Annotated in this window: 199 protein-coding genes, 11 tRNA genes and 1 riboswitch (1 of these 211 cut by a window edge); of the genes, 94 read left to right on the forward strand and 116 right to left on the reverse strand. The window is 45.4% G+C overall.

What is annotated here, in order from left to right; translation table 11 throughout:
• The 3 genes in view from ICN18_RS09310 to ICN18_RS09320 are tightly spaced (at most 45 nt apart) and all read right to left on the reverse strand, a layout consistent with a single transcriptional unit that may run on beyond the window.
• A protein-coding gene (locus ICN18_RS09310) for a 3-hydroxyacyl-CoA dehydrogenase/enoyl-CoA hydratase family protein (RefSeq protein WP_216190222.1) crosses the window boundary here: on the reverse strand, nucleotides 1-886 show its beginning. It extends 1,556 nt beyond the left edge of the window; only the first 886 of its 2,442 coding nucleotides appear in the window; its start codon is at nucleotides 884-886; its stop codon lies beyond the left edge, outside the window.
• Between the two features lie 10 nt (nucleotides 887-896).
• Nucleotides 897-2,684: an acyl-CoA dehydrogenase C-terminal domain-containing protein gene (locus ICN18_RS09315; RefSeq protein WP_216190223.1), complete on the reverse strand. Its 1,788-nt coding sequence runs from the start codon at nucleotides 2,682-2,684 to the stop codon at nucleotides 897-899.
• Nucleotides 2,685-2,729: 45 nt separating this feature from the next.
• Nucleotides 2,730-3,362, reverse strand: coding sequence for a TetR/AcrR family transcriptional regulator (locus ICN18_RS09320; RefSeq protein ID WP_439650825.1), 633 nt, complete (start codon nucleotides 3,360-3,362; stop codon nucleotides 2,730-2,732).
• 244 nt (nucleotides 3,363-3,606) lie between these two features.
• Between ICN18_RS09320 and ICN18_RS09325 the strand changes: the two genes are divergently transcribed.
• The 3 genes from ICN18_RS09325 to ICN18_RS09335 all read left to right on the forward strand — a co-directional run bounded on the left by ICN18_RS09325 (nucleotide 3,607) and on the right by ICN18_RS09335 (nucleotide 7,040).
• Nucleotides 3,607-4,389, forward strand: coding sequence for an outer membrane protein (locus ICN18_RS09325; RefSeq protein WP_216190225.1), 783 nt, complete (start codon nucleotides 3,607-3,609; stop codon nucleotides 4,387-4,389).
• A gap of 141 nt (nucleotides 4,390-4,530) precedes the next feature.
• A complete protein-coding gene (locus ICN18_RS09330) occupies nucleotides 4,531-6,207 on the forward strand; it encodes a long-chain-fatty-acid--CoA ligase (RefSeq protein WP_216190226.1) in 1,677 nt (558 codons plus the stop codon).
• A gap of 89 nt (nucleotides 6,208-6,296) precedes the next feature.
• Nucleotides 6,297-7,040 carry a lysophospholipid acyltransferase family protein gene (locus ICN18_RS09335; protein WP_369411886.1) on the forward strand — a complete coding sequence of 248 codons (744 nt, stop codon included), beginning with the start codon at nucleotides 6,297-6,299 and terminating at the stop codon, nucleotides 7,038-7,040.
• Nucleotides 7,041-7,058: 18 nt separating this feature from the next.
• On the opposite strand, the gene ICN18_RS09340 is transcribed toward ICN18_RS09335, so the two are convergent.
• The 4 genes from ICN18_RS09340 to ICN18_RS09355 form a co-directional block, all read right to left on the reverse strand.
• A complete protein-coding gene (locus ICN18_RS09340; protein ID WP_216190227.1) occupies nucleotides 7,059-7,484 on the reverse strand; it encodes a DUF4442 domain-containing protein in 426 nt (141 codons plus the stop codon).
• Between the two features lie 38 nt (nucleotides 7,485-7,522).
• Nucleotides 7,523-9,265, reverse strand: coding sequence for an IlvD/Edd family dehydratase (locus ICN18_RS09345; protein ID WP_216190228.1), 1,743 nt, complete (start codon nucleotides 9,263-9,265; stop codon nucleotides 7,523-7,525).
• 76 nt (nucleotides 9,266-9,341) lie between these two features.
• Nucleotides 9,342-10,217, reverse strand: a complete 876-nt coding sequence (locus ICN18_RS09350; RefSeq protein ID WP_216190229.1) for a transporter — start codon at nucleotides 10,215-10,217, stop codon at nucleotides 9,342-9,344.
• An 18-nt stretch (nucleotides 10,218-10,235) separates the two neighbouring features.
• Complete coding sequence (locus tag ICN18_RS09355; RefSeq protein WP_216190230.1) at nucleotides 10,236-10,763, reverse strand: hypothetical protein; 528 nt, start codon at nucleotides 10,761-10,763, stop codon at nucleotides 10,236-10,238.
• A gap of 84 nt (nucleotides 10,764-10,847) precedes the next feature.
• Between ICN18_RS09355 and ICN18_RS09360 the strand changes: the two genes are divergently transcribed.
• Nucleotides 10,848-12,011 (forward strand): outer membrane beta-barrel protein, encoded by a 1,164-nt coding sequence (locus ICN18_RS09360; protein WP_216190231.1) that lies wholly within the window; start codon nucleotides 10,848-10,850, stop codon nucleotides 12,009-12,011.
• A 24-nt stretch (nucleotides 12,012-12,035) separates the two neighbouring features.
• On the opposite strand, the gene ICN18_RS09365 is transcribed toward ICN18_RS09360, so the two are convergent.
• The 3 genes from ICN18_RS09365 to ICN18_RS09375 are packed head-to-tail and all read right to left on the reverse strand — an operon-like array spanning nucleotide 12,036 to nucleotide 14,422.
• A complete protein-coding gene (locus tag ICN18_RS09365; RefSeq protein WP_216190232.1) occupies nucleotides 12,036-12,344 on the reverse strand; it encodes a hypothetical protein in 309 nt (102 codons plus the stop codon).
• Between the two features lie 10 nt (nucleotides 12,345-12,354).
• Entirely contained in the window at nucleotides 12,355-13,653 is a 1,299-nt protein-coding gene (locus ICN18_RS09370; RefSeq protein ID WP_216190233.1) for a hypothetical protein, read from the reverse strand.
• Between the two features lie 43 nt (nucleotides 13,654-13,696).
• Entirely contained in the window at nucleotides 13,697-14,422 is a 726-nt protein-coding gene (locus ICN18_RS09375) for a carbonic anhydrase family protein (protein ID WP_216190234.1), read from the reverse strand.
• 179 nt (nucleotides 14,423-14,601) lie between these two features.
• Here ICN18_RS09375 and ICN18_RS09380 point away from each other — a divergent pair, with 179 nt between their 5' ends.
• The 3 genes from ICN18_RS09380 (at nucleotide 14,602) to ICN18_RS09390 (ending at nucleotide 18,205) form a co-directional block, all read left to right on the forward strand.
• Nucleotides 14,602-15,051 carry a (2Fe-2S)-binding protein gene (locus ICN18_RS09380; RefSeq protein WP_216190235.1) on the forward strand — a complete coding sequence of 150 codons (450 nt, stop codon included), beginning with the start codon at nucleotides 14,602-14,604 and terminating at the stop codon, nucleotides 15,049-15,051.
• Between the two features lie 9 nt (nucleotides 15,052-15,060).
• Complete coding sequence (locus tag ICN18_RS09385; RefSeq protein ID WP_216190236.1) at nucleotides 15,061-17,259, forward strand: xanthine dehydrogenase family protein molybdopterin-binding subunit; 2,199 nt, start codon at nucleotides 15,061-15,063, stop codon at nucleotides 17,257-17,259.
• 85 nt (nucleotides 17,260-17,344) lie between these two features.
• Nucleotides 17,345-18,205: a S1/P1 nuclease gene (locus tag ICN18_RS09390; RefSeq protein ID WP_216190237.1), complete on the forward strand. Its 861-nt coding sequence runs from the start codon at nucleotides 17,345-17,347 to the stop codon at nucleotides 18,203-18,205.
• An 88-nt stretch (nucleotides 18,206-18,293) separates the two neighbouring features.
• Here ICN18_RS09390 and ICN18_RS09395 read toward each other — a convergent pair whose 3' ends face one another.
• Both ICN18_RS09395 and ICN18_RS09400 read right to left on the reverse strand, forming a co-directional pair.
• A complete protein-coding gene (locus tag ICN18_RS09395) occupies nucleotides 18,294-19,898 on the reverse strand; it encodes an acetate and sugar kinases/Hsc70/actin family protein (protein WP_216190238.1) in 1,605 nt (534 codons plus the stop codon).
• 172 nt (nucleotides 19,899-20,070) lie between these two features.
• Entirely contained in the window at nucleotides 20,071-21,063 is a 993-nt protein-coding gene (locus tag ICN18_RS09400) for a nucleoside hydrolase (protein WP_216190239.1), read from the reverse strand.
• 177 nt (nucleotides 21,064-21,240) lie between these two features.
• Between ICN18_RS09400 and ICN18_RS09405 the strand changes: the two genes are divergently transcribed.
• From ICN18_RS09405 to ICN18_RS09415, 3 genes are read left to right on the forward strand one after another with little or no spacing between them, the layout of a single operon-like run.
• Nucleotides 21,241-22,773, forward strand: coding sequence for an adenosine deaminase family protein (locus tag ICN18_RS09405; RefSeq protein ID WP_216190240.1), 1,533 nt, complete (start codon nucleotides 21,241-21,243; stop codon nucleotides 22,771-22,773).
• Nucleotides 22,774-22,790: 17 nt separating this feature from the next.
• Complete coding sequence (gene guaD / locus ICN18_RS09410; protein ID WP_369411887.1) at nucleotides 22,791-24,161, forward strand: guanine deaminase; 1,371 nt, start codon at nucleotides 22,791-22,793, stop codon at nucleotides 24,159-24,161.
• Between the two features lie 59 nt (nucleotides 24,162-24,220).
• Nucleotides 24,221-26,257, forward strand: a complete 2,037-nt coding sequence (locus ICN18_RS09415) for a sensor histidine kinase (RefSeq protein ID WP_216190241.1) — start codon at nucleotides 24,221-24,223, stop codon at nucleotides 26,255-26,257.
• Here ICN18_RS09415 and ICN18_RS09420 read toward each other — a convergent pair.
• The 3 genes from ICN18_RS09420 to ICN18_RS09430 all read right to left on the reverse strand — a co-directional run bounded on the left by ICN18_RS09420 (nucleotide 26,252) and on the right by ICN18_RS09430 (nucleotide 29,544).
• Nucleotides 26,252-26,935, reverse strand: coding sequence for a response regulator transcription factor (locus ICN18_RS09420; RefSeq protein WP_216190242.1), 684 nt, complete (start codon nucleotides 26,933-26,935; stop codon nucleotides 26,252-26,254). The genes ICN18_RS09415 and ICN18_RS09420 overlap by 6 nt on opposite strands.
• Before the next feature lie 166 nt (nucleotides 26,936-27,101).
• Nucleotides 27,102-27,995, reverse strand: coding sequence for a transporter (locus ICN18_RS09425; protein WP_216190243.1), 894 nt, complete (start codon nucleotides 27,993-27,995; stop codon nucleotides 27,102-27,104).
• Nucleotides 27,996-28,227: 232 nt separating this feature from the next.
• Entirely contained in the window at nucleotides 28,228-29,544 is a 1,317-nt protein-coding gene (locus tag ICN18_RS09430; RefSeq protein ID WP_216190244.1) for a peptidase U32 family protein, read from the reverse strand.
• A 174-nt stretch (nucleotides 29,545-29,718) separates the two neighbouring features.
• Between ICN18_RS09430 and ICN18_RS09435 the strand changes: the two genes are divergently transcribed.
• Both ICN18_RS09435 and ICN18_RS09440 read left to right on the forward strand, forming a co-directional pair.
• Nucleotides 29,719-30,762, forward strand: coding sequence for an alpha/beta hydrolase (locus tag ICN18_RS09435; protein ID WP_216190245.1), 1,044 nt, complete (start codon nucleotides 29,719-29,721; stop codon nucleotides 30,760-30,762).
• A gap of 260 nt (nucleotides 30,763-31,022) precedes the next feature.
• Nucleotides 31,023-31,607 carry a hypothetical protein gene (locus ICN18_RS09440; RefSeq protein WP_216190246.1) on the forward strand — a complete coding sequence of 195 codons (585 nt, stop codon included), beginning with the start codon at nucleotides 31,023-31,025 and terminating at the stop codon, nucleotides 31,605-31,607.
• Nucleotides 31,608-31,671: 64 nt separating this feature from the next.
• Here the strand turns inward: ICN18_RS09440 and ICN18_RS09445 are convergent.
• Nucleotides 31,672-31,747, reverse strand: a tRNA-Asn gene (locus ICN18_RS09445).
• A 21-nt stretch (nucleotides 31,748-31,768) separates the two neighbouring features.
• On the opposite strand from ICN18_RS09445, the gene thiD reads away from it, so the two are divergent.
• Nucleotides 31,769-32,653 (forward strand): bifunctional hydroxymethylpyrimidine kinase/phosphomethylpyrimidine kinase, encoded by an 885-nt coding sequence (thiD, locus tag ICN18_RS09450; protein ID WP_216190247.1) that lies wholly within the window; start codon nucleotides 31,769-31,771, stop codon nucleotides 32,651-32,653.
• 28 nt (nucleotides 32,654-32,681) lie between these two features.
• Here thiD and thiE read toward each other — a convergent pair whose 3' ends face one another.
• The 10 genes from thiE to ICN18_RS09500 all read right to left on the reverse strand — a co-directional run bounded on the left by thiE (nucleotide 32,682) and on the right by ICN18_RS09500 (nucleotide 41,817).
• Complete coding sequence (gene thiE, locus ICN18_RS09455) at nucleotides 32,682-33,605, reverse strand: thiamine phosphate synthase (RefSeq protein ID WP_216190248.1); 924 nt, start codon at nucleotides 33,603-33,605, stop codon at nucleotides 32,682-32,684.
• A 35-nt stretch (nucleotides 33,606-33,640) separates the two neighbouring features.
• The gene (locus ICN18_RS09460; RefSeq protein ID WP_216190249.1) at nucleotides 33,641-34,459 is read right to left on the reverse strand and encodes a thiazole synthase; all 819 of its coding nucleotides are present in this window, start codon (nucleotides 34,457-34,459) and stop codon (nucleotides 33,641-33,643) included.
• Nucleotides 34,460-34,486: 27 nt separating this feature from the next.
• Nucleotides 34,487-34,684: a sulfur carrier protein ThiS gene (gene thiS, locus ICN18_RS09465; protein ID WP_216190250.1), complete on the reverse strand. Its 198-nt coding sequence runs from the start codon at nucleotides 34,682-34,684 to the stop codon at nucleotides 34,487-34,489.
• Nucleotides 34,675-35,823: an FAD-dependent oxidoreductase gene (locus tag ICN18_RS09470; protein ID WP_216190251.1), complete on the reverse strand. Its 1,149-nt coding sequence runs from the start codon at nucleotides 35,821-35,823 to the stop codon at nucleotides 34,675-34,677. The genes thiS and ICN18_RS09470 overlap by 10 nt, the downstream gene beginning before the upstream one ends.
• 31 nt (nucleotides 35,824-35,854) lie before the next feature.
• On the reverse strand, nucleotides 35,855-37,795 hold the full coding sequence (gene thiC, locus ICN18_RS09475) for a phosphomethylpyrimidine synthase ThiC (protein ID WP_255532187.1): 1,941 nt from the start codon (nucleotides 37,793-37,795) through the stop codon (nucleotides 35,855-35,857).
• Between the two features lie 37 nt (nucleotides 37,796-37,832).
• A riboswitch (TPP riboswitch) is annotated at nucleotides 37,833-37,941 on the reverse strand.
• 82 nt (nucleotides 37,942-38,023) lie between these two features.
• A complete protein-coding gene (locus ICN18_RS09480) occupies nucleotides 38,024-38,857 on the reverse strand; it encodes an NUDIX hydrolase (protein WP_216190252.1) in 834 nt (277 codons plus the stop codon).
• A 225-nt stretch (nucleotides 38,858-39,082) separates the two neighbouring features.
• Nucleotides 39,083-39,157: transfer RNA gene (locus ICN18_RS09485), tRNA-Arg, on the reverse strand.
• Between the two features lie 42 nt (nucleotides 39,158-39,199).
• Complete coding sequence (locus tag ICN18_RS09490) at nucleotides 39,200-39,367, reverse strand: hypothetical protein (protein WP_216190253.1); 168 nt, start codon at nucleotides 39,365-39,367, stop codon at nucleotides 39,200-39,202.
• Entirely contained in the window at nucleotides 39,360-40,592 is a 1,233-nt protein-coding gene (locus tag ICN18_RS09495) for an MFS transporter (protein ID WP_216190254.1), read from the reverse strand. The genes ICN18_RS09490 and ICN18_RS09495 overlap by 8 nt, the downstream gene beginning before the upstream one ends.
• 4 nt (nucleotides 40,593-40,596) lie before the next feature.
• Nucleotides 40,597-41,817, reverse strand: coding sequence for a CaiB/BaiF CoA transferase family protein (locus tag ICN18_RS09500; protein ID WP_216190255.1), 1,221 nt, complete (start codon nucleotides 41,815-41,817; stop codon nucleotides 40,597-40,599).
• Between the two features lie 79 nt (nucleotides 41,818-41,896).
• On the opposite strand from ICN18_RS09500, the gene ICN18_RS09505 reads away from it, so the two are divergent.
• The gene (locus tag ICN18_RS09505) at nucleotides 41,897-43,885 is read left to right on the forward strand and encodes a DNA topoisomerase IV subunit B (RefSeq protein ID WP_216190256.1); all 1,989 of its coding nucleotides are present in this window, start codon (nucleotides 41,897-41,899) and stop codon (nucleotides 43,883-43,885) included.
• The gene (parC, locus tag ICN18_RS09510; protein ID WP_255532191.1) at nucleotides 43,885-46,329 is read left to right on the forward strand and encodes a DNA topoisomerase IV subunit A; all 2,445 of its coding nucleotides are present in this window, start codon (nucleotides 43,885-43,887) and stop codon (nucleotides 46,327-46,329) included. The genes ICN18_RS09505 and parC overlap by 1 nt, the downstream gene beginning before the upstream one ends.
• Nucleotides 46,330-46,338: 9 nt before the next feature.
• On the opposite strand, the gene ICN18_RS09515 is transcribed toward parC, so the two are convergent.
• On the reverse strand, nucleotides 46,339-47,298 hold the full coding sequence (locus ICN18_RS09515; RefSeq protein WP_216190258.1) for an XdhC family protein: 960 nt from the start codon (nucleotides 47,296-47,298) through the stop codon (nucleotides 46,339-46,341).
• Nucleotides 47,299-47,351: 53 nt separating this feature from the next.
• On the opposite strand from ICN18_RS09515, the gene ICN18_RS09520 reads away from it, so the two are divergent.
• A complete protein-coding gene (locus tag ICN18_RS09520; RefSeq protein ID WP_216190259.1) occupies nucleotides 47,352-48,008 on the forward strand; it encodes a nucleotidyltransferase family protein in 657 nt (218 codons plus the stop codon).
• Between the two features lie 14 nt (nucleotides 48,009-48,022).
• On the opposite strand, the gene ICN18_RS09525 is transcribed toward ICN18_RS09520, so the two are convergent.
• The 3 genes from ICN18_RS09525 to ICN18_RS09535 all read right to left on the reverse strand — a co-directional run bounded on the left by ICN18_RS09525 (nucleotide 48,023) and on the right by ICN18_RS09535 (nucleotide 50,627).
• Entirely contained in the window at nucleotides 48,023-48,481 is a 459-nt protein-coding gene (locus ICN18_RS09525; protein WP_216190261.1) for a RidA family protein, read from the reverse strand.
• Between the two features lie 73 nt (nucleotides 48,482-48,554).
• Nucleotides 48,555-49,730, reverse strand: coding sequence for a vWA domain-containing protein (locus tag ICN18_RS09530; RefSeq protein WP_216190262.1), 1,176 nt, complete (start codon nucleotides 49,728-49,730; stop codon nucleotides 48,555-48,557).
• A 24-nt stretch (nucleotides 49,731-49,754) separates the two neighbouring features.
• Nucleotides 49,755-50,627 (reverse strand): AAA family ATPase, encoded by an 873-nt coding sequence (locus tag ICN18_RS09535; RefSeq protein ID WP_439650826.1) that lies wholly within the window; start codon nucleotides 50,625-50,627, stop codon nucleotides 49,755-49,757.
• 159 nt (nucleotides 50,628-50,786) lie between these two features.
• On the opposite strand from ICN18_RS09535, the gene ICN18_RS09540 reads away from it, so the two are divergent.
• Entirely contained in the window at nucleotides 50,787-51,152 is a 366-nt protein-coding gene (locus ICN18_RS09540; RefSeq protein WP_216190263.1) for a c-type cytochrome, read from the forward strand.
• Between the two features lie 31 nt (nucleotides 51,153-51,183).
• Nucleotides 51,184-51,537: a c-type cytochrome gene (locus ICN18_RS09545; RefSeq protein ID WP_216190265.1), complete on the forward strand. Its 354-nt coding sequence runs from the start codon at nucleotides 51,184-51,186 to the stop codon at nucleotides 51,535-51,537.
• Nucleotides 51,538-51,624: 87 nt separating this feature from the next.
• Here the strand turns inward: ICN18_RS09545 and ICN18_RS09550 are convergent, their stop codons facing one another.
• Complete coding sequence (locus tag ICN18_RS09550; RefSeq protein ID WP_216190267.1) at nucleotides 51,625-52,263, reverse strand: GntR family transcriptional regulator; 639 nt, start codon at nucleotides 52,261-52,263, stop codon at nucleotides 51,625-51,627.
• A gap of 95 nt (nucleotides 52,264-52,358) precedes the next feature.
• On the opposite strand from ICN18_RS09550, the gene scpA reads away from it, so the two are divergent.
• The 8 genes from scpA to ICN18_RS09590 all read left to right on the forward strand — a co-directional run bounded on the left by scpA (nucleotide 52,359) and on the right by ICN18_RS09590 (nucleotide 61,485).
• The gene (gene scpA, locus ICN18_RS09555) at nucleotides 52,359-54,533 is read left to right on the forward strand and encodes a methylmalonyl-CoA mutase (RefSeq protein WP_216190268.1); all 2,175 of its coding nucleotides are present in this window, start codon (nucleotides 52,359-52,361) and stop codon (nucleotides 54,531-54,533) included.
• A gap of 21 nt (nucleotides 54,534-54,554) precedes the next feature.
• Entirely contained in the window at nucleotides 54,555-55,580 is a 1,026-nt protein-coding gene (gene meaB / locus ICN18_RS09560; protein ID WP_216190269.1) for a methylmalonyl Co-A mutase-associated GTPase MeaB, read from the forward strand.
• 10 nt (nucleotides 55,581-55,590) lie between these two features.
• On the forward strand, nucleotides 55,591-57,123 hold the full coding sequence (locus tag ICN18_RS09565) for an acyl-CoA carboxylase subunit beta (RefSeq protein ID WP_216190270.1): 1,533 nt from the start codon (nucleotides 55,591-55,593) through the stop codon (nucleotides 57,121-57,123).
• Nucleotides 57,124-57,138: 15 nt separating this feature from the next.
• Complete coding sequence (accC, locus tag ICN18_RS09570; protein WP_255532213.1) at nucleotides 57,139-59,175, forward strand: acetyl-CoA carboxylase biotin carboxylase subunit; 2,037 nt, start codon at nucleotides 57,139-57,141, stop codon at nucleotides 59,173-59,175.
• A 25-nt stretch (nucleotides 59,176-59,200) separates the two neighbouring features.
• The gene (locus ICN18_RS09575) at nucleotides 59,201-59,668 is read left to right on the forward strand and encodes a VOC family protein (protein ID WP_216190484.1); all 468 of its coding nucleotides are present in this window, start codon (nucleotides 59,201-59,203) and stop codon (nucleotides 59,666-59,668) included.
• A 61-nt stretch (nucleotides 59,669-59,729) separates the two neighbouring features.
• Nucleotides 59,730-60,434, forward strand: coding sequence for a tRNA (adenosine(37)-N6)-threonylcarbamoyltransferase complex dimerization subunit type 1 TsaB (tsaB, locus tag ICN18_RS09580; protein WP_369411888.1), 705 nt, complete (start codon nucleotides 59,730-59,732; stop codon nucleotides 60,432-60,434).
• Nucleotides 60,434-60,964 (forward strand): ribosomal protein S18-alanine N-acetyltransferase, encoded by a 531-nt coding sequence (gene rimI / locus ICN18_RS09585; RefSeq protein WP_216190272.1) that lies wholly within the window; start codon nucleotides 60,434-60,436, stop codon nucleotides 60,962-60,964. The genes tsaB and rimI overlap by 1 nt, the downstream gene beginning before the upstream one ends.
• On the forward strand, nucleotides 60,961-61,485 hold the full coding sequence (locus tag ICN18_RS09590) for a uracil-DNA glycosylase family protein (protein WP_216190274.1): 525 nt from the start codon (nucleotides 60,961-60,963) through the stop codon (nucleotides 61,483-61,485). Before rimI ends, ICN18_RS09590 begins: the two co-directional genes overlap by 4 nt.
• Nucleotides 61,486-61,506: 21 nt before the next feature.
• Here ICN18_RS09590 and lplT read toward each other — a convergent pair whose 3' ends face one another.
• On the reverse strand, nucleotides 61,507-62,826 hold the full coding sequence (gene lplT, locus ICN18_RS09595) for a lysophospholipid transporter LplT (RefSeq protein ID WP_216190275.1): 1,320 nt from the start codon (nucleotides 62,824-62,826) through the stop codon (nucleotides 61,507-61,509).
• A gap of 74 nt (nucleotides 62,827-62,900) precedes the next feature.
• Here lplT and alr point away from each other — a divergent pair, with 74 nt between their 5' ends.
• Nucleotides 62,901-63,998, forward strand: coding sequence for an alanine racemase (gene alr, locus ICN18_RS09600; RefSeq protein ID WP_216190487.1), 1,098 nt, complete (start codon nucleotides 62,901-62,903; stop codon nucleotides 63,996-63,998).
• Between the two features lie 91 nt (nucleotides 63,999-64,089).
• On the opposite strand, the gene ICN18_RS09605 is transcribed toward alr, so the two are convergent.
• The gene (locus ICN18_RS09605; RefSeq protein WP_216190277.1) at nucleotides 64,090-64,977 is read right to left on the reverse strand and encodes an outer membrane protein assembly factor BamD; all 888 of its coding nucleotides are present in this window, start codon (nucleotides 64,975-64,977) and stop codon (nucleotides 64,090-64,092) included.
• Between the two features lie 20 nt (nucleotides 64,978-64,997).
• On the opposite strand from ICN18_RS09605, the gene ICN18_RS09610 reads away from it, so the two are divergent.
• From ICN18_RS09610 to ICN18_RS09640, 7 genes are all read left to right on the forward strand, one after another.
• Nucleotides 64,998-66,038 carry an RluA family pseudouridine synthase gene (locus ICN18_RS09610; protein WP_369411889.1) on the forward strand — a complete coding sequence of 347 codons (1,041 nt, stop codon included), beginning with the start codon at nucleotides 64,998-65,000 and terminating at the stop codon, nucleotides 66,036-66,038.
• Nucleotides 66,035-66,802: a peptidoglycan editing factor PgeF gene (gene pgeF, locus ICN18_RS09615; protein WP_216190278.1), complete on the forward strand. Its 768-nt coding sequence runs from the start codon at nucleotides 66,035-66,037 to the stop codon at nucleotides 66,800-66,802. The genes ICN18_RS09610 and pgeF overlap by 4 nt, the downstream gene beginning before the upstream one ends.
• A gap of 115 nt (nucleotides 66,803-66,917) precedes the next feature.
• Nucleotides 66,918-68,552, forward strand: coding sequence for a class I poly(R)-hydroxyalkanoic acid synthase (gene phaC, locus ICN18_RS09620; protein ID WP_216190279.1), 1,635 nt, complete (start codon nucleotides 66,918-66,920; stop codon nucleotides 68,550-68,552).
• Nucleotides 68,553-68,584: 32 nt separating this feature from the next.
• Nucleotides 68,585-69,325 carry a 3-ketoacyl-ACP reductase gene (locus ICN18_RS09625; protein WP_215360233.1) on the forward strand — a complete coding sequence of 247 codons (741 nt, stop codon included), beginning with the start codon at nucleotides 68,585-68,587 and terminating at the stop codon, nucleotides 69,323-69,325.
• Nucleotides 69,326-69,443: 118 nt separating this feature from the next.
• Nucleotides 69,444-70,004 carry a polyhydroxyalkanoate synthesis repressor PhaR gene (gene phaR, locus ICN18_RS09630; RefSeq protein WP_216190281.1) on the forward strand — a complete coding sequence of 187 codons (561 nt, stop codon included), beginning with the start codon at nucleotides 69,444-69,446 and terminating at the stop codon, nucleotides 70,002-70,004.
• A 2-nt stretch (nucleotides 70,005-70,006) separates the two neighbouring features.
• Entirely contained in the window at nucleotides 70,007-71,365 is a 1,359-nt protein-coding gene (gene rimO / locus ICN18_RS09635; protein WP_216190282.1) for a 30S ribosomal protein S12 methylthiotransferase RimO, read from the forward strand.
• Nucleotides 71,366-71,457: 92 nt separating this feature from the next.
• Nucleotides 71,458-72,642: an acetyl-CoA C-acyltransferase family protein gene (locus ICN18_RS09640; RefSeq protein ID WP_216190284.1), complete on the forward strand. Its 1,185-nt coding sequence runs from the start codon at nucleotides 71,458-71,460 to the stop codon at nucleotides 72,640-72,642.
• A gap of 43 nt (nucleotides 72,643-72,685) precedes the next feature.
• Here the strand turns inward: ICN18_RS09640 and serB are convergent, their stop codons facing one another.
• On the reverse strand, nucleotides 72,686-73,576 hold the full coding sequence (gene serB, locus ICN18_RS09645) for a phosphoserine phosphatase SerB (protein ID WP_216190285.1): 891 nt from the start codon (nucleotides 73,574-73,576) through the stop codon (nucleotides 72,686-72,688).
• Between the two features lie 38 nt (nucleotides 73,577-73,614).
• Nucleotides 73,615-77,157, reverse strand: a complete 3,543-nt coding sequence (gene mfd, locus ICN18_RS09650; RefSeq protein ID WP_216190287.1) for a transcription-repair coupling factor — start codon at nucleotides 77,155-77,157, stop codon at nucleotides 73,615-73,617.
• A gap of 23 nt (nucleotides 77,158-77,180) precedes the next feature.
• Here mfd and ispD point away from each other — a divergent pair, with 23 nt between their 5' ends.
• From ispD to ICN18_RS09695, 9 genes are all read left to right on the forward strand, one after another.
• Nucleotides 77,181-77,930 (forward strand): 2-C-methyl-D-erythritol 4-phosphate cytidylyltransferase, encoded by a 750-nt coding sequence (gene ispD / locus ICN18_RS09655; protein WP_216190288.1) that lies wholly within the window; start codon nucleotides 77,181-77,183, stop codon nucleotides 77,928-77,930.
• A 13-nt stretch (nucleotides 77,931-77,943) separates the two neighbouring features.
• A complete protein-coding gene (gene ispF, locus ICN18_RS09660) occupies nucleotides 77,944-78,447 on the forward strand; it encodes a 2-C-methyl-D-erythritol 2,4-cyclodiphosphate synthase (protein WP_216190289.1) in 504 nt (167 codons plus the stop codon).
• Nucleotides 78,448-78,525: 78 nt separating this feature from the next.
• Nucleotides 78,526-78,612, forward strand: a tRNA-Leu gene (locus tag ICN18_RS09665).
• Between the two features lie 57 nt (nucleotides 78,613-78,669).
• Nucleotides 78,670-80,007 carry a trigger factor gene (gene tig / locus ICN18_RS09670; protein ID WP_216190290.1) on the forward strand — a complete coding sequence of 446 codons (1,338 nt, stop codon included), beginning with the start codon at nucleotides 78,670-78,672 and terminating at the stop codon, nucleotides 80,005-80,007.
• Nucleotides 80,008-80,041: 34 nt separating this feature from the next.
• A complete protein-coding gene (gene clpP / locus ICN18_RS09675) occupies nucleotides 80,042-80,671 on the forward strand; it encodes an ATP-dependent Clp endopeptidase proteolytic subunit ClpP (RefSeq protein ID WP_216190291.1) in 630 nt (209 codons plus the stop codon).
• Nucleotides 80,672-80,691: 20 nt separating this feature from the next.
• Nucleotides 80,692-82,053: an ATP-dependent Clp protease ATP-binding subunit ClpX gene (gene clpX, locus ICN18_RS09680; protein ID WP_216190292.1), complete on the forward strand. Its 1,362-nt coding sequence runs from the start codon at nucleotides 80,692-80,694 to the stop codon at nucleotides 82,051-82,053.
• A gap of 188 nt (nucleotides 82,054-82,241) precedes the next feature.
• Entirely contained in the window at nucleotides 82,242-84,674 is a 2,433-nt protein-coding gene (gene lon / locus ICN18_RS09685; RefSeq protein ID WP_216190293.1) for an endopeptidase La, read from the forward strand.
• Between the two features lie 106 nt (nucleotides 84,675-84,780).
• Nucleotides 84,781-84,856 (forward strand) — tRNA-Val (locus ICN18_RS09690).
• A 107-nt stretch (nucleotides 84,857-84,963) separates the two neighbouring features.
• Nucleotides 84,964-86,427, forward strand: coding sequence for a peptidylprolyl isomerase (locus tag ICN18_RS09695; protein WP_216190294.1), 1,464 nt, complete (start codon nucleotides 84,964-84,966; stop codon nucleotides 86,425-86,427).
• A 6-nt stretch (nucleotides 86,428-86,433) separates the two neighbouring features.
• Here ICN18_RS09695 and ICN18_RS09700 read toward each other — a convergent pair whose 3' ends face one another.
• A complete protein-coding gene (locus ICN18_RS09700) occupies nucleotides 86,434-87,105 on the reverse strand; it encodes an arylesterase (protein WP_255532192.1) in 672 nt (223 codons plus the stop codon).
• A 2-nt stretch (nucleotides 87,106-87,107) separates the two neighbouring features.
• Here ICN18_RS09700 and ICN18_RS09705 point away from each other — a divergent pair, with 2 nt between their 5' ends.
• Genes ICN18_RS09705 through ICN18_RS09715 form a run of 3 tightly spaced genes read left to right on the forward strand, consistent with a single transcriptional unit; the run spans nucleotide 87,108 to nucleotide 92,616 of the window.
• Nucleotides 87,108-87,782, forward strand: coding sequence for an ABC transporter ATP-binding protein (locus tag ICN18_RS09705; RefSeq protein ID WP_216190295.1), 675 nt, complete (start codon nucleotides 87,108-87,110; stop codon nucleotides 87,780-87,782).
• A gap of 21 nt (nucleotides 87,783-87,803) precedes the next feature.
• On the forward strand, nucleotides 87,804-91,841 hold the full coding sequence (gene purL, locus ICN18_RS09710; RefSeq protein ID WP_216190296.1) for a phosphoribosylformylglycinamidine synthase: 4,038 nt from the start codon (nucleotides 87,804-87,806) through the stop codon (nucleotides 91,839-91,841).
• Nucleotides 91,786-92,616, forward strand: coding sequence for a spermine/spermidine synthase domain-containing protein (locus tag ICN18_RS09715; RefSeq protein ID WP_255532193.1), 831 nt, complete (start codon nucleotides 91,786-91,788; stop codon nucleotides 92,614-92,616). Before purL ends, ICN18_RS09715 begins: the two co-directional genes overlap by 56 nt.
• A gap of 92 nt (nucleotides 92,617-92,708) precedes the next feature.
• Here the strand turns inward: ICN18_RS09715 and ICN18_RS09720 are convergent, their stop codons facing one another.
• Both ICN18_RS09720 and ICN18_RS09725 read right to left on the reverse strand, forming a co-directional pair.
• Complete coding sequence (locus ICN18_RS09720; RefSeq protein ID WP_216190298.1) at nucleotides 92,709-95,294, reverse strand: bifunctional aconitate hydratase 2/2-methylisocitrate dehydratase; 2,586 nt, start codon at nucleotides 95,292-95,294, stop codon at nucleotides 92,709-92,711.
• A gap of 196 nt (nucleotides 95,295-95,490) precedes the next feature.
• Nucleotides 95,491-95,679, reverse strand: coding sequence for a superinfection immunity protein (locus tag ICN18_RS09725; RefSeq protein WP_216190299.1), 189 nt, complete (start codon nucleotides 95,677-95,679; stop codon nucleotides 95,491-95,493).
• Nucleotides 95,680-95,790: 111 nt separating this feature from the next.
• Between ICN18_RS09725 and pyrG the strand changes: the two genes are divergently transcribed.
• Genes pyrG through ftsB form a run of 4 tightly spaced genes read left to right on the forward strand, consistent with a single transcriptional unit; the run spans nucleotide 95,791 to nucleotide 100,001 of the window.
• The gene (pyrG, locus tag ICN18_RS09730) at nucleotides 95,791-97,452 is read left to right on the forward strand and encodes a CTP synthase (RefSeq protein WP_216190301.1); all 1,662 of its coding nucleotides are present in this window, start codon (nucleotides 95,791-95,793) and stop codon (nucleotides 97,450-97,452) included.
• A 9-nt stretch (nucleotides 97,453-97,461) separates the two neighbouring features.
• Nucleotides 97,462-98,325, forward strand: coding sequence for a 3-deoxy-8-phosphooctulonate synthase (gene kdsA, locus ICN18_RS09735; RefSeq protein ID WP_216190303.1), 864 nt, complete (start codon nucleotides 97,462-97,464; stop codon nucleotides 98,323-98,325).
• A 51-nt stretch (nucleotides 98,326-98,376) separates the two neighbouring features.
• Nucleotides 98,377-99,663: a phosphopyruvate hydratase gene (eno, locus tag ICN18_RS09740; protein ID WP_216190305.1), complete on the forward strand. Its 1,287-nt coding sequence runs from the start codon at nucleotides 98,377-98,379 to the stop codon at nucleotides 99,661-99,663.
• 32 nt (nucleotides 99,664-99,695) lie between these two features.
• Nucleotides 99,696-100,001 carry a cell division protein FtsB gene (gene ftsB / locus ICN18_RS09745; protein WP_216190306.1) on the forward strand — a complete coding sequence of 102 codons (306 nt, stop codon included), beginning with the start codon at nucleotides 99,696-99,698 and terminating at the stop codon, nucleotides 99,999-100,001.
• Nucleotides 100,002-100,015: 14 nt separating this feature from the next.
• Here ftsB and hslO read toward each other — a convergent pair whose 3' ends face one another.
• Nucleotides 100,016-100,981, reverse strand: coding sequence for an Hsp33 family molecular chaperone HslO (hslO, locus tag ICN18_RS09750; protein ID WP_216190308.1), 966 nt, complete (start codon nucleotides 100,979-100,981; stop codon nucleotides 100,016-100,018).
• Between the two features lie 65 nt (nucleotides 100,982-101,046).
• Here hslO and gltX point away from each other — a divergent pair, with 65 nt between their 5' ends.
• The 4 genes from gltX to ICN18_RS09770 all read left to right on the forward strand — a co-directional run bounded on the left by gltX (nucleotide 101,047) and on the right by ICN18_RS09770 (nucleotide 102,842).
• On the forward strand, nucleotides 101,047-102,450 hold the full coding sequence (gene gltX / locus ICN18_RS09755) for a glutamate--tRNA ligase (RefSeq protein ID WP_216190310.1): 1,404 nt from the start codon (nucleotides 101,047-101,049) through the stop codon (nucleotides 102,448-102,450).
• A gap of 78 nt (nucleotides 102,451-102,528) precedes the next feature.
• Nucleotides 102,529-102,604, forward strand: a tRNA-Ala gene (locus ICN18_RS09760).
• Nucleotides 102,605-102,636: 32 nt separating this feature from the next.
• A tRNA-Glu gene (locus ICN18_RS09765) sits at nucleotides 102,637-102,712 on the forward strand.
• A gap of 53 nt (nucleotides 102,713-102,765) precedes the next feature.
• Nucleotides 102,766-102,842: transfer RNA gene (locus tag ICN18_RS09770), tRNA-Asp, on the forward strand.
• Between the two features lie 65 nt (nucleotides 102,843-102,907).
• On the opposite strand, the gene ICN18_RS09775 is transcribed toward ICN18_RS09770, so the two are convergent.
• Nucleotides 102,908-103,762, reverse strand: coding sequence for an alpha/beta hydrolase (locus ICN18_RS09775; protein WP_216190311.1), 855 nt, complete (start codon nucleotides 103,760-103,762; stop codon nucleotides 102,908-102,910).
• Nucleotides 103,763-103,818: 56 nt separating this feature from the next.
• On the opposite strand from ICN18_RS09775, the gene ICN18_RS09780 reads away from it, so the two are divergent.
• Nucleotides 103,819-104,289 carry a DUF4118 domain-containing protein gene (locus ICN18_RS09780; protein WP_216190312.1) on the forward strand — a complete coding sequence of 157 codons (471 nt, stop codon included), beginning with the start codon at nucleotides 103,819-103,821 and terminating at the stop codon, nucleotides 104,287-104,289.
• Nucleotides 104,290-104,360: 71 nt separating this feature from the next.
• Here ICN18_RS09780 and ICN18_RS09785 read toward each other — a convergent pair whose 3' ends face one another.
• Entirely contained in the window at nucleotides 104,361-104,966 is a 606-nt protein-coding gene (locus ICN18_RS09785; RefSeq protein WP_216190313.1) for a hypothetical protein, read from the reverse strand.
• 162 nt (nucleotides 104,967-105,128) lie between these two features.
• On the opposite strand from ICN18_RS09785, the gene hyi reads away from it, so the two are divergent.
• The 5 genes from hyi (at nucleotide 105,129) to ICN18_RS09810 (ending at nucleotide 109,101) form a co-directional block, all read left to right on the forward strand.
• On the forward strand, nucleotides 105,129-105,908 hold the full coding sequence (hyi, locus tag ICN18_RS09790; RefSeq protein ID WP_216190314.1) for a hydroxypyruvate isomerase: 780 nt from the start codon (nucleotides 105,129-105,131) through the stop codon (nucleotides 105,906-105,908).
• A gap of 46 nt (nucleotides 105,909-105,954) precedes the next feature.
• Nucleotides 105,955-106,854: a 2-hydroxy-3-oxopropionate reductase gene (gene glxR / locus ICN18_RS09795; RefSeq protein WP_216190315.1), complete on the forward strand. Its 900-nt coding sequence runs from the start codon at nucleotides 105,955-105,957 to the stop codon at nucleotides 106,852-106,854.
• Between the two features lie 9 nt (nucleotides 106,855-106,863).
• Complete coding sequence (locus ICN18_RS09800) at nucleotides 106,864-107,451, forward strand: YqiA/YcfP family alpha/beta fold hydrolase (protein ID WP_216190317.1); 588 nt, start codon at nucleotides 106,864-106,866, stop codon at nucleotides 107,449-107,451.
• A 79-nt stretch (nucleotides 107,452-107,530) separates the two neighbouring features.
• The gene (locus ICN18_RS09805) at nucleotides 107,531-108,100 is read left to right on the forward strand and encodes an HNH endonuclease (RefSeq protein WP_439650827.1); all 570 of its coding nucleotides are present in this window, start codon (nucleotides 107,531-107,533) and stop codon (nucleotides 108,098-108,100) included.
• 206 nt (nucleotides 108,101-108,306) lie between these two features.
• Nucleotides 108,307-109,101, forward strand: a complete 795-nt coding sequence (locus tag ICN18_RS09810; RefSeq protein WP_255532196.1) for a DUF3108 domain-containing protein — start codon at nucleotides 108,307-108,309, stop codon at nucleotides 109,099-109,101.
• A 2-nt stretch (nucleotides 109,102-109,103) separates the two neighbouring features.
• Here ICN18_RS09810 and ICN18_RS09815 read toward each other — a convergent pair whose 3' ends face one another.
• The 6 genes from ICN18_RS09815 to mltG all read right to left on the reverse strand — a co-directional run bounded on the left by ICN18_RS09815 (nucleotide 109,104) and on the right by mltG (nucleotide 114,104).
• Entirely contained in the window at nucleotides 109,104-109,661 is a 558-nt protein-coding gene (locus ICN18_RS09815) for an ion channel (protein WP_216190318.1), read from the reverse strand.
• A 69-nt stretch (nucleotides 109,662-109,730) separates the two neighbouring features.
• Entirely contained in the window at nucleotides 109,731-110,438 is a 708-nt protein-coding gene (locus ICN18_RS09820) for an ankyrin repeat domain-containing protein (protein WP_216190320.1), read from the reverse strand.
• Nucleotides 110,435-111,226, reverse strand: coding sequence for a TatD family hydrolase (locus tag ICN18_RS09825; RefSeq protein WP_216190322.1), 792 nt, complete (start codon nucleotides 111,224-111,226; stop codon nucleotides 110,435-110,437). Before ICN18_RS09825 ends, ICN18_RS09820 begins: the two co-directional genes overlap by 4 nt.
• Before the next feature lie 31 nt (nucleotides 111,227-111,257).
• Nucleotides 111,258-112,376 (reverse strand): DNA polymerase III delta subunit-related protein, encoded by a 1,119-nt coding sequence (locus tag ICN18_RS09830; protein WP_216860016.1) that lies wholly within the window; start codon nucleotides 112,374-112,376, stop codon nucleotides 111,258-111,260.
• A gap of 3 nt (nucleotides 112,377-112,379) precedes the next feature.
• Nucleotides 112,380-113,018 carry a dTMP kinase gene (tmk, locus tag ICN18_RS09835; RefSeq protein ID WP_216190325.1) on the reverse strand — a complete coding sequence of 213 codons (639 nt, stop codon included), beginning with the start codon at nucleotides 113,016-113,018 and terminating at the stop codon, nucleotides 112,380-112,382.
• A 12-nt stretch (nucleotides 113,019-113,030) separates the two neighbouring features.
• A complete protein-coding gene (mltG, locus tag ICN18_RS09840; RefSeq protein ID WP_216190326.1) occupies nucleotides 113,031-114,104 on the reverse strand; it encodes an endolytic transglycosylase MltG in 1,074 nt (357 codons plus the stop codon).
• A 20-nt stretch (nucleotides 114,105-114,124) separates the two neighbouring features.
• Between mltG and ygfZ the strand changes: the two genes are divergently transcribed.
• Complete coding sequence (gene ygfZ / locus ICN18_RS09845) at nucleotides 114,125-115,132, forward strand: CAF17-like 4Fe-4S cluster assembly/insertion protein YgfZ (RefSeq protein ID WP_216190327.1); 1,008 nt, start codon at nucleotides 114,125-114,127, stop codon at nucleotides 115,130-115,132.
• Nucleotides 115,133-115,140: 8 nt separating this feature from the next.
• The gene (locus ICN18_RS09850; protein ID WP_216190328.1) at nucleotides 115,141-115,998 is read left to right on the forward strand and encodes an NRDE family protein; all 858 of its coding nucleotides are present in this window, start codon (nucleotides 115,141-115,143) and stop codon (nucleotides 115,996-115,998) included.
• A gap of 2 nt (nucleotides 115,999-116,000) precedes the next feature.
• Here ICN18_RS09850 and ICN18_RS09855 read toward each other — a convergent pair whose 3' ends face one another.
• On the reverse strand, nucleotides 116,001-116,483 hold the full coding sequence (locus ICN18_RS09855; RefSeq protein ID WP_216190329.1) for a PaaI family thioesterase: 483 nt from the start codon (nucleotides 116,481-116,483) through the stop codon (nucleotides 116,001-116,003).
• A gap of 55 nt (nucleotides 116,484-116,538) precedes the next feature.
• Here ICN18_RS09855 and ICN18_RS09860 point away from each other — a divergent pair, with 55 nt between their 5' ends.
• Genes ICN18_RS09860 through ICN18_RS09880 form a run of 5 tightly spaced genes read left to right on the forward strand, consistent with a single transcriptional unit; the run spans nucleotide 116,539 to nucleotide 120,150 of the window.
• Nucleotides 116,539-118,005 carry a protein adenylyltransferase SelO gene (locus tag ICN18_RS09860; protein WP_216190330.1) on the forward strand — a complete coding sequence of 489 codons (1,467 nt, stop codon included), beginning with the start codon at nucleotides 116,539-116,541 and terminating at the stop codon, nucleotides 118,003-118,005.
• A gap of 29 nt (nucleotides 118,006-118,034) precedes the next feature.
• Complete coding sequence (gene msrB / locus ICN18_RS09865) at nucleotides 118,035-118,454, forward strand: peptide-methionine (R)-S-oxide reductase MsrB (RefSeq protein WP_216190497.1); 420 nt, start codon at nucleotides 118,035-118,037, stop codon at nucleotides 118,452-118,454.
• A gap of 23 nt (nucleotides 118,455-118,477) precedes the next feature.
• Nucleotides 118,478-119,026 carry a septation protein A gene (locus ICN18_RS09870; RefSeq protein WP_216190331.1) on the forward strand — a complete coding sequence of 183 codons (549 nt, stop codon included), beginning with the start codon at nucleotides 118,478-118,480 and terminating at the stop codon, nucleotides 119,024-119,026.
• The gene (locus tag ICN18_RS09875) at nucleotides 119,023-119,307 is read left to right on the forward strand and encodes a BolA family protein (RefSeq protein WP_216190332.1); all 285 of its coding nucleotides are present in this window, start codon (nucleotides 119,023-119,025) and stop codon (nucleotides 119,305-119,307) included. The genes ICN18_RS09870 and ICN18_RS09875 overlap by 4 nt, the downstream gene beginning before the upstream one ends.
• Before the next feature lie 48 nt (nucleotides 119,308-119,355).
• Nucleotides 119,356-120,150, forward strand: a complete 795-nt coding sequence (locus ICN18_RS09880) for a peptidylprolyl isomerase (RefSeq protein ID WP_216190333.1) — start codon at nucleotides 119,356-119,358, stop codon at nucleotides 120,148-120,150.
• 15 nt (nucleotides 120,151-120,165) lie between these two features.
• Here the strand turns inward: ICN18_RS09880 and ICN18_RS09885 are convergent, their stop codons facing one another.
• From ICN18_RS09885 to ICN18_RS09900, 4 genes are all read right to left on the reverse strand, one after another.
• Nucleotides 120,166-121,323 carry an MFS transporter gene (locus tag ICN18_RS09885; protein WP_216190334.1) on the reverse strand — a complete coding sequence of 386 codons (1,158 nt, stop codon included), beginning with the start codon at nucleotides 121,321-121,323 and terminating at the stop codon, nucleotides 120,166-120,168.
• Between the two features lie 12 nt (nucleotides 121,324-121,335).
• Nucleotides 121,336-122,448, reverse strand: a complete 1,113-nt coding sequence (gene aroC / locus ICN18_RS09890; protein WP_216190335.1) for a chorismate synthase — start codon at nucleotides 122,446-122,448, stop codon at nucleotides 121,336-121,338.
• A 42-nt stretch (nucleotides 122,449-122,490) separates the two neighbouring features.
• The gene (locus ICN18_RS09895; protein ID WP_216190336.1) at nucleotides 122,491-122,946 is read right to left on the reverse strand and encodes a CBS domain-containing protein; all 456 of its coding nucleotides are present in this window, start codon (nucleotides 122,944-122,946) and stop codon (nucleotides 122,491-122,493) included.
• Between the two features lie 79 nt (nucleotides 122,947-123,025).
• Nucleotides 123,026-123,874 (reverse strand): YihY family inner membrane protein, encoded by an 849-nt coding sequence (locus ICN18_RS09900; protein WP_216190337.1) that lies wholly within the window; start codon nucleotides 123,872-123,874, stop codon nucleotides 123,026-123,028.
• A 22-nt stretch (nucleotides 123,875-123,896) separates the two neighbouring features.
• Between ICN18_RS09900 and wrbA the strand changes: the two genes are divergently transcribed.
• The 4 genes from wrbA to ICN18_RS09920 all read left to right on the forward strand — a co-directional run bounded on the left by wrbA (nucleotide 123,897) and on the right by ICN18_RS09920 (nucleotide 126,599).
• A complete protein-coding gene (wrbA, locus tag ICN18_RS09905) occupies nucleotides 123,897-124,505 on the forward strand; it encodes an NAD(P)H:quinone oxidoreductase (RefSeq protein WP_216190338.1) in 609 nt (202 codons plus the stop codon).
• 17 nt (nucleotides 124,506-124,522) lie between these two features.
• The gene (locus ICN18_RS09910) at nucleotides 124,523-124,906 is read left to right on the forward strand and encodes a DUF2069 domain-containing protein (protein ID WP_216190339.1); all 384 of its coding nucleotides are present in this window, start codon (nucleotides 124,523-124,525) and stop codon (nucleotides 124,904-124,906) included.
• A 2-nt stretch (nucleotides 124,907-124,908) separates the two neighbouring features.
• On the forward strand, nucleotides 124,909-126,324 hold the full coding sequence (locus tag ICN18_RS09915) for an FAD-binding oxidoreductase (RefSeq protein ID WP_216190340.1): 1,416 nt from the start codon (nucleotides 124,909-124,911) through the stop codon (nucleotides 126,322-126,324).
• Between the two features lie 89 nt (nucleotides 126,325-126,413).
• A complete protein-coding gene (locus tag ICN18_RS09920; protein ID WP_087909997.1) occupies nucleotides 126,414-126,599 on the forward strand; it encodes a hypothetical protein in 186 nt (61 codons plus the stop codon).
• Nucleotides 126,600-126,659: 60 nt separating this feature from the next.
• On the opposite strand, the gene ICN18_RS09925 is transcribed toward ICN18_RS09920, so the two are convergent.
• The 6 genes from ICN18_RS09925 to ICN18_RS09950 all read right to left on the reverse strand — a co-directional run bounded on the left by ICN18_RS09925 (nucleotide 126,660) and on the right by ICN18_RS09950 (nucleotide 129,289).
• Nucleotides 126,660-127,553: an alpha/beta hydrolase gene (locus ICN18_RS09925; protein WP_216190341.1), complete on the reverse strand. Its 894-nt coding sequence runs from the start codon at nucleotides 127,551-127,553 to the stop codon at nucleotides 126,660-126,662.
• A 50-nt stretch (nucleotides 127,554-127,603) separates the two neighbouring features.
• Nucleotides 127,604-127,867, reverse strand: coding sequence for an EF-hand domain-containing protein (locus ICN18_RS09930; protein WP_216190342.1), 264 nt, complete (start codon nucleotides 127,865-127,867; stop codon nucleotides 127,604-127,606).
• A 9-nt stretch (nucleotides 127,868-127,876) separates the two neighbouring features.
• Nucleotides 127,877-128,560: a DUF3313 domain-containing protein gene (locus ICN18_RS09935; protein WP_216190344.1), complete on the reverse strand. Its 684-nt coding sequence runs from the start codon at nucleotides 128,558-128,560 to the stop codon at nucleotides 127,877-127,879.
• Nucleotides 128,561-128,631: 71 nt separating this feature from the next.
• Nucleotides 128,632-129,021, reverse strand: a complete 390-nt coding sequence (locus ICN18_RS09940; protein WP_216190346.1) for a hypothetical protein — start codon at nucleotides 129,019-129,021, stop codon at nucleotides 128,632-128,634.
• 76 nt (nucleotides 129,022-129,097) lie between these two features.
• A tRNA-Arg gene (locus ICN18_RS09945) sits at nucleotides 129,098-129,174 on the reverse strand.
• Nucleotides 129,175-129,212: 38 nt separating this feature from the next.
• A tRNA-Pro gene (locus ICN18_RS09950) sits at nucleotides 129,213-129,289 on the reverse strand.
• Between the two features lie 489 nt (nucleotides 129,290-129,778).
• Between ICN18_RS09950 and ICN18_RS09955 the strand changes: the two genes are divergently transcribed.
• On the forward strand, nucleotides 129,779-131,872 hold the full coding sequence (locus ICN18_RS09955; protein ID WP_255532197.1) for a TonB-dependent receptor: 2,094 nt from the start codon (nucleotides 129,779-129,781) through the stop codon (nucleotides 131,870-131,872).
• 6 nt (nucleotides 131,873-131,878) lie between these two features.
• Here the strand turns inward: ICN18_RS09955 and glmM are convergent, their stop codons facing one another.
• From glmM to ICN18_RS09975, 4 genes are all read right to left on the reverse strand, one after another.
• A complete protein-coding gene (glmM, locus tag ICN18_RS09960; protein ID WP_216190348.1) occupies nucleotides 131,879-133,222 on the reverse strand; it encodes a phosphoglucosamine mutase in 1,344 nt (447 codons plus the stop codon).
• 29 nt (nucleotides 133,223-133,251) lie between these two features.
• Nucleotides 133,252-134,091: a dihydropteroate synthase gene (gene folP / locus ICN18_RS09965; RefSeq protein ID WP_216190350.1), complete on the reverse strand. Its 840-nt coding sequence runs from the start codon at nucleotides 134,089-134,091 to the stop codon at nucleotides 133,252-133,254.
• A 47-nt stretch (nucleotides 134,092-134,138) separates the two neighbouring features.
• Nucleotides 134,139-136,016, reverse strand: coding sequence for an ATP-dependent zinc metalloprotease FtsH (ftsH, locus tag ICN18_RS09970; RefSeq protein ID WP_216190351.1), 1,878 nt, complete (start codon nucleotides 136,014-136,016; stop codon nucleotides 134,139-134,141).
• Between the two features lie 145 nt (nucleotides 136,017-136,161).
• On the reverse strand, nucleotides 136,162-136,836 hold the full coding sequence (locus ICN18_RS09975; RefSeq protein WP_216190353.1) for an RlmE family RNA methyltransferase: 675 nt from the start codon (nucleotides 136,834-136,836) through the stop codon (nucleotides 136,162-136,164).
• A 126-nt stretch (nucleotides 136,837-136,962) separates the two neighbouring features.
• Between ICN18_RS09975 and ICN18_RS09980 the strand changes: the two genes are divergently transcribed.
• A complete protein-coding gene (locus tag ICN18_RS09980; protein ID WP_216190354.1) occupies nucleotides 136,963-137,589 on the forward strand; it encodes a YhbY family RNA-binding protein in 627 nt (208 codons plus the stop codon).
• A 33-nt stretch (nucleotides 137,590-137,622) separates the two neighbouring features.
• Here ICN18_RS09980 and ICN18_RS09985 read toward each other — a convergent pair whose 3' ends face one another.
• The 7 genes from ICN18_RS09985 to gloB form a co-directional block, all read right to left on the reverse strand.
• The gene (locus tag ICN18_RS09985; protein ID WP_216190355.1) at nucleotides 137,623-138,096 is read right to left on the reverse strand and encodes a DUF4149 domain-containing protein; all 474 of its coding nucleotides are present in this window, start codon (nucleotides 138,094-138,096) and stop codon (nucleotides 137,623-137,625) included.
• Nucleotides 138,096-138,572: a transcription elongation factor GreA gene (gene greA / locus ICN18_RS09990; RefSeq protein ID WP_216190356.1), complete on the reverse strand. Its 477-nt coding sequence runs from the start codon at nucleotides 138,570-138,572 to the stop codon at nucleotides 138,096-138,098. The genes ICN18_RS09985 and greA overlap by 1 nt, the downstream gene beginning before the upstream one ends.
• A 58-nt stretch (nucleotides 138,573-138,630) precedes the next feature.
• A complete protein-coding gene (gene carB / locus ICN18_RS09995; RefSeq protein WP_216190357.1) occupies nucleotides 138,631-141,894 on the reverse strand; it encodes a carbamoyl-phosphate synthase large subunit in 3,264 nt (1,087 codons plus the stop codon).
• Nucleotides 141,894-143,081 (reverse strand): glutamine-hydrolyzing carbamoyl-phosphate synthase small subunit, encoded by a 1,188-nt coding sequence (gene carA / locus ICN18_RS10000; RefSeq protein ID WP_216190358.1) that lies wholly within the window; start codon nucleotides 143,079-143,081, stop codon nucleotides 141,894-141,896. The genes carB and carA overlap by 1 nt, the downstream gene beginning before the upstream one ends.
• A 245-nt stretch (nucleotides 143,082-143,326) precedes the next feature.
• Nucleotides 143,327-145,210 (reverse strand): propionate--CoA ligase, encoded by a 1,884-nt coding sequence (locus tag ICN18_RS10005; RefSeq protein WP_216190360.1) that lies wholly within the window; start codon nucleotides 145,208-145,210, stop codon nucleotides 143,327-143,329.
• A 33-nt stretch (nucleotides 145,211-145,243) separates the two neighbouring features.
• Nucleotides 145,244-146,680 carry a transglycosylase SLT domain-containing protein gene (locus tag ICN18_RS10010; RefSeq protein WP_216190362.1) on the reverse strand — a complete coding sequence of 479 codons (1,437 nt, stop codon included), beginning with the start codon at nucleotides 146,678-146,680 and terminating at the stop codon, nucleotides 145,244-145,246.
• Nucleotides 146,680-147,489 carry a hydroxyacylglutathione hydrolase gene (gene gloB / locus ICN18_RS10015; RefSeq protein ID WP_216190363.1) on the reverse strand — a complete coding sequence of 270 codons (810 nt, stop codon included), beginning with the start codon at nucleotides 147,487-147,489 and terminating at the stop codon, nucleotides 146,680-146,682. Before gloB ends, ICN18_RS10010 begins: the two co-directional genes overlap by 1 nt.
• 36 nt (nucleotides 147,490-147,525) lie before the next feature.
• On the opposite strand from gloB, the gene ICN18_RS10020 reads away from it, so the two are divergent.
• The 5 genes from ICN18_RS10020 (at nucleotide 147,526) to dnaQ (ending at nucleotide 154,064) form a co-directional block, all read left to right on the forward strand.
• Entirely contained in the window at nucleotides 147,526-148,314 is a 789-nt protein-coding gene (locus ICN18_RS10020; RefSeq protein ID WP_255532199.1) for a class I SAM-dependent methyltransferase, read from the forward strand.
• A 16-nt stretch (nucleotides 148,315-148,330) separates the two neighbouring features.
• On the forward strand, nucleotides 148,331-148,804 hold the full coding sequence (gene rnhA / locus ICN18_RS10025) for a ribonuclease HI (protein WP_216190367.1): 474 nt from the start codon (nucleotides 148,331-148,333) through the stop codon (nucleotides 148,802-148,804).
• A gap of 111 nt (nucleotides 148,805-148,915) precedes the next feature.
• A complete protein-coding gene (locus ICN18_RS10030) occupies nucleotides 148,916-150,259 on the forward strand; it encodes an efflux RND transporter periplasmic adaptor subunit (RefSeq protein WP_216190368.1) in 1,344 nt (447 codons plus the stop codon).
• The gene (locus ICN18_RS10035; protein ID WP_216190369.1) at nucleotides 150,256-153,354 is read left to right on the forward strand and encodes an efflux RND transporter permease subunit; all 3,099 of its coding nucleotides are present in this window, start codon (nucleotides 150,256-150,258) and stop codon (nucleotides 153,352-153,354) included. Before ICN18_RS10030 ends, ICN18_RS10035 begins: the two co-directional genes overlap by 4 nt.
• A complete protein-coding gene (gene dnaQ / locus ICN18_RS10040; RefSeq protein WP_216190370.1) occupies nucleotides 153,354-154,064 on the forward strand; it encodes a DNA polymerase III subunit epsilon in 711 nt (236 codons plus the stop codon). The genes ICN18_RS10035 and dnaQ overlap by 1 nt, the downstream gene beginning before the upstream one ends.
• Nucleotides 154,065-154,083: 19 nt before the next feature.
• Here dnaQ and ICN18_RS10045 read toward each other — a convergent pair whose 3' ends face one another.
• Together ICN18_RS10045 and ICN18_RS10050 are read right to left on the reverse strand one after the other, a co-directional pair.
• The gene (locus tag ICN18_RS10045; RefSeq protein ID WP_216860018.1) at nucleotides 154,084-155,175 is read right to left on the reverse strand and encodes a tartrate dehydrogenase; all 1,092 of its coding nucleotides are present in this window, start codon (nucleotides 155,173-155,175) and stop codon (nucleotides 154,084-154,086) included.
• A 51-nt stretch (nucleotides 155,176-155,226) separates the two neighbouring features.
• Nucleotides 155,227-155,889, reverse strand: a complete 663-nt coding sequence (locus ICN18_RS10050) for a SprT family zinc-dependent metalloprotease (protein ID WP_216190372.1) — start codon at nucleotides 155,887-155,889, stop codon at nucleotides 155,227-155,229.
• Between the two features lie 78 nt (nucleotides 155,890-155,967).
• Here ICN18_RS10050 and ICN18_RS10055 point away from each other — a divergent pair, with 78 nt between their 5' ends.
• Nucleotides 155,968-157,278, forward strand: a complete 1,311-nt coding sequence (locus tag ICN18_RS10055) for an amidase (protein WP_216190373.1) — start codon at nucleotides 155,968-155,970, stop codon at nucleotides 157,276-157,278.
• A 9-nt stretch (nucleotides 157,279-157,287) separates the two neighbouring features.
• Here ICN18_RS10055 and ICN18_RS10060 read toward each other — a convergent pair whose 3' ends face one another.
• Entirely contained in the window at nucleotides 157,288-158,262 is a 975-nt protein-coding gene (locus tag ICN18_RS10060; RefSeq protein ID WP_216190375.1) for a Bug family tripartite tricarboxylate transporter substrate binding protein, read from the reverse strand.
• Between the two features lie 30 nt (nucleotides 158,263-158,292).
• The gene (locus ICN18_RS10065) at nucleotides 158,293-159,414 is read right to left on the reverse strand and encodes an NADH:flavin oxidoreductase/NADH oxidase (protein WP_216190377.1); all 1,122 of its coding nucleotides are present in this window, start codon (nucleotides 159,412-159,414) and stop codon (nucleotides 158,293-158,295) included.
• Nucleotides 159,415-159,578: 164 nt separating this feature from the next.
• On the opposite strand from ICN18_RS10065, the gene ICN18_RS10070 reads away from it, so the two are divergent.
• A complete protein-coding gene (locus ICN18_RS10070; RefSeq protein WP_216190379.1) occupies nucleotides 159,579-161,099 on the forward strand; it encodes a CoA-acylating methylmalonate-semialdehyde dehydrogenase in 1,521 nt (506 codons plus the stop codon).
• Nucleotides 161,100-161,176: 77 nt separating this feature from the next.
• Here ICN18_RS10070 and ICN18_RS10075 read toward each other — a convergent pair whose 3' ends face one another.
• The 22 genes from ICN18_RS10075 to rpsO all read right to left on the reverse strand — a co-directional run bounded on the left by ICN18_RS10075 (nucleotide 161,177) and on the right by rpsO (nucleotide 182,117).
• Nucleotides 161,177-161,662 carry a DUF1178 family protein gene (locus ICN18_RS10075; protein WP_216190381.1) on the reverse strand — a complete coding sequence of 162 codons (486 nt, stop codon included), beginning with the start codon at nucleotides 161,660-161,662 and terminating at the stop codon, nucleotides 161,177-161,179.
• A gap of 65 nt (nucleotides 161,663-161,727) precedes the next feature.
• Nucleotides 161,728-162,327 (reverse strand): NUDIX domain-containing protein, encoded by a 600-nt coding sequence (locus tag ICN18_RS10080; RefSeq protein WP_216190383.1) that lies wholly within the window; start codon nucleotides 162,325-162,327, stop codon nucleotides 161,728-161,730.
• A gap of 134 nt (nucleotides 162,328-162,461) precedes the next feature.
• A complete protein-coding gene (gene nuoN, locus ICN18_RS10085; protein ID WP_216190385.1) occupies nucleotides 162,462-163,961 on the reverse strand; it encodes an NADH-quinone oxidoreductase subunit NuoN in 1,500 nt (499 codons plus the stop codon).
• 10 nt (nucleotides 163,962-163,971) lie between these two features.
• Nucleotides 163,972-165,438: an NADH-quinone oxidoreductase subunit M gene (locus tag ICN18_RS10090; RefSeq protein WP_216190387.1), complete on the reverse strand. Its 1,467-nt coding sequence runs from the start codon at nucleotides 165,436-165,438 to the stop codon at nucleotides 163,972-163,974.
• Between the two features lie 24 nt (nucleotides 165,439-165,462).
• Nucleotides 165,463-167,523, reverse strand: a complete 2,061-nt coding sequence (gene nuoL / locus ICN18_RS10095; protein WP_216190389.1) for an NADH-quinone oxidoreductase subunit L — start codon at nucleotides 167,521-167,523, stop codon at nucleotides 165,463-165,465.
• Nucleotides 167,524-167,525: 2 nt separating this feature from the next.
• Complete coding sequence (gene nuoK, locus ICN18_RS10100) at nucleotides 167,526-167,834, reverse strand: NADH-quinone oxidoreductase subunit NuoK (RefSeq protein WP_114689749.1); 309 nt, start codon at nucleotides 167,832-167,834, stop codon at nucleotides 167,526-167,528.
• Nucleotides 167,831-168,478 (reverse strand): NADH-quinone oxidoreductase subunit J, encoded by a 648-nt coding sequence (locus ICN18_RS10105; RefSeq protein WP_216190391.1) that lies wholly within the window; start codon nucleotides 168,476-168,478, stop codon nucleotides 167,831-167,833. Before ICN18_RS10105 ends, nuoK begins: the two co-directional genes overlap by 4 nt.
• 20 nt (nucleotides 168,479-168,498) lie before the next feature.
• A complete protein-coding gene (gene nuoI, locus ICN18_RS10110) occupies nucleotides 168,499-168,990 on the reverse strand; it encodes an NADH-quinone oxidoreductase subunit NuoI (RefSeq protein ID WP_215390996.1) in 492 nt (163 codons plus the stop codon).
• A gap of 11 nt (nucleotides 168,991-169,001) precedes the next feature.
• The gene (nuoH, locus tag ICN18_RS10115; RefSeq protein WP_216190393.1) at nucleotides 169,002-170,075 is read right to left on the reverse strand and encodes an NADH-quinone oxidoreductase subunit NuoH; all 1,074 of its coding nucleotides are present in this window, start codon (nucleotides 170,073-170,075) and stop codon (nucleotides 169,002-169,004) included.
• A gap of 8 nt (nucleotides 170,076-170,083) precedes the next feature.
• Entirely contained in the window at nucleotides 170,084-172,399 is a 2,316-nt protein-coding gene (gene nuoG / locus ICN18_RS10120) for an NADH-quinone oxidoreductase subunit NuoG (RefSeq protein WP_216190395.1), read from the reverse strand.
• 32 nt (nucleotides 172,400-172,431) lie between these two features.
• The gene (gene nuoF / locus ICN18_RS10125) at nucleotides 172,432-173,730 is read right to left on the reverse strand and encodes an NADH-quinone oxidoreductase subunit NuoF (protein ID WP_216190397.1); all 1,299 of its coding nucleotides are present in this window, start codon (nucleotides 173,728-173,730) and stop codon (nucleotides 172,432-172,434) included.
• Entirely contained in the window at nucleotides 173,727-174,233 is a 507-nt protein-coding gene (gene nuoE, locus ICN18_RS10130; protein WP_216190398.1) for an NADH-quinone oxidoreductase subunit NuoE, read from the reverse strand. The genes nuoF and nuoE overlap by 4 nt, the downstream gene beginning before the upstream one ends.
• Before the next feature lie 22 nt (nucleotides 174,234-174,255).
• A complete protein-coding gene (locus ICN18_RS10135; RefSeq protein ID WP_216190400.1) occupies nucleotides 174,256-175,509 on the reverse strand; it encodes an NADH-quinone oxidoreductase subunit D in 1,254 nt (417 codons plus the stop codon).
• A 3-nt stretch (nucleotides 175,510-175,512) separates the two neighbouring features.
• Nucleotides 175,513-176,112, reverse strand: a complete 600-nt coding sequence (locus ICN18_RS10140) for an NADH-quinone oxidoreductase subunit C (RefSeq protein ID WP_216190401.1) — start codon at nucleotides 176,110-176,112, stop codon at nucleotides 175,513-175,515.
• Nucleotides 176,113-176,115: 3 nt separating this feature from the next.
• Entirely contained in the window at nucleotides 176,116-176,598 is a 483-nt protein-coding gene (locus tag ICN18_RS10145; protein WP_011902891.1) for a NuoB/complex I 20 kDa subunit family protein, read from the reverse strand.
• A gap of 5 nt (nucleotides 176,599-176,603) precedes the next feature.
• Nucleotides 176,604-176,963, reverse strand: coding sequence for an NADH-quinone oxidoreductase subunit A (locus tag ICN18_RS10150; RefSeq protein WP_215358987.1), 360 nt, complete (start codon nucleotides 176,961-176,963; stop codon nucleotides 176,604-176,606).
• A gap of 109 nt (nucleotides 176,964-177,072) precedes the next feature.
• Nucleotides 177,073-177,157: transfer RNA gene (locus ICN18_RS10155), tRNA-Leu, on the reverse strand.
• 87 nt (nucleotides 177,158-177,244) lie between these two features.
• Nucleotides 177,245-177,589, reverse strand: coding sequence for a preprotein translocase subunit SecG (gene secG / locus ICN18_RS10160; RefSeq protein ID WP_216190403.1), 345 nt, complete (start codon nucleotides 177,587-177,589; stop codon nucleotides 177,245-177,247).
• Between the two features lie 22 nt (nucleotides 177,590-177,611).
• Nucleotides 177,612-178,370: a triose-phosphate isomerase gene (tpiA, locus tag ICN18_RS10165; protein ID WP_216190405.1), complete on the reverse strand. Its 759-nt coding sequence runs from the start codon at nucleotides 178,368-178,370 to the stop codon at nucleotides 177,612-177,614.
• A 17-nt stretch (nucleotides 178,371-178,387) separates the two neighbouring features.
• Nucleotides 178,388-179,386, reverse strand: a complete 999-nt coding sequence (locus ICN18_RS10170) for an NAD(P)H-quinone oxidoreductase (protein ID WP_216190407.1) — start codon at nucleotides 179,384-179,386, stop codon at nucleotides 178,388-178,390.
• Nucleotides 179,387-179,410: 24 nt separating this feature from the next.
• Complete coding sequence (gene pnp, locus ICN18_RS10175) at nucleotides 179,411-181,579, reverse strand: polyribonucleotide nucleotidyltransferase (RefSeq protein WP_216190408.1); 2,169 nt, start codon at nucleotides 181,577-181,579, stop codon at nucleotides 179,411-179,413.
• 268 nt (nucleotides 181,580-181,847) lie between these two features.
• Nucleotides 181,848-182,117, reverse strand: a complete 270-nt coding sequence (rpsO, locus tag ICN18_RS10180; protein ID WP_068323724.1) for a 30S ribosomal protein S15 — start codon at nucleotides 182,115-182,117, stop codon at nucleotides 181,848-181,850.
• Between the two features lie 227 nt (nucleotides 182,118-182,344).
• On the opposite strand from rpsO, the gene ICN18_RS10185 reads away from it, so the two are divergent.
• Nucleotides 182,345-182,941, forward strand: a complete 597-nt coding sequence (locus tag ICN18_RS10185) for a lipid-binding SYLF domain-containing protein (RefSeq protein WP_216190410.1) — start codon at nucleotides 182,345-182,347, stop codon at nucleotides 182,939-182,941.
• 15 nt (nucleotides 182,942-182,956) lie between these two features.
• Here the strand turns inward: ICN18_RS10185 and ICN18_RS10190 are convergent, their stop codons facing one another.
• The 6 genes from ICN18_RS10190 to ICN18_RS10215 all read right to left on the reverse strand — a co-directional run bounded on the left by ICN18_RS10190 (nucleotide 182,957) and on the right by ICN18_RS10215 (nucleotide 189,669).
• Nucleotides 182,957-184,504, reverse strand: coding sequence for a 2-isopropylmalate synthase (locus tag ICN18_RS10190; protein WP_216190411.1), 1,548 nt, complete (start codon nucleotides 184,502-184,504; stop codon nucleotides 182,957-182,959).
• Between the two features lie 237 nt (nucleotides 184,505-184,741).
• Nucleotides 184,742-185,599, reverse strand: a complete 858-nt coding sequence (pssA, locus tag ICN18_RS10195) for a CDP-diacylglycerol--serine O-phosphatidyltransferase (RefSeq protein WP_216190413.1) — start codon at nucleotides 185,597-185,599, stop codon at nucleotides 184,742-184,744.
• A 28-nt stretch (nucleotides 185,600-185,627) separates the two neighbouring features.
• A complete protein-coding gene (locus tag ICN18_RS10200; RefSeq protein ID WP_216190414.1) occupies nucleotides 185,628-186,275 on the reverse strand; it encodes a phosphatidylserine decarboxylase in 648 nt (215 codons plus the stop codon).
• Between the two features lie 47 nt (nucleotides 186,276-186,322).
• Nucleotides 186,323-187,339: a ketol-acid reductoisomerase gene (ilvC, locus tag ICN18_RS10205; RefSeq protein WP_046329933.1), complete on the reverse strand. Its 1,017-nt coding sequence runs from the start codon at nucleotides 187,337-187,339 to the stop codon at nucleotides 186,323-186,325.
• Between the two features lie 51 nt (nucleotides 187,340-187,390).
• Nucleotides 187,391-187,882, reverse strand: a complete 492-nt coding sequence (gene ilvN, locus ICN18_RS10210) for an acetolactate synthase small subunit (RefSeq protein WP_011902903.1) — start codon at nucleotides 187,880-187,882, stop codon at nucleotides 187,391-187,393.
• A complete protein-coding gene (locus ICN18_RS10215) occupies nucleotides 187,882-189,669 on the reverse strand; it encodes an acetolactate synthase 3 catalytic subunit (RefSeq protein WP_216190416.1) in 1,788 nt (595 codons plus the stop codon). The genes ilvN and ICN18_RS10215 overlap by 1 nt, the downstream gene beginning before the upstream one ends.
• A gap of 193 nt (nucleotides 189,670-189,862) precedes the next feature.
• Here ICN18_RS10215 and ICN18_RS10220 point away from each other — a divergent pair, with 193 nt between their 5' ends.
• The 4 genes from ICN18_RS10220 to ICN18_RS10235 are packed head-to-tail and all read left to right on the forward strand — an operon-like array spanning nucleotide 189,863 to nucleotide 192,076.
• Nucleotides 189,863-190,432: an RNA polymerase sigma factor gene (locus ICN18_RS10220; protein WP_216190418.1), complete on the forward strand. Its 570-nt coding sequence runs from the start codon at nucleotides 189,863-189,865 to the stop codon at nucleotides 190,430-190,432.
• On the forward strand, nucleotides 190,429-190,887 hold the full coding sequence (locus tag ICN18_RS10225) for a DUF3619 family protein (RefSeq protein ID WP_216190420.1): 459 nt from the start codon (nucleotides 190,429-190,431) through the stop codon (nucleotides 190,885-190,887). The genes ICN18_RS10220 and ICN18_RS10225 overlap by 4 nt, the downstream gene beginning before the upstream one ends.
• Before the next feature lie 14 nt (nucleotides 190,888-190,901).
• Complete coding sequence (locus ICN18_RS10230) at nucleotides 190,902-191,531, forward strand: DUF3106 domain-containing protein (RefSeq protein ID WP_216190422.1); 630 nt, start codon at nucleotides 190,902-190,904, stop codon at nucleotides 191,529-191,531.
• 8 nt (nucleotides 191,532-191,539) lie between these two features.
• Nucleotides 191,540-192,076, forward strand: a complete 537-nt coding sequence (locus ICN18_RS10235; protein WP_216190424.1) for an RDD family protein — start codon at nucleotides 191,540-191,542, stop codon at nucleotides 192,074-192,076.
• 9 nt (nucleotides 192,077-192,085) lie between these two features.
• On the opposite strand, the gene ICN18_RS10240 is transcribed toward ICN18_RS10235, so the two are convergent.
• From ICN18_RS10240 to ICN18_RS10275, 8 genes are all read right to left on the reverse strand, one after another.
• Nucleotides 192,086-194,572 carry an ABC transporter permease gene (locus tag ICN18_RS10240; protein WP_216190425.1) on the reverse strand — a complete coding sequence of 829 codons (2,487 nt, stop codon included), beginning with the start codon at nucleotides 194,570-194,572 and terminating at the stop codon, nucleotides 192,086-192,088.
• Entirely contained in the window at nucleotides 194,569-195,354 is a 786-nt protein-coding gene (locus ICN18_RS10245; RefSeq protein WP_216190427.1) for an SDR family oxidoreductase, read from the reverse strand. The genes ICN18_RS10240 and ICN18_RS10245 overlap by 4 nt, the downstream gene beginning before the upstream one ends.
• Before the next feature lie 43 nt (nucleotides 195,355-195,397).
• Nucleotides 195,398-196,399 (reverse strand): tripartite tricarboxylate transporter substrate binding protein BugE, encoded by a 1,002-nt coding sequence (locus ICN18_RS10250; protein ID WP_255532203.1) that lies wholly within the window; start codon nucleotides 196,397-196,399, stop codon nucleotides 195,398-195,400.
• Between the two features lie 4 nt (nucleotides 196,400-196,403).
• Nucleotides 196,404-197,030 carry a PqiC family protein gene (locus ICN18_RS10255; RefSeq protein WP_216190429.1) on the reverse strand — a complete coding sequence of 209 codons (627 nt, stop codon included), beginning with the start codon at nucleotides 197,028-197,030 and terminating at the stop codon, nucleotides 196,404-196,406.
• Nucleotides 197,027-197,953: an MlaD family protein gene (locus tag ICN18_RS10260; RefSeq protein ID WP_216190431.1), complete on the reverse strand. Its 927-nt coding sequence runs from the start codon at nucleotides 197,951-197,953 to the stop codon at nucleotides 197,027-197,029. The genes ICN18_RS10255 and ICN18_RS10260 overlap by 4 nt, the downstream gene beginning before the upstream one ends.
• On the reverse strand, nucleotides 197,950-198,738 hold the full coding sequence (locus ICN18_RS10265) for an ABC transporter ATP-binding protein (protein ID WP_216190433.1): 789 nt from the start codon (nucleotides 198,736-198,738) through the stop codon (nucleotides 197,950-197,952). Before ICN18_RS10265 ends, ICN18_RS10260 begins: the two co-directional genes overlap by 4 nt.
• Entirely contained in the window at nucleotides 198,738-199,910 is a 1,173-nt protein-coding gene (locus ICN18_RS10270; RefSeq protein ID WP_216190435.1) for an ABC transporter permease, read from the reverse strand. Before ICN18_RS10270 ends, ICN18_RS10265 begins: the two co-directional genes overlap by 1 nt.
• Nucleotides 199,911-199,999: 89 nt before the next feature.
• Nucleotides 200,000-200,076, reverse strand: a tRNA-Arg gene (locus tag ICN18_RS10275).
• Nucleotides 200,077-200,094: 18 nt separating this feature from the next.
• On the opposite strand from ICN18_RS10275, the gene greB reads away from it, so the two are divergent.
• Nucleotides 200,095-200,595, forward strand: coding sequence for a transcription elongation factor GreB (gene greB / locus ICN18_RS10280; protein WP_216190436.1), 501 nt, complete (start codon nucleotides 200,095-200,097; stop codon nucleotides 200,593-200,595).
• A 30-nt stretch (nucleotides 200,596-200,625) separates the two neighbouring features.
• On the opposite strand, the gene ICN18_RS10285 is transcribed toward greB, so the two are convergent.
• Genes ICN18_RS10285 through ICN18_RS10300 form a run of 4 tightly spaced genes read right to left on the reverse strand, consistent with a single transcriptional unit; the run spans nucleotide 200,626 to nucleotide 204,877 of the window.
• Nucleotides 200,626-203,031 carry a RelA/SpoT family protein gene (locus ICN18_RS10285; RefSeq protein ID WP_216190437.1) on the reverse strand — a complete coding sequence of 802 codons (2,406 nt, stop codon included), beginning with the start codon at nucleotides 203,029-203,031 and terminating at the stop codon, nucleotides 200,626-200,628.
• A 15-nt stretch (nucleotides 203,032-203,046) separates the two neighbouring features.
• On the reverse strand, nucleotides 203,047-203,250 hold the full coding sequence (gene rpoZ, locus ICN18_RS10290; protein WP_011902918.1) for a DNA-directed RNA polymerase subunit omega: 204 nt from the start codon (nucleotides 203,248-203,250) through the stop codon (nucleotides 203,047-203,049).
• A gap of 44 nt (nucleotides 203,251-203,294) precedes the next feature.
• Nucleotides 203,295-203,933: a guanylate kinase gene (gmk, locus tag ICN18_RS10295; RefSeq protein WP_216190438.1), complete on the reverse strand. Its 639-nt coding sequence runs from the start codon at nucleotides 203,931-203,933 to the stop codon at nucleotides 203,295-203,297.
• A gap of 14 nt (nucleotides 203,934-203,947) precedes the next feature.
• Nucleotides 203,948-204,877 carry a YicC/YloC family endoribonuclease gene (locus tag ICN18_RS10300; protein ID WP_216190439.1) on the reverse strand — a complete coding sequence of 310 codons (930 nt, stop codon included), beginning with the start codon at nucleotides 204,875-204,877 and terminating at the stop codon, nucleotides 203,948-203,950.
• 68 nt (nucleotides 204,878-204,945) lie between these two features.
• On the opposite strand from ICN18_RS10300, the gene rph reads away from it, so the two are divergent.
• From rph to ICN18_RS10320, 4 genes are read left to right on the forward strand one after another with little or no spacing between them, the layout of a single operon-like run.
• Nucleotides 204,946-205,686: a ribonuclease PH gene (gene rph / locus ICN18_RS10305; RefSeq protein ID WP_216190441.1), complete on the forward strand. Its 741-nt coding sequence runs from the start codon at nucleotides 204,946-204,948 to the stop codon at nucleotides 205,684-205,686.
• Nucleotides 205,687-205,694: 8 nt separating this feature from the next.
• Nucleotides 205,695-206,285, forward strand: a complete 591-nt coding sequence (gene rdgB / locus ICN18_RS10310; protein WP_216190442.1) for an RdgB/HAM1 family non-canonical purine NTP pyrophosphatase — start codon at nucleotides 205,695-205,697, stop codon at nucleotides 206,283-206,285.
• 20 nt (nucleotides 206,286-206,305) lie between these two features.
• Nucleotides 206,306-207,487: a radical SAM family heme chaperone HemW gene (gene hemW / locus ICN18_RS10315; protein ID WP_216190443.1), complete on the forward strand. Its 1,182-nt coding sequence runs from the start codon at nucleotides 206,306-206,308 to the stop codon at nucleotides 207,485-207,487.
• 44 nt (nucleotides 207,488-207,531) lie between these two features.
• Nucleotides 207,532-208,545, forward strand: a complete 1,014-nt coding sequence (locus ICN18_RS10320; protein ID WP_255532204.1) for a Bug family tripartite tricarboxylate transporter substrate binding protein — start codon at nucleotides 207,532-207,534, stop codon at nucleotides 208,543-208,545.
• Between the two features lie 68 nt (nucleotides 208,546-208,613).
• Here ICN18_RS10320 and ICN18_RS10325 read toward each other — a convergent pair whose 3' ends face one another.
• Together ICN18_RS10325 and ICN18_RS10330 are read right to left on the reverse strand one after the other, a co-directional pair.
• A complete protein-coding gene (locus tag ICN18_RS10325; protein ID WP_216190444.1) occupies nucleotides 208,614-210,719 on the reverse strand; it encodes an alkyl/aryl-sulfatase in 2,106 nt (701 codons plus the stop codon).
• A gap of 102 nt (nucleotides 210,720-210,821) precedes the next feature.
• Nucleotides 210,822-212,270, reverse strand: coding sequence for a sensor histidine kinase (locus ICN18_RS10330; RefSeq protein WP_216190445.1), 1,449 nt, complete (start codon nucleotides 212,268-212,270; stop codon nucleotides 210,822-210,824).
• A gap of 46 nt (nucleotides 212,271-212,316) precedes the next feature.
• On the opposite strand from ICN18_RS10330, the gene ICN18_RS10335 reads away from it, so the two are divergent.
• The 3 genes from ICN18_RS10335 to ICN18_RS10345 all read left to right on the forward strand — a co-directional run bounded on the left by ICN18_RS10335 (nucleotide 212,317) and on the right by ICN18_RS10345 (nucleotide 215,673).
• Nucleotides 212,317-213,270, forward strand: a complete 954-nt coding sequence (locus tag ICN18_RS10335; RefSeq protein WP_216860019.1) for an autotransporter domain-containing protein — start codon at nucleotides 212,317-212,319, stop codon at nucleotides 213,268-213,270.
• Nucleotides 213,271-213,399: 129 nt separating this feature from the next.
• Nucleotides 213,400-214,926, forward strand: coding sequence for a beta-1,3-glucanase family protein (locus tag ICN18_RS10340; RefSeq protein WP_216190447.1), 1,527 nt, complete (start codon nucleotides 213,400-213,402; stop codon nucleotides 214,924-214,926).
• Nucleotides 214,927-215,091: 165 nt separating this feature from the next.
• Nucleotides 215,092-215,673 (forward strand): hypothetical protein, encoded by a 582-nt coding sequence (locus ICN18_RS10345; protein ID WP_216190448.1) that lies wholly within the window; start codon nucleotides 215,092-215,094, stop codon nucleotides 215,671-215,673.
• A 284-nt stretch (nucleotides 215,674-215,957) separates the two neighbouring features.
• On the opposite strand, the gene ICN18_RS10350 is transcribed toward ICN18_RS10345, so the two are convergent.
• The gene (locus ICN18_RS10350; protein ID WP_216190450.1) at nucleotides 215,958-218,960 is read right to left on the reverse strand and encodes a beta strand repeat-containing protein; all 3,003 of its coding nucleotides are present in this window, start codon (nucleotides 218,958-218,960) and stop codon (nucleotides 215,958-215,960) included.
• A 140-nt stretch (nucleotides 218,961-219,100) separates the two neighbouring features.
• Here ICN18_RS10350 and ICN18_RS10355 point away from each other — a divergent pair.
• Nucleotides 219,101-219,424: hypothetical protein (locus tag ICN18_RS10355; RefSeq protein WP_216190452.1), on the forward strand; the 324-nt coding region annotated here is incomplete at its 3' end.

Below are 219,424 nucleotides of genomic sequence, written 5' to 3' on the forward strand. Positions count from 1 at the left end.
CAGCTTTAGTTTTTTGACCTAGCGCACCTTTGGCAATGAGCTGGCTAACAACCTCTGGAGTTTTAAACAAAGCTGAGAAGGAATCTCCTTGTAAGGAGCTCTCCATTGTCTTAATCACGTGAGCCATGGTATCCAGACCAACAACATCGCTAGTTCTGAATGTTGCTGATTTAGCGCGTCCTAGCTTACTACCAGTAATCGCATCAACTTCATCAAAGCCGAGACCAAACTTTTGCGCTTCTGCAAACACAGCCAGAATAGAGAAGACACCTACGCGGTTACCGATAAAGTTTGGTGTATCTTTAGCTCGCACAACCCCTTTACCCATCGTTGAAGTCATAAAAGTTTCAAGAGCATCTAATACGGCAGGATCCGTATCTGCAGCTGGGATGAGCTCAAGCAAATGCATATATCTAGGGGGATTAAAGAAGTGCACACCGCAGAAGCGCTTCTTCAAATCCCCAGAGAATCCTTTAGCCAGTTCACCAATAGGCAGGCCTGAGGTATTGGTAGCAAAAAGAGCGTGTTCCGGAATATGTGGAGCAACTTTTTCATAAAGAGCGTGCTTCCAATCCAGACGTTCGGCGATTGCTTCAATGATGAGATCGCAACCTGCTAGAAGGCCTAAGTCATCCTCATAATTTGCAGGAGTGATTAGATTGGCCTCTGCAGATAAGCCTAGTGGAGCAGGTTTGAGTTTCTTGAGGTTCTCAATTGCTTTGAGGGCAATCGCATTCTTATTAGAGGGCTTACCTTCTTCAGAATTTGTCGGCAAATCAAACAACACTACAGGCAAGCCTACGTTAATACACTGCGCAGCAATCTGAGCGCCCATGACGCCAGCACCCAAGATGGCTACTTTTTTAATGATCTTGTTCTCACTCATATTCAGTCTCTCAGAAAAAATCAGCAGGCATTGACATTAAGGATTTAGAGCCAGCGCGTGCTTGCCTAATTAGCATGGCTGTCTCAGGAAGGAGTTTGTCAAAGTAGAAGCGGGCAGTTGCCAATTTCGCTTCATAAAAAGGATCTTTGCTAGCTTTATTGGCCAAGGCAATTTTTGCCATCCGAGCAAATAGATAGGAATAAATCAAGTGACCCACAACGCGCAAGTAAGGAACTGCTGCAGCTCCAACTTCCTCATGGTTCATCATGGCTTTCATGCCAATCTCTTTAGTGAGCTTTTCAACCTTAACAGCGATATCAGAGAGAGGATTAATAAATTCCTGCATTTCCTTACGAACACCTTCGTCTTCAATGAACTGTTCGATGATCTTGCCAAATTTAGTAAGTTTCTTGCCCATATCGCCAAGGACCTTACGGCCTAAAAGATCCAGTGATTGAATGGTGTTGGTGCCTTCATAAATCATATTGATACGAGCGTCACGCACGTATTGCTCCATGCCCCATTCAGCAATATAGCCATGTCCACCAAATACTTGCATGCCTTCATTGGTCGCTGTAAATGCGTTATCCGTCAAGAAGGCTTTAATAATTGGTGTGAGTAGGGCAACCATCTCACCAGTTTCTTTGCGAACTTTTTCATCTGGGTGATTGAGTTCTTTATCAATCATCAGGGCTACCCAGTAAGAGAAAGCTCTGCCAGCTTCAGCATAAGCACGCTGAGTCAAAAGCATGCGACGTACATCTGGATGAACGATGATGGGATCGGCCGCTTTCTCTGGAGCTTTGGCGCCAGTCAAGCTGCGCATCTGCAAACGCTCTTTGGCGTAAGCAGCAGAGTTTTGATATGCCACCTCAGTTAAGCCAAGACTTTGCATGCCCACACCCAAACGCGCCGCATTCATCATTACAAACATGGCATTCAGACCCTTGTGCGGTTCACCAACCAAGGTGCCAATAGCCCCATCAAAGTTCATCACGCATGTCGCATTGCCATGAATACCCATCTTGTGTTCGAGTGATCCACAAGAAACCGCATTTGCCCCACCAATGGAGCCATCAGCACCTACCTTAAACTTAGGCACAGCAAATAAGGAGATGCCTTTGCTGCCAACAGGAGAGTCCGGTAAACGTGCCAATACCAGGTGCACAATATTTTCTGCAAGATCATGATCGCCGCTAGAAATAAAGATCTTGGTTCCGTTAATGGAATAGGTGCCATCAGCTTGTGGTTCAGCCTTAGTCTTTAACAAACCAAGATCAGTACCGCAATGTGGCTCAGTTAAGCACATGGTTCCAGTCCACTGACCAGAAACCAATTTTTCTAAGTAGGTCTTTTTCTGTTCGTCTGTACCATGGGCATGCAGACACTCATAAGCGCCATGCGATAAACCTGGATACATCGTCCAAGATTGATTTGCAGAATTTAAGGTTTCATAAAGAACGGTATTCAGTAATTGCGGTAGACCTTGCCCTCCATATGCAGGATCGCAGGACAGGGCAGGCCAGCCGCCAGCAACATACTGCTCATAGGCTTGCTTAAAGCCAGTAGGGGTCGTAACTGACCCATCCTCATGTCGCGTACAACCTTCTTGATCGCCAATTTGATTCAAAGGGAAGGCGATTTCACTCGCAAACTTGCCGGCCTCTTCAATGATTTGATTCATGGTGTCTTTATCAACATCCTGATATGCCGGCAGAGCAGAAAACTCTTTGCCAGCATCCAGCATTTCATGAATCACAAATTGAATATCGCGGAGAGGTGGGTTGTATTGGGGCATTTTCTTTATCTTCTTTGATGGGATTTAAGAGTTGCTTATTAAGAATTATTTAGTTACTTGATTTGCTGCAAAAATTTCTTTGATTAGCTTGTTTGCAATAACTAGGCATTTTGGATTTTCTAGAAAACGAGAATCATGGTGAACGCCTAGTGCAATGCTGTAAAGCCTAAACAGTAGAGTTTGGGCATCCACTGATTTCTTTAGATGACCCTCTGCAATCGCCTCTTTAATTGCCCTAAGAAGGGCGGCGCGCCAAATTTCAACGCTGCGTAGTAGTTCATCACGAACAATGCCCGGACAGTCGTCAAATTCAGCAGCTCCAGAAATAAAGAAGCAGCTAGACGTATCGCCACCACTACTCATCTTGAGCCAAGAGCTAATCATTTGATTGAGCCTGGGCAAGCCCTTTGGCTTAAGGAGGGCGGGGGCAAATACAATTTCCTGAAATTTTTGATGATATGCACGAACGACCTCAACTTGGAGCTCTTCACGGGAGCCAAAATGAGCAAAGACTCCGCTTTTACTCATCTTTATAGATTCAGCTAGATTCCCAATGGTCAAGCCTTCCAAGCCGGATTTGCTAGAAATCTCCAGGGCTGCATCTAAGATTAGCATCTTAGTTGTCGACCCCTTAGTAGGCTCGTCAGACGTCTTCAAATTCGCCCTTACATGGTTCATGGGATTCCTGTAAACCTTGAAATGTTGTAAAAATAATACGATCGTTCGTTTATATTACATCAATACAAAATACTTGAAACTAGTTTCTAGGCCGTTTAAACAAAGAATCTTATCTATAGGGCTAATTAAATTGATGCACTGCAAAATAAATAAAGGGAAAACCCGAGATCCAAATTCAAATAAATGTAATTAACATTCATGAAGTTGTTTTAGCTCTACAAAAAAACCAAATACAGGAAGACATATGAAAACAGTTAAAATTAGCGCCTTGGCTTTAGCAATAATGGGTGTATTCGCAACAAGTGCAAATGCACAGTCTGCAAAAGCAAATGCATGGGAAGGCGCTTATGGGCAAGTATCCGTAGGCTACGGAATGTTTACTCCTAGCGTAGGCACTGGAACTGCAACATCAACATTATCACCAACAGCTCAGGCCTACGGTTATGGGCCTACATCTACAGTCAGTACATCTGCGGCTAGTACAAATAACGTAAATACAGCTACTGCAAATCTTGGCCTTGGTTATAACTTTGCTGTTAATAGTCAGTATGTAGTAGGTGTTGGCATTTCTTACTATCCTGGAGCTAGTTCTGGCGCCACTGGTGTGTTAGCAACAGGCGCTACTTCAGTTACAAGCTCTAAGGGTGCGCCCGCTATACCAGTTGCTGCAAATAACAATGCTGGTACTTTGTCATATAACATTAAGAATCTCTATAGCATCACTATTAACCCTGGTTATGTGATTGATAAAGACCGTTTAGCATATGCAAAAGTTGGCTACACCGGCGCTACTATCGGACTTTCTGGCGCTGGTATTCCTTACAACTCAGTAAATCTAACTGGATATACCTTGGGCTTAGGATACAAGCAGATGGTTACTGAATCCTTGTATATGCTTGGCGAGGTTAATTACGCCTCCTACGGTAATAAAACTGCTACAGCAACATCTGATAGCGGTACTGCCCTAAACCAGCCTGTAAAAGGAACCGGCCTCGATTTCTTGGTTGGTATTGGTTACCGCTTCTAATTGCAGCAAATGGTTTAGCCAAAGCCCTCTCATCGCAGAGGGCTTTTTCTTTGGATTTAATTTTTGTTGTGTTTAGAATGAGTCATACAGATTTAACAATCTGACTATAAGTAAAACAATATCGAGACTGGAAATGGCTTCATGGTTAATCCTTCAAAACCTTGGTTAAAACACTATCCTGAGGGCGTCCCTCATGAAGTGGATATCTCTGGCTATAACTCTTTGCTCGATATGTTTGAGGAGGCGTTTGAGCGTTATCCTAATCGTGACGCATGTGAGTACATGGATAAGTTTTTAACTTATAGAGATCTCGATCAGCATTCGAAACACTTTGCCTCATACTTGCAAAGCTTAGGTTTAGAACCTGGCTCTCGTGTTGCCATCATGTTACCTAACGTATTGCAATTTCAGATTGCGATGTTAGGCATTCTGCGTGCAGGCTTTGTGGTGGTAAACGTAAATCCACTGTATACCGCACGTGAACTAGAGCATCAACTCAAAGATAGCGGTGCCTCAGCTTTAATCATCTTAGAAAACTTTGCCCATGTTTATCAGCACATCTCTGCTGATGTGCCATTGAAAAAAACGATCGTTACTTCGCTTGGCGAAATGATTGGCGTTAAAGGCGCAGTGGTTAACTTTGTTGTACGAAAAGTTAAGAAACTAGTTCCAGCCTGGAATCTACCAGAACATATTACTTTCTTGGCCGCATTGCATGAGGGTAGTCGTCATCGTTGGAACAAGCCCGAAACTTCTTTGAATGACATTGCCTTCTTGCAGTACACGGGTGGCACTACCGGTTTATCTAAAGGCGCCATTCTGTCGCATAAAAATATTTTGTCTAATGTTATTCAGACTGAGTTGTGGCTTGAGCCAGGATTAAAGCGTAAAAAAGTCGATCAATTGGTTTTCTTGTGCGCACTCCCGATGTATCACATCTTTGCTTTAACAGCCTGTTCAGTCTTGGGTATGCGCAAAGGTGGCTTGTTGGTGTTGGTGCCTAATCCACGTGATTTCGATGGTTTCATCAAGCTATTAAAGAAGCATCCAAATATCAATATTTTCCCAGGCGTTAACACCTTATTTAATGCGCTGATGCATAAACCAGAATTTGCATCTGTGAAGTTCCCTAATATCCTAGCAACCATCGGTGGTGGCATGGCAATGCAAAAGGTAGTGGCTGATCATTGGCAGGAAATGACTGGCGCACCAATCGCTGAGGGCTATGGCCTTTCAGAAACCTCACCAGTTGCCTGCGTCAACTCTGCTTTGATCGACAGCTTTACTGGCTATATTGGTATGCCGGTACCAAGCACCGAAGTTGTGATCTTGGGGGATGATGGAATTGAAGTGCCATTTGGAACTCCCGGTGAGATTTGTATTCGTGGTCCGCAGGTCATGGCTGGTTATTGGAATAAGCCAGAAGAGACTAAGAATGTCATGACATCAGATGGATTCTTTAAGTCTGGCGATATCGGCATCATGAATTCTGACGGCCTTACTAAGATTGTTGATCGCAAAAAAGACATGGTCTTGGTTTCTGGATTTAATGTTTATCCAAACGAGGTTGAAGAGGTTCTGTCTCTCATTCCTGGTGTTTTGGAATGTGCTGTCATCGGTGTACCCGATGAAGATTCTGGTGAGGCTGTCAAAGCCTTTATTGTGAAGCAGGATCAATCCTTAACAGAGGAGGCTATCTTAGCGTTCTGCAAAGAAAATCTGACGAACTATAAGCGTCCAAAACATATTGTTTTCCGTACTGATTTGCCAAAGACTAACGTTGGAAAAATCCTCAGGCGTGAGTTAAGGGGTTTATGAAGCCAAAGGGGGCATCAGCCCCTTGGTCACCACTCTAAGGCTACTCATTTAAAATAGATTTTTAGCTTCTTATTAGTAAAAATACTATCGTGATACTTTGGCTTAAATCCTTGCTGTTCTACGTATTTGGTTTCACTTCTGTCACCATTTATGCTTCCGTAATTATTCTGGTAATCCCTTTTACCGTCACCCATACTCGCTACAACATCGGCGTAGCCTGGTGTCGTCTAATTCAGAGGGTCTTATTTCTGCTTTGCGGTATTCAATCGCAAATTAAGGGGTTGGAGAATATACCCAAGGACTCGACTAAACAATTAATTGTCTTAGGTAAGCATCAATCAGCTTGGGAAACCTTTGTTTATCCTGCGATATTTCCAAAGGAGCTCTGCTTTGTATTTAAAAGAGAGCTGCTATACGTTCCCTTTTTTGGTTGGGCATTAGCCTCATTAAAAATGATTCATATCAATCGTGGCGATAGAGAAAAATCGAGAGAAGCGGTATCTGCCCAAGGCAAGAAGGTCTTAAAAGAGGGCAGATGGATTGCTATATTCCCGGAGGGTACTCGTACACCGCGCGGTTCATTCAAACCTTACCGTAAGGGTGGTGTGCGACTTTCTATCAGCACACAAACCGACATTCTTCCGATTGCGCAAAATTCAGGCGCCATTTGGCCAAGGAAATCATTTCTGAAGCACCCCGGTTTAATCACACTTTCAATCGGGCCGGTTATATCCGTTCAAGGCAAAACAGAAGAGCAGTTACAACTAGAAGTAGAGGCTTGGATTGAGGGTGAGATGCGCAGATTGGATGCGCCTGCCTATGTTAATGAATAAAACAACTAACAGTATTCTTTAGTTGTTCTTTATCTTCTTGCGGATATACAAAGTCTTTGTAATACGTGCAACCACGTCTTCATCTTTATCCTTCACGTCTGCAACAAAGTCCTTGAGGACCTTATCGCCAGACGCTGCAGCGCTGATGATGTCATCAATTTGTTTTTGAGTAAGCTCAAATGAGGCATGCACAGTGCCTTTACCGGGCTTGAGAAATTCTATCTTGGCGGCTTGATCCCAAACAATATAGCCCTTACCAATATTCTGAGACACCATCATCATAAAGAATGGATCAGTCATTGCAAAGAGGCTGCCGCCAAAGTGAACCCCAACAATATTGCGGTTCAGTAAGCCATGCTTGAGTCGAACCTTGGCATGACGAAAGTCTTTAGAAATCTTCTCAACAGTAATACCAGCCCCCCAAAATGGGGGCCAAATATTCATCCCTTTGCGAAGAAGATTAGCGTTAATCACTAGAAAACTTATTTAGCAGAAGGGGTCTTGCCAACCATCTTGGCCGCTCTCAAGAAATCAAAGTCCACGCCTTGATCTGCCTGGGTGACGGTATCTAAGAATAGCTTCTTGTAACCACGCTCTGCAGTCGGTGAAGTGATTGGATTATCCTTCATGCGTTTTGCTAACTCTTCATCAGAAATCAAGAGGCTAATTTCACGATTCTTAACGCTCAAACGAATGCGATCACCATTTCGTACTTGGGCTAATGGACCGCCAATGGCTGACTCAGGAGTGACATGCAAGACTATCGTGCCAAAGGCAGTGCCACTCATACGTCCATCAGAAATGCGAACAATATCTTTCACACCAGCGCGCGCTAATTTCATTGGAATTGGGATATAGCCGGCTTCTGGCATGCCAGGAGCACCTTTAGGCCCAATGTTCTTCAATACCAAAATATCTTCGGCTGTAACGTCCAGCTCAGGACTGTCAATGCGATTGGCTAAATCTGCGGCATCTTCAAAGACTACAGCTCGACCTTCATGCTCCATGAGTTTTTCATTAGCGGCAGATTGCTTGATGATGGCGCCACCAGGAGCAAGATTGCCATGCAATACAGCAATGCTGCCACGTGGATAAATCGGTTTATCAAAAGGGCGCACCACATCTTGCTGAAAGCTCGGTGGAGCGGCGTCAATCTCTTCACCCAAAGTCCTGCCGGAAACCGTCATCGCATCTAGTTTTAAGAGTGGTTTGAGTTCGCGCAAGAGCGTTGCCATACCGCCGGCATCATGGAAGTTTTCCATGTAATGGTCGCCAGATGGTTTCAAATCCACCAGAACAGGGGTTTCATCACCCATCTTATCGAGCGCATCTAAATCTATCTCAAGACCCATGCGACCTGCAATAGCAGCTAAGTGAACAATGCCATTAGTTGATCCGCCAATGGCCAATAAAACACGCATCGCATTTTCAAATGCATCGGCAGTTAGGATCTTATCTATTGTCAATCCTTCTTTAGCCATCTTCACCGCGCAAGTACCAGTTTCTTCAGCAACGCGGATACGATCTGCAGTCACTGCAGGAGGAGTTGCACCACCTGGCACGGTCATGCCAAGTGCTTCGGAGATGCAAGCCATAGTACTGGCAGTACCCATTACAGAGCAGGTACCAACACTGGCTACAAGTTGATCATTGACTTCGTCTTTTTCGGCTTCATCAATTTCGCCAGCGCGGAATTTACCCCAGTAACGACGGCAGTCAGTACAAGCGCCCACACGTTCACTGCGATGTGAGCCGGTCAGCATTGAACCGGTAATGAGTTGAATGGCGGGTAGACCTGCAGAAGCAGCGCCCATCATTTGCGCTGGAACTGTCTTATCGCAACCGCCAATCATGACAACGGCATCCATTGGCTGAGCGCGTAACATTTCTTCGGTGTCCATGGACATCAAGTTACGCAAGTACATGCTAGTGGGCGCAGCAAAACTTTCATGAATGGAGATCGTTGGAAATTCCATTGGCAAGCCACCGGCCAACATGACGCCACGCTTTACTGCCTCTAATAATTGCGGCATATTGCCATGGCAGGGGTTATAAGCGCTGCCGGTATTAATAATGCCGATGACAGGCCGATCTAGTGCGCTATTGGTGTAGCCAGCACCTTTAATAAACGCTTTGCGTAAAAATAAAGAGAAGCCCTTGTCTCCATAGCTGGTTAAGCCTTTACGTAAACCGCTCTCTGCAGGATCTTTTGGTTTATTGCTCATGAATATGTCTCAAATTTCTTTTAAGTGTTCTTATGGCTTTATTGTAGCGACGGTATAGCGAATCTACAGAATCTACCTACAGGCCGCCACCCCAGCGGTACTGCCATGAGACCCCTAGTGCTGTGTAGTCCGTATTGGTATTGGAGTAAACACCTTTGCTACCGGTTAGGCGAATCGAATTGTGTTTATTGACGGGGTAGGAAAAGGTGCTTCCAAAGCGCCAATTTTCTTGCGAGCCAGCAATGGAGCTTCCGTTGACAAATTTTTGACCACCCGTGAAGTAGGTGGCGTCAGCAGAAATATAAGCGGTATTCTCAAAGTAATAAATCACATGGGCTTCTGAGGAGTACATAGGATTTTGGGAGAGCGTATTACTTCCCAGAAAGCTGGTATTGCTTGTATAGATAGTTGCCATGCCTGCTAATTCCAAACGCCATGGCCCGATAGCTTGGGATGCTCCGATAGCTGGTTGAATCAGCGAACGATTGGCGCCTACGTTAAGCATCTGTTCGCTGTTGTAATTACCCCATGGGATGGATGCAGCAAGACTGCTGCCAATAATGAGATCTTGTTTGTAGTTTTTAAATTCGTCTAGCGATAGTGCTGGTGCGCCATAAAGATTGGCGGAGATCTTTACAACGGGATCGGATAAGCCTTCCGCAGATGCATTGATATTCTGAGGTCCAATAAAGCCTGTTCCAGAGAGTTGAGCATAGGGGAGTAAGAGGCTAATCCGGCCCGACTGGCCAAAGACATCAATGATGCGGGTTAGGCTTACCGCTTCAGTAGTGAGCGTGTAAGAGCCACTTTTGGCTTGAGCAATCCCGCCGCTAACAAAATTAATCCCAATGGGCGCATTGGAATAAGCACGCGCTTCAATTTCTTGGGCTTGAGCCTGCTGACAAATGAATCCCAATAAGGATCCAAGTAAGCATAGCCAAAAAATTCTCATGCAATGCAAATAGGGTAATTACTTTTTTGAGCCGAATAAGATGGCAAGCGTTTCTTTATTGCCTAAGATGATATTGACGCCCGTATAGATTAAGTAAGGCCAGACAATTAACCAGTAGACAATGGACATTGCTAAGACTCGTAATGGATCGGAATCTCCAAATGCTGCCATAGAGGTAATAAATTCTTTTCCATGAAAATATCCTTCAAGGCCAGCCTCAAGATAGTTCAGGGCCACCACAACAGCGATGTAGATAATGGATTCAAAGATCAGCGAATTGACAATGCCATGATCCTTATCAACTTTGATAGGGTATGCCGCTTGGGCAATCAACATAAATTTAGCTGATATAGCTGCTTTCAATAGGGCAAAACCAAAGATCGCCAATGGAATCGGGCGCTCTTCAAGAGCGGTTGCTGCCATAAAGGCAATCGCGCAGAACCAAATGCCGAAGTAAAGCGTTAAAGCAAATGCTTTTTTGACCTCCTCCTTGAGTTTTTGTTTGAGGTTATGAGGGGTTTTGTTCATATTTGCTGAAGTGTTCATAGCGTCATTTTAATGGAATCTATTGTTGCTTATTATTGGTTTAATATCCCAATTTGAGGCCTCTCATTGAATATACTTCTTAAAATGTATAGGTCGAAAGCTTCTTGTTTGTTCTGCGGAGTTCTTCTGGGGATCTTATTTTGCCGAAATGCGCTCTCTCAGGACTCGCCAACCCCTCTGAATGATGGTCTTGGATTAAACCCAGCGCCTCTCAGTGTGGCGGTACCTCACTTTGGACAAATTGATTTTCATGCACTGGCAACCGGTATTGGAATGGCGCAAACCAACCCAGCTTTGGGCGACTTTAATTCCTTGTTTGATATATCAAATGCCCAGGTGATTGTCCAAAAAGGAAGCGGCCTGCTGCAGTTTTATGTGCAGGCTGGCTACTATTCAACCCCATCCCTTGGTACGACTTACCAGCGCGCTAGTCAGCAAACAAAAGATAGTTTTGGTTTGGCACCCCTGGCATCAGTCTCGATCGCACCGAATGATTCCTGGGTTTTTAGTGCGGGGAAAATTAATTCATTTGGGGGCTATGAAAATACCTTTACATATCAAAATATCAATATTGATAGAGGATTACTGTGGAATCAAACAAGTAACATAAGTAAAGGTTTTCAGGCCAGCTATAAGAGTGGCAATCTTGCTACAGCCATTACTTTGAATGATGGCTTTTATTCAAATCAGTTGAGCTGGATGGGGGCCTCTGCAAGTTACCAATTAAACCAAAATCATAATATCGGTCTAATTTGGGCTGGTTCAATAAAGGCGAGCTCAACCAATAGTTTTATTACGCCGGTGGCGCAAAATAATTCTCAAATAGTAAATGCTATTTATACCTACGCCTCTAGTCGCTGGTCTTTCACGCCTTATCTGCAATATACCTATGTGCCCATCAACCCATCTATCGGCATTCTTTCTGGCGCACAAACTTCAGGTGCTGCGGTTTTGGCGAATTATCGACTGACTGGTAACAAAGGAAATGGAATTACATTACCGACGCGCTTCGAATATATTAGTTCGGCTGGTAAGGGTAATGCGAGCTCACCAAACCTTTTGTATGGTGTTGGAAGTGCTGCTTGGTCTGCGACTATCACCCCTACATATCAATATGAACGCTTATTTATTCGAGGTGAGCTATCGTATGTTCAAGCAATCAATTCAGGCCTTGGCCAAGCTTTTGGCCAGTCGGGCAATGCAAAAAATCAAGCAAGAGTAATGGTGGAGGCTGGAATGCTGTACTAGTTACTGCATTTGCTTGGCTTTAAATTACTTATTTGGAAGCTTGCAGGAGTCTAGTAGTGCCGCCGAAAATGCTGAAGTAATGTTTCTGCGAAGATATTGTGGGTGATCATTAATCCATGCCACAAAGTAGTTATTGGATTTCTCTACGCTCCAACCAGGCTGGCATTGACTGGCAATACTCTGATTGGCATTCAAATATCTGCCAAGATATATTTCTTGCTGTTCGGTTGTAACCATCAGGTAGCCCGAAGCTGTATCTACATCCATCATAGGCTGCGCTTGCAATGTAGATGAAAGAAAGAAAAGTGTAACTAGTAAATAAGTCCTGTACATAACGCCTCTTTTAGAATGCAAACGGTAAGTCGTATTTCAGATTAACCCCAATCGTTTGTGAATTGGAGTTAATGTATTTATTTTCTTTTCGGTAGCCGATGGCTGCTTTAATGCCATTGCTAAATACATAGCCCAAAGCAATTTGCGCTTGATTATTTCTATCATTAAAGTAGTTATTAGATGGGATGATCTTATAGCCATTACTTACTCGAGACCAATTTGTGTCCCAAAGACTGGCAGAAAGACCTAAATTCCACTGTTTATAGCCGAACAAGAAGGATCCTGTGTAATAGCTTTTGTCGTAACCACTAATTCCTTCGGAATTTAGGGTGCGATTGTATTCAAAAAGCGGGGTGAGTTTGATTGATGACCCTAAATCAATTTTGTCCCACATTGCAGCGGCTACGTAACGCTGTTCATTGGCTAAATATTGACTAGATACCGGCTGGTTTGTATCGGTGTTGTAGAGGCTTTGGGTTGTTAGTTTGACGGCCGCCACTTGATAGCGAAATTTGGGCAAGTCTTTAATTTTTAGGCCATCTAAGGCTACGGCATAGTTATTAAATTTACCAGTGTTAGCAGGCCCACCAACGCTAAGGGGAGTGGGATCTTTTGAGGAGCCAAAGCTATCAGATAGGGCGCTTGTATCAACCATGAATGCAGATCCTGAAAGAGCATGGTTACCATAACGCCCGAAGTCCATTTTGTAGGAGCCGCCCAAGATCATCATGCCATCGACACCATACTCTTTGCGAATTAAGGTGCTCCCCCATAAGCCAGCGGAATACATTTTGGCCAAAGAATAGTTGATGCTTGCATGACCAGCTACTAAGGAGTAGTTATCGGCGTCGTAGCGTAAAGCAAGCTCTGCGATGAACGCGGAGCCTGAATCAATGAAATAGTTTTCAGTGGTATTGCTGCCGCTAGAGCTTGAATAACGAAAATTTCCTGATAGGTAAAAGTCTTCAGTGAAATAGGCGTTTCCCATAACATAGGCTCTGCCATAGCTATTCATGGGTTGGTTATTTAGGTTTTTCCCATCGTAGGTGTCTTCCGTAAATAAAGATACGCCCATTCGCCCCTGAATGATAGGGCGACTTAAGAGTTCATCCTTAATAATTTCTTCTTTAATGCTGGGTTTTGGGGTTCCGGCAGGCCCACCTTCTGCAGTCAGAGGGGTAGTGCTTGTAGTGCTGACTGAAACGCTAGCTTCTGGAGCAGGTTGAGCGTAAGAAACTCCAATAAGCAAAAATGAGGCGAGAAAAAAAGAAGGCCTTAATAGTGGGCCACAGAGTTTTTGGTGAGGCATTTAATAAATATGTCTGAAAAATCGCTTTCTTATGCAGTAAGGCTTATCTCCAAATCACCTTTCCTGTTGAGGTATCGTATATTGCGCCGACTATCTTTAACTTCCCATGACTTTCAAGGTTTGAAAGTATGGCGCTGTTAGCTCGAATATTGGCAATAGAATCATCTACATTGATCTCAGTGACTTCGTTGACAAATGTATAATTTTTGCCATTGTGTTCACCGGGTGCTTTCGACATCTGTACTGCCGGTTTAATTTTTTCAAGTAACCCCGTAAGATTGCCCATTTCCACTCCATCACACGCACCTTTTATTGCACCGCAATTGGTATGACCCAAAACTACAATGAGCGGGGCGCCTGCAACTTTTGCTCCATATTCAAGGCTTCCGAGTATGTCTTTATTAATTACGTTGCCAGCCACTCGGTTTGAAAAAATATCACCCGTGCTTTGATCGAAAATGATCTCGGGGCCACTGCGTGAATCCATACAGGCCACAATATTGGCCAATGGGTACTGGCCTAAGGCTGTTTGGGTAACTAATTTTTTAACATCACGCTGCAATGTTTTTCCTGATTGGTAGCGTACATTTCCAGCTTTTAGTATTTGAATAGCCTGTTCTGGGGATATTCCAGCCTGCACAGACCTGGTCATCGTGATGCCAGGTTGATAAGGGGTTATCTTGATCGGCGCATTAGATTCTTCCGCGGCAAAAGAAATACTAGATAAGCAAATACATAAGCCTGAAAGAATCACGGGTAAATACTTCATATAGGCATTCCTGATGGTGATGATTGCTATCTGTAAGTGTTGATTATAAAAGGCTAAATAATATAAATCCGATAAATCTATCGTAAGTATTTGTCGGATTTATATCAATTTCGACAGTTAAAATTAGTCAATATGTAAAGGTAAAAAATCACCTTTTTTGATTAAGTAGAGGAGAAGTCATGGCTGAATTCATTTTGAATGGCAAAAAAGTCAAGGTAGACGTAGAGTCAGATACCCCATTGTTGTGGGTATTACGTGAGCAGTTAGGTCTAACGGGTACCAAATATGGGTGTGGAATAGGCGCATGTGGTGCGTGTACGGTGTTGTTTGAAGGGCAAGCAATGAGAAGTTGCTCTTTGCCCGTAGCGGCTGCTGAGGGTAAGCGCGTTGAAACAATTGAAAGTCTCGAGAAAAATGGTCAACTTTCAAAAATTCAAAAGGCTTGGATAGATAACCAGGTGCCTCAATGCGGCTACTGTCAGTCTGGAATGGTGATGGCCACAACAGCATTGATTAGAAATAATCCTAAGCCAACGGACGCTGATATCGAATCCGCCATTTCAAATATTTGCCGTTGCGGTACTTTTCAACAGGTTCGCGCAGCTATTCACTCGGTAATGAAGGGTTAAGGGATCAATATGACAACAGCATTAAATACCTCACGTAGAAACTTCATCATTAGCTCGGCGGCTCTTGGGGCTGGATTGGCGATTGGTTTTGAGATCCCAGCCTTTGCAGGTACAGCTAAGAATCCTAGCGCACCGCTTGCTACACCAGAGATTGGTGCATGGGTAGTGGTTAAGCCAAATGATGATGTGATTGTTCGCATCGTTAAATCAGAAATGGGACAAGGGACTATCACTGGCTTGTGCCAGCTAGTCGCCGAAGAGCTCGAATGCGATTGGAAAAAGATTTCTTATGAGTACCCAACACCGGGTGAGAGCTTAAAGCGTAAACAGGTATGGGGAAGTTTTTCAACTGGTGGTAGTCGTGGTATTCGTCAATCCGAGCAATATGTTCGCAAGGGTGGGGCTGCTGCCCGCATGATGTTGATTCAAGCAGCTGCCGACCAATGGGGTGTTCCTACTGGCGAGTGCGTCGCATTAAACAGTGTGATTACTCATAAGCCATCAGGACGTAAGACAAGCTTTGGTAAAGTCTCACAAGCGGCCTCTTCGCTCCCTGTGCCAAACGAAATTACCCTAAAAGACCCGAAAGACTGGAAGATCATTGGCAAGCCAATTGCCCGTATTGATGACACGGTAGGCAAGGTTACGGGTAAGCAGATTTATGGCATTGACTTTAAGTTGCCGGGAATGTTGATTGCCACAATTAACGAATGCCCAGTATTTGGCGGCACCGTGAAAAGTTTTGATGCGACCAAAGCTATGCAAGTCAAAGGGGTTAAAAATGTGGTCCCTGTTGGCGGCACAGCTGTAGCAGTTATTGCCGATACTTTTTGGCATGCTAAGACCGCAATGGAGCAGGTGGATATTGTTTGGGACTTTGGCCCAAATGTTAAGGTGACTAGCGAGTCGATTAAAGGTGTCCTGGAGGAAGGTTTGGGCGCACCGTTTGCTTTTGTGCGCAATCAAAAGGGTGATGCTAAACAGGTAATCTCTACCGCATCCACTACTTTAGAGTCCACTTATTTTTACCCATTCTTGAACCATGCGACGCTTGAGCCAATGAATGCTACCGCTAAATGGACACCAGAAAAATGCGAGACCTGGATTCCTACGCAGAACGGTGAGAATTCAATGGCGGCCGTTATTAAGGCGTCAGGCTTAAAGGCCGATCAATGTGATGTTTACAAAATTAATATTGGCGGAGGCTTTGGTCGTCGCGGCTCTCACCAAGATTACGCTACACAAGCGGTATTGATTGCAAAACAGATGCCTGGAACACCAATTAAATTGATGTGGACTCGCGAAGAGGATATGACTCAAGGTCGATACCACCCCGTCATGATGGGTAAGCTCACTGGTGCATTCGATGAAAAGAAAAACCTTTTAGGCGTTCATATGCGACTCTCTGGCCAGTCCATTTTGGCGTCAACCAGCCCATCAACTTTGGATGCCAATAAAGGTTTGGATCCCGAAGTGTTCCAGGGATTGGATTCTGAGGGACAACATGCATTCACATATAACTTCCCTAATTTGCTCATTGATCATGCAATGCGTAACACCCACGTGCCACCAGGATTTTGGCGTGGCGTTAATGTGAATCAAAACGGCATCTTCGTTGAAACCTTTATGGATGAAATGGCTGATTACGTAGGCAAAGACCCGCTTGCCTTCCGTTTGCAGTATCTTTCAAATCATCCGCGGGCTGCAGCAGTTCTAAATGCGGTAGCAAAAGGGATTGGATGGGATAAGCCGGCTCCAGCTGGTGTACATCGCGGAATCGCACAGATGCATTCCTATGGTAGCTATGCCGCTGCAGCATGTGAGCTTTCTGTAAAGGATGGCAAGGAAGTTAAAATCCATCGCTTTGTAGCGGCAATTGATCCAGGATATGTCGTAAATCCTGCTCAGGTCGAGCGTCAAACCTCTGGCTCATTTGTGTTTGGTTTGTCAGCTCTATTTGAAGAGCAGATTACCATTAAGGATGGCCGAGTGGAGCAAAAGAATTTTAATGACTTTAACTCCTTGCGCTTAGCCCAAATGCCTAAGGTGGAGACTATTCTCATTCAAGGTGGCGGCAAAGAGTGGGGTGGTGTAGGGGAGCCTACGATTGCTGTCGCTGCCCCTGCCGTTCTGAATGCTTTCTACCGCGCAACTGGTAAGCGTATTCGTACTATCCCATTGAAAAATAGCGGTATTACTTTGGTTTAATGCGCTAAAGAAGTGCCCAGTATTTTTGATATCAATCCACCCAATGCATTATTGGGTGGATTTTTTACATCCTAGAAGGAGTGTTATGCCCACAGTCAGTCAATATAAAAAACTAGTCCTAAGTATTGGAGTGGTAGTTGGTGCTCTCTCTACATCAGCATTGGCATGGGGTCCAACTGGTCACCAGACTACTGGCTATATTGCTCAGTCGCTATTAACGCCTGAAGTACAGATTCGCTTAAATGAAATTATGCCTGCTGCTGATTTGGGGCAAGTAGCTACATGGATGGATGATGAGCGCTTAAATTTGAAGAAAACCATTCCGGATTCTGCTCAATGGCATTTTTATAATCTGCCAGTTTGTGACAACAAACCCAAGAAAGACCTTTGCAAAAATAATAATTGCGCAATTTACCGGATTGATGAGTATTCACAAGTCTTGGCTGATCCAAAAGCCAGCAAGGAAGACAAAATATTTGCTGTTCGCGTCATTGTTCATGTTGTGGGCGACCTACATCAACCCTTGCACGCTGGGGATAATGGCGACAGGGGTGGTAACCAGCTTAAGGTGGGTGAGCATACAAACCTTCATTCCACTTGGGATAAGGCCTATGTTCAAAAGATGGCTAGAGGCAAAACATCCAAGGAGTTTGCTCAGGAAATTAGAGACAGAAATGCCGATAAGATTGAGATTTGGCAGGCGGGTGACGCGCTAAATTGGGCGAATGAATCCAATCAAGCAGCAAGATCAGTAGCCTATGGCCAGCTTCCCAACTTTTCATGTGATGTTGTTTATCTACATGTCGACTCGCCATCAAAGTCATATGAATATAAAGCGCAGAAGGTGATCGAGCAGCGCCTTGCTATGGCTGGATCTAGAATTGCTTTTGTGCTCAACACTGCGCTAAAAAAACCAAAAACAGTGCAATCAACTGAAGCTAAGTAAAAAAGAGGTAAAGCTAATAAGAGGGAAAAGAAAAGGGCATCCGAAGATGCCCTTTTTTAATGTCTGAGGTTAATTTTGGAGTTAATTATTAATTTGCGTATTTCAAGAGCAAATAACCGCGAGTCCAGGTGAGGGTTTTGCCTGCAGCAGATGGCGGAATTACACCTTGGAATGTTGCAGATGAATTATTTGTAAACAAACCATTGCTGCCCCATAGGAATGTATTCATGTAGGTAGCTTGAGCGCAATTGGCCTGATCTCTTGTTTTCGAGCTATTTTCTGGCACAGCACATGTTGTTTGTAAAGTAGACTGGAACGTTGCAGGGTTAATTGCTGTCGGAGAGTCAAGATTAAGGAAATTTGCGGAGAAATAAAATCCATCAACTCCAACGAATGGCGCAGTGCTACGATTTACTGCAGATTTAAGAGTTGCCATAGTTGCTGTCGCCCCTAGATTATCGGTGCCATCATTATTTCTGGCAAGGGATGTCACCTGATTTATGATAGTGTTAAATTTAGTTGTGCAGGTGTTGAAAATATATCCAGCCGTATTATTGGCTAGCAAACTAAGGTTAGCAGGAAGTAATACTTGCCAATCCGATAGTCCAACGCTAGTTGTAATCCAGGTGCTTGATGGGTAGAGGGCTATGCCACTGGTTTCAGCACTGTTAGCTGGAGTGGCACCGCTGGTATAGCATTCTGCGCCACCGTTAAAGCTGCCGGTACCATATCCTTGGGCGCGAACATATTTGCGAGCATCATCCCCACCAAAGCCAAGAAAAGTTTTGCTATATACGCTAAATGTTTTCCCGTTGATTTTTACTGGATATGTATTGGTAGCGTCGCTTGTAGGCGTACCCGCAGCAAGTGGAAAAGCAATCTGCATTGATGAGCCTCCAACTTCAAAGTCGCCAACAGGGCTCTGCATGACTGTGGTTGATGCTGGGTTATTGAAAATATTGTTATACAGATCGTTTAAGTTAGTCCAGGTCCATACACCCTCTTCGCTGTTGCCGTTAATGGTTTTATACTCACCTGTATCAAAGCTCATGCTCACAGCATACGCTTTAATCTTTGCGTAAAAAGCGGTAATTTGTTCGGTTGTAAATGTCCCGCCATTGCGTTTATCTTCTGTGCGCATACCTGCGGTTGCGAAAAGTTCAGTCTTGATTTGGGGGCGTGCGATGCCATATTTTGTGAGGTCTGGATTTAAGGCATTTAGGAGTGGCTGAATAACGCATGGACCCACATCATTTTGACCGAGAAAAACAACCGTCTTAGCGCCGTCGCTATCAGTTTGGTCAACTCCTCCGTTGCATCCGTCTGGCCTAACTCCGCCAGGAAGTACATTTACCAATCTACCTGTCTTGCTATCATATTCTGTTAAGGTGATCATTCCTCCTTTGCTTGTGCCATTTCCCCCTAGGAAATCGTTAATCCCATCATCGCCATATTTAATCGGGCCATCCAGCAATGTAATTTCTGGGTACCCGCCATTTCCTGGGATAACTTTGTAAAGCGAAACGCGTGTTCCACTACTGCCGGCATCAAAAATAGCTGTGTATACCGGCCCTGTATTGGCAGCGGCTCCTGAAGAGCCCGAGCTTCCGCCGCATGCTACAAGTGCTGTAATTGAAGCGCTGACAATCGCGCCAATAAATAGTCTTTTCCAAGAGTGTTTAATAGGTTTCATATGATTTAAATGGTTTCGTATCTACGTTAAGGCTGCTAAAAAATTGCCATCCAATTTTAGAATAGTTGTCATATTTATATTCCGACAAATACTGACAATACGGCCCATTTATCAATTGAATGAAATTAAAAAAGCCACCCAGAGGTGGCTAGTTTTTATAAGTGGTACTTCTTTACTTATTATTTAAATTAACAGCATCTGTCCACATCTTCTGCATTACGGCAGGCGAAGGAGTTGGCTCCATGTGTCCGGCATTTAAGTGAAATGCCTGTGGATGTAGCATATATAGTGCGGCCAATTGATCCCATAGTCTTGATTGATTACCGTTGGTGAGATATTCCAAGCGCCAATAATTCTGATTTGACATTAAGGCTGCCTTGAGGGTGCCTGGTAGGCCATAACTATCGAGGCCATCAACCATCTGAATAGTAGGGCTGTAGGGCGGTTTTGCATCACGAGGTACATCAACCCAAACTGGATTTAACCCTTTCATCTGTTCGAAGGCTGTTTTACAACTTTCAATATCGTATTCACAGTTAAATGAGAGTCTGGGTTTATCACCGTATTTATCACTGATATAAGGGCGGCCTTGCATCACAATTGATGTTACGCGATCACGAATCGCTGGGCTGTATTCAACAAAGGAGGTGAATGCGCCAATAATTAAAATGGAGATTGATTTACAGCCTGCCAAGGATTTCGTAACTTCAGCAGTGTAATTGCGTTTAGCCTTCACATTTGGGGTTAATGGTTTAGAGAGCAAGTCATTTGAACGTTGCATTGCGGTTCGCATATCTTGTAACCATGGCCATTTTTTGGTGTCACGCGTACCTGGGTATGAGGCGCCAACAATTACAGGTGGAGATTGCTGTCCAGGCTCAGCTATAAAGCGAGAAAGGGCTGATGCACCTTGTGGCGCCAGTGTGTAGCCTTCAGAAAGAATCATTGCCCTTACATTGAGACTACCGGTAACCACTGGAATGGCCATCATGTCATCAATATCAAAGTCGGTATCAATGAGAACGCAAGCCTCTTCTGTAGGAGGCACCTTGTTGTTTGATGTAATTTGGGTTGAGGTGGTTTGTGTTGCACAAGCGCTAAGCGCCAACAAAACAAAGGTCGCAAACTGAATGCGCATTGATGAGAAAAATACAGCTTTGGACATTTTTTAGCCTTAAAAATAGGGTAAATAAAAGGTAATTGGCTAGATTCTATTTCATTCCCAGAGGAAAATACTTTGTTTTACATTTAGTAAGAATTTGTCGGATTTGATGGTCCAAACTAAGTTCTCAATAGCTCATAATTGTGGTCATATTAATTCATTGCATCAATAGGACCTCGCGTGAAAAAACTGGCTATTCATACATTTAACTTTCTAACGCTACTCTGCTTGTCTTTAGCCGTTTCAGCCCAATCATCAAATCCAGCAGCCCGTTGGTTTGATGCTCATAAAGAGAGACCTCAAATGGTGCGGCAGTTTTTGCAGCTAATGCCTAAAGGCGCTGATGTTCATACCCATTTATCCGGCGCTGTTTATGCGGAAACCTATTTAGACATTGCCAAAAAAGAAAACTATTGTCTTGATGATGACACTTATAAGATTTCCGCTTCCCCGTGTAAAGAGGGGTCCGGGGATTTTTCTGCGAAACAGTTAGCCAAAGTTGAGAGAGAGAAGGCGATTGATCGTTATTCCGCTCGAAATATTGAATTTGCCAATAGACCGGGCCACGATCATTTTTTTGAGAGCTTTGGATTATTTAAGGCCATATCCTCGAATAATGATTATCAAGCGATCATGATTGCAGAGGTGGCTAATCGTGCTGCCTCACAAAATATTCAGTTATTAGAGCTAATGATCTCAATACAGTCTAAAGGTATCAAGCGTTTAGGTGCCGATATGAAGTGGGGTGTTAACCAAAATTTTCAAGAAGGTCGTCAATGGATGTTGCAGAACGGTCTAGGGAATCTTGTGGAGGCCGGCAAAAAGGACTTAGACGATATCGAGGCTGCATCACGTAAGTTGATGAATTGCGGAACAGCAATGGCTCAAGGTGGTTGTGATGTGAAGGTGCGCTTTTTAGTTCAAACAACCAGGAATGGCGCCCCAAACCAAGTGTTTGCGCAGCTGACCTATGCGTTTGAATTGGCTAAGGCTGATCCAAGAGTCCTGGGAATCAATTTGGTTTCTCCCGAAGATACTCCCAATGCTTTGCGTGACTACAGCTTGCAGATGAGCATGATTCAATACTTGTCCGGAATTTCTCCACAAGTGAAGATTGCTTTGCATGCTGGAGAGCTTGCTTTTGGTGATGTTCCTCCGCAGAATTTACGCAATCATATTACTGATGCAGTAAAAATTGCTGGAGCAAGTCGCATTGGGCATGGCGTAGATATTGGTTATGAAGATGGCGCTATTGAGACTTTGAAATACATGAAGCAGAAAGGTGTGGCGGTTGAGATCTGCCTCACCAGTAACGATGTTATTTTGAACGTTAAGGGAAAGGATTCCCCACTCAAGGACTATATGGCGGCTGGAGTGCCCGTTATTCTGGCTTCAGATGATGAGGGTATTTCCCGAATTGATTTAACCAATGAATATGTTCGCGCAGCGGTAGAGCAGGGTTTGAGTTACGCTCAGTTAAAGCAGATTTCTCGCAATAGTTTGACCTGGAGTTTTTTGCCTGGTTCGAATTTGTGGGGGATCCCAGAGAAAGCTCAGCTAGTAGCTCCATGTCGGAGCGATACCCCTGGTAGCGAGAAAGTTTCAGGTGGATGCAGTCAATTCTTGGCAAGTAGCGAAAAGGCAGCTGCACAATGGCATCTTGAGGCTGCGCTGCAAGCTTTTGAGAAACTTCCAGAGTGGACCAGTAAATAAAAGATAGCTATATAAAGATGAATAGATTCTCGCTGGCCATACTTTGTTTTTTCCTGGGAATCATTCCCGCTCACGCGGGCGACGCAATGGGTTACAGGGGAGGGGTTTTATATTTCACCGATAACCCTGCTAAAACACAAGATGCTTATCGATATTTTGAGGATGGTGTTTTATATGTAGAAGGCGGTAGGGTTTTAGAGGCTGGAAACTATAAGGATTTAAGGTCTAAGTACGGCACCGCTAGAATCGTTGATTATTCAGGACGTCTAATCATTCCTGGTTTTATCGATACACATGTGCATTACCCGCAATCCGAGATGATGGCGGCATATGGGGATCAATTATTAGATTGGTTAAATAACTATACCTTTCCAACGGAGCGTCAATTTTCCGATCCTGCACACGCTTCTAAAATCGCCAAATTATTTCTTGATCAAGCTATTTCTAATGGCACCACTACAGCATTAGTTTTCGCAACGGTGAGCCCAGTATCGGTAGATGCATTCTTCGCGGAATCGGAAAAGCGTAATTTACGTATGATTTCCGGAAAAGTTTTAATGGATCGCAATGCGCCCGACTACTTGATAGACACGCCGAAATCGGGATATATGCAGAGTAAGGCGCTGATTGAGAAATGGCATAACAAGGGCAGGCTTTCGTATGCGGTAACGCCTCGTTTCGTACCTACCTCATCACCCGAGCAATTAGCGCTAGCCGGTAAATTAGCAAATGATTATCCGGGCGTTTATGTTCATACCCATGTTGCTGAAAACAAGGCTGAAGTAGCTTGGGTTCAGGAGCTTTTCCCGGAAAGAAGAAGCTATTTAGATGTTTATGATCATTATGGTTTGGTGACGAGCCATTCTATTTTTGCTCATGGTATATATCTAAATCAGCAGGATATGTCTGTGCTGTCAAACAAGGGCGGCTCCATCGCGTTTTGTCCAACCTCTAACTTATTTTTAGGCAGTGGATTATTTAATCTTGCCGCCGCAAATCGGGCCAATGTCAAAGTGGGTCTAGGAACCGATATTGGGGCAGGAACAAGCCTTTCCATTCTCGAGACTATGAACGAGGCCTATAAGGCTACACAGTTACGCAAAGCATTTGCGGACGACCCATCCTCAGTTAAGCCCCTAGATCCCATGCAGTCACTTTATTTGGCCACCTTGGGTGGCGCTAGGGCACTTTCTCTTGACGATAAAATTGGATGGTTTAAACCAGGAATGGAGGCCGATTTTTTGGTTTTGGGATCAGGTGTGACGCCTTTGCTCGATGCCCGTGTGAAAAACTCTGCCACCATAGCCGACAAAGTTTTTGCCTTTGAAATTATGGGGGATGATCGCTCTGTTGAGCATGTCTACATTATGGGTATTAAGGCAAAGTAAGGTGCCAGTAATCTAGATATAAAGGCTGGTCAATATCATGGGAAAATAGTTGTCTATATATGACTTCATGCCGCCCCCCATTTTCCAAGTATTTAGCCATCTTGGCTTTTGCTTTGCTTGGCCTCTTTTTTGATGCTTCTCATGCACTTCAATTATCGGGCGCGGTGTCTCTGGTTAATCCTACCCAATCCACCTCTTTTTTGGTGGACCCAAGTGGTCGCTTAACTCTTGATGAGATTAAATCAAGCAGTTATCAGCAGAAATTTAAGTTGATCAAGTCAACTGATGATCAAATTAACTTTGGCTTTTCGGAAAGTGCTTATTGGTTCAAGCTTTCTTTATCAAGATCTGCAGATGCACCGGAGAGTTGGATTTTAGAAATTCCCTACCTTGGTCTAGATCAAATTGATTTTTATGCACCCAAACGACTTGTTGTAGAAACTGGAAATTTTCGTCCTGTTGAATCCAGGCCATTCTTTAATCGATCGTATGCATTTCCACTTATTCTCAAGGAAGTGCCTCAAGACTATTACATCCGCGTGAGCTCTCAGTCGCCCATCTCCTTGCCTCTAGATCTATGGCAAAGCGACTCCTTTAGCAGGCATGCCCAATATGACACCTTGTTGCAGGCGCTTTACTATGGTGGAGTTGGTGCTTTGGCAATCTTTAACTTTTTGCTTTTCCTATACTTGCGAGATAAGACTTATTTACTTTACTCTTTGTTCGCAACTTTTATTGGTCTTGGAAATTTTTCTGGCAATGGTTATGGTCACTTATATTTGTGGCCTAGTAATCCTGCATGGAATCAGATATCTCAAGCTGCATTTTTGGGAATGGCGGCAACGATCGCCTGGCTTTTTACTCGAGAATTTTTAAATACCAAAAAATTCCTACCTAGGACAGATCGAGTTCTGTTGCTGGTATCGGTTCTGTTGGCTTTTTCCACTGGTGGGCTTATAGCTTCCTACTACTTTTCATTCCCCCCATCCATCTTTTTGCAGTTAATACCACTCTTAAGTCTGCCTGGTGCGGCGCTTACCATTTATGCCGCTATGCAAGTCTGGGCGATGGGGCAGCAGAGCGCAAAATACTTTTTATTTGCTTGGGGTGTTCTATCTCTTGGGACAATCATTGCCGCTTTGCGGATGTTCGATATGGTTCCCAGCAATGTTTACACCTCTTACGCTTTACAGATTTCATCCGCAATAGAAATGCTGCTGCTTTCTTTTGCTTTGGCTAATCGCATCCAGATTGAGCGTCAACTAAGGGAGCGGGCTCAGCTCGAGGCCTTGGATTCAAAGCAAACCATGGTGGATTCTTTAAAGGCATCAGAGGAGCGCTTAGAGCGTACAGTAGCCATTCGCACAAATGAAATCGAGCAAATGCTTGAGAATGAAAAAAGACTTAGAGAGCAGTATGTGCGTTTTGGATCAATGATCTCGCACGAGTTTAGAAATCCTCTTGGCATCATTGAGACCCAGCTTGCCTTGCTTGCCAGAGGAGGAGAGGTCAAGCTTGAAAAGCGAGTTTCTATTATTGGTTCTGCTACGCACCGATTGGCAATGCTTTTTGATCGATGGCTTCAGGGTGATCGCTTGGAAAATAAAATAGATTCCGCTTTACCGCAAATTATTCAGCTCAATTCATGGTTAGAGGAGCTTATAGAAAAATGTCGCATCTATCATTCTACGCATCAGCTTAAGTTTATAGAGTTCGAAAAAGAAGTAGTTTTAAAAGCTGATGAAAAGATGCTGCAGGTAGTGGTCTTGAATCTGATAGACAATGCTTGTAAGTATTCTCCAGTCGATTCAGTTGTGACCATTGGGATTCAACTTCTTCCTGGAAAAATAGGAATATCAGTCGCAGACCAAGGTGCTGGTATTCATCCTGAAGATCATATGGAAATATTTGAGGAGTTTGTACAGATAGAGCCGGCCCCTCATTCGAGAGGTGTTGGTCTTGGTCTTGCATTTGTTAAGAGAATTGTCGATCTTCATTCAGGTGGCATTGAGCTAATCAGTGAGCCAGGAAAAGGATCAGAATTTATTGTTTGGCTTCCCGAGGAATCAGTGGACTTTGTCCACATCGAACTATGAGGCTTTTAAGGTTTCAGTGAATGCTAGGCCTGCACCATAAACAGTTTGCAGCGGAAATTTAACCACGCCTGCATCTTCAATTTTTTTGCGAAGTCGGCGTAGCATTACCTCAAGTCGACGATTGTCGTAATCAAGGGGGTTAAACCCAAGACCTTTGATTATTTCATCTCTGGCTACTGTTGCGCCTGGCTTATTGATAAAGCATGAAAGCAGTGCAAACTCATTTTTAGTAAGCTCGATTTCTAAATTGTTAGGAGTTTTTATTTCCCAGCGAACCGAGTCAAGCATCCATTGTGATAAATCATTGTTAGAGGATTTAATGCGTCTTTCTAAGCGATGAATAATTGCAAGTAATTCATTCATTGGAAAGGGTTTTACAAGGTAATAGTCGGCATCAGCGTTTAGCCCGGCAATACGATCATGTGGCTGACCCTCACAGGTTAATACGATTGAGCCAACGTCATTAGGATTCTTATAGTGCTTAAGTGCCTCTAGTCCATCACCATCAGGCAAATTGCGATCGAGAATGATGATGTCAAATTCATTGCTCTGAATTGAGCTTTGGAATTCGGCGATACTCTCCGCACCTTGGGCCGCAAAACCCTCTAAATTCAAAAGCTCTACCAAGCCTTCTCGGAAATCAATTTCGTCTTCTACTACAAGGATTCGGGCAGTCATTTTTGGGTGCTTATAATTAGGGTGTGTGTCCTAGGGTTTGGCGTAGGATTAACAACATTCTATCAATGACTTATCACTGACACTAGCAAATCTTATCGGTTGGGCTGGTAAACAGCATTGATAACTTTACCTAGAGTCTTCGGGGGCGGGGCGCTAGTGAGGAATATTAAAACTCTTTTGTATAGCCAAGAGATATCAGTTTGGTTTGAATGAAGCCATTTTTAATTTCCATGTCGCGACCATATTGCAATGTAAATCTTCCCAGCTCTGTATAGGCGATTCCGCTTAAAAGAAAACGTTGGGTGTTGATGACATTGTTTTGATAGGCATTGTTTACGAGCGTAGCCCCGCCAGCTACATATAGGTAGGATGCCCCAACAGTATAGGTTTGATTAATTGCGTAGACTGGCCCCAATTGAACGGTAGTTAAGGGCTTTTGTGTGAGTGAAATATTGCCGGCTGATAGGCACGCTGCTGCGCACTGGCTATTGCCGCCAAAGAACATCGTATCAACAGCAATCATGCCATCAAGATTTTCTAAGATAGGCTTTTGAAAGCCTATCTGCAGATCGGATACATAGCGATTGCCGCCCATCGTTAAGGTTTGAGTGCTTGAATAATTCCCGGTAGGCAAAATGAGATAACCCGCAATCCCTAAGTAAGTGCGAGTTTCACGATTGGAATAGGGCCAAATAGCGCTTGCTAAACCAATATCACCAAAACCAGTTGTAGCTGGGTAATTGGATAGGGACCCCTGGGGTTTAATGGACCCATATGGAACTTGTATATAAGATATTCCTGGAAGATCCCCAATTGCATAGGACCTGATAAGCCTTACATTGGCATTGGGATTTTCAATTACCGGGCTTCCGTAAGGCGCGGATGTTACTGCGGAACCATTCTTGAAGTAGGTGTTGTTCTGCGTGCCATAGTAACCAATCTTGACGTAATTCTTATCTGGTAATGGTGCAACGATATCGTTTGGTAAGAGATCAATGCCCCAACCAATTCGAGGGGCGGTAGAAAGTAGGGCTAGAAAGAAAAGACCAAAAAAGCGCATTGAAGATCTGCAAAAAATGATACTGATTTGGTTGATAGCGCGAATTTACGCACCTCAATGTCAGATTATGTCGTTTTTTCTCTAATTGGTCGATCTCTTATGGTGATATTGCTCAGGCTTCACCTGATCTTTATTGCGCCTCTTTGTGGATGTATAAACAAAGAATGTCTTAGTCATAGCGTAATAATCTTTTGGAGATCGGCTTGAGCGAGAGGCTGTGTCTACCCTATTCTTAATCTACACCGCAAGTAGAGCAAGAGCTAGAGGTGGCCACTTCTGCTGGTGCTGGCTCTTGTGTGTAGCGTGCAATAAAAGCGTGTTTGCTGGTCAACGGAATTTTTAACCAAACAAAGTGACCTGAACCAGGTGCAACATCAATGGATTCACCATTCATATTCCACATTTCAGTCAACACCACATCTGTGTTTCCCTTGGGTTCAATGATCTCTAGCTTATCGCCAACAGAAAAGCGATTCTTGACATCGACTTTGACTCTACCTGTTGCCGTATCTACATCTAAGGTCTCTCCAACATATAAGCTGCGTCCAGATAAGGAGTGTCCGCGCATATAGAGTTGGTACTCTTTATCGTGATGGCGCTCATAAAAACCGTCTGTGTAGCCGCGATTGGCTAAGCCTTCTAATTGGCCTAACAAAGCCGTGTTAAATGGCTTGCCTTGAACAGCGTCATTAATCGCTGATCTATAAGCTTGAACTGTTCTGGAAACGTAATAGGGTGATTTGGTACGACCCTCAATCTTGAAGGAATCAACACCCATCTTGGTTAAGCGCTCAATATGCTCAACAGCGCGTAGATCCTTGGAGTTCATGATGTAAGTGCCATGCTCATCTTCTTCCATCGGCATTAAATCGTCTGGACGACGAGCTTCCTGAAGAAGAACCACATCACCACTAGTATTTTGTTGCCCTGGCTTGACCTTGTAGTCCCAACGGCAGGCATTAGTACAGGCGCCTTGATTGGAGTCACGATGAGACATATAACCAGACAGCAGACAGCGACCAGAATAGGCAATACAGAGGGCGCCATGTACAAATACCTCTAATTCCATCTCAGGGCAGTCTTGACGTACCTCTTCAATTTCATCAAAAGAAAGTTCGCGAGACAAAATCACGCGGCTAATTCCGACAGAACGCCAGAACTTGGCTGAAGCACCATTTACGGTATTAGCCTGAACTGACAAATGGATTGGCATATCTGGCCAAGCTTCCCGTGCCATCATGATTAGCCCTGGATCAGACATGATCAATGCATCGGGTTTCAATGCAATGACGGGGTCCATATCCTTAATGTAAGTGCGGGTCTTCCCACCATGCGGCAATAAATTAGAAACGAGATAAAACTTCTTACCCATTTCATGGGCGGTATCAATACCTTGCTTGAGTACTTCAATCTTGCCAAAGTCATTATTACGAACTCGCAGCGAGTAGCGAGGTTGTCCGGCATAAATTGCATCAGCGCCAAAATCAAAGGCGGTACGCAGCATATTAAGGCTACCAGCGGGGGCGAGAAGTTCAGGAATCTTAGTCATGAGTGACATTTTAAAGCGCATGCCAGCATTAATGTTTGTACGCACCTTGAAAAAGGGCGGGCCAATGGGGAAATAACGCCTTTAAGCGGGTTTTCCCCATTTTTGAGAATTTCAGGCGATGCTATATTTCCTATTAACTATAAATATACGGGTATTAGCCCAAAAGGAGACGGAGTGAAATTCCTATTTCAAGCACTAGCAGCGCTTATTTCTTTCATTTTTCTGGGCCAAGCTTATGCGTCTGGAAAAATAGAAATGAATGAATACATGATTCCAAGCGATACCCCTGGCATCTCCCTGTATGTCCGTAATAAGCACCCCGCAGGCATGAAAAAATTTACCCCCGAAAAAACGCTGCTGTACGTGCATGGTTCGACCTATCCGGCAGAAACTGCGTTTGATCTTACGCTTGGGGGTACCTCCTGGATGGAATACATTGCTGCTAGAGGCTATGACGTTTGGTTGGTAGACCTAAGGGGATACGGTAAATCAACCCGACCACCAGAAATGGATCAGCCTGCCGATCAAAATGCACCGATTGTAAGAACGGACGTTGCAGTCAGAGATGTATCTAGTGCTGTTGATTACATTCTGAAAAAACGCAACATCAATAAAACAAACTTGCTAGGCTGGTCATGGGGCACCACCATTATGGGCAAGTACACGAGCGAAAATAATCAAAAGGTGAATAAGCTGGTTCTATATGCCCCTCAGTGGTTAAGACAGGGTGGTGCACCATTAACGGATAAAGGTGGAGCGTTGGGCGCATATCGTGTGGCATCCGTTGCTGATGCTAAGAATCGTTGGCTTACTGGTGTTCCCGAAGAGGCAAAAGCTACTTTGATTCCAGAGGGTTGGTTTGAAAAGTGGGCTGAAGCAACATTTGAGACTGATACATGGGGTAAAACACAAAGCCCGAAAAAACTCAGAGCCCCGAACGGCACAGTACAAGATGCCAGGGAGTTTTGGACCGCAGGCATTCCGCTATACCAACCTAAGAATATTCGAGTTCCTGTAATGCTGGTGCACGCTGAATGGGATGCGGATCTACCTAGCTACATGATGTACGAATACTTTACTCAGTTACAAAATGCACCATACAAAATCATGCTGCAAATTAGTGAAGGTACTCATACCATCATTATGGAAAAGAACCGGATGCTGATGTTCACCGGCGTGCAGGAGTTCTTGGACAGTAACTTTAAGCCTGAAAAATAATACTTAAGGAATCATTTCTTTTATGAAAAGATAAAGCCCCTAGATTTTTCTAGGGGCTTTATTTGTTTGACTTCACCACTATGGGCTAGCGTCCTCTAAACATTAATACAAGGCTGATAAGCAAAGCGCAAGTCAATAAAGAGTATCCTCATAGAGTGGTGGAGAGCATTGAAGAAATGAACGGGGAGCCTTCCCTTTGACTTTTCACCCTAAATTGAAGGCGCTTACTATAAAAGCAAAACGAATTCAGAAAGAATGCAATGTCAAAACTAACATCCAAACCCATCCTAAAAAAAGCCAGCGGAATTTTGGCTCAAGAGTTTGCAATACCTAAAGATATTGCCTGGGCATGGGTGACTTTATTGCTCTCACAGGAAGAGCAGAAGCGCGATAGCGAAGAAAAGCGTTATAGCCGTATTGCAGAATTCGAAACTTGGATATTGGGGTTAGGGTTGCCAGTCGACCCTAAAAATCCTGAGAGCGGCGCAGTGAGTCCAGCATCGGTAAAAAATTCTGCCAGAAATGTCTTTGAGTGGCCCCATGAGTACATCTTTGAAGAACCGGCAGCACCAAACCATATGGATGCCAAGGTCACCTATAGCGATACGATCACCAAACCCATCTTAGATGCAGTGAAAGATGCAGGCGGGTCCGATGATAGAGCTGCGCTGATTGCCATCTTAGAGGCTTACGCAAAAGAAGGCAAAGAGCCTTTTGCTAATGTAACCCCAGAAGGTATTGAGTGGAAAGGCAGCGCTTGGAAGGATGGCGATAAATACAATCTCTTGACTATTAAGACCCTCAATAATCGCCTAGCCAATCTTCGCAAGAAGGGCTTGATCTAGGCCGCATCTTCACAATAGTTGATAAAGAAAAAGCCCCTAGATTTCTCTAGGGGCTTTACTTATTTGGCTCCTCGACCTGGGCTCGAACCAGGGACCTACGGATTAACAGTCCGGCGCTCTACCAACTGAGCTATCGAGGAATAAGCCGATATTATAGCAAGATGAAATCACTTCTCTCTACTTCTGTGAAGATCCCTAAAGTACTGACTATTGCTGGGTCCGACAGCGGCGGCGGGGCGGGGCTGCAGGCCGATCTCAAGGTCATCACGGCATTAGGTGGCTATGGCATGTCGGTTATTACTGCAATTACCGCCCAAAATACCTTGGGCGTAACACGTATTCAGGATGTAGATCTCGATGTGGTTGAGGCTCAGATTGATGCTGTTTTATTGGATATTGGGGCTGATATTGTCAAAATTGGCATGCTGGCTAGCCCTGAAATTGTCAAAACAGTTGCTAAATCTTTACGCAAGCACGGTGTTAAACGCATCGTGCTTGACCCAGTTATGCGTGCTACCTCTGGCGCAAGCTTGGGTGGTGACGATACTGCTCAGGCGATGATTTCAGAATTATTTCCCATGGCATTACTCATTACGCCTAACTTGGATGAAGCATCTTTATTGCTGGGTCGCGAAATCAGTGGTCCCAATGATTTCAAATTAGCCGCAGAAGAATTGCTCGAAATGGGGCCACAAGCCGTCCTGATTAAGGGTGGACATCTTGATAGTACGCATACGCAAATTACCGACTATTTAATGTGGCGCACGCTAGAAGATGGTTTAGAAGTAGTTCAAACCAAAGAGTTCAAACACTATCGAGTAAACACTGTAAATACTCACGGCACTGGATGTTCTTTAGCGTCTGCAATTGCTACGTACCTTGCCGATAGTCATGACTTGGCTCACGCTGTTGCTAAGGCGATTGCCTACGTAGAGGCTGGTTTGGAGGCGGGGCGCTTCTTAAGTATCGGCGAAGGCCCGGGCCCACTATGGCATATGCACGACTTTTATCCAACAGCACTATTGGATGAAAAAGAAAAGTATTAACTTTTCCCCCATTCCTTCCTACATTAGCTTATCGCATTAATTCTTGTAAGTGCTTTACTGCAGCCTTGGGATCCTTGGCTTGCGTAATGGCTCTGACTACTGCAACTGAACCCACACCACTTTTGGCTACCGCATGAATGCTGTCTTGATCAATGCCGCCGATAGCTACCAGAGGGTAGTGACTCATTAATTGAGCATATTTGTAGAGGCGACCTAAACCTTGCGGGGCCGTAGGCATCTTCTTTAGATTGGTCGGAAAGACGGCGCCCATTGCAATGTAGCTTGGACAAAAGCGATCTGCATAAGCAAGCTCTGCATATCCATGAGTACTTAAGCCCAACCTTAATCCAGCGGATCGTATTTCCTCAAGATTGGCTTCTTCTAAATCTTCTTGCCCTAGATGCACGCCATAAGCACCAGCATCAATTGCTTCTTGCCAATAGTCATTAATAAATAAAAGCGTTTTGCTATCTTTGGCGGCAGCAACAGACTCTTTAATCTGTTTTCTGATCTTGGATTTTTCGTCAGACTTAAAGCGTAGTTGCACTGTCGGTATTTCTGCTTCGACCATGCGCTTTACCCAATCAGCATCGGGCATGACGCCATATAAACCAAGGCGTTTAGGACATTCTTTAAAGGCGTTGGGATTCATATTGCGAGTCCAGGGCAGTAAATCAAAATGCTCTGGTCTGCTGGGCCATTTAAATGGATTAAAGCCGCCGTCTTGCAAAGTCATGCGTGACCAAGCTTTACCGAGAATTATTGCGTCAGACTCAATAAAGCCCATATCAATAGCTGCTAATGCACCGGCTAATTCGTAATGATCGACTGCCGCCTCATTATCAATTTGTGGTGGGGGCGTGTTTAAGCTAAAGGTTGGAATCGGAATGCATAAATCAGCATTGCGATGCGCCGCAACGATTTGGTCGGCTAGGTCACGAATCAGGCTCATGAGTTCAGTGTACTTAACTTGGTGAAATCAGGTAACTAAGATTGGTGCCAAAAAGGAGTGCCCACCAAAGGCGTGCTCGCTTGTGCCGACTCTTGGGGTTTCATGGCTCCAGATAAGTAAGCTGCACGTCCAGCATCTACTGACATTGCAAAGGCTTTGGCCATCACTACAGGATCATCCGCCAACGCTACTGCGGTATTCAGGAGTACGCCATCAAAACCCCATTCCATGACGGTGCAGGCGTGTGATGGCAGGCCTAGGCCAGCATCCACCAAGAGCGGTACCTTGAGGCGATCACGCAAGAGCTTCATGGCATAGGGATTTAATGGGCCTTGACCTGTACCAATGGGCGCAGCCCAAGGCATGACCGCTTGGCAACCCACATCAACTAATCGTTGGCACAAAATAAGATCTTCAGTGCAATACGGTAAGACCTTAAAGCCATCTTTAATTAAGGTCTCAGCAGTTTGTGCCAAACGCAAAACATCCGGTTGCAGTGTGTAGTCATCACCAATGAGCTCTAACTTGATCCAATCGGTTTCAAAAACTTCACGTGCCATTTGTGCAGTTGCAATCACTTCTTGTGGGCTATGACATCCAGCGGTATTGGGCAGAACAGGAACGGCCATCTTTTTGAGTAAATCCCAAAAGCCACTATGTACCTCAGTTGTTGAAGTGCCTTGGCGACGCAGGCTCACAGTAATCATCCCGGGATTGGATGCTTGGACTGCATTCTCTAATACTTGTGGAGAAGGGTAGCGTGAAGTGCCTAACAACAAACGGCTCGCAAAGCTTTCGCCATACAGAACTAATGTATCGGCCTTATTGAGATTACTTGGTAGGGGTGCGTTCATATCAACTTGATTCTTCTATTTATGGCATCAGCCGCCAGTAACTGGGGCGATCACTTCAATTTGGTCATTCTCGTTCAGGGCAAACTCAGTATGCTTAGTCTTAGGTACAAAATTGAGGTTTACCGCAACAGCATAAGGGGGCTTGGCATTAATCATGGCCAAGGCATCACTGACTACACTCTTACTTGGTAGCTCATATTCCACTTGATTGACGATTACACGCATACCGCCTCAATCGGATTGCTATCCTGAATCACGGTTAAACCCAATTCCAATGCGGTCTTGCTGCTTCCTTGTTCTAAAACTTGTAAAGCGCAATCCAGCACTGCTGGAGAAATCATAAAACCATGGCGATATAAACCATTGATCATGATCAAATCAGAAAGCCCTTTATTACTCTTTGTCCGAATTTCTGGCAGATTATTTTTTAAAGTAGGGCGACACTGTGTGGCCATCTCTAAGATGCGGGCTTCAGCAAAGCCGCTATGAACTGTATACACTGCGCTGAGCAGTTCCATGGCAGAGCGCACGCTCATCTCAGACAGATCGTCAGATTCAATCTCCGTTGCGCCCACAACATAAATATCATTCTCTTTTGGAGCGATATAGATTGGATACCGCGGATGTATTAAACGTGTAGGGCGACGAAGTTTTACTTCGGGGGCATACAGGCGAATCACTTCACCGCGCACGCCACGCAAGGTATTGGAAGTTTCGCCAGAAGACCATGAATCTTTGGCTCCAGTGCCACGACAATCAATCACGGCCTTATATGAAGATTGTTTGCGTAGTTCCTCGGGTTCTACCTCAGCATGCCAGTGACAATTGACCTTCACTAACTCAAGCTCATTAGCAAGGGCGTCTAATAATTGGCGATTATCCAATTGCCCTTCGTTAGGTAAATATATGCCTTGGTTAAAGCGATCAGCAACACCGGGCTCCAGTTCTCGCAATGAATCGTTATTTAACTTTAAGGGAGCGCTTAATTCCGAATTAGAGCGGCAGTTTTTCTCTAAGTGAGCAGTAAATCTTTCGGCATCGCTCGCATCTTGTCGGTGCCACAAAATGAGCGTGCCATCTTGTTGAAAGTAAACCGAGTTGGATAACCCAGAAATAAGCTCTTTCCAGCGAGGCAGGCTATATAAACCCATGCGCACAACAGAATCTTCGGTAATGGCAGATTCGGCTAATGGCGCCAACATGGCCGCGGCAATACGTGCAGCAGCATGAGCGCCATCACGTCCGCCCTTATCAAATAAATCAACCTGCGCACCACCTTTAGCAAGCGCAAGCGCTAGCAGACGGCCCATTAGGCCGCCACCAACAATGGCGTACTTGCTATTGGAGAAGCGTGCGCTAGACATCTTTATCTTTTTACCGTTTATCTCTCACGGCTCATTGATAAATTTCACTACCGCGCTTACGGAACTCCGCAGACATTTCTTCCATACCCTTAGAGGCATCGGTCACTTCAGTAATTGGAATTACCTTGGCTTTAGGATTGCCATCAGCATCCAAAGTCGCAGCGTAGTCACGCACTTCTTGCGTAATCTTCATTGAGCAGAACTTCGGGCCGCACATAGAGCAGAAGTGCGCAATCTTGGCGCCTTCAGCAGGCAAAGTGGCATCGTGATATTCACGTGCACGCTCTGGATCTAAGCCTAAATTGAATTGGTCTTCCCAGCGGAATTCAAAGCGAGCCTTAGAGAGGGCATTATCACGTACTTGAGCACCAGGCAAACCTTTGGCCAAGTCAGCGCCATGTGCGGCAATCTTGTAGGTAATGATGCCTTCACGAACATCTTCTTTATCCGGCAAACCTAAATGCTCCTTAGGTGTGACATAGCAAAGCATTGCAGTGCCGTACCAGCCAATTTGCGCTGCGCCAATGCCGCTGGTGATGTGATCGTAGCCAGGAGCAATATCAGTAATCAATGGTCCAAGGGTATAGAACGGAGCTTCTAAGCAATGCTTGAGCTCTTCGGTCATGTTCTCTTCAATGCGCTGCATTGGAACATGGCCAGGACCCTCGATCATGACTTGCACATCATGCTTCCAAGCTTTGGCAGTTAATTCACCAAGGGTATGGAGTTCGCCAAACTGTGCAGCATCATTAGAGTCGGCAATACAACCAGGACGTAAGCCATCACCCAAGCTAAATGACACGTCATAGGCCTTCATGATTTCGCAAATCTCATCAAACTTTGTATAGAGGAAGTTCTCTTTGTGATGAGCCAAACACCATTTAGCCATGATCGAACCGCCACGAGAAACAATGCCAGTAATGCGATCAGCGGTTAACGGCACATAGCGCAGCAATACACCCGCATGAATCGTGAAGTAATCCACGCCTTGCTCAGCTTGCTCAATCAATGTGTCGCGGAACATTTCCCATGTGAGGTCTTCTGCGATACCACCAGTTTTATCTAAAGCCTGATAGATCGGAACGGTACCAATAGGCACTGGTGAGTTACGAATAATCCATTCACGTGTTTCATGAATATGTTTACCAGTAGAGAGATCCATGATGGTATCTGCGCCCCAACGAATGGACCACACCATCTTTTCTACTTCTTCATTGATAGAGGAGGTAACCGCAGAGTTGCCTAAGTTGCCGTTAATCTTTACGCGGAAGTTACGGCCAATAATCATTGGCTCTAATTCAGGGTGATTGATATTGGCCGGAATAATTGCGCGGCCAGCAGCAATCTCAGAGCGCACAAACTCGCCGGTAATGATCTCTGGCAGATTGGCACCATAGCCTTTGCCAGGATGCTGCTTCAATAATTGTTTATAAGCTGGATCTTTGCGCAATTGCTCAAGGCCCATAGACTCACGCAAAGCGATGTATTCCATTTCAGGCGTGATGATTCCCTTGCGGGCGTAATGCATTTGGCTGACGTTATGACCAGACTTCGCTACGCGCGGTGCGCTGATATGTGAAAAACGCAAATTTTGTGTAGCTTCATCTTGAGAGCGAGCAACACCATACTCAGAGCTAGGGCCTGATAGTTGAACGGTGTCATTGCGTTCAGCAATCCATGTATCACGCAGTCTTGGCAAACCTTTTTCAAGATTGATCACCACATCAGGATCGCTGTATGGGCCTGAAGTGTCGTAGACAGGTACCGGTGGGTTGGCCATCATTTCTTCGCCAACGCGAGTAGGCAATTGCTCAATCATGCGGATTGGCGCTTTGATATCAGGCCTAGATCCTTGGAGATACGTTTTGGTTGAGGCGGGATAGGCAAACTTTTGCCCAAAGTCGCGCTCCAAGCTTTTTAAACTTGGAATCTCGTGTTTTGCGTTTTTAGTTGAAGTCTTGCCTGTACTCATGTCCATCTCCTAGCTGTTTTAGATGGACGAAACCGGGTGTCGGTCTGATGTAACTCCCCACGCCAGCATTACCTGGATCGGGTTCTAGGGTCTTTCTCAGCGCCTTCAAGCTCAATACGCTTTGAAGGGCACCCCTGTTTCATCCTTAGTAAGGATTTAACCACGAATTGGGTTATTGGGGTATGACGCCAGTCAAGCAGGGCTTGGACGGCCCATTAAGGTAACTGCCTACCTATTGCGGCGCAATATGAAGTCTGCGGTCACAAATGCGGCATCTGAGGTGAACTCATCGGCCAGAATTCGGGCTGCAGCCTCTGGAAGCGAGATTTCAATAAATCCGCTGACTTCACCATCATGATTTGTGGGTACAAAGTTGTCAGCTAGCTCTAAATCATAGATATAGAGCTGTTCATCATGAAAGCCCCGACCAATGGATGGACGGCGCATATGAATACGTCCTACGGGCTCAATTTGATCGGCAATTTGTTCTGGCACGCCAGCTTCTTCCCAAAGTTCGCGACGTGCGCTAACCCAAGGAGTTTCATCGGCAGTAATGCCGCCCGCTGCTAAGTTATCTAATTTGCCTGGATCGGTTGGTTTAGTTTCACTGCGTCTGCCTAGCCAAATGGTATTGCCTTGCGTATAACCGTTGATATGTGTGGCCATGCTGCGAAAGCCAAATGTACGAAATGCTGCACGTTCCATCCGAAAGTATTTATGGCCATTCTGATCAAGCCATGCAAAGTCTTCATTACGCCAGCCAGGAATAAATCCACCCAATCTCATGCGATTAGCCAATTGATAAAGACTATTGGATAAATCCCTTGGCTTTGTTAATTGAATAGAGAGTTTGTCGTGACCCATCGAAATCAGTGGAATGGCCTCCTTTTGTAATGACTCTTGCAGATAGGGAGTGAATTCCGGATTCAGGTGACCAATAAGTTGTTCGCCGGCTGGGCCGCGAGATAAATATATTGGCAAGAAATCCGCAGGTGCAGAACGCGCCGTGTTTTGGAGCATTTCCTCAAGGGCGGCTAGCGTGCTGGTTGAAAGACTGGTCATGGCCTTAAGTGTAAGGGAACTTCAAGGCTTGCGCCTTGATTCATGGATTCGCCTAGCACATAAATTGATATGCACCAGTCAAAATATTTATAAGTAATTACACAAAACAGGGAAATCAATTCTGCACACAAATTAGGCAAGCTAGGTCAGCCTATACAAATCTGTGACTTACGAAAACTTTTGAGGATTTATCCACAAGGCCTGTGGATAACTATCAGTAAATTCTGGTCCCGCCGACAGGAATCGAACCTGTATCCCACGCTTAGGAGGCATGTGCACTATCCATTGTGCTACGGCGAGTCTGAATTAAAGCTAAAAGTATGTTAAGTGAATTCTAATAAATTACCAGCCACATAGCGCCCATACTTGGTTGGTAACGGCCACCATCATATCGGGTGCAAAGTACATTGAAAAAATAAATAACAAGGCGAACAAAACAAATCCATAGGAAATAATTTTCCAGAAGGCCGGCCTTGTCTTGAACATTGTCTTATGGATTGACTTAGGCATTAACCACTCGTTGAATCGAATGTTCTTTGACAGGAAGGTTCACCAAGAAAGCAAAGACACCCAATCCAATGGCAATTTCCCAAACAATTAAATACGATCCAGTTTGATCAAATAAGTATCCACCCAGGAAGGCGCCACAGAAGCTACCCAATTGATGCGAGAAAAAGATCAGGCCAGAGAGCATCGTTAAATACTTCACACCAAAAATTTGCGCCACGATACCATTGGTCAGCGGAATAGTGGAGAGCCACAAGAATCCCATGATGGCAGCAAAGATGTATGTGCTCATCGGTGATGGTGGTAGCAATAAAAATGCGGCGATCGCAATAGAGCGTCCAATATAGATTGCAGACAATAAGTAACGTTTAGGAAAGCGCTGACCCAAGATGCCTGAGCTATAGGTGCCAAAGATATTAAATAGACCAATTAAGGCTAGGGCGGTTGTAGCTACAACTGGTGCCCCAACAGCCGGATAGCTAGCTGAAAGGTCCTTTAGGTATGGCGCCAAATGCACAGCAATAAAGACCACCTGAAAGCCGCAAACAAAATAACCTAGGGTCAGATAGCGAAAGCTTGGATTGCTGACAGCTTCTTTTAAAGCCTGCTTGATGGTTTGATCACCCAGCTTGTGGTTATGGGTGAAATTCTTCTCGCGCAACATAAACGCCGTTGGAATCATGAGGCTGGCCATCAATGCCAACATGAGCAGCGCATCTTGCGTGCCAAGCATACTGAGCAAACCTTGTTCAGCTGGAATCATGAGGAACTGACCAAAGGATCCTGCTGCTGCAGTAATGCCCATTGCCCAAACCCGTTTTTCTGCAGATACATTGCGACCTAAGATTCCATAGACCACGCTATAGGTTGTTGCTGTTTGCGCTAGACCAATGAGCAAGCCACCAGCCAACGTGAAGTTCATCACATCGGTAGATACCGCCATACCAGCCAATCCCAAGGCATACAAAACCCCGCCTGCAACCATGATCTTGAATGCACCGTAACGATCAGCCAGAGCGCCAGTAATCGGTTGTACTGCACCCCAAATCAGATTTTGCAAGGCAATAGTTAGCGCAAAAGTCTCACGTCCCCAACCATTCGCTGAGGTAATGGGGAGGTTAAATAGCCCAAAGCCATGCCGAATGCCCATGGATAAGGTCACCATGAGTCCGCCATAGATAAGGACCTCCTTCATGGAGAGTCCTACCTTGGATGTATGGTCAGTCATGGGCTTAAATAATTCCCTTGGTTCGCAAGACCTCAATCGCTTGATCGTCGAGCTTAAGACGCTCGTGCAGGATCTCTTGCGTATGCTGACCTAGAGTTGGTGGCGCCATTCTCACTTCGGTGGGCGTCTTAGATAAGCGCATCGGACTGGCAACCAATTTCATGGTGCCAACAGTCGGGTGTGGAACATCAATCTGCACGCCGCGATGAATGACTTGTTCGTTTTCAAATACTTCTTTGAAGTTATTGATTGGGCCACAAGGAACATTGGCTTTTTCTAGCAATGCAATCCATTCGCCTTTCGTTTTTTTGCGCGTCATCTTCTCTAAAAGAGGAATGAGCTGCTTGCGATGTTCAACGCGTAAGGGGTTAGAAACATACAGCGGGTCATCTGCTAGCTGTGCTTCACCACCAGCGGTAACAAAATGCCTGAATTGACCGTCATTGCCGGCACCAACAATCATCCAGCCATCCGATGTGGGGAAGGTTTGATAGGGAACAATGATCGGTGAGGCGTTGCCCCAGCGCTTGGGCACTTCACCTGAGGTGAGATAGGCGCTCGATACATTGGCCATTACCGCTACTTGGGTATCTAATAAGGACATATCGATGTATTGGCCTTCGCCCGTATGGTCGCGGTGGACGATGGCGGCCAAGATGGCTGTGCTTGCGTACATGCCAGTAAAGATGTCGGCAATAGCCACACCCGATTTTTGTGGGCTAGCACCTTCAAAGTCATGCGCTTCACCTGTGACGCTCATAAAGCCACCCATGCCTTGAATAATGAAGTCATAGCCAGGGCGATGAGCGTAAGGTCCGGTTTGTCCAAACCCAGTAATGGAGCAATAGACTAAATCGGGCTTGATCTGCTTCAGGCTTTCATAATCGAGCCCGTATTTGGCTAAGTCTCCTACTTTGTAGTTCTCTATCACTACATCAGACTCTGCAGCCAATTTGCGGATGAGCTCCTGACCTTCAGGTTTGGCTATATCAACAGTAATGGAGCGTTTATTGCGATTAATGCAAATAAAATAGGCAGATTCATCGGTTTCCTTGCCATTTGCATCTTTGGCAAAAGGAGGTCCCCAGTGGCGGGTGTCGTCTCCAACCCCAGGTCTCTCGACTTTAATAACATCCGCACCCAAATCTGCCAGATTTTGAGCGCACCAAGGACCAGCCAAGACTCGGCTAAGGTCTAAAACGCGAATATGACTTAAGGCTCCCATCCCCTAATTTTGGCATGGATGACAGGGAAATTCCCGAAAAATTCAGCCTAGATCCCAGACATGACTACAATTTGCGCGCATGGCTACCCGTAAAACTTCCGAATACAGCGAATCGTCGATTCAGGTCCTAAAAGGACTGGAACCAGTCCGTCAACGGCCTGGAATGTACACCCGCACTGACAATCCACTTCATATCATCCAGGAGGTGCTTGATAACGCTTCGGATGAGGCGTTAGGCGGGTTTGGCAAGCAAATCATCGTTACCATGCATACCGATGGCAGCGTGAGCGTAGAAGATGATGGTCGAGGCATCCCTGTGGGAATGCACCCTACCGAGAAGTTACCGGTAGTCGAGATTGTGTTTACCCAGTTGCATGCTGGCGGTAAGTTTGAAAAAGGCACTGGTGGTGCATATGCATTCTCGGGTGGTTTGCACGGTGTTGGTGTTTCGGTAACCAATGCCTTATCCAAAAGATTAGAAGTAACCGTTTGGCGTGAGGGCCAAATGTCGACCCTGACATTTGCAGATGGCAAAGTCATTGAGAAGCTTAAATCCATTGCTTCTTCAAGGGAAGATAAGTCACACGGTACACGTGTGCGCGCATGGCCAGATGGTAGGTACTTTGATAGCTCAGTGATTCCAATGCCTGAGCTCATTCGCTTATTGCGCTCTAAGGCAGTTTTATTGCCTGGCGTAAAAGTTACTTTGATTCAAGAAAAGACAGGCGATACCCAGACTTGGCAATACGCACAAGGCTTGCGCGGTTATTTGAATGAAGCAATAGCGCAAGCAGGTCATGGTGCAGAAGTCATTCCCCCATTTGAAGGCGAGCAATACGCAACCGGTACTGGCGATGACGATTCATTTGCTGAAGGTGAGGGCGCGGCTTGGGTGGTTTGCTGGACTGAAGATGGCGCACCAGTGCGCGAGAGTTATGTAAATTTAATTCCGACTCCTGCCGGCGGTACTCATGAAAGTGGTTTGCGCGAAGGTCTCTTTAATGCTGTCAAAGGTTTTATTGAGATGCATGCATTGCAACCTAAGGGCGTGAAACTCATGCCTGAAGACGTATTTGCTCGCGCCTCATTTATTTTGTCTGCCAAAGTATTGGATCCGCAATTCCAGGGTCAGATTAAAGAGCGCCTCAATTCACGTGATGCAGTGCGTCTCGTTTCCGGTTATGTGAAATCTGCTCTAGAGCTTTGGCTCAATCAACACGTTGACTATGGCCGTAAGCTGGCCGACCTTGTTATTAAGCAGGCGCAAGCGAGAACCCGCGCCGGTCAAAAGGTGGAGAAAAAGAAATCCTCCGGCGTAGCTGTGCTCCCGGGCAAGCTGACAGATTGTGAGAGCCAGGATATCGGTATGAATGAAATCTTCCTCGTTGAGGGTGATTCTGCGGGTGGTTCGGCCAAAATGGGTCGCAATAAGGAATATCAAGCCATCTTGCCATTACGCGGCAAGGTTCTAAACACTTGGGAAGCTGAACGAGATCGCTTGTTTGCTAACAATGAAGTGCATGACATCGCAGTGGCAATTGGTGTAGATCCTCACGGTGCGAATGACACCCCTGATCTATCAAACCTACGCTACGGCAAGGTTTGCATTCTTTCTGATGCGGACGTTGATGGCGCGCATATTCAGGTATTACTCTTAACTCTGTTCTACAAGCATTTCCCAAAACTCATTGAGTTAGGTCATGTGCATATCTCACGTCCACCGCTATTTAGGGTTGATGCTCCGGCGCGTGGCAAAAAGCCAGCACAAAAAATTTACGCCTTAGATGCTAATGAGCTACAAGCCATTGAAGATAAGTTACGTAAAGATGGTGTGAAAGAAACTGCCTGGCAGATCTCACGCTTTAAAGGATTGGGTGAGATGAGCGCAGAACAATTATGGGATACCACTTTGAATCCTGATACACGCCGCTTGCTACCAGTAACTTTAGGCACTTGGACTGAAGATGAAACATTTAAGACAATGGATATGTTGATGGGTAAATCTGAGTCTGGAGCTCGTCGTGATTGGTTGGAAGAGCGCGGCAATGAAGTAGAGGCGGATATCTAATGACAACTAAAAAGACCCCTGGAAAAAACGATCCAGCTGATCAGGCCGATTTATTTTCCAACCCAGTAGAGGTGGATATTGCTCAGGTTGAAGAAGCGCCAGTAGCGGCAGCCTCCTCTGGTGGCTCTGGTAACCATGATCCCAAAACAATTGATCTGAACGAAGACGGTAAAGACAGTCTAACTCTCGCGGTATATGCTGAGAGAGCCTACCTAGACTACGCCATTAGCGTGGTAAAGGGTCGCGCACTACCAGACGTATCTGATGGTCAGAAACCGGTTCAGCGCCGTATTTTGTTCTCCATGAGTGAAATGGGTCTACGTGCTGATGCTAAGCCAGTAAAGAGTGCTCGTGTTGTTGGTGATGTGTTGGGTAAGTTTCACCCGCATGGCGACCAATCTGCATATGATGCACTGGTGCGCTTGGCGCAAAGCTTTTCACTCCGCTACCCTTTAATTGATGGTCAAGGTAACTTCGGCTCTCGTGATGGTGATGGTGCTGCGGCGATGCGTTACACCGAGGCGCGTTTAACGAAGATTGCTAATTTGCTTCTGAGTGAGATTGACGAAGGTACGGTGGATTTTGCGCCGAATTACGACGGATCATTCCAAGAGCCTAAGCTATTACCGGCTCGTCTCCCATTTGTTTTACTCAATGGTGCGTCCGGTATTGCGGTTGGTATGGCAACAGAGATACCTTCGCATAACTTGCGTGAAGTGGCTACGGCTGCAGTCGCCTTAATGAAGTCTCCAAAGATGACAACGCCTGAGCTATTGGAGATCATGCCTGGGCCAGACTATCCGGGCGGGGGTCAAATCATTTCTTCTGCAGCAGAAATTGCGCAGATTTATGAAGCAGGGCGCGGCAGTATTAAAGTGCGTGCACGTTGGTCTGTTGAAGAATTAGCGCGTGGTCAATGGCAGATCGTTGTCAATGAGTTGCCACCAGCAACTTCTTCACAGCGTGTATTGCAAGAGATTGAAGAGATCACCAACCCTAAGGTGAAGGTTGGTAAAAAGACCTTAACTCCAGAACAAAATAATCTCAAGTCAACCATTCTGAATGTGCTTGATGGTGTGCGCGATGAGTCTAGTAAAGATGCTGCAGTGCGTTTGGTATTTGAGCCGAAGAGCAAAAATATTGATGTCAATGAGTTCGTTAACCTGCTGTTAGCGCATACCTCATTGGAGTCCAATGCGCCAATGAACTTGGTGATGATTGGCAATGATGGTCGTCCACGTCAAAAAGGCTTGAGAGAAATTCTTTCTGAGTGGATTGCTTTCAGAGTGGCCACTGTTACCCGCAGAACTCAGCATCGCTTGGGCAAAGTTAAAGATCGCATGCACATTTTGGAAGGGCGTTTAACCGTTCTTTTGAATATTGATAAAGTTATCAAGATCATTCGCAATAGCGATGAGCCTAAAGTCGATTTGATAAAGGAATTCAAACTAAGCGATCGCCAAGCTGAAGATATTCTGGATATTCGTTTGCGTCAGTTGGCTCGCTTGGAAGGCATCAAGATTGAGCAAGAGCTAAAAGAGCTCAAATCTGAGCGCGATGACTTAGAAGGTTTATTACAAAGCGATACCGTTTTGCGCAAGCGCATCATCAAAGAAATCGAATCTGATATGAAGGATTTTGGCGATGATCGTCGCACTCTCATTCAGGAAGATAAGCGTGCTGTAGCTGAGACCAAAGTTATTGATGAGCCAGTAACGGTCATCGTGTCTCAAAAAGGTTGGGTGCGTGTACGTCAAGGTCATGAGCATGATGCAACCCAATTTGGTTTCAAAGCGGGCGATGCTTTATATGCCACCTTCGAAGTTCGAACGGTAGACGTGATTCAAGGGTTCGGCAGTGATGGACGTGTTTACACAGTGCCTGTCAGTGACTTACCGGGTGCGCGCGGTGATGGATCGCCATTAACTAGCTTCGTGAACTTGGCTGCCGGCTCGCAAATGGTTGCCTACTATGCTGGTCAATCCGATGATTTGGTATTGCTCTCTACAAGAGCAGGTTTCGGCTTCTTGGCGAATGTTGCTGATATGACTACCCGCAACAAAGCAGGCAAATCATTCTTGAGTATGGATGCCAAAGTTCCTGGTGACGCACCTCTAGGTGCAGCCAAGGTGAAGGTTGGAATGAAGCAAGTTGCGTGTTTGTCAGAGGCTTCTAAGTTGCTAGTCTTCCCATTGGATGAGCTCAAACGTCTACCAACGGGTGGTAAAGGTGTAATCCTCATGGGCTTGGATGACAAGGAGCATTTGGCTTCAGCTATTGCGGTTGGGCCAGATGGAGCCACTTATTCAGGGGCTGGCCGTGCTGGCAAGCCAACAGAATTGAGTTTAGATGCAAAGACCTTGAAGTCGTTTGCGGGTAACCGTGCGCGCAAAGGTCACTTTGTTGAACCGCGCTTAAAAGATGGCAAGCTAACAGCGAACTAGGTTTGCAATCTAGGTCTTCTTCGGAATACTGACACCATACTTAACGGCAATCACTTCCGCCAGAATCGATACAGCGATTTCTGGTGGAGTGAGAGCGCCAATATACAGTCCAACAGGGCCGTGTAATTTTTCTACTTGTTCACGGCTCACATCAAACTCTAGCAAGCGTTCTTTGCGTTTTTGGGTATTTTTACGACTTCCTAATGCACCAACATAAAAAGCGGGTGACTTCAGTGCCTCCATTAGCGCCATATCATCAAGCTTAGGATCATGCGTGAGGGCTACGACCGCAGTATGGGAGTCAACGCCGATCTCAAGCAGTACATCATCAGGCATACCCTTTGAGAAGGTGATGTCATTGCGATTAAGCCCTTCGGCATATTCTTCGCGAGGATCAATCACGATCACTTCAAAATCAGAGGCTAAAGCAAAGTCAGCGGTATATAAGGAAAGTTGCCCTGCGCCAATAATGACCATGCGCCAACGGGGTCCGTAAGTGGTCTGCATTTCTTGTTCGGTGCAGAAAAACTCATCGCTACGATCACCAATGCTTAAGGCGGATTTTCCTGAGGATACATTGACTGTACGGCGTGTGATTTGGTGAGAAGTAATGTTCTCTAGTAATTTTTCTAAAATTGCTAACTCTGGCCTTGGTTCAACGAAGAGGCGTAAGGTGCCACCACAAGGCAGGCCAAAACGCGCTGCTTCTTGCTGTGTCACTCCATAAACCACCATCTCTGGCGTATCTCGAGTCAGGATTTCCGTTTGAACGCGCCGAATGAGATCATCTTCAACGCAGCCACCCGAAACGGAGCCAGCGACTTGACCATCAGCCCGAATGGCGAGCCATGAGCCCACTGGACGAGGAGCTGAGCCCCAAGTTTGTACCACGGTCGCAATAGCAACGGACTGGCCCGATTGGAGCCATTCAACAGCGGATTTGAGGACGCTTAAATCGGTACTGTTCATGCGGAATCTTCTTTTGTAAATGCTTTTAGTAATAACTATTTATTATCACTCTAATGACTCTTTCTGGTAACCCGTCCAATAATCCAAAACTGCGCCTAGCCATCTTAATATTGGCTGCCGGTGCGGGAGGTCGCCTGGGTGGTTATCCCAAAGCCATATTAAAGAAGGATGGAAGCACTTTGTTAAAGCGCTTAATCCACTCAATAAAAGGATTTAATCCAACCGAGACATTGGTGGTCACTGGCTTTTACCCGGATGAAGTTGAGGGGGAAATTGAATCACTTCAGAACAGCATACAAAGCCCAATAACCTGGATCAGAAATCCAAACCCAGAGGCGGGACAGTCGTCGTCTGTGAGACTTGGCCTTGAGGCACTCCAGAGTGATTACGATGCTCTATTGATTGCTTTATGTGATCAGCCCAATGTCGGCGCGCAAGAGGTCGAATCATTGCTGGAGCAATTTAATCAACGCTCTGCAAACCAAGAAATCGTTTTGCCTATAGTCAGTGGCCAGCGTGGCAACCCCGTATTGTTTTCGAAAGAGGTAATCCGAAGGATCTTAGCGATCCCAGAAATGGTCTGTAGGCCTTATATGGATCAGCATCCCGAGCTGGTGAAAATTTTTGATACATGCAATTGCGCTTATATCCTGGATGTCGACACCCAAGACGACATTCAGAAACTAGGGCTAGATAAGATCAAGCCCTAGGAAGTGGTATCGAATTAAATCTCGGCGATCAGCTCAATCTCAACGCAAGCGCCAAGTGGAATTTGTGCGACACCAAAAGCACTGCGTGCATGTTTGCCGGCATCACCAAACACTTCAAATAACAATTCTGAGCAACCATTCACAACAAGATGTTGCTCTGTATAGCTATCAGTGGAGTTCACTAAGCCCATCACCTTAACAATGCGCTTTACTTTATCCAGCGAGCCCAAGTGATTTTGTAGTGTGGCGATTAAATCAATAGCAATCGAGCGAGCGGCTGCTTTGCCTGTCTCTGTATCCATGTCTTTGCCTAACTTTCCAACCCAAGGCTTGCCATCGCGTTTGGCAATATGACCTGATAGAAAAACGGTATTGCCGGTTGTGGCTGCCATGACATAAGCTGCAGCTGGCGGTCCTGGTGGGGGTAAATCAATTCCAAGAGTTTTAAGGCGTTCGCTAATGTTTGTGCTCATGATCGGTTTCTTTTGATTAAATTAAAAATAGAGTGCTTAGTAAAGTTGCTGGGTAAATTTGAATAACGAAATCTTACTTGGAAAGTTGCCGCATGGCACTCTCAAGGCCGTTTAAGGTAACTGGGTACATTCGATCTTTCATGAGGTTTTGCATGATGTCAATCGATTGACGATATTGCCAAATCGATTCCGGTTCAGGATTAAGCCATGCAAAATGGGGGAAGTGATCGATAAGGCGATTAATCCAAACTGCACCAGCTTCTTTGTTGTTGTACTCCACTGAGCCATTGGGGCTGAGGATTTCATAGGGAGACATCGTGGCATCACCAACAAAAATTAATTTGTAATCTGGCCCATATTTGTTAATGATGTCTTGCGTAGGTGTGGTTTGATCCCGCCGGCGGCGATTACTTTGCCAAAGATTTTCATAGACGCAGTTATGAAAATAGTAATGCTCTAAATGCTTGAACTCTGCTTTGGCGGCAGTGAATAGCTCTGCAATGCGTTGAATATGATCGTCCATTGATCCGCCAACATCCATCAAGAGCAATACTTTCACTTGATTGTGGCGTTCGGGCCGCATTTGAATATCGAGCATGCCTGCATTGGCGGCAGTTGAGTGGATTGTTTTATCTAAATCCAGTTCAAGCGTCGATCCCTCGCGTGCAAAGCGGCGCAATCGACGTAACGCCACTTTAATATTACGAGTCCCTAAGGCTAGATCGCTGTCGTAGTCTTTAAATTCTCGCGCCTCCCAAACTTTGATAGCAGTTCGATTGCCAGCACTCTCGCCGCCAATTCGAATGCCCTCAGGGTGATAGCCGCTATGACCAAATGGAGAGGAGCCACCGGCACCAATCCACTTATTACCGCCACCATGCCATTCTTTTTGCTCTTTTAAGAGTTCTTCAAGCCGCTGCTTTAAAGCCTCTGGCCCACCTAATTTTTGTAGGGCTGCTTTTTCTTCATCCGTCAGTACGCGTTGAAGTTTTTTCTCAAGCCAGTCCAGTGGAATATTTGGTGAGAGCGCAATGATTTGTTCGATGCCGTTGAAGTAAGCGCCAAACACTTGATCAAAGCGATCAAAGTGTTGCTCGTCTTTCACTAAAGTCATGCGAGAGAGTTGATAAAACTCATCGATCGATGGGCTAATGACTCCTGATTTCAGGCCCTCCAAGAGAGTCAAAAACTCTCGCACCGAAACAGGCACCTTGGCTTCTTTCAGATTTAGGAAGAATTGAATCAGCATAAAAAGTCTTGCAGCTATTTAGTCTTAGCGATGATTTCGGTTCATCATGACTAAGCGCTCAAATAAATGAATATCTTGTTCGTTTTTTAGCAAGGCTCCATGTAAGGGTGGCACTACGATCTTTTCATCGCTGCTGTGGAGTGCCTCAGGCGGAATATCTTCTGCCAATAGGAGCTTGAGCCAATCAATGAGTTCCGATGTGCTCGGTTTCTTCTTTAGTCCAGGTAATGAGCGTATTTGATAAAAGGACTTGAGCGCTGCATCCAGAAGATCCTGCTTGATATTGGGATGATGGACGTCGACGATGCTTTGCATGGTCTTGGCATCTGGGAAGGTGATGTAGTGGAAGAAGCAGCGACGCAAGAAAGCATCCGGTAACTCTTTTTCATTATTGGAGGTGATGATGACTAGGGGGCGGTGCTTCGCCTTAATCAGCTCGCGCGTTTCGTAGACATAAAACTCCATGCGATCAATTTCACGCAACAAGTCATTCGGGAATTCAATATCCGCTTTATCAATTTCATCAATTAATAAGACTGTTGGTTCATCAGCTTCAAAAGCCTGCCAAAGAACTCCCTTAACAATGTAGTTTCGAATATCTTTTACTTTTTCATCACCCAACTGCGAATCACGCAGGCGACTAACTGCGTCGTACTCATAAAGACCTTGCTGGGCTTTGGTGGTGGATTTAATGTGCCACTGTAGTAAAGGCATCTTGAGTGCGGCAGCAACTTCTTCGGCGAGCATGGTCTTCCCAGTGCCAGGCTCGCCCTTAATAAGAAGGGGGCGCTGCAATGCGATTGCCGCATTAACTGCTAATTTAAGATCATCTGTAGCTACATAGCTTTGGCTGCCGTCAAAGCGGTTTTGGGGGGAAGTGGTGGGTTTGCTCATCATGTTGCCTAAAAAGTGCCTGGTTAAGCATTGCAGTATAGGTAAATGGGCCGAAATTTTCAGTGTTTCTACTGATTTTGGCCTCTGAAATGGCGAGAAGGGCGTCTGTCCGCTATACTCTTCCCAAATTGATCTAAATCAAACTCATTAATAATGATTTCTATGAAAAAACTCTCAATTCTTTCTTATTTGGCCGTTGCCGCAACTTTAGTTTTTGCTGGTTCCGTTGCTCAGGCTGATGAAGTTAAAGGCAATGCTGCTGCTGGCAATGCCAAGGTATGGCTTTGTGTTGGTTGCCACTCGATTCCTGACTACCGTGCTGATTACCCTTTGGTATATAAAGTGCCTATGTTGGGTGGCCAAAATGGTGCCTACATTGCAAGCGCATTAGCTGCTTACAAAAAGGGCGAAAGAAAGCATCCAACAATGCGTTCTATCGCTGCCAGCTTGTCTGACCAAGATATGGCTGATATTGGCGAATACTATGCTGCGCAAACTGCCAGCTCACCTAACAACCCATTGAAGTGATTCATTGATAAAGATACATAGAGATACTTTTATGAAATTCGCACTAATTACTGCAGTTTTGTTCTCAAGCATTGGTTTAGTTGGCGTAGCAAATGCTGCTAGCGTAGATAAAGGCCAGGCTTTGGTAGAGAAGGCAAATTGCGCTTCCTGTCATGGCGCCGGTTTAAATGCCCCAATTCTTCCTGCTTATCCAAAGTTGGCTGGTCAGTACAGTGACTACGTTTATTACGCCCTTAAGGCATACAAGGTTGGTAACGGTAACGCTAAGTTTGGTCGTAACAATGCAATCATGGGTTCTCAAGTTCAAAACTTTACTGATGCTGATTTGCATGATATCGCTGCTTATGTATCTAGCTTGCCAGGAAACTTTGTTATCAAGAAGTAAGCATTTCTAGCTTAGGCTGCTTATACAAAAGGCTTAGAATAATCTTCTAAGCCTTTATTTTTTAAAGCTTATTTTATCTAGCTTTATCTAGCGAAGTGCCTCAAGACCTCTGGCAAGGTGTTTTCGCATAGCCAACTCAGCCGCCTGTTCATCACGCTTTAAAAGCGATCTGAGTATTTCTCGATGCTCAACTAGTGAGTTTTGCAGTCTGCCGGTGCTGGTTAATGAGTCTCTGCGGTGCAGTTTTAGCACTTTACGTAGGTCTGAAATGACACCATTCATCCATTTATTTCCTGCGATTTCTTGGATTAATTCATGAAATTTGCCATTTATTTCAAAAAATTGCTCTAAATCACGATCTGCGGCGGCTTTTTCCAACCTATGGTGCAGATGATCCAGCATATTTAGCTCTGCTTCAGTAGCTTTGGTGGCAGTCTCTTTGGCGGCTTGGCCCTCTAAAAGCGAGAGAATGGTGAAGATTTGCTCTAGATCCTTCCTGGCTACTTCAGTTACGTATGCACCACGTCGCATTTTGATGGTTACCAGGCCTTCAGATGCCAATACTTTGATTGCTTCGCGCATAGGCGTACGGCTGATGCCCAATTGGTCAGCTAGGGATTGCTCGTCCAACCAGCTTCCAGGGGCTAATTGCTTGCTAAAGATCTGCTCTCGCAGGCGGTCAGCAACGTCTTCATATAGAGGTCTATTATTCAGTTTTGTATTCATAATTATGAATACATGATAGCTAGACAAATAAGAAATAGTCAAGCAGAATGTAAGGATATTCGATGCAATGCAGCAAAAATTAACTGGGAGTTTTTGTGAGTTCTAAAGAAAACAAATCATGGCCATCATTTCCTGAAGTAAATGTTGAGGCTTGGAAAAAGTCAGCGCAAAAATCTGCACCCAATGGTGATGTTGATTCCTTGGGTTGGAAAACGCCAGATGGAATTCACTTAAAGGCTTTGTACACATCATCAGATGTTGAGGGCCTTAATTACACCGATACCTTGCCAGGGTTTGAACCATTTGTTCGTGGACCGCAAGCAACGATGTACTCAGTTCGTCCTTGGACGATTCGTCAATACGCTGGTTTTTCAACTGCTGAAGAATCCAATGCGTTTTATCGCAAAGCGCTTGATGCTGGTGGTCAAGGCGTCTCCGTTGCCTTTGACTTAGCAACCCATCGCGGTTACGACTCAGATCATCCACGCGTTACTGGTGACGTTGGTAAGGCAGGCGTTGCAATTGATTCTGTGGAAGATATGAAGATCTTGTTTGACGGTATCCCGTTAGATAAGGTATCTGTTTCAATGACCATGAACGGAGCTGTATTGCCGGTGCTAGCTGGCTATATTGTTGCTGGCGAAGAGCAAGGCGTTAAGCAGGAGCAGTTATCGGGAACGATTCAGAATGACATTCTGAAAGAGTTCATGGTGCGCAATACCTATATTTACCCGCCAGAGCCTTCAATGCGCATTATTGGCGACATTATTGAGTACACCGCTAAGCACATGCCGAAGTTCAACTCGATTTCTATTTCGGGTTATCACATGCAAGAGGCTGGTGCTAACCAAGTATTGGAATTGGCATTCACATTAGCTGACGGTAAAGAGTATGTAAAAACAGCGCTTGCTAAGGGCTTAGATGTAGACGGCTTTGCTGGTCGCCTATCTTTCTTCTTTGCTATTGGCATGAACTTCTATCTTGAAGTTGCCAAGTTGCGTGCTGCACGTTTGCTGTGGTGGCGCATTATGAAGTCCTTTGAGCCAAAGAACCCAAAATCTCTGATGTTGCGTACTCATTGTCAAACCTCCGGTTGGTCTTTGACAGAGCAGGATCCCTATAACAACGTTGTAAGAACAACGGTTGAAGCTATGGCAGCGGTATTTGGCGGCACTCAGTCATTGCATACCAATTCATTGGATGAGGCGATTGCTTTACCTTCAGAGTTCTCAAGCCGCATTGCACGTAATACCCAGTTGATTCTCCAAGAAGAAACCCATATTCCAAGTGTGATCGATCCATGGGCAGGTTCCTACATGATGGAAAACCTAACTCAAGAGATGGCTGATAAAGCTTGGGAAATCATCCAAGAGGTTGAAGCCATGGGTGGTATGACTAAGGCGGTTGAAAGTGGTTGGGCCAAGCTCAAAATTGAAGCTGCTGCCGCTGAAAAGCAAGCCAAGATTGACTCTGGTTCTGATGTAATCGTTGGTGTTAATAAATACAAGCTAGGAAAAGAAGATCTAGTTGATGTATTGATGATTGATAACGATAAGGTTCGCGAAGGTCAGGTAGCTCTTCTTAAAGATATCAAGGCAAAACGCGATACTCAAAAAGTACAGGCTGCATTAGAAGCATTGACTAAGGCTGCTGAAGATAACTCTGGAAATCTTTTGGAATTATCAGTAAATGCAATTCGTTTACGTGCAACTGTTGGCGAAGTTTCTGATGCGCTAGAAAAGGTTTACGGGCGCCATCGCGCCGATACTCAAAAGGTGACCGGTGTGTATGCAGCTGCTTATGACTCAGCCGAAGGCTGGGCAAAACTCCAAACAGAAATTGCTGATTTTGCAAAAGACTTCGGTCGTCGCCCGCGCGTCATGATTGCCAAACTTGGTCAAGATGGGCATGATCGTGGTGCCAAAGTAGTCGCTACTGCTTATGCCGATTTAGGCTTTGACGTGGATATCGGACCGTTGTTCCAAACTCCTGAAGAGTGTGCTCGTCAAGCGATTGAAAACGATGTGCATGCTTTAGGCGTCTCCACCTTAGCTGCCGGCCACAAAACTTTGGTACCAGCCATCATTGCTGAATTGAAGAAGCAGGGTTCTGATGACATCATCGTGTTCGTTGGTGGCGTTATCCCAAGACAGGACTATGAATTCCTTTACGAAGCAGGTGTAAAGGGAATTTACGGCCCAGGCACGCCGATTCCAGCTTCGGCTAAGGATGTGCTTGAGCAGATTCGTAAGTCAGTTAAACCCGTTTAATTCGGATTACGGATCATAGGCATGCTCGAAGCTGCTGATCAGGCTCTAGTAAATGATCTTACTGGTGCGCCATCGCTTAAACAGCGTCGCGCATTGGCGAAGATCATTACTTTGCTGGAATCAACTCGCTTGGACCACCGTCATCGCGCTGATGACGTGCTCAATACTTTGTTGCCTAAAACAGGTAAATCATTTCGGCTTGGTATCTCTGGTGTTCCTGGCGTAGGCAAATCAACTCTCATTGAATCTTTGGGTCTTTACCTCATTGAAAAAGGTCATCGTGTTGCGGTCTTGGCGATTGATCCAACATCCAGTTTGTCTGGTGGCTCGATTCTGGGTGATAAAACCCGCATGGAGCGTTTATCGGTTTTAGAGAATGCCTTCATTCGTCCAAGCCCTTCCTCATTAACTCTGGGTGGTGTTGCTGAAAAAACCCGCGAAGCCATGCTGGTGGCTGAGGCAGCGGGTTTTGACATCATTATTGTTGAAACGGTCGGCGTTGGTCAAAGTGAAATTGCCGTTTCTGGTATGACCGATATGTTCCTGCTATTGCAATTGCCGAATGCTGGTGACGACCTGCAGGCAATTAAAAAAGGCGTGATGGAAATTGCTGATTTAATTGTGATTAATAAAGTGGATATCGACCCAGATGCCGCCATGCGCGCACAGCTTTTTATCACTAGCTCATTGCGACTATTAGGTTTTCAGGGCAATCCTGACCATGCATCACACGATAAAGAGTTTTGGCATCCACAAGTCATGACCCTGAGCGCATTGGAGGGTAAGGGTGTGCCGGAGCTGTGGGACAAAGTCTCCCATTTTGAAAAGCTTCAGAAGGCAAACGGCAAATTTGATTCTCGTCGCAAACAACAAGCAGGCGCATGGATGTGGGATCGCATCGATGCAGGATTAAAAAATGCATTTCGTAGCAATGTGGCAGTGCAAGAACTTCTACCAAGTTTGATTGCACAGGTAAACCAAGGAACTATGGCAGCTTCAGTAGCAGCAAGACGTCTACTGGAAACCATGGGGCATGAATTTTTCTAAGGAGCGGGAAATGAAGGAAATCATTCAACAACTGGAAGCCAAACGTGAGCTGGCCCGACTGGGTGGTGGGCAAAAGCGTATTCAGGCTCAGCATTCGAAGGGCAAATTAACGGCCCGTGAGCGTATTGAGCTCTTGCTAGATGCTGGCACATTCGAAGAATGGGATATGTTCGTAGAGCACCGTTGTCATGACTTTGGCATGGGCGATCAAACAGTTCCTGGCGATGGCGTGGTTACTGGTTACGGAATGATTAATGGCCGCTTGGTTTTTGTATTCTCACAGGACTTCACGGTATTGGGCGGATCTTTATCAGAAGCGCATGCTGAAAAGATTTGCAAGATCATGGATCAAGCACTTAAAGTTGGCGCTCCAGTAATTGGTTTGAATGACTCTGGCGGCGCGCGTATTCAAGAGGGCGTTGCTTCACTTGGTGGCTATGCTGAAATTTTCCAGCGCAATGTTACGGCATCTGGTGTGATCCCACAGATCTCCTTGATCATGGGGCCATCTGCCGGTGGTGCGGTTTATTCACCAGCATTGACCGATTTCATCTTCATGGTCAAAGACAGTTCTTACATGTTCGTTACTGGCCCGGAAGTGGTCAAGACGGTTACCCATGAAGATGTCACCGCGGAAGAATTGGGTGGCGCTGTAACGCACTCCACAGTATCTGGCGTTTGTGATTTGGCATTTGATAATGATGTTGACGCCATCATGATGTTGCGTCGCTTCTTTAACTACTTGCCACTTTCTAATCGTGAAAAGCCACCTTTGATCAAAGGTGCTAATCGTACAGAGGAGCCAGATTTTTCCTTGGATACATTGGTACCATCTAATCCTAATCAACCTTACGATATGAAAGAGTTGATTGAGAAGATTGTTGATGACGGTGAGTTCTTTGAATTGCAGCCAGATTACGCAAAAAACATTGTTATTGGTTTTGCCCGTATTGAAGGACGCTCGATTGGTATTGTTGCCAATCAGCCATTAATTCTGGCTGGTTGTTTGGATATCAAGGCTTCCATTAAAGCGGCGCGTTTTGTGCGCTTCTGTGATGCCTTCAATATCCCTGTAGTCACACTGGTTGACGTTCCAGGATTCATGCCGGGTACTGCTCAAGAGTATGGCGGCATCATTAAGCATGGTGCGAAATTACTTTATGCCTATGCAGATTGCACTGTACCTAAGGTTACTTTGATTACTCGTAAAGCATACGGCGGCGCCTATGACGTGATGGCTTCTAAGCATTTGCGTGGCGACGTGAATTTTGCATGGCCATCAGCAGAGATTGCAGTAATGGGGCCTAAAGGTGCTGTAGAAATTATTTTCCGCGAAGAGAAATCGGATCCAGAAAAAATTGCTGCACGTGAAGCTGAATACAAGTCTAAGTTTGCCAACCCATTTGTGGCTGGCCGTCGTGGCTATATTGATGACGTTATCTTGCCTCATGAAACCCGCAAACGTATCGCTCGCTCCCTTGCGATGCTCAAAGATAAAGACTTGAAGAATCCTGCGCGTAAACACGGCAATATTCCTCTGTAAAGGCGCTGACAAATGATGACTACGAAAATGTTTAAGAAAATTTTGATTGCTAACCGCGGCGAGATTGCTTGCCGTGTAATGATGACTGCTCAAAAGATGGGCATCAAGACTGTTGCCGTTTATTCTGAAGCGGATAAAGAGGCGCGTCACGTGCAGTTGGCTGATGAAGCGGTTTGTATTGGGCCAGCACCTTCACGTGAATCCTACTTGGTCATGGATCGCATCATCCAGGCTTGTAAAGATACCGGCGCTGAAGCAGTACACCCAGGTTACGGCTTCCTGTCTGAGAACGAGCAGTTTGCTAAGCGCTGCGAAGAAGAGGGTATTGTCTTTATTGGCCCAAAACACCAATCCATTGCTGCAATGGGCGACAAGATTGCCTCCAAGAAACTTGCTTTAGAAGCCAAGGTTAATACCATTCCTGGTTACAACGAGGCGATTGATACTACCGAAGAGGCAGTAAAGATTGCTCAAGGTATTGGCTATCCAGTCATGATCAAAGCATCTGCTGGCGGTGGCGGTAAAGGTCTGCGCGTTGCCTTTAATGACAAAGAAGCTGCAGAAGGTTTTGCTGCTTGTAAAACTGAAGCGATGAATAGCTTTGGCGATGACCGCATCTTTATTGAGAAGTTTGTGGAAGGTCCGCGCCATATTGAGATTCAGGTATTGGGTGATTCTCATGGCAACGTAGTTTACCTAAACGAACGTGATTGCTCCATTCAGCGTCGTCACCAAAAGGTGATCGAAGAAGCTCCGTCCCCATTTATCGATCCTGCAACTCGCAAGGCGATGGGTGAACAAGCGGTAGCGTTGGCTAAAGCAGTGAATTATCAGTCTGCTGGTACGGTTGAGTTTGTAGTTGGTAAGGATAAGTCTTTCTACTTCCTGGAAATGAATACCCGTTTGCAGGTAGAGCATCCTGTAACGGAAAGTATTACCGGCCTGGATTTAGTTGAGCAGATGATTCGTGTTGCTGCGGGTGAAAAGCTGACATTCAATCAGGAGGATGTAAAGCTCGATGGTTGGTCGATGGAGTGCCGTATTAACGCAGATGACCCGTTCCGCAATTTCCTGCCGTCTACAGGCCGTCTTGTTAAATATCGTCCACCAGAGTCTATTAACGGTGTGCGTGTGGATACTGGTGTGTATGAGGGCGGTGAGATCCCGATGTACTACGACTCAATGATTGCCAAGTTAATTGTTCACGGCAAAGATCGTACCGAAGTCATTGAAAAGATGCGTGCCGCATTGAATGATTTCGTGATTCGCGGCATTCACTCCAATATTCCGTTTCAGGCTGCCTTATTGCAGCACCCACGCTTTGTAAATGGCGACTTTACAACTGGCTTTATTGCAGAGGAGTATCCAGAGGGTTTTAAAAAGGATTCCGTTCAACCGGCTGACCCTAAGCGTCTTGCTGCTTTAGCCGCATTTATGCGCTATCGCTACCTTCAGCATATTCAAATGATTGATGGTCAATTGGCTGGCCATGAAATGATCATCGGCAAAAAGTTTGTTGTAGTTACCGGTAAAAAAGCCGGATCTATGGATGATCCTATCGAAGTGCCTATTCGCGTTGAACTCAAGGATGGCATTTATTCAGTCTATATTGATGATGCAGACGGAGTAAGCCGTTATGACATCGTCAGTGACTGGCGTCCAGGACAAATTTGCCTGAACGCCACCATTAATGGTACCCATAAGATCACGGCACAAGTTGAGCGTCGTGGCGTGAGGTATGCACTGATCCTTGATGGAGTGCATTACGAGTGCATGGTTTTGAGCCCACTGGGTGCAGAGCTGCAACGCCGCATGCCAGTGAAGTTGCCGCCTGATACCTCTAAACTGGTCATGTCGCCAATGCCCGGACTGTTGACAAAGATTGCCGTCAAGGTGGGTGAAGCGGTAACTGCTGGTCAGAAATTAGCCTCGATTGAAGCAATGAAAATGGAAAACACGCTCTCTGCAATGCAGGATGGCGTAGTTGCTGAAATCTGCGCTAAAGAGGGCGAAAGTTTGGCGGTTGATCAATTGATCATTCGTTTTGAGTAATGTAATCAATACGGCATCTATGACTATGAGCGCTAAGCCATTCAAAATTTTAGGTATTCAGCAAATCGCTATCGGCGGCGAGAGCAAGGATCGACTCAAGAAGTTGTGGGTCGATATGCTTGGCTTTGAATACAAAAGCACTTTTGTCTCTGAGCGTGAGAACGTGGATGAGGATATTTGTGCAATTGGATCAGGTGCTCATGAGATTGAAGTCGATCTCATGCAGCCATTTGATATCGAAAAGAAACCTGCTGTACACCAAACGCCTTTAAATCATATTGGTTTATGGGTGGATGATTTGCCTATGGCGGTTGAATGGCTCACCGCGAACGGCCTTCGCTTTGCTCCAGGCGGCATCCGCAAAGGGGCGGCAGGCTATGACATCACCTTTGTTCATCCCAAGGGAAATGATGAATTCCCCATCAGCGGTGAAGGGGTCCTGATTGAGCTGGTTCAGGCGCCTCCTGAAGTCATTGCAGGATTAAGTTCATAATTTGCTTTATTGATTTATCAATTAATTGAATTAGTAACTAAATAAGCAAATAAGGCTTCATGTGGCAAACATATTAGCCATCGACACCTCATCAGCCTGGTGTTCGGTGGCTTTATCTTTAACTGATCAAACACCAGAGCTGAGACACGAAGCGGTCTCAGCTGGCGCTAGCCAACTCCTATTGCCTTGGATTGAGTCACTGCTAGGTAATGCCAAGATCAATTTAAAAGATCTAGATGCTATTGCTGTCGGAATTGGTCCTGGTGCATTTACTGGGGTGAGGTTGGGTGTTGCGGCTGTACAAGGTCTGGCGATTTCGAAGAATCTGCCCGTGATCTCTGTAATTAGCTTGGATGCCATTGCATCACAACTTATTAAATCGCCTGCATTTCAAAAGACTAATGCAAAACATTTTGTGATTGCTATTGATGCGCGCATGGATGAGGTCTATTGGGCTCGATACGAGGCTCAGCTCGATCTGCTGCCAATGCGTATGGGTGACATACATCTCACGAAACCTGAGGATATAGCGCTTGAGGGCATTGATTACTTGGCTGGTAGCGCTATTAGCCCATATCGTGAACGCCTGCCAAACTTTAATGGCGGCTTAGATGCGGAGATTGCGATATCTGCAATAGGTGTTATGGGCTGCGCAAGTTGTTTATTTACAGAAGGTATGCGGCAAGATGTTAGGCAGCTTGAGCCTTTATACGTACGCAATAAAGTGGCGCTAACTACTGCTGAGCGTGTAGAGGCATTTAAGTAATGTCTGATCAATCAATTTCTGGGGGTGAGGCAGAGCTTTCCTTCTTGCCGATGCAGCCAGCAGATTTAGATGAAGTTCTCAAGATTGAGTCGGTCTCACATATTCATCCATGGACTAAGGGAAACTTTTCAGATTCTCTAGCGGCTGGGCATTGGGCTTATTGCATTCGTCCGCAAGTCGATCAGGTAATTAAGGGCTCTTATTTAGATCCGGATGTACTGTGGGCTTATTGCATCTTATTTCCTGCGGTAGACGAATTACACCTTCTGAACATTACGGTTTCACCTCATCTTCGTAAGCTTGGCCTGGGTAAAAGAATGATGGCTGCTATTGATGGCGTCGCCGCACAGCAAAAAATGCCACGCATCATATTGGAAGTAAGGCCAACCAACACCGCAGCCTTGGCGCTCTATCAAAAATTAGGCTATGAGCAGATTGGCGTGCGCAAGAATTACTATCCAGCAAGTCCTGAGAGTGGTTCTCGTGAAGATGCGCTCGTAATGGCCAAATCGATTAAGCTAGAGCCATGACAAGCACGCATTCAGCCTACTTAAAAGAAATGGGCATTACCGAGTGGACCTCGCGTGATGCCGCACAGGTCATACCAGAGGCAACAGTTGCAGTAAGTGCTCCTGCCACAGACTTAGACGACACTTCTGCACAGCGCATCTCATACGGCACTTGGTGGTTTTTTGGCATCGAGCCTCAGGGTGATGCACAAATCCTATTTCAAAATATCATTCGCGCATTAGGGTTGGCTAAAAATGAATGGTCTTGGAAAAATGCTTCGGTTAACTTGAGCCAGCTATCAAGCCCAGAAACACCAGTGGTTGCGGTAGCATTTGGCGGACCCGTTGCTCAGAAAATAACTGGTGAGCGAGATCCTTTGTCTCAGTTGCGTGAGACAGTGTTAGCACTCAACACGGGGAACGAGGAAGAGATTCCAGTGATTGCTTCTTTTGAGTTAAATCAAGTACTCACCAAGCCAAAAGACAAGGCTCTTTTGTGGCAAGATTTATTGCTTGCTAAATCTGTATTGCAAAACAGCTGATCAGAGTCTCAGAAATCAGGCCTAGTGCTTGTGTTCGCCAATGAGATGCATGGAGTCATACTCCGCTTGATTTCTGGCATGGCGCTTAATAACGAGCCACATAATGATGCTTACTGTTACGCCAAAGCCAATGATCACAAACTGGACCGGTAAATCTAACCAAATCAGTAGTGAGTAAATCAACAGCATTACTAGTACAGAAATATTTTCATTGAAGTTCTGTACGGCAATAGAGTGACCTGCAGACATCAAGACATGGCCACGATGTTGAAGCAATGCGTTCATTGGCACTACAAAGTATCCAGCTAACCATCCCACCAATATCAATAAGAAATAAGCTGGTAATAAATTGAGGGAAACTTGAAGCTTGCCAATCGAAAAAATACTGGTATTGGGCAGCATATCTGAGTTGTAGACTGCCATGACACAGACAACCAAGCCCATAGCAATGCCGTAAGGCAAGACGTTTAAGGACTTGCGTAGCGGAATTCGCCAAGCCGCATAGACGGCGCCGCCTGCAACGCCAACAGCGGAAATTGCCTGCAGAATTGCCCCTTGTGACAGGTTCATGTGGAGTGCAACTTGCGCCCACTTGATCACAATAAATTGCAGGGTAGCGCCTGCGCCCCAGAATAAAGTGGTAACCGCTAAGGAAATTTGCCCTAGGCGATCATTCCAAAGTGTCTTAAAGCAGATGGCAAAGTCTTTAACCAATTCAATTGGATTGGTTTTTTGTGAAACGTACCTTGCGCCGGTATCGGGAATCTTTAAGTTAATCAGTGCTGCAACCACATAAATCATCATGATGATCAGAATGGCTGACTCCGCTGGCGTATCGATGCCCGTATTAATACTCGGTATATCCAAGGCTAAAAGACTTTCAGAAACGGTGCTGCTGATCAGAACGCCCCCTAAAACTGTTCCTAAAATGATCGAACTTACCGTTAGGCCTTCGATCCAGCCATTGGCGGCTACTAATTTTTCAGGGGGGAGTAGTTCAGTCAAAATTCCGTACTTAGCAGGCGAGTAGGCTGCAGCGCCCAAACCAACAATCGCATAAGACATCAGCGGGTGGCTGCCAACTAGCATTGCTACACATCCAATGAACTTAATGGTGTTTGTGATGAACATGACATTGCCCTTAGGCCTGGAGTCCGCAAAGGCTCCCACAAAGGCTGCCAAGAGAACATAGGACAATACAAAGAACAATTTAAGCAAAGGCGTCATCCAGGCCGGAGCGTGAAGCTGGGCCAGGAGGGCAATAGCTGCAATTAGGAGAGCATTATCAGCAAGCGACGAAAAAAATTGCGCCGCCATAATGATGTAAAAGCTACGGTTCATTCGTACAATCTAGTCATTAATACAATTAAAACATGAAAGGAGGGGTAAATATGGGTGAATCTGCTAACGGCCTGATTAATAGACCAATTTTGGCCTCTATTCATACTGCCGCCTTTCAGCATAATTTAAACCGAGTTCGGGAGTTGGCGCCAGAGTCCAAGATTTGGGCTGTGATCAAAGCCCGTGCCTATGGCCATTGTTTTGATGCTGCCCTTAAGGGTTTGGCCTCAACGGATGGCTTTGCCTTATTGGATATACAAGACGCGTCCTGGTTGCGGGAGCATGGCTGGAAAGGCCGCATTCTTCTTTTGGAGGGGTTCTTTCATGAAAATGAGCTAACCCTAGCGGAAGATTTGGAGTGTGATCTGGTAGTTCACTGTGATGCGCAGGTTGAATGGTTGGAAAGATTTAAGGGTAAAAACCACAAACCTTTTAATGTCTTTCTGAAGATGAATACCGGCATGAACCGCCTTGGATTTAGGCCCGAAGCCTATCGGATTGGCTTTCATCGTTTACATGCGGCTGGTTATCACATGCATCACATGACGCACTTTGCTAATGCCGACCAAGTGGATCAATTACCTTCAGTTGGTGCTCAACAAGAATTATTTAATGAAACTATTGTGGGTCTAGAAGGCGCTACCTCTTTGGCTAACTCTGCCGCTATCTTGTGGCATCGTAACGCTTTGGGTGATTGGGTTCGTCCCGGCATCATGTTGTATGGCGCATCTCCAACTGGTCAGCATGTCGACATCGAGCATGCCAATCTTCAGGCGGTGATGCAACTGCATAGCGAAATTATTGATATTCAAGACCTTCAAAAGGGCGACCGAATTGGATATGGCGGCAGATACGAGGCTCCGAGTGCAATGCGAGTCGGTATCGTTGCTTGTGGATATGCAGACGGTTATCCGCGCCATGCAAAAGATGGCACCCCCGTGTGGGTTGCTAACGGCACAGGTGATCAAGGAGTTATTTGTCCGCTAGTAGGAAGGGTTTCGATGGATATGTTGGCAATTGATTTGCGCAAGGTTCCAAATGCAAACATCGGTAGCGTTGTGCAACTGTGGGGCGATAAGGTGGCTGTAGATGATGTTGCTCAAATGAGCGATACGATTGGCTATGAGTTGCTATGCGCTGTAGCCCCAAGGGTTCCTGTCGCCATTAAATAAACTACTGAAATAACAAAGCAGGAAATAAAAAATCCTCCGAGTTGGAGGATTTTTATTGGTTGGTAAGTTGCTAGGAGAAGATCGAGGCAGCTTACTTATTCCAGAACTGCCACCATCTGCGTTCCTTCTGAACACGCTGGCCTGTAGTCATCATTTGACTGTCTGGGAAGTTTAATTTAAAGACGCGTGCTGAGTCATTGCTGAGTTGAACCATGCCCAACTTTTCATACGACTTGGTAAGAATGTAAAGCGCTTCCTCAACAGCAGGTGCGCGGTCATAGTCACGAATCACTAATTGAGCGCGATTGGCTGCAGCCAAGTAGGCGCCACGTTGATAGTAAAAGCGAGCAACGATGACATCTGCCTCTGCAAGAGAGTTCACGATGTAGCGCATGCGATCCAAGGCGTCAGGTGCATATTTGCTGTTCGGGAAACGCTCGACAACTACTTTGAAAGATTCAAATGCTTCTTTGGCTGCTTTTGGATCGCGCTCACTGAGATCTTGGCCCGTGAATTTACCCAGCCAACCCAAGTCATCATTAAATGTAATGAGACCTTTTAAATAGTAGGCGTAATCTAAGCTAGGGCTTCCTTGATGCAATTTAATAAAGCGATCAATAGCAACCAGTGCTTGCGTTTGCTCTTGGGCTTTCCAGTAGCAATAGGCTGCGTTAATTTGAGCTTGTTGTGAATATGGACCAAATGGAAAGCGCGCCTCTAATTTCTCAAAGTATTTTCCGCACTTAGCAAAGTCAGCATCATTGAGTTTGTCAGTTGCTTCTGAATAGAGTTTTGCCTCAGACCAAATATCGGTGTCATCTTTAGAGCCCTCGCTACCAGCGCATCCACCTAAAACTATTGCCGCGAAAAAGAGGGCAATCAGCAGGGCGATTGACCCGCTAAATAAATGAAAGCGCTTTTTTTGTGGGGATGAATTCCCAGCAAGCCTTAAACTGGCGTCTGATATTACGTCGGACATAACTGAAAGGCTCTCTAAGCGTGGCATTGCCGCAAACTCCTGAATCGAATCCCATTGATTATATCGATGATGAGGATTTCATCTCCTTAGATATCCCTATGGAGATGGCTGGTGAGCGCTTGGATAAGGTGCTGGCAGGGTCTTTGCCTGATTATTCGCGTAATCGCCTAAAAGCTTGGGTTGAGGCTGGTGCCGTCATGGTTGATGGAAAGGTCACTAAAGCCCGATATTTACTCCATGGGGGCGAGAGTATCAAGGTATTTCCTCAAGAAATGCCCGAACAATTCGCCTTTAGTCCTGAAGATATCCCTTTGGATGTGGTTTATGAGGATGAGGCCGTCATTGTGGTCAATAAGCCCCCCGGTCTTGTGGTTCATCCTGCGGCCGGTAATTGGTCGGGAACGCTATTAAATGGGCTCTTATTTCGCTATCCAGAGCTCAAGCTTCTCCCAAGGGCTGGGATTGTGCACCGGCTCGATAAGGACACCTCTGGCCTCATGGTAGTTGCTAGAACATCACAGGCCCAAACCTCTTTAGTGCGCCAACTGCAAGACCGAACAGTGGGGCGCCGCTACCTTGCGTGTGTATGGGGTGATGCACCAAGTCAAGGCAAGGTATTGGCTTCCGTGGGTCGCGATCAACGAGATCGCCTCAAGATGGCTGCCGGCAGCCCTCAAGGTAAGCCTGCAGCCACTTTATTTCGCCGCCTAGCCAAAGGTTTTGTTGGAGAGTCTGCTGTAGTTCTATTGGAGTGCCGCCTGGAGACTGGGCGCACCCATCAAATTCGGGTTCATCTGGAGTCTCTTGGTTTTCCGCTGGTAGGTGATCCGGTATATCGCAAAAAGGTGCCTGGAGCCTCTAAAAACCTCGCATTTAATCGACAGGCTTTGCACGCCTTCGCGCTGAGTCTTCAGCATCCGGTGAAGAACGAATTGATGACTTGGTTTCGCCTTCCGCCACAAGATTTATTAGATCTATTGCCACAATTGGGAATGAATGAAGAGGTGCTACCCAAAGAGGCCGTGGTGTTGGCGTCAATTGAAAATGAATCAAGAGCATGAGTTTTATAGTCCCGCAATGGCCAGCTCCTAAGTCGGTTAAAACTCTGGTGAGCGTTCGCAAGGGTGGCGTTAGTCAGCAGCCTTTCGATAGCCTTAACCTTGGGGATCATGTGGGTGACCGGGCTAAAGATGTTTTGGCAAACAGGGCTATCTTTGCCAAGGAGTTGCCTACTGAGCCCTTGTGGCTAAAGCAAACGCACAGCACTGTCGTGAGCACTCCCCACAGCAGACTGTCTACCGGGGGCGGGGAAATTTCAGCAGATGCCTCGGTCACCAATATTCCTCATGAGGTCTTGGTCATCATGACAGCTGACTGTCTCCCCGTTCTTTTTACGAACTCCAGGGGCACTGCTGTAGGTGCTGCTCATGCAGGATGGAGGGGGCTTTGTGCAGGAGTGCTTGAAAATACGATTACCGAGCTCTTAAATCTTTCGGAAGATAAAAATCCAGCAAGATTGATGGCATGGTTAGGGCCAGCAATTGGTCCTGAAGAATTTGAAGTTGGTGAAGATGTAGTGTTGGCTTTTGCCAATTCCAATTCTAATTTCCCTGTCCCTGTGGGTTCATTCAAAGCAATTCCAAGTAGACCTGGAAAATTCCTGGCAAATATTTACCAGTTGGCAAGAGGGCGGCTGGAAGCTTGCGGTATGGAAATCATTTCTGGCGGGGAATTTTGTACCGTTAGAGATAAAGAGCAATTTTTTTCTTATCGTCGTGACGGCAGAACAGGTAGATTCGCCTCAGCAATCTGGATTTCAAAATAGTTTTAGCAATGCTTATGAGGGTAACTACTAGCCTATCCTTTGGGCTAGGGTATTTGCGTATAACTCTCTAGTGCTTAAGGGCGGAGAATGTCTCTAACTAATTGAAGAGACTACTATGTTTGCAGGCATGAATACCGGTGCAACGCCATCTTTGGCACCGCACCATATGGCGCTAATTCCGCCCGAGCGCTTATCTGAAATTCAAAAAGAATATTTCACTGAATTAGCGCACATTGCTACCAATCCTGAAGCGATCGAGGTTAAAGATCGTCGCTTTGCAGGCAAAGCATGGCATTCCTCTTGGAGTAAGGTTATTGCTGCCACTTATTTACTGAATTCCAAACATTTAATGGCATTAGCCAATGCAGTGGATACAGATGAAAAGCAAAAGCAAAAAATTCTGTTTACTACTGAGCAAATGATTGATGCGCTTTCACCATCAAACTTTATAGCTACAAATCCAGAGGTCTTAGAAAGCATTATTAGCTCCCAAGGGCAATCCATTCAAAAAGGAATTGTGAACTTATTGGGGGATATGAAAAAAGGCAAGGTCTCGCAAACGGATGAGTCTGCTTTTGAAGTTGGTAAAAATATTGCCACTACAGAAGGGCATGTAGTTTTTCGTAATGAGTTGTTTGAGCTGATTCAATACACGCCATTAACTGAGCAAGTATTTGAGCGCCCCTATTTGATGGTGCCTCCCTGCATCAATAAGTATTACATTCTGGATTTGCAGCCCGATAACTCCGTAGTGCGCCACATGGTGAGTCAAGGCCACACCGTTTTTTTGGTGTCCTGGAAAAATCCAGACGCATCGATGGCCGAAGTCAGTTGGGATGATTACGTCGGCAAGGGCGTCATCAAAGCAATCGAAGTAGTTAAAGAGATTGGTGATACCAAGCAAATTAATATCTTGGGCTTCTGTGTTGGCGGCACCTTAACGACCTCTGCATTAGCTGTGTTAGCTGCTCGAGATGAGCATCCGGCTGCTAGCTTGACGCTATTTACGACCTTATTGGATTTTACGAACACTGGCATTTTGGATGTTTTTATTGATGAAGACATGGTCGAGATGCGCGAGAACAGCATCGGTGGCAAGGGTGGTAAATACGGCATGATGTCAGGCTTAGATTTGGGCAATACCTTCTCGTTCTTGCGCCCAAATGATCTCGTGTGGAACTATGTTGTTGAGAATTATCTTAAGGGTAATTCTCCGCCACCATTTGATTTGCTTTATTGGAATGGCGACTCTACCAATCTACCTGGTGCAATGTACTGCTGGTATTTGCGTCATACCTATTTGCAAAATGACTTAGTGAAGCCTGGCAAAGTCAAAATTTGTGGCGAGAAGATTGATCTCGGAAAAATTACATGTCCTGCGTATCTTTACGCATCACAGGAGGACCACATTGTTCCCTGGCAGTCAGCATACGAGTCAACTCATATCTTGAAAGGTAAAAACCGTTTTGTTCTAGGAGCATCAGGACACATTGCGGGAGTAATTAATCCGCCCGCTAAAAATAAACGCTACTACTTTGAAAATAACAAGATTGCTCCTACAGCCCAAGAGTGGTTAGAAGGTGCAAAACAAATCCCCGGTAGCTGGTGGCCTGACTACACCAAGTGGCTTGAGCAATTTGGTGGAGAGAAGAGGGCGGCAAGTGCTACTTTTGGAAATACAAAGTACAAAAAAATGGAAGCAGCGCCGGGTGTGTATGTAAAAGAAAAAGTAACACCGGAACTCAAGTAACAATTAACGAAGGTTTTTAAAAGGGGAAATTAATGTCTCAAAAAGTCGCATATGTAACTGGTGGTATGGGTGGTATTGGTACCGCTATCTGTCAACGTCTTGCTAAAGACGGCTTTAAGGTGATTGCTGGCTGTGGCCCGAATTCTCCGCGCAAAGATCGTTGGATTGGCGAGCAGAAAGCGCTCGGCTACGACTTTATCGCCTCTGAGGGCAACGTTTCTGACTGGGATAGTACTGTTGCCGCCTTTGAAAAAGTAAAGGCTGAAGTAGGTCGTGTTGACGTATTGGTTAACAACGCCGGCATTACTCGTGACAGCGTGTTCCGCAAAATGACTCCAGATGCCTGGAAAGCGGTTATCGATACCAACCTGAATTCCCTATTTAACGTAACCAAGCAAGTCATTGATGGCATGGTTGAGAATAACTGGGGCCGCATTATCAACATCTCATCTGTGAATGGTCAGAAGGGTCAATTTGGGCAGGCTAACTATTCCACTGCTAAGGCAGGTTTACATGGCTTTACGATGGCTTTGGCACAAGAGGTGGCTACAAAGGGTGTGACTGTGAATACTGTCTCTCCTGGCTACATTGGCACTGACATGGTTAAGGCTATTCGTGAAGATGTACTGGAAAAGATTGTTTCTGGTATTCCAGTTAAACGCTTGGGTACGCCTGAAGAGATCGCCTCTATTTGTTGCTGGATCGCCTCTGACGATGGTGGCTATGCCACTGGTGCAGACTTTTCATTAAACGGTGGCATTCACACTGGTTAATATTGCGCTGCAGCAATTATTGCAGTTCTTGTAGTACGCAACACAGCGTATTTACCTTTTGGTCAAACTGGGGCTAAACTACGCTGATGTTGCGATGCAGTAAAGAGTAAGGAAAAAAATGGTAACCCGCGCTAAACGAGCTGGCGAAGATCGGCTCATCAAGAAGTACCCCAATCGTCGTCTCTACGACACTCAAACTAGTGCGTATGTCACGCTGTCGGACATCAAGAGCTTGGTCATGGGCAATGAAGTCTTCAAAGTGGTAGATGCTAAAACTGAAGAAGATTTAACACGCAACATTTTGCTGCAAATTATTCTTGAAGAAGAGGCTGGTGGTGCACCAGTATTCTCAACTCAAATGCTTTCTCAAATCATTCGCTTCTATGGAAACTCCATGCAAGGTTTGATGGGAAATTATCTCGAAAAAACTATGCAGTCCTTTGTGGACATTCACAACAAGCTTGGCGATCAAACCAAAGGACTTGGTGCAGGCAGCACGCCAGAAGCCTGGTCGCAAATGATGAACTTGCAAAATCCACTTATGCAAGGCCTGATGGGCAACTACATGGAGCAGAGCAAAGATCTCTTCATTAAGATGCAAGAGCAGGTTCAGGACTCACAAAATATTTTTGGAAACTTCCCGTTTTCTCCTCAGCCCAACAAAACTGAAAAAGAATAGTTGTGGCCGGGAAAATTGGATTTGTTTCCTTGGGATGCCCTAAGGCGCTAGTAGATTCTGAACTTATCCTGACGCAACTGAGTGCTGAAGGTTACGAGACTGCTAAAGATTATTCGGGCGCAGATTTGGTTGTTGTGAATACCTGCGGCTTCATTGATTCAGCAGTTGAGGAGAGTCTCTCCGCTATTGGTGAGGCCTTGGCTGAAAACGGTAAAGTGATTGTGACCGGTTGTTTGGGCGCCAGAAAAAATGCCGATGGCAGCGATCTTATTTCTAGCATTCACCCTAAAGTCCTTGCTGTAACAGGGCCGCACGCCACTGATGAGGTGATGCAAGCAATTCATTTGCACCTGCCTAAGCCGCACGATCCTTTCACGGATTTAGTGCCACCTGCTGGTGTAAAGCTCACACCAAAACATTACGCCTATCTCAAAATTAGCGAAGGCTGTAATCATCGCTGTACTTTTTGCATCATCCCGAATTTACGTGGTGATTTAGTTTCGCGTCCAATCGGCGAAGTACTGCTTGAGGCAAAGCGTTTATTTGAGTCAGGTGTTAAAGAGCTCTTGGTTGTATCGCAAGACACCAGTGCTTATGGCGTTGATATTCAATATCGCACTGGATTTTGGGATGGCAAGCCAGTGAAAACCAAAATGTTTGATTTGGTGAATGCTTTAAATCAAATTGCTAGAGAGCATCAAGCTTGGGTGCGATTGCATTATGTTTATCCATATCCACACGTCGATGATGTTTTGCCTTTGATGGCGGAGTTCTCCGAACACGGCTATGGTGTATTGCCGTATTTAGATATTCCGCTACAGCATGCCCATCCAGATGTACTCAAACGTATGAAACGTCCTGCTAGCGGAGAAAAGAATTTAGAGCGGATTCTGGCATGGCGTGAAGCATGCCCAGGCTTGGTGATTCGCAGCACCTTTATTGCTGGATTTCCTGGTGAGACTGAGGAAGAGTTTGAATACCTACTCAATTTCCTGGATGAGGCTCAAATTGATAGGGCTGGTTGTTTTGCCTATTCACCAGTGGAAGGCGCCACTGCCAATCAATTGGATAACCCAGTGCCAGACGAAATTCGTGAAGAACGCCGCGCCAGATTTATGGCTAAGGCTGAAGATATCTCCATTAAGCGACTTGCTAAAAAATTAGGCAAACGTATTCAGGTCATCATTGACCGGGTGGATGACCAGGGTGGAATTGGCAGAAGCATTGGTGATGCCCCTGAAATTGATGGTTTGGTGAGGGTTTTGCCGCCTAGCAAGCCTTCTAAGCGCTACCGTGCTGGAGAAATCATCAGAGCGACTGTTGTTAGCTCCCAAGGGCATGACCTAATAGCCGAAACTTGACGAATGCAATAAAACTGATGGTTGAATTACTTATTAAGTACTAATTTAGTACAAAGTCAGCCTAATAATTAGGCTTAGCAAAGGGGATTGATATGAGTCGTGATGTCGTTGTCTTAAGTGCAGTTCGTTCCGCAATTGGCACCTTTAATGGTTCCCTCAGCAGCTTTGAGCCTTCTGAGCTCGGCGGCATTGTGATGAAAGAGGCAGTTGCTCGCTCAGGTGTTGATCCAGCGTTGATCAATTATGTGACAGTTGGAAACACAATTCCTACAGATAGTCGTTATGCGTATGTTGCACGTGTTGCATCTATTCAGGCTGGCTTGCCAATGGAATCCGTTGCGATGGCATTGAACCGCCTCTGTAGCTCTGGCCTACAAGCGATTGTGACGACTGCACAGCAAATTATGTTGGGTGATTGTGATTACGGCGTTGGTGGCGGTGTTGAAGTAATGTCACGCGGTATGTATGGTTCACCTGCAATGCGTAGTGGTGCTCGTATGGGCGATACCAAGATGCTCGACTTAATGGTTGCGGTTTTGACTGATCCATTTGGCGTTGGCCATATGGGCGTTACAGCTGAAAACCTCGTTGAGAAATGGAAGCTGACACGCGAAGAGCAGGACGCATTGGCAGTAGAGTCACACCGCCGTGCAGCTAATGCAATTAAAGAGGGTCGCTTTAAGTCTCAGATCGTTCCTATTACGATTAAAACTCGTAAGGGCGATATCGTGTTTGATACTGATGAGCATTGCAAGCCAGAGACCACTATGGAAACGCTTGGCAAGATGAAAGCCGTGTTCAAAAAAGAAGGCGGCTCTGTTACTGCAGGTAATGCCTCTGGTATTAATGATGGCGCTGCGTTCTTTGTATTGGCCGATGCCGAAACGGCTAAAAAGGCTGGGCATAAGCCAATCGCTCGTTTGGTTTCTTATGCAGTTGCTGGTGTGCCAAACCACATCATGGGTGAGGGCCCAATCCCGGCTACTAAGATTGCTCTAGAGCGTGCTGGCCTAAAGTTAGATCAAATCGATGTCATTGAGTCTAATGAAGCTTTTGCTGCTCAAGCTTTGGCAGTGACAAAAGGGTTGGGTTTAGATCCAGCCAAGACAAACGTAAATGGTGGCGCAATTGCATTAGGTCACCCAATTGGTTGCTCTGGTGCGGCGATTGCCACTAAAGCGATTCACGAACTTCATCGCGTTCAAGGTAAATATGCATTGGTAACAATGTGTATTGGTGGTGGTCAAGGTATCGCCACTATTTTTGAGCGTTTATAAGCTCTTCTGTAGAAATGATTACCCTGATCTCTTGGGTAAAGACTTAAGAGATCAGTAGTAAAGCAGCATCTAAGCCGACTCGGTCAAAAGCCGCGTCGGCTTTTTCTTTGACAACTGGCTTAGCTTGATATGCCACGCTAATGCCTGAACCATTCATCATGATCAAGTCATTTGCACCATCGCCCATCGTGATAGCGTTGGCTTTAGTGCAGTCGAGACGGGCACAAACTTCATCTAAATGGGCTGCCTTAGCGGCGCCATCAACGATATCACCTAGCACTTTGCCGGTGAGCTTGCCATCAATAATTTCAAGAGTATTTGCTTGAGTTTGTTTGAACCCTAATTGCTGGCGTAACTTTTCTGTAAAGAATGTAAAGCCACCAGAAACTAGTAAGGTATACAAACCACGTTCATGAGCGCCGGCCAATAGTTCGGCGGCGCCAGGATTGGGGCGCAAACGCTCACGATAAACGGATTCAAGTGCATCGGCATGGACGCCTTCAAGCAATGCAACGCGTCTCATTAAGCTTTCTTTAAAGTCTTTAATCTCGCCACGCATAGTAGCTTCAGTAATTTCTGCTACAGCCGACTTTTTACCCGTGAAATCAGCAATCTCATCTATGCATTCAATATTGATGAGTGTTGAGTCCATGTCCATGGCTAAAACTTTTATATCTTGCGCCACAAGTTCAGGTCTTAAAAAGCATAGATCTGCATTATGGTTTGCGGTAATGGTACGCAGCTGTTCGCGTTGGCTAGTATCTAGATGCGCGCTAGATTCAAAGCGTTCCACAAAATAGCTGCCATTGCTAGTTTGGCCGCCTATGGAATGCAGGGAGACACCAAACTTTAGCGCGCAATCTTTTAATGAAAAGACCATTTTTTCTGAGAGAGGGTCTCTAGAGATGGCTACAAGAATTTGGTGGTTAGGCATAGATCAATAATAAATCGAATTATTAGATTATTAGATTGTTAACTTGCTTTGGCAGGGCTTAAAACCGCAGATTCATTGAGGCGGCGCAGGATATTGCGAATGGCATCAAGGCGCTGTTCAAGCCTCTCAAATTCACGGTCTTTCTGGGGAAGTACTTTTAACTTATCTTGACCATTGAGTTGAATGTATTTTGAAGACTGAATTAATTGAATGATCTTCATGGGATCGATTGGTGGGTTCGGTATAAATTGAATCTGTATTGAGACAGGCGTCGCGTCAATTTTCTTGATGCCAAAGCCTGTCATCTCGAGACGTAGACGATGAGTCTCATAAAAAGACTTTGCTTGATCGGGCAGATCGCCAAAGCGATCAACCAGCTCTTCACGCAAGCCCATAAGCTCTGAGAAGTCATGGGTACCGGCAAAGCGCTTATACAAAGATAGTCGTTCATGCACATCAGGACAGTAATCTTCGGGTAGCAGGGCTGGAACACCAAGATTGACATCGGTTGTCGCTTGTAATGGCGAAAGTAAATCTGGCTCCTTGCCACTTCGCAGAGACTTCACGGCACGGTTAAGCATTTCGGTATAGAGCTGGTAACCAATCTCATGGATTTCTCCAGATTGCTTATCCCCCAGCACTTCACCGGCCCCACGTATTTCTAAGTCATGCATGGCTAAGTAGAAGCCAGAGCCCAGTTCTTCCATAGCCTGAATCGCATTGAGGCGTAATTGCGCTTGCTTGCTGAGTGCTTCAGGATCGGGGACTAGCAAATACGCATAAGCCTGGTGATGGGAGCGCCCAACGCGTCCACGCAATTGATGCAGTTGGGCTAAACCAAATTTATCAGCGCGGTGCATGATGATGGTATTAGCTGTTGGAACGTCAATACCGGTTTCAATAATGGTAGTACATAGCAAGATGTTGGTGCGCTGAGTCACGAATTCACGCATGACCGATTCCAGTTCACGCTCATGCATTTGTCCGTGAGCAACACTAATGCGCGCTTCCGGAATGAGTTCTTGTAGGGCGTGCTTACGATTTTGAATGGTTTCTACTTCGTTGTGCAGGAAGTAAACCTGGCCACCACGTTTAATCTCCCGCAATACCGCTTCACGTATTACTCCATCACCTTCACGCCTTACAAACGTTTTAATAGCCAGTCGTTTCTGTGGGGCGGTGGCAATGATCGAGAACTCACGAAGTCCTTCCATAGCCATGCCTAGGGTACGTGGGATTGGTGTAGCGGTTAGAGTCAAGATATCGACCTCAGCACGCAGGGCCTTGAGGGCATCTTTTTGACGAACACCAAAGCGATGCTCCTCGTCAACGATGACCAAACCTAAATTAGCAAATTGCGTTTCTTTGGAGAGCAGTTTGTGCGTGCCAATAATGATGTCTGCATCACCTTTGGCAATAGCTTCTAAGGAAGCATTAATTTCTTTAGCAGTCTTAAAGCGAGATAGCTCAACAATGCGTACAGGCCAATCTGCAAAGCGATCTTTCCAGGTGGCAACATGTTGTTCAGCAAGCAGGGTAGTCGGCGCCAATATAGCCACTTGTTTGCCGCCCATCACTGCAATAAAACTGGCTCGCAGAGCTACCTCTGTTTTTCCAAAACCAACATCACCACAAACCAAGCGATCCATTGGTGTGCCGCTAGTCATATCACCAATGACGGCTGCAATAGCATTAGCCTGGTCTGGCGTTTCCTCAAAGCCAAAGCTTTCTGCAAAAGCCGCGTAGTCATGAGCTGAAAACTCAAACGCATGACCTTTGCGAATAGCTCTGGCGGCATATAAACCTAAAAGCTCAGCGGCAGTATCTCGAATTTGTTGAGCAGCTTTGCGCTTGGCTTTATCCCACTGACCAGACCCCAGTTGATGGAGTGGTGCTGAATCAGGATCTGATCCAGCGTAGCGTGTCACCATTTGCAATTGCTGCACTGGTACGTATAAGGTGGCTTCACCAGCATACTGCAGATGGAGGAACTCTTCGAATATAGGTGCATCTTTAGGTGGCGCTAAATTCAGAAGAACTAATCCTTGGTAACGTCCAATGCCATGCTCTGCATGAACTACGGGATCGCCGATCTTGAGCTCAGACAGATCCTTAAACAGCATATCAGGATCAGCATTTTCACTTGCCTTACCTTTGCGCCGTTGTCTTGCTGTAGTAGTAAATAACTCTGCCTCAGTAATAACCAGCAGATTTTCTGCGGGCCAAGAAAATCCATTAAAAAGCGGTGCGGTAACTAGACCAAATAAAGAATCGCTCTTAATAAAATCGGCAATACTATCAAAGCCCTCTGGTTTAAGCGGGTAAAGGGGCTTGCCATCGAGACCGGCAACTAAATTACTCTCATCAAAGAGTTGACGAATAGATTCTTTTCGCCCGGCACTATCGCTACAAATTAATACGCGAACCTTTTCTGATGCAGCGACTTTGCGTAGGAGATTAATTGGATCAGCATCGCGGCGATGAACTGCAACATCAGGTACAGCGAGAAATTGACTTTTCTCTGAGCTATTTTTCTCAAGCGTTAAACGTGCAAAGGGTTTGGACGTTGTAAAGAATTCATCCACATCCAGAAATAACTCTTTTGGAGGAAGAATTGGACGCTCTAAATCATGTTTGAGAAATTCATAGCGAGAGAGAGTGTCTTTCCAAAAGCCTTTAATGGTTTCTTCAGCATCACCAATGCTGACAAGCCATACAGGATCGCCAGAGCGCGGAAAGTAATCAAAGAGATTGGATTTCTCTTCAAAGAACAGTGGGAGATAAGATTCAATGCCGGCGCTAGGTATGCCTAGGTTGGCATCCTTGTAGATAGAGCAGCGGCTGGGATCGCCTTCAAATACTTCTCTCCAGCGGCCCCTGAATGCAGTACGCGAGGCGTCGTCGAATGGAAATTCATGTCCAGGCAGGAGGCGAACTTCTTTAACGGGGTAGAGGCTTCGCTGAGTATCGGGATCAAATGCACGAATTTGCTCAATCTCATCACCAAATAAATCGAGGCGGTATGGAAGGCTCGATCCCATGGGAAATAAATCAAATAGACCGCCACGAATGCTGTATTCACCTGGGCGCATCACGGCGCTAACAGGGTCATACCCAGCTTGTTGCAACTGAAGCTTTAAAGCAGCTTCATTAAGTTTGTCGCCTTGCTTAAAGAAAAAGGTATGGCCCGATAAAAAGTCTGGTGGACCAAGTCTCTGGAGCGCGGTGGTAACTGGAACTAAAACAATATCGCAACTACCATTCAGTAATTCGTAGAGCGTGGCTAAACGCTCTGAGACTAAATCTTGATGTGGGGAAAAGTGATCGTAAGGAAGAATCTCCCAGTCTGGAAGAAGTCTTGTTTTTAGCTGTGGCGCAAAAGCCGGAATTTCTTCCAATAGTCGTTGGGCTTCCTGAGCTTGGGCACAGAAAATCACCATGGCTGAAAACTGATCGCGATAGCGAAGGGCGGTTTGGGCAATTAAAGCGGCATCTGATGAGCCGACCAGCCCCGAAAAGGTAAAGCGCTGCCCAGCCCGGGGAGCGGGTATGGGGGGTACTAGATTTAATGCGTCAGACATCTGGGCTCATTATAGAATCAGGCATGGATTCTGGAAATCATTCAGCTAAGCGCTGTCACGCACTTTTACCAACCGCTGGCACTGGCTCTAGGCTGGGCGGAGATTTGCCTAAGCAGTTCCAGTGCTTGGCTGGAAAGCCGATGGTCTCTTATGCTTTGAAAGCATTTAATGAGACGTCTCAGATTCAGTCCATATGGATTGGTGTGAGCCCTGGGTTTATTCACAACCCCGTTTTGCAGAAAATTGCCAGCTCTGGGGCAGATATTCATGTTGTGCCAACAGGCGGCCGAACACGACAAGAAACTGTTCGAAATACCTTGGCTGCCATGATGAAGTCAGGGATTCCTGAAGATGATTGGATATTGGTCCATGATGCGGCCCGGCCTGGAATTACCCCGGCATTGATTAATAAATTGATTGACTCTGTAAAGGACTCAAGCTCGGGCGGTATTTTGGCTGTGCCTTTGGCGGATACCTTAAAGCAGGCCGATTTAGATTCGGTAATCGCGGGGAACATTCCTCACTCAGAGAGAACTATTCCGCGTGACCATCTTTGGCAGGCGCAAACCCCCCAGATGTTCGGCTTGAAGCAGTTGCATGATGCTTTAGAGAGTGCTATCCGTCTTGAAGCGGATGTGACCGATGAGGCCAGTGCAATTGAGTTGGCTGGCGCAAAGCCTCTATTAATAGAAGGCGCTGCACGTAACTTTAAAGTGACGCATCCTGCTGATTGGGATTTAATGCAATTGCTTCTAAGCTCAAGCGCCGAATAAATAAAGACCTTATATGACTCAATCAAACTCTCACATTCCGCAATTTCGCATTGGCCAGGGTTACGACGTACATGCTTTAGTGTCAGACCGCAAACTCATTTTGGGCGGTGTTCATGTGCCTTATGACAAGGGCCTATTAGGTCACTCAGATGCAGATGCACTTTTACATGCACTAACGGATGCCTTGCTTGGCGCCGCTGGTTTAAATGATATTGGGCAGTTATTTCCAGATACCGACCCCCAGTTTAAGGATATGGATAGTCGTATTTTGCTCCGCGCTGCCTTGCAAAAAGTCCAGGCAGCAGGCTTTCAGATTGGCAACGTCGATGCCACGATTATTTGCCAGAAGCCAAAATTGGCCGATTTTTTGCCTGAAATGGTCCGTAATATTGCTGCTGATTTGGCTGTTACCCCTAGCCATGTCAATCTCAAGGCTAAGACCAATGAATCCCTGGGCCATTTAGGCAGAGGCGAGGGTGTTGCCGTCCATGCGGTCGCTTTGCTCTATAAGGCCTAAAAGATCCTCTAAAACCCTAGGCATTGTAGAATTACGGTCTTTAGAGTGAAGTCTAAGCTTGGCAGTTTGCGGATATTCGCGAGGATGGCGAAATTGGTAGACGCACCAGGTTTAGGTCCTGACGCCAGAAATGGTGTGGGGGTTCGAGTCCCCCTCCTCGCACCACAAGATTGCTACTTGGCTTGGACTTCACATTTCCAGATCTTCAATTAAGAGACGAGAATGGCTGTGCAGATAGAAAATTTAGGTTCACTAGACCGCAAAATGACTTTGGAATTCGCTCGTGCCGATTTGGCAAAAGCGCGTGAAGCCCGTTTGGCTAAAGTTGGTAAGACCATGAAAATGGCTGGCTTTCGCCCTGGCAAAGTTCCAAAAAATCTCGTTGAAAAACAACATGGCATGCAAGTGGATTTTGAACTCCAGTTTGATAAAGCTGCTGAAATGTTTTATGAGCTAGCCCAAAAAGAGGGCGTTGCATTAGCCGGTCAACCACGTCTTGAGCCAAAGAGTGAAATTGATGCTGACAAAATTGTCTTCGATGCCTTCTTTGAAGTATTGCCAGAAGTGAAGATTGGTGACTTTAGTAAAGCTGAAGTAACGAAATACACAACTGATATTGGCGAAGCTGAAATTGATCGCGCCTTAGATGTATTGCGTAAACAGCAAGTTCATTACCACCCACGTGGTGAAGCTGGCGCCCATGGCGACGGCGGTTCTAGTACTGCAGCACAAAATGGCGACCAAGTTGTTATTGACTTCGTTGGCAAGATTGATGGCATTGAGTTTGCTGGCGGCAAAGCCGAAAACTTTGAATATGTATTGGGTGAAGGCCGTATGCTTCCTGAATTTGAGGCGGCAACTTTGGGTCTCAAAGCGGGCGAAAGCAAATCATTCCCATTGAGCTTCCCAGCCGATTACCATGGCAAAGATGTAGCAGGTAAAACGGCTGAGTTCACTATTACTGTGAAGTCAGTTAATTGGCCGCACCTCCCAGCTGTTGATGATGCATTTGCATTATCTTTGGGTGTTGCTGAAGGTGGCGTTGCCAAAATGCGCGCTGAAGTAAAAGAAAATTTAGATCGCGAAGTAAAGCGTCGCATTACTTCTTTGTTAAAAAATGAAGTAATGGATAAGCTCAACAGCTTGTGCGAACTCGATGTGCCTAAATCTTTGGTGGCTTCCGAGCAAGAGCGTTTGGTTGAAGGTGCTCGCCAAGACTTAATGCAGCGTGGTGTGCCAAATGCAAAAGATGCTCCAATTCCTGCTGAGATTTTTACTGAGCAGGCTACTAAACGTGTTCGCCTTGGTTTGATCCTCAGCGAATTAGTGAAGAAGCAAAACTTGGCTGCTACTGCAGATCAAATTAAAGCTGAAATCGATGAGCAGGCCGCTACTTACGAAGATCCAAAAGAAGTGGTTCGTTGGTTCTATAGCAATCCTAGCCGTTTAAAAGACATCGAGAACCTTGTGCTTGAAGATAATGTCATTAAGTTCTTCACAACACAAGCTAAAGTAAGCGACAAAGCGGTAAGCTTTGAAGAGCTCAGCAAGCTAAACTAAGTCAGTCACTCATCTACCCACAAGAGGTTTCAATATGATCCACAATCATTCTCAGTCTGAAAATCTAGAACCAAAAGGCTTAGGTTTGGTTCCAATGGTGATTGAAACCTCTGGTAGGGGTGAGCGTGCTTACGATATCTACTCCAGGTTGCTGCGTGAGCGCGTAGTCTTCCTAGTTGGTGAAGTGAATGACCAAACTGCTAATTTAGTCATTGCACAGCTGCTCTTCCTGGAAAGTGAAAACCCAGATAAAGAAATTTCTCTGTATATCAACTCCCCTGGTGGTTCAGTTTCAGCTGGCTTAGCTATTTACGACACAATGCAATTTATCAAGCCACATGTAAGTACCTTATGCATGGGTATGGCTGCAAGTATGGGTGCATTTTTGTTGTGTGCCGGTGAGAAAGGGAAGCGTTATGCTTTGCCAAATTCACGCGTCATGATTCACCAGCCATTGGGCGGTGCGCGTGGCCAAGCTTCCGATATCGAGATTCAAGCGCGCGAGATTTTGTACTTGCGTGAGCGCCTCAACAAAATCTTGTCTGATCGCACAGGTCAAACGATTGAAACAATTGCTAAAGATACTGACCGCGACAACTTTATGTCCGCAGAGCAGGCGCAAGAGTATGGCTTGATCGACAAAGTCATCGACAAGCGTCCTTAATACACTATTAGATTACTTCCTTGAGTGATTCCAACACCACTAATTCAGCAGACAAAGTTCTGCATTGCTCTTTCTGCGGTAAAAGTCAGAATGAGGTTAAGAAACTCATTGCGGGCCCATCTGTTTTTATTTGCGATGAGTGCATTGATCTTTGCACCGACATAATTCAAGAAGAAATTGCCAAGCTTCCCAAGGAAGAGGGCGATGATTCACTGCCAACACCCCATCAAATACGTGAGAACTTAGATCAGTATGTCATTGGTCAAGATCATGCCAAGAAGACTCTAGCGGTTGCTGTTTATAACCACTACAAGCGCTTACAGTATTTACCTAAGCCTAAAAAAGAGAAGCTAGATAAAGATGGCAAGCCGGTTGAGGGTTCTGAGAAGAAAGAATCTAAGGTGCCGGCTAAGGCCATGGTTGATGGCGTCGAGCTAGCTAAGAGCAACATACTACTGATTGGACCAACAGGTTCAGGCAAAACATTATTGGCGCAAACATTAGCGCGTATGTTGGATGTGCCATTTGTTATGGCCGATGCAACTACACTAACTGAAGCAGGTTATGTTGGTGAAGACGTTGAAAACATCATCCAAAAACTATTACAGGCTTGTGACTACAACGTAGAAAAAGCACAACGCGGAATTGTTTATATTGACGAGATCGATAAGATCTCACGCAAGTCAGATAATCCATCGATTACTCGTGACGTTTCTGGTGAAGGTGTTCAACAGGCCTTGTTAAAGCTGGTTGAGGGTACGATGGCTTCGGTACCGCCTCAAGGTGGTCGTAAGCATCCTAATCAAGATTTCTTGCAAGTTGATACAACCAATATTTTGTTTATTTGTGGTGGCGCATTTGATGGTCTTGAGAAAGTCATTCAGCAACGTACCGCTAAAACAGGTATTGGTTTCAATGCCACTGTTCCTGGCAAGGATGATCGTGGCGTAAGCGATCTCCTGATTGAAGTAGAACCTGAGGATTTAATTAAGTTTGGTTTGATTCCAGAGTTAATCGGCCGATTACCTGTAGTTGCCACTTTGGCCCAATTGGATGAAGAGGCCTTAATTCAGATTCTGACTGAGCCTAAAAATGCGTTGGTAAAGCAATATCAAGCGCTCTTGACTATGGAAGGCTCCGAGCTGGAAGTACGTCGTGAAGCGCTCTCTGCTATCGCTAAAAAGGCCATTGCTCGCAAAACTGGTGCTCGCGGCCTTAGATCTATTCTTGAGGGCTCATTGATGGATGTGATGTATGACCTGCCATCCCTGAAGAATGTCCAAAAAGTCGTTATCGATGAAAGCAGTATCGCTGATGGCGGAAAACCACTTTTGGTCTACAAGCAGGATGCCGAACAGGCTGATTTGAGCAAAAAAGCCTAAATTCTTAGGGTTTTCGCTATTTTTGGGGCATTTTTGCCCCTTTTTTGTCTTTTTACCCCTTGTTTTTCTCTAAAGCCTACCCATATAGGTAGTATGCTACTCAAGAATAATGTCTGTATTTAGTGGCTAATAATTTGATTGCACTATTAAAGACTTTTGAGGATTGATTACTTTGGAGGATTTGCCCCATGCCTGGCCACTTATTACTACCCTCTGAACCGATTCAACTACCTTTACTCCCATTAAGAGACGTAGTTGTGTTTCCTCATATGGTGATTCCACTATTCGTGGGTCGCCCCAAATCGATAAAAGCCCTCGAGGCTGCCATGGAAACTGGCAAAAATGTCCTATTGGTTGCTCAAAAGACAGCTGCTAAGGATGAACCTGTTATTGAAGATTTGTATGAGGTGGGCTGTATTGCCAATATATTGCAGATGCTCAAGTTGCCAGATGGCACTGTAAAGGTGCTTGTTGAGGGTGTTCAGCGCGCTGAAGTGAGTCAAATTGAAGATAGCCTTGGTTACTTTAATTGTGAAGCAACCCCAACCGCTATTAACGCAATTGATGCTCATGAAACTGAGGCATTGCGTCGCGCAATCATGGCGCAGTTTGATCAATACGTAAAACTCAATAAAAAAGTGCCGCAAGAGATTCTCTCTTCATTGGGCGGCATTGATGATCCAAGTCGATTGGCTGACACCATCTGCGCGCACTTGCCTGTAAAGCTTGAGCAAAAACAACGCTTACTGGAAATGACGGATGTTGTGCAGCGTTTAGAAAGCTTGCTTGCTGATCTTGAAAGTGAGATTGATATTCTGCAAGTAGAGAAGCGCATTCGTGGACGCGTGAAACGTCAGATGGAAAAGAGTCAACGCGAGTACTACTTGAATGAGCAAGTCAAAGCAATTCAGAAAGAATTGGGTGAGGGTGAGGAGGGTGCCGATCTTGAGGAGCTCGAGAAGCGTATCAAGGCTGCACGCATGCCTAAGGAAGCATTGAAGAAGGCAGAATCAGAGCTCAAGAAGCTCAAGTTGATGTCGCCGATGTCGGCTGAAGCCACTGTCATCCGCAACTTTATTGATACGCTTGTGAATCTTCCTTGGAAGAAAAAGACCAAGATCAATAATGACCTCACTAATGCTGAAAAAGTATTAGATGAAGATCACTATGGCCTTGATAAGGTCAAAGAGCGTATTTTGGAGTACCTCGCTGTACAGCAACGTGTTGATCGCGTGAAAGCGCCAATCCTTTGTTTGGTTGGCCCTCCCGGTGTTGGTAAGACATCGCTAGGTCAATCTATTGCGCGCGCTACGAATAGAAAATTTGTGCGTATGGCTTTAGGTGGCGTTCGTGATGAATCTGAGATTCGTGGTCACCGTCGTACTTATATTGGCTCTATGCCTGGCAAAATTTTAACTAGCCTGACTAAGGTTGGTGTGCGCAATCCATTATTCCTATTGGATGAAGTGGATAAGATGGGTATGGATTTCCGCGGCGATCCTGCAAGTGCATTGCTTGAGGTTTTAGATCCAGAACAAAACCATACCTTCCAAGACCATTATGTAGAGGTTGATTTTGATCTCTCCGATGTAATGTTTGTTGCTACCTCAAATTCTTTGAATATCCCAGGCCCGTTATTGGATCGACTTGAGATCATTCGTTTGGCTGGCTATACAGAGGATGAAAAAACTAGTATTGCTGTGAATTATTTGATTCCAAAGCAAGTCAAAAACAACGGCTTGAAAAAAGACGAACTCAAGATTGAAGATAGCGCTGTACGCAACATGATTCGTTACTACACCCGCGAGGCAGGTGTCCGTTCTTTAGAGCGCGAAATCAGCAAGATCTGCCGCAAAGTGGTGAAGCTGTTGCTCTTAAAGAAAGAGGCTGCGCCTGTAGTTGTTAATGCAGACAACTTAGAGAAATTCCTCTCGGTGCGTATGTATGACTTTGGTTTGGCTGGTAAAGAAAATCAAGTGGGTCAAGTTACTGGCCTCGCGTGGACTGAAGTGGGCGGTGATTTGCTCACTATTGAAGCTGCTGTCATGCCTGGAAAAGGCGTCATCACTCGTACCGGCTCCATCGGAGATGTGATGAAAGAATCTGTTGAAGCGGCCCGTACCGTAGTTCGTTCAAGAGCAAGGCGTCTTGGTATTACGGATGAGGCTTTTGAGAAGAAGGATATTCATATTCACTTCCCCGATGGCGCAACCCCAAAGGATGGTCCATCCGCAGGAATTGCGATCACAACTGCTTTGGTTTCTGTGTTTACGGGCATTCCAATTCGCTCAGACGTTGCGATGACTGGTGAAATCACTTTACGTGGCGAGGTATTGCCGATTGGTGGTTTAAAGGAAAAGCTCCTGGCGGCACATCGTGGTGGTATTAAGCTGGCTTTAATTCCGGAAGAAAACGTGAAGGATCTTATTGATATCCCAGATAACGTCAAAAATGCGATTGAGATTATTCCGGTACGCTGGATTGATAAGGTTCTTGAATTGGCACTAGAGCGTATGCCTGAAGCCTTGCCGGACCCTACGCCGGAAGAGCTTGCTAAAAAGGCTGCTGAAGCTAGTAAGGTAAGTGAAAAGGGTGCCTCAGCAGACGTTCTTAAGCACTGAAAATAGGGTGATTTTTCGCTAAATTCTCCTCTGTCAATGAGGTCGGTTTAGCGGAAAATCCACCCAAATTCCACGCTTAGGTTACAATCTTAGCTGTAATAATTTGGGGCGCTTAGCTCAGTTGGTAGAGCGTCTGCCTTACACGCAGAATGTCGGGAGTTCGAGCCTCTCAGCGCCCACCAAACTATTGCATATGATTCTTTCTAAGCCTACTCAGGCATTTCAATACCCCCAAGCTACACCCCTAGTACACTCGTGGTATTGATCCTTTTTACTAGCGAACTTTTACATGTTTGATACTGTCCGTAAACACCAACGCATTTTGCAGTTTGTTTTAATGCTTTTAATTGTTCCGTCTTTTGCATTCTTCGGAATCTCAAGCTATTCCAGTTTCTTGGATAAAGAGACAGATCTTGTCAAAATCAATGGCAAACCTATTACAGCGCAAGAAGTCGACTCTGCCGCTAAGCGTCAAGCAGAGCGTGTCGGTGGTAATGCGCAGATAGCGCAAAGTCTCCAATTTAGACAAGCAATACTGAATGAGTTATTGCAGCAACGCATCCTCGGTTTTGCTGTTAGTGACTTACGTTTGCAAGTTGGCAAAGAAGCGCTAGTGAAGAGCCTGCAAAATATTCCGCAAATTCGTGCTTTATATAAGCAAGACGGAAGTTTTGATGACACACGTTTTAAACAACTTTTGGCTAGCAATGGCTTAAACGAAGAACAGTTTTACGCAAGCCAAGCTTTTGATCTCAAAATCAGTCAGCTTGTTAACTCAGTAGCCCGTACAGAAATCGGCAGCCCAAAATTATCTGAAATCGTTTCAACCCTTTATGAGACTGAGCGCCAAGTTCAGGCTTTATCGTTTGATGCGAAAGATTACTTGTCTAAGGTCAATCCATCCCAAGAAGACCTCCAGGCTTTCTATAACGCCAACGCTAAGCTCTTTGAGAGTCCAGAGTACGTTGATGTTGAGTACATTGTTCTCAAGGCTGATCCAAAAGAAGATTCAAAGGTGTTTAGTGAAAAAGCCGACCAATTTGCAAATATGACTTATGACCAGTCGGATAGTCTTAAGCCGGCTGCTGATAAATTAAAACTTAGCGTGCAGACTCAAAAAGGTGTTACTCGCTCTGGTGCAACCGGCGTTACAAAAGATCACCCATTAGCCAATCCGAAGGTGGTTCAATCTTTGTTTGGTGATGAAGCCGTTAAGAACAAGCGCAATATTGAAGCCGTACAAACATCTCCGGGTGTTTTTGTTTCTGCTCGAGTGGTGACTTTTCACCCAGCGCAAATTCTGCCTTATAAAGATGTTGCCTCAGAGGTTAAACGTCAGGTAAGTCAACGTATGGCTGAAAAGCTAGCTGTGTCTGCCGCTGCTGATCGTTTTGCTGCTTTGGAAAAAGATCCCAAAATCGCAGTAGGATTTGCTAGCCCAATTTGGGTGTCTCGTAACAAGCCAGGAAACTTAGTGGGTGGGGCGCTTGATGATGTGATGTCGGTTAATCCAGATAAATTCCCTGCGGTTGTTTCAGTTCAAAACCCAGGAGTCGGCATGATTTTGTATCGCGTTGATCAGGTACGTCAGCCTAGCGGTGTTGATGCCAAGGTGCATAAAGCACAAGCTCAGCAAATCCAAGCCTTAGCGGCCCAGTCTGAATTTGCGGGCTTTATGGCTTACTGGCGTGATGTCGCTGGAGTTAAAGTCATCAACCCCCTTAAGCCACCATCATCTGGCTCCGGTAGTTAACTAGAGTTATTTGTTCTTAAGTAGTGTTTGATATGGGGCCATTGCGCCCCATACGTTTCTAAAGAGAATGCTTTGTGCCTTCTCATTTGGATGCATACGATCTGCTTGAAATAAGTTGATATCAGCAGCTACACCCTTTAGAAAGAATGGAAGTAGTTCAACTTGCTCTTGACGAGCAAGTTTTGGATATAGCTCTTGAAATTGCCTGGTGTATTCCTGCCCATAATTGGGTGGAATTTGCATGCCAAATAATAGAACCTTTGCCCCTGAGACTTTGCTCAACTGAATCATCTTGCGCAAATTTTTATCTGACTCTTGAATTGATAGTCCACGTAGAGCATCGTTTGCACCGAGTTCCAAAAGAACAATTCCGGGCTTTTTTTGCTCTAAGAGCTTTGGTAATCTAGCCAAGCCACCGGAACTTGTTTCCCCGCTAATGCTGGCATTAAAGACAGTCCAAGGGCTTGATTCTTTTTGGAGTTGGCCCTCAAGCATCCTTACCCAGCCGGTACCACGTGCCAATCCATATTCTGCAGAGAGGCTATCACCCATAACCAAAATAACAGGATTGGCCTGGGCTCGTGTGCCAAATGGAATAAGCAGGCAAAATAGCGTCAATGCCATTGATATGGTTATCGATTTTTTACCTAAGCCGTTCAACCAGTGCAATTGAATCATCTATGAGTATTCCGGAAAAAGTCCTCAGTGCGATACATCTAGGTAAACAAGTTTTATCTAGCGATGGATCATTAACTATTTTGCACGACATTAGCTTTGATGTCTGTGAGGGTGAGAGCGTTGCTATTACCGGAGCATCTGGATCTGGAAAAAGCACTTTACTTGGACTTTTGGCCGGACTCGATGCACCTACCAGTGGGCACGTTGAATTGGCCTCCCAAAATCTGAATCTATTGGATGAGGATGGTCGAGCCAAATTGCGGGGTCAAAAAGTGGGTTTTGTATTTCAATCTTTTCAGCTGCTTGCCCATCTCACTGCGCTAGAAAATGTCATGCTTCCAGCGGAACTCAATGGCCTAACAATGGCCAAAGATAATGCCCTGGCTTGCCTTGAGCAAGTAGGCCTGAGTGAACGAGCCAATCATTTCCCCAAAACCTTGTCTGGCGGGGAGCAACAAAGAGTGGCTTTGGCCAGGGCCTTCATCATGAAGCCGGCCGTACTATTTGCGGATGAACCCACTGGCAGCCTTGACGAAGCAAGCGGAAACCGGGTTATTGAGCTCCTTTTTGAGCTAAATCGGGCCAATCATTCGACCCTGGTTTTGGTAACCCATGACCAAGCCTTGGCAGATCGATGTCAGCGGCAATTACACCTTCAGGGCGGGAGATTGCTGTAGGCAAAACCTTATAATCTAGGGATGTCTTTTTTCCACTTTTTGCCCGGCGCTGATGCGCTTTCCCCCTTCCGCCAACAGCGTCTTTTAGCTACTTTGGCTGCCCAAGGGGTTGATCTTGAGTCTATTGAGGCTCAATACCTTCATTTGATTTGGTCCGAAAAAGAGCTTAGCTCTCAAAATCAAGAAATTTTGGCCAGTCTTTTAACTTATGGCCAAGCTTTCAGCTCCAAAATAAATCCAGGTAAATCTTGGTTTGGAAAAGACAAAACAGAAGGTCAGGGCGCTATTGTTATTCCTCGGTTGGGAACGGTTTCGCCATGGGCAAGTAAAGCAACTGATATTGCCCGTCAATGTGGCCTAGATATTTTACGACTTGAGCGCGGTGTTCAATTTGCTTGGAAGAGTAAAAGGGCGCTTACTACAGAACAAAGGCAATTGGTTATCGCAGCAGTACATGATCGAATGACTGAGGCAGTGATTGAATCAATCGATGCTGCAAATGCTTTATATCAAACATTAGATGATAGGCCGTTGGCGCGTATCCCGGTGATGACGCAAGGCAGAGCAGCGCTGGACAAGGCTAATCAAGAATTGGGCCTAGCTTTATCCGATGATGAAGTGGCTTATCTCGCAGAAAACTTTACACGCTTACAGCGCAATCCATCAGACGTAGAGCTGATTATGTTTGCCCAGGCTAATAGTGAACATTGCCGCCACAAGATTTTTAATTCAAGCTGGACTATTGATGGTGACGATCAAGAGCGTTCTTTGTTCGCCATGATTCGCAACACCCACCAATTGCAGCCAGCAGGTACGATTGTTGCTTACTCTGATAATTCTGCGGTAATGGTTGGATGGGAGGCGGAAACTTGGGCGCCTCAGGGTAATAATCATCGCTACGAAAAAGATACCCGTCTAGTTCATACTTTAATGAAGGTAGAAACGCATAACCATCCAACTGCGATTGCTCCATTTCCTGGCGCATCTACAGGCGCTGGCGGCGAGATACGCGATGAAGGTGCAACTGGCGTTGGCGGTCGCCCTAAAGCGGGTCTCACGGGCTTCTCTGTTTCCAATCTCAATATTCCAGGAACCGATCTTCCTTGGGAGGCTGAGAAATACGGCAAGCCTGAACGCATAGCTACACCTTTGCAGATTATGATTGATGGCCCGCTGGGCGGCGCCGCTTTCAATAATGAATTTGGTCGCCCGATCTTGGGCGGATATTTCCGAGTTTTTGAGCAAACCTTAGATGGTACGCGCCGTGGTTATCACAAGCCGATCATGATTGCCGGTGGTATTGGTAGTATCGATTCGATACACACCGAGAAAAAGGCAATCCAAGCAGGCCACCTATTGATTCAACTTGGCGGCCCTGGCATGCGTATTGGTATGGGTGGCGCTACTGGTAGCTCTGTTGCTACTGGAACAAATACCGCCGACCTTGATTTTGATTCTGTTCAGCGTGGTAATCCAGAAATGGAACGACGCGCGCAAGAAGTGATTAATGCTTGCCGCGCACTAGGCGAAAACAATCCAATTGTTTCTATTCATGATGTCGGAGCAGGTGGTTTATCCAATGCATTTCCTGAGCTAGCGGATGGCGCAGGCCTAGGCGCTGCCTTTAAACTTCGCAGCGTGCCACTTGAAGAGAGTGGAATGAGTCCTGCAGAGATTTGGTGCAATGAATCTCAAGAACGCTATGTGTTGGCAATCGACAAAAAAGATTTGGATCTTTTTAAGTCCTTCTGTGAGCGTGAACGTTGTCCCTATGCTGTCGTGGGTGAAGCAACTGCAGAGCGTCAACTGCAATTGAGTGACTCCAAGCAAGCCACAAATACTGACGCAGCCCTGCCAATTGACATGCCTATGGAAGTATTGCTAGGTAAGCCTCCGAAGATGCATCGCAATGTCACCAGAGTGGCTCAAGAATTTAAAGAGCTTGATGTGACTGATGCTGATCTTGCGCAATCCATTGCTTGGGTATTGCAACAACCAACTGTGGCAAGCAAATCATTCCTGATTACGATTGGCGATAGAACTGTTGGAGGGCTCAATGCCCGCGATCAGTTTGTTGGCCCATGGCAGGTGCCTGTAGCAGACTGTGCCGTTACGATGATGGATTACAAGGGTTATCGCGGTGAAGCGATGTCTATGGGTGAAAGAACCCCCTTGGCTGTAATCGATGCGCCTGCGGCTGCACGTATGGCGGTAGGTGAGGCCATTACCAATCTATTGGCTGCAGATATTTTGAGTTTGGAGGCTGTAAAGCTTTCTGCAAACTGGATGGCGGCCTGTGGCGCCCCAGGTGAAGATGCGAAGTTGTATGACTCTGTAAAAGCGATCGGCATGGAGTTATGTCCAGCACTTGGAATATCAATTCCGGTTGGAAAAGATTCATTGTCGATGTCTACTGCATGGCAAGATGGTTCTGAGGCCAAGAAAGTAGTCGCGCCAGTTTCTTTAATTATTTCTGCTTTTGCAGTCGTACAAGATGCTCGAAAAACACTGACGCCTTTGCTTCGGTTGAAAGATAAAAATGGATCACCACAAGAGACTGAGTTGATTTTGATTGACTTAGGTCGTGGCAAGAACCGCATGGCTGGCAGTATCTTGGCTCAAGTGCTCGACCAATCAGGCAAAGAAGCGCCGGACGTCGATCATCCCGAAGATCTCAAGGCTCTCGCCGCTGCAATTATTCAGTTGCGTAAAGAAAATAAACTGTTGGCATATCATGACCGTTCTGATGGCGGCTTGTTAGCCTGTATAGCAGAAATGGCTTTTGCCTCTCATTGTGGCATCTCTCTGAATGTAGACATGATTGCTATGGATGCCGGCCAGGAGCCAGATTACGGCGATGCCAAGAATTGGGCACAACAGATCTCCGGTCGACGCCATGAGCAAACTATGCGTGCACTCTTCAATGAAGAGCTTGGTGCCGTTGTCCAAGTTCGCAAAGAAGAACGCGATGCAGTATTTGCTGTATTAAGAAAACTGGGTCTAAGTGCTTACAGCCATGTGATTGGCAAACCAAACACTAATGGCCGCATTGAAATATGGCGTGATGCCAAAAATATCTTCGCTGAGCCACGTGAAGTACTACAGAAGATGTGGGCCAATACAAGTTATCAAATTGCTCGTCTGCGCGACAATCCAGCTTGTGCTGATAGCGAATTCGGACTATTGGATAACGTATCTGATCCAGGTATGAGCCCTAAGCTCACCTTTGATGCCTCTGAAGATATTGCAGCTCCGTATATTTCAAAAAATGTACGGCCAAAAGTCGCCATTCTTCGTGAGCAGGGCGTTAACTCCCATGTGGAAATGGCTTATTCCGTGAATTGGGCAGGCTTTGATAGTTATGACGTGCATATGTCTGATTTACTCAGTGGCAAAGCCAAGTTAGAAGACTTTAGAGGTTTAATTGCTTGCGGCGGGTTTAGTTATGGTGACGTATTGGGTGCTGGAGAAGGCTGGGCCAAAACCATTTTGTTTAATCAACAATTGCGTGACCAGTTCTCTACATTCTTTAATCGTCAAGACAGTTTTGCATTGGGCGTCTGCAATGGTTGCCAAATGATGAGCAACCTCTCTGGGATTATTCCGGGCGCAGAGGCTTGGCCTAAATTTACGCGCAATCAATCAGAGCAATATGAAGCTCGCTTAGTAATGGCTGAAGTGATGGCTTCGCCATCAATATTCACCCAAGGTATGGAAGGCAGTCAGATTCCGATTGCAATAGCGCACGGTGAAGGATTTGCCAACTTTAGCCAACAAGGTAATTTAGAGCAGATTCAAAAGCAGGGCTTGGCAGCGTTCCGCTTTGTGGATCACCAAGGTAATCCTACCGAAACTTACCCGCTGAATCCTAATGGTTCTCCTGGTGGTTTAACTGGTGTTACCACACCGGATGGTCGCTTCATGGTGATGATGCCGCATCCAGAGCGCGTATTTAGAGCGGCGCAGATGAGTTGGTGCCCTCCTGAATGGCTTGATACCCCTGATGGTGCCAGCCCATGGTTGCGTCTGTTCCGTAACGCTCGCCGTTGGGCCAATTAAGTTGTCTGAGTCACTGATGATGGAGCCTGTTACTTTTTCCGAAAGCGGAGGGGTTCGCTATCTACATTTCGGAACTGAATTAATTCAGGGCGCTATGCGCATCCGCGATCCCGATGAGATTTACCTCGAGTACAACCAACAAATGATGGCATGGTTGCTTTTTCTTGAGACAAAACCGGGAATGAAAGTCGCGCAACTGGGCTTAGGAACTGGGGCACTAACTAAGTTTCAGCATCGTTATTGCCCAGCTGTTAAAACTACAGTCGTTGAGTTAAATCCTGCGGTGATTGTGTCTGCTAGATCGATGTTTTTTACGCCTGACGACGATCGCAAGCTTGAAACCTTGCAAACAGATGCAAAGCTATTTGTTCACAATAATAAGTATCGCGAACAATTTGATGCGGTCCAGGTTGATTTGTATGATGCGATTTGTGATGGCCCTGCAGCGAGCTCTTTAGATTTCTATAAGGGTTGTCACAGCATTCTCAAAGGCCCAGGTGTAATGACTGTTAACCTCTTTTCAAGACACAAGAGCTTTGACTTGAATCTGAAGAATATTTGTGAAGCATTTGATAATAGGGTGCTCTTATTTCCTGAGTCCCATGATTGCAATGTTGTGGCCATTGCTTTTAAGGGTCCTAAGCTTGAGGTCGAATGGAAAGATGTATCTAAGCGTGCAAAGCTCATACTAGAGAAGACTGGTTTACCAACCAATAAATGGGTTTCCGGCATCAGTCGTGAGAACGCTCGGCAAGAGAATAAGCTTTCAATCTAAGTTAATTTCAAGTTTAGATAAAGAAAAAGGCGATCAAATGATCGCCTTTTTTAATTCCTCAATCCATCGCAGGACTGAGGGTTCGCAGTCAATTAAATCGTTACAGTATCTGCAACATCACTAAATGACTTGAGCTTATCAAAACTCATGTATTTATAAACATCACCAGCTTTAGCATCAAGTGCCTTCACTTGCTCTAAGTACTCCGCAGGTGTAGGTAGGCGACCCAAGAGCGCGGCTACAGAGGCCAATTCAGCGGAAGCCAAGTAAACGCGAGTATCAATACCTAAACGGTTAGGGAAGTTACGGGTAGAGGTTGAAACAGCTGTGGAACCTTTGCGGATCTGAGCTTGGTTGCCCATGCAAAGTGAGCAGCCTGGACTTTCCATGCGCGCACCAGCTGCGCCCAACATGCCGTAGTAACCTTCTTCCATCAAAACCATAGCATCCATCTTGGTTGGAGGGGCTACCCACAAACGTGTCGGCATATCCTTCTTGCCTTGTAGTACTTGACCAGCTGCGCGGAAGTGACCGATATTGGTCATGCATGATCCAATAAATACTTCATCAATCTTGTCGCCAGCAACTTCAGACAATACTTTCACATCATCTGGGTCATTAGGGCATGCAAGGATTGGTTCTTTGATTTCATCGATGTTGATTTCGATAATTTCAGCGTAGTCGGCGTTGTCATCTGCTTTGAGTAATTGTGGGTTTGCAATCCAAGCTTCCATGGCTTTAATACGACGACCAAGGGTGCGCTTATCTTCATAACCATTAGCAATCATCCACTTCATCAGTGTGATATTAGATTGCATATACTCAATGATTGGCTCTTTATTGAGGTGAACTGTACAGCCGCCAGCAGAGCGTTCTGCAGAAGCATCAGACAATTCAAAAGCTTGCTCAACTTTAAGATCAGGCAGACCTTCGATTTCTAGAATACGGCCAGAGAAAATATTCTTCTTGCCTTGTTTCTCAACAGTTAATAAGCCTTTCTTAATTGCATACAAAGGAATTGCATTTACCAAGTCACGCAAAGTGATGCCAGGTTGCATTTTGCCTTTGAAGCGAACCAAGACAGACTCAGGCATATCCAATGGCATTACGCCAGTAGCTGCGGCGAAAGCAACTAAGCCTGAACCCGCTGGAAATGAAATTCCAATTGGGAAGCGGGTGTGACTATCGCCACCAGTACCGCAGGTATCCGGGAGGAGTAAACGGTTCAACCAGCTATGGATCACGCCATCGCCTGGGCGCAATGCAACACCACCGCGATTAGTCATGAACGGTGGCAACTCATGTTGAGTGCGAATATCTACAGGTTTTGGATATGCTGAGGTGTGGCAGAAAGACTGCATCACGAGATCAGATGAGAAGCCAAGGCAAGCTAAGTCTTTCAATTCATCACGGGTCATAGGACCAGTGGTGTCTTGTGACCCGACGGTAGTCATATGCGGCTCGCAGTAAGTGCCAGGACGCACGCCTTGGCCTTCTGGAAGACCGCATGCGCGACCAACCATTTTTTGTGCCAAGCTAAAGCCCTTTTTGTTATCCACTGGATTTACTGGCAAGCGGAATTCTGTAGATGCTGGTAAACCAAGAGCTGTGCGAGCTTTAGCAGTCAAGCCGCGACCAATGATCAAAGGAATGCGACCACCAGCACGAACTTCATCCAAAATAACAGGCGACTTTAATGAGAAGCTAGTAATTTCAGCACCATTTTTAAATACTTTACCTTCGTATGGACGTAGCTCAATCTCATCACCCATATTCATTTGGGAAACATCCAATTCGATTGGCAACGCGCCTGAATCTTCCATTGTGTTGAAGAAGATTGGGGCAATATTGGTGCCCAAGCACACGCCACCAAAACGCTTGTTAGGTACGAAAGGAATATCTTGACCTGTCCACCAGAGAACGGAGTTCGTAGCAGATTTGCGTGAAGAGCCTGTACCAACTACGTCACCAACGTAAGCAATTTGATTACCTTTTTTCTGGAGAGCAGCGATTTGCTTCATTGGGCCACGAACGCCAGTCTCATCAGGCTCAATGCCTGGACGTGGGTTCTTGAGCATGATCGTCGCATGCAATGGAATATCTGGACGACTCCATGCATCTGGAGCAGGGGAGAGGTCATCAGTATTGGTTTCGCCTGTTACCTTGAAGACTGTAAGCTTCATGCTTTCTGGAACGGCAGGACGGCTAGTAAACCACTCGGCATTCGCCCAACTTTGCATTACTGCTTTGGCATTTGCATTGCCTTTTTCGGCCAACTCTTGAACGTCGTTGAAGTAATCAAACATCAAGAGTGTTTTCTTAAGTGCTTCAGCTGCTGCTGCACCGCACTCGGCGTCAGCCAATAACTCAACCAATGGCTTGATGTTGTAACCACCGAGCATTGTTCCCAATAGTTCCGTAGCACGAACGCGAGAGATTAATGGTGATTTATCCGTGCCTTTTGCGATGGCATCTAAAAACTCAGCTTTTACTTTAGCGGCCTCATCAACACCTGCAGGTACGCGGTTTGTAATTAACTCTACGAGCTCAGCTTCTTTGCCGGCTGGTGGGCTTTTTAACAATTTAACCAATTCAGCAGTTTGATCCTTGGTCAATGGGAGGGCGGGGATGCCAAGGGCTGCGCGTTCGGCAACTTGAGCGTTATAGGCTTCTAACATTGTGTTTCCTATGAGGTAAAAGTGGTCAATAGAAAGGCCAAAAGGGAATTTTCTCCCGATTCCCTAAATTATAGATGTTTATTTAAGTCTTATATAAGACTTTAAAGCTCAAATTTGACTCAAAAATTGGCAATTTATTGAAATATTAGGGTTTTTACGAAGATTTTTAAGGAATAGGGCTCAATAGCTTGGCAAATTAAAGGACTTGCTCGTCCTTCATTGCCCATACTAGCGCAACTACCCAGCCTATAAGGGACCAACCCAGAAAGAGATTGAGGGCAAAAATAGCCCCTGAATTAGCCCTTTTCTTATTAAAAGCGATTGCGAAAGGTAAGAAATAAAAGAGGGAAAGTAGGGTAATAAGTACGGTGAATAAAAGGCGCATATAGGGTCAAAAGGTATGTTCAGTGGATATCCTTGTCATATTACTGAATTTGAAATTTCTAGCTCTAAGCCCTCTATCGTTATAATTACTTTTTCCAACAGAGCTTAAGCGATGACCAAATACGTTTTTGTCACTGGTGGTGTGGTTTCTTCTTTAGGGAAAGGAATCGCAGCTGCCTCGCTTGCCGCGATTCTCGAATCCCGCGGCCTGAAAGTCACCCTCCTAAAATTAGACCCTTATATCAACGTTGACCCGGGCACCATGAGTCCGCTCCAACACGGCGAGGTTTTCGTAACAGAAGATGGCGCTGAGACAGACTTGGATTTAGGTCACTATGAGCGCTTCGTTTCTGCGAAGATGCGCAAAAGTAATAACTTCACTACTGGCCAGATTTATGAATCTGTTATCAGTAAAGAACGTCGCGGTGAATATCTTGGAAAAACCGTTCAGGTAATTCCACACATCACAAATGAAATTCAAGCTTTCGTAGAGCGTGGCGCTAAAGCGAGTCACGACGGTAAAGCTGATGTCGCAATATGTGAAATTGGTGGCACGGTCGGTGATATCGAATCTCTCCCATTCTTGGAAGCCGCAAGACAGATGAGTTTGCGCTTGCCGGCACATGATTGCGCCTTTGTTCATTTGACTCTCGTGCCATATATAAATAGCGCTGGCGAGTTAAAAACCAAACCAACTCAGCATTCTGTACAAAAGCTTCGCGAAATTGGCATCATGCCTACCGTATTGCTTTGCCGTGCCGATCGCCCCATTCCAGAAGACGAGCGCGCTAAGATTTCTCTCTTCTCAAACGTTCGTGAAGAAGCGGTAATTTCTGTTTGGGATGTAGATACGATCTACAAAATTCCTGAAATGCTCCATGCTCAAGGCATGGATGATTTAATTTGCCGTCAATTAGATCTCAAAGCTAAGCCAGCCGATCTTTCTGTATGGGCCAATTTAGTTTACGAGCTAGCCAATCCAAAGCATGAAGTGACAATTGGTATGGTTGGTAAATATGTTGAATTAACTGAGTCCTACAAGTCGCTCATTGAAGCGCTGCGTCATGCTGGTATTCATACACATACTCGTGTCAATATTAATTACATTGACTCTGAAGTGATCGAAAAAGATGGTGTTGATTGCTTGCATAAATTAGATGCGATTTTGGTTCCGGGTGGATTTGGTAAGCGCGGAACAGAAGGCAAGATTGCCGCCATACGCTATGCCCGTGAAAACAATGTGCCGTATTTGGGTATTTGTTTGGGTATGCAATTGGCTGTGATTGAATTTGCACGCCATGTAGCAAATCTCACGAAAGCAAATAGTACTGAGTTTGATCCGCAGGGCGAACAGCCTGTTGTTGCTTTAATTACTGAGTGGCTAGATAGAGAGGGTAATGTAGAGAAGCGCTCAAACGACTCTGATTTGGGTGGAACAATGCGTCTTGGCTCACAGCGTTGCCCAGTAAAGGCAGGCACCTTAGCCTATCGCATTTATGGGTCTGAAGTAAACGAGCGTCATCGTCATCGCTATGAAGTGAACAATACTTATGTGCCTCAATTGGAGAAGTCTGGCTTGATTATTTCTGCCCGAACTCCAAATGAAGAGTTGCCAGAGATGATGGAATTGCCAGCATCGATGCACCCGTGGTTCTTTGGTGTTCAATTCCATCCTGAATTCACGTCAACACCCCGTGATGGCCACCCATTGTTCTCCGCATTTATTAGCGCTGCACTTTTGCATCAAAACGCCGCTGAAAAGCAAGCTGCATAAAGGAAGAATATGAGCGCATTTAAGCTATGTGGTTTCGATGTTGGTTTAGATCAGCGCTTCTTTTTGATTGCGGGTCCTTGTGTTATTGAGTCTGAGCAATCTGCAATTGATATTGCGGGCCAGCTAAAAGAAATTACTGCTGCATTAAACATTCCGTTCATTTATAAGTCTTCATTTGATAAAGCGAACCGCTCCTCTGGTTCTTCTTTCCGTGGCTTAGGCATGGAGAAGGGGCTAGAGATTTTGGCTAAAGTCAAAAAGCAAGTGAATGTTCCTGTGTTGACTGATGTTCATGACATCAGCGAAATTTCCGCTGTTGCTAGCGTTGTTGATGTACTGCAGACGCCAGCATTTTTATGTAGGCAAACCGATTTCATTCGTGCTTGCGCTCAAAGCGGCAAACCGGTGAACTTTAAAAAAGGCCAATTTCTGTCGCCGCATGAAATGCTGAACGTCATTGAAAAAGCACGTGTAGCAGCCTCAGAAATAAATCTTCCTGACCAATTTATGGTGTGTGAGCGCGGCGCTTCTTTTGGCTACAACAATCTTGTGTCCGATATGAGAAGCTTGGCAATTTTGCGTGAATCTAAAGCACCAGTGGTTTTTGATGCCACCCATTCAGTACAGTTACCGGGCGGTCAGGGCAACTCTAGTGGTGGTCAGCGTGAATTTGTACCCGTTTTAGCGCGAGCTGCTGTGGCTGTTGGTATTAGCGGTCTTTTTATGGAAACCCATCCGGACCCAGCAAAAGCCTTATCTGACGGCCCTAATGCGGTGCCGCTGGATCGCATGAAAGAGTTGCTCGAGTCATTGGCAGCTATTGATAACGTTGTTAAATCAACTGGATCATTTTTAGAAGATAGTTTTAAGTAACTTTAAGTAAATTAGTTTCACCCATTTCAAATTGTTTTAAGGAGAAGGTGCATGAGCGCCATTGTTGACATCATCGGTAGAGAAGTTCTGGATTCCCGCGGCAACCCAACGGTTGAGTGCGATGTTTTGCTTGAGTCAGGCGTTATGGGTCGTGCAGCAGTGCCATCTGGTGCTTCCACAGGATCTCGCGAAGCAATTGAATTACGAGATGGTGACAAAACACGTTACCTTGGAAAAGGTGTTCTTAAAGCGGTTCAAAACATCAATATTGAAATTGCTGAATCTATTCTTGGGTTGGATGCAAGCGAGCAGGCTTTCTTGGATCGCACTCTGATTGAGTTAGATGGCACTCATAACAAAGCACGCTTAGGTGCCAATGCAACTTTGGCAGTATCCATGGCCGTTGCTAGAGCAGCGGCCGAAGAGGCGGGTTTACCTTTGTATCGTTACTTTGGCGGTTCTGGTGGTATGCAGTTGCCTGTTCCAATGATGAATATTGTGAATGGTGGTGCACACGCCAATAACAGTTTGGATATTCAAGAATTCATGGTCATGCCTGTTGGTGCTGAAAACTTCCGTGATGCATTACGTTGTGGTGCTGAAATTTTCCACGAATTGAAGAAGATTCTGGGTGCACAAGGTATGCCAACGACTGTTGGTGATGAGGGTGGCTTTGCCCCTAACTTTAAGAGCAATCATGAGTGCTTGCAAACCATCATGAAGGCTATTGAAGGTGCGGGATATCAGGCCGGCGAAGACGTAGTTTTGGCCTTGGACTGCGCTGCGAGCGAGTTCTATAAGGACGGCAAGTACCATTTATCTGGTGAAGGCCTTCAACTGAGCTCAAGCGAGTTTTCAGACTACCTTGGCAATTTGGCGGATCAATTCCCAATCGTTTCGATTGAAGATGGCATGCATGAGGGTGACTGGGATGGATGGGCTGATATCACCAAAAAACTGGGCAAGAAAATTCAGTTGGTTGGTGATGATTTGTTCGTAACCAACACCCGTATCTTGCAAGAAGGTATTGATAAGGGCATTGCTAATTCTATTTTGATCAAGATCAACCAAATTGGTACCTTGACAGAAACCTTTGCTGCTATTGAGATGGCTAAGCGAGCAAACTACACTGCCGTGATTTCACATCGATCTGGTGAAACAGAAGACAGCACGATTGCAGATATCGCTGTTGGCACTAATGCCGGTCAAATCAAAACTGGTTCATTGTCACGTTCTGATCGTATTGCTAAGTACAACCAACTCTTGCGTATTGAAGAAGGCTTGGGTGATGTTGCTACCTATCCAGGTAAGTCTGTTTTTTATAACCTCAAGCGCTAATTTTTAGTTAACACTTAGTTATTAAATAGCGTATGCGGATAGTCATCTACTCTATGCTGGTATTGCTAATCGCAATCCAGTACCCACTTTGGCTGGGTAAGGGTGGATGGCTTAAGGTTTATGAGATGGAGCGACAAGTCGAGCTGCAAGAGGCTAAAAATAGTCTCTTGGCTCTGCGTAATGCCAAGTTATCAGGCGATGTTAAAGACTTAAAAGACGGCACTCGCGCAATTGAAGAACGTGCACGTGTTGAGCACGGCTTAATTAAAGAGGGTGAATTCTTTGTTCAGATCTTGCCGGCAGATAAAGCCAGCGACTCTCAGGCTACTAAACAGTAATCAATAGCCGTTACTTAGTGACCGCTAGATGGTGGTCTTGTTGCATCACTTAATAAATCGGTTTTAAACACCTGCAGGCAATCAACGGCGTCAAAGCGATATGGTTTTGCACAGAAATCACACACCGTCTCAACAGCACCTTGCTCCGCAAGAATGCTTTCCACCTCTTCTTCACCCAGCATCCGTAATATATCCGCAACCTTAGTGCGCGAACACCGACAGGCAAAACGAATAGGACGAGCAGGGAAGCTGCGCACGCCATTTTCTGTTGACTCCTCTAAAAAGAGGCGTCTTAATATTGTTTCTGGGGGAAGGGTGAGCAATTCTTCATTGGTAATGGTTTCGCCCAAAGTTTGAATACGTGACCAGCCTTCAGCTGCAATCTGTGGGTCAAGATGAGCGTGACCGCCAGAATTGGGTAGGCGCTGTAGCAATAAGCCACCAACATGAGTGTCGCTGGATGCTAGCCAAATTCTCGTATCTAACTGTTCAGAGTTTTGCATATACAAAGCGATAGCTTCTGCAGCGCTTGTAACAGGCTTAATTACGGCCCCTTGGTGGTCTTGAAGGGCAACGATGCCTTGGTAGGGTGCTTGCCCAGGCTCTCGGTCGGCGGGATCTAGAGTGATGACTAGTCTTCCACTGCTGCTGACGTCCAACAAGTCAGCTAGGGTTGCATCATCAGCTATCTCGGAGGGCTCTACCGATAGTTTCACGGTCGCGCGCATTGATAAATCTGATTTACATTCGACTACTAAGAGTTGGATAGGGCCTTTGCTTTGCGCCTGAATAATGAGAGTGCCGTCAAATTTGAGGCTGGCGCTTAAGAGGGTGGCCGCACCTACGAAGTCACCTAGAATCCGACGTACTGCAGGGGGGTCATTACGACGCTCCAAGACAGCCTGCCAGGCACTGCCAATCGACACAATTTCACCCCTAACTGGGGCACCATCACACATAAAGACTAGTAATTCATTCATAGTCCAAAGTATCCATGTTTTTTAGGAATTAGTCATAAGATTCCCGACCTGAGATAATGTAGTTTATGCATATTCGTACACGTTTCGCCCCTAGTCCCACGGGCTTTATTCATCTGGGAAATCTTCGCAGCGCCCTCTATCCATGGGCATTTGCGCGACACAATAAAGGCGATTTCATTCTTCGTATTGAAGATACCGATCTTGAACGCTCTACTCAGGAGGCGGTTGACGTCATCATCGAAGGAATGTCCTGGTTAGGGCTTGATCTCGATGAGGGTCCTATCTATCAAATGCAGCGCATTGATCGATATCGTGAAGTAGTAAAGCAAATGCTAGATGTCGGTTTGGCCTATCCCTGCTATATGAGCGAGGAAGACCTCAATCAGTTGCGTGATCAACAAATGGCCAATAAAGAAAAGCCTCGCTACAACGGTTTATGGAGACCGGAGCCGGGCAAAACATTGCCGCCAGTGCCGGAGGGGGTGAATCCAGTGATTCGCTTTAAAAACCCAATCGGTGGCTCAGTAATATGGAATGATGCCGTCAAAGGTCAAATTGAAATTAGCAATAATGAGCTAGATGATTTGGTGATTGCCCGCCCAGATGGCACCCCTACATATAACTTTTGTGTAGTCATCGACGATATGGATATGAACATTACCCATGTCATTCGGGGTGATGATCACGTCAATAACACTCCACGACAGATCAACATCATGAAAGCCTTGGGTGGAACGCCCCCCGTTTACGCCCATTTACCAACGGTTTTGAATGATGCCGGCGAAAAAATGAGTAAGCGTAATGGCGCTATGAGTGTGCGCGATTATCAAAAGGCAGGGTATCTGCCTGAAGCCATCCTCAATTACCTGGCTCGCCTAGGCTGGTCTCATGGTGATGCCGAAGTCTTTACCAAAGAGCAATTTGTAGATTGGTTCGATTTAGAAAGTTTAGGTCGCTCACCAGCACAACATAATCCTGAAAAATTGCTATGGCTAAATCATCAATATATTCAGAATGCTGATCCTGCCGTATTGGCGCAAGCAACAAAACCATTTGCACATCAACTAGGAATTGATACTGATACTGAAACTGGACCAGATTTTGTTCAGGTCGTTGGCCTATTAAAAGATCGAGCCAATACTTTGATTGAAATTGCCGAGGGTGCAAAGTTGTTTTATCTACCAGCACCTGATTTAATGCCCGAGCAAAAGAAGGAAAATATTTCTGAGGCCATTATTCCAGCGCTAAAAGACTTAATTGATGCCATTGCTGTGGCTGAGCCAACGAAAGAGGCTTATGCCGCCGCTTTTAAGCAAGTTTTAGCAAAACACCAGATCAAAATGCCGGCTTTGGCTATGCCCGTCAGATATGCTTTATTTGCCACAACACAGACTCCAGCCATTGATTCTGTGTTGGTTGTTTTAGGCAAAGATGAGGTCGTGAAGCGGCTCTCCAAGGTAATCCTGTAAGGAATTTGCGCACCCGCACAAAAATAGGATAAAATCTTGGATTGTTTTGAGTGTCTTGTAGTTTTATCGCGGGATTTCGGGGGTATAGCTCAGCTGGGAGAGCGCTTGCATGGCATGCAAGAGGTCAGCGGTTCGATCCCGCTTATCTCCACCAAGCATTTAAAATAGACGTATGTTGTATTCCAGGTCCCCATCGTCTAGAGGCCTAGGACATCACCCTTTCACGGTGAGTACGGGGGTTCGAATCCCCCTGGGGACGCCAGATTCTTCTGGTTGCAGTAAAGATGTATGATGTTGTGTTACGCGATGTATTTTGGAGCGGTAGTTCAGTTGGTTAGAATATCGGCCTGTCACGCCGAGGGTCGCGGGTTCGAGTCCCGTCCGTTCCGCCAAGACAATTAAAAAGCCCCCTTAATAGGGGGCTTTTTTTTATTCCTCTATTCTTTAATTTCTGTATTTACTCGTAACCAACTCTTAATTTCAGAACTTTGCGGTTATCAGATGTTGCTGGGTCTGCCGCGTGTCTTTCAACAGCGCTTGTCTGAGAGATAAAGTTCAACACTTCATTAAGAACAATTTCACGCTCATTATCAATTGTCACAATATGGTAGCTGTTGCCCAGCCAAATAACGCGACGGACTTCTGACTTGCAGTGATCCAATATCTCATTTGCTGACCATACAGAGCAGGTATCATCTTCAACCGACTGGATAATCAGCAATCTAGTGGTTAAATTAAATAAACTATTTTTAACTTTAGACATTAAGCCTTTGGCTTCATGCAAGTGGCGGGCGGAAATTGATTCAGCCCCCACCTCAGATACCTTGAAGGTCTTAAACTTTTCACTAATGCGTCGGCGTAAATCGATATTCTTAACGCCGAATGGTTCGCGTTCTGAATATTCCCAATTGCGCGCGCCAAAGAAATAAAAAAAGTCGAGAATAGGGCGATAAAAGGGTACTGACCAGCCGTCGTATTTCAGTACGGGTGACATCAAACAAAGGGAGGAGATATCCGTTCTTTGGCAGCAAACAAGGGTTGCCAATGTAGCACCCATGCTAATACCTGCAAGATTAATAACGGAATACACCTCCTTCTGTTCATCTATCAGATTATGAAGCTGTATAACCCAATCCTCAAATTTGCTTGCAGGCGCTCCATAGATAAATCCATGGATTTCAGGTATCAATACGTCATGACCAGCGGCCTCTAAAAATCGGGGTAGCTGCCCGAGCTCTAAGCCACTCCCATTTAGACCGGGAATGATGATGGTGAGATCATGCTTGGGGTTGAGGATAGCTAGCTCAGACATCGAATTTTGGCTTATTTAAAAAGATGAGTTAGGATACACCGAAATAGATAAAAATCATGAGACATAATTTAAATGCTAAAAGTTGGTGCTCCAACAAAAGTCACGGCTACTTAGTTGCGGTATTTGGGGTGCTGATAGCCTTCTCTTTGCGCTACGTTCTACACCCATTTCTCGGTAGCTCACTACCGCTATTCTTCTTTCAGATAAACACCATAGTAATTGCATATTACTTCGGCATCTTCCCGGCCCTTTTAACGCTTGCCTTGAGCGCACCATTATTGATATTTTTCTTCTTGGAACCTTTTGGTGCTCTATCGGTGGTTGACCAGAGGGATATCACTACTTTATTTGTTTATCTGTCTTATACATTGCTGACCGGTATATTGGTAGAGCTCTTGAGGCGCGAACAATATAACGCCAAAATGGCGTATTTGGTAAGTGAGACCAGATTAAAGTTGATGGTTGAAGGTGACCAGAAAATGCGCAGTATTATGCGCAAGACTTTGACAAAAACACCTGTCGAATGAAGTTTGCGTTAGCCTGGTTAGGGCAGAAGACCTGACCCTCGTCTTGGCAAAGGTCAGGGTAATTTTAAGAATTACTTTTTAGGTGTGGTAATTGATGCGGCCATTGCATCAAAGTAAATAACTTTTACCTGCTCGCCTACATTGATATCAGCCAGAAGGGCAGGGTTCTTCACGGTCACAGTAGTGATCTTTCCGCTTGGTCCCTTTACTGAAACTAACTTCTTCTCGCGATTGACTTCGACAATGTCAGCAACGATAGTTGTTTTATTGGTGATTCTTTCTGACGGCTTTTCATCAGCCTTAGATTTGGTTACGGTATTTGTTTCAACCTTAGTGCGAACGCCATCACTCTTAGTCTTAATTAACTCAATTGCTACTGCTAACTCATAATTCACATTAACGCGATCACCTTTTTTGATTTGCGCAAAATTGGTAATTTCTGGTCCTGCAACGAATTTAGATTCACCTTCTTTATTTTTAAAGGTAATTGTGCGTGTCTTTTTATCGATTTTTACAACTTCGCCCTCATATAGTTGATAGCGGTTATCAGTAACGGCAGCATCAATCACTACAGGCTTGGCTGAGTCTGCCGCAGGAGTGGGCTGGGCATTAACAGCTGCAGTGCCAGCAAAAAGGGCTACAAGAGCCAGGGCAATTGGCGCATATTTCATATTCATTATTTTCCTTATATGTAAAAGCTACTACCTTGAATCTTAGCCTACTTTAATTGAGAAATTGACCTATTAAGGCCTATATTCAGCGGCGAAGCTGAAATAGATATCTTTTGTTAAGATCTTGCATCCCATTGATTTACCTGATTTTATCTACAAGGATTTGACATGCCACAGTTCGCAGCTAATCTCACTATGTTGTTTAATGAGTCGCCATTTATGGATCGATTCGAAAAAGCGGCCAAATCAGGATTTCAGGCAGTAGAGTTTCTCTTTCCGTATGGGTTTTCAGCACAAGAAATTAAGCAAAAATTAGAGCAAAACAAACTCCAATTGGTTCTTCATAATTTGCCAGCCGGCGATTGGGATGCGGGGGAGCGTGGCATAGCTTGTTTGCCAGATCGCGTTGCTGAATTTCAGGCGGGTGTTGTTAAGGCAATTGAGTATGGTAAGGAGCTTGGTGTTAAGCAAATAAATTGTTTAGCTGGAAAAGCCCCTCTTGGCGTAAATTCAGAGGAGTTGCGAAAAACATTCGTCTCCAACCTTATCTTCGCTGCTGCCGAACTCAAAAAAGTGAATATCAGACTGCTCATTGAGCCAATCAATACTTTTGATATACCTAGATTTTATTTATCCACAACTAAGCAGGCAGTCGAAATTCTCAATGAGGTTAGTTCGGATAATTTGTACATTCAGTACGACATCTATCATGCGCAACGTATGGAAGGCGAGCTCTGTAAAACTCTAGAGGCTAATCTTTCAAAAATTGCCCACATCCAATTGGCTGATAATCCTGGTCGTAATGAGCCCGGCACTGGAGAGATTAATTACGCGCATCTATTTAAATTCATCGATAGTATTGGCTATAGGGGTTGGATTGGATGTGAATACAAGCCAGCATCAAATACTGAAGTCGGATTAGGTTGGATTAAAGCCCTCAACAAATAATAAAAGCAGTTAATTACTAAAAAATAAAAATCGAAATGGAGACAAAATGTGCAATCAATTAAAAATAGGATTTATTGGACTTGGAATTATGGGTGGACCTATGGCAGGACATCTAGTGAATGCTGGACATCAAGTATTCATTAACACTCGTAGCAAGTTTCCAGAAGCTCTCGCATCATCCTCAGCCGTCCAATGCACATCTCCGCAAGAAGTTGCAAGCAAGGCTGACATCATCTTTACGATGGTTCCAGACACTCCGGATGTGGAAAAAGTCTTATTTGGGGAAAAAGGTATTGCTTCAGGCCTTTCAAAAGGAAAGATCGTAGTCGATATGAGCTCAATCTCTCCCATAGCTACCAAGGAGTTTGCCAAGAAAATCAATGCGCTTGGTTGTGACTATCTGGATGCGCCCGTATCTGGTGGTGAGCTTGGTGCAAAAAATGCAACGCTATCTATCATGGTTGGCGGTGAAGATGCTGTCTTTGAGAAAGTGAAGCCTGTATTTGAGTTGATGGGTAAAAACATTAATCTCGTGGGCGGAAATGGCGATGGTCAGACTGCTAAAGTAGCCAACCAAATTATTGTTGCCTTAAACATTGAAGCTGTTGCTGAAGCGCTATTATTTGCGGCAAAAGCTGGAGCTGATCCAGCAAAAGTGCGCCAGGCATTGATGGGTGGATTTGCAAGTTCTAAGATATTAGAAGTGCATGGTGAAAGAATGGTGAAGCGAACTTTTGATCCCGGCTTCAGAATTGAGTTGCACCAAAAGGATTTAAATCTCGCCCTTTCTAGCGCAAGAGCTCTTGGCGTCTCATTGCCCAATACTGCTACAGCACAGGAGTTATTTAATTCCTGCTCAGCACATGGGGGCAAAGCCTGGGATCACTCTGCCATGGTTCGTGCACTTGAAAAATTAGCTAACTTTGAAATTGGTCAAAAGGCCTAAGCCAGATCTATGTCTTCAACTTTATTGGTATATCTACATGGCTTTCGCTCTTCGCCACGCTCAAGCAAGGCCGTATTGACTGGTGATGCTATCAAGAAACTTTCTACTTCAGAGCATTCGATTGAATGGTATTGCCCGCAGCTTGTAGCCTCTCCAAAAGCAAGCATGGATATGGTTATTGAGAAAATTAATTCATCAAAGCATGAGCGTCTGATAGTTATGGGATCTTCATTGGGTGGTTACTACGCAAATTATTTAGCCGAAAAATATGGTTGCAAAGCCGTAGCGCTCAATCCCGCAGTAAGAGCACCTAAGGAGCTTGCGGCACATGTTGGGATGTTGACCTCATACGATACAGATGAGCCCTATGATTTTCGTCCAGAATATATTGATGAGCTGAGGGATCTTCAGGTTGAAAGAATCAGCAACCCCTCACGCTATTTTTTGATGGCTGCAAAAGGTGATGAGCTTTTGGACTGGCAGGAAATGGTTGATTTTTACAGTGGTGCCGAACAGTTGGTGCTTGAAGGCAGCGATCATGGGATTTCTGAATATCCAGAGCACTTACCCAAGGTTTTGAGGTTTATCTCCCAGTAGCAGATTGATTGCACTAACTTCTTCTGTAAGATGATCTAAACGGCATCCGCTGAGTTGCACTGTCTAGAGAGGAGGGTTTGTGCTGAGCATCTTGAAATTAGACGCAGGTGGAATTCCCCAGGGCTGGGTTAATGCAGAAGAAGCCACCAAGCAATATGCTGATAAGAGCGTATTGTGGACTCTAGGTGATCCGATTTTTCAAATGCGTGGCGGCATTTCACGCGCAACTGGTAAGCAATCCCTTATTGAGCTGCATTCGATTATTGCGGTAAAGGGTAGCGCAAAGATAAATCTCTTTGATGTGGCACCTGTCATCACTAAACATAAACTCTTTAAACGGGATCGAGGCTTATGCGCTTATTGTGGCGATGCTATTCATGAAAACCAAGCCGAGGCTGAGCACATCATCCCTAATAGTCGTGGTGGCAAATATAGCTGGATGAATTTAGTTATCTCTTGCAGACCATGCAATCAGCGTAAGGGCAATCGAACACCAGAGCAGGCTGGAATGACATTGCTCTTTACTCCATATTTGCCGAGCCTCTATGAGGATATGATTCTGAAGGGTCGTAACATCTTGGCTGATCAGATGGACTTTCTTGCGGCTAATTTACCAAAAAACAGTCGCCTTTTAGAGAGCTTGCTCTGAACCACAAAATAGGGTGGCGCAATTTTTTTCAAACACCCAAGACCAATTCTCTTCGAATCCTTTTTGCCGCCTTACTGCTTTCAGTAGTGGGCCACCTTGCCTTATTTTTTGGATTGCCCTTTATCTCTTTTTCCGAGACGCCACCAATTGCCGAAGATTTAATTATTAGGACCGAATTAAAGGCCGAGCCTCCTAAGAAAATTCAGATGGCGAAAGCAGCAAAAAGGACGCCGAAGAAAACAACATCAAATAATCTCAGTAATGACCTGAAGTCTAATACCGAAGGAGAGCAGGGTGGATCTCATAACCAATCGGGCGTAGCTTTTAAATTGCCTCAATCGGGTGTTATTTACTACGACTCCTATGTAGATGGTCAGAAGTATCAAACTGGCGAAATAGATTGGATTGTTGAAGGTAATAACTATCGTCTATACATCAACATCCCTTATGCAATCGTTGGACCGTTTGTTTTTGAATCCCGCGGTACCGTAGATGCCTATGGAATAGCTCCTAGTATTTATTGGACGCAACGCGGAACAAAACCGCCACGATATTCACGTTTTGATAGAAATGATAAAGGGGAAGGGCAGATGTTTTTTTCTGAGAAGCCTGAATTCACGCCTACCTTGTTACCAGGTACTCAAGATCGATTCAGTCTATTGTTTCAGCTGGCTTCTTTGCTGAACGGCGATAGCAAGATAGATGAAGCAGGTTCCATACGGGCGATCCCTGTAGTTGACTACAACACCCTAGAAATGTGGAACTTTAAAAGTTATGGTGAGGCTACATCGGAAGATGTTCCGAGCCTTGGAAAGTCTGTGAACCGGCATTACGCCCTAATGCAGCGCGAGAACGACCCCTATAAGCGTCAGGTGGATATTTGGCTTTCAAGGGACCTTGAATGGCTGCCGGGCCGCATTAGGTCCCTAGAGTCTAATGGCAGGGTGCTTGAGCTTGTTTTTAAGCAAAAGAACCCCGTTCCAGCTGAAACGAGGCCTTAATCCTAAAAGCCGGATCCTGATTTAGGGTTTTGGCTTGGTCGATTTAGTAAGGCGCCCATCATTGAGTACAACGCTGCGCCTGACATGGATACGGCAAAAATCCCCGAAAAAGAGATGATGATTGGCAAGATTCTCCAGTGCTCTGACAGCGTGTAATCTCCGTAGCCAACAGTTGTATACATCTCGCCAGCAAAGTAAAAGGTCTGTGGATTGGTTGCAAAAACCTTAAGGGCCACGCAAATGTAAGCCCAGGCAATGATCTCAATAAAGTGGCTGCCGATAATCAACAGTATGGCTATGAAATAAGACAGGAAATTTGCACCATAGATACGCTTATTTTCGAGCTTGTGATCTATCCAATGAAAGGTGCCTGCAATCATCAAAACCGCCATGCCATGAAAAGTAAGCATAAGACAGGCAAGAATTAAAACTATCCATATTTGGCTATTACCCATGTCGGTATTGATCTCTGAAAACAGGGTATGAAAGCTAGGTAAGTCCAGGTTTTGAAAGAACTCAACAACAGGTAGCTTGCCATCATGAATAAAGTTCAAAGCCATAGGTTCCTATCCAGTGGATTACAAAGATATCTTATTTGACATAATAATGATTATACGCAGTAAGGCATATCATGATTTAGGCGGTACAACACTCTTTGGATATACGTATGGTTTCTTATAAACCTTTAACCAGCGTGAATTTAAGCCCTCAACAATCCAAGGCTTGTCATAAATGACTGCGATATCAATAGCAGTTAATCCGTTGGTATTTCGTATCTGTAAATCAGCCCCTTTATCCAATAGAAGCTTAATTAGCTGCTCATTTCCAGATTGAACGGCCATCATTAATGGGGTTGTATTTCCGGGGCTCATTGAGTCTACGATTGCACCGTTTGCGAGTAGAAATTCTGCAACCTCTAGATGCCCTCTAGAGCTCGCGTAATGCAACGGTGTCCAGCCGATATGATCCATTTGAGCTTTTTTGTTCTGAACTAAAGCTTTGACCAATGGCAAATTACCCTCAATTGAAGCAATCATGAGCGGCGTCTCACCATATTTGTTGGAAATATCTACATCTGTCGCCTTATTGCTCAACAGGAATGTAATGACGTCATTGGACTTATCCTTAATGGCCAAATTAAGCATAAGCTCGCCCTTTGGGTCCAAGGTATTTGGATTAACGCCTTCAGAAACTAGCTTTTTGACTGTGGACACATCATTAAATTTTGCTGCTTTTGCAAAATCAGTAATCTGCTCATCAGTTTGAGCCAAAGCAATATTATTTAGGGCAAAAACTACAGCTATAAGACTACTAATTTTATTAATTCGTTTTATCATGAATACTTTCTATCTATATGAAAACATTCATAAAAATTATTAGAAGTTTGCTTTGCTAGGATCTCCACTGGTATTTCTCTGAGATTAGCAATAAATTCACCAACTTTTGATACCCAAGCGGGCTCGTTAGTCTTGCCGCGATAGGGAATCGGCGCTAAATATGGCGAATCTGTTTCAATCATCATGCGATCTAAGGGCACTTGCTTGCAGGTTTCCTGAAGCTCCTTAGCACTCTTGAAGGTAACAATACCTGAAAAAGAGATGAAAAATCCCATTTCCATGGCAGCCTTTGCCACTTCATATGACTCAGTAAAGCAGTGCATCACACCACCTATTTGATGGGCGCCCTCCTCTTTGAGGATTCTGATGGTGTCATCGGAGGCCGACCGTGTGTGAATAATGAGGGGTTTCTTTGAGGCAATAGAGGCTCTGATATGGGTTCTAAAGCGCTCACGTTGCCATTCCATAGACTCATAGCTGCGATCGCCCAATCGGAAGTAATCAAGACCCGTTTCCCCAATTGCAACGATTTTGGGTTCCCTTAGCGCGGTTTCGACCAAGAATTCAAATGTTGGCTCAGGTGTATCTTCATAGTCCGGATGCACTCCAACAGAGGCAAAAAGATTTGCATGATCTTGCGCTAATTTCAATACATTGGGAAAGTCAGGCAAATCCACTGATACGCACAAAGCGTGACTAACTTTGGACAACTCCATATTCCCCAATACTTCAGGCAGGCGAGCTTGGAATTCAGGGAAATCGAGATGGCAATGGGAGTCTATGAACATGACTCGTTATTTTAGACTGCTTGAGCTATTTTTAAGACCCAAAAATCTGCTGATACTGAGAAAGCAATGCCTCCAGCTGAATTCGGTTGGCTAAAGGATGGTTTTCATGGCGACGGGCCTGAACCAGCGACTTCCAGAACTGAAGCAATTTTTGTAGGTTTGCCATTTTTGCCAAGCCTTGGAGAGTAGCTAGGTGTTTTGGGTAATAACGCGGTTCGCCTCCTTGGGCTACCGACTGTAAATCAGAAACCCAGCGCTGCATGCTGGCCAACAAATGAGCGAATTGCGCTTTATGGGTTTTCTCTGCCGTATCGAGCCAATTGATTTTGACGCCTTGCGCCATGGATTGCAGAAGATAACGGGAGGCTTGAATTGAAATTGTTAGCTCATCCTTGTCGTCTTTATTGTGCCTGGCGATCAAAGAGTCGAGAACCGAAAATGGTGCCCCGCCCTGTTCATCGTAGACGGTCTCTACATCCATATCGCTAATCTTGAGGCCACTCACACCACTTAACTGGCTTTTAAGCCACGCTAAGCCTTGGGTTCGATCTGGACGAGGTGCAGTTAACAAACGACAGCGCGATCGAATAGTTGGCAAAACTCGATCCACCCTGTCTGCCAGCAAAATAAAGATCGTATTTGCTGGCGGCTCTTCTAGTGATTTTAATAAGGTATTTGCAGAGTCTGAGCGCAGCATCTCTAGGGGATAAATTAAGATGACCCGATTGCCGCCACGATGTGAACCAATAGAAAGATTTTCTATTGCGTGACGAGTTTCATCAATCGAGATATTTTTCTTTTCCTTTTTCTCGCTTGGTTCACTTTCATCATCACGCGCGGCCTTGCCTCTTTTAGGTGAATCATCACCCTCATAATCCGCATGCGGCAATAACTTGCGATGGGTTTCTGGTACAAGTGAGATAAAGTCGGGATGATTTCCGGTGTCAAACCAATGACAGGCCTCACATTCGTTGCAGGGCTTAGTTTGGGTGCTTGAGCTCTCGCAAAGGAGCGCTTTAGCAAGCTCAATGGAGAATGCAAACTTTCCAATACCAGACTGACCATGCAACAAAATAGCATTCGGAAATTTAGCAAAATCCAAGCTATCCCATAAAGGATTAAGCCATGGCGCTATCTGCATTATCTGCATCACTTAAAGTGCAACCTGAATCAATCTCAAACCATCCCAAATAGCCTCAGGAGTTTTGGTTGCATCCACCAAATGAAAGCGTTTTGGGTCAGCTTTAGCTCGACGTAAATATTCTTGACGCACTCTTTCAAAAAAGTCTAAATCCATTTTTTCAAACTTATCTGGCGCGCGAACCTTTGAACGACGGGCCTCTGCAATCTCACCAGGCAAATCAAACAAAATTGTGAGGTTTGGTTGCAAGAGTGTGCCGTCAGAGCGACCCTGAACCCAGCGCTCTAAATCATTTAACTTTTCTAAACTCAAGCCACGACCACCGCCTTGATAGGCAAAGCTAGCATCTGTAAAGCGATCGGAGATAACAATCTTCCCTGCAGATAAAGCAGGTTCAATTACTTGGGCAATATGTTCGCGTCGTGCAGCAAACATTAACAACGCCTCTGTTTCCAAATTCATCGGTGCATCTAAGAGGAGATTACGCAGTTGTTCGCCAAGAGCTGTGCCACCCGGCTCTCTCGTCATGACCACTTCTTTATTTGGGTAGCGTTCTTGCATAAGATTTCGAAAGGCATCCACATGCGTACTTTTGCCTGCTCCATCTATGCCTTCGAAGTTAATAAAAAAACCGGATTGTGCTGATGTCATATTCAAGAAAATTTAGTTGGCGCTGTTTTTAGGTGCTATCTTGCGTTGATATCGATCTACTGCACTCTCATGCTCCTTCAAGCTTTGAGAGAAGTGGCTACTACCATCCCCTTTGGCTACAAAGAATAAAGCATTGCTTTTGGAAGGATGGGATGCGGCCAAAATAGACTCTTTACTCGGCATTGCAATTGGGGTTGGAGGCAGGCCTTTATGTAAATACGTATTGTAGGAGGTGTCTTTACGCAAATCTGCTTTCCGTAAATTCCCATCAAATTTAGGCCCTATTCCATAGATCACAGCAGGATCAGTTTGGAGTAGCATATCCTTATTGAGGCGGTTAACAAATACCGCTGACACCATATCTCGATCACTTGATCGACCGGTCTCTTTTTCAATGATTGAGGCCAATATCAATAGTTCATAAGGTGTCTTTAGGGGAAGATTGGCCTCCTTTTGATCCCAGCTCTGGGTGAGCTGCCTTTGCATTCCTTGTGCAGCTCTGCGATAAATATTTAAGTCAGGTTCATCGGGATCAAATATATAAGTGTCGGGTAGAAAAATTCCTTCATCGCTGGGATAGCTTAAATTGAGACTCTGCAATAACTCTTTATTGGTCATGCCCTTGGTCTGATGAATCAGGGCTGGGTGTGAATCAACAATGCTTCTCAGTTGCCAAATAGTCATTCCTGGAATAATTGCAATACTTTCCCTAATGCGGTCACCGCGTGCAATCTGCAGCAAAATCTTCCCTAAACTTCCTCCGCTTGGAAGTAAATAAGTTCCCGGCTTTAGTTTTGAGCTAACAAATAAGCTTCTAGCCCCTACTTGCAGCACAAAAGGATTGATAGATAAACCTTGGTCACGCAATTGGTTGGCAATACTGGATAAGCTTGATTGAGGGCTAATCTTTGCTTTATAGGTGGGGGCATTCTCAAGATTGGAGACGCTGGGAACTACAGGCAACAAGAAGATGGCGCCATAAAGCAAGCCCAAAATGATTGCCAAAAGACTTAGCCAATACTTTACCCCTCGACCTTTAGACTTTTTCTTGATAAATAGTGACCTGCTCTGAATTTTTCTGCTCATCAGGCTATGATAAAAGGGTCATGACAAATACTTCGCAAATTCAGCAAAACTGGGTCAATAACCCCTCCTCCATCCCCTGCAATTTGCCGCAGTGGGGCTTAATCCTGGTGGAGGGATCAGATGCTGCTAGCTTTTTGCAAAATCAGTTAACGAATTCTGTCCTGGGCCTGAAGCGTATATTGCCGGGGCAATTTGCTCAGGGGCTTTCATCTACCCGCTTGATTGGCTATTGCAGCCCAAAGGGCAGACTACTAGCAAGCGCATGGGTGGGTTTATTTCTATCAAGTGAGGATGCAGAAGATCGATTTGCTTTATTTATCTCCAAAGATATTGCTGCCAGTACAGCTAAACGTTTATCGATGTTTGTACTGCGTTCGAAAGTAAAAGTTACCGATGTTTCTAATGAATGGATTGTTACTGGTTTATATAACTCAGACCAACAAATTGCAGATCTTAAGATAGAGAATGACTGCATTGCTTTGCGCTTGCCCGATGTGTTGGTTGGTGATAGATCCGTTGCTAGGGTGTTAGTAGCACATCCTGAACAAGAGTCTCTCAATATACAAAACACGAATGAAACGCTTAAGTCATGGAATGCGCTTGAGGTCTTGAGCGCTATTCCACGAATTGTTCAGGCCACGCAAGAGCAGTTTGTGCCGCAAATGATTAACTTTGAATCCGTTGCTGGCGTCGACTTTAAAAAGGGTTGCTACCCAGGTCAGGAAATCGTCGCGCGCAGCCAATACCGCGGGGTTATTAAAAGACGCTTACAACTTGCTCACTTAAGCGGCGCTGCCTTTAACGAAGGTCAGGCTTTGCCTGGTACAGAGCTTTTTCATTCAAATGATCCGACTCAACCGGCTGGAATGGTAGTTTTATCCGCCCCCAGTCAAAGTGATTCGCAACGGATTGATCTCCAAATTGAGTGCAAGCTGGAGGCCCTAGAAAGTGGCAATATTCATCTTGGTAGCGCTGATGGACCTGTGTTAAAAATAGATTTGTTACCCTACCCTTTGATTGAAATTTAATCGCTTTTATGTGCCTTATTCTGTTCGCTTGGAATTCTCATCCAGACTACTCGCTAGTAGTGGCGGCGAACCGTGATGAATTTTACGAACGCGACACTGACGGCGTTACATGGTGGCAAGAGCACCCACATGTCTTGGCGGGTAGAGATCGAGCCGATGTATTGGGAAGTCCAGGTACATGGCTTGGATTCACAAAGACTGGAAAATTTGCTGCCTTAACCAATGTGCGTGCGCCAAGCGAAAAAAATCCGGACTCAAGAACGCGCGGCGAACTTTCTCTAATGTATCTCACAGGTAAAGATCGCCCAACAGAATTTATTCAAGACAACGCAAAACGCTTTCAGCAATATAACGGCTTTAACCTCTTAATGGCTGATCTAAGCAATCCTGAGAACGCAGAAATGCATTGGGTGAGTAATCGAATGATGATGGGTCAAAGTATTCGACCGCGCAAAGTTTTTCCGCAGCAGGCTCTAGAGCCAGGCGTGTATGGGCTTTCTAATGCCATGCTCGACACCCCATGGCCTAAGGTAAATCATCGGGTGGCAGCATTTGCCCAAGCATTAGCAATGGATCAGGGTCAACTCAAGAATGCCGACCAATATTTAAAGCTATTGGCTGATACCCATCATGCTAGCGATCATGAGCTTCCAAATACTGGTGTAAGTAAGGAGTGGGAAAAAGCGCTCTCCCCTGCTTTCATCAAAACGTCTTCCTATGGAACACGCTCTAGTACCGTTCTTAGAGTACGTAAAGATGGCCAGTTTGAGTTAGTGGAGCGACGCTTTGATGCATCCGGAACCGTAGGCCATGATGTTGTTACTGGCGCACTTAGCTCTGCTTCAGACTCTAATTTATCGGTTTAGCTCTATTTAGAACGACCATCGTTGTTCACAACAATCTCACCATCGGCATTACGAGCAGCCAAGCGCTTGAGGTATTTGAAAGTGCCAGTAGCCATGCAACAGACCTCACCTTGATCGTTATATAGCTTGGCTTCACAAAAAGCCATAGTTGCAGTTCTGCGAACCGTATCCGCTTTAACTCTGAGAACACCAGTAGCAGCCTGCATGAAATTATTTTTCATTTCTATGGTGACAACACTGCGATCACCGGGATCGCCGGAACGAGCAGCCACTGCCATAGCCACATCCATGAGCGTCAATAAGACGCCGCCATGAGCCACTTCCCAAGTATTGTTATGTTCGGGCTTGAGAGCGAGCAAAATCTCGCCCTTTCCCATTTCAGCGCTTAAGCAGCGAACCCCTAAAAGCTTCAAAAAGGGAACATTTAATTCTTCGCCTAAATTGGCAAGCTGGGTCTGCGGATTAATTTGGACTTGTTTGTTCATAGGTTAATTTTAGAGTCATGTACGTATTTTGGGAAATCCTCCTAGAATAGTCACCATGGCCTTTACTTTAAGCGGCGATGATGTTTGCCAAGCAACATTACCTTCACCCATACCAAATCCCTATTGGGTTGCTTTTTCGCCCCTATCCGCAAAATTAGCAGGCATTCCCCTTGATGACAAGAATCTCCCGGTAGATAAAGATTGGCTGGAGGTTTTGTCGGGAAATCAGCTTAATACAAGTAGCTACCAGTTCCCTAATCCGATTTCAACAGTCTATAGCGGTCATCAATTTGGTGTTTGGGCAGGACAGCTCGGTGATGGTCGCGCAATCTTGCTTGGAGATATTGGCGACCAAGAATTGCAACTTAAGGGTGCCGGCAAGACTCGTTTTTCACGTATGGGTGATGGACGTGCCGTACTCCGCTCCTCTATTCGAGAATTCCTATGCAGTGAAGCAATGCATGCTTTAGGCATTCCCACAACACGGGCGTTATCGATTGTTGGTTCAGACTTACCAGTACGAAGAGAGGCTATGGAGACTGCAGCCATATGCGCTCGGCTGGCGCCCAGCTTTATTCGTGTTGGACACTTCGAACATTATTCAGCAACTCAAAATCATGCAAGATTAAAAGAGCTAGCTGATTTTCTCATTAGCAATCATTACCCAGACGCCCTTCAGTCTGAATCCCCATATTTGGAGTTATTTAAGTCTATCTGCACGCGCAACGCAAAGTTAGTGGCGCAGTGGCAGGCAGTTGGCTTTTGTCATGGTGTTTTGAATAGCGACAATATCAGCGTACTCGGCCTTACGATAGACTATGGGCCCTTTGGATTTCTAGATCAATTTCAGATTGATCATATCTGCAACCATAGCGATCAAGGTGGTCGCTATGCGTATCATCGCCAACCTCAAATCATGCATTGGAATATGGCCTGCTTAGCCAGCGCGATGATGCCACTGTTAGAACTGCAGCACGGCGAAAAAGAGGCGCAAGAGAGATTGCGTACAGCCCTTGAAGATTTCCCAGTGGTTTATGCACAAACTTGGCAAGCGTTATTTCGTAAGAAATTAGGTTTCATAACTTCACAAGATGGGGATATTGCATTGATTGAGCGCTTATTGCAGGCAATGCATGATTCGAGAGTTGATTTCACATGCTTCTTTCGTAATCTTGGCGCAATCAAGGCTAATTCACCGATTGCGCAAATAGCCTTGCGAAATGATTTTGTTGATCGAGAGTTGATCGATCATTGGTTTGACGATTATCTTGCTCGCTTACTGAGTGAGTCCAGTAATGATATGGATCGTCAAAAAGCAATGAATCAAGTAAATCCAAAATATGTACTGCGCAATCATCTGGCGCAGCAAGCCATTGAGCAAGCCCAGAAAAAAGACTTTTCAGAGGTCTCTAAATTGCTAAATATCTTAAGTAGGCCTTTTGATGAACAGCCTAACTACGAATCTTATGCATTAGCACCGCCACCTAATCTAGATACTGTTGAGGTAAGCTGTTCATCATAAGTTTCTAGCTAGTAAACTAATTTCTCATAATAAACATGAAAAAAACAGATCAAGAATACAAGCAATCTTTAAGCGATATTGAATATCGTGTTACTCGTGAAGCTGCTACTGAGCGTCCTTTTACCGGCAAATATTGGGATCATTGGGATAAGGGGCGCTACAAATGCATTTGCTGTGACACGCCCCTCTTTTTATCCGAGACGAAGTTTGACGCTGGATGCGGGTGGCCAAGCTATAACGCGCCTGAAGTTGAATCATCCATCACGGAAATTAGAGATAGCTCTCACGGAATGATTCGAACGGAGGTGCGCTGCGCTCATTGCGACGCCCATTTGGGGCATGTATTTGAAGATGGTCCCATGCCAACTGGATTGCGGTACTGCATTAACTCTGCGTCACTGAGTTTTGAGCCCGGCATCAATGCCATCCCTGCAAAAACTGAGGAATAAGCAATTAGCTGGATAATCCCTTTATGAAATTTTTATTCGACCTATTCCCAATCATCCTCTTCTTTATTGCCTTTAAATTTGGTGATATTTACACCGCGACTATTGTTGCGATGGTTGCCACTATTGGACAAATTCTGTGGGTGTATTACCGCCACCGGAAAATAGACGCCATGCAATGGATCAGTTTAGTAATGATTCTAGTGTTTGGCAGTCTCACCATCTTTTTGCACGACAAAACATTCATCCAACTAAAACCTACTGCACTATATTGGCTCTTTTCAGGCGCCCTATTTATTAGTGCCCAGTTTTTTCAAAAAAACTGGATTCAAGTATTGATGGGCAAGCAGGTAACCCTCAAAGCCAAAAATGCTCACTCGGTTTGGCATAGTTTGAACATGGCATGGGCTCTTTTCTTTTTCTTCATGGGCGCACTTAATCTTTATATCGCTTTTGAATACTCTGAGGAAACCTGGGTTAACTTCAAATTATTTGGTAGTACAGGATTGCTGCTGGTGTTTGTCATTGCTCAGGGAATTTGGCTTTCAAAGCACATGGAGCATCCAAGCGAATGAATATCAATCAACAGAGAATGCTCGCATTTGATGTAGATCTTCGTAAAGCATTTGAAGTCCAGTCCTTAAAGATTGATGATGAAAGCCATCTACATGCCGGTCATGCTGGTGCAGCTTCTGGCGGCGGGCATTTTCGTCTAGAGATAGTTGCACCGGAGTTTAAGGGTTTAAACCTAGTAGCCCGCCATAGGGCTGTATATGGAGCCTTAAACCGCCATATACCCAAGGAGATTCATGCTCTTACTATTGTCGCTCTAGCCCCAGATGAAGTGGCAGGCTAAGGCTACCCTTAAAATAACCCTACCCTATTATTTAACAACCTAATTACCATGCTTAATACACGTCAAATTTTCTCCTTCAGCCTTCTCGGTGCTGCACTTCTCTCAGCAAATGTGATGGCTCAAAACGCTGTCATCGTTAACGGCAAGTCCATTCCAAAAGCCCAGTTAGATAAGTTGGTACAACGTTCTGGACAACCTGATAACCCACAGGTACGTGATCAAGCCCGCGAAATGCTAGTTACACGTGAATTGGTTTTGCAAGAAGCTGACAAGCGTGGTGTGATTCAAAAAGAAATGGTTCGCGAACAATTAGAGCAAGCGCGTATGGGTGTTTTGATTGGTGCCGTATTTGAAGACTACGTAGAAAAAGAAGGTGTTGCTGAAGCGGATCTCAAGGCTGCTTATGATTCTGTAAAAGCGCAATATACCGGCAAGGAATATCACGTCGAGCACATCTTGGTTGAGAAAGAATCTGATGCTAAAGCCATTACTGCTCAATTAAAAGCTGGCGCAAACTTTGAAGAAATTGCTAAAGCTAAATCATTAGATCCTGGTTCAGCTAAAAATGGCGGCGATCTTGGCTGGGTTAGCGATAAAGCCTTGGTTCCAGAGTTCTCCAAAGCCATGGTTCAACTGAAGAATGGTCAAATCACTGATAAGCCAGTGAAGTCACAATTTGGCTGGCACATTATTAAGGTGATTGATTCTCGGGACGTTAAAGCCCCGAGCATGGAAGAGTTGAAGGATCAATTAAAGCAAATGATCGTTGCTGATAAGAATTGGCAAAAGGCAAAGTTTTCAGAGATGATGCAAAAACTCCGCGCTAAGGCAAAGATTCAATAAAACACATTATTCGTTTTATCTGGCGGGATAGCGTCGCGGTCTGAGTTTCTGGATTGCCATGCCCGCCAGTCCACATGCAAATGCGGACATCACAAAAACATCTCTAGGCTGAGAAGCTTCCCATATCCAGCCAGCACATAGTCCACCAAGCGTTCCTCCAAGACCATAAGAGATCGTGGCCATGAGAGCCTGCCCCCTAGCTTGTACGGGACCTGTAAACCAACGTTGCAATAGTTTGGTGGCGGCACTATGATGCGCGGCAAAAGTACCGGCATGCATTAATTGCGCCACTATCAGTACAGATGTGAATGGCAAAAAGGCGATCAAAATAAATCGAATAACACCAACACCAAATGCAGCTTGCAGAATTACCTCGGCATCAACCCTGCTCAAGATTTTGCTCTGAAAATAGAAGAAAACCACTTCAGCAAATACTCCCAAAGCCCAAAATAGACCGATCTGAAATTTATCGTATCCCAGGTCGGCAAGATAGAGAGAATAAAAAACATACAAAGAGGCGTGTGCAAAAATCATGAAGAAGCCTGATACCAGGAACCACCTAACATCAGGGTTAAAGAGCACCACCATCAGTTCGCCCTTCACCATTTTGCGCCGCTCCATCCTCGGTTCATGCAAGCAAAAGGTAATTAAGGCCAAGCCAAGTAAAACGATTGTTCCCACGATTGGATATAACTCAATAGTCCTGCGTTGGAATAACTCCCCCGCTGCCAATACCATGGCAATAAAGCCAATAGAGCCCCATAGGCGCAAACGACCATAGCGCTTATCAAAGGAATTGTCTTTATATAAAGCATGAATAGTGGCGGATTCGCCAAGTGGCATCAGGCTGCTAAGGATGGTGTGTAAAACAAACATCCAAATAAAAAATCCAATGTAACTATGTAAAAAATAGATACATAAGAAAACAATTGCGGCGAGGCAGGCGCAGAATCGAATGATGCTAATGCGATTAGAAAGATAGTCTGATAACCAGCCCCAAGAGAACGGACCAACAATGCGGGTAATCTGTAGCATGGACATTAATGCAGCGATTTCTATAACGCTAAATCCGCGCTCTAAAAAAAAGAGACTGGCATACGGAGACACCAATCCAACATAAGCGAAATATAAAAAGAAAAAGGACCCGAAGGCCCAGCGAAGCGAAGGCGTCATCTAATAAACCAATTAATCGCGATATGCGCCTGGTTGTAAAGCCGGAATGGATGAAGCCCCTGAAACATCAGCGCATTGAGCACGGTGACGCAAGGCATGATCCATTAAAACCAATGCCAACATTGCTTCTGCAATCGGAGTGGCCCGAATGCCAACACAAGGGTCGTGCCGACCTTTAGTTTGAACAGTAATCGGCTTGCCATTCAAATCAATAGACTGCTTGGGGCTCATAATGCTCGAGGTTGGTTTGATGGCAATCGAAACACGTAAGTCTTGGCCGCTGCTAATGCCGCCCAGAGTACCGCCAGAGTTATTACTTGCAAAACCGTCGGGATGGAGCTCATCACCATGCTCGCTACCACGTTGAGCTACGGATTTAAAGCCAGCGCCAATTTCAACGCCCTTGACAGCATTAATACCCATCATGGCATGTGCAATATCGGCATCTAACTTATCAAATAAAGGCTCTCCCAAGCCAGTAGGAACATTGCGAGCTCTAACTTCGATGCGCGCACCGCAAGAGTCCCCTGCTTTGCGCAATTCGTCCATATAGCTTTCTAATTGCGGAATGATCTCGGCATTTGCGGCAAAGAATGGATTATTTTCAATTTGAGCAGCATCCTGAAATGGAATTTCAAGATCGCCCAATTGACTCATGTAGCCATAAAATTCAGTGCCATATTTTTCATGTAACCATTTTTTTGCAATCGCTGCTGCAGCTACAACGGGAGCAGTTAAACGTGCAGACGATCTTCCACCACCGCGCGGATCGCGAATGCCATATTTATTTTGGTATGCATAGTCAGCATGACCAGGTCGGAAGGTCTGCAGTATGTCGCCATAGTCTTGGCTACGCTGATCGGTATTGCGAATTAATAAGGCAATAGGTGTACCGGTAGTTTTACCTTCAAACACCCCGGAGAGGATCTCAACCTTGTCTTCTTCTTTACGCTGGGTAACATGACGTGATGTACCAGGTTTGCGGCGATCTAAGTCAAGCTGGATATCCGCCTCAGACAGCTCCATGCCCGGTGGGCAGCCATCGACAACAGCCCCTATTGCGGGACCGTGGGATTCACCAAAGGTGGTAACAGTAAAAAGGAGGCCTAAAGTATTTCCTGACATACCAACATTATGTCATTGGTCAGAAAATGAGGCTAGGAGATACTAAGAAGGTGCTTTTTCAGTATCTTCCGGCCAATCACGAATATAGGCCTTAAGCATCGTGTTTTCAAAGTCCTGGGCTTCAACTACGGATTTTGCTACGTCATAGAAGGAAATAACCCCCATCAGCATTTTTTGGTCCACTACCGGTAAATAACGGGCGTGGTCTACCAACATCATGCGACGGACTTCGTCGATCTCAGTTTCCATATTGCATGTCAAGGGCTTTTGATTCATTACAGAGCTCACTTGAAGGCCTTCAAGCTTGCCATGATGTTTAGCTAAGGCAGCAATAACTTCGCGGAAAGTCAGAATACCAACCAGCTTGTCGTATTCCATCACAACCAAAGAACCAATATCGTGCTCACTCATTACTAGCACCGCTGTTTGAAGTGCAGTATCAGGAGCCACTGTAAAAAGGGTGCTTCCTTTGACGCGTAATATGTCACGAACTTTCATTTGGTCTCCGTAAAACGATGCATTTATAACCCCAATATAGACTTAAGAACTCTTTGAATCAAGGGCTTAAACCCAAGATTTAGTAACGAATAACCCTAATGAAGCCACTTCGGATATCGGGTAAATTGGCTACCAAGACCGCCCCAGTCAAGGTAATCCACCAGGTTAAATAGATCCAGGTAAGGCCCAAAGGAAAGATGGCAAATGCTCCATATACGGTTTTATAAAAGGCCGTATTACTCAAGAAAATAGCAAACCCAAATTTCATTAATTCAAAGGCAAGCGCTGCCACCAATGCTCCAGTGAATGCATCACGCCACAATATCTTCGCGTATGGGAGGATTTTGTAGACCACGGCATACACCAAAATTGCAAGGCAAATCGGGGCAATTGTTGCAACTAATTTGAATCCAATTGAAACCGCACTAATCCACCCTTCTGATGCACTGAATAAAACACCGCTTAAGTAAATCCCGATACCTAGCAATATGGGCCCCAAGATTGTTGCGGCACTATATATGACAATTTTTTTATACAGCGGTCTGCTTAAGGTGACTTTAAAGATTTGATTAAAGGCGCCCTCAATTACTGCCAACGTCATGATCGTCGTAATGATCAAACCCGCCAAGCCTGCAAAGGTTAGTCCTCTGGCTTGGGATGAAAATTGATCTAGATAGATAAATACCTGCTGATTGATACCACCAGGCATATAGGTCTCAAGCAACCAAGATTTAAAAGCATTCTTAATTTGAATGACGCTGGGAAGATAGCCAATTAGGATAGTGGCTATAGTCACCATTGGAACCATGGATAAAGTGGTTGTAAAGGCTAAGCTAGCAGCGATTTGCTTCAAATTTTGGCCGCGATTGCGCTCCCAGATCTCTTTAGCCAGAGAGAGCCATAATTGGGGGTTGCGAATAAGGCGCATCGCCGTATCATAAGAGATGAATATGAGCCAACAAGATATTTTAGTTTTGTACTACTCCCGTTATGGTGCGACCAAGGATCTCGCGCGCCTTATTGCCGAAGGGATTGAGAGTGTTCCGGGGGTAAATGCACGCCTGAGAACGGTACCCGCAATTTCGGCCGTATGTGAGGCCACGGAATCGACGGTACCCCAAGATGGTGCGCCTTATGCCGAGTATTCTGATTTACAAGAATGTATTGGGCTGGCTTTAGGATCACCGACCCGCTTTGGCAATATGGCAGCCCCAATGAAATATTTCTGGGATGGAAGTTCTTCTGAATGGCTCAATGGCGCCTTGATTGGAAAGCCAGCCTGTGTTTTTACTAGTACCGGTAGCATGCATGGTGGGCAAGAAAGCACACTCATAACCATGATGATTCCCCTACTTCATCATGGCATGATGCTTATGGGCATTCCTTATAGCGAGCCTGATCTCATGTCTTCCAATACTGGAGGCAGCCCCTATGGCGTTACTCACCTTGCACATGCCGATGGGCGGGCACCAATCAGCCCTGAGGAGCAGCGTCTCGCAAAAGCGCAAGGTAAACGCTTAGCCGAAACTGCATTAAAACTTCATCAAAGCAAAGGATAGGCTGTCTCATATTCATCATGATGAAAAAGTTCCTAGAAAAAAATCCTTACCAACTAATTGCTACCGCAGCCTTCATCGATCTATTTATTCTTTGCGTCTCTTGGGAATGGTTTATCTCACCCCTTCGGCCTGGTGGCTCATGGTTAATCTTGAAGGGTCTTCCTCTCTTGTTTGCTATACCTGGGATATGGAAAGGCAAGGTTTACACCATGCAGTGGGCATCCATGCTGATATTGCTTTATGTCACCGAAGGCCTCGTACGCATTTTGGAAACAGGCACTAACTTTTGGCTTGCAGTTTTTGAGACGATTCTTTCTACGGTAGGTTTTGTTTGCCTGTTAATGTATTTGAAACCGATCAAGAAGGAAGCTAAGGCCCTTAAGAAGATGTCAGTAAAGTAAGTATGCAGAACTTCATTAATAACCTGTCTGCAGTGTTAGAGAAAAAATATATTCTTACCGCAGATGAGGATAAAGCACCCTTCTTGACCGATTGGCGAAAACGGTACACCGGAAAAGCACTTGCAGTGCTTCTGCCTGCTACCAGTGCTGAAGTTGCTGATATTGTGAAGTTGTGCTCTCAGCATCGGGTGGCGTTAGTTCCCCAAGGTGGTCATACTGGCTTCTGCGGGGGAGCTACTCCTGATACCAGCGGCAAGCAAATCATTCTCAATCTCAAGCGCATGAATCAGGTCCGAGAGATTGATATTGCCAATCAAACTATTACGCTTGAGGCTGGCTGCATCTTGCAGACCGTTCAAGAAAAAGCGGCGGAACAAGGATTTCTATTTCCGCTAAGTCTAGGTGCTGAAGGTAGCTGCATGATTGGTGGCAACTTAGCTACTAATGCAGGCGGCACGAATGTACTGCGCTACGGTAATGCGCGCGATCTCTGTTTGGGCCTAGAAGTAGTTACAGCCAAAGGCGAGATTTGGAATGGTATTAAAGGATTGCGCAAGGATAATACGGGCTACGATTTGAGAGATTTGTTTGTAGGATCCGAGGGGACTTTAGGCATCATCACCTTGGCAGTAATGAAGTTGTATCCACTTCCCATTTCTCAATGGACTACTTTGGTTGCCTGCGCAACAGTTGCAGACTCCATTGCACTTCTCAATCTGTTTCAAAAACGGGCAACGTCTTTATTGACTGGTTTTGAAATGATGACGCAAGAATCTTTGGATTTAAATGAAAAACACTTCCCTCAAATGGCAAATCCATTGCAAGGAAAACCTCCATTTACCGTACTCATTGAGTTGTCAGATCATGAGAGCGAAGACCACGTAAGACAACTCCTGGAAACTATTTTGGAAGAAGCTTTTGAATCCAAGTTGATTGGTGATGCGGTAATTGCTAGCAATTTAAGTCAAGCAAATGCGTTTTGGCATATGCGTGAGCACATCACTTTGGCCCAAGCCGAGGAAGGTGCAAACTTAAAACACGACATCACCATCCCCCTTTCATCCCTGGATAGCTTTATCCAAGAAACGGATGCTTTGATGAGGGCTAACTATCCAGGCGTCAGAATCATCAATTTTGGACATTTGGGGGACGGAAACCTGCACTACAACATTGCCCCACCCTTAGATGCTGACCCCAAATCATTTAATGAGGCCAATGAAAAGCCGATACATGAGCTTGTTTATGCCCAGGTTGAGCGTTGTAATGGCTCAATTTCGGCTGAACATGGGGTAGGACAGCTCAAATTGGACAACCTAAGGGCTCATAAGGGCGAAGTAGCCCACGAGCTCATGATGACCTTAAAAAGGGCCTTAGACCCCCAAAATATCCTTAATCCCCACAAAGTCGTCTCGATTTAAAAAAATTAAGGGTTTTTTAATAAATATTTTGTAATTTGTGTCATCTCGACCCCATTTACAGGCGTTGTATGGTCATGGAGGTGACAAATATGTCAACAAGACTCAAACGTTGGGCCCGTGCAATTCAAGAGATCGACTTGTCCAAAAGGACGCCTGAGGTCGCGATTGGCTACTTAGATAGCAAATATCGTGACATTGCTTGGCGCTATATCCGCATTCTTGGCTTTGAGCGCACTATCAGCTTCATGGCTAGCAATAATTTTCACCCAGAGTGATAGTTAAAACCCTAAATAATTGATTTATTTAGGGTTTTTTTCTAAGCCGCCTCTTTGCTTTTAGCCAAAGAATTTCTTGGCCTCTGCCAGCAGTAGTTCAGGGACCTCTTCGGGAATATAGTGCCCACTAGGAACGGCCATTCCTGAGACATCAAGGGCGACCTCTTTCCAGTCCTCAATTGGTTTAAAGCACTTATTTACTAGGCCATGCTCTCCCCATAGGACCTTTATGGGCATTTTCAGCCGCTTACCGGCAACACGATCCGCGCGATCGTGCATAAGATCAATAGTGGCCGCAGCACGATAGTCTTCACACATTGCATGCATGCTTTCAGAATTGCTAGCACCAGCTAAATATTCCGCCCACCGTTCTGGAGTAAATATTCCGGTGCCAGCATGTCTACCCATATGATTTTTTAACCAATACTCTGGGTTGGCGCCAATCATTGTTTCTGGAACTGGCTCTGGCTGAATCAGGAAGAACCAATGCAAATATCCCTTGGCGAACTCCATTGTGGTGTTGTCATACATCTTTAGGGTTGGTGAAATATCCAAGACCATTAAACGCAACACACCTTCAGGAAAGTCCATTGCTAAGCGATGAGAGACTCTTCCGCCCCTATCGTGACCAAGCAAGAAGAATTGATCAAACCCCAAACTCTTCATCAACGCATGCTGATCTGCTGCCATGGATCTTTTTGAATATGAAGAGTGATCTGCTTTTCCATGCGGCTTTGAGGAGGCGCCATATCCTCGCAAATCCGCAGCAACAACCGTAAATTGTTTTGCTAACTCCGGAGCCACCATGCTCCAGATTGCTTTAGTTTGTGGAAACCCATGGAGCAAAAGTAAAGGAGGACCATTACCGCCGATCAGGTAGGAGATCTCGATGGATCCATCTTCAGAGTCAGTGGTAAATTTTTTGGCTTCAAAGCCAGGGAAAGAAACAGACATCTTGCGCCTAATAAGAAAGAGCCTCCTAAGAGGCCCTTGATATTTAAATACTAACGATTCGCCATCGCCTGAATTTCAGCGACAGTCACATAGCCTTTATTTTCTGAATCAATATAACTAAAGTTGCTATAGATGCGAGGCATGCATCCATTGGCCTCTTCTTTCGTTAATTTACCATCACGATTGATATCGCATTTAGCAAAACGCTCAGTAATTTCTTTATCACGTGAGGCATCATCTGCATGAGCGACAAGCGGTACGAGCATCAGTGAATTTAAGCCAGAAAAGATAATTAACTTAGAAAGTAATTTCATGAGGGCTTCTTATTTGCCTGTTGGCGTTGGATTTGCAGACGTCTCTAATGCAGAGCGAACCACTTTCTTAGCCATTGCAACAAATGAGTCTGCTGATCCAGCATTGGTTCTAAAAGATTCGCCTTGAACAGTAATTAAACCCTCGCCTAACAATTGTTTGGATTGGCTGTCCGTAATCTTGCTCTCAACCAAAAGTGCTGGGGTTTTGGAATTTACACCACCTGCATAAGCAGCTGCATTCATAGCCAAACCAATTGGAGTGAAATTCCAAGGCTGCAAACTATCTGTTGAGCTCTCAGCGCCAGTGATGCCGACTGAAATACGTGCAACGCCTGGTCCTGGTTTAGTAACAATTCTAATATTTCCACGGGCATTTACTGCTTCAACCATGGACGCCTGTAACGCGGCCTTTGCTTTATTAATCACATCAAGACTGACATCTTTAGTGGCATTTTGGTTTAGATAAATTGGGTCAAGAATCACTGCTGTATAGGAACCCGGATTTATACCTGAAATTCGGTATCTCCAAACGCGTGTGTCCTTGTCATTTGTTGCCATCGGCACCAAAAGATTGTAGTCAGGCAAGAAACCTGATCTAGGCATTGATTCAGTAGCTAATTTAGGAGCATTGCTACATGCCGCCAAAGTGATTGCTGTAGCAAAAGAAGCCAACAATACGTTTATTTTTTTCATAGCTATTCCAAGGGTTTGGTTGAATTACTAAAGGGTAGTAATTACGTTAAGAGCATCATAACGATAACTAGCTAATCCGGTGCAGGACAAGGCAATGTTCCACCCGTTTTTTTGTGTATCTGCGGCTTGCAATTTACTGGTGTTGATACAGTTTTTGCCGAACTTGCTGCTGAAGTAGTTGAAACGCTCGATGAGCCTTGGGCTGAGGATGATGAACCTGGCGGGGTCAATGAAGTTGGGCTATTAGCTGCGGTTGATGCCTTTACTGGAGCCAAGCCAGCATCCCTATAAAACGCTTTATCAGAGCCAGGACATGGCATCAGTACACCTGTTTTTGGGTTCACAACATCTTTGCATTGCGGATTAGCTTCAAGACGGGCTTCTAGCTTTGCAACAGAACAGGCAGTTAATAAAGATGCATAGGCGAGAATTAAATGAAGTCTTGCTAAGTAGATTTTCATAGCTGCATTCTAAGTTAGAACGTGCGGTAGGAATCAATGCAATGCCTTCTGCTGGGGCACACTGGGGTGGGGGGGTTGGCCTGCCCAGCACGATTCGAACGTGCGACCTACGCCTTAGAAGGGCGTTGCTCTATCCAGCTGAGCTATAGGCAGTGTGTACTGGGACTGAAATACGTAAAACTAAGAGAAAGTGGTCGGAGTACAAGGATTCGAACCTTGGACCCCCTGCTCCCAAAGCAGGTGCGCTACCAGGCTGCGCTACACTCCGACGGAATCGATATTCTACACCGATAGCGCCATTGGAGGCAAATCCTGTAAGATTTGTCCCATGGTTGCCTATTTTTCAAGCAAATTAACAAAGCATATACATGCCGCATTTACTGTGGCATTGCTTGTTGTTTGCTTACTTGGCACCCATTGGATTGGCCTATCCCATAGCATTTCACATGGTGCCTCCCAAAGCCAAACACTAGAGAGCAAGGCGGCAAGTCATATAGATAAAAGTTTTAGCCATAGCTCTGACGTCTGTCACTTATTTGACGCTCTATCATTGGCTGGGTTTATACCAAATAGCGCTGCCAACCTTACCTCTTCGTTTTCAGGCTCTCTGACCCTAAACGTATTTGTTAATTCATTTACACCTAAATTAGAGGTCACCTCTTACCAGTCTCGCGCTCCTCCCACTTTCATCCTCTAAAACAATTGCGCTGCTTGCGCACTCTCGTTTTAATTAATCGCCATACCTTGGCCTATTTGGATGAATATGAATTTCTGCGGCAAACTTTTTACACGTCATTTTTTATTGGCATTAGCTATATTGCTGCCAATCAATCATGCATGGTCACAAAGCAATACGGAATCACTGCCTCAGCTAGATGTCACTGGCATCCGTGAGGGTCAAGGCCTTTTAGCACCTAATAAAGTATTAGCCGGGGATGAACTGCAAAACAAACTTTCCGGAACGCTTGGCGCCACTCTTGCAAATGAATTAGGTGTTTCTGCAACAGGTTATGGCGCAGGTTCCTCAAGACCTGTTATTCGAGGCCTAGAAGGTTCACGCGTTCAGATTCTGCAAAATGGATTATCTGCCGGGGATGTATCAAGCATTTCTGCCGATCACGCAGTTGCTAGCCCAATGCAAAATACCCATCAGATCGAGATTTTGCGTGGCGCCTCTGCCCTCCTATATGGCTCTGGATCCAGCGGTGGCTTAGTAAACGTTGTGAATGATCGCATTGTGACAACAATGCCTGATACGGTATCCGGCGCAGTCAATACAAGTTACGAGACAGTTAATCAGGGCAAGACTGCCAATATCGAGCTTGATGCACCTGCGGGTCCACTAGCACTGCATTTTGATACGGCAATTAGCAATTCAAATAACTATCGCATTCCAGGCTTTGCCGAACAAGGTGGACCAAATGCAAACTGGGCTATCAATCCCGGTGAGCCGGTGAACGTTCCCTACAGCGGCAAACTGCCCTTCTCTTTTAGCAATCAAAATAGCTTGGGATTAGGTGCAAGCTATGTACGTTCAGATGGATATACGGGCATCTCGTTAGAGCGCATGAATCATAACTATGGAATACCAACTGCTGAGGGTGGCTTTATTCAGCAGTCACAAAATCGTTATGACATTGCCCATCAGTCAAATGATCCATTTGCTGGTTTCAGTTCGGTAAAAATAAGCGCAGCCAATACAAATTACCAGCACACCGAATTTACCAATAATGGCGTGGCTTCAACCCAGTGGAATAACACTGCCAATGAAGCAAGATTAGAGTTGGCTCATAAAGAGTTACTGGGCTCAAAAGGAATTGTAGGGGCGCAACTTATTGGCTCCACTCTAAATGCTACGGATTTATCGACCAATAGCTATGCGATTGTTCCGCAAACTAAATCGAATTCAAGCGCCCTTTTCTTGGTTGAAGAAGGTCAATATGGCCCATTAAAAACAAGTCTGGGCGCTCGATATAACTATGCGACCCAAAACCCCAACTCTGCGACCCAGTTCCCCAGCGCATCAAGCCAGGACTTTGTTCCAACAAGCTACGGGGCCCCTACGCTAAAGAGTCGCCAATTTAATTTAATGTCCTATTCTGCTGGCGGCCTGGTTGAAGTTACCAAGGGCTATGGCATAGGCCTTGCTTACACCGCTTCACAACGGGCGCCATCAGCCCAAGAGCTCTACTCATATGGTCCTCATGATTCAACCGCGACATTTGATATTGGAAACTCAAACCTCGGCATTGAAACCTCTCATAATCTAGAGCTCAGTTTTCAGAAGACGCTGGGTTTGATCCGTAGTAAGGCGAGCATTTATAAAAACCAATTCAGCAACTTCATTTATGGCTTCTACACAGGTGCATATAGCCAGGCTAATCAAAATTTTTCAGTTGTTCAAGCTTCTCAAGCCAATGCCTCCATTCAAGGTGCAGAGGCAGAGCTTACTTACAACTGGAATGAAACTGGGGTTGGCGGGCGTTTATTTGGTGATGTTTCGCAAGGAACCTTTGCGTCAGGAGGCTATCTCCCATTGCAGCCAGCACCTCGCCTAGGAACAGAATTGGCTTATCAGCGAAATGGCTGGTTAACTAGTGCTAGCTACATCTACAGTTATCAACAAAATAAATTAGCAAACTGGGAGATCGGACCAACCCCTAGCTACAACCTAGTCAACGCAAATCTATCCTATACAGAACGTATTGGTAAGGTCAATTGGACCGGCTATCTTATATTGAAGAATCTGTTGAATGAAGAGATACGCTACGCTACCTCACCAATGGCGGTAAGGTTATATGCACCGCAACCAGGAAGGAGCTTAATGGTTGGTGTGCGAGCTGCTTTTTAGAGCTACTTAGGCGGTTGGAACTAAATCTGCAATGCTCTTAGCTGCATTCATTGCTACATCAGCGTCTTGAGTTTCAACCATAACACGCAACAAAGGCTCGGTGCCCGAAGCGCGTATTAGTACACGCCCAATATTTGCTAGATCTGTCTCGACTTTACTTATCTGGGTTGCTAGAGTTTTATCAGACCTCCAGTCATAGCCGGGTTTGAATTTCACATTCAATAGAACCTGAGGAAAAACTTTGACAGAATTCAATAGCTGAGCAAGACTCTTTTTGTTTTGGCTCATGGCCGCGAGAACTTGCAGTGCAGCTATCGTTCCATCGCCCGTAGAGTGTTGGTCGAGACAAAGTAGATGGCCCGAACCTTCTCCGCCGATAATCCAACCATTTTGTTTTAATAACTCCAGCACGTAACGATCACCAACATTGGCTCGCTCAAACCCAATCCCAAGCTCTCTGATCGCATTTTCAACTGCAAGATTTGTCATTAAAGTGCCAATTACACCACCAAGCTTTTGCCCTCTTTCTAAGCGGTCTTTAGCTAAGACGTAGAGTAATTCATCACCATTAAATAAGCGACCAGATGCATCAACCATTTGCAGGCGGTCAGCATCACCGTCTAAAGCAATGCCCAGATCCGCTTTTTCTTCTTTGACTTTGGCAATTAAGGCGGCCGGTGCAGTAGCACCACAACCATCGTTAATATTACGGCCATCAGGGCTAACGCCAATCGAAACAACCTCAGCGCCTAACTCATGAAAAACATGAGGGGCCGTGTGGTACGCGGCGCCATTGGCGCAATCAACAACCAGCTTTAATCCTTTTAGATTTAACTCGCCTGGAAAGGTTGATTTGCAAAATTCAATATAACGTCCAGCGGCATCATCCAATCGAAAAGCCTTTCCAAGCTCTCTCGAATTCACGCACCCCATCGGCTTTTCTAATTCTGCTTCAATGGCAAGCTCAAAGTCATCGGATAATTTATCCCCCTTTGCGGAGAAAAACTTAATACCGTTATCTTGATAAGGGTTATGCGATGCAGAGATCACCAAGCCAGCAGATAGGCGCAAGGCTTTGGTAAGGTAAGCAACACCTGGGGTTGGAATCGGACCACAAAGCATGACATCAACACCAGCCGCGGCAAATCCAGCCTCCAATGATGCCTCTAATAAATAACCTGAGACTCGTGTATCTTTTCCAATCAGAATCTTGCATCGTTCGCCAGGTTTGGCATCACGAACCAATACTTTTCCAGCGGCATAGCCTAAGCGAGTCATAAATTCAGGGACGATCGGGAACTTCCCCACCTCACCTCGAATGCCATCGGTACCAAAGTATTGTTTTTTCATAGATATCATTATAAAACTTAGATGTGTCACTAAGTGTTTACAGCCTCCCAGAGCTTTAGGGCATCGACAGTCTCAATCACATCATGCACCCGCACTATCTTTGCGCCTCGATCTGCTGCCATCACTGCCGCAGCAATACTGGCCGCTACGCGCTCATTTGTATCTTTACCAGTAACCTTACCCAGCATAGATTTACGAGAGATTCCCGCTAAGACCGGCAAACCCAGACTTGAAAAATCAGCAAAGTTCGCTAGCATCTTGAGGTTATGTTCTAAAGATTTACCAAATCCAAAGCCGGGATCTATAGCAATTCGATTGCCATCAATTCCTTTGGAAATCAATAGCTCAGTACGATCTTTTAGAAATTGCTTAACTTCAGCAATCACATCCTGATACTCAGGATTAAATTGCATCGTAATCGGGTCTCGCTGCATATGCATGAGTACCACGCCACAATTCTTACCTTCCAATACGGCATCAATTGAACCCTCTTGTCTAAGTGCCCAAATATCATTGACGCAATCTACTCCAGCACTTAACGCTTGACGCATAGTTTCGGATTTATACGTATCGATTGATAGCGGGATGCCACAATCTTTAAGTGCCTCTATTACCGGTAGTACCCTATCCAGCTCTTCCTGCTGGCCAACTGGCTCTGCACCAGGCCTGGTTGATTCACCGCCAATATCAATGAGGTCTACGCCATTGGCAATCATGCTCTCTGCATGAGCAACGGCATCATTTGGAGTTCTGAATATGCCACCATCAGAAAAGGAGTCTGGTGTTGCATTCAGAATGCCCATCACGATTGGGCGTTTGCGTTTAGCCAAGTCAAAAAGAAAACGCCCACAACGCCAAGTTGTGGGCATATCCGTATAACTTTGATTAGGTATCAAAGCGAAGCCATCTACCGCAATTATGCAGTCGCAGGAGCGCTACCAGTTGCTGGACCAGGCGTACCGGCAGAATTACCAAACTGGGTTGCCGGCGGTGGTTTAGGCGCTCTTGGTGGGCGACCTTCCATGATGTCAGTAATCTGTTCTGCATCAATGGTTTCCCATTCAAGCAAAGCAGCAACCATAGCCTCAACCTTATCGCGATTTTGCTCAAGGATTGATCGAGCCAAAGCGTATTGACTATCCACCAGCGCACGAATTTCTGCGTCTACTTTTTGCTGAGTTAACTCAGAAACGGTTTTAGTACTGTTACGGCCAAAAATACTTTCTGACTCAGTATCAACATAAACCATCGTGCCCAAGCTATCACTCATACCGTAGCGAGTCACCATATCACGGGCCATTTTAGTAGCACGCTCAAAATCATTAGATGCACCAGTACTCATAGAGTGCAAGAAAACCTCTTCTGCAGCACGGCCACCAAACAAAATTGCCAGCTCTTCCATCATGCGATCTTTATATAAGTTCACGCGATCAAACTCTGGTAACTGCCAAGTTACGCCTAAAGCCATGCCACGCGGCATGATAGTTACCTTATGTACTGGATCAGCCTTAGGAAGCACTTTAGCAACAACAGCGTGACCAGATTCGTGATACGCAGTGTTACGACGCTCTTCTTCACGCATTACAGCAGACTTGCGCTCTGGACCCATATAGATCTTGTCTTTAGCGTCTTCAAAGTCTTTCATGTCTACTGAGCGCTTATTACGACGAGCAGCAAACAATGCAGCTTCATTGACTAAGTTTGCTAAATCGGCACCAGAAAATCCTGGGGTGCCACGAGCCAACACGGCAGCGTTCACATCAGGATCAATAGGAACCTTGCGCATATGCACTTGTAAAATCTGCTCACGACCACGGATATCAGGCAAGCCAACATGAACCTGACGATCGAAGCGACCTGGACGCAATAACGCTTTATCTAAAACATCTGAACGGTTGGTTGCAGCAACAACGATTACACCGCTATTGCTTTCAAAACCATCCATCTCAACCAACATTTGATTGAGGGTTTGTTCGCGTTCATCATTGCCACCACCCATACCAGCACCACGATGACGTCCAACAGCATCGATCTCATCAATAAAGATGATGCAAGGTGAATTTTTCTTTGCGTTCTCAAACATATCGCGTACACGAGAAGCGCCAACACCAACAAACATCTCTACGAAGTCAGAACCAGATATAGAAAAGAAAGGTACTTTAGCTTCGCCCGCAATCGCACGCGCCAGCAAGGTCTTACCGGTACCAGGAGGACCTACAAGCAATACACCATGTGGGATGCGACCACCGAGCTTTTGAAACTTTTGAGGATCTTTTAAGAAATCAACAATCTCAAAGACCTCTTCCTTAGCTTCATCACATCCAGCAACATCTGCGAACGTAACTGTATTGCTGTTCTCGTCAATAAGACGAGCCTTAGATTTTCCAAAGGAGAATGCTCCGCCCTTACCGCCACCCTGCATTTGGCGCATCATGAAAAACCAAAAACCAATAATTAATAATGTAGGCCCAAGGTAGTACAAAGCTGAAACAAGCATATTGGGCTCATCATCAGCTTTACCGGTAACTTGAACGCCGTATTTCATAAGATCGCCAACCATCCAGATATCGCCTGGAGAGATGATGGAATATTTATTGCCATCCGCAGGAGTTACTTGCAATGTGCGGCCTTGCACATCAACACGCTTTACTTTGCCGGACTTGGCATCGTCCATAAATTGAGAATAGGTAACTTGTGTTTGGTCCTTGGGCTTATCAAACTGTTTAAAAACAGTAAAAAGCACCAAGCCCACAATGAGCCATACACCGATTTTTTGGAACATATTGCTGTTCAAAATGAGTCCTTTTCTGGATTGATCCAGGAGTTAAAGCGAAACGCTTCCTAAGTATTTGATTCTACTACCAGCCTTTTTCAAGGGCTAACGGCATATTTATTTAATAAAACCCTAAAAGTTGAGGGTTATTTGGCTTATTTAAGGACTATTTAGGTGGTTTTAGGTTTCTGCCTAATAAGAAGATCTCGGAAGACTTAGCTCTGGATGCTTTTGGTTTACGGGAAGCAACGGTTTTGAAGACCTTTTTAAAGGATTCCACGATTTGACTATAGCCACTGCCGTTAAAACACTTGATCAAAAGCGCACCCTCAGGCCTGAGATGTGCAGTAGCAAAGTCTAGGGCTATCTCTGCCAGGAAAGCCATTCTGGCAGCATCAGCGACACCTACACCAGATAGGTTTGGCGCCATGTCCGATAACACTAGGTCAACCTTACCTTCTGCCTCTTTGGGGAGCATGGCCTCAAGGGCAGCAAGACCCTCGTCTTCGCGGAAGTCTCCTTGAATAAAGCTCACGTCGGCAATATCTTCCATTGGCAGAATATCAATCGCAATAATCTGACCATCTGGCTTACCGGACTCAATCTTAGGATTGCTTTTACCTAGTTCGGTTAAGCGGTTGCGGGCGTACTGAGACCAGCTCCCTGGGGCGCTACCCAAGTCAACAATAGTCATGCCTGCTTTGATGAGGTGATCTTGCTCGTCTATTTCGCTGAGCTTGTAAACCGCCCTAGCGCGATAACCCTCTTTCTGAGCCATCTTCACATAGGGATCGTTTAAATGATCCTGCAACCAACTTTTATTAAATTTATTCTTTGCCACAACTTACCCACTTTCGACCTCCATTTTCCTGGTTTCCGCCATCTAAAGCAAAAGGAATTAAGGAAAATATCCTTAAATTTGGGCTATTAAGCAGAAATAGACAGTGAATGCTCTATCATCAATGCCATGACTGCACTCATTCTTACCCCTGCACAACGCAAATCCCTCAAGGCCGATGCTCATGACTTAAGTCCTGTAGTAATGGTTGGTGGCGATGGACTCACACCTGCTGTAATCAAGGAAGCAAAATTAGCGATTAAGCATCATGGCCTAATTAAGATTCGCGTATTTGGAGATGATCGCGACGCTCGCATAGGTATTTACGAAGAACTATGCGATAAATTGGACGCAGCCCCTGTTCAGCATATCGGCAAATTACTAGTGCTTTGGAAGCCAAAAGATGCTGTTGATGAAGCATTCAGCAATCTCGGGCGCTCTAGCAAACAGACTAAAAAGTCTTTGCAAGCGCCGCGCACTAAGCGTCAACCTAATCGCACTGCTACCAAAACTGGAGTACGTACAAGCACCTCCGAAAGATCTGATCGTCGCTCTGCTTCGAATACTTCACCATTCGAAAGAGCTGCTGCCGCGAAATCAGCTACACCTAAGAAGCGTGTTCTGCGCTCAGAGGCTGCCGAATCTAAGATTGGTTGGTCGTCCCCTGGCTATAGAAAAGCGATAGCTGCTCCTGCGCCAATCAAGAAACGAAAGGTGCGAATGAGTAGCACCAAAAAGAAATCACTGGGCTCTTAAAAAAACTCTGTGATTAAAAGTAAAGAAGCGCCGCTAGTCGGCGTTTTTTGTTGCCCGCCATACGAGCACCAATCCAAATGCTGCTTGAGTCATAAATAGGATGCTAGAAGCGCCATGGAGTCTATTGAATAGAGCAGCATTTGTAGATTCACGGACGGATAAACCCAGATACAAAGCTTGATCTCTCAGTGAATTCATCCAGGGTATAAGGATGAATGCGGCCCCTAGAGTGCAGGTCAGCATACCAAGTAATATCCAACGAATGAAGCGATATCGATTTAAATTTTGGCGCACCAAATAGTTAGCCATCAACATAAGAATGGTGGAGATTAATACCCCTAAATAGGCCGTTACTTTGAAAAGGTTGGCGGCAACCATGCCTGCAACTTGCCTATCTCCCAAACTGGAAAACAGAATAGGGACAACCAAAAAACCAATAGTGAGAAAACTGCCGACCCAGAGTCCTGAAATCAGGCTAAAAACTCTCTGGGCTCGGATGTGATGCATTAGACGTAACGAACAGCCAGAATTTCAACCTCGCGATTGCCACCAGGCGCCTGAACAGCCACAACATCACCCTCTTCTTTGCTGATTAGTGCGCGTGCAATTGGTGAGCTAATAGATATTTTATTAAAAGCGATATCCGCCTCATCGTCACCAACGATTTGATAAGTGAACTTAGTGCCATCTTCCAAGTCCTCCAAGTCAACTGTAGCTCCGAAAACAACGCGACCAGTGACATCTAGTGAGGCTGGATCAATAATTTGAGCTGCTGAAAGCTTGCCTTCTAGCTCTTGAATACGGCCTTCAATAAAACCCTGTTTTTCTTTGGCGGCGTCGTATTCCGCGTTCTCAGACAAGTCACCTTGAGCGCGAGCTTCAGAAATAGCGTTAATGACTGAAGGACGCTCTACATGTTTAAGGCGGTGCAATTCTTCTTTGAGAAGTTCTGCGCCGCGCTTGGTAATCGGAATTGTGCTCATGCTACTAACCTAACTTAAATTCTTGCGCAAAATTACGCGTATAAAAGTTGATTTTAGATTAAATAAGCGACCGATGTAAGTTTTGCAAGGAATAGACCTCAAGTGACTCTAGCTTGCCATTTTGCGAGGCCAGCAAGCCGTCCATAACCGCACGAGCTGCACTAATGGTTGTGTAATACGTCACACCATTGGCCTGTGCACTAGTACGAATCGATCTAGAGTCAGCAATCGCTGTCCGGGTTTCATCCACTGTAGTGAACACAAGCGAAATTTCCCCATTCTTGATGAAATCCACAATATGAGGACGGCCATCTTTAACCTTATTCACAACCTTAACAGGCAGACCGGCCGCTTCAATCGCTGCGGCTGTGCCTTTGGTTGCAACCATTGGGAAGCCAAGTTGATGTAATAACTTAGCAACTTCAATAGCCTTTGGTTTATCGCTATCTTTAACGGTAAGAAGAACGGTACCGCTCTTAGGCAACTTAATGCCAGCGCCTAATTGAGACTTAAACAATGCCTCACCGAATGTCTTGCCTACACCCATGACTTCACCCGTAGATCGCATTTCAGGTCCAAGAATTGGATCGATGCCAGGGAATTTATTGAATGGGAATACCGCTTCTTTAACCGAGAAGTAAGGAGGCTTGACCTCAGTTTTGATACCCTGCTGACCTAAAGTTTGACCAACCATACAGCGGGCAGCGATCTTCGCAAGTTGCAAGCCAGTTGCTTTAGACACAAATGGCACAGTGCGTGAAGCGCGTGGGTTTACTTCTAGTACGTAAATTACATCCTTACCATCTACATTCTGGATAGCAAATTGCACATTCATCAAGCCAACTACATTAAGGCCTTTAGCCATTGCTGCTGTCTGACGTTTAATTTCTTCAACAGTAGCATCAGATAGGGAGTATGGAGGCAATGAACAGGCCGAGTCACCAGAGTGAACACCGGCTTGCTCGATATGTTCCATGACGCCACCAATAAAGACAGTCTCACCGTCGCTAATGCAATCCACATCACACTCAATGGCATCGTTTAAGAAGCGGTCTAGCAATACCGGGGAATCATGAGAAACCTTAACTGCCTCACGCATATAGCGTTCGAGGTCACGGCCATCATGAACAATCTCCATGGCGCGGCCACCTAAAACATAGGATGGACGTACCACTAATGGGTAGCCGATTTCTTCTGCAAGCTTAAGAGCCTCATCTTCAGCACGGGCTGTGCGGTTAGGCGGCTGACGTAAGCCAAGATCCTGAAGCAACTTTTGGAAGCGCTCACGGTCTTCTGCAGCATCAATCATGTCAGGTGAAGTTCCGATGATAGGAACACCATTGCGCTCAAGATCTAAGGCCAATTTCAATGGAGTCTGTCCGCCGTACTGAACGATCACACCCTTTGGTTTTTCCTTTGCAACAATTTCGAGTACATCCTCAAGTGTGAGCGGCTCAAAGTACAAGCGATCAGAGGTATCGTAGTCAGTAGAAACAGTTTCAGGGTTGCAGTTAACCATGATGGTTTCGTAACCATCTTCACGCATCGCTAACGCAGCATGTACACAGCAGTAATCAAACTCAATACCTTGACCAATACGATTTGGGCCTCCGCCCAAAACCATAATCTTCTCTTTATTAGTCGGCTGAGATTCACACTCGCCATGTTCAGCTTCATAAGTTGAATAGAGATAGGCGGTATTCGTGGAGAACTCTGCGGCACAGGTATCTACGCGCTTGTAGACTGGTACTACTTTTAGGCGGTGACGAGCAGCACGAACCGAAGCAGCATCCACTTTAAGCAACTTCGCCAAGCGACGATCTGAGAAACCTTTTTGCTTTACAAAGCGTAACTCTGGCGCTGTAAGACTATCAATCTTACGCTGCTTGAGCTCAGTCTCAATGGTGATCAACTCTTCAATTTGCTCTAAGAACCAAGGATCAACTTTAGTTTCAGAATAAATTTCATCAAGGCCCATGCCCATGCGGAATGCATCAGCTAAATACCAAATGCGATCTGGGCCCGGTTCATTAATCTCATTGATGATGTCATCCAAATCTGTGGAAACTTCGTCTAGACCATCAACACCAACCTCAAGACCACGCAGCGCCTTCTGGAAGGATTCTTGGAAAGTGCGGCCAATTGCCATCACTTCTCCAACTGACTTCATCTGAGTTGTTAAGCGGGAATCCGCTTGCGGGAACTTCTCAAATGCAAAGCGAGGAATTTTGGTAACGACATAATCGATTGAAGGCTCAAATGATGCAGGAGTAGCTCCACCGGTAATGTCGTTCTTTAGCTCATCTAAGGTGTAGCCAACAGCTAATTTAGCGGCAATCTTTGCAATCGGGAAACCGGTCGCTTTAGAAGCCAAAGCAGATGAACGCGAAACGCGTGGATTCATTTCAATCACGATCATGCGGCCATCAACCGGGTTGATCGAGAATTGAACGTTTGAGCCGCCAGTATCAACACCGATTTCTCTTAGAACAGCAATCGATGCGTTACGCATGATTTGATATTCTTTATCCGTAAGTGTCTGTGCTGGAGCAACTGTGATGGAGTCGCCGGTATGCACACCCATTGGATCCAAGTTTTCAATCGAGCAAACGATGATGCAGTTGTCACTGCGATCACGTACCACTTCCATCTCGAATTCTTTCCAGCCCAAGAGAGACTCTTCAATTAAGAGTTCACGTGTCGGAGATAAATCAAGTCCGCGCTTGCAAATCTCTTCAAACTCTTCACGGTTATAAGCAATACCGCCACCTGATCCACCCATGGTAAATGAAGGACGAATGACCACAGGAAAACCAGAGCTGCCAGTTTCTTGCTGTATACGCTGCTGCACTTCGTGCGCTTCATCCATCGAATGCGCAATACCAGACTTAGCTGAGCCAAGACCAATTTTAGTCATGGCCTCTTTAAATTTCTGACGATCTTCCGCTTTATCAATTGCTTCTGGTGAAGCGCCAATTAATTCGCAACCGTACTTTTCCAACACACCATGACGATGTAAATCCAGCGCGCAATTAAGCGCTGTCTGACCGCCCATTGTTGGAAGGATTGCATCTGGTTTTTCAGTTGCAATGATGCGTTCAACTACTTCCCATGTAATAGGCTCGATGTAAGTCACATCAGCCATCTCTGGGTCAGTCATGATGGTTGCAGGATTGCTGTTCACCAAAATAACTTTGTAGCCTTCGTCACGCAAAGCCTTACATGCTTGCGCTCCTGAATAGTCAAACTCACAGGCCTGGCCAATCACAATTGGGCCGGCACCAATAATCAGAATGCTCTTAATGTCGCTACGCTTAGGCATTATTTGCCCTCCTTCTTGCTGGCAGCATTCATGAGCTCCACAAAACGATCAAATAAATAGGCAATGTCATGAGGACCAGGTGAGGCCTCGGGATGCCCTTGGAAACAGAGTGCCGGCTTATCCTTCCAAGCCAAACCTTGCAAAGATCCATCGAATAAAGAAACATGAGTTACACGAATATTGTCCGGCAGAGTATTTGCATCAACAGCAAAACCATGATTCTGTGAAGTGATCGCTACGCGTCCGGTATCCAAATCTTTTACAGGATGGTTAGCACCATGGTGACCAAACTTCATCTTCAAGGTTTTTGCGCCTGCAGCAAGACCCATAATTTGGTGGCCTAAACAGATTCCAAAGGTCGGTACGCCCTTCTCAATAATTTCTTTGGCAGCGGTAATGGCGTAATCGCAAGGACCGGGATCTCCAGGGCCATTTGAAAAGAACACGCCATCAGGATTCATGGCCAATACTTCAGCAGCGCTAGTCTGTGCAGGCACAACTGTTAACTGACAGCCACGCTCAGTGAGCATGCGCAAAATATTACGTTTAACGCCAAAGTCATAAGCAACAACCTTCTTAACTGGCTTGCTAGTGTCCAAGTTTCTGTAGGCAGGCTTTCCGTCTGGGCCATGAAGATCCCATTCCGCTTCGCGCCACTCATAAGACTTCTTGGTAGTAACCACTTTTGCAAGATCTAAGCCTGACATGCCAGGGAATGCTTTAGCAAGCTCAAGCGCTTTCTTACCCAAGGTTTCATAGCTATCGCCCACTTTGCCAGCAACAATAGCCCCTGATTGGGCGCCCTTATCGCGCAGAATACGAGTGAGCTTACGAGTATCGATTCCAGCAATGCCTAATACGCCGGCTTTGGTTAGATAGTCGTCAAGGGAGCCTTCGGATCGAAAGCTAGATACGCGTTTTGGCAAATCTTTAATGACAAGTCCTGCGGCATGAATCTGGTCAGACTCTGCATCCTGTGCATTTACACCAACATTGCCAATATGAGGATAGGTCAATGTGACGATTTGGCGTGAATAGCTTGGATCAGTGATGATCTCCTGGTATCCAGTCAATGCAGTATTGAAAACGACTTCGCCGGTAGTTTCGCCTGGGGCGCCAATACTAAATCCGGGAAATATAGTGCCGTCGGCTAAAGCCAACACGGCGGGAGGAAAAGAAGGAAGCAAGGGTGACAAACCATCTCCAGTCCCTGCTCCATCCGACGCTCAAAACCCTCAAATAGACCAACCCGAGGATGTTTTTGCGGGTGGTGAGTGTCTTTAAGCGCTAGGGTATTTATTAAGTTTCGAACCCTGTAATCATACCATTTTTGCTCGTAAACCCTTGGATACCCAGTCAAATGGGGCTTTAGATGGAAAAAGCTCCCCCAGCCTAATGGCTAGAGGAGCAATTTATCCCAAATTACAGGTTTTTAAGCCTTGGCGCTTTGCTCGATGATGGTCTTAATTTGCGCTAAAACCGTCTGATCATCCATAGTGCTGATATCACCTGGATCACGCCCTTCAGCTACAGCCTGAAGTGCACGACGAACAATCTTGCCAGAACGCGTCTTAGGCAATGCAGTGACAATATAGACACGTCCAGGGCGGGCAATCGCACCCAAGGTGGTATCTACAGTCTTCATACACTCCGCCTCTAAGGTAGCTGTATTGGATGCATCTTTTGGAATGACGAATGCAATAGCAGCCTGACCCTTCAGCTTGTCTTCAATGCCAACGACGGCAACCTCAGAAACATTCGGGTGACTTGAGATGCTCTCTTCAATCTCACGCGTTCCAAGACGATGTCCAGCTACGTTAATGACGTCGTCTGTTCTTCCCAATATGAAGAAGTAACCGTCTTTATCTTTAATGCCCCAGTCAAATGTGGAGTAAATCAACTTGCCGGGAATGGTTTCCCAATAAGTGCTGATAAAGCGCTTGTCATCACCCCAAACGGTTTGCATACAACCTGGAGGCAATGGACCCTCAATGGCAATAACGCCTTTTTGATCAGGCCCCAACTCTTCAGAAGTTGCATCATCAAGCAATTTCATGTTGTAACCAAAAGATGGAACGCCTGGCGAACCAAACTTATGCGGCATTACCTCTACGCCACGTTGAATTGCCAGCATTGGCCAGCCAGTTTCTGTCTGCCAGTAGTTATCAACAATTGGCTTATTAATGGCGCCATGAATCCAACTTGCAGTGGGTTCATCCAAAGGCTCGCCTGCCAAAAACAAGGCGCGCAATTTTGACAAATCATATTTTGTTAAGAACGCAGGATCCTGCTTCTTGAGAACACGAACCGCAGTTGGTGCAGAGAACATTACGGAAACTTTGTACTTATCTACCAGCTCCCACCAAATGCCTGCGTCAGGACGAAGTGGTGTTCCTTCATACATGATGGTGGCCATACCAGATAGCAGTGGCGCGTAAATGATATAGCTGTGCCCAACAACCCAACCAATGTCGGAAGTACAGAACATCGTTTCACCAGCCTTACCAGTAAAGATGTGCTTCATAGAGGCAGCAAGCGCTACGGCATATCCACCGGTATCACGTTGCACGCCCTTTGGCTTACCAGTTGTACCTGAGGTATACAAAATATAAGAAGGATGAGTTGCATCAACCCACTCAACAGGAACTACATCATTAAGATGTTTTTGACGCTCGCTAGCGTAATCTAAATCACGACCAGCAACAGTGCTGAATTCAGTTAAACCGCGGTTCACAATCAATACTTTTTCAGGCTTGTATTCAGCTAGAGTAATTGCCTCGTCTAGCAATGGCTTGTAAGGTACCGCCTTACCGCCACGCGCACCAGCTTCAGCAGTAACAATCAACTTTGGTTTTGCATCATCAATACGAGAAGCTAAGCTATGTGAAGCAAAGCCACCGAACACAACAGAGTGAATGGCGCCAATACGAGCGCAAGCAAGCATTGCAAAACATGCTTCCGCAATCATCGGCATATAAATCAATACGCGATCACCCTTTTTGACGCCGTTTGCTTTGTAAATTGCAGCCATACGATTAACTTCCTCGTAAAGCTCTTTAAATGTATATGCCTTCTCTTGATTGGTTTCTGTTGAAACTGCAACCAAGGCAATTTGATCGGGACGATCTTTTAAATGACGGTCAACTGCGTTGAAACAAAGATTTGTTAAGCCACCCTCAAACCATTTTGCAAATGGCGGGTTGTTGTAATTGAGAACTTTATCGAACGGCTTTTCCCAGTGAATTAATTGCGCTTGCTCACCCCAAAATCCATCTGGATCTTTAATTGAGCGTTCGTGGTGTGCTTTATAGGACATGGTCAACCTAATTTCTTAAAAAAGTTACTCAAATTACTGGCTCTTGCTCACCCCTTTACCAGCGTTATTACCGGCTGAGGCTGGTGAACTATCATTTTTCGCAGATTTTGCAAGCCCTGTCGATGCGGATTTATGCTGAGATGCAGCATTTTTTCCGGAAGAATTACCCTTAGAAGCGACCTTTTCGGTAGTTTTTGATGGATTTGCAGGGGCGCACTTCGTGGGCTTTGCTCCTTTTGCTGCTTTAGCAGGCTTCGGACACTTTGGCGCTGGCGGGGCCGGCTTTTCTAGGCTAAGGCTAGCGTTGTCAGCCATTGCCGGCGATACATCCCCTGGTCGACGGCTGGTTTTGGGTATCAATACAGTTGAGCCCGCACGAATCCGCATGCCTCTGGGTATACCGTTTACCTCTCTGAGTGTATCGACATCTACACCTAAAGTTTTTGCTGCTAGATCCACGCTCTCTGTTTTAGATACTTGCACAGCCGTCCAGGAAGACAGGGGTTTTGTGTATTGCTTTAAGTTATCTTGAAAGATTTCTGCATGAGCAAACGGCAATAGAATTTGCTGGTTAGCATTACTCAAAATAACGGGCTTATTGAATGAAGGATTCAGACTCTGAAATTCATCCGCAGGTATATCGGCTAATTTAATAACCAAAGCAACATCGATATCACTGCCGACATCGACTGCAACAAAGTATGGGTGATTCTCTAAATCAGGCAAGACAATTCCATAAGCCTGTGGATCTAAAACAATTTGTCGATAGGCCATTAGTTTCGGAACGTAATTTCGTGTCTCGCGCGGCAAGGCCAAGCTTTCATAATCTGTCGGCAGGCCAGCAGCAGCATTTCGTTTCTGCGCCTTTGAAATATTGCCTGCACCCCAGTTGTATGCGGCTAAAGCCAATTCCCAGCTTCCAAATTGATTATTCAGACGCTGCAAGTAATCCAAGGCAGCATCGGTTGACTGAACTACATCTCGGCGCTCATCTCTAAATACATTCTGAGTTAATCGAAAGTCTTTACCAGTGGCGGGCATAAACTGCCATAAGCCTACCGCCTTTGCGCTTGACTTTGCATTGGTTACAAAAGCACTTTCAACAAATGGCAACAATGCAATCTCGGTTGGCATATTGCGCGCGTTCACTTCCTGGACGATGTAAAACAAATAGCGCGAGGAACGTGTCATTGAGCGATTGACATAATCTGGTCTTGCAGCCAGCCAACGAACCTGCTCAATTTCTAGCGGTGTATTCATCGGCTCCATCTGAAAGCCATCGCGAATGCGCAGCCACAAGTTATCAGACGGCGCATAGATTTTGCTCACCGATTGATTTTTGAGATTCACTCGTGCGGCTCTTGATGCTTTTGAATTTGCTTTCGTCGGCGTATCTGAAGACCAATCTCCAGTGCTAGCACAGCCGCTCAAGAAAGCAGCAATTAAAATTGCCGCATACATCATGCGCATCAGAAGCGATCTTTCCAGGCGCGAATAACCGCTAGAACATGCGCAGGACTCGGCAAAGCAGTTTGACCTGAAACCTCTTTAGCCATTGCAATAACCTCTGGTTGATCGCAACGCATAAAGGGATTGACTTGAAGTTCTTGGCCAATAGTCGTTGGCAAGGTCGGCAAGTTTTGCTCTCTGAGAGATTTGGCTTGCTCTGCCCAGGAGATCAAATTGAGGTTATTAGGCTCAACAGCTAAAGCAAAGCGAATATTGGATAAGGTGTATTCATGAGTGCAGAAGACCAAAGTATTTTTTGGTAATGCCGCAAACTTTCCAAGAGACTCTGACATTTGAGTAGGTGTACCCTCAAACAATCTTCCACAGCCTGATGCAAATAGCGTATCGCCACAAAAGAGCATAGGCTCAACAACATTAGCTTGCATATTTGCAAAGTAGGCAATGTGACTTAGGGTGTGACCAGGAACTTCGAATACCTTTAGGCTAATTCGAGGAGATGCTATTTCCACCTTGTCATCCTGCATTGCTACGACAGCTCTCCCCGGAATGTTGTCACCTACCGGACCCCAAACAGGAATATCAGCGCCTAGTTCTTGCAACAACTTCAGAATACCGCCCGTATGGTCAGCATGGTGATGAGTAATTAAAATTCCCTTGAGGCTTAAGTTACTTGCCCTTAAATATTCAATTACCGGTGCAGAATCACCCGGGTCAACCACTAAAGCAGAGCTGCCATCGTGAATGCACCAGATATAGTTATCATCGAAAGCCGGAATGGGCCAAACCTGCAATAAAGTATTCTTATCCATAGACCGATGATACCAACCCCACCCATCCCCTCTCAGATGCCTGCACCTCCCTGGAGCTCATGGGAAAAATGGCTTCAATCCCCTCCAGGACGCTATGTTCTTGCATGGGAGCAACGCTGTTTTGACCAAATTGTTGCCGATGTCTTTGGCTTTCATGCGGTCCAAATTGGCCTTCCTCAAATTAATAGCCTCAGTGAAAATCGGATGCCTTTGCACGCTATATTGATCCACTCGAACGATAGCCTTGATTGCGCAGCACGCTATAAGTGGCACCTCATTAAAGGCAATCCAACAGAACTTCCTTTTGCCAGCGAGAGCCTTGATTTAATTGTTTTACCTCACGTACTAGAGTTTGCAGCAGACCCCCATCAAATACTGCGAGAGGTTGATCGCGTTCTTCGACCTGAGGGTCGCTTAATCATTTCAGGGTTTAATCCAGCAAGCTTATGGGGTGCGAGGCAATATCTCAGCAGATTAATAGGTACGCCCTACCTTCCCAGGGATGGACAATTTATTAGTCTTATTCGCATTAAAGACTGGCTCGAGTTACTCAACTTTTCTTTAGATCGCGGCCACTTTGGTTGTTATAAATTCCCATTGCAAGGCGAATCTGTCATGGGGAGAATGAACTTTCTCGAAAAGATGGGAAATCGTTGGTGGCCTATATTTGGCGCAGTGTTTTTAGTCTCGGCAATTAAGCGGCAACAAGGAATACGTCTGATTGGGCCAGCCTCTGTAGTTCGCATTCCAGGCATGCAACCATTAAAACCTGCCACTGAACGAAGTAGTATTCAAAAACACCTTAAAAATAGCAAAGCCAAGTAAAGCGTAAATTATTGCAATGCCGCATTCCAAGACCCATTCTCATCACCCTACCCATCCACACATCGTGATTTATACCGATGGTGCTTGCAAAGGCAATCCTGGACCTGGCGGCTGGGGGGCTGTTTTGCGATCCGGAGGCCATGAAAAGCACATTCACGGAGGTGAAAAGCTCACCACTAATAACCGCATGGAGATCTGTGCGGTGATATTTGCCTTAAAAGCCCTCAAGCAACGCAGCACTGTTGAACTCTGGACTGACTCTCAATATGTTCAAAAAGGGGTTACGGAATGGCTCGAGGGCTGGAAAAAAAGGGGTTGGAAAACTGCCAGCAAGGATCCCGTTAAGAATGCGGATTTATGGCAGGAGCTAGACTCCCTTCTACCCGATCACGACATCTCCTGGCATTGGGTTAGAGGCCATAACGGACACCCTGGCAATGAGCTGGCCGATCAGCTTGCCAACAAGGGTGTTGAAGAGTTTTTACCCTAGGACTAATCCCCTTAATGGGGCACGATTTAAGCAATCTTATGAGAGAATGATCCTGCTCTAAGGACCTTAAAACCCCATATATCAGCATATAAAACCTAGAAAAACGAGACTGTGTCAAAAATAGAATCTTCACTCGATAAGGCAGTTGCCAAACTCGTGCAATTTAAAAATTCAGGTAAAGCCCGCTTATGTGGACTTTGGCAAAAGTACTTACCTCAGATTAATCGGATCAAGCAATTGGATTACGCCACCGTTAAATCCTTTGTTGTGAAATTTAAATGGCGAATCTTGCTGGTATTAATAGTCCTTTATGCCGGTTCCAAGGCTTATGACTATTTCTTTCCTGCCTCTGAAAAAGCTGGTGGACCGGTAACCATTACATCTGTTGTAGTCGAGAAGAAAGATGTACCTCTCATCATTGAAGCAACTGGCACCATTGTTTCCAACAGTATTGTTGATATACGTCCGATGGTTACCAACACCGTTGCCAAGATTGAAGTAAAGGATGGTCAAGAAGTAAAAGCTGGTGATTTACTGTTTACCCTAGATGATCGCAATGACAAAGCAAATTACGAAAAGCTGAAAGCTCTAGCCGATGATGCTCAAAAGCAATACTTACGTGCTAAAGAGCTTGTGGCCAAGAACTTCATCTCAAAAGCCGGCCTAGAAACTAGCCTTGCTAATGCCAAGTCAGCCCAAGCTGCTGCTCGTTCAGCTGAAGTACAACTATCATTTGATTACATTAAGTCGCCGATTGATGGTCGCGCTGGCATTGTGAACGTCTTCCCTGGATCCTTGGTGCAGGCAAGCAATATTGTGTCCACCGCAACAAGCTCTACAGCTACCTCAAGCGTGGGCTCAATGGTCACCATTACGCAGCTCAACCCAATTAACGTTCAATTTGTGATTCCTGAAAAGGATATCCCTATCATGCTGGAGAATCAGCTTGATGGCGAAGCAATGTCTGTAAAAGTGGTTGTTGGTGATAGCGGCAAAAAAACTTATGAAGGAAAAGTCTTAGTAATTGATAACCAAGTTGACCCATCAATTGCTGCCGTGCGCGTTAAAGCGCAAATTCCGAACGATGACAAAACTTTATTACCTGGACAATTTGCCCGTGTTTCCCTTATTGCAAATACTTTAAAAGACGCTCTTGCCATTCCATCGCAAGCAGTAGTCATTAACGCCCGCGGCAAAATGGTCTATGTCGTAGACAAAGACGGCAAAGCAGTAGCCAAGCCAATCAAGGTTGTATACGAATACCAAGGATCAACTGTTGTTACCGGTATTGAACCTGGCGACAGAGTAGTGGTTGAAGGAAAACAAAACTTACGTCCAGGCAGCAAAGTGCGCGAGGCTAAAAATACAACGCCTGCGTCAATTCCTGGAACGCCAGCAGTAGCAACTCCAACTGCGGCTGCTCCTGCAACACCTTCAGCCCCAGACAAAAAATGACACTTTCCGAATTATGCATTCGGCGTCCGGTAATGACGGTGTTGCTCTCAGTGGCAACCGTTATTGCAGGTGCAGTCGCATACGTCAAAATTCCTGTAGCCGCCCTTCCCAGCTTCAATACACCAGTCATTTCGGTAAGTGCCTCGCTTCCTGGAGCATCCCCAGAAAACATGGCATCCGCTGTTGCGCTACCGCTAGAAAAAGAGTTCTCAACGATTGATGGCATTAACGTCATTAGCTCTACCAATTCTTTAGGCAGTACCAGCATTACTCTAGAATTTAATAACGATAGAGATATTGATAAGGCAGCGGTAGACGTACAAGCAGCATTATTGCGTGCACAAAAACGGCTGCCAATTGAAATGACGGTTCCGCCTTCTTATAGAAAAATTAATCCGTCAGACACTCCAGTGTTAGTAGTGAGAATGAGCTCACCCTCAATCAGCCTCTCCGATATCAATCAGTACGCTGAAAATCTCGTCTCACCTAATTTATCTACTATTAGCGGCGTTGCACAAGTACTTGTCTATGGAGCCAAGCGTTACGCCGTGCGTGTACGCGTGCATCCAGACGCGCTTGCCAATAGAAACTTAACTGTAGATGACATTGCTTTAGCAGTAAATAAAGCCAACTCCAATAGCCCGGTAGGTGTATTAGACGGCCCTCGCCAAGCCATCACCATTTACGCTAACCCGCAATTGGTCAGGCCAGAAGAGTTCGCCAATTTAATTGTGAGCCAAAAGAATGGTTTGCCTATCTACCTTAAGGATGTCGCTGATGTCATAGAGAGTTATGAAGACGTCAAGACACTTGCTAGCTCTAATGGAGAGCGCTCCATTGCCGTTGCTGTTCTCAGGCAGCCAGGGGCTAATACCGTTGAAGTAGTCAAGGCTGTAAAGCAATTACTTCCTCAGCTGCAAAAACAAATGCCAGAGTCTATTAGGCTCCAGCTGCTTAATGATCGCTCCCTTTCCATTATTGAAGCCATTCATGACGTTAATCTCACGCTGGCATTAACCGTCTTATTGGTGATCCTGGTTATCTTTTTATTCTTAAAACATATTTCAGCAACCATCATTCCCTCTATCAGCCTGCCTATTTCGCTGATTGGCGCTTTTTTCTTGCTGTACTTTATGGGCTACAGCCTAGATAACATTTCCTTGCTTGGCATTACGCTTGCCGTTGGATTGGTAGTTGATGATGCGATTGTTGTGCTTGAAAACATCATGCGCTATGTGGAGCAAGGCATGGATCCACTTAAAGCATCGCTCAAAGGCAGTAAAGAGGTTGGATTCACCATCATCTCCATTTCCATTTCATTGGTAGCCGTATTTATTCCACTCTTCTTTATGCCGGGCCCAATCGGACTGCTATTTAGAGAGTTTGCAGTGGTTGTTTCACTCTCCATATTGGTATCAGCAGTTGTGTCGCTAACTGTGGTCCCCATGCTTTGCAGTCGCTTCTTACCAAAACCCGGTCAGCACGCTAAAGAATATGCAATTAATAAAAAGTTTGACCGCTTCTTTGATTGGATGCTCAAGACCTATATTCACTATTTGGATCTTGCCCTTAAGAATCGAAAAATTGTCCTATGGGGAGCCATCTCTACATTTGTAATTACGGTAGTGCTGTTCGTCAATAGTCCGAAGGGCTTCTTCCCCGAGGAGGATATTGGGCAAATTCTGGCGACTACTGAAGCATCAGAAGACATCTCATTTAGAGCAATGTTGGCGCTGCAAGATCAGGCTGCGGAACTAGTCAATACAGATCCCAATGTGGAAAGTTCTATTTCTGTGATTGGCGGTGGTGCCAGTTCTGGTTACAACACTGGCAGGATATTTATTATTCTCAAACCCAAGAGCGATCGCCAGAAGATGGCTAAGGTCATGGAGGGTCTACGAGCTAAGTTCAAAGACATTCCTGGACTTCAAGTTTATATGCGCCCTGTGCAGAACTTACAACTGGGCGGTAAGAGCAGCAAGAGTCGCTATCAATTTACTTTGCAGAGTGTTGGCTTTGAAGGCGTCAATGAATGGGCCGATAAGCTGATGCAAAAAATGCGCGCCGATCCGATGTTCAGGGACGTCACTAGTGACTCTCAAATGAAGGGTTTGAACGTCAAGATCAATATCGATAGAGAAAAAGCTGCAAGTGCTGGGGTCAGCATTGCAGATATACGTTCCGCCCTCTATAACGCCTTTGGAGAAAAGCAGGTCTCAACGATTTACACACCAGTAAATACGTATTACGTCATTCTTGAGGCGGCTGTTGAAGATCGCCAATACGAAACCGACCTCAATAAAATCTTTGTGCGTGGTCGTGCGACTGACAAGCTCATTCCACTATCAAGCCTTGCTAGCTTCACGCGAACTATTGGTCCCACTGCTGTTAACCACCAGGGTCAGATTCCTGCCGTTACCCTGTCCTTTAATTTGGCGCCGGATGTATTCCTGGGCGATGCAACAAAGCAGATTGAATCATTTACCAAAGCCATTGATTTGCCACCCTCCATTATTACTAGCTATGGTGGCGATGCTGCGGTATTTAAAAGTAATCAATCAGGCCAGTTGATTCTCATTTTCTCTGCACTAGGCGTGATCTATATTTTGCTCGGCGTTCTGTATGAGAGCTATATTCACCCACTCACGATTTTGGCTGGCCTGCCTTCGGCAGCAATTGGTGCAATCTTGGCATTACGGATCTTCGGGTTTGAATTAACCATCATTGCCTCGATTGGTATTCTGCTACTGATTGGTATTGTGAAGAAGAATGCAATTTTGATGATTGACTTTGCTTTGGATGCTCAGCGCAATCAAGGAATGTCTCCAGAGAAAGCGATTCGCGAAGCTTGCATTTTGCGTTTCCGACCAATCATGATGACCACCTTTGCTGCGCTTATGGGCGCTATTCCAATCGCCTTCGGCTTGGGAGCTGGTGCTGAGTTGCGTCAACCACTAGGCATTAGTGTTGCAGGTGGCCTAATTTTTTCTCAATTTGTGACTCTGATCATTACACCGGTGATTTACCTCTATTTGGATAAATATGCTGGCAATGGTCCGATGGATATTCCACCTGCCGTCCTAGAGGGAACCTAATGCGTCAAGTTATTCTCGATACCGAAACTACCGGTTTAAATCCAGCTACAGGCGATCGCATTATTGAAATTGGTTGCGTCGAAATGGTTGGCCGCCGCTTAACCGATAGAACCTTTCATTACTACATCAATCCAGAGCGTGATATTGATGCCGGAGCGTTTGCGGTTCACGGACTTTCTAGAGAATTTTTATCCGACAAGCCGATCTTTGCAAACATCGTTGAGCAGTTAATTGAGTTCGTGGATGGCGCAGAAATTGTCATTCATAACGCAGCCTTTGACTTAGGCTTCTTAGATAATGAGTTTGCTTTACTCAAGCGCCCACCATTTCGCAATCTAGCGGCTAAGGTAACGGACACCCTGCTGGATGCCCGCCAAATGTTTCCTGGCAAGAGAAACTCTTTGGACGCACTTTGCGAACGCTTCTCTATTAGCAATAAACATCGAACTTTGCACGGCGCTTTATTGGACGCTCAGCTCTTAGCCGAAGTCTATGTTGCAATGACCAGGGGTCAAGAAGATCTATCGATCGATCTGATTGATTACACAGTTGGAGCTGACTCGACTGGTCATACAAAGCCATTGCCTACAAATCTCAAAGTATTAACAGCAACAGATGATGATTTGCAAAGCCATGAAAAGATTTTGGCAGAGATAGCAAAAGCAAGCAAAAAGGACCCCATCTGGAGTCCTTTGAATATTGCGAGCTAATATTTACATTAGCTATTTCTTAGATTGCTGCGGCAATTGCCTTACCCAAATCATCCGTTTTAGCAGTGCCGCCCAAATCCGGAGTTAAAGGCGCGTGCCCAGGGCCTGAAGCCAATACCTTTTCAATGGCATTAAATATTGCCTTTCCTGCTTCTGGATAGCCAAGGTGGTCAAGCATCATCGCCCCACTCCAAATCTGACCAATTGGGTTAGCAATCATCTTGCCGAAGATATCGGGCGCTGAACCATGAACTGGCTCAAATAAAGATGGGAACTTACCTTCTGGGTTAATGCTGCCGGAAGGCGCTACAGCAATGGTGCCAGTGCATGCAGGACCCAAATCAGAAAGGATATCTCCAAATAAATTACTTGCGACTACAACGTCAAATCGATCGGGATTCATAACAAAGTGAGCGGCCAAAATATCGATGTGATATTTATCGGTACGCACGTCTGCGAACTTCTTAGACATTGCTTCTACACGCTCATCCCAATAAGGCATAGTGATAGCAATGCCGTTAGATTTAGTTGCGGAAGTTAAGTGTTTCTTAGGACGGCTCTGTGCCAAGTCGAACGCGTATTGCAAGATACGGTCAACGCCCTGTCTTGTAAAAATAGACTCCTGAATCACAAACTCGCGATCAGTATCTGGGAACATCTTGCCGCCAACACTGGAGTATTCACCTTCAGTGTTCTCACGCACTACAAAGAAATCGATATCCCCAGGTTTGCGATTAGCCAGTGGGCATGGAACTCCCGGCAGTAAACGTACTGGGCGTAAGTTAACGTACTGGTCAAACCCGCGACGGAATTGAATCAAACTACCCCATAAGGAAACATGGTCCGGAAGAATATCTGGCATCCCTACAGCACCAAAGAAAATTGCGTCGTACTTCATGAGCGTATCAAACCAATCATCCGGCATCATCTTGCCGTGTTTAAGGTAGTAATCGCAACTTGCGAAATCGAAATGATCGAACTGCATACCCAGATTAAATTTGCGATTAGCGGCCTCTAATGCGCGCACGCCCTCTGGCATCACTTCTTTGCCGATACCATCACCTGGAATAACAGCAATTTTTGGATTCTTAAAAATTTTCTTTGCGTTCATGATGAATAAGTCTCTTTATATTTTTATGTTGAAAATGAATTTTACAAATTATTAACTGATTGCCCTGCGGATCTCATCTGGTGCTTTTCTACTACCTTTTTCAACTGATTCACTATCGTAATCGCTGGTATTTTCAATAGTCTCCGGCACCGCTTCTAGCATACGGATATTGTCCTTGGGGCAGATTGGTGCGCCATAGCTAGCCCATTTTTTTAGCAAGGTGACCTCGTATCCACATTGACCACATTTGGCTTTGCTGCGACTGGCATTACTAGGTCTAGGTGGGGGGAAAACAATAGCTTGGTGTGGATATGGGCCCAATTCCTGGCTAATCATCATGAGTTTCACGGTCAACTCTTCTGTGGCGTGCGCCATTCTAGCCGGACCTTCGAGTCCAACCGTTTGCGCAATCCCCTTGAAATCCTCGCCATGCCCACTAAAACAATCGTCTACAGCGTGGCAGAGCTCGTGGACCAAGGTATCTAAGAGCTGGACTGGCTCGTCTAATTTTGGGGAGATAAAAATCTCATTTACGCCACCGCCAGAGCGCTCACGGGGCCAACACTGACCAAGGGTTGTTCTAGGGCTGCTCGAGGCTGGAAAGCCGCAGGAAACCCTGACAGGAGGAATTGCATAACCGGCTTTGGAGAACACGGGCTCTAGGTGTCTAACGGCGTCTTCTAGCCAAGCTTCACGTACTGTATGTTGCTTCATCTAACTTATCTTCTATCGTCAATCTGGAACAAAAAGGCTTAAATTGCGATCATACGCCACCATAAGTAGAATGGATGCATGAAAGATCTCGAAAGCCTCAGCGCCACACAAGCAATCAAAGCCCTGTCAAAAAGGGATATTAAAGCTTCCGATTTATTGCTTTCCTGCTTAGACCGCATAGGCCAAAAAGAGAGCCTCGTAAAGGCATGGACTAGCCTTGGCAAGGAGAACGCCCTATCTCGCGCAAAACAGCTCGATAAAGGGGCATTTCAGGGCATTCTGCACGGCTTGCCTATCGGCGTTAAGGATCTATATGACACCTACGACTTGCCTACCTCTTATGGCTCCCCTATTTACGCAAACCATTATCCAGTTACAGATGCCGTATCAGTTGCATTAATGCGTCAGGCGGGCGGCATTATTTTGGGTAAGACTGTCACAACAGAATTTGCAGCCTTTAAAAGCGGCGTCACCACAAACCCGCATCATTCAAAACATACTCCTGGCGGATCTTCTAGCGGTTCCGCGGCAGCTGTAGCCGACTTTATGGTTCCATTAGCAACAGGCAGTCAAACCGCCGGGTCGATTATTCGCCCAGCTTCATTTTGTGGCGTAGTTGGTTTTAAACCCAGTCACAGCAAAGTCAGCATTGCGGGCATTAAAAGTCTATCTGTAACTTTGGATACTATGGGCTGCTTTGGTAGAACCATCGAAGATGTTGGCCTGGGTGTTGCAGCAATGAGCGGAGATCTTCGCCTTGCAAAAATCGAAACGCTGCAAAATAAACCCCGTATTGCCATTTGTAAAACATCCAACTGGTCTGCAGCGCAAAAAGAAACTGCAACTGCGCTTGCTGTGGCACGTCATGCGGCTGAAAGCATTTCCAAGGGTGCTGTTGACGATCTTAAGTTACCCAAAGCTTGTGATGGCCTTACTCAGGCTCAAAGTCGGATCATGCTTTCTGAGATGTCTCGTAGCTTATTGTTCGAGCGCGTACACCACGCAAAAAAATTAAGCCCCCAACTAGCCAAGCAACTAAGCGACGGCGCAGAAATTAGCTACGAGCAATACGCTAAAGATTTACAGCTTGCGATTAAGGCAAAAGCCTCAGTAGCAGATTTATTCAATGACGAGATTGACATCTTGATTGCGCCAAGCGCTATAGGCGAGGCACCAAACATAAAAGATGGAACGGGAGATCCTATTTTTTGTCGTGGATGGACGCTATTAGGATTGCCATGTATCAATATCAATGTGGCAACTGGACCTAATGGGTTACCAGTTGGAATTCAGCTGATTGCAGGCCCAGGCAAAGATCATTTCTTGCTAAGTGCTGCACGAGCTTTTGCTTTGGCGTTGCCTGACCCCACATTGCGAGATCAGGCATAGGCCACTCATTTAATCTAAGGTAATGTGCGCAGCTTTAATAGCCTTACTCCAGAATGGAAGCTCTTTCTTTACCAATGCATCGGTTTGATTTGGGCCCAAGTAACGAAGCTCAACTCCAGCAGCATCTGCACGCTCTTTAATTTCGGGCATCGCAAGGCTCTGTTTAACCGCATCCGTTAACTTGGCCACTACTGGTGCTGGAGTTCCAGCTGGAGCGTACAAAGCAACCCAGGACTCTAGCTGAAACGATGGTAAACCTGCTTCAGCAGTCGTTGGAACATTGGGCATACCAGGATGACGGTTTTTCCCCGTTACGGCGAGACCCTTTAGCTTGCCGCTTTGGACATGCTGCATTAACGAAGGTGGCGTACTAATAAACACTTGCACTTGACCTGCCAAAACATCCTGAATCGCTGGGCCAGAACCTTTGTAAGGAACATGAACCATATCCACACCGGTCGTTTGTTTAAAAATCTCAGTACCAATATGCGATACAGAGCCATTGCCCTGTGATGCGTAATTGAGCTTGCCTGGATTTGCTTTTGCGTACGCAATGAATTCTTTGAGATTATTGACCGGCACCGATGGGTGCACTGCAATCACATTGGTTGAAACTGTTAGCAAGGCTATCGGTGAAAAGTCTTTAATCGGATCCCAAGGAAGCTTGTCAAATAGAGATGGGTTGCCAACGTGATATCCAGAATAGGAAATTAACAAGGTATAGCCATCCGGCTTTGCTTTGGCAACATATTGGTAGGCAGTGTTTCCACTAGCCCCAGGCTTGTTATCAACCACTACTGGCTGACCGATCACACGAGTTAGAGGCTCACTCAAAAGCCGAGCTGAGGTATCCACCAATCCACCCGGCGGATTGGGCACCACCAGAGTTATAGGTCGATCAGGAAAAGATTGGGCAAAGACTGAGCAAACGATGCTCAAACCAAGCGTTGCAATTACGTTACGAATCACTAAATATTTTTTCATTTCTGTCTCCAGCTAATTATTTTTTAGTATTTATCGCTGCCCTACTTTGACATCGCCAAAGACAGCCTGCGCTTCACGAGGCAAACAACGCCAATAGCGTTCATTTGCGTTAACGGTACCGCCTAAAGCTGCAGCAGCTTCCCATCCCCAGCGAGGTTTATATAAAAATGCTCTTGCTAGAGCAACCAGATCCGCATCACCTGCCTGCAGAATATCTTCAGCTTGTTGGGGTTCAGTAATCAAGCCTACCGTCATGGTTGGCAAACCTGATTGTTCTTTAACGATCCTTGCAAAGGGCACTTGGTAGTTTGGCCCAATGGCAATCTTCTGCTTAGGCGAAATACCTCCAGAAGAGATATGAACAAAATCACATCCAAGTGGTTTTAGTTGCTTAGCAAAATCAGCTGTCTCTTGCGGCGTCCAACCACCCTCTATCCAGTCGCTTGCGGAAATGCGAATGCCAAGCACACCTTGATAGGCTGAACGCACTGCTGCAAATAGCTCCAAGGGGAAACGGATTCGGCTTTCAAATGAGCCGCCATATTCATCAGTGCGCTGGTTGGCAATTGGCGATAAAAATTGATGCAGCAAGTAACCATGTGCACCATGCAATTCAATTCCATCGATTCCAATACGATCTGCACGTTTTGCTGATGACACAAAGTCATCAATTAATTTCTTTAATTCAGCCTTGCTTAATTCGTGAGGAGGACGTTCGCCATCGAGCTGCGGAATGGCTGAAGGCGCTAAAGTTTCCCAACCACCCTGATCTTTAGCCAGTAATTGACCACCATCCCAAGGGGTAGCACTTGAAGCTTTACGACCGGCGTGAGCAAGCTGTATGAAAACTGGTGTCGCTGGAGCTAAAGCACGAGCACGCCATAATTTATCTTTTAAAGCTGCTTCAGTACGGTCATCCCATAAACCGAGACAGGCAGGTGTAATTCGAGCTTCTGGACTAACCCCGGTAGCCTCAATAATGAACAGTGCTGCACCGCTATTCAGTAAATTACCCCAGTGCATTAAATGCCAATCAGTAGCCTCACCGTTATTTGCCGAATATTGGCACATGGGGGCAACGACAATCCGGTTGGCCAGCTCTAAAGGGCCTCTCGGGGAACTTAGGGTGTATGTGGAGAATAAAAGACTCATGGAATGCCTTAAAAAAGCCCAAAATGAGGGCAAAAATACGAAAATTGCCGTAAAGCGATAGAATACTTAAAAAGCAGAATATACGAGACAGTGAAGTTGTGCAGGCCTTGATGCCAAATGACTTTATTACCCAAAACCTTTGAAAACACTCACTACAAGAGACTATGAACGCACCTCAAGCCTTTGAATCAAAAGAAGATATCGGCCATTTCGTTAGCGGCACTGTTGTTAACCCTAAAGATGGTCGTTTTGCTGATGTTTATAACCCAACCAAAGGCGCTGTAGCCCGCCGAGTTGCCCTTGCCAGCCGCAAGGAGGTCGATGCTGTAGTTGCTGTAGCTCAAAAAGCCTTTGAGACCTGGAGTCAAACAAGTCCTCTGCGTCGTTCACGCATCATGTTTAAGTATCTCGAACTTTTAAATGCTAATCGAGACGAATTGGCGGCCATCATTACGGCTGAGCATGGCAAGGTTTTTACAGACGCACAAGGCGAAGTTACGCGCGGTATTGAGATCGTTGAATTTGCTACTGGCATCCCTGAGTTACTTAAAGGCGACTACACAGAACAGGTTTCTACTGGTATCGATAACTGGGTAATGCGTCAGCCTCTAGGTGTGGTTACCGGAATCACTCCATTTAACTTTCCTGTAATGGTTCCAATGTGGATGTTCCCGGTGGCGATTGCTTGCGGCAACACCTTCATCCTCAAGCCTAGCCCAACAGACCCTTCCGCATCATTATTTATGGCCAAGCTACTTAAAGAAGCCGGTCTTCCTGACGGTGTATTTAACGTTGTTCAAGGCGATAAAGAAGCAGTTGATGCCTTAATCGAAAATCCAGACGTTAAAGCGGTGAGTTTTGTAGGGTCTACTCCAATCGCGAATTACATATATGAGCGTTGCGCTCACTTTGGCAAGCGTTCACAAGCTTTGGGTGGCGCTAAGAACCATATGGTCATCATGCCTGATGCGGATATCGATAAGGCAATTGATGCTTTGGTTGGTGCTGCCTACGGCTCTGCCGGTGAGCGCTGCATGGCGATTTCCGTAGCAGTATTGGTTGGTGATGTTGCAGAAAAAATTATGCCTAAACTAATTGAGCGCACCAAGACTCTAAAAGTTAAAGATGGCATGGAACTTGATGCTGAAATGGGTCCCATTGTTACTAAAGCAGCCCTTGAGCGCATTACTGGCTATATTGATGCTGGCGTAGCTTCCGGTGCAAAACTTCTTGTTGATGGCCGTGGATTCAAGGTACCTGGCAACGAGAATGGCTTCTTTATTGGTGGAACATTATTTGACAATGTCACACCAGATATGAAGATCTATTTAGAAGAAATCTTTGGGCCAGTTTTATCTTGCTTGCGGGTTGCCAACTTTACAGAAGCCCTCAATTTGGTTAACTCCTGTGAGTTTGGCAACGGTGTTGCTTGCTTCACCAGCGATGGCAATATTGCCCGTGAGTTTGCTCGTCGCGTCCAGGTAGGCATGGTTGGTATTAACGTACCTATTCCTGTACCTATGGCATGGCATGGCTTTGGTGGTTGGAAGAAATCCATTTTTGGCGATATGCATGCATACGGCAAAGAAGGTGTGCGTTTCTACACCAAGCAAAAGAGTGTGATGCAGCGCTGGCCTGAGAGCATTGCTAAAGGGGCAGAGTTTGTGATGCCTACTTCCAAGTAATCTTTGGTGTGGAAAGCAAAAAAGCGATCTTCGGATCGCTTTTTTATTTACTCACCAGATTTTTCCGTTTGAAGTAATCACTGAAGTGTATTTTTTAAAGCAGGCATCATAGGCAACGACAATACATCGATACCCTCTTCCCTTAAAGCCTCAGCCTCATCTAGAGTAGTTTGACCGCGAATGCTTCTTTCAGGAGATTCTTTGTAATGAATCTTCCTGGCTTCATCCGCAAAAGAATTCCCAACATCTTCTGAGCGACCCATCAGCTCTCGCATTCCTTTTAAAAAGGCTGCTTGTACCTGCGCTTCAAGTTGAGAATGATCACTTCCTGTGAGAGCAACAACGCCGCCACTGACGTTTTCGGCTTCAGTCTTAGGTATTGCTAACTCAGTAGATGAAGACTTTGCGATATGAGGGGCTGACGGCATGCGAGTGATTTCTACACTGTCACATACTGGGCAAGAAAGCATGCTCTTATCTTGCTGGGCAAGATAATCCTCTTCAGAGGCAAACCATCCTTCAAAACGATGGTCAAGCGGGCAGGCTAAGTTATAAACTTTCATAAAACGTATATAAGGGCAAAAGCTATAAATTCAATACCCCTATTTTAATCGGGTTTGAAACAACCCTAGTCGATTGGGTGTGGCTTTACTAGTCCCCTGCGGTAGCGGTCCAGCCAATAGGCCGAAATAGTGGTTTTAACGTCAGTAATCTCGCCACCCTCTATCCACCCTATCAACTGCTCTAATGGTGCTGCAAAGACATCTAAAAACTCTTCATCATCAAGATGACTGTTACCAGGCACCAATTCTTCAGCTAAATAGATGTCAATAAACTCAGTTGAATACGAAATGACTGGATGGATGCGCCGGATAAAACTCCATTTTTTTGCTGTGTAGCCGGTCTCTTCCTCGAGTTCACGTTTTGCGCACACCAAATGATCCTCGCTAGGATCTAGTTTCCCAGCGGGGATTTCTAAACAAGCTTTTGCAATTGGATAGCGATACTGGCGCTCGAGAAGAACCCTACCGTCGTCTAAGATCGCAACAATCGCTACGGCCCCAGGATGAGTTAAATACTCACGCACAGCTGTTTCACCATCAGGAAGTGAGACCTGATCTCGCTTCATCTTTAAAAAGATGCCGCCGTAAATATCTTCACCAGAGATGCGCTCTTCACGCAAATGTGCATCACCAGATGGGAGGTCATTAAATGATTTTTCAGTCATGGTTCTTGGGAATTTATCTAGGTTGGGTTTAATAAGAAAACTCAATAAGCCATCTTAATAATTCTAGATGTCATTTTCATGGCTCTAAATAATAAAGGCTCCATAAGGAGCCTTTATTAGTACATTCAATTCCTTTAGGATCCCAATAAGGTGCGACGCATCGCATCCAAACAAAGGCTCATCAGCCCTGCAGGAACAATACCAATCACCAGCACCAAAATACTATTCAGACTCAAGATTCCTTTAGCGAAACCAGATCCAGAAACAGTGATTTCATGCGCAGGTTCATCGAAGTACATCACCTTAACCACTCTGAGATAGTAGAACGCGCCAATCAATGAGGCGATTACAGCGATTACAGCCAAGAAAGTGTGCTCAGCATCAACTAGGGCTTCCAATACACCCAACTTAGCCGCGAAGCCTACTGTAGGCGGAATACCAGCTAAAGAGAACATCATGACCAAACCAATAAAAGCAAACCATGGGTGATTTTTGTTCAAACCTTTTAAGCCATCCAGGGTTTCGCAGTCATAGCCCTTGCGTGACAAAGCCATCAATAAACCGAAAGTACCAAGTGTTGTTAACACATAGGTAATTGCATAGAACATAGATGCACTAAATGCATGATCGTCAAATACAGAGAGCATACCCAGGAGTACAAAGCCCATTTGCGTAATTGCTGAGTAAGCCAACATGCGCTTGACGTTTGTTTGGGCAATCGCAGTTACGTTACCAACGACTAATGATAGAACTGCCAGTAGCACTAACATTGGCTGCCAGTCACCCAGCAATGGCAATAAGGTATTTACCAATAAGCGGAATAACAAAGCAAATGCAGCCAACTTTGGAGCAGCAGCGATCATCAAAGTGACAGCTGTAGGTGCACCTTGATACACATCCGGTACCCACATGTGGAATGGCACAACACCCAATTTGAAGGCCAATCCAGCAACGATGAACACTAATCCAAATGCCATTACCAAATGATTTACACGTGGATCAGCTACAACCTTAAAGATCTCGATCAAATCTAAAGATCCTGTTACGCCATACAACATTGACATGCCATAGAGCAAGAATCCAGAAGCTAATGCGCCTAAGATGAAATACTTAATACCAGCTTCAACACTCTTCTCACTACTGTGACGCATAGCAACCAGAGCATAGGTTGGTAACGCCATCAATTCAAGGCCGAGGTACAAAGTAAGCAGATTTGCACCCGAGATTAGTACGAACTGACCAAGCAAGGCAAGCAAAGCCAAAACAATAAAGTCTGGACGGAACAAAGCGCGATCCATTAAGTATTGCTTGGAATAAATCAGACTTACCAATACAGCGATACAAGAACAAGCCTTAAGCAAGTTTGAGAATGGGTCTGACTGAAATAAACCATTCATAGCCACTAGAGCAGGATCACCCATGCGCCCTACAAAAGCAAAAATGAGATAGGCCAATAAAATCAGTGAGAAGAAATAAACAAAACCAACTCCGCGTGGAGTATGGAAGATGTCCTGTTCAACACCAGGTGTGGATGTCACTCTCTCGCGAACATAAACACTAGCAACCAATAGTAAGCAAGTTGCTACGAGTAAAACAAGTTCCGGCAGGATGGCGTATAGATCGAATGCTTGCATTTGTACTTACTCAGAGTTTGCTAACAGCAACATGCTGCAGCAGATTAATTACAGCTGGATGAATAATGTCCGTGAATGGTTTTGGATAAACACCCATGCCAATTACGCAGATAGATAAAACAGCCATCAAGAAATACTCACGACAATTCAAGTCTTTCAATTCTTCAACGTGGGCATTATTAATGGTGCCGAAGAATACGCGCTTGACCATCCAAAGTGAATAAGCGGCGCCAAGAATCAACGCGGTAGCAGCCAAGATGCCGATCACAAAATCGTAATCAACCGCCGCCAAAATAACCATGAACTCACCTACGAAACCGGAGGTTGCAGGTAAACCGCAGTTAGCCATTGCCATCAACACAGCAAAAGCAGTAAATGCAGGCATGCGATGAACTACGCCACCGTAATCAGCGATCTGACGGGTATGCATGCGGTCATAAAGTACGCCAATAGACAAGAACATTGCACCAGCTACAAAGCCATGTGAAATCATTTGAACAATGCCGCCCTCTATGCCCAATGGACTAAAAAGGAAAAAGCCTAATGTCACAAAACCCATATGCGCTACTGATGAGTATGCAACCAGCTTTTTCATATCTTTCTGTACCAAAGCAACTGCGCCTACGTAGATCACAGCAACGAGAGATAAGAAGATTACAAATGGGCCGAGGTATTGACTTGCATCTGGAGCAATCGGCAATGAGAAGCGTAAGAAACCATAAGCACCAAGTTTCAACATAATCGCAGCCAACACTACTGAGCCGCCTGTTGGCGCCTCAACGTGCACGTCTGGCAGCCAAGTATGCAATGGCCACATTGGAACCTTCACCGCAAACGCCATGAAGAATGCAGCAAACAATAAGATCTGCTCTACGATGTCTAAGCGGGCATTTTGCCAAGCTAAGATATCAAAGGTATTGGTCACGTTATACAGGTACAGCATGGCAATCAAAGTTAATAAAGAGCCAAGCAATGTGTACAAGAAAAATTTGAAGGCAGCATAAATGCGGTTATGACCACCCCACACACCAATGATGATGTACATCGGGATAAGCGTAGCCTCAAAGAAAACGTAGAACAGCAAGGCATCAAGCGCGCAAAATACACCAATCATTAATCCAGAAAGGATCATGAATGAAGCCATGTATTGCGACACCTTGGTTTCAATCACTTCCCAAGCAGCTATCACCACAATGATGTTGATAAAGGCGGTAAGCACAATAAACCAAACAGAAATACCGTCGATGCCCAGGTAGTAGTTAATGTCGTAACGCGGGATCCAGCTAATTTTTTCTACAAACTGCATTCCAGAATTAGCGATATCGAAATTAATCACCAATGGAAGAGTTGCGATAAAGCCGAGCACGGCACCAACAAGCGCTAACCAGCGTACGCCGGCAGTTGGCTTCTCGGACCCATAGAACAAAATAATGAGTCCAAAGACAATTGGGGTCCAAATGGCGTAAGAAAGAATCATAGTGGCTACTTAAGTAACAAAGGCCTAGCGAACAAAAGGCAGGTAAGCGTACAAAACCCAAGCAAGCAATACCGCTAGGCCAGCAATCATTGCGAAGGCATAGTGATAGAGATAACCGGATTGCAAATGACGTATTACTCCAGCAAAGCGCCCTACTGCATGCGCACTGCCGTTAACAAAGAATCCGTCGATGATTTTTTGATCACCGCGATGCCACAAGAAACTACCAATCCAAATGAGGCCTTTGGCAAATACAGCCTGGTTGATTTCATCGAGATAGTACTTGTTATCGAATAACTTTTTAATAGGCGCAAATGCTTCTGCAACTTTACCCGGTAACTTTGGTGCCCACAGGTATCCAATAGCTGCAGTCAGAACACCAAGAACTACCAATAGCAATACTGGAGAGGTAAATGCATGAATAGCCATCGCAATCGGGCCATGGAATTCATCTTCCAATTCTTTCATCACTGGATGACGAGCTAAATCAATGAAGATGGAATCACCGAAGTATGTTCCGAACAACAAAGGCGAAATTGTGTAGAAACCAATGATCACCGAAGGAATAGCCAAAAGAATTAAAGGCAGAGTCACAACAAATGGAGACTCGTGTGGCTTCTGGCCTGGTGCCAAACCATGGTGAGCACGATCATCACCCTGCTCCGCATGATCATGGTGATGATCGTGCGCGTGGGCATCGTCATGACCCCAACGTGCTTTGCCATGGAATACATAGAAATACAAACGGAAAGAATACAAAGCGGTAACAAATACGCTAGCCATTACAGCAAAATAAGCAAATCCAGAGCCTGGGATATGGCTAGCAGCAACCGCCTCAATAATGGAATCTTTTGAATAGAAGCCGGAGAAGAATGGTGTACCTACTAAAGCCAGGTTACCCAACAACATCATGAGGCACGTAATCGGCATGTATTTCCAGAGACCACCCATCTTGCGCATGTCTTGTTCGTGATGCATACCAAGAATTACGCTACCAGCCGCAAGGAATAAGAGCGCTTTAAAGAAAGCGTGAGTCATCAAGTGGAAGATAGCAACTGGGTAAGCTGATACGCCAAGTGCAACAGTCATGTATCCCAACTGAGACAAGGTGGAATAAGCAACAACACGCTTAATATCGTTTTGAACAATGCCAAGGAAACCCATAAAGAGTGCAGTAATAGAGCCAATCACCAAAATGAAGCTCAATGCCGCATCTGATAGCTCAAACAATGGTGACATACGTGACACCATGAAGATGCCTGCGGTAACCATGGTTGCCGCGTGAATCAATGCGGAGATAGGGGTTGGACCTTCCATTGAATCAGGCAACCAAACATGCAGTGGGAATTGTGCGGATTTACCCATTGCACCAATAAATAAACAGATACAAGCTACTGTCATCAAGTTCCAGCTTGTTCCTGGGAGAGTTTGAGCAGCCAATGCTGAGTTCTGCGAAAAGATCACGTCATATTGCATCGAACCTGTGCTCGCTAGCAAGATGCCAATGCCAAGGATGAAGCCAAAGTCACCTACGCGGTTTACCAAGAAAGCCTTCATATTGGCAAATACTGCAGACTGGCGCTCAAAGTAGAAGCCAATCAACAAATAAGAAACCACACCCACTGCTTCCCAGCCGAAGAAGAGCTGCAATAGGTTATTACTCATTACCAACATCAACATGGCAAAAGTAAACAAAGAGATATAGGAGAAGAAGCGGTTGTAACCCTCTTCACCATTCATGTATCCAATGGTGTAGATATGAACCATCAATGACACAAAGGTCACTACACACATCATGGTTGCAGTTAAAGGATCAATTAAGAAGCCAATATCTAAATTGAGCTCACCCAACTGCATCCAACGATACACAGTACCGTTGAAATAGAAACCGTCCATTACTTGGACTAAAACATTGCAAGAAAGCACGAAAGCAATTGTTACGCCCAAGATAGTCACAAACTGACTTGCGCCATGACCAATGCGGTTACCGCCTAATTTAGTACCAAAGAAGCCGGCAATGATGGAGCCAACTAATGGCGCCAATGGAATTGCGCAGAGTACGGGAATGTTTAAGGTCAATTGCATGACTAGCCTTTTAGGTGGTCAAGATCTTCAGCATTAATGGTGTCAACCTTACGGAAGAGCACCACCAAGATTGCCAAGCCGATAGCCGCTTCAGCAGCTGCCACAGTCAAAATAAAGAATACGAATACTTGACCAGCCATATCACCCAAATAATGAGAGAAGGCTACAAAGTTCATGTTCACCGCAAGTAACATCAATTCAATTGCCATCAGCAGAACGATGACATTCTTACGGTTTAAGAAAATACCAATAACACTAGTTGCAAATAAGATTGCACTGAGCACTAAATAGTGAGCGAGAGTGATATTCATTTCTTCTCCCCTCTTACATCCTGCTTTGCTGCCATGTCTGAACCCATCTTCACAATACGCATACGATCTGCAGCAACTACATTGACCTGCTCATGGATATTTTGAGCTTTAGAGTCTTTGCGATTACGCAATGTCAAAGCAACAGCAGCAATAATCGCTACTAACAAGATCACGCCAGCCACTTCGAACGCGTAGACATAATCAACGAAGATCAACATGCCTAAGGCTTGCGTATTGTTAGCCATCACTTCTTCTGGCATCGGCTGTACTGGAGCATTGGTGCCAATGAAACTACGAATAATCACAATCGATAACTCTAAGACGATCACAGCGCCCATTAAAAAGGCAACTGGCAAGAACTTTTTGAAGTCGCGACGAAGGTGCTCTAAATCCAAATCGAGCATCATGACGACAAACAGGAACAAGACCATTACAGCGCCTACATAAACCAGAATCAGAGCCAAGCTTAAAAACTCTGCTTTTAGAAGCATCCAAAGACCAGATGCGCAGAAGAACGCTAATACTAGAAATAAGGCAGCATGGACTGGGTTACGGGCCGTGATTACGCGTAAAGCAGAAATAACTAGTAAACCTGCAAAGCCGTAAAAGAAAACAGCAAATAAAGTAGATGGATCGAATGTCATATTAGTTCAGCTCGATTCGATTAACGGTAAGGTGCATCAGCTGCACGGTTAGCGGCAATATCTTTTTCGTACTTATCGCCAACAGCCAAAAGCATGTCTTTAGTGAAATACAGATCACCACGCTTATCGCCAAAGTATTCAAAAATATTGGTTTCTACAATGGCATCTACGGGACACGCCTCTTCACAGAAGCCACAGAAAATACATTTTGTAAGGTCGATGTCATAACGGCTAGTACGGCGAGTGCCATCATCGCGCTCAGCAGTTTCAATGGTAATTGCGTATGCTGGGCAGACCGCTTCACACAGTTTGCAGCCAATGCAACGCTCTTCACCGTTCTCATAACGACGTAGTGCATGTAAACCGCGGAAGCGATTCGACAATGGAGTTTTCTCTTCAGGATACTGAACCGTGATCTTAGGCTTAAAGAGGTAGCGTCCAGTAATGGACATACCAGTCAAGATGTCTTTAAGCATCAAGCTATCGAGGAATTGGGAAATTTTCTTAAACATGATTAATCAACTTATTTCCAAATATTCCATGGGGATACAACCCACGCGCCGATAACAACCACCCAGAACACTGAGATAGGAATAAAGATCTTCCAACCTAAACGCATGATTTGGTCATAGCGGTAGCGAGGCAATGTAGCACGCAACCAGATTACGCAGGACAACAGGAAGAAAGTCTTGCCAAATAACCAGAAGAATCCTGGAATATCGCGCAAGATTGGTAAATCAACAATTGGCAACCAACCGCCTAAGAACATGATTGAAGCAACGGCTGCAATCAAAATCATATTGGCGTATTCAGCCAAGAAGAACATAGCAAAAGACATGCCTGAGTACTCAACCATGTGTCCAGCAACAATCTCAGACTCACCCTCAACTACGTCAAATGGATGGCGGTTTGTTTCAGCAACACCAGAAATAAAGTAGATCAAGAACATTGGCAACAATGGGAGCCAATTCCAAGAAAGGAAGTTCAAGCCCATGTTGGCAAAGTAACCCTGCTCTTGCGAGGCAACAATCGTGCTCAGATTTAATGAGCCGGATGTCAATAAGACAGTAACCAATGCAAAGCCCATCGCAATCTCATAAGAGATCATTTGTGCTGATGCACGCATAGCGCCAAGGAATGGATATTTTGAGTTTGAAGACCAACCAGCCAAGATCACACCATAAACGCCGATGGATGAAATTGCCATGATGTACAAAAGTCCAGCGTTCACATCAGCCAAAACCATCTTCGCTTGGAATGGAATAACAGCCCATGCAGCAAATGCAGGCATGATCACCATAATTGGTGCAATGAAGTAGAGAACCTTGCTAGCTTGTGCAGGAGCAATGATCTCCTTCATCAAAAGCTTTAATGCATCAGCAATTGGCTGCAATAAACCTAAAGGACCCACACGATTTGGTCCGAGGCGAATGTGCATCCAACCAATCAGCTTTCTTTCCCAGAGGGTTAGATAGGCTACACAACCAAACATTGGCAACACGATGATGACGATGCGTACCAAAGCCCAAACCAATGGCCATAGAGAGCCGAAAATAGCTTCGCCTTGGGTGGTAACGAGGTTCAAGAAATTATCCATCTCTTACCTTATGCCTTACTAACAGTTACTGGACCAAACATGGATCCCAATTTCGCACTAGCCATAGTGCCAGCAGAAACTCTGATGGCGCCTGGCGCTAGATTTACTTCTAAAGTTGCTGGCATATCAACTGATTGGGTTCCCTGAGTAACGCGAACAGCATCACCCTCTTTTAGACCTAAATCAGCAAATGTATTTTTATTTAAACCAACTTGATTACCGCGCTTTGCGTCACGTGTTAGTTGCAATGCTGATGAACGACGTACGATTTGATCACCAGCGTAAATATTGACATCCGCTAGACGCTCTAGACCATTAGATAGGGCCGTATTGCTATTGCTGACGGTCGCGCCTGTAGTCTTGTTATTCAAACGGGTGCAATATCCCTCATCCAGCGCTTCACCCAAGACTTCTTCTGGAACGTTAAACAAGAAGCCATCTAAACCTAACAATCCACCAAGCACACGCAATACTTTCCATGCTGGACGTGAATCACCTAAGGGCTTCACTGAAGGCTGAACTGTTTGAACTCTGCCCTCTAAATTCACAAAAGTTGAAACAGTTTCGGTAAATGTAGAGATTGGCAAAATGACATCAGCCACTTCCATGAGATCAGCGCTCTTATAAGCGCTCAATGCAATCACGGTATTTGCTTTAGCCAATGCAGCACGAGCCGCTATTGGGTTAGGCAGATCAGAATCAGGTTCGATATTCATCAAAATGACAGCACGACGATCACCAGACAATACTGATTCAACACCAGGACCATTAGCATTCACCAAGGATGCGCCAACAGCATTTCCACCTACCGGTAGGAAACCTAAAGTTGCACCAGTATGCTCAGCAATAAATTGAGCTAATACATGCAAGTCAGATGCGTGTTGATGTGCAATGGCTGCAGAACCAAGCAATACAGCAGTAGATTCACCTGAGAGCAGGCTATCGGCAATCTTTTGCGCTGCAGGAGAAACTGCTAAGTTAGCGGTACCAGCTGGTGCACTTACTGATTTAGCTTTAGCAACAGCAAGGGCAACTTCACTCAATGCATTGAGCCATGCACTTGGCGCCGCAGAAATGCCGCTGCTTGTAATTAACCAATCATCGCCACCTGCATCAATGCGAGTAACTTGTAAACCACGCTTGCTAGCAGTACGAATGCGAGCCGCCAATACTGGCTGATCTTTACGCAAAAAGCTGCCAACAACTAATACGCGATCTAATTCATTGATCTTTGCAACGGACATACCCAACCACGGAGCTGTAGCAGCAGCCTTCACATCAGTTTGGCGCAAACGCGTCTCAACTTGTTTAGAGCCCAAGCCACGCACTACCTTTTGCAAGAGATGCAACTCTTCTGTACTAGAAATTGGGTGAGCCAATGCGCCAATAGACTCTGGACCACTTTCAGCTGAAATGGTTTTGAGTGAATGTGCAACGTAATCCAAAGCAGACTGCCAATCCGTTTCCAACCACTGACCGCCCTGCTTCACCATTGGAGTGGTTACGCGATCAGCGCTATTTAAACCTTCATAGGAGAAACGATCACGATCACTAATCCAGCATTCATTGATTGCTTCGTTTTCAAGCGCTACAACACGCATTACTTTATTTGCTTTAGTCTGAACTGTAGTGTTAGCACCTAAGCTATCGTGCGGACTAACTGAACGTTTACGTCCGAGTTCCCATGTACGCGCTGCATAACGGAATGGCTTGCTTGTTAATGCGCCTACAGGACACAAATCAATCATGTTTCCAGATAACTCTGAATCCACAGTCTGCCCAACAAAGGTGGTGATCTCGGAATGCTCACCACGGTTAACCATGCCTAATTCCATTACGCCAGCGACTTCTTGACCGAAACGAACGCAACGGGTGCAGTGAATACACCGGGTCATCTCCTGCATGGAGATCAATGGACCGACATTCTTATGAAATACAACACGCTTCTCTTCGTCATAGCGTGAATTTGACTTACCGTAACCAACAGCCAAGTCTTGCAATTGGCACTCACCACCTTGATCGCAGATTGGGCAATCCAACGGATGGTTAATTAAGAGAAACTCCATTACTGAACGTTGTGCTTCAACAGCTTTAGCAGAATGTGTAAATACCTTCATGCCTTGGGTAACTGGTGTTGCACAAGCAGGCAGAGGTTTTGGTGCCTTTTCAACCTCAACCAAGCACATACGGCAGTTAGCCGCAATGGATAACTTCTTGTGATAGCAGAAGTGAGGAACGTAGGTGCCGAGCTTGTTCGCGGCGTGCATCACCATCGAACCTTGCGGAACTTCCACTGCCTTACCATCTAATTCGATTTCTACCATGCTCACTTTTAGATATCCCGTGCTCTAAATCTTTATAAAGGTTTCGCAGAATCTAAGCAGCGCTTATGTTCTACGTGATACGCAAATTCATTCATGTAATGCTTCAACATGCCACGAACAGGCATCGCTGCTGCATCACCTAAAGCGCAAATTGTGCGACCTTGAATATTGGCGGCTACGTCATTAAGTAAATCCAAATCTTCTGGACGCCCTTCGCCATGTTCAATACGGTGAACAATGCGCCATAACCAACCTGTACCTTCGCGACATGGGGTGCACTGACCACATGATTCTTCATGATAGAAGTAAGACAAGCGTTCTAATGCGCGAACCATACAACGTGTTTCATTCATGACGATCACAGCACCTGAACCCAACATCGATCCAGCTTTAGCAATACTGTCGTAATCCATCGTGAGCTCCATCATCTGGGCACCAGGCACAACAGGAGATGAAGATCCACCAGGAATAACTGCTTTTAAAGGAATGTCATCGCGCATTCCACCCGCAAGCTTCAATAGTTCAGCAAATGGTGTGCCCAATGGGATCTCATAATTCCCGGGATGAACCACGTCACCAGAGATAGAGAAGATTTTCGTACCGCCGTTATTTGGTTTACCAAGCTCTAAATAGGCCTGTCCACCAATTGCCAGGATGAATGGCACAGCAGCAAATGTTTCAGTATTATTAATCGTTGTTGGTTTGCCATATAAACCAAAACTGGCAGGGAAAGGTGGCTTAAAGCGTGGCTGACCTTTTTTACCCTCTAATGACTCAAGTAGTGCAGTCTCTTCACCGCAAATATAAGCACCCCAACCTGGTGAAGCATGTAATTGGAAGGAGAAATCACTACCCAATATCTTGTCGCCTAAATAACCAGCTGCACGCGCTTCTTCAAGAGCTTCTTCAAAACGTGAATATACTTCCCAGATTTCACCGTGGATATAGTTGTAACCAGTAGTGATGCCCATGGTGTAGGCACCAATAATCATGCCTTCGATCAATGCATGTGGGTTGTAACGCATGATGTCGCGGTCTTTAAATGTACCCGGCTCGCCTTCGTCACTATTACAAACTAAATATTTTTGCCCCGGGAATTGACGTGGCATAAAGCTCCACTTCAAACCAGTTGGAAATCCAGCACCGCCACGACCACGTAGTGAGGAAGCTTTCAATTCTGCAATGATGGCATCTGGTGCAACTTTGTCATTAATTAAACGACGAAGTTGTTGATAACCACCACGGCTTTCGTAATCTTTTAAACGCCAGTTGTCTCCATTTAATCCAGCAAGGATTAAAGGCTTTATATGACGATCGTGCAAGCTGGTCATGCTACTTTCCCTTCTGCACGTAATTCACTCAACAAAGCATCGATCTTTTCTTTGCTCATAAAGCTGCACATACGTTTGTCATTCACCAACATCACAGGTGAATCACCACATGCACCCATACATTCACCCTCTTTCAAGGTAAAAGTACCGCATGGAGTCGTCTCGTTGTAGCCAATGCCCAATGTTTCTTTTAAATAAGTTGCAGCTGTTTCGCCATGAGTTAACTGACAAGGCAAATTCGTACAGATTACCAATTTGTACTTACCAATTTTTTTGGTGTTGTACATGTTGTAGAAAGTCGCCACTTCATCAACAGCAATGCTTGGCATTTCTAAGATCTGAGCAATAGTCTCGATGACTTCAGGAGACACCCAACCTACCTCGGTTTGGGCAGCAATCAAACAAGCCATTACCGCAGACTGTTTGTGCTCTGGCGGGTACTTGGCGATATTGCGATGAATATCAGCCATTGTTTTATCGGATAGTTGAAGAGTTGTAGTCATTAAATAATCCTTGGCACGCTAATTAGCGGTCAATCTCCCCGAACACGATATCTTGGGTTCCGATGATGGTTACCGCATCAGCCAACATGTGGCCACGTGACATCTCATCCATTGCAGATAAATGCACAAAACCTGGTGCACGAATCTTCATGCGGTAAGGCTTATTAGCGCCATCTGAAATCAAGTAAATACCAAACTCGCCTTTAGGATGCTCAACAGCTGAGTAAGCCTCGCCATCAGGAACGTGAATACCTTCAGTAAAGAGTTTGAAATGGTGAATCAATTCTTCCATATTTGTTTTCATATCCACGCGCTTCGGTGGAGAAAACTTATGGTTGTCACTCATTACAGGACCGGGATTTGCTTTTAACCAAGCAACGCACTGTTTGATGATGCGATTAGATTGACGCATCTCTTCCATGCGAACCAAATAACGATCATAAGAATCGCCATTCACGCCAACTGGAATATCAAAATCTAAACGGTCATAGACTTCGTAGGGTTGCTTCTTACGCAAATCCCACTCAATACCTGAACCACGCAACATAGGGCCAGTGAAGCCGAGCTGCAAAGCACGCTCTGGTGTCACGATGCCGATATTGACTAAACGTTGCTTCCAAATACGGTTGTCTGTCAACAGATTGCAATACTCGTCAACGTTAGCATCAAAGCCATTAGTGAATTGCTCAATGAAATCTAACAATGTGCCGCTACGGTTTTCATTCAAACGCTTAATAGCAGAAGCACTACGAATCTTGTTCTTGGTGTACTGAGCCATTTGATCTGGCAAGTCACGATAAACGCCGCCTGGACGATAGTAAGCAGCATGCATACGCGCGCCAGACACCGCCTCATACATATCGAAAATATCTTCACGGTCACGGAAGGCGTACAAGAAGACGGCCATTGCTCCAACATCAAGACCGTGACAACCGATCCAAAGCAAATGATTCAATAAGCGAGTTAGCTCGTCATACATCACGCGGATGTATTGAGCACGCAAAGGAACATCAACTTGAAGCAACTTCTCAATAGCCATGACATAAGCATGCTCATTGGACATCATCGAAACATAATCCAAACGATCCATGTATGGAACGTTTTGAATCCAAGTACGTGTCTCAGCTAATTTTTCAGTAGCGCGATGTAATAAACCAATATGTGGGTCAGCGCGCTGAATCACTTCGCCATCAAGCTCAAGCACTAAGCGTAGTACGCCGTGTGCCGCAGGATGCTGAGGACCAAAATTGAGGGTGTAGTTCTTAATTTGTGCCATGACTTAAACCGGACCTCCATACTGCTCTTCGCGAACGATGCGTGGAGTAATTTCTCGAGCCTCAATCGTGACTGGTTGATAGACAACACGTTTTAACTCTGGGTCGTAACGAATTTCTACATTGCCGCTGATTGGGAAATCTTTTCTAAATGGATGACCAATAAAGCCGTAGTCAGTCAAAATACGACGCAAGTCATCATGACCATCAAAGAGGATGCCGTAGAGGTCAAATGCTTCACGCTCAAACCAATTAGCAGAATTCCATACCGGAGTAATAGAGGCAACTAGAGGATAGCTATCGTCGGGTGCGAATACGCGTACGCGCAAACGCCAGTTGTGCTCAAGTGATAGTAAGTGGCTTACAACACCAAAACGTTGACCACCCCAAGCACCATCGCGGAAATCTTGATAATCAACGCCACACAAGTCAATCAACTGCTCAAAGGCAAGCGATGGATCATCACGCAACAACAAAGCTGATTCGAGGTAGGAATCTGCTTTAACAACCACTGTTACTTCACCCAAGGCAATCTCAACAGACTGAATGCGCTTACCTAAAACTTTGTCTAAGTTAGCGGCTAACTGATTTAAACGATCTGACATGATTTAAGCCTTCCGCGCAATCGTACTTGTACGAGCTATCTTGGATTGCAACTGAATAATTCCGTAGATCAACGCTTCTGCAGTTGGAGGACAGCCAGGCACATAAATATCCACTGGCACAATACGGTCGCAACCGCGGACAACTGAATATGAGTTGTGATAGTAGCCACCACCATTTGCGCAAGAACCCATAGAGATAACCCAGCGTGGTTCTGGCATCTGGTCATACACTTTACGTAATGCAGGAGCCATTTTGTTGCATAAAGTACCAGCAACAATCATCAGGTCGGACTGACGTGGAGATGGGCGGAATACCACGCCAAAACGGTCTAAGTCATAACGGGAAGCGCCCGCATGCATCATTTCGACAGCACAACAAGCCAGACCAAAGGTCATAGGCCATAAGGAGCCGTTACGCGTCCAGTTAATTAACTGATCCGCAGTGGTGGTTACAAAACCTTCTTTAAGTACGCCTTCTAATGCCATATCTATCACTCCCAGTCGAGAGCGCCCTTTTTCCAGATATATACAAATCCCACAATGAATTCCAAGAGGAAAATCACCATAGAGGCGTAGCCAAGCCATCCGATATCACGTAATGCCACACCCCATGGAAATAGGAATGCAGTTTCAAGGTCAAACAGGATGAAGAGAATAGCGACTAAGTAGTAACGCACGTCAAACTTCATACGCGCATCTTCGAAAGCTTCAAAGCCGCACTCATATGGAGAGAGCTTTTCAGCGTCAGGCTTCGAAGGAGCCAGAATTTTTCCGAGGAACATGGGGACTAATCCAACCCCAATACCTACGAGGATAAAAAGCAGAACAGGAAAGTAATTAGCGAGATTCAAAATAGCCCTGATTCGTTTGTCTGGTAAATCCTAAAAGCAGCAAATTATTAATTATTCCACTACATAAAGCATTGATTTAGAGCAAAAACCCTTAGCAATACTTCTTTTTTGGTGCCGACGGCGAGACTCGAACTCGCACAGCCTAAGCCACTACCCCCTCAAGATAGCGTGTCTACCAATTTCACCACGTCGGCATCTTGCAAAACTCATCAATTCTACTGCATTGCACCACTGCTCTACCCCATTTTCTGGGCTAGAAAATCTGTAAAAACCTACTTTTTTTACTTAGGAACTGCTGGTTTACTTGGATCCTGGGCTGGAGCCACCGGAGCAGCAGGAGTTGCTGCTGGAGCTACCGTGCCAGAAAGGACGCCTGGGCTAACTTCTTTCTTATTGCCAATCCAAGTAATACCTAAAGTACTAATAAAGAAAACGGCAGCAAAAACAGCTGTCGCATGCGATAGGAAGTTGGCAGAACCGCTGGCGCCAAATAGACTGCCTGATGATCCCGAGCCAAAAGCTGCACCCATATCAGCGCCCTTACCCTGCTGCAATAACACCAGAAGGATGACAGCCAAAGCTGAAATTACCTGCAATACGATCAATAAAGTCTTAAACCATTCCACAGCTTATCTCCAAATAAAAAATCTATGCCTGACAGATGGCCAGGAAGTCTTGAGGATTCAATGAAGCTCCCCCAACCAATCCACCATCAATATCGGGCATGGCAAACAATTCAACGGCATTATCAGGCTTGACACTGCCACCGTACAAAATTCCAACATGAGAAGCGACATCCTCATCAAATTCAGCCAATTGCAAACGAATAGCGCGATGCATGTCTTGGGCAACTTGTGCGCTAGTGACTTTGCCAGTACCAATAGCCCAAACTGGCTCATAAGCAATCAAGCAATCCGCGAGACGATCTTGCAAGACGCCCACTTGTTTGGCAATCTGACCACAAACAATCTCTTCCGCTCTACCTGAATTTCTTTCATCAGCAGTCTCACCAACGCAGATCACCGGCGTCATGCCGTTATCTAATACTTGTAGCGCTTTAGCAGCAACCACCTCATCTACCTCTTGATGCATCTGACGACGCTCAGAGTGTCCAACGATGACATAGGTGCAACCAACCTCTTTCAGCATAGATGCAGCAGCCTCTCCGGTATATGCACCAGAGCTATGAGCGGATGCATCCTGTGCACCCAAATTCAAAAATGCCAATGAATGCTCTTTGATCAAAGAAGCGCATTGGGATAAATACGGAAATGGTGGGCATACTGCATATTTACGTCCAGATGGCATTCCACTCTCCATGCCACGAGCAACGGTCTTGATCCAGTCTTGATTACTTGCAAGACTGCCATTCATTTTCCAGTTGCCGATAACGATCAGTGGTCGCATATGGGTCAATGATTATTTCAAACAGTTAAAACAATTTTGCCAACGTGCTCAGATGACTCCATTAATGCATGAGCATCCGCTGCCTGATCGAGCGTAAATGTCTTATAAATAACTGGTTTGAGTTTGCCTGCATTGAGCAAAGGCCAAACATTTTCATAGAGCTGCTTGGTAATCTGTTTCTTGAAGGAAACTGGACGTGGGCGCAGTGTTGAGCCAGTAATAGTTAAACGACGACGCAGAATCTGATTGGTGCTGACCTCTGCTTTTGATCCACCCTGAATGGCAATGATCACAATTCGTCCATCATCAGCTAAACAGTCAATTTCTTTTTGCACATAAGCACCGGTGACCATGTCAAGAATGACATTGACACCCTTACCATCGGTAGCTTTTTTAACCTCTTCGACAAAGTCTTGTGTCTTGTAATTAATAGCCAGATCAGCGCCGAGCGCTACACATGCAGAACATTTCTCATCCGTACCAGCAGTCACAAATACTTTATGACCCAAGGCCTTAGCAAGCAGAATGGCAGTAACGCCAATACCACTTGAGCCACCCTGAACCAACAGCGTTTCGCCCTCTGACAATTCGCCGCGCATGAAGACGTTGCTCCATACGGTATAAAAAGTTTCAGGCAATGCTGCTGCCTCTTGATCGCTGAATCCTTTGGGATAAGGCAGACATTGCGCAACGGGAGCAGTACACATTTCTGCATAACCACCCCCCTGCACCAAGGCGCAGACCTTGTCACCAAGCTTTAAACCAAATACGTTGTCAGCATGAGCTAGATCACCACCGATGATTTCACCAGCAACTTCAAGACCAGGAATATCCGATGCACCCGCTGGAACAGGGTAATGCCCTTTGCGCTGTAAAACGTCAGGGCGATTAATTCCAGTAGCCAAAACCTTAATCAATATTTCGCCAGTTCCAGCAGCGGGAGCTACTGGATCAGGACGAGTGGTTGGCACCAACATTTCTGGAGCGCCAAACTCTTTGATTTCAATTACGCGCATAAATACTCCTGCTTACTAAGATACTTAAGCGGACTCGCCAGATGCTGGAGCAGCTTCTGCAACAACTTCAGCAGCGCCTGCCAAAGGAGCAATCGTGCCACCTTCATCAGCCATAGCAGCCTTCAATGACAAGCGCAAACGACCACGTTCATCAGCAGCTAATAATTTCACGCGCACAACTTGGCCTTCAGCTAAATAGTCTTTAACTTCTTTTACGCGCTCATTAGAAATTTCTGAGATGTGCAATAGACCGTCTTTGCCAGGAAGAATGTTTACCAAAGCGCCGAATTCGAGCAATTTCACAACTGGACCTTCGTAGATCTTGCCTACTTCGGCTTCAGCAGTGATGCCTTCAATGCGCGCTTTTGCTTCAGCCATACCTTCAGCAGAAGTAGAAGCAATCGTTACAGTGCCGTCATCTTTAATGTCGATGCTGCAACCAGTTTCTTTAGTCAACGCTTGAATTGTTGCGCCGCCCTTACCGATTACTTCACGAATCTTGTCTGGATGAATTTTGAAAGAAACCATACGTGGAGCGTGAGCTGACAATTCTGTACGTACTGAACCCATTGCTTCTTGCATCTTGCTCAAAATGTGCAAACGGCCTTCTTTAGCTTGCGCTAAAGCAACTTGCATAATTTCTTTAGTAATACCTTGAACTTTAATGTCCATCTGAAGAGCTGTAATACCGTTAGCAGTACCCGCTACTTTGAAGTCCATGTCGCCCAAGTGATCTTCATCACCCAAAATGTCTGTCAACACGGCAAAACGGTTGCCATCAAGGATCAAGCCCATCGCTACACCAGCTACGTGCGCTTTAACTGGAACACCAGCATCCATCATCGCCAAACAGCCGCCGCAAACAGAAGCCATTGAAGATGAGCCATTGGACTCAGTAATTTCTGAAACCACACGAATACTGTAAGCAAAGTCTTCTGCGCTTGGCAATACTGGAATCAATGCACGCTTAGCCAAACGACCGTGACCAATTTCACGACGCTTCGGGCTGCCTACACGACCTGTTTCACCTGTTGCAAACGGAGGCATGTTGTAGTGGAACATGAAGCGATCGCGGTACTCACCTTCGAGCGCATCAATAATTTGCTCGTCACGTGCAGTACCCAATGTAGCAACAACCAATGCTTGAGTCTCGCCACGAGTAAACAATGCAGAACCGTGTGTACGTGGTAATACGCCATTACGAATTTCAATCGGACGAACGGTGCGAGTGTCGCGACCATCAATACGCGGCTCGCCGTTCAAAATCTGGCTACGAACAATCTTCGCTTCGATTTCAAAAAGGATGTCATTAACGGCAACAGCGTCAACATCACCTTCTTCTTGTAGCTTAGCTACAACTGTTTTAGTGATTTCTTTGAGCTTGTCTGAACGAGCACCCTTTTGACGAATCTGATAAGCCTCACGCAATGGCGCTTCAGCCAATGCAGTTACCTTAGCGATGAATGGCTCATCTTTAGGAGCGGCAGTCCAATCCCACTCAGGCTTGCCAGCTTCACGAACTAAATCATTAATAGCGTTGATCGCTGTTTGCATTTGGTCATGACCATATACAACCGCACCCAACATCACTTCTTCAGATAGCTGATTAGCTTCGGACTCAACCATCAATACAGCAGCTTGTGTACCAGCAACAATCAAATCCATTTCGCTAGTAGCTTGTTCTGTACGAGTTGGGTTCAACAAATATTGACCATTAGCGTAACCAACACGTGCTGCGCCAACTGGGCCAGCAAATGGAATACCTGAAATAGCCAGGGCTGCAGAAGCGGCGATCAATGCAGGAATATCAGCAGGAACGTCTGGGTTGATAGACAAGACATGAACTACTACCTGAACTTCGTTTAAGAAGCCTTCTGGAAATAAAGGACGCAATGGACGGTCGATCAAACGGGAGATCAAAGTCTCACCTTCAGATGGACGGCCTTCACGGCGGAAGAAGCCACCAGGAATCTTGCCTGCTGCGTATGTCTTCTCTAAATAATCAACAGTTAACGGGAAAAAGGATTGGCCTGGCTTTGCAGACTTAGACGCAACTACTGTACCCATTACTACCGTGTCATCAACGTTAACGATAACGGCACCACCAGATTGACGAGCAATCTCGCCTGTTTCCATGGTTACTTGATGATTTCCCCATTGAAAACTTTTTACTGCCTTTTTAAACATAGTCATTCTGATCTTCTCCAAATTGTTCACGCAAAGCTCACATGAGCATCACGCTTGTCGTGGGATAAAGCAGTGTCACGACAACACTGGAGCGATTTAAGATCAAAAGGGATGCCATTCCAGGGAGGCTCTGAATCAACTTTCAGAAACTCATTGGAATGACACAATCCCCTACACAAATAATCTTGAAGCGCCCAAAAAACATGCCATCTGCTTAAGACTGAATCCGCGAAGAAACAACCCTAAGAAAGATGGCATTGCATACCAATAAGAATTACTTACGGAGACCTAATTTCTCAATCAATGCGCGATAGCGATCCAAATCTTTGCCCTTGAGATAATCCAAGAGGCGACGGCGACGTGAAACCATCTTCAACAAACCACGACGGCTGTGATGATCTTTAGCGTTAGCCTTGAAATGGGGTGTTAATTCATTAATACGGGCTGTAAGCAATGAAACTTGAACTTCAGGGCTACCCGTATCGTTTGCGCTGCGCGCGTTTTCTTTGACGATTTCCGCCGTTTTAATATCAGCAACTGCCATTTTTAATACTCCTAACTTGCGAACACTTGAGCTTTCACCCTTATGTGTCGTGCGATTAACAAAATAAAACAAAAAAGCTTTACAAATCAAAGCCATCGAATTGTAGCAGAGCTAGCGTCCTTTGAGAGAATGAATGACAATGCAACACCTATTTACCTGACTGAATTTTAGTCTGTTTTTTGGTCTGCTTACCTAATTTATCCTTTAAATACAATAACTTACAAATTATGAATGCAATACATCGACTCATGGCAGCCCTTTTTTGCCTTGCATCAACCTTTGCCCTGCCCGCTTATGCTCAATTTGGCTCTTTTTTTGGACCAGATAAAACGGTTGCCGAACAACGCCAGGATATTTTGATTAAAAACCAGACAATTCTGAAGCAGTTATACGAAGCACAACCAAAGGCTAAGGACCTGATAGAAAAATCAGCTGGCTATGCAACCTTCAGTAACTTTGGAATGAAGATTCTGATTGCTGGGGGCGGAACCGGTAGCGGCGTGGTTATCGATAAATCCAGCAATAAACGCGTCTATATGAATATGGCTGAAGTTCAAGCTGGCTTAGGTCTTGGAATTAAGTCATTCCAGAATATATTTGTTTTTGAGACTGAGGCAGCCATGAAAGATTTCGTTAACTCCGGCTGGACCTTTGGTGGCCAAGTTACTGCGGCAGCTAAATACGAAAAGGATGGTGGTGCCTATCAAGATGCCACGGTAGTCGCTCCGGGAATATTGATGTATCAGCTTACAGACTCCGGACTTGCCGCTGAAATCACCGGCAAGGGCACGAAGTACTATAAAAAAACTGACTTAAATAAATAAGTTTATTAATGACGCTTAAGGCGTCATCTGTGCATTGAGCTTTGCTTGGCTCGGATCATGCAATTTGTTTAGCGCTGATAAATACGCCTTTGCAGAAGCTGCAATGATGTCAGGATCTGTGCCAACGCCATTCACAATACGTCCACCCTTAGCTAAGCGCACTGTGACCTCACCCTGAGATTGCGTGCCTGAAGTAATCGCATTAACGGAATACAACAACTGCTCTGCTCCACTCTTGGCAATTTCCTCTATAGCATTCAAGCTAGCATCTACCGGGCCATTGCCCTCTGCCTCAGAACTAATTTCTTTGTCTCCCATGCGGAAGGTCACGCGTGATTTAGGTCGTTCACCAGTTTCTGAGTGCTGGCTTAAAGAAATAAATTTATAGTGCTCACCCTCTTCTGCAGCAGCAGAGTCTGACATGATGGCGATAATGTCCTCATCAAAAATCTCAGACTTTTGATCTGCCAATGCTTTGAATCGAGTAAACGCTTCGTTTAAATCCGCCTCAGCTTCTACCGTGATTCCCAATTCTTGCAAGCGTTGTTTAAATGCATTGCGTCCGGACAACTTACCCAACACAATCTTATTAGCAGACCAACCTACATCTTCTGCGCGCATGATTTCATAGGTATCGCGATTCTTCAAGATGCCATCTTGATGAATGCCTGATGTGTGAGCAAAAGCATTGGCGCCAACAACGGCCTTATTAGGCTGAACAACGAATCCAGTAATCTGTGAAACTAATTTTGACGCGGGAACAATCTGGGTCGCATCGATTCCGCAAACCATATCGAAATAATCTTTGCGGGTACGCAATGCCATCACAATTTCTTCTAATGCAGTATTGCCAGCACGTTCACCTAAACCATTAATGGTGCACTCAATTTGACGTGCTCCACCAATCTTCACGCCGGCTAATGAATTGGCAACTGCCATTCCCAAGTCATTATGGCAATGCACTGACCAGACTGCCTTATCGGAGTTTGGTACGCGAGTACGCAAAGTCTTAATGAATTCACCATACAACTCTGGTGTTGCATAACCAACCGTGTCTGGAATATTGATAGTAGATGCGCCTTCGTTAATAACTGCTTCTACTACCCTGCACAAGAAATCCATTTCTGAGCGATAGCCATCCTCAGCAGAGAACTCAATGTCCGCCGCTAAGTTACGGGCAAAACGAATCGAGCGCTTAGCTTGCTCCAATACCTCTTCTGGAGACATGCGTAATTTCACCGCCATATGCAAAGGGCTTGTTGCCAAGAAGGCGTGAATCCGTTTTGCATTAGCGGCTTGCAATGCATCAGCAGCACGCGTGATATCTTTGTCATTCGCCCTAGCTAATGAACAAACAATAGAGTCCTTAACGGCCGCAGCGACTGCAGAAATCGCCTGAAAGTCACCTTCAGAGCTTGCGGCAAAGCCAGCCTCAATCACATCCACCTTGAGACGCTCTAATTGGCGCGCAATGCGAACCTTTTCGTCTTTAGTCATGGAAGCGCCTGGTGACTGCTCGCCATCGCGTAAGGTGGTATCAAAAATGATTACTTTGTCGCTCATTACTGCTCTCCGGTTTAAATACTTCTCTATTTAATTATTGATTACATTAATTCAATTTCATAAAACAAAAACCCCAGCAAGTAGCTGGGGCTGGTATGTGGTGGCTAATGAAGTATCTTTATCTCATTAACTCAGGCCTTACCCGCCCCAAGCTTTAGGCTTAGTGCTAGCAGAAGGAGGCCAGTTAAAGGTGAGAAATTCATCAACATGGATTAAATATACCCCAAAAATTGCGGATTAGCTAAAACGCTTGCCACTGAGTCTTTCCCAGGCCCAGATGACATAGCCGGAGATCGAGTACACAACAAATAAACCAAATAAGGTTAAAGGCGGATTAGATGAGATGAGGACAAAGGTCAGAATCATCAACACCATCACACCAAATGGCACGCGGTAGCGTACGTCCAAGGCCTTGCCACTATAAAAACGCGCATTAGAAACCATGGTGAGACCAGCATAAACCGCAATAAAGAAGGTAATCCAAGGAATCGCTGTATCGCGCACTGGAATCTTGTTGTCGTCAGCCAACCAAATAAAGCCGGCCATTAAAGCGCCTGCTGCTGGGCTTGGCAAGCCTTGAAAGAACTTTTTATCGACTACGCTGGTATTGACGTTAAAGCGCGCCAAACGTAATGCCGCGCCAGCACAGTAAGTAAAAGCAGCCAACCAGCCCCATTTACCCAAATCTTTTAGGGCCCACTCATAAGCCACTAATGCTGGCGCTACACCAAAAGAAACCATGTCTGCAAGAGAATCGTATTGCTCTCCAAAAGCACTTTGGGTATTGGTCATACGCGCAACACGACCATCCATACCATCAAGAACTAGGGAGGCAAAGATTGCAATTGCAGCAATCTCAAACTGATGGTTCATCGCATTCACAATAGCGAAGAAGCCACAAAACAAAGCCGCAGTTGTAAATGCGTTTGGCAAAAGATAAATCCCTTTGCTACGCAAGCGAGGCTTTTCTGGGTGCAACTCCTCTACTTCGTAATCTATGCCATCACCCAGATCTTCCGCCCACTGATCGTTGGAAGAAGGTTTACGTGAAAGACGGCTACGATCTATGCGACCTCGACGGCGAAATGTGGTCAAAAAATATCCCAGTGAATAATGTTTCGAATCAATCTAAACCAGGCAAACGCGCCAAAGCAGTGTTTGTTGCAAACACTTTATCACCAACACTTACCAAAGGCTCTGCAGTCAATGGCAAATACACATCAACACGAGAACCAAAACGAATAAAACCATAGCGCTCACCGGCTTTAAGGCGATCGCCAACGTGGATATAGCAAAGAATACGGCGTGCAATCAATCCTGCCACCTGAACTAGCGTCACAGTCTGACCATTAGCATCAATTACCACCGCATTACGCTCATTCTCAGTAGAGGCCTTATCCAGATCTGCATTTACAAACTTGCCTGGGAAGTACTGAATCTCTTTCACCAAACCGTTTACAGCACTACGGTTGGAGTGAACATTAAATACGTTCATAAATACGCTAATTTTGAGCGCCTCACGACCAGCATATGGATCATTAGTCTTCTCAACCACCACGATACGGCCATCGGCAGGAGATAAAACCAGATCGCGACCCATAGCAGGAATACGTTGCGGGTCACGAAAGAACTGCAGAACAAAGATAAAGATGATCCAAAGAGGCCATGACCAGGCTATGCCACCAAGATAGTGAACCAGCAAAGTCAAGGCTCCCACTAGAGCCAAATACGGCCAACCTTCTTTCGCAATAATGGGATGTGGATACATCATCTTTGTTCTGAGCCTTTTAAAGAACTGCTTTATTTAAATACGTACTTTTAGTTCTTAGTTTGATCAACTAATTTGTTCTTAGCAATCCAAGGCATCATAGCGCGCAATTTAGCACCAACCACTTCGATGTCATGCTCTGCATTCAAGCGACGACGTGAAATCAAAGTAGGCGCACCTGCCTTGTTTTCCAAGATGAAGCTCTTAGCGTACTCACCAGTTTGGATATCTTTCAAGCACTGACGCATTGCATTCTTAGTATCTTCAGTCACAACACGTGGGCCAGTGACATACTCACCGTACTCAGCATTGTTAGAGATTGAGTAGTTCATATTGGCAATGCCGCCTTCGTAGATCAAGTCAACGATCAACTTGAGCTCGTGCAAGCACTCAAAGTAAGCCATTTCTGGAGCGTAACCAGCTTCAACCAAAGTCTCAAAACCAGCTTTGATCAACTCAACTGCGCCACCACAGAGAACAGCCTGCTCACCGAACAAGTCAGTTTCAGTTTCTTCGCGGAAGTTTGTTTCGATGATGCCGGCACGACCACCGCCGTTTGCCGTTGCATATGACAAAGCAACATCGCGAGCAGAGCCAGACTTATCTTGATAAACAGCGATCAAATGAGGAACACCACCACCTTGCGCATAAGTACCACGCACTGTATGACCAGGAGCCTTAGGAGCAATCATGATCACATCCAAGTCAGCGCGTGGCTGAACTTGACCGTAGTGAACGTTAAAGCCATGAGCAAAAGCCAAGGCAGCGCCCTGCTTAATATTGCCATGAACTTCTTTGCTGTAAACGTCAGCAATTTGCTCGTCTGGCAACAACATCATTACTACGTCGGCATCTTTAACTGCTTCGCCAACTTCTTTTACTGTCAAGCCAGCATTTGCTGCCTTACTCCAAGAAGCGCCATCTTTACGCAAACCAACAGTAACGTTACAGCCTGAATCTTTCAGATTCAATGCGTGGGCGTGACCTTGTGAACCATAGCCAATAATGGTGACTTTCTTGCCCTTGATGAGGGACAAATCCGCGTCTTTATCGTAAAAAACTTTCATGCTCTTTCCTTGTATTGAAAATGTAATTAATGCAGTAATCAGTTAAAAAAATTAAACCTTGAGGATGCGTTCGCCGCGCCCAATTCCAGAACCGCCCGAGCGGACAGTTTCCAGAATCGATGCACGATCAATCGAATCAATAAAGGCATCCAATTTGGCACCATCACCAGTGAGCTCGATGGTGTAACTCTTATCAGTCACATCGATGATGCGACCGCGGAAGATATCAGTAGTACGTTTGAGTTCTTCGCGTTCTTTGCCGACTGCACGCACCTTAATCATCATGAGCTCACGCTCAATGTGCGGGCCTTCGCTTAAATCAAAAACCTTAACCACCTCAACTAGACGGTTCAAGTGCTTAGTAATTTGCTCAATCACGTCATCTGAACCAAAGGTCACGATAGTCATACGTGATAAAGAGGGATCTTCAGTCGGCGCAACACTTAAAGTGTCAATGTTGTAACCGCGCGCAGAAAATAAGCCCACTACACGCGACAAAGCACCCGGCTCGTTCTCAATGAGTACAGAAATAATATGTCGCATTAGAGATCCTCGCTACCCAAAAGCATTTCAGTAATACCCTTGCCCGCTTGAACCATTGGCCAAACGTTCTCTTCTGGGTCAGTCTGGAAGTCCATGAAGACGGTACGATCTTTTAGGCGAATAGCCTCTTTCAGCGCACCCTCAACATCCGATTTCTTTTCAATACGCATACCAACGTGGCCATAGGCTTCAGCCAACTTCACAAAGTCAGGCAATGAATCCATGTATGAGCTGGAATAACGCTTGTTGTAAGTCAATTCTTGCCACTGACGAACCATTCCTAAGTAACGATTATTCAGAGAAACAATCTTCACTGGTGTGTCGTATTGCTTGCAAGTAGATAACTCTTGAATACACATCTGAATAGAGCCTTCACCAGTAATGGTGAACACATCTTTTTCAGGGAAGGCTTTCTTAATGCCCATAGCGTATGGCAAACCAACACCCATAGTGCCAAGGCCACCTGAGTTAATCCAACGACGTGGCTTATCAAACTTATAGAACTGCGCAGCCCACATCTGATGCTGACCTACGTCAGAGCAAATGAATGCATCACCGCCAGTAAGTTCCCATAACTTTTGAACAACGTACTGCGGCTTCACGATTTGGGAAGCTTCGTCGTACTTTAAGCAGTCCTTTTTGCGCCACTCATTAATCTGATCCCACCAAGCGGCAACTTTGTCGCCATTCTTGCGCGGACCAGCTGCTTTGAGTTGTGCAGTCATCTCAACTAAAACCTCTTTGAGATTGCCAACGATAGGAACATCCACCTTCACACGCTTTGAAATCACGGAAGGATCTATATCAATATGGATGATTTTGCGTGGATGGCTAGCAAAGTGCGCTGTATTACCAATCACGCGATCATCAAAACGTGCGCCAATCGCAATCAACACGTCGCTGTGTTGCATTGCCATATTGGCTTCGTATGTTCCATGCATACCAAGCATGCCCAAGAACTGCGGGCTAGTACCCGGAAATCCGCCCAAACCCATTAAGGTATTGGTCACTGGATAGCCAAGAAGATCGGCAAACTCTTTGAGCTCTGGAGCAGCATCAGACAGGATGACACCACCACCGGTATAAATGTATGGACGCTCCGCCTCTTGCAATAGCGCTACCGCTTTGCGAATCTGCCCGCTATGACCCTTAACAACAGGGTTGTATGAACGCATCTCCAAAGTTTCTGGATAGACAAATGGCCCCTTAGCAGCAGATACGTCTTTAGGAATATCAATCAACACAGGACCAGGGCGACCTGTCTGTGCGATATGGAAAGCCTTCTTCAGCACCAAAGGAAGATCTTTAACATCCTTCACTAGGAAGTTGTGTTTCACGACAGGGCGTGTAATACCAACGGTATCAGCTTCCTGGAATGCATCTTCACCAATAGCGTAGGTTGGAACGTTACCGCTGATGATCACCATTGGAATGGAGTCGGTATAGGCAGTTGCAATACCAGTCACCGCATTAGTAACGCCCGGACCAGATGTAACTAAGGCAACACCAACCTTACCGGTTGCGCGCGCATAGCCATCAGCCGCATGAACAGCTGCCTGCTCATGACGAACCAGGATATGTTCAAACTTATCCTGCTTAAAAATTTCATCGTAGATGAAGAGAACGGATCCACCTGGGTAACCCCAGACAAATTGAACGCCCTCTTTGTGCAATGCATGCACGAGCATTTCAGCACCAATCATTTCTGGGGCTGCTGCATCAGTATTTGTATTTGTTGAGTCTTTGTTAGCTTTAGTAGCTAAAAATTCGGCGCTGCTTGTATTCATTTTCTTTCGTCCTTTGCAATTTTCGGCAAAAAATTGTTTGGTCTGTTCTATCTCCTGCTTATGGCCTGAGTTCGAACGGCGCTGCTACCGGAAAAAACCACTTCTTGAATGAGATTCTAGGTAGTAAGCCCTATATTCTATAGCAATCCCCTAAAATGGCTCAATTCTTACCGATTCAGGTCTAATCCATTGCATGGCATCAGCCCAAGAACTATCTGACTTTCTGAGTAGTGTCGAGCAGCGCGCTTTTAAGCAGGCGGTATATGCCGTGCGTGACGACGATGCTGCCCTGGATATTGTTCAAGATGCCATGATTAAATTGGCCGAAAAATACGGGGATAGACCAGCAGTAGAACTGCCGCTGGTCTTCACCAGAATTCTGCAGAATCGCATCCACGACTGGTTTAGGCGCCAAAAAGTCAGAAATACCTGGGTCACCCTTTTCTCCAATATGGGCAAAAAGACCGATGAAGGAGATGATTTTGACCCCTTAGAGTCCCTTTCAGCTCCGGACGACAGTGAAATTCACCAAGATGGGGCTTTTAAGCTGGAAAAGAGTCAGCTTTTACAGACTCTGGAGTCAGAAATATCTAAATTGCCTGTACGTCAACGAGAAGCCTTCCTGATGCGTTATTGGGATGAGCTAAGCATTACTGAGACGGCCAAGGCGATGAGTTGTAGTGAAGGAAGTGTCAAAACCCACTGTTCGAGAGCCACCCAGACTTTAGCTAAAGCATTGAAATTAAAAGGAATTACGCTGTGAAACACTTTGATGACCAATTTACCCAGACCCAAGTCGACCAGTTTGGTCAGGCTAGCGCTGCCCTGCTACGTCAAGGTACCCAGAGCATTCCTCAGGGCATCAAGGATCGCCTCTATGCAGCACGCATGAAGGCTATTTCACTCAAGAAACCTGAAAAAGTACATATCCAAAAGGCTGTTTTGGCTGGCTCCGGTCGCAATTGGACCTCTGGATCCAATGGACTTTGGGACAGCATGGGCTGGATTGCCCCGCTCGTTGTTTTGGTTTTTGGCCTCATTGGCATCGCTCAATGGCAGGATGACTCCCGTATCAATGACATTGCAGAAGTCGATGCAGCACTTTTGTCAGATGATGTACCACCAGACGCTTATGCAGATAGCGGATTTATGGCCTTTCTTAAAAACGGCCCACTTTCCGAATCTGATAGCGCATCCGATTCAATCCAAAGCAAATAATTTCCAAGCACTTGATGTCACTGACAACTAGTACGCAAAAGTCTTGCAGCCTAGTGCTGTTTGTATTCTTTTGCGCCATCCAGATTGTTCCTGCACAAGCGCAAACCACGCCAAGCCCTGCTCATGGAAAAGCTACTGCCATTCCAGAAAAAAAACCAGATGGGACTTGGGAAGGTCTGAAGCCTGCACAACAACAAATTCTGGCACCGCTCGAAAGCGACTGGGATTACATGCTGCCCGATAGTCGTAAAAAATGGATTCAGGTCGCCAATATTTATCCCAAAATGAATACGCAAGATCAAGAGCGTTTGCAATCACGCATGACTAGCTGGTCTAACCTTTCGCAAAAAGAACGTCGTATTGCTCGCGAAAATTATCTAGCTAGTCTGAAGTTTCCTGCCGAGAAAAAAGCAGAGGCCTGGAGCGCCTACCAAAAACTGAGCGATGAGCAAAAGAAGAAGTTAGCTGAATCTGAAAGCAAGAAAAAGCCTACTGCAGCCAATGCACCGACACTCCAGCAACACCCGATATCGCCGAAAGCTGCCCTTCCAACAACCGTCTTAGCTCCCAGCCCTCCTGCACCAGCAGAAAGCTCAGGATCCAGCACGGAAGGCAGCCCTTCCAGCAGCTCACCTAATAACTAAGCAGCTCTATGTCGCCTGCTGAATTAGATACATTACCTTCCCCTCAGTTTTGGCGCAGAGTATCTTGCTGTATGTATGAGCAATTGGTACTACTTGGCGTGATTGCATTTACCTTTTTACTTCCGAATCTAGGTCTGGGTATTTTGTTTGGTATCTCACTGCCCAGCTGGCTTACCTTTTTATATTTATATGCTGTTTTAGGAATTTACTTTGTCTGGTATTGGACAAAGTCAGGGCAAACGCTTGCCATGCAAACTTGGCGTGTCCGGATGATTGGGTATAAGGGCTACAACCTGACTAAACGGCAAGCATTCTGGCGGTATGTCTATGGCTCACTCTGGCTAATTCCCTGCGTACTATTGCAATGGGCTTTTCATCTTGAGAAGTGGCAAATTATTGAAATGCTTTTTACTGTAGCCCTGCTCATTTGGCCATTGAGTATCTACTTAGATCGCCAGAATATTTTGCATCGACAAAGTCTGCCAGACAGATTGGCCGGCACCCGCTTAGTTGAGCTTCCTAAAAATGTTGTGAAGCTAAGCTAATCAATTGACCTAAGCTTCACGTAGACATTCCACTGCCGTAGCTTTCTGTATTCTTTTCTGGAAACGGTATCCAGAGGCAAGGCAGGCAAATACGCCAAAGACAACACCCATCAATACTGCCTGTCCAAAAGCATTAAATTGGATCTCCATCACATAACGACCCAAAGCCCAGGCAGCAATGCCAGAAGCAAGACCGGCCAGAAGTCCTGCCAATAGTCCAATCATCGCCAGCTCGATATTTGCAATACTGGCTAATGTAGAACGTGAGGCACCCAGGGCTTTTAACAATGCCGCATTTTTATAGCGCTCATCTTGGGTAGCTGCGATTGCAGACATCAAGACCAATATCGCCGCTGCAACCGTAAAGGCTAGTAGCAAGCCCAATACTGAAGAGAGCTTATTGAGGACCTCCTGAATTTGCTGCAGTGAAGCTGAGACATCCACAATCGTTAAGTTAGGATAATTTTGGCTTAATTGAAAATCTAAAGACTCTTGCTCAGGTGATTGATAGTAGGAAGTGATCCAAGACTGCGGCAAGGATTGCAATTGCGCTGGCGGCATAATGACAAAAAAGTTCACTCGCATAGAGCCCCAATCTAATTTGCGCAAAGAAGTAATGGGGGCGGTTATTTTTTCTCCAGCAACCTCAAAACTCAATTGATCACCTAATTTCAGTTTCAGGGTTTTGGCTATGCCAGTTTCCATTGATATTTGAGGTGCGTCGCCCTCAATCCATCTGCCTGAAGTAATTTGATTGCCCGATGGCAATTGATCGGTATAGGACAAATTAAACTCACGATCAATTAACCGTTTTGCATTTTCTTCAGAAAAATCATTCGGGCTTACGAATTTCCCGTTGATGTCAACCAAGCGACCGCGCACCATAGGATAAAACTGAGGACTGGAGACTCCTGCACTCTCAAGGGACTTGGTCAGATCCTGTTTTTGATCGCCCTGAACATTGATCATGAAACGATTCGGCGCATCACTAGGAATATTCCCCTGCCAGGCACTTAAAAAATCAGCCCGCAATAGTAAAACTAGGAGTAGCGCCATTAAAGCAATGCCCAGTGCAGTAATTTGCACCACTGCCAACCCCGTCATCCGCCCTTGAGACAAAATGACAAAGCCAAATGCAAAACGTTTTGTACGTATTGAACTGAGCACTCGTAAAGCGCACCAAGATACAGCAGCAAAAACTGTAATTGCTGCGCCAAAACTAAGGCAGGTCCATAAGGCTAGCTTCCAATCTCGGGCAGCCAGCATGATCAATGAAACTGCGGCACCCACTCCAAATAGAGCTGTCCACAAAGTGTAAATGGCGATGCCATCAAACTCTTTTCGGATTAATCGAATAGGCGAGACCCTTACCAAGCTATAGATTGCCGGTCCTGCAAAACCAGATAACAAACACCAGGCTACTAGAATACTCCATAGCACTGGCCAAAGAGATGCTGATGGCAACTCAGTTAGCACCAAATTTCCCAGGAGAATAGTCAAAACATACTGTCCAATAAATCCCAAGAAAGATCCTACAAGCACTGCAATGAGTCCAAGCCCCAAAAGGGTCTCGCCCTGACGTTTGAGAATCATGCTGGAGCTTGCTCCTAGACATTTAAGAGTCGCGCAAACACCTGCCTGTTTACGGGTATAGCGATGCGCAGATAAAGCGATAGCAACCGAAGCCACCATGGCCGTTAATAAGGCAATCAATGACAAGAATCGATCTGCGCGTTCCAAAGTTTTGCGCATTAGCGGCTGCGCATTCTCCAGCGTTTCAATGCGAACACCCTTTAGACTTTCTTTTTCTATATATTGGTTTGCCCATGACGCATATGAACCAATTGCAGCGTCAGAACCCGCTAACAGTAATCGATAGGTCACTCTGCTACCAAGGCCAATAAGACCCGTATCACTTAAATCTTGAAGTGACATCATCACTCTGGGTGCAAAGTTCATAAAGCCAGCACCACGATCTAGCTCACGCTCTAGAACGCCACCAATCACAAAGGTCTTCTGACCCAGCGCTATGCTGTCACCTTCTTTCGCATGAAGACTTGCAAGCATCGCAGGATCTACCCAAACAGAGCCTTGCTCCGGGCCAGCAATATATGGCTTGTCTTGATCTTTGGATTGAACCCGTAATGCCCCGCGTAGAGGATATTGGGGGCTTACGGCTTTGAGTGAGGCTAATTTACTGAACGAATCAAGGGTTGCCATACTGGGGAAGACAACCGTTTGCGCAAGTTGTAAATTTTGCTTGTTTGCCTCATCTAAAAATAGACTTGGTAGCGGCTGATCAGAAACAATTAACAAATCTGCGGCCAATAGTTGACGGGCATCAAACGCAAAAGCCCTTTGCATCCGATCCGCCAAAAAACTAACGCTAGATAATGCTGTGACTGAAAGTGTCAGGGCAACTAATAACCACAGCAATTCGCTTGATCGCAAATCACGTCTCAAGCTACCGAAGAAACGGTATATTAAATTACTCAAATTGCCTGAATTTGGCCGCCATCAACACGCATGACAGTGCCTGTAATGAAAGAAGCATTTTGACTGGCCAAGAAAGCTGCAGCATCGCCGTACTCTTTAGGGTCGCCATACCTTCCCATGGGGATTTGTCTTAGGCTTGCTTTGACTACATCTTCGTAGCTTGTATCTTCGCGTTTAGCACGTGCCTCGTCTAACTGACGGAGACGGTCTGTTGCCACTCTGCCAGGCATGATCACATTTACAGTAACGCCTTCTGCCGCCACTTCTGCTGCAAGGGTCTTGGACCAACCAAGCAGAGCTGCACGCAAGGTATTGGAAATGGCTAAATTTTTAATCGGAGCGATAGCACCTGATGTGGTGCTGGTAATAATTCGACCCCATTTACGCTGACGCATACCAGGCAACACTCGATCTGTAATGGCAATGAGTGATAGCACCATATCGTTAAAGCTCTTTTGCCAGAGCGCTGGATCTTGACCGGCAGCAGGCGTTGGCGGAGGTCCACCGGTGTTATTGATCAAAATATCAATAGGGCCCAATTCTTTTTCGACTTTAGAGACCAGGCTGTCAATAACGGACGTATCCGAGAGATCCCAATTAAGGGCAAGCGCTTGTCCACCGGCTGCCTCTATGAGTTTTACGGATTGTTGCAAGCCTTCTGCATTGCGGCCTGTTACAGCCACTTTGGCACCCTCTTTGGCCAAAGATACAGCCATGGCTTGACCTAAGCCGCGACTAGAAGCAATCACTAAGGCAACCTTGTCCTTTAATCCTAAATCCATTTCATCTCCAAAATCTGTTTCTAATTTTTATTTTTTGCTACTTTTAATCTAGCTGCAGTTTTTGCTTGGCAACCACATCTTTATAGACGGTGTACTCAGCCTTAATTTCTTTTGCAAAAGCTTCAGAGCCATTCACGTTAATCAACGAACCTGTATCCTCAATACGCTTTTTAACTGCAGGATCGGTGACGACCTTTTGCAAGGCAGCAGTGTACTTTTCGACAACATCTTTTGGCATTCCCGCTGGGCCTAATAGTCCGTAATAAGCCATGCGATTAACTGGGGCTAGACCGACTTCAGCAAAAGTAGGCACATTCGGCAACTGCGCCAAACGCTTTGGGGCAGCCACGACTATTGGAACCAACTTACCATCTTTAATAAACGGCAATGATGATGGCAAGTTATCAAAAATCATGGAAACTTGTCCGCCTACTGTATCTGCCAGCGCAGGACCTGCTCCACGATAAGGGATGTGCACAATAAAAACACCGGTCAAACTTTTAAACAACTCTGTTTGCAAATGACCGATGCCGCCGGTACCGGAGCTTGAGTAAGAATACTTTCCGGGATTAGCCTTCAACACCTCCATGAAAGTCTTAAAGTCCTTTGCAGGAAAAGATGGATTAACGGCAATGATGTTCGGTGTCGCAGCAATATTACTAATCGCCGTGAAATCCGTAACAGGGTCATAGCCAATCTTAGGATTGATGGCTGGATTTGCAGCAGTAGTAGAAACCGTAGCCATACCAATGGTGTAACCATCCTTGGGCGCTCGCATCACCTCTAGGGCGCCAATAGAACCACCCCCACCCGCTTTGTTCTCAACAATAACAGGCTGCCCCAACTGACGACCTAATGCATCGCCGACAGCGCGTGCAATGATGTCCGTGCTACCCCCTGGTGCAAATGGAACAATCAAACGAATTGGTTTATTGGGAAAAGTTTGTGCACCAACACTGCCAACGGCAAAAATTCCGGATATCAAAGAAAAGGATATCGTAGCAACCACCCTCTTTAGAGTAAATTGTGATGCAAACAATTTCATAAAATTACTGTCCTAGAGGTTTCGGCAAATTGCCGGCATATTTAAAAAGCTGCCCCTCATATTCATTCAAAATCTGAGCCAGCGCATCTTGTAGACCTAATACTAAGGCCTCAGGTGTATTGTCTTTAAGGGCGACTCGCTTGGTATATCGGTTTGCACCAATCAGGGGATTTACTTTGCCCTTACCCGTTGCACTAAGGAAAAATTCTACACTTACAACCGCCTCTGGTTGCTTACGATAATCGCCATAAAACTCTTCTACTGATGCTTGCAAATAATAGTAAGGAAAGAGGCTGCTACTTTGACCCACTGTTGACGAGAAAATATTGGCCTTGTTCATCCACTGGCGCTCAGCATTTCCAATCATTTCAGCAGGAATAGTCGCGTAAACGTTATAAAAATCTTTTTCATAACGCTGATCACCCGTCCGGTAGACCAACGATCTGCCATCAAAAGGCGGAGTAACCGATACAGAACCTATATTGAGCCAAATATCTGTGCGAGCTTGGCGTGGCACCGTAGTTCTATCTGGCGTCACCATCCAAGTCGCGGGCCCTACCGGTGGTCTAGTGGGCAAAGAGCAGGAAACCAAACCCAAGATAACGAAGAAACATAGTATGAGCCTCTTCATTTCTTCACCCCCGACTCAGCAGCACTACTCTGTGGTGTGATTTTTTTCGGAGGATCGCTCCAAATCAAGCTTGATGGTGATTGGCTTGCAATGCGGCTAAATTCATTTAAATTCTCGCTCGCCTGCTTAATATTTTCTATTGTCAATACGGTATCGCCTTGAACACTAGTAATAGTCTGACGTAAAGAAGTGGTTGCCGCGACCAACTCGCGCATCAGAAGACCGATCTCCTCTTTGTCTGTTGCCTTATTAATACGAGCCATGATGACATTTAACTGCTTAACAGACTCGATCACGCCCTCATTGCCCTTGCCATCTCCCGCCATAAGAACATTGAGATTACCTAACAATGCATCCAGTTTCTTCTGAGTGCCATCGAGATTCATATTATTCAAAGCGCCGATCAGGTTCTGAATACCTGAAATAATTTCATCCGCCTGGTTTGGAAGAGATGGGATGACTGGGTACTCAGGCTTCCAAGAAAAAGGAAGTGGCGTAGTGGCTGATGCATTTGCAACAAAGTCAAACTCGATATAGTTCACGCCAGTAATGCCCATTGACTTTACGCGTGCTCGCAGATTATTTTTTACAAACTCGCTAATTTGGTTTTCGTTTACCTTGTCGCCAAAGATTTGCATTCTGACAACTACATACTGACGACGATCGTGAAATGGCAAGTCCCTTTCATAGATATCGCCAGATAATCCAATTGACGTGACCTGACCTATCTTTACCCCGCGGAACCGGACTGCGGCTCCCGCGTCCAAACCAGTTACAGATTGTTTGATATAGGTCTCAACCATAAATGATTTTTGGAAGAATTTACCTCCACCAAAAATGAGAATTACAGCAATCAGCACGCCAATTGCTGCGAGCACAAAAACGCCTAAGCGAAAATAATTGGGATTTGAGTTATTACTCATGCTGCGTCCTTGCTCATAATGCGATTAAAGAATTGATGCACTCGTGGATCTTTACTGGTATCGCGCAAAACTTTAGGATCACCCTCGGCGATGATTCCTTTTGCGCCTTTATCAAGCATGATCACCTTGTCGGCAATCGCATAGATGCTGGCAAGTTCATGGGAAACAATGACAAAGGTAATGCCTAAGTTTTTTGACAAATCCTGGATCGTGCTGTCGAGATCAGCAGAGGTGATGGGATCCAGGCCAGCAGATGGCTCGTCTAAGAATAATATTTTGGGGTCAAGCGCCATTGCTCGAGCAATCGCCGCCCTCTTTTGCATGCCGCCGCTAATCTCACTAGGCATGTAAGCCTCGTAAGGCAATAGACCAACGAGATCAAGCTTACAACGCGCCAATAAATCCATTTGGGCTTGTGTTAGCTGAGTATATTCCTGCATAAACAAGGTGACGTTATCAAGCAAATTCATGGAACCAAATAAGGCACCCTGTTGATACATCACACCAAAGCTAGTCATGATCTTCTGACGCTCCGCCCCAACTGCGGTAGTGATATTTTGACCTTCAATAAGAACATTACCGGACAGAGGTTGATAGAGTCCGAATAAGTTTTTTAGCAAACTGGACTTGCCGCAACCAGAACCACCTAGAATCACAAAAATTTCACCGTAATTCACCTTGAAATTCAGGTTTTGCATCAGCACGTTAGATCCATAACCTACGGTGAGGTTCTCTACGTCAATCGCGAATTGAGATTTATTCGGAGATTTTTCTGGCGTATCCATCAGAAACCTGTCTTATAGGAAATGAAGGCGAAGATGCCGTCGACCACCACGATTAAAACAATGCTACTCACTACAGCTCGGGTTGCTGAAATACCTACTGCAGCCGCTCCATTGCCGGTTTGCATACCGCGTAGGCAACCAACAGCAGAAACCACCACACCAAAAAGTGTAGCCTTGATTAATCCCGAGCCAATATCTTCGATATCAACAGCAGACAGCATGCCGTTATAGAAATTAATAAATGGAATGCCATAAATCAGCATCGTCAACATGGAGGAAAAAATACTGACGATATCGGCAAATAAAGTCAAAATTGGCGCGACTAGAATGCCCGCTAAAACACGTGGCACGACTAGAAAACGAATTGGGCTTAAGCCGCCAGAAACAAGCGCATCCACTTCGCTGTTCACAGTCATCGTGCCAATCTCGGCAGCAAACGCTGCTGAAGATCGTCCCGCCAACAAAATGGCAGTAATCAATGGACCCATTTCTCGCACAATACCCAGCGCTGCTAGTGGCCCTACAAAGGATACGGCGCCAAACTGCTGCATACCAATAGCCGCTTGGAAGGAAAGGATGACGCCAATCAAAAAGGCTACTAGTCCAACGATAGGTAACGCTGCGATACCTGCTTGCACGGCGGCATTCACAAAGTCACCCCAGCGCACTTGATTGGGGTGACGAATAGACCAAGCTAAATCAGATGCGAGATGCCCAGTAAATGAGATTAAGCCAACTGCATCATCAATTAAATTTTGAACGGCCATTCCAGTGCTAACAACAAAACTTCTTTTGGGCTTTACAGCAGGAACGGGAAATAAATTACTAATGGGGTTGAATTCACCAAGCAAAGGTTCGTAGCGTTGATCTAAGCCGACAACTTCAAACTTTGCACCCACTCTTGTTTGCGCTTCTTCAACGCCAATCAGAAATGCAATACCGGCACCATCCAAAAAAGTAACTTTGGATGCATCAAAAGTGAGTGACTTACTTTTGCTATCACCCTGCTTTAGCCATGCATCTTGAGAGTCGCGGATTTGAGTCCAAACCCCACCTAAGGAATAGACATTCACAATGCCATTCAGTGACACCTTTGCGGTATTGACGTCTTCTACTGCCCAAATGGCAACTGGGGCCTCAGAAACGGCAGAAATGGTGTCAGAAATGCTCATAAGGAGACTATAAGGGATCTGCGTGAAAGTACCGAGAAACCGCTAAAAAAGGAAAAGGGCCTAGTTTTTCAACTAGGCCCTTAATAAGGTGGTGCGGCTGGCAGGAATTGAACCCACGACCCCTTGGTTCGTAGCCAAGTACTCTATCCAGCTGAGCTACAGCCGCAACAGCCATAATTATGCCATGGAAGAGAAGAACTACATCACCCCCGCTGGACACGAACGTATCAAGACCGAGCTCCTACAGCTCTTGAACCTTGATAGACCGGAGGTTGTAAAGGTGGTGCACTGGGCCGCCAGCAATGGCGACCGGTCTGAAAATGGCGACTATATCTACGGGAAAAAGCGACTTCGGGAGATTGATAGACGAATCCGCTTCCTTAATAAACGTCTGGAATTTGCCGTAGTTGTCGATAATTCCGCCCGAAAATCTGGCGAAAGTGACTCTGAGCAGGTCTTCTTTGGAGCTACTGTGACCTATTCGGCCCTGGAGGGGTTAGAAGCCAACAAACAGACTGAGATCACCATAGTCGGTGTAGATGAGGTTGACCTGGATAAGGGGCACGTCAGTTGGGTATCCCCAATTGCAAAAGCCTTAATTAAGTCTCGGATTGGAGATTGTGTCTTTATTCAAACTCCAACTGGGCCCGCTGAAATTGAAATCTTAGACGTTCAATACCTTTAGAGTTGCGTGGTATTAGTGACTCTCGGACTTCTAGGCGGCACGAGTGCGAGTGACTCGCATTACATCAGGATTGGAACGTAAGCTGCGCATTACCTTAGAGAGATGCAAGCGATCGTAAACCTGGATCGTAAAGCGAATAGTGACTGAATCTTCTTTGAAGCGATCTTCCATAGAAACATTCATGATATTCGAATCGGCGGATGTTACGCTGCTTGCTACTCTTGCCAGCACACCCTTACCTTGTCTGGTATCAATTGCGAGGTCTAATTCAAATTCGCGATTAAGCTCTTTGCCCCACTCCACTTCAACCCACTTATCACTATCTTTAGATAGCATGCGCAATGCTAAAGGACAGTCGTTAGTGTGGACTTGTAGGCCCTCGCCTTTGCCGAGATAACCAATGATGTTGTCGCCCGGAATAGGATGGCAGCAGGTTTGAAAGTGAATAGAGTTGCCTTCACGACCATCTACCAAAATAGCTTGGCGTTGGTGGTGGTGACCCACCTCTTGATTTGGGGCGACCCAGTCGGCAACACCTAAGCGCATTTGCTCAGCGCCACCCTCGTCATCAATAAGAATCTTCAGACGAATGGCTAGCTCTTGGGGAGAGCGCCGACCTAAAGCGATATTGACGCAGGCTTCCTCGCGGGTTTTATCCCCCGTCCAGTGCATGAGTTTTTCCCAAATCTCTGGACTAAGTAAAGCGGCATCAACCCCTTGCTGGCGTAATGCATTTGCCAAGAGTCGTTCACCCAATTGAAGCGATTCAGAGTAGTGCTTGGTTTTGAGTGAGTGACGAATCGAAGCGCGGGCTTTACCAGTTCGCACAAAAGCCAACCAACCTGGGTTTGGTTGTGAGCTAGCAGACGTAATGACTTCAACAATGTCGCTATTTTTAAGTTCGCTACGCAAAGGCAACTGCAGGCCATTAATCTTCACAGCCACGCAAGTATTACCAAGATCACTATGGATGGAGTAAGCGAAGTCTAGAGCGGTTGCACCTCTAGGCAGAGCCCTAATCTGACCGGTAGGCGTAAAGACGTAAACCGCATCAGGGAACAAATCAATTTTGACATGCTCAAGGAATTCTTGAGAATCGCCACTGCTATCTTGAATATCAATCAAAGATTGCAACCATTGATGGGCTCGGTTTTGCACCTCACTCATATCAGGCGAACCATCTTTATAAGCCCAGTGCGCAGCAACACCTGCTTCAGCCACAGCATGCATATCTGTTGTTCGAATCTGAAACTCCACCGGCACCCCCGATGGTCCCAATAAGGTGGTGTGTAAGGACTGATAACCATTTAACTTCGGAATGGCGATGTAATCCTTAAATTTGCCAGGCATCGGCTTATATAAAGAATGCAGAATGCCTAAGGCACGGTAACACTCATCAATTGAATGTACCGTTACACGGAAGGCATACACATCTAGCACTTGTGAAAAACTGAGATGCTTTGAACGCATCTTGCTATAGATACTAAAGAGCGTCTTCTCGCGGCCACGCAGATCCACATCCAAATTAGCCTTAGCAAAAGCCATGCGAGAGGCTTGCAAAATCTTCTCGACCATTTCCTTGCGATTACCACGCGCCCGTTTTACAGCGCCTTCAATCACTCTAAAACGCATCGGCATAGAGTAACGGAAACTCAGGTCTTGAAGGTCGCGATAAATAATGTTTAAGCCAAGACGATGTGCAATGGGGGCGTAGATTTCAATTGTTTCAGCGGCTACTCGGCGACGCTTCTCCATCGGCACGGCATCAAGTGTGCGCATATTGTGCGTACGATCAGCCAGCTTGACCAAGATGACGCGGACATCGCGCGCCATAGCCATAAACATTTTGCGAAAGCTCTCTGCTTGCGCTTCTGCGTGACTTTGAAACTCTAATTTATCAAGCTTGGTTAAGCCCTCAACGAGCTCTGCGACTTTATTGCCAAACTTTTCAACCAGGTCTGCCTTGGTACAGCCCGTGTCTTCAATTACATCATGCAATAAAGCAGCCATGATGGATGGAGCATCCAAGCGCCATGTAGCGCAGAGCTCAGCTACAGCAACTGGATGGGTAATGTAAGGTTCGCCGCTATGACGATATTGACCCAAATGGGCTGCATCCGAAAACTGAAAAGCCTTCTTGATTTGCACAATCTCATCAGGCTTTAGATAAGAAAGCTTTGCAAGCAATCCCTCAATTGAAACTACCTGATGCTTTAGGGGAAGATTAGGCGCAGATGTTGGGCCAAATAAATGGCGACTCGATTGAGCCAACAAACTAGCAATGATGGATTTTTTACCGCTTTGATTTGAGTTGTCAGAATCGATGTCTAACAACTGGGCTTGAGCTGAGCCTTGTGATAAATCCAGCGAAGCATCTTTAGACGAGATGCTTCCTGATTTTTCCGATGTTTTGTCTATTCCTAAAGGGAGCTCCACACCGGAACTCCTTAATTACAGGGGTACTTTGGTCAACATGTCACGGTCAGTCACACCAGCAGCTACTTCACGTAAAGCAACTACAGTAGCTTTATCTCTGGACTCAACGCGTGGGGAGTGACCTTGTACCAATTGGCGAGCACGATACGTCGCAGCCAAAACCAATTCGAAACGATTTGGGATAGTTTTAAGGCAATCTTCTACAGTAATACGGGCCATGCTGAACTCACTTAATTTAGCTTCAATACCTATAGGATAACTGATTAGACCCCGAGTCGCTTTAAAAGGGCTGGATTCCTGGCCATACTGGGCCCAGAACGCAAGCGGCTCGAAGCCAATATATGCTTTAAATCGACCAAGGCTTGATCAAACGAATCGTTTACTACGATGTAATCCGCTTCGTGGGCATGCAGGAGCTCAACGTGGGCAGCTGCTACGCGGCGTTGGATAGTTGCCTCATCATCCTGACCACGCTTACGCAGACGCTCCTCTAAAGCCTCAATTGATGGCGGAAAGATGAAAATCCACTGCACAGAAGAAATTAACTTCCGAATTTGTTGGGCACCCTGCCAATCGATCTCCAGCATGACGTCACTACCCGCCTGCATTTGGGATTCAATCCAAGGTTTTGATGTTCCATAAAAATGCCCATGGACTTCAGCCCATTCTAAAAAGTGGCCTTGGTCGCGCTCTTGCAGAAAATCTTCTTTGGTCAAAAAGCGGTAATCCTTACCATCCACCTCGCCAGGTCTTGGGGCACGAGTAGTGGTTGATAGCGATAGCTTCAGCCCCGCATCATCTTTTAAGAGCGCGTTAACTAATGAAGACTTACCTGCGCCCGATGGCGCAACAATCATCAACATGCTGCCTTGATAGGATGGCGTCAGAGTGGAGTTAGTCATAAATGAAATATGGGTTACTCAAGGTTTTGAACTTGCTCACGCATTTGCTCGATAAATAACTTGAGCTCAAGCGCGGCTTGTGTACATTCTTCGGAAACAGACTTTGAACTTAAGGTATTGGCTTCGCGATTGAGTTCCTGCATCAGAAAATCTAAGCGCTTACCAACCGGGCCTTTGCCTGCAAGTGCAGTATCAACGGCTTGAAGATGGGTCTTGAGACGCGCAAACTCTTCAGCAACATCAATACGAACTGCATAGAGCACCACTTCTTGACGAATACGTTCCATCAACTCAGCGCCCGCCTTAGCCTGCTCCTGAGCAGCTAGCGCCTCAGCCAGACGTTCGGTGAGCTTTTCTTGATACTGAGAAACATATAAAGGAACCTTAGGCTCTATCACCTTAACAATATCGCGCATCTTGCCAGTGATGCTGGTAAGAACGCCAACCAAAGCTTTGCCTTCGGCGTGGCGACTTTCCATCAGCGCCGCGAGAGCAGCACGCCCCGCTTCGACTGCGGCAGTAATCCAACTATCTTCTTCGCCCCGCGGCTCAGAGACAACGCCAGGCCAACGCAATACTTCTGCAATGCTCAATTCTTGCGCTTTAGGAAACGCATCCTGGGCTTTTTCTTGCAGGGTGTACAAAGCGTCTAAACGGTCTTTGTTAATGGCGCCTAGTGCATGAGGATTGCTTTTAGCTGCACCTGCAGCTGCGCTATTCACACGCCATGCCGCTCTAAACTCCACCTTGCCTCGAGAAAGGCTTTGGGTGGCCATTTCTCGCAAGGCAGGCTCAGCCCCGCGGCATTCGTCCGGAAGACGAAATCCTAGATCCAGAAAGCGGCTGTTAACAGCCCTACATTCCACCTGCAGATCAGCAACTACACCAGCTCCTAGGGAGACTTGGCGAGAAGCGCTGCCATAACCAGTCATGCTCGATATCATATGGACATTGTAGATTCATTATTGAACTAGACCCGATTCAGACCTTAACCCCACAGGACCCCATTCCCATGAGTACAGCAAGCCCAGCCAATATTGCCCGCCCTAGCGGCCGCAAGCCAAAAGATTTACGCCCAGTTACCATTTCCAGAGCCTTTACCAAGCATGCTGAAGGATCCGTTTTAATCGCCTTTGGGGATACCAAGGTTCTGTGTACCGCCAGCATCCTAGAGAAAGTACCTCCCCATAAAAAAGGTTCTGGCGAAGGCTGGGTTACCGCAGAGTACGGCATGCTGCCCCGCTCAACGCATACCCGCAGTGATCGTGAAGCTGCTCGCGGCAAACAATCTGGTCGCACACAAGAAATTCAGCGTCTCATTGGACGCGCCATGCGTAGCGTCTTTGATTTAAAAGTTTTGGGTGAAAGAACTATTCATTTGGATTGCGATGTCCTGCAGGCGGACGGTGGTACGCGTACCGCATCGATTACAGGTGCTTTTGTAGCAGCCCGCGATGCAGTGAATCAATTACTAAAGAGTGGCGCACTAACTCAAGATCCAATTATTGATAGCGTTGCGGCAATTTCAGTGGGTATCTACCAAGGAGTTCCTGTACTCGATTTAGATTACCCGGAAGATTCTTCTTGCGATACGGATATGAATGTTGTCATGACCGGTAAAGGCGGCATGATTGAAGTGCAAGGTACCGCTGAAGGTGCCGCCTTCTCTAGAGCTGAACTCAATGCACTCCTAGATTTGGCTGACCAAGGCATCAAAGAGCTCACACAACTACAAATCGATGCTTTGAAATAAAAACCGCAATGCAAAAACTGGTTCTCGCCTCCAATAATGCCGGCAAGGTAAAGGAGTTTCAGGCGCTTTTAGCCCCCCTGAACTTTCAGGTCATCCCTCAAGGTGAATTGGGCATTCCTTCAGCAGAAGAGCCGCACTTCACCTTTGTGGAGAACGCCCTAGCAAAAGCGCGTCATGCTAGCGCTGCATCTGGCTTGCCTGCGCTAGCCGATGACTCTGGCATTTGCGCGCATGCTTTAAATGGGAGGCCCGGTGTTTTATCGGCACGTTATGCAGGCGAGCAAGGTGATGATGCCGCCAATAATCAAAAACTCATTCAAGAATTAAAAGATCAAGCAGATCGAGGCGCTCATTATGTTTGCGCTTTAGTTTTTGTCAACAACGCAAACGATCCGGAACCTATCATTGTGCAAACCCGTTGGTATGGGCAAATTAATGAACAACCATCAGGATCTAATGGCTTTGGGTATGACCCCCACTTCTTTCTACCTGAACAAGACTGCACTGCAGCCGAGCTAGAGCCTACCCAGAAGAATTTAATCAGTCATCGTGGTCAAGCTTTACGTGAGCTGATAATTCAGCTGAAATCACGCAACTGAAATTGCGCAACTGAAATCCCGTGCTTAATTCAAACCCCAATAAAGTGAGCCTTACCGCATTGCCACCACTGGCTTTGTATATTCACTTTCCTTGGTGCGAGAAGAAATGTCCTTACTGCGATTTCAACTCACATCAAATTAAAGAAGGTAAAAGTGGTTTTGACGAAGAGCGTTATATCAATGCGCTCATTGCTGACCTCGAAACTGAATTAGCCAATACCTGGGGACGTCAGGTTCATAGCATTTTTATTGGTGGCGGGACCCCTAGCCTGCTCACTGCAGAGGGAATGGATCGACTACTTTGCGCTGTACGTGCCCGCGTGAACTTAGAACCCGATGCTGAAATCACTATGGAGGCCAATCCCGGATCTATCGAAGCAGATAAATTTGCAGGCTTTGCCAAGGCGGGTATTAATCGAGTGTCAATAGGAGTCCAGAGCTTTCAGGATCAGCAGCTCAAGGCTCTGGGGCGCATTCACAATGGCGAGGAAGCTAGACGTGCAATTGCGATTGCGATGAAACACTTCAAATCAGTGAATCTAGATCTGATGTACGGCCTCCCCAATCAAACCCTAGAAGCAGCTAAAGCAGATATTGAAACAGCGCTGTCTTTTAAGACGCCTCACCTGTCTTTTTATAACCTCACACTAGAACCCAATACTTACTTTGCAAACTTCCCACCAAAGTTACCGAGCGATGATGAAGTTGATACCATCTTTGAACAAAATTTAGATTTGCTCACCAAGGCCGGTTACCAGCGTTATGAAGTTTCTGCTTATGCGCAGAAGAACCAAGAGTGCAAACATAATCTGAACTACTGGCGTTTTGGTGATTACATTGGTATCGGTGCCGGTGCTCACGGCAAGATTTCATATCCGGATAGGATCACGCGACAAGTTCGCGAACGTCACCCAGACACTTACATGGCAGCAATGGAATCAAAAGGCAATGCCATCATTGAAAGCCGAGAGATTCCAGCAAAAGAGCTTCCTTTTGAATTTATGCTCAACGCCTTAAGACTCAAAGATGGGGTTGATACCAACACCTTTGGCGAGCGTACCGGGCTCCCTTTAAATGTGATCAGCAAGGGCTTAGATGAAGCCAGTAAAAAAGGTCTGCTCGATCAAAATCCTTCAAAGCTAAAGGCTACTGATCAGGGTTTACGCTATCTCAACAATCTTCAAGAGCTATTTTTAAGTTAAAGTATTTACTTAATAAATATAAAAATCCGATACGGAGACAATCAATGGTTCAAAGTAAATATGCCGCTAGCCTCTTTGCGCGCGCTCTTTTTGTATGCGCTTTTATTCTTGGTACAAGCTCTATCTCCACTGGCGTCCTTGCGCAAGCTAAATCATGGCCAGATAAACCGATTAAGCTAATCGTTGGCTTTCCACCGGGCGGCGGCTCTGATGCAATTGCACGCATCATTTCCATTAACCTCTCGCAAATGTGGGGACAGCAGGTCATCGTTGATAACCGTGGCGGTGCAGCCGGAACAATTGCGGCCGACTTAGTTGCCAAGTCCCCTGTTGATGGATATACACTTGGCCTAGCTCACGTGAATGCGCTCTCAATCATTCCAGCGCTAGGTCAAAAGATGCCCTACAACGCATCCACCGACTTTACGCCAATTGTTTTGCTCGGTATTACACCAAACATTTTGATTGCGAACGTTGATGCTCCTGCAAAGAACGTCAAAGACTTGGTTGCCTATTTAAAACAGAACCCCGGTAAGGTCAGCTTTGGATCCGCCGGTAATGGCAGCACCCAACATCTTGCCTATGAATTGTTTATGCATATGTCCGGAACTCAGGCGCTTCATATTCCATACAAAGGAAGTGGTCCTGTTTTGGTTGACCTCATGGCTGGTCATATTACTTATGCTTTTGAAACCATGGGCGCAGCTACACCACACATTCAGAGCGGCAAAGTGATTCCCTTAGCTCAAACCCGCACTAAACGTTCAGCAGCCTATCCCAATCTGCCAACCATGGAGCAACTCGGTTATGCCGGGTTTGAGGCTACAGCTTGGTATGGCCTGATGGGTCCAGCAAAGCTGGATCCTAAGATCGTAGACAAAATTAATGCGGATGTGAATACCGTTTTACGCAAGCCTGAAGTTCAGGCCAAATTAGCGGAAGTCGGAGCGGAAGATGGCGGTGGCACTCCCGCTGCCTTTAGTAAATTCATCGTCAAAGACAGAAATCAATGGGCAAAATTAGTTAAAGATGCCAAGTTACAGGTTGATCTCAATTAATTCTTTGTATCAAATAAAAATGCACTCCAAGGAGTGCATTTTTATTTACCAAATACTGCGATATGTAATTACTCGCCTGAAGTAATTGCCATTTCTTGCGCAGCAAATGGATCCTTGGCTGGAGTTATTGGTTTAGGCGCAGCCTTTCCTTTTGTTCCTGGCATTAACTCAAAATCAGGCACAAAGACAGTCAAAGTGCTTCTGAGCTGATCAAATGGCTTGCGATCACCATCAAACTTCACCTTACCTTCGGCCAGGAGCTTCTCAAATGTAGTTTGACCACCCATGACTTGCTCAAGATCGCTGCGGTTTAACGTGATCGTCAGATTTGGATTCTTGGCCTGCTGACCTTTAATGTTTGTTAAGGCAGAGTTGCTCATCTCGATGACAAACTTTTCACCATTGTCTGGTGTAGAAAGATTAATCACAAAGTTCATATCCGCTGCTTTTTTGCTATCCATGCTAATAGCCAAAGCATTAAGCCAGAGCTCTGTTGTCATGCCTTTAATCATGTCAGGACCATTCGATTTTGGCGAAGCCCCGGTCGGCATACCATGACGCAGCTCATAAGCAGCGCCCAAGAAACTGTTACGCATACTTGGGCTCTCTTTTTGATAACCGATTTGCTCGAAGATATCAGCCAATAAATCTTTTGCAGCAGTATTGTTTGGCTGCGCATAAACCAATTTATTCACGATCTCCATAGCTTCGCGGTACTTGCCTTGCTTATAGAGCTCCCTACCCTTGGCCATAATCTTGCCAGAACCACCCATCATCTCCACATAGAGTGGTGCCGAATCTCTTGGCGATAGCGGCGCCAATGTTGCTGGGTTGGCATCCCAATAACCTAAATAGCGATTAATAACAGCACGGCTGTTGTGCTCCTCAGACCCATGGTAACTATGCGCTGCCCACTGCTTCTTTAAACTCTCGGGCTGCTTGTATACGTTCTGGATTTCGTTAATCGTGACACCATTGTTTGCTAAATGGAGCACCTCATTATGTAGATGGGCATAGCTATCGCGCTGAGTGCGCATTACTTCTTGAATGCGTTCATTGCCCCAACGTGGCCAGCTATGAGAAGCAAACATCACTTCACTCTCATTGCCATAACGATATAAAGCGTTATTAATATTTTTTGACCAAGCTAATGAGTCTCGAACCAAGGCTCCACGCAATGTGTAAATATTGTGAATCGTGCCCGTAATATTTTCCGCCGCCCAGAATGCCTTGAATTGCGGGAAGTAGGTGTTCATCTCCGCAGGTGCTTCAGTTCCAGGGGTGTTTTGGAACTCCATCTCTACGCCATCAACTGTCATTTTTTCATATGGCTGATTGATATAGACATTAGGCTCAATCAAGCCCAAATTACCAGCGGCTGTATTTTTACCAATCGATTGATCTACGTGGCCAAATGGGCTACGGGGTAATAACACGCCATACTGAAAGTACATTCTGCGAGTCATGGCATTGCCAGCATAGACGTTCTCGGCAATCGCATGATCCATAAAGCCTGCCGGGGCAATTACCTTAACCTTGCCGCTCTTAACATCTGCCTCATCAACAACACCACGCACGCCGCCGAAATGGTCTCCATGCGAATGCGAATACACCACCGCTACTACCGGGCGCTTGCCGAGCTTTTCATTGACAAGTTCCAGTGCTGCGCGAGCAGTTTCTTTTGCAGTTAGTGGATCAAACACAATCCAGCCGGTATTAGTCTTGATAAAGCTAATGTTGGCTAAGTCAAAGCCACGTACTTGATAAATTTTTCCTGGCACAACTTCATATAAACCGTAACCCATATTGAGAATGGCTTGACGCTGCAAAGAAGGATGCACGCTGTCAAAATCTTTGCCTTGCAATAGGAACTCATAGCTACCCATGTCCCACGCCACATTGCCTGCATCGGCCATGATGGTCTTATAGGGAGGTGCAGCTATAAAACCCCTTTTAGATTCCTCAAAATCACGCTTATCTTCAAATGGTAGTGTTTTGCGCAAACCATCCTGTAAGTCAACGGTATAAGTTGAAGGCATCTTGCCCTTAGAGTCAAAGTGTTTGCCCTGCATTGCGCCAGGATCAGCTACAACACCACCTCCACCGGCAGCTACAGCTAATCCAGAAGATATCAAGGTAACTGCAATTGAAATTTGAGTAAGTTTGATTTTCATAAGAGCCTAAAGTAAAAATGCTGTGATTACTTCAATGATATGTTTGAGTAAATCAATGGCAATTAGCCCTATAGCTAATATTTAAAGGCCAATTAAGGCGCCTTAAATTGCATAAGCTGCAACCAAAGGCAATCCAATAAAAAAAGTTGTTCCTTTGTCAGGTGATGACTCAAACCAAATTGAGCCGCCATGTCTCATCACGATGTGTTTGCATAACCAGAGGCCAATTCCCATACCTGACCCCTTGGTAGTCGAAAGAAGCTCAAACATATGATGCTGGATTTCTGGGGCAATTCCTGAACCATTGTCAGCAATAGATATCTGAATACCCATGTCAGTTCGTTGACCTCGAACGGTAATTTTTTTATCTGACTTATTCACTACCTTTAACGCTTCAATTGCATTATTCACTAGATTCAAGAGTACTTGCTGAAGCTCACCCTTATTTGCGGTGATGTATAGATGATCCTCCAACTTCATCACCATCTGGATATTTTGCTTAATAATTTCTGGGCGGGCAATCGTCAGCACTAAATCAATTAATTGGGCAAGATCGACTTTTGCTGAAGCTAATTTTTCTTCAGCAAATACTGACTTGAGGGAGCGAATAATATTTGCCGCCCGCTGGTTATCCGTCAACAAAGAGTCCAAAACTTCTTTTTGCAATGTGGGATTTAATTCCCCTTCCGCCAGTTTCTTTTGCAAGAATTGAATATTCAGACTGGAGGCTCCAAGAGGTTGATTGAGCTCATGTGCAATGGAGGCTGACAAAGCTCCTGTACTGGCAGTCTTGTTGGCCTTGAGCAGAGAACCGATCAGGATGTCCCGCTCTTTCAGAAGTGACTTAATTTCTTGATTTTCATGAGTAGACTGCACATTTTCTTTTGCAATTTGCTCAGCCCAATAACTACCAATGGCTATATATGAGAGCGTATTCATTACCAATTGAGAGATGGTGAAGAGAATCAGTATTTGAGGTATCTGCTCAACATGCTCAATACTTAATGCTGATGCAACTAAAATTACAAATCGACCTATTGCAAAAAACATTTCAGCAAAGCTTGCACATTGCATATAAAACAATTGTTTTGAGGGCGATGTTTTTCTTTTTATAGCTAACTCATAGATTTGCCAGCAATAAAAAATGCTGGCAATACCAGCCATCACAAGAGTTCGAATCTCAAAAGTTCCGTACAGACGCATATATTCGAATGTAGGAATAAAAATGAGGACTGAAGCTGAGGCAAATAACTTTGCTTGCCTAGAAACCTCTCGATTGAGTGACTGACAAAATAGAGCTTGCAATAGCGCGGCGATGTAAAAGAAGCTATTGGCTACCGTGAAATTAAATTCAGGGTTGGCAATATTTTTGATGGTGATGACTCCCGCCCCAAAAATAAATAGCCCCACCACACTCACTATGAGCGAGGACATCCAGTACAGACTAGGCTTCAGTAAATTTTGGGAGCGGTAATAGTGATAAATACCAAAAAACAGACCCATCTGAATAATGGCCAGAATAAAGAAGTAAATAGAAATAAGTACCTTCATGTTCGCTATGGTACATCCACCCAATTGATTCGTTAAAATGCCTGCCATGCGGCTTTTTAGTAGATTCCAGTTTCTTTTATTTATCACCCTCTTTGTCGCTGGGATTAGCTTTGCGCATGCTCAATCTGCCCTCTACAACGCCGCTAACAATTACCTTAAAAAGCGGGCCGACGCCTTCATGACCATTACGGGGTATTCGCTTACGCCCGATGTCACTACAGGCTCTCTATCGATACGCAACAAAGATGGCGACAACTCTGACTTACAGATGATCTCCTTGGGTGGTGGCGATCGTATTAGCGCTAATTTCCCGCTGTATTTAGAAGGCACCTTGGCTGTTAATCGCTATAACCCAAACTTCTCAGATGGGATCGGCAATAGCTCTGTCACGGTTCCCGTTCACTGGAATAGCGTTACTGGTACCGGAGGTGTTGGCTGGGACTTTCCAATTACAAATGAACTGCGCTTTCGCCCGATTGCCAACGTCATGCTTGGCCATTTAGAAAGCGATCTTTCGATTGCCTCTCGAGTGATTCAAAATCAGAAAGGCGTTGACTTGCAGTTTCTCAATGGTGGACGCATGAACTCCTATGGTTTGGGTGGTTCTGTCATGCTGGACTATGAGAACTACAAACCCAATCAAGAGATCGATGTGGAATTGCGCTATACGAATATCCCAGTACAGACCTTTGATAGCTCAACAGCCGTTCAAGGTTCAGCTGACTCGCAGAGTCTGGCGCTTTGGGCTAGAAGTCGCATCCCAACTCCAATCACTTTATTGGATAGACCCCTTCGTGCAGTCTTTGAATTAGCCCATACAGAATTCCTGGGTGACTTACGGGGAGCCCTGGGATTTAACTCCCTATCCTCGGTTGGCACCGGTATTGAATTGGATCGCAGCGCCTCAGACCCGATCTTCACTAGAGTTAGAGTGGTGTTTCGCTATCAGTTTGGCCAAAACGTGCATGGCACCTCTATTGGCTTAGCCGCTAGCTTCTAAACCCACTAAAAGGAGCGAAGATTTGATGTAAATCAAATCATTCGTTGACCTCCGCCCCGAACGAGAGAATGATCAATATTAGCTATTAGGCTAATTTATCGAGCACTTGCTCGCTTTGAGGAAAAACACATGAAAAAAATCAATGAAAATCGTCGTCTTATCCTTAAAGGAGTTGGCGCTTTAGGCACCAGCGGCATTCTGATAGCCTGTGGCGGTGGCTCTAGTGGTGGATCATCTTCCAGCTCTTCTAGTGGCGGAAGTGGCGGCGGAACATCCTCCAAAGGTACGAGCGCGCCCGTTTGTGCAGGTGCATCAGCCACCATTCCTTTGACCATTGACGCTAGCGTAGGTGCAACCGGCATTCCAGCCACCGTTCCAATGTATGCCTATATTGTTGGTCTAACTGCCGCAGGCGGAAATACCTACTACCGATATAACCCAGCTACTGGACAGAACAAACCCGTGCAAATGAATCCCACGGCTGACAATACCAATGCAGCAGGCACCTGTGCTGGGATGACCACCGGCAGCACCAGCGCAACAACCAACTGCCCCACTGTTTGGGCTGACTATTCCATCCCACTGGATCGTAGTTGTGCCACTTTAGTAGCAGATCTTGCTAGTTTTAATGGCACGAATATGCCTGGCCTTGGGACTGGCAGCAACGCATTTAGTGGACGAATTTATATTTCAGTTGGCAAGCCTCTTCTGCCATTTACGCCGCTTGCTGGGGTCAATACCAATCAAACCACTGGCTTTCCGGCAACAGGCTATACAGCCCCTGCTTTAGCATCTGGCACCCCTGGCTCCCTTTGTTTGTACGATTGGTTGGAGTTCTCATTTGATAGCAATCAAGCGCTCAATATCAACACTACCCAAGTGGATCAATTTGGTTTCCCGATCTCTATGACAGCTACCGGAACCGGAATGACTGGCGGAGAACAAGGCGTTCTCAATACCAGCCGCTCTTCTATCATGAGCAATTTAGGTGGCCTATCCAACACTCTTTTTAATAGCTCTGTTGCGGTCCCTACCACTGGCGTGAGTGCAGATGCTTATCCAGCTAGCGTCTATACAGCTAACACATTACGTGCCGTCTCACCTAAAACAGTTGCAACTGCAAGCGATACATTCTTTACCAGCACGATTGCTACTTGGTACTCCAACTGGACAAGCACTCCTGTTGTTACTTATGATGCGGCGTCTGGTTATTACTCGGGAATGGTTAGCGGCGGAGTTCTTTCCTTCAAAACAGGAAATCTTGCAAACGCATCTAGTTGGAATAGTGGTGGCAGCGTCCAATTCACAAATACTCAAATTACTTCCTATGATGTATGGCAATGCGCCAATTCTTTAGCCAGTGGATCTGGCGATCAAAAGAATGTGCAAAAGATGCTGGCCGCTGCCTTTCAACGAGGAACAATGGCCAATGCCAATTACTCATTGAATGACACGCTTGGAGCCAGCTTCTCACCTCCATTGAGCGGTAACTATGCAAGTTCAACATCGAATACTTGGGCGCAGAAGTTCCATCAATTCAATAGCAATGGGCTTGCTTATGGATTCCCATACGATGACGTAGGCAGTTTGCAACCTACGGTGACAACAAGCTCTGGTACCACATCTGTAAGCATTCAGGTGGGCTTGTTTTTATAAAAGAGATGAAGTCTCGGCCATATTCATTAAGACGGGGCTGAAAGCTAGCCCCAATATCATTATGAGTAATACAATACTTATTAATGCTATTTCTATAGTATTTACCAATTACCGCATTACCAGCTATTGGTGATGCGCTTTAAATATCTTAAGGATCAAACCATTATGAAAAAAATTATCATTGCTGTCGTTGTTGCTGCAATTGCAGTTGGCGGCTACTTTTACCTCACAAAACCAAAAGCACCTATCGCTGGTGTAGCTGCCCAAGAAGCTGCGCTTCTTTATGACGGTGAAGTAACCAAGATCGATGCTGCTACTCGCACCGTTACCTTGAAAAACAAAGATGGTGAAACATCTATCGTTGCCGGTCCTGAAGTAAAGAACTTTGCAGAAATTAAAGTGGGCGACCGTTTTGATGTTGTTTATGAACTTGCTGTAGCCATTGAATTGGTGAAGGTAAAAAATCCAGGCACAACTAGTGAGCAAGTTAGCACTAGCACTACAACTGCTCCACAAGGCGATAAGCCAGGCATGATCACCACAAATACTGTTACTGCAACAGCTAATGTTGAAGCTATTGATACAGCTAAAAATATCGTTTCTTTAAAAGGTCCACAAGGAAACATTTTCAAGGTTAAGGTTCAGAATCCTGACTTGTTGAAAGATATTGCTGTAAACGATCAAGTAAAAGTGGTTTACACAGAAGCCATTGCTGCAGTAGTTAGCGCACCAGCAGCCAAGAAGTAATCAAGAAATGCAGTAGTTCTATGAAAGTTCCTTTGTAGCTCTTTTCTAGGAGCTAGAAAGACAAAAGCCCAGCAAGTGATTGCTGGGCTTTTATTTTGACTTTGCGGAAGAGGCGCTCTAACTAACCAATAAATTGGTAACTTCTTTGGCAACTATTAAGGGATTCAGGTTATAAGCCCGACTCCTCATAGCACCCAGGAAGAGTCTACCTCCGCAATGACTGCTAACGACCTTGATTTCAACCCGCCGAAGCGGGTCTTCCGTACAGACTACTAACTTAATATTTACAAACCAACCGTATAAGTCGCCATCACAGTAGTTGTTTGAACGGCTTGGAATGGCTCCTGACGATAGATGCCAGTAACCCCTACTCGCTGATTCTTTTCAACATCGTAGTACGCGCCAATAGTGGCTGTTGGTCTAGTCTTAACCGGATTGGCATTGAAGTTTATTGGTGTCAGGCCACTCAATCCAGTGGCTGAATATGTGCCGTTCGCCGTGTTGGTATCAGTTTCCACGCCAGCGCTACCAAAGACCCCTGCCTGCGGAATAAAACTGTAGCTTACTCCTAACCCTGCTAATGCAGTTGTAGCATTCGTATTGAGGGCCGAGTATGTAAGTGGTGCTGTAACTATGGCGCTAGTACCTTCGGTATAGCCACCCATATTGTTCTGGGTGTAACGAATTCCAACGTATGGAGAAACAATCACTGCCGGTAGTACCGCAAAGCCATACTTAGCTGTAACTTGTGCGCCTTGGCTATTGAGCTGCGATGAACCAGATCCAGCTTCTGATGTGCCAACCACCTGACGATTGATAGTCGTATTCTTCTGACCGTAGGCAGCAGATACCTTTACTTCAGTGCCTGTGCCATCAATGTGCTCATTCCAGGCACCAAACACACCAATTACTGGTGTGTTATTGCCCAAAGTAACTGTAGAGCCCGCATTGTTTACCGATAGATTTTGGTCAACATACGCGCCAATACGATAGTTCTGATGTGGGCGATAAGCTGCGATCAATAAACCGCTAGTGTTATTCAGTCCGTTTGCAGCAGACACAGCAGTGTTACGACCGCCTACTGAAATACAAACACCATTTTTAGCAAACTCATTACAGTCATAAGCAAAGCTATTAGCTAGAACAGAGTTTTGCAGTGTGTAGATGTTTTGTAGTGCCGATGCAGTATTTACTAAAGATTGCTGAGTATCAGCTACGTTAGGAGTAAATACCAAATACACGTCATTGGCATCGTAAGTCAATCCATAACCCAACCTTGTGTAAGAAGACAGGTTGGTTGTTAGATTACCAAATGAACCAGTGACCCCACCATTTGCGGTTAGTAAGGTGTACTTACCCGGAGCATAAGAACCTGAGCTAGCAGTTAGAGATAAAGCACCAGCCAAAGAAGCTGCACCCAGAACCTTGAGTTGTTGAGTAGCGCTTGGAGCTAAATTCATCGCCAAATTACCAGTCGCTCCTTGGTTATAGCTATTAACGGTCACATTGCCGCTCTTGCCGGCAATGTTTAGCGTACCGTTATTGGTAATACCACTCGATTGAGAAACTGAGCCAGCGCCTGACAGCGCCAAAGTGGCACCACTATTAATTGTGGTTGATCCGGTATAAGTGTTTTCACCAGAGAACGTTACGGAACCGCCGCTACCACTATTGGTGATAGTCATCGAACCTGGAGAACTGGCAGAGGCATTTGAAATCACGCCAGTAAAGTTTGATGCGACACTATTTTGATCGATCACGCCATTATTGCCATTAACAGTAAAGTTATTTGCAATATTGCCAGTCGAAGAGACTTGCAATGTGCCGCCATCAAAGACAGGATTGACTGTCGTGCCAAGATTGGAAGACTGATAGATAGTTCCAGCCCCAGTAATATTGGTTGCAACTGGTGGCGGAGGTGCGAGTGCAGCAACCACCAAATTCCAAGTTGTAGAGTTCGCACCAGCGATTAACTCCCACTTGTATGAGCTATTGAAGTTAGTCCAGGTATTGAAGATGGAGGAGTAATTTGTAATTCCAAGGCTATCTACACCCAACAGAACACCAGAATAAGTGTTCGCTGACAAAGTGGATAAAGAGGACACACCAAATGTAGTGGATCCAGTAATTCCAAGCCCTGCATCTAACGTTCCAAAACCAGTGGGGGTAATGATAATGTTGTAATTCGTTGGCATTACCCCGAAGTACTTAAGCCCACTTTGTGCGTTGTTCAGCGTTCCAATCGATGCACTACTTAAGCCATTATTGTTATTAATTCCACCTAGAGAACCAGTGAGAGCGCCCCAGTTCGTGATCTGATCAATTCTTGCTGCTGCAGGGCCATTATTATGGTTATAGATAGCAAAGTCAGCCCCGGAGATTGTTCCGCTATTAACAATCGATTTAATCGTGCTACCTTCATTTTCAATACCATAGCCTGTCACACTAGTGATTTGGCCACCAACAGCATTACTAATGCCAACAGTACTAACAGTGCCAATTGTCCCTCCAGCTCCGTTATAAATTCCCCATGCACCTGAAATCGTTCCCGCGTTTGAAATCCCTCCAATTGAGCCGCCGTCGTTGTAAATACCATATCCGCCACCAGAACCGGTAATTGAAGCGCCACTAGAATTGTTTATCGATGTAATGGATGCAGAGCTATTAATACCGGAGCCTGCAAAAGAGCCGCCAGCAATCAAACCGCCGCTAAAGTTGTTTATCGATGTAATGGGTCCGCTAGAATTGATTGCGTCGTAAAACTGCGATTGGACTGTATTGTAATTATTAATTACTCCTATAGTTCCGCCAATGTTCTGGATACTGTACAGATTGGCCGCAATAGTTCCATAGTTATTGAGAGTGGTAATTTCACTTCCGGAATAAAGGGAAATTCCAGTGCCAGAATATGAAGTAGTTGCAGGATCAAAACCAATATAGGCTGTAGCTAGGGAACTTGATCCATTATTTAGGGTAGAAATTTTTGCGTTACTACCAGCATATAGCTCTACACCAATACCGGCACCAAAAATTATTCCTAAATTGGTGAATGACGTTAATTGAGTTGGGTTGCTGAACTTAAAGCCATCATTGGTAGTGACTACAGTACTATTTACATCAAAGGTAGTTGCATTTGTAACTGGAATGCAATCTGTAACCTCTGGAGTATTAATTGCATACTGCGTTCCCCCTGCGACTGTAGGTGTGAGGCAACTTGCGACTGCATGCCCTGATAGATGCAACGAAATAAGCACTAAAAACGAAGTAACAGATAACTTAAATTTCACTCTCTTAACCCTTATAAATATAGGGTTTAACTTTAGAGAAATTCACTCTTCTTCTGTTTTATTTTTTACATGAATTAAGTACGAAATTACATGTAATCCTGCTATTTACCTTAGGTATTTGTTGTGTGTAATATCTGCTCATGCCTACATCTACAGAATTCGTCAATCTCAATTGGTTACTAGAGGACTCCGAGCCAACATCGGAAGCCTTGAACAATCAAGATATTCCTTGGACTGAGGCCCCAATACCAAAGCAAATTGGGGTAGGCGGATATGAAGGCTTGTTTCTAACCAATGACATTGTGATTTATCACTCCAACTTTCAATTCAATCCGAAAGTTAGCGGACAGTTGGTGCCTTTGGCTACTGTAACAACTAAATTCAAAGAGCCAACACTAATGATCCAAACCCTCGCCAAGGGAAGAGTCATTCACAAAGATAAGTTATCTACTAATGATTTGATT

Source organism: Polynucleobacter parvulilacunae, assembly GCF_018881715.1.
GTDB lineage: Bacteria > Pseudomonadota > Gammaproteobacteria > Burkholderiales > Burkholderiaceae > Polynucleobacter > Polynucleobacter parvulilacunae.

Excerpts from the sequence above, each read along its gene's own strand:
- ICN18_RS09315 (WP_216190223.1), bottom strand. The coding sequence starts at position 2,684 with ATGCCCCAATACAACCCACCTCTCCGCGATATTCAATTTGTGATTCAT.
- ICN18_RS09320 (WP_439650825.1), bottom strand. The coding sequence starts at position 3,362 with ATGAACCATGTAAGGGCGAATTTGAAGACGTCTGACGAGCCTACTAAG.
- ICN18_RS09325 (WP_216190225.1), top strand. The coding sequence starts at position 3,607 with ATGAAAACAGTTAAAATTAGCGCCTTGGCTTTAGCAATAATGGGTGTA.
- ICN18_RS09330 (WP_216190226.1), top strand. The coding sequence starts at position 4,531 with ATGGTTAATCCTTCAAAACCTTGGTTAAAACACTATCCTGAGGGCGTC.
- ICN18_RS09340 (WP_216190227.1), bottom strand. The coding sequence starts at position 7,484 with ATGAATATTTGGCCCCCATTTTGGGGGGCTGGTATTACTGTTGAGAAG.
- ICN18_RS09345 (WP_216190228.1), bottom strand. The coding sequence starts at position 9,265 with ATGAGCAATAAACCAAAAGATCCTGCAGAGAGCGGTTTACGTAAAGGC.
- ICN18_RS09350 (WP_216190229.1), bottom strand. The coding sequence starts at position 10,217 with ATGAGAATTTTTTGGCTATGCTTACTTGGATCCTTATTGGGATTCATT.
- ICN18_RS09355 (WP_216190230.1), bottom strand. The coding sequence starts at position 10,763 with ATGAACACTTCAGCAAATATGAACAAAACCCCTCATAACCTCAAACAA.
- ICN18_RS09360 (WP_216190231.1), top strand. The coding sequence starts at position 10,848 with ATGTATAGGTCGAAAGCTTCTTGTTTGTTCTGCGGAGTTCTTCTGGGG.
- ICN18_RS09365 (WP_216190232.1), bottom strand. The coding sequence starts at position 12,344 with ATGTACAGGACTTATTTACTAGTTACACTTTTCTTTCTTTCATCTACA.
- ICN18_RS09370 (WP_216190233.1), bottom strand. The coding sequence starts at position 13,653 with ATGCCTCACCAAAAACTCTGTGGCCCACTATTAAGGCCTTCTTTTTTT.
- ICN18_RS09375 (WP_216190234.1), bottom strand. The coding sequence starts at position 14,422 with ATGAAGTATTTACCCGTGATTCTTTCAGGCTTATGTATTTGCTTATCT.
- ICN18_RS09380 (WP_216190235.1), top strand. The coding sequence starts at position 14,602 with ATGGCTGAATTCATTTTGAATGGCAAAAAAGTCAAGGTAGACGTAGAG.
- ICN18_RS09385 (WP_216190236.1), top strand. The coding sequence starts at position 15,061 with ATGACAACAGCATTAAATACCTCACGTAGAAACTTCATCATTAGCTCG.
- ICN18_RS09390 (WP_216190237.1), top strand. The coding sequence starts at position 17,345 with ATGCCCACAGTCAGTCAATATAAAAAACTAGTCCTAAGTATTGGAGTG.
- ICN18_RS09395 (WP_216190238.1), bottom strand. The coding sequence starts at position 19,898 with ATGAAACCTATTAAACACTCTTGGAAAAGACTATTTATTGGCGCGATT.
- ICN18_RS09400 (WP_216190239.1), bottom strand. The coding sequence starts at position 21,063 with ATGTCCAAAGCTGTATTTTTCTCATCAATGCGCATTCAGTTTGCGACC.
- guaD (WP_369411887.1), top strand. The coding sequence starts at position 22,791 with ATGAATAGATTCTCGCTGGCCATACTTTGTTTTTTCCTGGGAATCATT.
- ICN18_RS09415 (WP_216190241.1), top strand. The coding sequence starts at position 24,221 with ATGACTTCATGCCGCCCCCCATTTTCCAAGTATTTAGCCATCTTGGCT.
- ICN18_RS09420 (WP_216190242.1), bottom strand. The coding sequence starts at position 26,935 with ATGACTGCCCGAATCCTTGTAGTAGAAGACGAAATTGATTTCCGAGAA.
- ICN18_RS09425 (WP_216190243.1), bottom strand. The coding sequence starts at position 27,995 with ATGCGCTTTTTTGGTCTTTTCTTTCTAGCCCTACTTTCTACCGCCCCT.
- ICN18_RS09430 (WP_216190244.1), bottom strand. The coding sequence starts at position 29,544 with ATGACTAAGATTCCTGAACTTCTCGCCCCCGCTGGTAGCCTTAATATG.
- ICN18_RS09440 (WP_216190246.1), top strand. The coding sequence starts at position 31,023 with ATGTCAAAACTAACATCCAAACCCATCCTAAAAAAAGCCAGCGGAATT.
- thiD (WP_216190247.1), top strand. The coding sequence starts at position 31,769 with ATGAAATCACTTCTCTCTACTTCTGTGAAGATCCCTAAAGTACTGACT.
- thiE (WP_216190248.1), bottom strand. The coding sequence starts at position 33,605 with ATGAGCCTGATTCGTGACCTAGCCGACCAAATCGTTGCGGCGCATCGC.
- ICN18_RS09460 (WP_216190249.1), bottom strand. The coding sequence starts at position 34,459 with ATGAACGCACCCCTACCAAGTAATCTCAATAAGGCCGATACATTAGTT.
- thiS (WP_216190250.1), bottom strand. The coding sequence starts at position 34,684 with ATGCGTGTAATCGTCAATCAAGTGGAATATGAGCTACCAAGTAAGAGT.
- ICN18_RS09470 (WP_216190251.1), bottom strand. The coding sequence starts at position 35,823 with ATGTCTAGCGCACGCTTCTCCAATAGCAAGTACGCCATTGTTGGTGGC.
- thiC (WP_255532187.1), bottom strand. The coding sequence starts at position 37,795 with ATGAGTACAGGCAAGACTTCAACTAAAAACGCAAAACACGAGATTCCA.
- ICN18_RS09480 (WP_216190252.1), bottom strand. The coding sequence starts at position 38,857 with ATGACCAGTCTTTCAACCAGCACGCTAGCCGCCCTTGAGGAAATGCTC.
- ICN18_RS09490 (WP_216190253.1), bottom strand. The coding sequence starts at position 39,367 with ATGCCTAAGTCAATCCATAAGACAATGTTCAAGACAAGGCCGGCCTTC.
- ICN18_RS09495 (WP_216190254.1), bottom strand. The coding sequence starts at position 40,592 with ATGACTGACCATACATCCAAGGTAGGACTCTCCATGAAGGAGGTCCTT.
- ICN18_RS09500 (WP_216190255.1), bottom strand. The coding sequence starts at position 41,817 with ATGGGAGCCTTAAGTCATATTCGCGTTTTAGACCTTAGCCGAGTCTTG.
- ICN18_RS09505 (WP_216190256.1), top strand. The coding sequence starts at position 41,897 with ATGGCTACCCGTAAAACTTCCGAATACAGCGAATCGTCGATTCAGGTC.
- parC (WP_255532191.1), top strand. The coding sequence starts at position 43,885 with ATGACAACTAAAAAGACCCCTGGAAAAAACGATCCAGCTGATCAGGCC.
- ICN18_RS09515 (WP_216190258.1), bottom strand. The coding sequence starts at position 47,298 with ATGAACAGTACCGATTTAAGCGTCCTCAAATCCGCTGTTGAATGGCTC.
- ICN18_RS09520 (WP_216190259.1), top strand. The coding sequence starts at position 47,352 with ATGACTCTTTCTGGTAACCCGTCCAATAATCCAAAACTGCGCCTAGCC.
- ICN18_RS09525 (WP_216190261.1), bottom strand. The coding sequence starts at position 48,481 with ATGAGCACAAACATTAGCGAACGCCTTAAAACTCTTGGAATTGATTTA.
- ICN18_RS09530 (WP_216190262.1), bottom strand. The coding sequence starts at position 49,730 with ATGCTGATTCAATTCTTCCTAAATCTGAAAGAAGCCAAGGTGCCTGTT.
- ICN18_RS09535 (WP_439650826.1), bottom strand. The coding sequence starts at position 50,627 with ATGATGAGCAAACCCACCACTTCCCCCCAAAACCGCTTTGACGGCAGC.
- ICN18_RS09540 (WP_216190263.1), top strand. The coding sequence starts at position 50,787 with ATGAAAAAACTCTCAATTCTTTCTTATTTGGCCGTTGCCGCAACTTTA.
- ICN18_RS09545 (WP_216190265.1), top strand. The coding sequence starts at position 51,184 with ATGAAATTCGCACTAATTACTGCAGTTTTGTTCTCAAGCATTGGTTTA.
- ICN18_RS09550 (WP_216190267.1), bottom strand. The coding sequence starts at position 52,263 with ATGAATACAAAACTGAATAATAGACCTCTATATGAAGACGTTGCTGAC.
- meaB (WP_216190269.1), top strand. The coding sequence starts at position 54,555 with ATGCTCGAAGCTGCTGATCAGGCTCTAGTAAATGATCTTACTGGTGCG.
- ICN18_RS09565 (WP_216190270.1), top strand. The coding sequence starts at position 55,591 with ATGAAGGAAATCATTCAACAACTGGAAGCCAAACGTGAGCTGGCCCGA.
- accC (WP_255532213.1), top strand. The coding sequence starts at position 57,139 with ATGACTACGAAAATGTTTAAGAAAATTTTGATTGCTAACCGCGGCGAG.
- ICN18_RS09575 (WP_216190484.1), top strand. The coding sequence starts at position 59,201 with ATGAGCGCTAAGCCATTCAAAATTTTAGGTATTCAGCAAATCGCTATC.
- rimI (WP_216190272.1), top strand. The coding sequence starts at position 60,434 with ATGTCTGATCAATCAATTTCTGGGGGTGAGGCAGAGCTTTCCTTCTTG.
- ICN18_RS09590 (WP_216190274.1), top strand. The coding sequence starts at position 60,961 with ATGACAAGCACGCATTCAGCCTACTTAAAAGAAATGGGCATTACCGAG.
- lplT (WP_216190275.1), bottom strand. The coding sequence starts at position 62,826 with ATGAACCGTAGCTTTTACATCATTATGGCGGCGCAATTTTTTTCGTCG.
- ICN18_RS09605 (WP_216190277.1), bottom strand. The coding sequence starts at position 64,977 with ATGTCCGACGTAATATCAGACGCCAGTTTAAGGCTTGCTGGGAATTCA.
- pgeF (WP_216190278.1), top strand. The coding sequence starts at position 66,035 with ATGAGTTTTATAGTCCCGCAATGGCCAGCTCCTAAGTCGGTTAAAACT.
- phaC (WP_216190279.1), top strand. The coding sequence starts at position 66,918 with ATGTTTGCAGGCATGAATACCGGTGCAACGCCATCTTTGGCACCGCAC.
- ICN18_RS09625 (WP_215360233.1), top strand. The coding sequence starts at position 68,585 with ATGTCTCAAAAAGTCGCATATGTAACTGGTGGTATGGGTGGTATTGGT.
- phaR (WP_216190281.1), top strand. The coding sequence starts at position 69,444 with ATGGTAACCCGCGCTAAACGAGCTGGCGAAGATCGGCTCATCAAGAAG.
- ICN18_RS09640 (WP_216190284.1), top strand. The coding sequence starts at position 71,458 with ATGAGTCGTGATGTCGTTGTCTTAAGTGCAGTTCGTTCCGCAATTGGC.
- serB (WP_216190285.1), bottom strand. The coding sequence starts at position 73,576 with ATGCCTAACCACCAAATTCTTGTAGCCATCTCTAGAGACCCTCTCTCA.
- mfd (WP_216190287.1), bottom strand. The coding sequence starts at position 77,157 with ATGTCTGACGCATTAAATCTAGTACCCCCCATACCCGCTCCCCGGGCT.
- ispD (WP_216190288.1), top strand. The coding sequence starts at position 77,181 with ATGGATTCTGGAAATCATTCAGCTAAGCGCTGTCACGCACTTTTACCA.
- ispF (WP_216190289.1), top strand. The coding sequence starts at position 77,944 with ATGACTCAATCAAACTCTCACATTCCGCAATTTCGCATTGGCCAGGGT.
- tig (WP_216190290.1), top strand. The coding sequence starts at position 78,670 with ATGGCTGTGCAGATAGAAAATTTAGGTTCACTAGACCGCAAAATGACT.
- clpP (WP_216190291.1), top strand. The coding sequence starts at position 80,042 with ATGATCCACAATCATTCTCAGTCTGAAAATCTAGAACCAAAAGGCTTA.
- lon (WP_216190293.1), top strand. The coding sequence starts at position 82,242 with ATGCCTGGCCACTTATTACTACCCTCTGAACCGATTCAACTACCTTTA.
- ICN18_RS09695 (WP_216190294.1), top strand. The coding sequence starts at position 84,964 with ATGTTTGATACTGTCCGTAAACACCAACGCATTTTGCAGTTTGTTTTA.
- ICN18_RS09700 (WP_255532192.1), bottom strand. The coding sequence starts at position 87,105 with ATGATTCAATTGCACTGGTTGAACGGCTTAGGTAAAAAATCGATAACC.
- ICN18_RS09705 (WP_216190295.1), top strand. The coding sequence starts at position 87,108 with ATGAGTATTCCGGAAAAAGTCCTCAGTGCGATACATCTAGGTAAACAA.
- purL (WP_216190296.1), top strand. The coding sequence starts at position 87,804 with ATGTCTTTTTTCCACTTTTTGCCCGGCGCTGATGCGCTTTCCCCCTTC.
- ICN18_RS09715 (WP_255532193.1), top strand. The coding sequence starts at position 91,786 with ATGGTGCCAGCCCATGGTTGCGTCTGTTCCGTAACGCTCGCCGTTGGG.
- ICN18_RS09720 (WP_216190298.1), bottom strand. The coding sequence starts at position 95,294 with ATGTTAGAAGCCTATAACGCTCAAGTTGCCGAACGCGCAGCCCTTGGC.
- ICN18_RS09725 (WP_216190299.1), bottom strand. The coding sequence starts at position 95,679 with ATGCGCCTTTTATTCACCGTACTTATTACCCTACTTTCCCTCTTTTAT.
- pyrG (WP_216190301.1), top strand. The coding sequence starts at position 95,791 with ATGACCAAATACGTTTTTGTCACTGGTGGTGTGGTTTCTTCTTTAGGG.
- kdsA (WP_216190303.1), top strand. The coding sequence starts at position 97,462 with ATGAGCGCATTTAAGCTATGTGGTTTCGATGTTGGTTTAGATCAGCGC.
- eno (WP_216190305.1), top strand. The coding sequence starts at position 98,377 with ATGAGCGCCATTGTTGACATCATCGGTAGAGAAGTTCTGGATTCCCGC.
- ftsB (WP_216190306.1), top strand. The coding sequence starts at position 99,696 with ATGCGGATAGTCATCTACTCTATGCTGGTATTGCTAATCGCAATCCAG.
- hslO (WP_216190308.1), bottom strand. The coding sequence starts at position 100,981 with ATGAATGAATTACTAGTCTTTATGTGTGATGGTGCCCCAGTTAGGGGT.
- gltX (WP_216190310.1), top strand. The coding sequence starts at position 101,047 with ATGCATATTCGTACACGTTTCGCCCCTAGTCCCACGGGCTTTATTCAT.
- ICN18_RS09775 (WP_216190311.1), bottom strand. The coding sequence starts at position 103,762 with ATGTCTGAGCTAGCTATCCTCAACCCCAAGCATGATCTCACCATCATC.
- ICN18_RS09780 (WP_216190312.1), top strand. The coding sequence starts at position 103,819 with ATGAGACATAATTTAAATGCTAAAAGTTGGTGCTCCAACAAAAGTCAC.
- ICN18_RS09785 (WP_216190313.1), bottom strand. The coding sequence starts at position 104,966 with ATGAATATGAAATATGCGCCAATTGCCCTGGCTCTTGTAGCCCTTTTT.
- hyi (WP_216190314.1), top strand. The coding sequence starts at position 105,129 with ATGCCACAGTTCGCAGCTAATCTCACTATGTTGTTTAATGAGTCGCCA.
- glxR (WP_216190315.1), top strand. The coding sequence starts at position 105,955 with ATGTGCAATCAATTAAAAATAGGATTTATTGGACTTGGAATTATGGGT.
- ICN18_RS09800 (WP_216190317.1), top strand. The coding sequence starts at position 106,864 with ATGTCTTCAACTTTATTGGTATATCTACATGGCTTTCGCTCTTCGCCA.
- ICN18_RS09810 (WP_255532196.1), top strand. The coding sequence starts at position 108,307 with ATGGCGAAAGCAGCAAAAAGGACGCCGAAGAAAACAACATCAAATAAT.
- ICN18_RS09815 (WP_216190318.1), bottom strand. The coding sequence starts at position 109,661 with ATGGCTTTGAACTTTATTCATGATGGCAAGCTACCTGTTGTTGAGTTC.
- ICN18_RS09820 (WP_216190320.1), bottom strand. The coding sequence starts at position 110,438 with ATGATAAAACGAATTAATAAAATTAGTAGTCTTATAGCTGTAGTTTTT.
- ICN18_RS09825 (WP_216190322.1), bottom strand. The coding sequence starts at position 111,226 with ATGTTCATAGACTCCCATTGCCATCTCGATTTCCCTGAATTCCAAGCT.
- ICN18_RS09830 (WP_216860016.1), bottom strand. The coding sequence starts at position 112,376 with ATGCAGATAATGCAGATAGCGCCATGGCTTAATCCTTTATGGGATAGC.
- tmk (WP_216190325.1), bottom strand. The coding sequence starts at position 113,018 with ATGACATCAGCACAATCCGGTTTTTTTATTAACTTCGAAGGCATAGAT.
- mltG (WP_216190326.1), bottom strand. The coding sequence starts at position 114,104 with ATGAGCAGAAAAATTCAGAGCAGGTCACTATTTATCAAGAAAAAGTCT.
- ygfZ (WP_216190327.1), top strand. The coding sequence starts at position 114,125 with ATGACAAATACTTCGCAAATTCAGCAAAACTGGGTCAATAACCCCTCC.
- ICN18_RS09850 (WP_216190328.1), top strand. The coding sequence starts at position 115,141 with ATGTGCCTTATTCTGTTCGCTTGGAATTCTCATCCAGACTACTCGCTA.
- ICN18_RS09855 (WP_216190329.1), bottom strand. The coding sequence starts at position 116,483 with ATGAACAAACAAGTCCAAATTAATCCGCAGACCCAGCTTGCCAATTTA.
- ICN18_RS09860 (WP_216190330.1), top strand. The coding sequence starts at position 116,539 with ATGGCCTTTACTTTAAGCGGCGATGATGTTTGCCAAGCAACATTACCT.
- ICN18_RS09870 (WP_216190331.1), top strand. The coding sequence starts at position 118,478 with ATGAAATTTTTATTCGACCTATTCCCAATCATCCTCTTCTTTATTGCC.
- ICN18_RS09875 (WP_216190332.1), top strand. The coding sequence starts at position 119,023 with ATGAATATCAATCAACAGAGAATGCTCGCATTTGATGTAGATCTTCGT.
- ICN18_RS09880 (WP_216190333.1), top strand. The coding sequence starts at position 119,356 with ATGCTTAATACACGTCAAATTTTCTCCTTCAGCCTTCTCGGTGCTGCA.
- ICN18_RS09885 (WP_216190334.1), bottom strand. The coding sequence starts at position 121,323 with ATGACGCCTTCGCTTCGCTGGGCCTTCGGGTCCTTTTTCTTTTTATAT.
- aroC (WP_216190335.1), bottom strand. The coding sequence starts at position 122,448 with ATGTCAGGAAATACTTTAGGCCTCCTTTTTACTGTTACCACCTTTGGT.
- ICN18_RS09895 (WP_216190336.1), bottom strand. The coding sequence starts at position 122,946 with ATGAAAGTTCGTGACATATTACGCGTCAAAGGAAGCACCCTTTTTACA.
- ICN18_RS09900 (WP_216190337.1), bottom strand. The coding sequence starts at position 123,874 with ATGCGCCTTATTCGCAACCCCCAATTATGGCTCTCTCTGGCTAAAGAG.
- wrbA (WP_216190338.1), top strand. The coding sequence starts at position 123,897 with ATGAGCCAACAAGATATTTTAGTTTTGTACTACTCCCGTTATGGTGCG.
- ICN18_RS09910 (WP_216190339.1), top strand. The coding sequence starts at position 124,523 with ATGATGAAAAAGTTCCTAGAAAAAAATCCTTACCAACTAATTGCTACC.
- ICN18_RS09915 (WP_216190340.1), top strand. The coding sequence starts at position 124,909 with ATGCAGAACTTCATTAATAACCTGTCTGCAGTGTTAGAGAAAAAATAT.
- ICN18_RS09920 (WP_087909997.1), top strand. The coding sequence starts at position 126,414 with ATGTCAACAAGACTCAAACGTTGGGCCCGTGCAATTCAAGAGATCGAC.
- ICN18_RS09925 (WP_216190341.1), bottom strand. The coding sequence starts at position 127,553 with ATGTCTGTTTCTTTCCCTGGCTTTGAAGCCAAAAAATTTACCACTGAC.
- ICN18_RS09930 (WP_216190342.1), bottom strand. The coding sequence starts at position 127,867 with ATGAAATTACTTTCTAAGTTAATTATCTTTTCTGGCTTAAATTCACTG.
- ICN18_RS09935 (WP_216190344.1), bottom strand. The coding sequence starts at position 128,560 with ATGAAAAAAATAAACGTATTGTTGGCTTCTTTTGCTACAGCAATCACT.
- ICN18_RS09940 (WP_216190346.1), bottom strand. The coding sequence starts at position 129,021 with ATGAAAATCTACTTAGCAAGACTTCATTTAATTCTCGCCTATGCATCT.
- ICN18_RS09955 (WP_255532197.1), top strand. The coding sequence starts at position 129,779 with ATGAATATGAATTTCTGCGGCAAACTTTTTACACGTCATTTTTTATTG.
- glmM (WP_216190348.1), bottom strand. The coding sequence starts at position 133,222 with ATGAAAAAACAATACTTTGGTACCGATGGCATTCGAGGTGAGGTGGGG.
- folP (WP_216190350.1), bottom strand. The coding sequence starts at position 134,091 with ATGCCCACAACTTGGCGTTGTGGGCGTTTTCTTTTTGACTTGGCTAAA.
- ICN18_RS09980 (WP_216190354.1), top strand. The coding sequence starts at position 136,963 with ATGACTGCACTCATTCTTACCCCTGCACAACGCAAATCCCTCAAGGCC.
- ICN18_RS09985 (WP_216190355.1), bottom strand. The coding sequence starts at position 138,096 with ATGCATCACATCCGAGCCCAGAGAGTTTTTAGCCTGATTTCAGGACTC.
- greA (WP_216190356.1), bottom strand. The coding sequence starts at position 138,572 with ATGAGCACAATTCCGATTACCAAGCGCGGCGCAGAACTTCTCAAAGAA.
- carB (WP_216190357.1), bottom strand. The coding sequence starts at position 141,894 with ATGCCTAAGCGTAGCGACATTAAGAGCATTCTGATTATTGGTGCCGGC.
- ICN18_RS10005 (WP_216190360.1), bottom strand. The coding sequence starts at position 145,210 with ATGTCCTATAAAGCACACCACGAACGCTCAATTAAAGATCCAGATGGA.
- ICN18_RS10010 (WP_216190362.1), bottom strand. The coding sequence starts at position 146,680 with ATGCGCATGATGTATGCGGCAATTTTAATTGCTGCTTTCTTGAGCGGC.
- gloB (WP_216190363.1), bottom strand. The coding sequence starts at position 147,489 with ATGGATAAGAATACTTTATTGCAGGTTTGGCCCATTCCGGCTTTCGAT.
- ICN18_RS10020 (WP_255532199.1), top strand. The coding sequence starts at position 147,526 with ATGCCTGCACCTCCCTGGAGCTCATGGGAAAAATGGCTTCAATCCCCT.
- rnhA (WP_216190367.1), top strand. The coding sequence starts at position 148,331 with ATGCCGCATTCCAAGACCCATTCTCATCACCCTACCCATCCACACATC.
- ICN18_RS10035 (WP_216190369.1), top strand. The coding sequence starts at position 150,256 with ATGACACTTTCCGAATTATGCATTCGGCGTCCGGTAATGACGGTGTTG.
- dnaQ (WP_216190370.1), top strand. The coding sequence starts at position 153,354 with ATGCGTCAAGTTATTCTCGATACCGAAACTACCGGTTTAAATCCAGCT.
- ICN18_RS10045 (WP_216860018.1), bottom strand. The coding sequence starts at position 155,175 with ATGAACGCAAAGAAAATTTTTAAGAATCCAAAAATTGCTGTTATTCCA.
- ICN18_RS10050 (WP_216190372.1), bottom strand. The coding sequence starts at position 155,889 with ATGAAGCAACATACAGTACGTGAAGCTTGGCTAGAAGACGCCGTTAGA.
- ICN18_RS10055 (WP_216190373.1), top strand. The coding sequence starts at position 155,968 with ATGAAAGATCTCGAAAGCCTCAGCGCCACACAAGCAATCAAAGCCCTG.
- ICN18_RS10060 (WP_216190375.1), bottom strand. The coding sequence starts at position 158,262 with ATGAAAAAATATTTAGTGATTCGTAACGTAATTGCAACGCTTGGTTTG.
- ICN18_RS10065 (WP_216190377.1), bottom strand. The coding sequence starts at position 159,414 with ATGAGTCTTTTATTCTCCACATACACCCTAAGTTCCCCGAGAGGCCCT.
- ICN18_RS10070 (WP_216190379.1), top strand. The coding sequence starts at position 159,579 with ATGAACGCACCTCAAGCCTTTGAATCAAAAGAAGATATCGGCCATTTC.
- ICN18_RS10075 (WP_216190381.1), bottom strand. The coding sequence starts at position 161,662 with ATGAAAGTTTATAACTTAGCCTGCCCGCTTGACCATCGTTTTGAAGGA.
- ICN18_RS10080 (WP_216190383.1), bottom strand. The coding sequence starts at position 162,327 with ATGACTGAAAAATCATTTAATGACCTCCCATCTGGTGATGCACATTTG.
- nuoN (WP_216190385.1), bottom strand. The coding sequence starts at position 163,961 with ATGCAAGCATTCGATCTATACGCCATCCTGCCGGAACTTGTTTTACTC.
- ICN18_RS10090 (WP_216190387.1), bottom strand. The coding sequence starts at position 165,438 with ATGATTCTTTCTTACGCCATTTGGACCCCAATTGTCTTTGGACTCATT.
- nuoL (WP_216190389.1), bottom strand. The coding sequence starts at position 167,523 with ATGCAATTGACCTTAAACATTCCCGTACTCTGCGCAATTCCATTGGCG.
- nuoK (WP_114689749.1), bottom strand. The coding sequence starts at position 167,834 with ATGAATATCACTCTCGCTCACTATTTAGTGCTCAGTGCAATCTTATTT.
- ICN18_RS10105 (WP_216190391.1), bottom strand. The coding sequence starts at position 168,478 with ATGACATTCGATCCATCTACTTTATTTGCTGTTTTCTTTTACGGCTTT.
- nuoI (WP_215390996.1), bottom strand. The coding sequence starts at position 168,990 with ATGTTTAAGAAAATTTCCCAATTCCTCGATAGCTTGATGCTTAAAGAC.
- nuoH (WP_216190393.1), bottom strand. The coding sequence starts at position 170,075 with ATGGATAATTTCTTGAACCTCGTTACCACCCAAGGCGAAGCTATTTTC.
- nuoG (WP_216190395.1), bottom strand. The coding sequence starts at position 172,399 with ATGGTAGAAATCGAATTAGATGGTAAGGCAGTGGAAGTTCCGCAAGGT.
- nuoF (WP_216190397.1), bottom strand. The coding sequence starts at position 173,730 with ATGACCAGCTTGCACGATCGTCATATAAAGCCTTTAATCCTTGCTGGA.
- nuoE (WP_216190398.1), bottom strand. The coding sequence starts at position 174,233 with ATGACTACAACTCTTCAACTATCCGATAAAACAATGGCTGATATTCAT.
- ICN18_RS10135 (WP_216190400.1), bottom strand. The coding sequence starts at position 175,509 with ATGGCACAAATTAAGAACTACACCCTCAATTTTGGTCCTCAGCATCCT.
- ICN18_RS10140 (WP_216190401.1), bottom strand. The coding sequence starts at position 176,112 with ATGTCAGATCGTTTAAATCAGTTAGCCGCTAACTTAGACAAAGTTTTA.
- ICN18_RS10145 (WP_011902891.1), bottom strand. The coding sequence starts at position 176,598 with ATGGCATTAGAAGGCGTACTTAAAGAAGGTTTTGTAACCACCACTGCG.
- tpiA (WP_216190405.1), bottom strand. The coding sequence starts at position 178,370 with ATGCGACCACTGATCGTTATCGGCAACTGGAAAATGAATGGCAGTCTT.
- ICN18_RS10170 (WP_216190407.1), bottom strand. The coding sequence starts at position 179,386 with ATGCGCGTAATTGAAATCAAAGAGTTTGGCGCTCCAGAAATGTTGGTG.
- pnp (WP_216190408.1), bottom strand. The coding sequence starts at position 181,579 with ATGACTATGTTTAAAAAGGCAGTAAAAAGTTTTCAATGGGGAAATCAT.
- rpsO (WP_068323724.1), bottom strand. The coding sequence starts at position 182,117 with ATGGCAGTTGCTGATATTAAAACGGCGGAAATCGTCAAAGAAAACGCG.
- ICN18_RS10185 (WP_216190410.1), top strand. The coding sequence starts at position 182,345 with ATGAATGCAATACATCGACTCATGGCAGCCCTTTTTTGCCTTGCATCA.
- ICN18_RS10190 (WP_216190411.1), bottom strand. The coding sequence starts at position 184,504 with ATGAGCGACAAAGTAATCATTTTTGATACCACCTTACGCGATGGCGAG.
- ICN18_RS10200 (WP_216190414.1), bottom strand. The coding sequence starts at position 186,275 with ATGATGTATCCACATCCCATTATTGCGAAAGAAGGTTGGCCGTATTTG.
- ilvC (WP_046329933.1), bottom strand. The coding sequence starts at position 187,339 with ATGAAAGTTTTTTACGATAAAGACGCGGATTTGTCCCTCATCAAGGGC.
- ilvN (WP_011902903.1), bottom strand. The coding sequence starts at position 187,882 with ATGCGACATATTATTTCTGTACTCATTGAGAACGAGCCGGGTGCTTTG.
- ICN18_RS10215 (WP_216190416.1), bottom strand. The coding sequence starts at position 189,669 with ATGAATACAAGCAGCGCCGAATTTTTAGCTACTAAAGCTAACAAAGAC.
- ICN18_RS10220 (WP_216190418.1), top strand. The coding sequence starts at position 189,863 with ATGGCATCAGCCCAAGAACTATCTGACTTTCTGAGTAGTGTCGAGCAG.
- ICN18_RS10230 (WP_216190422.1), top strand. The coding sequence starts at position 190,902 with ATGTCACTGACAACTAGTACGCAAAAGTCTTGCAGCCTAGTGCTGTTT.
- ICN18_RS10235 (WP_216190424.1), top strand. The coding sequence starts at position 191,540 with ATGTCGCCTGCTGAATTAGATACATTACCTTCCCCTCAGTTTTGGCGC.
- ICN18_RS10245 (WP_216190427.1), bottom strand. The coding sequence starts at position 195,354 with ATGGATTTAGGATTAAAGGACAAGGTTGCCTTAGTGATTGCTTCTAGT.
- ICN18_RS10250 (WP_255532203.1), bottom strand. The coding sequence starts at position 196,399 with ATGAAATTGTTTGCATCACAATTTACTCTAAAGAGGGTGGTTGCTACG.
- ICN18_RS10255 (WP_216190429.1), bottom strand. The coding sequence starts at position 197,030 with ATGAAGAGGCTCATACTATGTTTCTTCGTTATCTTGGGTTTGGTTTCC.
- ICN18_RS10260 (WP_216190431.1), bottom strand. The coding sequence starts at position 197,953 with ATGAGTAATAACTCAAATCCCAATTATTTTCGCTTAGGCGTTTTTGTG.
- ICN18_RS10265 (WP_216190433.1), bottom strand. The coding sequence starts at position 198,738 with ATGGATACGCCAGAAAAATCTCCGAATAAATCTCAATTCGCGATTGAC.
- ICN18_RS10270 (WP_216190435.1), bottom strand. The coding sequence starts at position 199,910 with ATGAGCATTTCTGACACCATTTCTGCCGTTTCTGAGGCCCCAGTTGCC.
- greB (WP_216190436.1), top strand. The coding sequence starts at position 200,095 with ATGGAAGAGAAGAACTACATCACCCCCGCTGGACACGAACGTATCAAG.
- rpoZ (WP_011902918.1), bottom strand. The coding sequence starts at position 203,250 with ATGGCCCGTATTACTGTAGAAGATTGCCTTAAAACTATCCCAAATCGT.
- gmk (WP_216190438.1), bottom strand. The coding sequence starts at position 203,933 with ATGACTAACTCCACTCTGACGCCATCCTATCAAGGCAGCATGTTGATG.
- ICN18_RS10300 (WP_216190439.1), bottom strand. The coding sequence starts at position 204,877 with ATGATATCGAGCATGACTGGTTATGGCAGCGCTTCTCGCCAAGTCTCC.
- rph (WP_216190441.1), top strand. The coding sequence starts at position 204,946 with ATGAGTACAGCAAGCCCAGCCAATATTGCCCGCCCTAGCGGCCGCAAG.
- rdgB (WP_216190442.1), top strand. The coding sequence starts at position 205,695 with ATGCAAAAACTGGTTCTCGCCTCCAATAATGCCGGCAAGGTAAAGGAG.
- ICN18_RS10320 (WP_255532204.1), top strand. The coding sequence starts at position 207,532 with ATGGTTCAAAGTAAATATGCCGCTAGCCTCTTTGCGCGCGCTCTTTTT.
- ICN18_RS10325 (WP_216190444.1), bottom strand. The coding sequence starts at position 210,719 with ATGAAAATCAAACTTACTCAAATTTCAATTGCAGTTACCTTGATATCT.
- ICN18_RS10330 (WP_216190445.1), bottom strand. The coding sequence starts at position 212,270 with ATGAAGGTACTTATTTCTATTTACTTCTTTATTCTGGCCATTATTCAG.
- ICN18_RS10335 (WP_216860019.1), top strand. The coding sequence starts at position 212,317 with ATGCGGCTTTTTAGTAGATTCCAGTTTCTTTTATTTATCACCCTCTTT.
- ICN18_RS10340 (WP_216190447.1), top strand. The coding sequence starts at position 213,400 with ATGAAAAAAATCAATGAAAATCGTCGTCTTATCCTTAAAGGAGTTGGC.
- ICN18_RS10345 (WP_216190448.1), top strand. The coding sequence starts at position 215,092 with ATGAAAAAAATTATCATTGCTGTCGTTGTTGCTGCAATTGCAGTTGGC.